Annotated in this window: 198 protein-coding genes, 1 pseudogene and 1 riboswitch (2 of these 200 running past the window's edge); of the genes and pseudogenes, 85 read left to right on the top strand and 114 right to left on the bottom strand. The window is 71.5% G+C overall.

The window, feature by feature from the left end; translation table 11 throughout:
* A protein-coding gene (locus SROS_RS11245) for an acetamidase/formamidase family protein (RefSeq protein WP_012889048.1) crosses the window boundary here: on the top strand, positions 1-384 show its 3' end. It extends 627 nt beyond the left edge of the window; 384 of the gene's 1,011 nt are visible here — the last part of the coding sequence; its start codon lies beyond the left edge, outside the window; its stop codon occupies positions 382-384.
* A gap of 91 nt (positions 385-475) precedes the next feature.
* Here the strand turns inward: SROS_RS11245 and SROS_RS11240 are convergent, their stop codons facing one another.
* From SROS_RS11240 to SROS_RS11230, 3 genes are read right to left on the bottom strand one after another with little or no spacing between them, the layout of a single operon-like run.
* Entirely contained in the window at positions 476-1,405 is a 930-nt protein-coding gene (locus SROS_RS11240) for a Gfo/Idh/MocA family protein (protein ID WP_012889047.1), read from the bottom strand.
* A 16-nt stretch (positions 1,406-1,421) separates the two neighbouring features.
* On the bottom strand, positions 1,422-2,360 hold the full coding sequence (locus SROS_RS11235; RefSeq protein WP_012889046.1) for an NAD-dependent epimerase/dehydratase family protein: 939 nt from the start codon (positions 2,358-2,360) through the stop codon (positions 1,422-1,424).
* Positions 2,361-2,412: 52 nt separating this feature from the next.
* Positions 2,413-2,757: a YrdB family protein gene (locus SROS_RS11230; protein WP_012889045.1), complete on the bottom strand. Its 345-nt coding sequence runs from the start codon at positions 2,755-2,757 to the stop codon at positions 2,413-2,415.
* Between the two features lie 116 nt (positions 2,758-2,873).
* Here SROS_RS11230 and SROS_RS11225 point away from each other — a divergent pair, with 116 nt between their 5' ends.
* Positions 2,874-3,572, top strand: a complete 699-nt coding sequence (locus SROS_RS11225; protein ID WP_043655303.1) for a TetR/AcrR family transcriptional regulator — start codon at positions 2,874-2,876, stop codon at positions 3,570-3,572.
* 89 nt (positions 3,573-3,661) lie between these two features.
* Here the strand turns inward: SROS_RS11225 and SROS_RS50880 are convergent, their stop codons facing one another.
* Complete coding sequence (locus tag SROS_RS50880; protein ID WP_052316914.1) at positions 3,662-4,021, bottom strand: hypothetical protein; 360 nt, start codon at positions 4,019-4,021, stop codon at positions 3,662-3,664.
* A 50-nt stretch (positions 4,022-4,071) separates the two neighbouring features.
* Here SROS_RS50880 and SROS_RS11215 point away from each other — a divergent pair, with 50 nt between their 5' ends.
* Entirely contained in the window at positions 4,072-4,524 is a 453-nt protein-coding gene (locus SROS_RS11215; RefSeq protein WP_012889043.1) for a MarR family winged helix-turn-helix transcriptional regulator, read from the top strand.
* 74 nt (positions 4,525-4,598) lie between these two features.
* Here the strand turns inward: SROS_RS11215 and SROS_RS11210 are convergent, their stop codons facing one another.
* The 7 genes from SROS_RS11210 to leuA all read right to left on the bottom strand — a co-directional run bounded on the left by SROS_RS11210 (position 4,599) and on the right by leuA (position 12,972).
* On the bottom strand, positions 4,599-5,102 hold the full coding sequence (locus SROS_RS11210; RefSeq protein ID WP_012889042.1) for a MarR family winged helix-turn-helix transcriptional regulator: 504 nt from the start codon (positions 5,100-5,102) through the stop codon (positions 4,599-4,601).
* 21 nt (positions 5,103-5,123) lie between these two features.
* Positions 5,124-6,953, bottom strand: coding sequence for an FUSC family protein (locus SROS_RS11205; protein WP_012889041.1), 1,830 nt, complete (start codon positions 6,951-6,953; stop codon positions 5,124-5,126).
* Between the two features lie 73 nt (positions 6,954-7,026).
* The gene (locus SROS_RS11200; RefSeq protein ID WP_012889040.1) at positions 7,027-7,584 is read right to left on the bottom strand and encodes an Ohr family peroxiredoxin; all 558 of its coding nucleotides are present in this window, start codon (positions 7,582-7,584) and stop codon (positions 7,027-7,029) included.
* 157 nt (positions 7,585-7,741) lie between these two features.
* Complete coding sequence (locus SROS_RS11195) at positions 7,742-9,025, bottom strand: FAD-binding protein (protein WP_012889039.1); 1,284 nt, start codon at positions 9,023-9,025, stop codon at positions 7,742-7,744.
* A gap of 164 nt (positions 9,026-9,189) precedes the next feature.
* Positions 9,190-9,843 (bottom strand): hypothetical protein, encoded by a 654-nt coding sequence (locus SROS_RS11190; protein ID WP_012889038.1) that lies wholly within the window; start codon positions 9,841-9,843, stop codon positions 9,190-9,192.
* 2 nt (positions 9,844-9,845) lie between these two features.
* Positions 9,846-11,045, bottom strand: coding sequence for a DNA polymerase III subunit beta family protein (locus SROS_RS11185; RefSeq protein ID WP_012889037.1), 1,200 nt, complete (start codon positions 11,043-11,045; stop codon positions 9,846-9,848).
* 217 nt (positions 11,046-11,262) lie between these two features.
* The gene (gene leuA / locus SROS_RS11180) at positions 11,263-12,972 is read right to left on the bottom strand and encodes a 2-isopropylmalate synthase (protein WP_012889036.1); all 1,710 of its coding nucleotides are present in this window, start codon (positions 12,970-12,972) and stop codon (positions 11,263-11,265) included.
* 269 nt (positions 12,973-13,241) lie between these two features.
* Between leuA and SROS_RS11175 the strand changes: the two genes are divergently transcribed.
* The gene (locus SROS_RS11175; protein ID WP_012889035.1) at positions 13,242-13,487 is read left to right on the top strand and encodes a DUF2630 family protein; all 246 of its coding nucleotides are present in this window, start codon (positions 13,242-13,244) and stop codon (positions 13,485-13,487) included.
* Between the two features lie 197 nt (positions 13,488-13,684).
* Positions 13,685-14,242 (top strand): hypothetical protein, encoded by a 558-nt coding sequence (locus SROS_RS11170; RefSeq protein WP_012889034.1) that lies wholly within the window; start codon positions 13,685-13,687, stop codon positions 14,240-14,242.
* A gap of 33 nt (positions 14,243-14,275) precedes the next feature.
* On the opposite strand, the gene SROS_RS11165 is transcribed toward SROS_RS11170, so the two are convergent.
* On the bottom strand, positions 14,276-15,307 hold the full coding sequence (locus tag SROS_RS11165; protein WP_148269016.1) for a hypothetical protein: 1,032 nt from the start codon (positions 15,305-15,307) through the stop codon (positions 14,276-14,278).
* Positions 15,259-16,371, bottom strand: coding sequence for a transporter substrate-binding domain-containing protein (locus SROS_RS11160; RefSeq protein ID WP_012889032.1), 1,113 nt, complete (start codon positions 16,369-16,371; stop codon positions 15,259-15,261). Before SROS_RS11160 ends, SROS_RS11165 begins: the two co-directional genes overlap by 49 nt.
* 151 nt (positions 16,372-16,522) lie before the next feature.
* On the opposite strand from SROS_RS11160, the gene SROS_RS45870 reads away from it, so the two are divergent.
* Positions 16,523-18,376, top strand: coding sequence for a serine/threonine-protein kinase (locus SROS_RS45870; protein ID WP_012889031.1), 1,854 nt, complete (start codon positions 16,523-16,525; stop codon positions 18,374-18,376).
* A gap of 126 nt (positions 18,377-18,502) precedes the next feature.
* Here SROS_RS45870 and SROS_RS11150 read toward each other — a convergent pair whose 3' ends face one another.
* The 3 genes from SROS_RS11150 to SROS_RS11140 all read right to left on the bottom strand — a co-directional run bounded on the left by SROS_RS11150 (position 18,503) and on the right by SROS_RS11140 (position 20,121).
* Positions 18,503-18,778, bottom strand: coding sequence for a hypothetical protein (locus SROS_RS11150; RefSeq protein ID WP_012889030.1), 276 nt, complete (start codon positions 18,776-18,778; stop codon positions 18,503-18,505).
* Between the two features lie 72 nt (positions 18,779-18,850).
* Entirely contained in the window at positions 18,851-19,771 is a 921-nt protein-coding gene (gene era, locus SROS_RS11145; protein WP_012889029.1) for a GTPase Era, read from the bottom strand.
* A 17-nt stretch (positions 19,772-19,788) separates the two neighbouring features.
* On the bottom strand, positions 19,789-20,121 hold the full coding sequence (locus SROS_RS11140; protein WP_043651806.1) for a cytidine/deoxycytidylate deaminase family protein: 333 nt from the start codon (positions 20,119-20,121) through the stop codon (positions 19,789-19,791).
* A 161-nt stretch (positions 20,122-20,282) separates the two neighbouring features.
* Between SROS_RS11140 and SROS_RS11135 the strand changes: the two genes are divergently transcribed.
* Genes SROS_RS11135 through SROS_RS45865 form a run of 3 tightly spaced genes read left to right on the top strand, consistent with a single transcriptional unit; the run spans position 20,283 to position 23,019 of the window.
* Positions 20,283-21,521, top strand: coding sequence for a sensor histidine kinase (locus SROS_RS11135; protein ID WP_012889027.1), 1,239 nt, complete (start codon positions 20,283-20,285; stop codon positions 21,519-21,521).
* The gene (locus SROS_RS11130) at positions 21,512-22,153 is read left to right on the top strand and encodes a response regulator transcription factor (RefSeq protein WP_012889026.1); all 642 of its coding nucleotides are present in this window, start codon (positions 21,512-21,514) and stop codon (positions 22,151-22,153) included. Before SROS_RS11135 ends, SROS_RS11130 begins: the two co-directional genes overlap by 10 nt.
* A 14-nt stretch (positions 22,154-22,167) precedes the next feature.
* A complete protein-coding gene (locus tag SROS_RS45865; protein WP_012889025.1) occupies positions 22,168-23,019 on the top strand; it encodes a DUF4097 family beta strand repeat-containing protein in 852 nt (283 codons plus the stop codon).
* 130 nt (positions 23,020-23,149) lie between these two features.
* On the opposite strand, the gene SROS_RS11120 is transcribed toward SROS_RS45865, so the two are convergent.
* The 5 genes from SROS_RS11120 to SROS_RS11100 all read right to left on the bottom strand — a co-directional run bounded on the left by SROS_RS11120 (position 23,150) and on the right by SROS_RS11100 (position 27,480).
* The gene (locus SROS_RS11120; protein ID WP_012889024.1) at positions 23,150-23,806 is read right to left on the bottom strand and encodes a hypothetical protein; all 657 of its coding nucleotides are present in this window, start codon (positions 23,804-23,806) and stop codon (positions 23,150-23,152) included.
* A 340-nt stretch (positions 23,807-24,146) separates the two neighbouring features.
* Complete coding sequence (locus SROS_RS11115; RefSeq protein WP_012889023.1) at positions 24,147-25,451, bottom strand: hemolysin family protein; 1,305 nt, start codon at positions 25,449-25,451, stop codon at positions 24,147-24,149.
* Positions 25,448-25,930, bottom strand: a complete 483-nt coding sequence (gene ybeY, locus SROS_RS11110; RefSeq protein ID WP_012889022.1) for an rRNA maturation RNase YbeY — start codon at positions 25,928-25,930, stop codon at positions 25,448-25,450. The genes SROS_RS11115 and ybeY overlap by 4 nt, the downstream gene beginning before the upstream one ends.
* A gap of 43 nt (positions 25,931-25,973) precedes the next feature.
* Complete coding sequence (locus SROS_RS11105; protein ID WP_012889021.1) at positions 25,974-27,038, bottom strand: PhoH family protein; 1,065 nt, start codon at positions 27,036-27,038, stop codon at positions 25,974-25,976.
* A gap of 91 nt (positions 27,039-27,129) precedes the next feature.
* A complete protein-coding gene (locus tag SROS_RS11100; RefSeq protein WP_043655280.1) occupies positions 27,130-27,480 on the bottom strand; it encodes a histidine triad nucleotide-binding protein in 351 nt (116 codons plus the stop codon).
* Positions 27,481-27,765: 285 nt separating this feature from the next.
* On the opposite strand from SROS_RS11100, the gene SROS_RS11095 reads away from it, so the two are divergent.
* Together SROS_RS11095 and SROS_RS49425 are read left to right on the top strand one after the other, a co-directional pair.
* Complete coding sequence (locus SROS_RS11095; RefSeq protein WP_043655278.1) at positions 27,766-28,245, top strand: SigE family RNA polymerase sigma factor; 480 nt, start codon at positions 27,766-27,768, stop codon at positions 28,243-28,245.
* Complete coding sequence (locus SROS_RS49425) at positions 28,242-28,910, top strand: hypothetical protein (RefSeq protein ID WP_012889018.1); 669 nt, start codon at positions 28,242-28,244, stop codon at positions 28,908-28,910. The genes SROS_RS11095 and SROS_RS49425 overlap by 4 nt, the downstream gene beginning before the upstream one ends.
* A gap of 4 nt (positions 28,911-28,914) precedes the next feature.
* Here SROS_RS49425 and SROS_RS11085 read toward each other — a convergent pair whose 3' ends face one another.
* The 3 genes from SROS_RS11085 to hrcA are packed head-to-tail and all read right to left on the bottom strand — an operon-like array spanning position 28,915 to position 31,857.
* A complete protein-coding gene (locus tag SROS_RS11085; RefSeq protein WP_012889017.1) occupies positions 28,915-29,646 on the bottom strand; it encodes a 16S rRNA (uracil(1498)-N(3))-methyltransferase in 732 nt (243 codons plus the stop codon).
* A 42-nt stretch (positions 29,647-29,688) separates the two neighbouring features.
* Positions 29,689-30,831, bottom strand: coding sequence for a molecular chaperone DnaJ (dnaJ, locus tag SROS_RS11080; protein WP_012889016.1), 1,143 nt, complete (start codon positions 30,829-30,831; stop codon positions 29,689-29,691).
* Between the two features lie 12 nt (positions 30,832-30,843).
* Positions 30,844-31,857, bottom strand: a complete 1,014-nt coding sequence (gene hrcA, locus SROS_RS11075) for a heat-inducible transcriptional repressor HrcA (RefSeq protein WP_012889015.1) — start codon at positions 31,855-31,857, stop codon at positions 30,844-30,846.
* 183 nt (positions 31,858-32,040) lie between these two features.
* Between hrcA and SROS_RS11070 the strand changes: the two genes are divergently transcribed.
* Genes SROS_RS11070 through SROS_RS45855 form a run of 3 tightly spaced genes read left to right on the top strand, consistent with a single transcriptional unit; the run spans position 32,041 to position 34,422 of the window.
* Positions 32,041-32,778 carry a hypothetical protein gene (locus SROS_RS11070; protein WP_012889014.1) on the top strand — a complete coding sequence of 246 codons (738 nt, stop codon included), beginning with the start codon at positions 32,041-32,043 and terminating at the stop codon, positions 32,776-32,778.
* A 55-nt stretch (positions 32,779-32,833) separates the two neighbouring features.
* Entirely contained in the window at positions 32,834-33,676 is an 843-nt protein-coding gene (locus SROS_RS11065) for a DUF3097 domain-containing protein (RefSeq protein WP_012889013.1), read from the top strand.
* Positions 33,673-34,422 (top strand): DUF4870 domain-containing protein, encoded by a 750-nt coding sequence (locus tag SROS_RS45855; protein ID WP_012889012.1) that lies wholly within the window; start codon positions 33,673-33,675, stop codon positions 34,420-34,422. Before SROS_RS11065 ends, SROS_RS45855 begins: the two co-directional genes overlap by 4 nt.
* Before the next feature lie 52 nt (positions 34,423-34,474).
* Here the strand turns inward: SROS_RS45855 and hemW are convergent, their stop codons facing one another.
* Positions 34,475-35,686 carry a radical SAM family heme chaperone HemW gene (hemW, locus tag SROS_RS11055; protein WP_012889011.1) on the bottom strand — a complete coding sequence of 404 codons (1,212 nt, stop codon included), beginning with the start codon at positions 35,684-35,686 and terminating at the stop codon, positions 34,475-34,477.
* A 350-nt stretch (positions 35,687-36,036) separates the two neighbouring features.
* Between hemW and SROS_RS11050 the strand changes: the two genes are divergently transcribed.
* Positions 36,037-37,314: a glycoside hydrolase family 18 protein gene (locus tag SROS_RS11050; protein ID WP_012889010.1), complete on the top strand. Its 1,278-nt coding sequence runs from the start codon at positions 36,037-36,039 to the stop codon at positions 37,312-37,314.
* Positions 37,315-37,429: 115 nt separating this feature from the next.
* Here the strand turns inward: SROS_RS11050 and lepA are convergent, their stop codons facing one another.
* Positions 37,430-39,268, bottom strand: a complete 1,839-nt coding sequence (gene lepA / locus SROS_RS11045) for a translation elongation factor 4 (protein WP_012889009.1) — start codon at positions 39,266-39,268, stop codon at positions 37,430-37,432.
* Positions 39,269-39,399: 131 nt separating this feature from the next.
* Here lepA and SROS_RS11040 point away from each other — a divergent pair, with 131 nt between their 5' ends.
* Both SROS_RS11040 and rpsT read left to right on the top strand, forming a co-directional pair.
* Positions 39,400-40,344, top strand: a complete 945-nt coding sequence (locus tag SROS_RS11040; protein ID WP_245564607.1) for a glycoside hydrolase family 18 protein — start codon at positions 39,400-39,402, stop codon at positions 40,342-40,344.
* Between the two features lie 148 nt (positions 40,345-40,492).
* Positions 40,493-40,765: a 30S ribosomal protein S20 gene (rpsT, locus tag SROS_RS11035; protein WP_012889007.1), complete on the top strand. Its 273-nt coding sequence runs from the start codon at positions 40,493-40,495 to the stop codon at positions 40,763-40,765.
* Positions 40,766-40,942: 177 nt separating this feature from the next.
* Here the strand turns inward: rpsT and SROS_RS11030 are convergent, their stop codons facing one another.
* Positions 40,943-41,431: a MarR family winged helix-turn-helix transcriptional regulator gene (locus tag SROS_RS11030; protein WP_012889006.1), complete on the bottom strand. Its 489-nt coding sequence runs from the start codon at positions 41,429-41,431 to the stop codon at positions 40,943-40,945.
* Positions 41,432-41,504: 73 nt separating this feature from the next.
* Between SROS_RS11030 and SROS_RS11025 the strand changes: the two genes are divergently transcribed.
* The gene (locus tag SROS_RS11025; RefSeq protein ID WP_012889005.1) at positions 41,505-42,410 is read left to right on the top strand and encodes an EamA family transporter; all 906 of its coding nucleotides are present in this window, start codon (positions 41,505-41,507) and stop codon (positions 42,408-42,410) included.
* Positions 42,411-42,678: 268 nt separating this feature from the next.
* On the opposite strand, the gene holA is transcribed toward SROS_RS11025, so the two are convergent.
* A complete protein-coding gene (gene holA, locus SROS_RS11020; RefSeq protein ID WP_218919830.1) occupies positions 42,679-43,650 on the bottom strand; it encodes a DNA polymerase III subunit delta in 972 nt (323 codons plus the stop codon).
* A 113-nt stretch (positions 43,651-43,763) separates the two neighbouring features.
* On the opposite strand from holA, the gene SROS_RS50875 reads away from it, so the two are divergent.
* Positions 43,764-43,916, top strand: coding sequence for a hypothetical protein (locus SROS_RS50875; RefSeq protein WP_012889003.1), 153 nt, complete (start codon positions 43,764-43,766; stop codon positions 43,914-43,916).
* Positions 43,917-44,127: 211 nt separating this feature from the next.
* Here SROS_RS50875 and SROS_RS11015 read toward each other — a convergent pair whose 3' ends face one another.
* Both SROS_RS11015 and SROS_RS11010 read right to left on the bottom strand, forming a co-directional pair.
* Positions 44,128-44,595: a hypothetical protein gene (locus tag SROS_RS11015; protein ID WP_012889002.1), complete on the bottom strand. Its 468-nt coding sequence runs from the start codon at positions 44,593-44,595 to the stop codon at positions 44,128-44,130.
* Positions 44,596-44,991: 396 nt separating this feature from the next.
* Positions 44,992-47,388, bottom strand: a complete 2,397-nt coding sequence (locus tag SROS_RS11010) for a ComEC/Rec2 family competence protein (protein ID WP_012889001.1) — start codon at positions 47,386-47,388, stop codon at positions 44,992-44,994.
* A gap of 142 nt (positions 47,389-47,530) precedes the next feature.
* On the opposite strand from SROS_RS11010, the pseudogene SROS_RS11005 reads away from it, so the two are divergent.
* Positions 47,531-48,748, top strand: a pseudogene (locus SROS_RS11005) (RNA-guided endonuclease InsQ/TnpB family protein); the annotation flags it as partial.
* 44 nt (positions 48,749-48,792) lie between these two features.
* Here the strand turns inward: SROS_RS11005 and SROS_RS11000 are convergent.
* The 3 genes from SROS_RS11000 to hutI all read right to left on the bottom strand — a co-directional run bounded on the left by SROS_RS11000 (position 48,793) and on the right by hutI (position 52,950).
* Positions 48,793-49,572 carry a ComEA family DNA-binding protein gene (locus SROS_RS11000; protein ID WP_012889000.1) on the bottom strand — a complete coding sequence of 260 codons (780 nt, stop codon included), beginning with the start codon at positions 49,570-49,572 and terminating at the stop codon, positions 48,793-48,795.
* A 1,200-nt stretch (positions 49,573-50,772) separates the two neighbouring features.
* On the bottom strand, positions 50,773-51,621 hold the full coding sequence (locus SROS_RS10995) for a DegV family protein (RefSeq protein ID WP_012888999.1): 849 nt from the start codon (positions 51,619-51,621) through the stop codon (positions 50,773-50,775).
* Between the two features lie 120 nt (positions 51,622-51,741).
* Positions 51,742-52,950, bottom strand: coding sequence for an imidazolonepropionase (gene hutI / locus SROS_RS10990; protein ID WP_012888998.1), 1,209 nt, complete (start codon positions 52,948-52,950; stop codon positions 51,742-51,744).
* 974 nt (positions 52,951-53,924) lie between these two features.
* Between hutI and SROS_RS10980 the strand changes: the two genes are divergently transcribed.
* Genes SROS_RS10980 through SROS_RS10955 form a run of 6 tightly spaced genes read left to right on the top strand, consistent with a single transcriptional unit; the run spans position 53,925 to position 59,852 of the window.
* Complete coding sequence (locus SROS_RS10980; protein ID WP_012888996.1) at positions 53,925-54,800, top strand: STAS domain-containing protein; 876 nt, start codon at positions 53,925-53,927, stop codon at positions 54,798-54,800.
* Complete coding sequence (locus SROS_RS10975; RefSeq protein WP_012888995.1) at positions 54,800-55,180, top strand: STAS domain-containing protein; 381 nt, start codon at positions 54,800-54,802, stop codon at positions 55,178-55,180. Before SROS_RS10980 ends, SROS_RS10975 begins: the two co-directional genes overlap by 1 nt.
* Positions 55,177-55,578 carry an anti-sigma regulatory factor gene (locus tag SROS_RS10970; RefSeq protein ID WP_012888994.1) on the top strand — a complete coding sequence of 134 codons (402 nt, stop codon included), beginning with the start codon at positions 55,177-55,179 and terminating at the stop codon, positions 55,576-55,578. Before SROS_RS10975 ends, SROS_RS10970 begins: the two co-directional genes overlap by 4 nt.
* Positions 55,566-56,579, top strand: a complete 1,014-nt coding sequence (locus SROS_RS10965; RefSeq protein WP_012888993.1) for an ATP-binding protein — start codon at positions 55,566-55,568, stop codon at positions 56,577-56,579. Before SROS_RS10970 ends, SROS_RS10965 begins: the two co-directional genes overlap by 13 nt.
* Positions 56,576-58,264 (top strand): ATP-binding response regulator, encoded by a 1,689-nt coding sequence (locus tag SROS_RS10960; RefSeq protein ID WP_012888992.1) that lies wholly within the window; start codon positions 56,576-56,578, stop codon positions 58,262-58,264. Before SROS_RS10965 ends, SROS_RS10960 begins: the two co-directional genes overlap by 4 nt.
* Entirely contained in the window at positions 58,257-59,852 is a 1,596-nt protein-coding gene (locus SROS_RS10955; protein WP_043651789.1) for a fused response regulator/phosphatase, read from the top strand. The genes SROS_RS10960 and SROS_RS10955 overlap by 8 nt, the downstream gene beginning before the upstream one ends.
* A gap of 332 nt (positions 59,853-60,184) precedes the next feature.
* Here the strand turns inward: SROS_RS10955 and hflX are convergent, their stop codons facing one another.
* Complete coding sequence (gene hflX, locus SROS_RS10950; protein ID WP_043651785.1) at positions 60,185-61,642, bottom strand: GTPase HflX; 1,458 nt, start codon at positions 61,640-61,642, stop codon at positions 60,185-60,187.
* A gap of 127 nt (positions 61,643-61,769) precedes the next feature.
* Positions 61,770-62,465, bottom strand: coding sequence for a DUF4097 family beta strand repeat-containing protein (locus SROS_RS10945; RefSeq protein WP_012888989.1), 696 nt, complete (start codon positions 62,463-62,465; stop codon positions 61,770-61,772).
* Between the two features lie 233 nt (positions 62,466-62,698).
* Here SROS_RS10945 and aceB point away from each other — a divergent pair, with 233 nt between their 5' ends.
* The 5 genes from aceB to SROS_RS10920 all read left to right on the top strand — a co-directional run bounded on the left by aceB (position 62,699) and on the right by SROS_RS10920 (position 69,545).
* Entirely contained in the window at positions 62,699-64,285 is a 1,587-nt protein-coding gene (gene aceB / locus SROS_RS10940; RefSeq protein WP_012888988.1) for a malate synthase A, read from the top strand.
* Between the two features lie 243 nt (positions 64,286-64,528).
* On the top strand, positions 64,529-65,986 hold the full coding sequence (locus SROS_RS10935; protein ID WP_012888987.1) for an FAD-linked oxidase C-terminal domain-containing protein: 1,458 nt from the start codon (positions 64,529-64,531) through the stop codon (positions 65,984-65,986).
* Complete coding sequence (locus tag SROS_RS10930; protein WP_012888986.1) at positions 65,986-67,299, top strand: FAD-binding oxidoreductase; 1,314 nt, start codon at positions 65,986-65,988, stop codon at positions 67,297-67,299. The genes SROS_RS10935 and SROS_RS10930 overlap by 1 nt, the downstream gene beginning before the upstream one ends.
* A complete protein-coding gene (locus SROS_RS10925) occupies positions 67,300-68,538 on the top strand; it encodes a (Fe-S)-binding protein (RefSeq protein ID WP_012888985.1) in 1,239 nt (412 codons plus the stop codon). It begins immediately after the preceding gene.
* A gap of 227 nt (positions 68,539-68,765) precedes the next feature.
* The gene (locus SROS_RS10920) at positions 68,766-69,545 is read left to right on the top strand and encodes an IclR family transcriptional regulator (protein WP_012888984.1); all 780 of its coding nucleotides are present in this window, start codon (positions 68,766-68,768) and stop codon (positions 69,543-69,545) included.
* A gap of 214 nt (positions 69,546-69,759) precedes the next feature.
* Here the strand turns inward: SROS_RS10920 and SROS_RS10915 are convergent, their stop codons facing one another.
* Complete coding sequence (locus SROS_RS10915; RefSeq protein WP_012888983.1) at positions 69,760-72,891, bottom strand: chondroitinase family polysaccharide lyase; 3,132 nt, start codon at positions 72,889-72,891, stop codon at positions 69,760-69,762.
* 220 nt (positions 72,892-73,111) lie between these two features.
* Here SROS_RS10915 and SROS_RS10910 point away from each other — a divergent pair, with 220 nt between their 5' ends.
* The 7 genes from SROS_RS10910 to SROS_RS10880 all read left to right on the top strand — a co-directional run bounded on the left by SROS_RS10910 (position 73,112) and on the right by SROS_RS10880 (position 80,633).
* Positions 73,112-74,434, top strand: a complete 1,323-nt coding sequence (locus SROS_RS10910) for an extracellular solute-binding protein (protein ID WP_012888982.1) — start codon at positions 73,112-73,114, stop codon at positions 74,432-74,434.
* A complete protein-coding gene (locus SROS_RS10905) occupies positions 74,434-75,387 on the top strand; it encodes a carbohydrate ABC transporter permease (RefSeq protein WP_012888981.1) in 954 nt (317 codons plus the stop codon). The genes SROS_RS10910 and SROS_RS10905 overlap by 1 nt, the downstream gene beginning before the upstream one ends.
* A gap of 12 nt (positions 75,388-75,399) precedes the next feature.
* Positions 75,400-76,245 carry a carbohydrate ABC transporter permease gene (locus SROS_RS10900; protein WP_012888980.1) on the top strand — a complete coding sequence of 282 codons (846 nt, stop codon included), beginning with the start codon at positions 75,400-75,402 and terminating at the stop codon, positions 76,243-76,245.
* Positions 76,246-76,256: 11 nt separating this feature from the next.
* Positions 76,257-77,351, top strand: a complete 1,095-nt coding sequence (locus SROS_RS10895) for a GntR family transcriptional regulator (protein ID WP_012888979.1) — start codon at positions 76,257-76,259, stop codon at positions 77,349-77,351.
* Complete coding sequence (locus SROS_RS10890; protein WP_012888978.1) at positions 77,344-78,342, top strand: Gfo/Idh/MocA family protein; 999 nt, start codon at positions 77,344-77,346, stop codon at positions 78,340-78,342. Before SROS_RS10895 ends, SROS_RS10890 begins: the two co-directional genes overlap by 8 nt.
* Positions 78,329-79,765 (top strand): sulfatase family protein, encoded by a 1,437-nt coding sequence (locus tag SROS_RS10885; protein WP_012888977.1) that lies wholly within the window; start codon positions 78,329-78,331, stop codon positions 79,763-79,765. Before SROS_RS10890 ends, SROS_RS10885 begins: the two co-directional genes overlap by 14 nt.
* Before the next feature lie 76 nt (positions 79,766-79,841).
* On the top strand, positions 79,842-80,633 hold the full coding sequence (locus SROS_RS10880) for a sugar phosphate isomerase/epimerase family protein (protein ID WP_012888976.1): 792 nt from the start codon (positions 79,842-79,844) through the stop codon (positions 80,631-80,633).
* Between the two features lie 117 nt (positions 80,634-80,750).
* On the opposite strand, the gene SROS_RS10875 is transcribed toward SROS_RS10880, so the two are convergent.
* Positions 80,751-81,683, bottom strand: coding sequence for an SPFH domain-containing protein (locus SROS_RS10875; RefSeq protein WP_012888975.1), 933 nt, complete (start codon positions 81,681-81,683; stop codon positions 80,751-80,753).
* A gap of 249 nt (positions 81,684-81,932) precedes the next feature.
* Between SROS_RS10875 and SROS_RS10870 the strand changes: the two genes are divergently transcribed.
* Positions 81,933-82,568 (top strand): RNA polymerase sigma factor, encoded by a 636-nt coding sequence (locus SROS_RS10870; protein ID WP_012888974.1) that lies wholly within the window; start codon positions 81,933-81,935, stop codon positions 82,566-82,568.
* A complete protein-coding gene (locus SROS_RS10865) occupies positions 82,565-83,665 on the top strand; it encodes a CU044_5270 family protein (RefSeq protein ID WP_012888973.1) in 1,101 nt (366 codons plus the stop codon). Before SROS_RS10870 ends, SROS_RS10865 begins: the two co-directional genes overlap by 4 nt.
* A gap of 113 nt (positions 83,666-83,778) precedes the next feature.
* Here SROS_RS10865 and SROS_RS10860 read toward each other — a convergent pair whose 3' ends face one another.
* The gene (locus SROS_RS10860) at positions 83,779-84,720 is read right to left on the bottom strand and encodes a pirin family protein (protein WP_043655256.1); all 942 of its coding nucleotides are present in this window, start codon (positions 84,718-84,720) and stop codon (positions 83,779-83,781) included.
* Positions 84,721-84,829: 109 nt separating this feature from the next.
* On the bottom strand, positions 84,830-85,330 hold the full coding sequence (locus SROS_RS10855; RefSeq protein ID WP_043651777.1) for a hypothetical protein: 501 nt from the start codon (positions 85,328-85,330) through the stop codon (positions 84,830-84,832).
* 93 nt (positions 85,331-85,423) lie between these two features.
* Between SROS_RS10855 and SROS_RS10850 the strand changes: the two genes are divergently transcribed.
* The 4 genes from SROS_RS10850 (at position 85,424) to SROS_RS10835 (ending at position 88,270) form a co-directional block, all read left to right on the top strand.
* On the top strand, positions 85,424-86,104 hold the full coding sequence (locus SROS_RS10850; protein WP_012888970.1) for a response regulator transcription factor: 681 nt from the start codon (positions 85,424-85,426) through the stop codon (positions 86,102-86,104).
* Positions 86,101-87,354, top strand: a complete 1,254-nt coding sequence (locus SROS_RS10845; RefSeq protein ID WP_012888969.1) for a sensor histidine kinase — start codon at positions 86,101-86,103, stop codon at positions 87,352-87,354. Before SROS_RS10850 ends, SROS_RS10845 begins: the two co-directional genes overlap by 4 nt.
* A gap of 35 nt (positions 87,355-87,389) precedes the next feature.
* Positions 87,390-87,743, top strand: coding sequence for a PepSY domain-containing protein (locus SROS_RS10840; RefSeq protein ID WP_012888968.1), 354 nt, complete (start codon positions 87,390-87,392; stop codon positions 87,741-87,743).
* 221 nt (positions 87,744-87,964) lie between these two features.
* Positions 87,965-88,270 (top strand): PepSY domain-containing protein, encoded by a 306-nt coding sequence (locus SROS_RS10835; RefSeq protein ID WP_245564606.1) that lies wholly within the window; start codon positions 87,965-87,967, stop codon positions 88,268-88,270.
* Here SROS_RS10835 and SROS_RS10830 read toward each other — a convergent pair whose 3' ends face one another.
* The 6 genes from SROS_RS10830 to miaA all read right to left on the bottom strand — a co-directional run bounded on the left by SROS_RS10830 (position 88,271) and on the right by miaA (position 94,708).
* Positions 88,271-88,906, bottom strand: coding sequence for an HNH endonuclease family protein (locus tag SROS_RS10830; RefSeq protein ID WP_012888966.1), 636 nt, complete (start codon positions 88,904-88,906; stop codon positions 88,271-88,273).
* Positions 88,907-89,143: 237 nt separating this feature from the next.
* A complete protein-coding gene (locus SROS_RS10825; protein WP_245564605.1) occupies positions 89,144-89,506 on the bottom strand; it encodes a phosphomannose isomerase type II C-terminal cupin domain in 363 nt (120 codons plus the stop codon).
* A gap of 124 nt (positions 89,507-89,630) precedes the next feature.
* On the bottom strand, positions 89,631-90,389 hold the full coding sequence (locus tag SROS_RS10820; RefSeq protein ID WP_012888964.1) for an SDR family NAD(P)-dependent oxidoreductase: 759 nt from the start codon (positions 90,387-90,389) through the stop codon (positions 89,631-89,633).
* Between the two features lie 191 nt (positions 90,390-90,580).
* Positions 90,581-92,857 (bottom strand): tetratricopeptide repeat protein, encoded by a 2,277-nt coding sequence (locus tag SROS_RS10815; RefSeq protein WP_012888963.1) that lies wholly within the window; start codon positions 92,855-92,857, stop codon positions 90,581-90,583.
* Between the two features lie 61 nt (positions 92,858-92,918).
* Positions 92,919-93,725 (bottom strand): diaminopimelate epimerase, encoded by an 807-nt coding sequence (gene dapF / locus SROS_RS10810; protein ID WP_012888962.1) that lies wholly within the window; start codon positions 93,723-93,725, stop codon positions 92,919-92,921.
* Between the two features lie 77 nt (positions 93,726-93,802).
* On the bottom strand, positions 93,803-94,708 hold the full coding sequence (miaA, locus tag SROS_RS10805) for a tRNA (adenosine(37)-N6)-dimethylallyltransferase MiaA (RefSeq protein WP_012888961.1): 906 nt from the start codon (positions 94,706-94,708) through the stop codon (positions 93,803-93,805).
* Between the two features lie 230 nt (positions 94,709-94,938).
* Between miaA and SROS_RS10800 the strand changes: the two genes are divergently transcribed.
* Entirely contained in the window at positions 94,939-95,319 is a 381-nt protein-coding gene (locus SROS_RS10800) for an antitoxin (protein ID WP_012888960.1), read from the top strand.
* 63 nt (positions 95,320-95,382) lie between these two features.
* Here SROS_RS10800 and SROS_RS10795 read toward each other — a convergent pair whose 3' ends face one another.
* Positions 95,383-95,898 carry a methylated-DNA--[protein]-cysteine S-methyltransferase gene (locus tag SROS_RS10795; protein WP_245564604.1) on the bottom strand — a complete coding sequence of 172 codons (516 nt, stop codon included), beginning with the start codon at positions 95,896-95,898 and terminating at the stop codon, positions 95,383-95,385.
* Between the two features lie 370 nt (positions 95,899-96,268).
* Here SROS_RS10795 and SROS_RS49415 point away from each other — a divergent pair, with 370 nt between their 5' ends.
* The 3 genes from SROS_RS49415 (at position 96,269) to SROS_RS10785 (ending at position 97,962) form a co-directional block, all read left to right on the top strand.
* Positions 96,269-96,505 (top strand): hypothetical protein, encoded by a 237-nt coding sequence (locus SROS_RS49415; RefSeq protein ID WP_012888958.1) that lies wholly within the window; start codon positions 96,269-96,271, stop codon positions 96,503-96,505.
* A complete protein-coding gene (locus tag SROS_RS10790; RefSeq protein ID WP_012888957.1) occupies positions 96,505-96,915 on the top strand; it encodes a type II toxin-antitoxin system VapC family toxin in 411 nt (136 codons plus the stop codon). Before SROS_RS49415 ends, SROS_RS10790 begins: the two co-directional genes overlap by 1 nt.
* Before the next feature lie 72 nt (positions 96,916-96,987).
* Entirely contained in the window at positions 96,988-97,962 is a 975-nt protein-coding gene (locus tag SROS_RS10785) for a ribonuclease Z (protein WP_012888956.1), read from the top strand.
* On the opposite strand, the gene SROS_RS10780 is transcribed toward SROS_RS10785, so the two are convergent.
* The 4 genes from SROS_RS10780 to miaB form a co-directional block, all read right to left on the bottom strand.
* Entirely contained in the window at positions 97,908-99,047 is a 1,140-nt protein-coding gene (locus SROS_RS10780) for an aminotransferase class I/II-fold pyridoxal phosphate-dependent enzyme (RefSeq protein ID WP_012888955.1), read from the bottom strand. The two genes, SROS_RS10785 and SROS_RS10780, sit on opposite strands and share 55 nt — an antisense overlap.
* Entirely contained in the window at positions 99,044-99,661 is a 618-nt protein-coding gene (locus SROS_RS10775) for a helix-turn-helix transcriptional regulator (protein ID WP_012888954.1), read from the bottom strand. Before SROS_RS10775 ends, SROS_RS10780 begins: the two co-directional genes overlap by 4 nt.
* Positions 99,662-99,973: 312 nt before the next feature.
* Positions 99,974-100,642 (bottom strand): class III extradiol ring-cleavage dioxygenase family protein, encoded by a 669-nt coding sequence (locus tag SROS_RS10770; RefSeq protein WP_012888953.1) that lies wholly within the window; start codon positions 100,640-100,642, stop codon positions 99,974-99,976.
* 390 nt (positions 100,643-101,032) lie between these two features.
* Positions 101,033-102,529: a tRNA (N6-isopentenyl adenosine(37)-C2)-methylthiotransferase MiaB gene (gene miaB / locus SROS_RS10765; protein ID WP_043651772.1), complete on the bottom strand. Its 1,497-nt coding sequence runs from the start codon at positions 102,527-102,529 to the stop codon at positions 101,033-101,035.
* Positions 102,530-102,696: 167 nt separating this feature from the next.
* Between miaB and SROS_RS10760 the strand changes: the two genes are divergently transcribed.
* The 6 genes from SROS_RS10760 (at position 102,697) to SROS_RS10735 (ending at position 108,776) form a co-directional block, all read left to right on the top strand.
* Complete coding sequence (locus SROS_RS10760; protein ID WP_012888951.1) at positions 102,697-103,356, top strand: Uma2 family endonuclease; 660 nt, start codon at positions 102,697-102,699, stop codon at positions 103,354-103,356.
* Positions 103,357-103,456: 100 nt separating this feature from the next.
* On the top strand, positions 103,457-104,212 hold the full coding sequence (locus SROS_RS10755; RefSeq protein ID WP_012888950.1) for an amino acid ABC transporter ATP-binding protein: 756 nt from the start codon (positions 103,457-103,459) through the stop codon (positions 104,210-104,212).
* A gap of 62 nt (positions 104,213-104,274) precedes the next feature.
* Positions 104,275-105,057: a glutamate ABC transporter substrate-binding protein gene (locus tag SROS_RS10750; protein ID WP_245564603.1), complete on the top strand. Its 783-nt coding sequence runs from the start codon at positions 104,275-104,277 to the stop codon at positions 105,055-105,057.
* Between the two features lie 59 nt (positions 105,058-105,116).
* The gene (locus SROS_RS10745) at positions 105,117-105,785 is read left to right on the top strand and encodes an amino acid ABC transporter permease (protein WP_012888948.1); all 669 of its coding nucleotides are present in this window, start codon (positions 105,117-105,119) and stop codon (positions 105,783-105,785) included.
* Complete coding sequence (locus tag SROS_RS10740) at positions 105,782-106,720, top strand: amino acid ABC transporter permease (protein WP_012888947.1); 939 nt, start codon at positions 105,782-105,784, stop codon at positions 106,718-106,720. The genes SROS_RS10745 and SROS_RS10740 overlap by 4 nt, the downstream gene beginning before the upstream one ends.
* 175 nt (positions 106,721-106,895) lie before the next feature.
* The gene (locus SROS_RS10735) at positions 106,896-108,776 is read left to right on the top strand and encodes a S9 family peptidase (RefSeq protein WP_012888946.1); all 1,881 of its coding nucleotides are present in this window, start codon (positions 106,896-106,898) and stop codon (positions 108,774-108,776) included.
* Between the two features lies 1 nt (position 108,777).
* On the opposite strand, the gene rny is transcribed toward SROS_RS10735, so the two are convergent.
* The 3 genes from rny to recA form a co-directional block, all read right to left on the bottom strand.
* On the bottom strand, positions 108,778-110,397 hold the full coding sequence (gene rny / locus SROS_RS10730; RefSeq protein ID WP_043651762.1) for a ribonuclease Y: 1,620 nt from the start codon (positions 110,395-110,397) through the stop codon (positions 108,778-108,780).
* A gap of 435 nt (positions 110,398-110,832) precedes the next feature.
* Complete coding sequence (recX, locus tag SROS_RS10725) at positions 110,833-111,714, bottom strand: recombination regulator RecX (protein ID WP_081453085.1); 882 nt, start codon at positions 111,712-111,714, stop codon at positions 110,833-110,835.
* Between the two features lie 13 nt (positions 111,715-111,727).
* Positions 111,728-112,828 carry a recombinase RecA gene (recA, locus tag SROS_RS10720; RefSeq protein ID WP_012888943.1) on the bottom strand — a complete coding sequence of 367 codons (1,101 nt, stop codon included), beginning with the start codon at positions 112,826-112,828 and terminating at the stop codon, positions 111,728-111,730.
* 247 nt (positions 112,829-113,075) lie between these two features.
* Between recA and SROS_RS10715 the strand changes: the two genes are divergently transcribed.
* A complete protein-coding gene (locus tag SROS_RS10715; RefSeq protein ID WP_012888942.1) occupies positions 113,076-113,378 on the top strand; it encodes a hypothetical protein in 303 nt (100 codons plus the stop codon).
* 64 nt (positions 113,379-113,442) lie between these two features.
* Here SROS_RS10715 and SROS_RS10710 read toward each other — a convergent pair whose 3' ends face one another.
* The 3 genes from SROS_RS10710 to SROS_RS10700 form a co-directional block, all read right to left on the bottom strand.
* A complete protein-coding gene (locus SROS_RS10710) occupies positions 113,443-113,637 on the bottom strand; it encodes a DUF3046 domain-containing protein (RefSeq protein ID WP_012888941.1) in 195 nt (64 codons plus the stop codon).
* A 68-nt stretch (positions 113,638-113,705) separates the two neighbouring features.
* Positions 113,706-114,194, bottom strand: a complete 489-nt coding sequence (locus SROS_RS10705; RefSeq protein WP_012888940.1) for a VOC family protein — start codon at positions 114,192-114,194, stop codon at positions 113,706-113,708.
* 181 nt (positions 114,195-114,375) lie between these two features.
* Positions 114,376-114,630 (bottom strand): hypothetical protein, encoded by a 255-nt coding sequence (locus SROS_RS10700; RefSeq protein ID WP_043651759.1) that lies wholly within the window; start codon positions 114,628-114,630, stop codon positions 114,376-114,378.
* Here SROS_RS10700 and SROS_RS10695 point away from each other — a divergent pair.
* Positions 114,625-119,487: an ATP-dependent helicase gene (locus tag SROS_RS10695; RefSeq protein WP_012888939.1), complete on the top strand. Its 4,863-nt coding sequence runs from the start codon at positions 114,625-114,627 to the stop codon at positions 119,485-119,487. The genes SROS_RS10700 and SROS_RS10695 overlap by 6 nt on opposite strands.
* Positions 119,488-119,780: 293 nt before the next feature.
* Here SROS_RS10695 and SROS_RS10690 read toward each other — a convergent pair whose 3' ends face one another.
* Positions 119,781-120,626: an NAD(P)H-binding protein gene (locus tag SROS_RS10690; RefSeq protein ID WP_012888938.1), complete on the bottom strand. Its 846-nt coding sequence runs from the start codon at positions 120,624-120,626 to the stop codon at positions 119,781-119,783.
* Between the two features lie 87 nt (positions 120,627-120,713).
* On the opposite strand from SROS_RS10690, the gene SROS_RS10685 reads away from it, so the two are divergent.
* Positions 120,714-121,322, top strand: coding sequence for a TetR/AcrR family transcriptional regulator (locus tag SROS_RS10685; RefSeq protein ID WP_012888937.1), 609 nt, complete (start codon positions 120,714-120,716; stop codon positions 121,320-121,322).
* Between the two features lie 1,258 nt (positions 121,323-122,580).
* On the opposite strand, the gene SROS_RS10680 is transcribed toward SROS_RS10685, so the two are convergent.
* Genes SROS_RS10680 through SROS_RS10650 form a run of 7 tightly spaced genes read right to left on the bottom strand, consistent with a single transcriptional unit; the run spans position 122,581 to position 134,291 of the window.
* Entirely contained in the window at positions 122,581-128,070 is a 5,490-nt protein-coding gene (locus tag SROS_RS10680; RefSeq protein WP_012888936.1) for a non-ribosomal peptide synthetase/MFS transporter, read from the bottom strand.
* Positions 128,067-129,320, bottom strand: a complete 1,254-nt coding sequence (locus SROS_RS10675; protein WP_012888935.1) for a 2-oxo acid dehydrogenase subunit E2 — start codon at positions 129,318-129,320, stop codon at positions 128,067-128,069. The genes SROS_RS10680 and SROS_RS10675 overlap by 4 nt, the downstream gene beginning before the upstream one ends.
* A complete protein-coding gene (locus SROS_RS10670) occupies positions 129,313-130,296 on the bottom strand; it encodes an alpha-ketoacid dehydrogenase subunit beta (protein WP_012888934.1) in 984 nt (327 codons plus the stop codon). Before SROS_RS10670 ends, SROS_RS10675 begins: the two co-directional genes overlap by 8 nt.
* Positions 130,287-131,210 (bottom strand): thiamine pyrophosphate-dependent dehydrogenase E1 component subunit alpha, encoded by a 924-nt coding sequence (locus SROS_RS10665; RefSeq protein ID WP_012888933.1) that lies wholly within the window; start codon positions 131,208-131,210, stop codon positions 130,287-130,289. Before SROS_RS10665 ends, SROS_RS10670 begins: the two co-directional genes overlap by 10 nt.
* On the bottom strand, positions 131,203-131,433 hold the full coding sequence (locus SROS_RS10660; protein WP_012888932.1) for a phosphopantetheine-binding protein: 231 nt from the start codon (positions 131,431-131,433) through the stop codon (positions 131,203-131,205). Before SROS_RS10660 ends, SROS_RS10665 begins: the two co-directional genes overlap by 8 nt.
* A 3-nt stretch (positions 131,434-131,436) precedes the next feature.
* Positions 131,437-132,843: a condensation domain-containing protein gene (locus SROS_RS10655; RefSeq protein ID WP_012888931.1), complete on the bottom strand. Its 1,407-nt coding sequence runs from the start codon at positions 132,841-132,843 to the stop codon at positions 131,437-131,439.
* On the bottom strand, positions 132,840-134,291 hold the full coding sequence (locus tag SROS_RS10650) for a class I adenylate-forming enzyme family protein (protein ID WP_012888930.1): 1,452 nt from the start codon (positions 134,289-134,291) through the stop codon (positions 132,840-132,842). The genes SROS_RS10655 and SROS_RS10650 overlap by 4 nt, the downstream gene beginning before the upstream one ends.
* 106 nt (positions 134,292-134,397) lie before the next feature.
* On the opposite strand from SROS_RS10650, the gene SROS_RS10645 reads away from it, so the two are divergent.
* From SROS_RS10645 to SROS_RS10625, 5 genes are all read left to right on the top strand, one after another.
* Entirely contained in the window at positions 134,398-140,973 is a 6,576-nt protein-coding gene (locus SROS_RS10645) for a non-ribosomal peptide synthetase (RefSeq protein WP_081453084.1), read from the top strand.
* The gene (locus SROS_RS10640; protein WP_012888928.1) at positions 140,973-141,155 is read left to right on the top strand and encodes an MbtH family protein; all 183 of its coding nucleotides are present in this window, start codon (positions 140,973-140,975) and stop codon (positions 141,153-141,155) included. Before SROS_RS10645 ends, SROS_RS10640 begins: the two co-directional genes overlap by 1 nt.
* 56 nt (positions 141,156-141,211) lie before the next feature.
* The gene (locus SROS_RS10635; protein ID WP_012888927.1) at positions 141,212-141,466 is read left to right on the top strand and encodes an acyl carrier protein; all 255 of its coding nucleotides are present in this window, start codon (positions 141,212-141,214) and stop codon (positions 141,464-141,466) included.
* Between the two features lie 38 nt (positions 141,467-141,504).
* Positions 141,505-142,899, top strand: coding sequence for a condensation domain-containing protein (locus SROS_RS10630; protein ID WP_012888926.1), 1,395 nt, complete (start codon positions 141,505-141,507; stop codon positions 142,897-142,899).
* A gap of 76 nt (positions 142,900-142,975) precedes the next feature.
* Positions 142,976-144,820, top strand: coding sequence for a N,N-dimethylformamidase beta subunit family domain-containing protein (locus SROS_RS10625; RefSeq protein ID WP_012888925.1), 1,845 nt, complete (start codon positions 142,976-142,978; stop codon positions 144,818-144,820).
* 137 nt (positions 144,821-144,957) lie between these two features.
* Here the strand turns inward: SROS_RS10625 and SROS_RS10620 are convergent, their stop codons facing one another.
* Both SROS_RS10620 and SROS_RS10615 read right to left on the bottom strand, forming a co-directional pair.
* Positions 144,958-145,602, bottom strand: a complete 645-nt coding sequence (locus tag SROS_RS10620; RefSeq protein ID WP_012888924.1) for a M15 family metallopeptidase — start codon at positions 145,600-145,602, stop codon at positions 144,958-144,960.
* 11 nt (positions 145,603-145,613) lie between these two features.
* A complete protein-coding gene (locus SROS_RS10615) occupies positions 145,614-146,774 on the bottom strand; it encodes an ROK family transcriptional regulator (protein WP_012888923.1) in 1,161 nt (386 codons plus the stop codon).
* 222 nt (positions 146,775-146,996) lie between these two features.
* On the opposite strand from SROS_RS10615, the gene SROS_RS10610 reads away from it, so the two are divergent.
* From SROS_RS10610 to SROS_RS10595, 4 genes are all read left to right on the top strand, one after another.
* On the top strand, positions 146,997-148,328 hold the full coding sequence (locus SROS_RS10610; RefSeq protein ID WP_012888922.1) for a sugar ABC transporter substrate-binding protein: 1,332 nt from the start codon (positions 146,997-146,999) through the stop codon (positions 148,326-148,328).
* Between the two features lie 4 nt (positions 148,329-148,332).
* Positions 148,333-149,346 (top strand): carbohydrate ABC transporter permease, encoded by a 1,014-nt coding sequence (locus SROS_RS10605; protein WP_012888921.1) that lies wholly within the window; start codon positions 148,333-148,335, stop codon positions 149,344-149,346.
* Positions 149,346-150,197, top strand: a complete 852-nt coding sequence (locus SROS_RS10600; protein WP_012888920.1) for a carbohydrate ABC transporter permease — start codon at positions 149,346-149,348, stop codon at positions 150,195-150,197. The genes SROS_RS10605 and SROS_RS10600 overlap by 1 nt, the downstream gene beginning before the upstream one ends.
* 102 nt (positions 150,198-150,299) lie before the next feature.
* Positions 150,300-151,754, top strand: a complete 1,455-nt coding sequence (locus tag SROS_RS10595; protein WP_012888919.1) for a glycoside hydrolase family 3 protein — start codon at positions 150,300-150,302, stop codon at positions 151,752-151,754.
* 67 nt (positions 151,755-151,821) lie between these two features.
* Here SROS_RS10595 and SROS_RS10590 read toward each other — a convergent pair whose 3' ends face one another.
* Genes SROS_RS10590 through SROS_RS10560 form a run of 7 tightly spaced genes read right to left on the bottom strand, consistent with a single transcriptional unit; the run spans position 151,822 to position 162,217 of the window.
* On the bottom strand, positions 151,822-152,502 hold the full coding sequence (locus SROS_RS10590; RefSeq protein WP_012888918.1) for a DUF6875 domain-containing protein: 681 nt from the start codon (positions 152,500-152,502) through the stop codon (positions 151,822-151,824).
* On the bottom strand, positions 152,496-153,818 hold the full coding sequence (locus SROS_RS10585) for an FAD-dependent oxidoreductase (protein WP_012888917.1): 1,323 nt from the start codon (positions 153,816-153,818) through the stop codon (positions 152,496-152,498). Before SROS_RS10585 ends, SROS_RS10590 begins: the two co-directional genes overlap by 7 nt.
* Positions 153,815-155,050, bottom strand: a complete 1,236-nt coding sequence (locus SROS_RS10580; RefSeq protein ID WP_012888916.1) for a methyltransferase — start codon at positions 155,048-155,050, stop codon at positions 153,815-153,817. The genes SROS_RS10585 and SROS_RS10580 overlap by 4 nt, the downstream gene beginning before the upstream one ends.
* Complete coding sequence (locus tag SROS_RS10575; RefSeq protein WP_218919828.1) at positions 155,028-156,506, bottom strand: MFS transporter; 1,479 nt, start codon at positions 156,504-156,506, stop codon at positions 155,028-155,030. The genes SROS_RS10580 and SROS_RS10575 overlap by 23 nt, the downstream gene beginning before the upstream one ends.
* Positions 156,499-160,809, bottom strand: coding sequence for a non-ribosomal peptide synthetase (locus SROS_RS10570; RefSeq protein ID WP_012888914.1), 4,311 nt, complete (start codon positions 160,807-160,809; stop codon positions 156,499-156,501). The genes SROS_RS10575 and SROS_RS10570 overlap by 8 nt, the downstream gene beginning before the upstream one ends.
* Positions 160,806-161,096 carry a phosphopantetheine-binding protein gene (locus tag SROS_RS50870; RefSeq protein ID WP_012888913.1) on the bottom strand — a complete coding sequence of 97 codons (291 nt, stop codon included), beginning with the start codon at positions 161,094-161,096 and terminating at the stop codon, positions 160,806-160,808. Before SROS_RS50870 ends, SROS_RS10570 begins: the two co-directional genes overlap by 4 nt.
* The gene (locus SROS_RS10560; RefSeq protein ID WP_012888912.1) at positions 161,093-162,217 is read right to left on the bottom strand and encodes a condensation domain-containing protein; all 1,125 of its coding nucleotides are present in this window, start codon (positions 162,215-162,217) and stop codon (positions 161,093-161,095) included. The genes SROS_RS50870 and SROS_RS10560 overlap by 4 nt, the downstream gene beginning before the upstream one ends.
* Positions 162,218-162,388: 171 nt before the next feature.
* Here SROS_RS10560 and SROS_RS10555 point away from each other — a divergent pair, with 171 nt between their 5' ends.
* Entirely contained in the window at positions 162,389-163,903 is a 1,515-nt protein-coding gene (locus SROS_RS10555; protein WP_012888911.1) for a glycoside hydrolase family 3 protein, read from the top strand.
* A gap of 137 nt (positions 163,904-164,040) precedes the next feature.
* Here SROS_RS10555 and SROS_RS10550 read toward each other — a convergent pair whose 3' ends face one another.
* From SROS_RS10550 to SROS_RS10540, 3 genes are all read right to left on the bottom strand, one after another.
* Positions 164,041-164,742: a PIG-L deacetylase family protein gene (locus tag SROS_RS10550; RefSeq protein ID WP_012888910.1), complete on the bottom strand. Its 702-nt coding sequence runs from the start codon at positions 164,740-164,742 to the stop codon at positions 164,041-164,043.
* Positions 164,739-166,124, bottom strand: coding sequence for a hypothetical protein (locus tag SROS_RS10545; RefSeq protein WP_012888909.1), 1,386 nt, complete (start codon positions 166,122-166,124; stop codon positions 164,739-164,741). The genes SROS_RS10550 and SROS_RS10545 overlap by 4 nt, the downstream gene beginning before the upstream one ends.
* 122 nt (positions 166,125-166,246) lie before the next feature.
* Positions 166,247-167,425 (bottom strand): ROK family transcriptional regulator, encoded by a 1,179-nt coding sequence (locus SROS_RS10540; protein ID WP_012888908.1) that lies wholly within the window; start codon positions 167,423-167,425, stop codon positions 166,247-166,249.
* A 318-nt stretch (positions 167,426-167,743) separates the two neighbouring features.
* On the opposite strand from SROS_RS10540, the gene SROS_RS10535 reads away from it, so the two are divergent.
* From SROS_RS10535 to SROS_RS10525, 3 genes are read left to right on the top strand one after another with little or no spacing between them, the layout of a single operon-like run.
* A complete protein-coding gene (locus tag SROS_RS10535; RefSeq protein WP_012888907.1) occupies positions 167,744-169,435 on the top strand; it encodes a condensation domain-containing protein in 1,692 nt (563 codons plus the stop codon).
* Positions 169,436-169,455: 20 nt separating this feature from the next.
* A complete protein-coding gene (locus SROS_RS10530; protein ID WP_012888906.1) occupies positions 169,456-169,905 on the top strand; it encodes an RrF2 family transcriptional regulator in 450 nt (149 codons plus the stop codon).
* Between the two features lie 10 nt (positions 169,906-169,915).
* Positions 169,916-170,707 carry an Fpg/Nei family DNA glycosylase gene (locus SROS_RS10525; protein ID WP_012888905.1) on the top strand — a complete coding sequence of 264 codons (792 nt, stop codon included), beginning with the start codon at positions 169,916-169,918 and terminating at the stop codon, positions 170,705-170,707.
* On the opposite strand, the gene SROS_RS10520 is transcribed toward SROS_RS10525, so the two are convergent.
* The 9 genes from SROS_RS10520 to dapA all read right to left on the bottom strand — a co-directional run bounded on the left by SROS_RS10520 (position 170,704) and on the right by dapA (position 181,362).
* Positions 170,704-171,063 (bottom strand): helix-turn-helix domain-containing protein, encoded by a 360-nt coding sequence (locus SROS_RS10520; RefSeq protein ID WP_012888904.1) that lies wholly within the window; start codon positions 171,061-171,063, stop codon positions 170,704-170,706. The genes SROS_RS10525 and SROS_RS10520 overlap by 4 nt on opposite strands.
* A 207-nt stretch (positions 171,064-171,270) precedes the next feature.
* Positions 171,271-171,774, bottom strand: a complete 504-nt coding sequence (locus SROS_RS10515) for a CinA family protein (RefSeq protein WP_012888903.1) — start codon at positions 171,772-171,774, stop codon at positions 171,271-171,273.
* Positions 171,771-172,376: a CDP-diacylglycerol--glycerol-3-phosphate 3-phosphatidyltransferase gene (pgsA, locus tag SROS_RS10510; RefSeq protein WP_012888902.1), complete on the bottom strand. Its 606-nt coding sequence runs from the start codon at positions 172,374-172,376 to the stop codon at positions 171,771-171,773. The genes SROS_RS10515 and pgsA overlap by 4 nt, the downstream gene beginning before the upstream one ends.
* Positions 172,377-172,401: 25 nt before the next feature.
* The gene (rimO, locus tag SROS_RS10505; RefSeq protein ID WP_012888901.1) at positions 172,402-173,811 is read right to left on the bottom strand and encodes a 30S ribosomal protein S12 methylthiotransferase RimO; all 1,410 of its coding nucleotides are present in this window, start codon (positions 173,809-173,811) and stop codon (positions 172,402-172,404) included.
* Positions 173,812-173,880: 69 nt separating this feature from the next.
* Complete coding sequence (locus SROS_RS10500) at positions 173,881-174,651, bottom strand: helix-turn-helix domain-containing protein (protein WP_012888900.1); 771 nt, start codon at positions 174,649-174,651, stop codon at positions 173,881-173,883.
* A gap of 80 nt (positions 174,652-174,731) precedes the next feature.
* Positions 174,732-177,248 (bottom strand): DNA translocase FtsK, encoded by a 2,517-nt coding sequence (locus SROS_RS10495; protein ID WP_012888899.1) that lies wholly within the window; start codon positions 177,246-177,248, stop codon positions 174,732-174,734.
* Positions 177,249-177,578: 330 nt separating this feature from the next.
* Complete coding sequence (locus tag SROS_RS10490) at positions 177,579-178,337, bottom strand: IclR family transcriptional regulator (RefSeq protein ID WP_012888898.1); 759 nt, start codon at positions 178,335-178,337, stop codon at positions 177,579-177,581.
* Between the two features lie 248 nt (positions 178,338-178,585).
* Positions 178,586-180,271 carry a ribonuclease J gene (locus SROS_RS10485; RefSeq protein WP_012888897.1) on the bottom strand — a complete coding sequence of 562 codons (1,686 nt, stop codon included), beginning with the start codon at positions 180,269-180,271 and terminating at the stop codon, positions 178,586-178,588.
* 164 nt (positions 180,272-180,435) lie between these two features.
* Positions 180,436-181,362, bottom strand: a complete 927-nt coding sequence (gene dapA, locus SROS_RS10480) for a 4-hydroxy-tetrahydrodipicolinate synthase (protein WP_012888896.1) — start codon at positions 181,360-181,362, stop codon at positions 180,436-180,438.
* Between the two features lie 489 nt (positions 181,363-181,851).
* Between dapA and SROS_RS10475 the strand changes: the two genes are divergently transcribed.
* Positions 181,852-182,577, top strand: a complete 726-nt coding sequence (locus SROS_RS10475; protein WP_012888895.1) for a GntR family transcriptional regulator — start codon at positions 181,852-181,854, stop codon at positions 182,575-182,577.
* 63 nt (positions 182,578-182,640) lie between these two features.
* Here the strand turns inward: SROS_RS10475 and SROS_RS10470 are convergent, their stop codons facing one another.
* Entirely contained in the window at positions 182,641-184,209 is a 1,569-nt protein-coding gene (locus SROS_RS10470; RefSeq protein WP_012888894.1) for an FAD-dependent monooxygenase, read from the bottom strand.
* 78 nt (positions 184,210-184,287) lie between these two features.
* Here SROS_RS10470 and SROS_RS10465 point away from each other — a divergent pair, with 78 nt between their 5' ends.
* A complete protein-coding gene (locus SROS_RS10465) occupies positions 184,288-184,935 on the top strand; it encodes a TetR/AcrR family transcriptional regulator (RefSeq protein ID WP_012888893.1) in 648 nt (215 codons plus the stop codon).
* 470 nt (positions 184,936-185,405) lie between these two features.
* Positions 185,406-185,738, top strand: a complete 333-nt coding sequence (locus tag SROS_RS10460; RefSeq protein WP_012888892.1) for a hypothetical protein — start codon at positions 185,406-185,408, stop codon at positions 185,736-185,738.
* Between the two features lie 113 nt (positions 185,739-185,851).
* On the opposite strand, the gene SROS_RS10455 is transcribed toward SROS_RS10460, so the two are convergent.
* A complete protein-coding gene (locus tag SROS_RS10455) occupies positions 185,852-186,295 on the bottom strand; it encodes a hypothetical protein (protein ID WP_012888891.1) in 444 nt (147 codons plus the stop codon).
* A 315-nt stretch (positions 186,296-186,610) separates the two neighbouring features.
* Between SROS_RS10455 and SROS_RS10450 the strand changes: the two genes are divergently transcribed.
* The gene (locus tag SROS_RS10450; protein WP_245564602.1) at positions 186,611-187,252 is read left to right on the top strand and encodes a JAB domain-containing protein; all 642 of its coding nucleotides are present in this window, start codon (positions 186,611-186,613) and stop codon (positions 187,250-187,252) included.
* A gap of 424 nt (positions 187,253-187,676) precedes the next feature.
* Here SROS_RS10450 and SROS_RS10445 read toward each other — a convergent pair whose 3' ends face one another.
* Positions 187,677-188,000, bottom strand: a complete 324-nt coding sequence (locus SROS_RS10445; protein WP_245564601.1) for a hypothetical protein — start codon at positions 187,998-188,000, stop codon at positions 187,677-187,679.
* Between the two features lie 109 nt (positions 188,001-188,109).
* Between SROS_RS10445 and SROS_RS10440 the strand changes: the two genes are divergently transcribed.
* On the top strand, positions 188,110-188,604 hold the full coding sequence (locus tag SROS_RS10440) for a GntR family transcriptional regulator (protein WP_012888888.1): 495 nt from the start codon (positions 188,110-188,112) through the stop codon (positions 188,602-188,604).
* Positions 188,605-188,864: 260 nt separating this feature from the next.
* Here SROS_RS10440 and SROS_RS10435 read toward each other — a convergent pair whose 3' ends face one another.
* The 4 genes from SROS_RS10435 to SROS_RS10420 form a co-directional block, all read right to left on the bottom strand.
* Positions 188,865-189,467, bottom strand: coding sequence for a DUF1707 SHOCT-like domain-containing protein (locus SROS_RS10435; protein WP_012888887.1), 603 nt, complete (start codon positions 189,465-189,467; stop codon positions 188,865-188,867).
* 172 nt (positions 189,468-189,639) lie between these two features.
* Positions 189,640-190,116, bottom strand: a complete 477-nt coding sequence (locus tag SROS_RS10430) for a peroxiredoxin (protein WP_012888886.1) — start codon at positions 190,114-190,116, stop codon at positions 189,640-189,642.
* A gap of 294 nt (positions 190,117-190,410) precedes the next feature.
* Positions 190,411-190,875: a MarR family winged helix-turn-helix transcriptional regulator gene (locus SROS_RS10425; RefSeq protein WP_012888884.1), complete on the bottom strand. Its 465-nt coding sequence runs from the start codon at positions 190,873-190,875 to the stop codon at positions 190,411-190,413.
* Positions 190,872-191,492 (bottom strand): DJ-1/PfpI family protein, encoded by a 621-nt coding sequence (locus SROS_RS10420; RefSeq protein ID WP_012888883.1) that lies wholly within the window; start codon positions 191,490-191,492, stop codon positions 190,872-190,874. The genes SROS_RS10425 and SROS_RS10420 overlap by 4 nt, the downstream gene beginning before the upstream one ends.
* Positions 191,493-191,668: 176 nt before the next feature.
* Between SROS_RS10420 and SROS_RS10415 the strand changes: the two genes are divergently transcribed.
* A complete protein-coding gene (locus tag SROS_RS10415) occupies positions 191,669-192,493 on the top strand; it encodes an SGNH/GDSL hydrolase family protein (protein WP_012888882.1) in 825 nt (274 codons plus the stop codon).
* A 95-nt stretch (positions 192,494-192,588) separates the two neighbouring features.
* On the opposite strand, the gene SROS_RS10410 is transcribed toward SROS_RS10415, so the two are convergent.
* From SROS_RS10410 to SROS_RS10400, 3 genes are all read right to left on the bottom strand, one after another.
* Positions 192,589-193,365: a YoaK family protein gene (locus SROS_RS10410; RefSeq protein WP_012888881.1), complete on the bottom strand. Its 777-nt coding sequence runs from the start codon at positions 193,363-193,365 to the stop codon at positions 192,589-192,591.
* 561 nt (positions 193,366-193,926) lie between these two features.
* Complete coding sequence (locus tag SROS_RS10405) at positions 193,927-194,172, bottom strand: hypothetical protein (RefSeq protein ID WP_012888880.1); 246 nt, start codon at positions 194,170-194,172, stop codon at positions 193,927-193,929.
* Positions 194,173-194,549: 377 nt separating this feature from the next.
* The gene (locus SROS_RS10400; protein ID WP_043651743.1) at positions 194,550-194,774 is read right to left on the bottom strand and encodes a hypothetical protein; all 225 of its coding nucleotides are present in this window, start codon (positions 194,772-194,774) and stop codon (positions 194,550-194,552) included.
* Between the two features lie 181 nt (positions 194,775-194,955).
* Between SROS_RS10400 and SROS_RS10395 the strand changes: the two genes are divergently transcribed.
* On the top strand, positions 194,956-195,897 hold the full coding sequence (locus SROS_RS10395) for a pentapeptide repeat-containing protein (RefSeq protein WP_012888879.1): 942 nt from the start codon (positions 194,956-194,958) through the stop codon (positions 195,895-195,897).
* 76 nt (positions 195,898-195,973) lie between these two features.
* On the opposite strand, the gene SROS_RS10390 is transcribed toward SROS_RS10395, so the two are convergent.
* Complete coding sequence (locus SROS_RS10390; RefSeq protein WP_012888878.1) at positions 195,974-196,996, bottom strand: hypothetical protein; 1,023 nt, start codon at positions 196,994-196,996, stop codon at positions 195,974-195,976.
* A gap of 58 nt (positions 196,997-197,054) precedes the next feature.
* On the bottom strand, positions 197,055-198,005 hold the full coding sequence (locus SROS_RS10385; protein WP_012888877.1) for a DMT family transporter: 951 nt from the start codon (positions 198,003-198,005) through the stop codon (positions 197,055-197,057).
* On the opposite strand from SROS_RS10385, the gene SROS_RS10380 reads away from it, so the two are divergent.
* Positions 198,004-199,401, top strand: coding sequence for an aminotransferase-like domain-containing protein (locus SROS_RS10380; RefSeq protein ID WP_043651738.1), 1,398 nt, complete (start codon positions 198,004-198,006; stop codon positions 199,399-199,401). The two genes, SROS_RS10385 and SROS_RS10380, sit on opposite strands and share 2 nt — an antisense overlap.
* A 4-nt stretch (positions 199,402-199,405) precedes the next feature.
* Here SROS_RS10380 and SROS_RS10375 read toward each other — a convergent pair whose 3' ends face one another.
* The gene (locus SROS_RS10375) at positions 199,406-199,711 is read right to left on the bottom strand and encodes a hypothetical protein (protein ID WP_012888875.1); all 306 of its coding nucleotides are present in this window, start codon (positions 199,709-199,711) and stop codon (positions 199,406-199,408) included.
* Between the two features lie 166 nt (positions 199,712-199,877).
* Between SROS_RS10375 and SROS_RS10370 the strand changes: the two genes are divergently transcribed.
* The 6 genes from SROS_RS10370 to SROS_RS10345 all read left to right on the top strand — a co-directional run bounded on the left by SROS_RS10370 (position 199,878) and on the right by SROS_RS10345 (position 206,456).
* Positions 199,878-200,432: a CGNR zinc finger domain-containing protein gene (locus SROS_RS10370; protein WP_012888874.1), complete on the top strand. Its 555-nt coding sequence runs from the start codon at positions 199,878-199,880 to the stop codon at positions 200,430-200,432.
* 132 nt (positions 200,433-200,564) lie between these two features.
* A complete protein-coding gene (locus SROS_RS10365) occupies positions 200,565-201,176 on the top strand; it encodes a GNAT family N-acetyltransferase (RefSeq protein ID WP_012888873.1) in 612 nt (203 codons plus the stop codon).
* Positions 201,177-201,255: 79 nt separating this feature from the next.
* Positions 201,256-202,134 carry a 1,4-dihydroxy-2-naphthoate polyprenyltransferase gene (locus SROS_RS10360; RefSeq protein ID WP_012888872.1) on the top strand — a complete coding sequence of 293 codons (879 nt, stop codon included), beginning with the start codon at positions 201,256-201,258 and terminating at the stop codon, positions 202,132-202,134.
* Positions 202,135-202,299: 165 nt separating this feature from the next.
* Complete coding sequence (locus SROS_RS10355) at positions 202,300-203,661, top strand: purine-cytosine permease family protein (protein ID WP_012888871.1); 1,362 nt, start codon at positions 202,300-202,302, stop codon at positions 203,659-203,661.
* 42 nt (positions 203,662-203,703) lie between these two features.
* Positions 203,704-205,452, top strand: coding sequence for an adenine deaminase C-terminal domain-containing protein (locus tag SROS_RS10350; protein ID WP_012888870.1), 1,749 nt, complete (start codon positions 203,704-203,706; stop codon positions 205,450-205,452).
* A gap of 2 nt (positions 205,453-205,454) precedes the next feature.
* Positions 205,455-206,456 carry an adenosine deaminase gene (locus tag SROS_RS10345; RefSeq protein WP_012888869.1) on the top strand — a complete coding sequence of 334 codons (1,002 nt, stop codon included), beginning with the start codon at positions 205,455-205,457 and terminating at the stop codon, positions 206,454-206,456.
* 103 nt (positions 206,457-206,559) lie between these two features.
* Here the strand turns inward: SROS_RS10345 and SROS_RS10340 are convergent, their stop codons facing one another.
* The 16 genes from SROS_RS10340 to SROS_RS10265 all read right to left on the bottom strand — a co-directional run bounded on the left by SROS_RS10340 (position 206,560) and on the right by SROS_RS10265 (position 228,792).
* The gene (locus SROS_RS10340; RefSeq protein WP_012888868.1) at positions 206,560-208,104 is read right to left on the bottom strand and encodes a PucR family transcriptional regulator; all 1,545 of its coding nucleotides are present in this window, start codon (positions 208,102-208,104) and stop codon (positions 206,560-206,562) included.
* 20 nt (positions 208,105-208,124) lie between these two features.
* Entirely contained in the window at positions 208,125-208,790 is a 666-nt protein-coding gene (gene tenA, locus SROS_RS10335) for a thiaminase II (protein ID WP_012888867.1), read from the bottom strand.
* A 226-nt stretch (positions 208,791-209,016) separates the two neighbouring features.
* Positions 209,017-212,754 carry a methionine synthase gene (metH, locus tag SROS_RS10330; protein ID WP_012888866.1) on the bottom strand — a complete coding sequence of 1,246 codons (3,738 nt, stop codon included), beginning with the start codon at positions 212,752-212,754 and terminating at the stop codon, positions 209,017-209,019.
* A gap of 14 nt (positions 212,755-212,768) precedes the next feature.
* Positions 212,769-212,858, bottom strand: a riboswitch (S-adenosyl-L-homocysteine riboswitch).
* Between the two features lie 58 nt (positions 212,859-212,916).
* Positions 212,917-213,426, bottom strand: a complete 510-nt coding sequence (locus SROS_RS10325) for a GNAT family N-acetyltransferase (protein ID WP_012888865.1) — start codon at positions 213,424-213,426, stop codon at positions 212,917-212,919.
* A gap of 71 nt (positions 213,427-213,497) precedes the next feature.
* Positions 213,498-215,438 (bottom strand): acyltransferase family protein, encoded by a 1,941-nt coding sequence (locus SROS_RS10320; protein WP_012888864.1) that lies wholly within the window; start codon positions 215,436-215,438, stop codon positions 213,498-213,500.
* A gap of 151 nt (positions 215,439-215,589) precedes the next feature.
* Positions 215,590-216,327, bottom strand: a complete 738-nt coding sequence (dapB, locus tag SROS_RS10315) for a 4-hydroxy-tetrahydrodipicolinate reductase (protein WP_012888863.1) — start codon at positions 216,325-216,327, stop codon at positions 215,590-215,592.
* Positions 216,328-216,512: 185 nt separating this feature from the next.
* Positions 216,513-217,823 (bottom strand): M16 family metallopeptidase, encoded by a 1,311-nt coding sequence (locus SROS_RS10310; RefSeq protein ID WP_012888862.1) that lies wholly within the window; start codon positions 217,821-217,823, stop codon positions 216,513-216,515.
* Entirely contained in the window at positions 217,823-220,144 is a 2,322-nt protein-coding gene (locus SROS_RS10305) for a polyribonucleotide nucleotidyltransferase (protein ID WP_012888861.1), read from the bottom strand. Before SROS_RS10305 ends, SROS_RS10310 begins: the two co-directional genes overlap by 1 nt.
* 317 nt (positions 220,145-220,461) lie before the next feature.
* Entirely contained in the window at positions 220,462-220,731 is a 270-nt protein-coding gene (rpsO, locus tag SROS_RS10300) for a 30S ribosomal protein S15 (RefSeq protein ID WP_012888860.1), read from the bottom strand.
* A 392-nt stretch (positions 220,732-221,123) separates the two neighbouring features.
* Positions 221,124-222,077, bottom strand: a complete 954-nt coding sequence (locus tag SROS_RS10295; RefSeq protein WP_012888859.1) for a bifunctional riboflavin kinase/FAD synthetase — start codon at positions 222,075-222,077, stop codon at positions 221,124-221,126.
* A gap of 32 nt (positions 222,078-222,109) precedes the next feature.
* The gene (locus SROS_RS10290) at positions 222,110-223,126 is read right to left on the bottom strand and encodes an ABC transporter ATP-binding protein (protein WP_245564600.1); all 1,017 of its coding nucleotides are present in this window, start codon (positions 223,124-223,126) and stop codon (positions 222,110-222,112) included.
* Positions 223,127-223,133: 7 nt separating this feature from the next.
* On the bottom strand, positions 223,134-224,180 hold the full coding sequence (locus tag SROS_RS10285; RefSeq protein ID WP_012888857.1) for an ABC transporter ATP-binding protein: 1,047 nt from the start codon (positions 224,178-224,180) through the stop codon (positions 223,134-223,136).
* Positions 224,173-225,141 carry an ABC transporter permease gene (locus SROS_RS10280; RefSeq protein WP_012888856.1) on the bottom strand — a complete coding sequence of 323 codons (969 nt, stop codon included), beginning with the start codon at positions 225,139-225,141 and terminating at the stop codon, positions 224,173-224,175. The genes SROS_RS10285 and SROS_RS10280 overlap by 8 nt, the downstream gene beginning before the upstream one ends.
* Complete coding sequence (locus SROS_RS10275; protein ID WP_012888855.1) at positions 225,141-226,172, bottom strand: ABC transporter permease; 1,032 nt, start codon at positions 226,170-226,172, stop codon at positions 225,141-225,143. The genes SROS_RS10280 and SROS_RS10275 overlap by 1 nt, the downstream gene beginning before the upstream one ends.
* A gap of 9 nt (positions 226,173-226,181) precedes the next feature.
* Positions 226,182-227,882: an ABC transporter substrate-binding protein gene (locus SROS_RS10270; RefSeq protein WP_012888854.1), complete on the bottom strand. Its 1,701-nt coding sequence runs from the start codon at positions 227,880-227,882 to the stop codon at positions 226,182-226,184.
* A 7-nt stretch (positions 227,883-227,889) separates the two neighbouring features.
* Complete coding sequence (locus tag SROS_RS10265; RefSeq protein ID WP_012888853.1) at positions 227,890-228,792, bottom strand: proline iminopeptidase-family hydrolase; 903 nt, start codon at positions 228,790-228,792, stop codon at positions 227,890-227,892.
* 133 nt (positions 228,793-228,925) lie between these two features.
* Between SROS_RS10265 and SROS_RS10260 the strand changes: the two genes are divergently transcribed.
* A protein-coding gene (locus tag SROS_RS10260) for a FadR/GntR family transcriptional regulator (protein ID WP_218919827.1) crosses the window boundary here: on the top strand, positions 228,926-229,443 show its 5' portion. The gene runs 295 nt beyond the window's last position; the window shows 518 of its 813 coding nt (coding positions 1-518); its start codon is at positions 228,926-228,928; its stop codon lies beyond the right edge, outside the window.

The following is a 229,443-nucleotide window of genomic DNA, read 5'->3' as shown; positions in this document are numbered from 1 at the left end:
GGCGAGGTGTGCGGCACGGCCGTCGAGGCGGCGATGAACACCGTGGTCGCGGTGGAGCTGATCAAGGGCGTGAGCACCCCGTGGCCGCGCCTGGAGGACGACGACCATCTGATGTCGACCGGCTCGGCCCGCCCGCTGGAGGACGCCTTCCGGATCAGCCAGCACGACCTGGTCACCTGGGCCGCCGACCTCACCGGTCTGGACGTCCTGGACGCCTACCAGCTGGTCAGCCAGATCGGCGAGGCGCCGGTCGGCAACGTCTGCGACACCAACTACACGATGCTCGCCAAGGTTCCCAAGTCCTACCTGGGCGCGTCCGGCGTCTACGAGTCGGCCCACGAGCGGCTGCGCGCCCTGGGCCGGCGGTATCTGGCCCAGCGCTGACGCCCCCACGGTGGAGAACCGTCCCGCGTCGCCGTACCGCCGGGGTGCGACGGCGCGGGACTCCCCTGTCCCGCGGCGGTGAGGTCACCGCTCAGACGGGGAGGTCGCCGCCGGCATGCCGGAGATCAGGGGCCGGCGTGGCGGCGGCGACGATGTCCTCGCAGATCGCGTGGGTGGCCAGGGCGTCCTCCGCATCGACCGGGACGCCGGAGCGGACCGCGTCCAGGAACTCCAGGCAGACCTGCTCGATGCCGCGCTGGCGGGAGACCGGCGTCCAGTCACCGCGCCGGGCCAGCGTCTCGGCCCCGGCGTAGTCGATCACATCGGCGAGGTTGACCACCCGGCGCTTGACGTCCTCCCCCATGACCTCCACGGTCTCCTCGACCGCCCCGCTCACCCGGTTCATGATCCCGAATGCGGTGAAGCCATCGCCGGACAGCTCCAGCGTCACGTGCTCCAGCAGACCGTCCCTGACCCTGGTCCGGATCCCGGTGTGCTCGACCTCCCCGGGCACCAGGAACCTGAGCGTGTCGACGACGTGGATGAAGTCGTCGAAGATCGCGGTCCTCGGATCCTCCGGCAGCCCCCTGCGGTTCTTCTGCATCACCACCAGGTGGCGCGGCAGATCCAGCAGGGCCGCGTAGGAGGGCGCCCGGCGGCGGTTGAAGCCGACGAGCAGCGACCGCTCCCTCTCGCGCGCCAGCCGTACCAGACGCTCGGATTCGGCCAGGGTGTAGGCGATCGGCTTGTCCAGGTAGACGTGGACGCCCGCCCGGAGCAGCGGTTCGACGATCTTCACGTGGGCGCTCGTCGCGGCGTGCACGAAGGCCACCTCGATCCCCGCGTCGAGCACCTCGTCCACCGAGGTGAAGCGGCGCTCGATCCGGTGGGCGTCGCCCAGGCGGTCGAGCGTGGCGCGGTTGCGGGTGCACAGGTGGAGGTCGAGGCCGGGCAGCGCGGAGAGGACGGGCAGGTAGGCCTTCTCCGCGATGTCCCCGAGGCCGATCATGGCGGTCTTCATGCTCAGAGCGTACGGCCTACGCCGCCGCGGCCAGGCGGTCACGCCACCACGCGAGTGTCGCGGCCAGCGCCTCGTCGACCGGGGTAGGGGCGGTGCCGAAGGTGGACTGGAAGTCGGTGGAGTCGACGACGAAGGGGCTGACGAACTGGTAGCGGACGTGCTCCAGCTCGCCGAGCATGGGCGAGACGGTGCCCGCCGCGCGGATGAGCCAGTGCGGCATGACCTTGACCCCGGGGTTGGGGACGCCGGCGAGCGTGCACAGCCGCTCGGCGACCTCGCGGGCCGACATCGCGGGGGCGGTCGGGACGTGCCAGGCCCGGCCCCAGGACCGGTCGTCGGTGGCGGCCGTCACCAGGGCGCGGGCCACGTCGGGCACGTAGGTCCAGCTGTGCGGCTGGCCCGGGTCTCCGGCGAAGCGGACGGGCTTGCCCGCCAGGAGGCGGGGGACGAACCGGTCCCCCAGGTGTGACTGGTCGAGGCAGCCGGGGCCGAAGTAGTCCGACCCCCGCACCTCGGTCACCCGGATCCGCCCGGCCTCGTGCGCGGCCAGGGCGTCCTGCCACATCCGGACCCGCACCCCCGCCTTCTCGCTGGTCGGCTGGAGCGGGTCGCTCTCCCGCATCGGCCCTCCGGGGAGACCGTAGACGTAGAGGTTGCCGAGGATGACGTATCCGGCACCGGTGGCCTCGGCGGTCGCCAGCAGCGAGTCCGCGATCGGCGGCCAGTCCTGCATCCAGCGGTGGTAGAGCGGGTTGACGCAGTTGTAGATCGCGTCGGCGCCCCCGGCGAGGCGGGTCAGCGCCGCGCGGTCGGAGGCGTCCGCCGCCACCTTCTCGACGCCGCCGGGGCCGGAGCCGGACCGGCTGACGAGGACGACCTCATGGCCCTGCCCGGCGAGGAGCGCGGCGACCTGCGAGCCGACCTGACCGGCTCCGACGATGACGTGCTTGCCCATGGCCGTTCTCCTTCTCTCGGTGGTTTCTCTCACTGGCCCCGGAACCGCTCTCTCACTGGTTCCAGAGCAGCCGCAGCGCGGCGTTGACGACGTAGACGGCGGCGAAGACGAGGCCCGGGGCGAGCCGGCCGGCCATGACCAGCGCCATGGCGCCGCCACCGAACCAGAGGACCTCCAGCAGGACCCGGGCTGCCCCGGTGAGCGGGATCGTGGCGCCGTTGGCCGCGCCGAAGACCGCCCACACGGCGATGAACAGCGCGGGTCCGCCGAGCCCGAGGAGCAGCTTCACCGGCAGGTTCTGGCCGACAACGAAACCCCAGTAGCCGACCGAGGCAAGAACGCCCAGCTCCAGCAGGAACATGACGAGGAGGTTGGTGTTCTTGGCGAGGGACAGCATCGGGGGGCTCCTTGCAGATTGGCGTTCCGTTCTGAGAGCAATGCTCTCCCAAAAGAGCACATCCCGTCAAGAGCAGTGCTCTCTTTTGTTTTCGGTGCTCTGGTATGGTTCCGAACATGAGCTCAAGCCGCACAGCACGGGAACGGGTCCGAGCCGAGCTGACCCGTGAGATCACCGACATCGCCCGCAGGCACCTGGCCACCGAGGGGGCGGGCGGGCTCTCCCTGCGCGCGGTCGCCCGCGAGATGGGAATGGTCTCCTCGGCGATCTACCGCTACTTCCCCTCCCGGGACGACCTGCTCACCGCCCTGATCATCGACGGCTACAACGCCGTCGGCGAGGCCGTGGAGAACGCCGACGCCGCCTGCCCGCCCGAGGACCACACCGGCCGGTGGCTGGCGGTCTGCCACGCCGTACGGGATTGGGCGCTGGCCCATCCGCACGAATACGCCCTGCTGTACGGCTCGCCCGTGCCCGGCTACCAAGCGCCGCAGGACACCGTCACCGCGGCGGTCCGCGACACCATCATCTACGGCCGGATCGTCTCCGACGCCTACCGGGCCGGAGCCCTGAACCCCCCGGCCGTCTGCCCGCCCGTACCGGCCCCGCTCAGCGAGGACGCCGCACGCGTGCGCGCGATCATCCCCGACGTGCCCGACGACGTGATCGTCCGCAGCCTGATCGTCTGGACGGGCCTGTTCGGCTGGCTCAACTTCGAACTGTTCGGCCAGTTCAACAACACGATCCTCGACACCGGCACGGCCTTCGACCACTCCATGCGCTGCCAGGCCGCCTTCCTCGGCCTGCCGGCCTGACCCGCCGGAGCCGGCCTCCGGAACGGCGTGCGGCACAGGCCGTGCTCGCAGGCCGAACGGCCGCGGCCCGGCGGCGGTCCGCACACCGTTCAGACCGCCTTCGCGACGCGGGGCGCCTTGCCGTACAGGGTCCAGGCCGAGATCAGGTGCACGGCCGCGCAGACGGCGCCGCCGACGGCCATGCCGGTGATGTGCTGGCTGAGGCCGATGACGACGTCGCCCATCTGCGCCAGGCCGGCGAGCAGCAGCAGCGGGAGGAGGCCGGTCCGCGCGCGGCCGAACAGTGCGTAGAGCAGCGCGGCGCCCAACGGGAGGGCGCGGGCGGCATAGAGCGCGGCGCTCGCGGGGCCCGCGCTTCCCGCGGGAAGCAGGAGGGCCGGATCGACGAGGATCGCCACCGCGGAGGCCATGGATCCGACCGCGGCCACGGTGTTGAGGATGCGCAGCACTGATTCTCCATCTGAATCGTTCAGAGTATGAATGATTTAAGGAAGGTACCATGTCGATGGTGAACGACGTCAAGCCCGCCTCCGTCGCGGGCACCGTGACCTTCCGGCTCGGCGTGCTGGGCACCGCGGTGGCCGACCGCTTCGCCGCCGCGATCCAGCCTCTGGATCTCAAGCCCAAGCACGTCGGCCTCATGGTGGTGCTGGACACGCGCGGCGCGGGCGTGCAACTGGAGATCGCGCGGACCATGGGGGTGGCGCCCAGTCTCGTGGTGAGCCTCGCGGACCACCTGGAGCGGCTCGGCGCCATCGCCCGCGTCCGCGACGCCGGTGACCGCCGCCGCCAGCTGCTCAGCCTCACCAAGCATGGGCGTGAGCTGCTCCGCGACTGCCACACGCGCGCGCAGGCGCTCGACGAGGAGCTGCTGGCGGGCATCGGCGCGGACGACCGGGCCGTACTGCGACGCGTTCTCGGCGGGCTGGCGGCGGACGCCGGTCTACCCTGACGCCTACCGGCCGGACGCCTCGCGAAGGACCGCGGCCGGACCTCTCGGACGCGCGAGCCACCGGGTCGCCGCGGTCAGGGCTGGCGGACGCCCAGCCGTCCTTCGAGCAGGAGCAGCAGCTCTCCGAGCAGGCCCGCCAGCTCCGCCTGCCGCTCCGGGGCCATGGCCTCCAGCAGCGCCCCCTCGTAGCCGAGCTGTTCCGGCAGCAGCCGGTCGATGAGCAGGCGGCCCTGCTCGGTGAGCGCCAGGTGGGAGACCCGCCGGTCCCGGTCGTCGGGGCGGCGGCTCACCAGCTCGCGCTCCTCCAGGAACCGGACCCGCTTGGTGACGGCGGCCCCGGAGGCGAAGGTCTCCCTCGCGATCTGGCTGGGGGTCAGCTCCCGGTCCAGCCGTCTCAGGGTGCCGAGGATGTCGAACTCGGGCCGGGTCAGGCCATGCTCGCGCAGCGGCGCGTCGGTGGCCTGCTGGAGCAGGAGGACGCAGCGGTTGAGGCGGCCGATCACCGCGATCGGCGTGATGTCCAGCTCCGGCTGGATGCGCTCCCACTGGCGCATCACCTGCGCGACGATGTCCTCCACGCCCCCGCTTCCCCTAACTGATCATCGGCCCGGAGCCGACTCTATCCCGGCCGGATCCCGGACGGGCCCGGCCAGCCGGGCGAGCGTCCGGTGCCCCTGCCGCTCGGCGCGGGCGATCCGCTCCTCCGGCAGCGCGCGCTGCCACCACTCTCCGGCGGCGACCTCGGTGACCTCGCGCAGTTCCACCAGGGCGGTGACAAGCAGGCCGCGGGCCCGGGACCGGTCACCCGCTCCTGGAGAACCGGACTCCAGCAGGTGTTCCGCGGCGGCCTGCGTGACGGCCACGCGCCGGAGCGCGTCGCCGATCCGGCCCGCGGTGCGGCGGTTGGTCACCAGCAGGCAGCTGAGCAGCCCCGCCGCGACGCCCACGCAGGTGTCCAGCCAGCGGTCGGCGATCAGCGGTCCGGCGGGCTGGTAGCCGGGGAACTCGGTCAGCAGCAGGGCCATCGGGGTCACGCAGACGGTGCCGAGCCAGTAGTTGCGGGTGATCAGCGCCTCGGTGACGAACTGCAGGAGCAGCACGAGCAGCACCAGCGCGAGCTGCCCGGCCCGGCTGACCGGCAGCAGCGCCGTGAACAGCAGGAGGCCGGCGAGGCTGCCGAATGCGCGTTGCAGCGCCCGGTGCCAGGACAGCACGGCGTTGGCCTGGAAGACGGAGGCGGCCGTCACGATCGCCCAGTAGGGGTGGCCGACCCCGTCCGCCATCGATATCACTCCGGCGAGCGCAGCCCCGACGGCGACACGGATCCCGATCGGGAACAGCGGGGAGGCCGGGTGGAAGGTCCGCAGCGGGCGCGGGCGGCCGCGGCGCGTGGCCCGTTCCACCGCGATGCCCGTCAGCTCGGCGGCTTCGGCCTCGGTGAGGCCCGTCTCGGGCAGCGGCCGGTTCCGGCGCAGGTCCCCGGCCCAGGCGGCGAGCCGGTCGGCTTCGGCGGCCCAGGCGGCGAGCCGGTCGGCTTCGGCGGCGGATCCCGTCGCGAGGGACTCCTCGGTGTGCGCCAGGAGGCGCTCCAGCGCCCCGCGCCCCGGCCCCGCGGGGGCGAGAAGGAGGGTGTGCCAGGCGGCGTTCACCGCGGCGGCGGCGTCGTGGCGGGCCCGGGACCCGGCGGCGTCCTCCGCCGGAACCTCCGCGGTCGCCGGAACCGGGCCCCCCGTGGTCTCCGCCGGCCCCTCCGCCGTCGCCGGAATCCTCGCGATCACCGCCGGACCCCCCGTGGTCGCCGCCGGAATCCTCGCGGCTGCCGCCAGGGCGCGGGCGGTCGCCTCCAGGGCCCGGGCGACGGCGATGCGCTGGGGGCCGTCGGGGCGGACGATCCCGGGGGCCATGCAGACCAGCCAGGCGAGGGCCGCGCCCGCCGTCACGAGCACCAGGTGGAAGGGCACCTCGCCGAGCCGCTGAGGCATGAAGGCGCACGTCGCGGCCATGAAAGTGAAGATCACATTTCCCGGCGGGCCGATCCGGGCCGCGTCGCACACCACCTTGTGCAGGGCGGCCAGCACCGCGGCCACGATGATCAGGGCGATGGTGGATCGGATGAGGCCCGCCGCGGTCAGTGCCACCCCCACGCTCGCGATCATGCCCAGTGCCACCCGGAGCAGGGTGCGCGCGCGGGCCGCGTACGGCAGGCCGTGCGCGTACAGGGCGCACATCGCGCCGGCGGAGGTGTAGACCGCCAGGTCCAGACGGCCCAGCGCGAGGAGGACCAGATCGGGGATCGCCAGGGCGATGACCGCGCTGAGCGCGTGCTTGTGCCAGATGTCGCCGAACCGCCGGAGCCGGAACACCCCTTTCAGCGGCAGTCCCCCTCGCATGCGCACACGCGTGCCCTGTCGCTCGTCCGTGGTCCCCATACATATAAGCTTACCTGGTGTTTTATCTGTAAAATATATGGGTCATGACCGCAGCCCGCCGGAGCCGGGAGGATCAGGCGAGGTGCAGGCCGACGTCGACGTTGCCCAGCAGCGCCCTGGAGTACGGGCAGTGCTCGTGCGCCCGCTCGGCGATGTGGCCGGCGAGCCGCGGCTCCACCTCCGGCAGGTGGACCGTCACATCGACGCCGATCACGTAGTCGTCGCGCCTTCCGCGCCTGCGCAGCTCCACCACCGTGTCGACGCTGGCGTTGGTGGTGTCCACGCCCTCCTGGCCGGCGACCAGTGTGAGGGAGCTGTGGAAGCAGGCCGCGTACGCCGCGGCCATGAGCTGCTCGGGATTGGACGCGCCGCCGGGGCCGCCGAGCTGCTCCGGGGCCCGCATCTCAAGGTCGAGGAGCCCGTCGTCCGTCCGCACCCGCCCGCTCCTGCCACCCGTCGAGGAGGCCCGCGCCGTGTAGAGGGTGTCATAGCCCGCCTCGCCGCCGCCGATGACCCCGGTGAGCTCGGCTTCGACGCCGGGCCCCGAGTAGTCCGAGGCCATCGGCCGGTACGGCCTGCCGGCCGCCCCGGTCCCCGGCCTCTCCCGTCCGGATCGTCCGTCGTGGCTCATAGCTCCGTCCCCCGATCCCCCACCCGAGACGGTCCGGGCGCCCGCCGCACTCTCTCCCCATGCCCGGACCAGCATGAACTGGTCGAAACGGTGGTTACCTACCCCCGTGGACGAGGACCGACACGGCGCCCCCGGGGACGCCGTGGACGGCGCGCGTTCATGAGGGGCGGTCTCCGGCGAAGACGAGGTCGTTCACGAACGCGTTGCGGAACCTGCCCTCCGGGTCGTGGGCGCCGAGCAGCCGCCGGAAGTCCGGCAGCCGCTCATACAGGGAGCCCAGACGTTCGGGGCGCATGACGGAGAGCTTGCCCCAGTGAGGCCGTGCGCCGAAGGGCTCCAGCCCTTCCTCGACCATGCCGAGCACCCTGCGCACCGCCGGCCAGTCCTTCGTCCAGGTGAAGTGGATGGCGACCGTCTCCTGGCGATGGCAGGGACTCATCCACAGATCGTCCGCCGCGACGGTCCGGATCTCCGACACCTGCAGGACGGAGGCCACGCTGTCTCTCATCCGGTCCAGGGCGCGGAGCGCGCCGATCGCGTGCTGACGCGGCAGCAGGTATTCGGACTGCAGCTCCTCCCCGCTGCTGGGCATGAAGTCCAGGCGGAAGTGCGGCAACCGCTCGTGCCATGGGCCGGGCACGCCCGTCTGCCGGGTGCAGTTGACCGCCGGCAGGCCCGGCAGGGGGTGCAGATCGGTCGTCGCCAGGGTGGCTCCCAGCCATTCCGGCTCCGCCTCCCAGGGGTCCGGCCCGTCGGTACGCCGCTTCAGCCACACCTGGTTGATCTGCGAGCTCCGCCAGTCGGTGAACAGGCTCACGCTGTACGCGGCGGAGAAGACGTCCTCGAAGTGATCCTCCAGCCGCTCCCACGGGAGGTTCTCGTACACGTCCTGCCGCACGTCGAACGCCGGGACGACGTCGAGAGTGATCCGGGTGACGATCCCCAGCGCGCCGAGCGCGACCACCGCTCCGCGGAAGCGGTCGCCGTCCCGCTCCCGGGTGAGGACGGTGATCTCACCGTCGGCGGTGACCAGCTCGATGCCCGCCACCGCCGTCGCCAGGTTCCCGTTGGAGTCGCCCGAACCGTGCGTGGCCGTGGCGCAGGCACCGGCGACCGAGATGTGCGGCAGCGAGCCGAGGTTGTGCAGGGCGTAGCCCCGGCCGTGCAGCCACCGGGCCAGCTCGCCGTACCGGACCCCTGCCCCCACCATGACCGTGCGGTGTACGGTGTCCAGTTCCATCGAGGCCGGAAGGTTCTCCAGCGAGACGAGGTCCCCGCCGGGGCAGTCGGCGATGTGGTTGAAGGAGTGGCGGGTGCCGAGCGCTCGCAGGCTGCCGCTGCCGGCGACCACCTCCCGCAGCCGCTCGACGCTGTCGGGACGGTGGAGCCGCGCCGCGCCGTAGGTGACGTTGCCCGCCCAGTTCGTCTGCCGTCCGGTCACCGGTATGTCCTCTCCGCACCTGCCACCGGCGCGCCCGCGCGCCCGGTGACGGCAGGGTGACCGCCTCCGGGGCCGCGCACGGTCGTGCCGGGCTCATCGGACCGGCTGTGGAGACCGGCATGGGGATCTGATCGTATATGGGGGTATTTCAGGGAAGGTCGTGATCACATGCCGGCGGTCCTGGACTCGATGGCCTGGCTGACGGCGGCCTGCTCGTCGGCGGGGAGGCGGCGTTCCGCGTGCAGCATCTGCAGGGCAGTGATGATCCGGTCCCTGTCGTCGGCCGTGCCGAGGTCCCCCATGTAGGCGGGCAGGAGCAGGCTGAGCGCCTTGAGGTCGGCGCGGGCGCACAGCCTTCCGAGGATCTCCAGGACCGGGTCGGCGCTGTCGTCGGCGGTGGCGGCGCGGGTGGATCGGAGTCCTTCGGCGATGCAGTAGCGGAGCCAGTCACCGTACTGGCCCGCGGGGAGGTCCTCGACGCGCCGGGCGGCCTGCCGGAAGTGCTCGCGGGCCCGGTCGACCTGGCCGAGCTCCAGGTGGGACCTGCCCATGTTGCCGTGGAGTGAGGCGTAGAAGCCACGGACCCGCTCATCGCCGACCCGGTCGGCGCGGTCCAGGCATTCCTGGTTCCAGTGCAGGGTCTCCTCCGGGGTGGACTGGTGCCGAGCCAGGTAGTGCGCGGCGATACACGCCTCGTAGTCGTCCTTGGCGGCCTTCCACGCCTGCAGGAACAGCTCACGCGCCTCGTCGGCCCGGCCCTGGCCCTCGGCCTGCATGCCCTGCGTGCACAGCTGTACGACGGGGTTACCGGGGTCCATGGTCATCCTAGGGAGGGGGGAAGGGCCACGGGCATCACCAGCGTGGTGAAGCTGCCCTGGTCGGCGGAGCGGACGATGACGGGGTGGGTGGCGGTGGAGACCTCCAGCAGGACGTCCGGCCCGACGCCGGCCTCCAGGGCCGGGATCAACGTGGCGGTGTCGAAGGCGATCCGCAGTGGAGGCCCCGAGCAGATCGCCCCCAGACGGACCGCGTCGGAAGCGGTCGAGACGGTTCGGTCTCCGGCCGCGGCGACGGTGGCGGCGGGGTCATCCCGGCCCGTACCGGCACGGGCAGCAGACCCGCCCTCGGCCGTGCCGCCGGGAACGGCGCGTCCGTCCCCGGCCGTGGAGACGGTGACGGCGAGTCCGTCCCCGGCCGTGGAGACGGTGACGTACGAGGTGTCCCCCAGGCTGAAAAGGGCGTCCCGGAACGCGAGGCGGTCGACGATCATCCGGCATTCGGGCGGGCCGAGGGCTGCCAGGGCCTCGCGGTAGGACGGGAAGCGGTCCTCGAAGAGCGTCAGGACGCGGCACTCCCCGGCGCCCCGCAGCCGGGCTGCTTCCCCGTCGACCTCGACGGTGACCTCGGCGTTCCGCGCGGCCCACGGCCCGATCTCCACCAGGTCCGCGGCCCTGACCAGGATCCGGCGGGGATCCCCGTGCATGGCCGCCGGGTGCAGGACGCGGATCGACAGGCGGTAGCGGTCGGTGGCCACCAGCCGGACCTCGCCGTCACCGAGCTCGACCAGGACACAGCCGAGCGCGGGGAAGTCCTCGTCCGAGGCCGTGGCCGGCACGACCTGGCGGATGGCGCTCGCCAGCTCCGCGCCCCCGACCCGCGCCTCGGCGCGGGTACCGGTCACCGTGAGGGACCGCAGGATCTCCTCGATCGCCGAGCGCCCTCTCTCGGTCCTGTCGAGCATCCTGCGCAGATGCCCGTGCAGCACCCGCTGGGCCTGTTCCCGCGGGCCGTCGAGGACCACCGCGACGTCGGGCAGCGGCACATCGGCCTCCCGCAGTTCGCGCAGGAGGATGGCGCGCTTCTCCTGTGCGGGCCGGTAGAAGCGGTAGCCGCTCGTGCCGTCGACGTGCGCCGGCGGCAGGACACCGCAGTCGTCGTAGAAGCGCAGAGCGCTCGGCGCGAGGCCCACGCGACGCGCGAAGGCGCTGATGCTCAGCAATTGTGGTGTGTTGCCGTCCATGGAGGTGATTGTCGGGGTTCATCCGACTTGAAGGTCAAGCCCCCGGAGCCGGGTCCTTCCGACGCCCGGGGACGCGGCGACCAGGATGCGGACATGACTCGACCGCGCGTCCGCGGGTCACGCGGAGGGCGCGGTCGAATGGACGACGTGAGGCCTTGTGGGCGCTTGTCGGGCGCGTCGCCCCGGCAGGTCGTGCCGGGAACCGCGCGGGCCGTACCTAGCGGGTGGCGCGGTTGACGGCGGAGATGATCGCCTTCAGGGAGGCGGTGGTGGTGTTGGCGTCGACGCCGACGCCCCAGAGGGCCTCGCCGCCGATCTCGCACTCGATGTAGGAGGCGGCCTTGGCATCGGTGCCCGCGCTCATCGCGTGCTCGGCGTAGTCCAGGACGCGGACCTGGATGCCGATCCCGGCCAGCGCGTCGCAGAAGGCGGAGATGGGGCCGTTGCCGACGCCTTCGATCTCGCGGATCTCCCCGTCGACGCGCAGGTCGACGCTGATGGCGTCCTTCTCGTCGCCCCTGGAGACGGTCCGGTGGGCCAGCAGGCCCAGGCGGCCCCACGGGCTGACCGGGTTCGGCAGGTATTCGTCGGTGAAGACCTCGAACATCTGGGCCGGGTTCACCTCGCCGCCGAGGGTGTCGGTACGGGCCTGGACGACGCGGGAGAACTCGATCTGCAGGCGGCGCGGCAGGTCGAGCTGGTGGTCGGCCTTCATGATGTAGGCGACCCCGCCCTTGCCGGACTGGCTGTTGACCCGGATGACCGCCTCGTAGGTGCGGCCGATGTCCTTGGGGTCGATCGGCAGGTACGGCACCGCCCAGGTGAACTCCTCCACCGGGACGCCCGCGGCGGCCGCGTCGCGCTCCAGGTGCTCGAAGCCCTTCTTGATCGCGTCCTGGTGGGAGCCGGAGAAGGCGGTGTAGACCAGCTCGCCGCCCCACGGGTGACGCGGGTGGACGGGCAGCTGGTTGCAGTATTCGGTGACCCGGCGGACCTCGTCGATGTCGGACAGGTCGATCTCCGGGTCGACGCCCTGCGAGAACAGGTTCATGCCCAGCGTGACCAGGCACACGTTGCCGGTGCGCTCGCCGTTGCCGAACAGGCAGCCCTCGATGCGGTCGGCCCCGGCCATGTAGCCCAGCTCGGCGGCGGCCACGGCGGTGCCCCGGTCGTTGTGCGGGTGCAGGGAGAGGATGATCGAGTCGCGGTAGGCCAGGTTGCGGTGCATCCACTCGATCTGGTCGGCGTAGATGTTCGGCGTGGCCATCTCGACGGTGGCGGGCAGGTTGACGATGACCTTGCGGTCCGGGGTGGGCTGCCAGACCTCGTTGACGGCGTCGCAGACCTCCACGGCGTACTCCAGCTCGGTCCCGGTGAAGGACTCCGGCGAGTACTGGAAGTAGACGTCCACGTCGGAGGCGTCGGCCAGCTTCTTGCAGAGCTTGGCGCCCTCGACGGCGATGGCGGTGATGCCCTCGCGGTCCTGGCCGAAGACGACCCGGCGCTGCAGCGTGGAGGTGGAGTTGTACAGGTGGACGATGGCCGTCGCCGCGCCCTGGATGGACTCGAAGGTCCGCTCGATCAGCTCGGGCCGGGCCTGGGTCAGGACCTGGATCACCACGTCGTCGGGGACCAGACCCTCTTCGATGATCTGCCGGACGAAGTCGAAGTCGGTCTGCGACGCGGCCGGGAAACCTACCTCGATCTCCTTGTAGCCCATCTTCACCAGCAGCTCGAACATCTTGAGCTTGCGGTGGGAGTCCATCGGGTCGATCAGCGCCTGGTTGCCGTCACGCAGGTCCACCGCGCACCACCGGGGGGCCCGGTCGATGACCTTGCCGGGCCAGGTGCGGTCGTCGAGCCGGACCGGGGCGTAGGACTCATAGCGCTTGAACGGCATGGGGCTGGGCTGCTGCTGCGGATACATGCAAAGGCTCCTCGACTGGAAAGACAATCGTGGCCGACGCGCATGGCTCGCTCCGCGACGAGGGAGCCGGCCTTCTACAGGCCCTCGTCGCGGCAGCTAAGAAGCAGACCGCGCAGCATGCATAGCACGCTAGCAGACGACTGCAAATACCTGGGACACGAGCCCACATTGTGAGATCTTCACGCCACTCCGGCCCGCGCGTCCTCCGGCGGAGCGGCCGCCCGCTGATCGGATACAGTCCCGAAAGGGGCCCAGACAGGGGGAATGCAATGAAGGACGACGACATCCTCACCCACATCCACGAGCTCATCGCCGAGGAGCACGGTCTCCGGCAGCGGCTGGCCTCCGGTTCGATCTCCTCGCACGAGGAGAACAACCGGATCAATCAGCTTGAGGAGGCTCTCGACCAGGCCTGGGACCTGCTCAGGCAGCGCCGGGCGCGTCGCGAGTTCGGGGAGGACCCCGACTCCGCGGCGCCGCGCCCGATCGACGAGGTCGAGGACTACCGTCAGTAACGGGATCCGCCACCGGTAGATCGCCCGTCTCGCCCGGACTCGCCGGAGGTTTCCCGGAGCCGCGCGGCCGCGGGGTGATCCTGTCCGCCGGCCCGTCACGGGCGTGGACGTCCACGGGCAGGCCGGCGGCAAGCGCCGGTCGAGCGGGCTGCAAGTGCTCGGCCGTACCAATGGGGCAACCAACAGGAGGCCCCACCATGAAACGCACCCACGTTCTCGCCATCGCCGTCGCCGGCGCGCTCCTGACCGGTTGCGGCTCGCAGGCCGGGCCTGCCGCCATGGAGGGTGGAGCGGACGGCGGCACGCGGGCCGAGGACGTCGGCGGCTGCCCGCTCACCGTCGCGGCCCTGTCCGAAGCCACGGCACTGACCTGGGAACTGCGGGAGAAGCGCGAGGACCACCCGCTGGAGACCATGGAGTCGGTCAGAGCGACGGCGTGCATCTATACCGCCGCGGACGCGCCTCAGGAGGCCTCGGACCCGCTGGCGCTACGCGTCGACGTGGTGACGGGTGACGGTGCCGCGAAGGTGCGCAAGGAGTTCGAGGGTAACTGCGGCGAGTTCGGCGGCAAGCTCCTCGACGCGGCCGCCGGCGACGGCTCGGTGCTCTGCAAGCGCAACGGCACGATCGTGGAGGGCCTGGTCGGCGGCACGGACCGGCTGGTGAACGTCTACCTGGTCAACGCCGACAGGGCCACCGCCGCCAAGCTCACCCCGGCCTTCGACAAGATCCTCACGGCGGTCGACGGCGCGTGACCGGGCGGGGGCGCCCACCCGGGGAGCGGGCCCCTAGTCCTTGGGACGGCCCTGGCAGCGCGGGTCGACCGGGGCCGCCGGTGGGGCCGGGGCGAGCCAGGAGACCACGCTCTGCTCGACGTACCAGCCGTGCAGGTTCACCCAGGTCCTGGGCACCTCGCCGGGGTCCGGGCAGAGCACCTTGGACTGGATCCGGTCGTTCTGGACGAAGCTCACGACGCCCTCGCGCCCCAGGACGGTGGACATCTCGTCGTCGCTGACGACCAGGTGGCCCACGAGCACCCGCGGTGTCTCCTTCTCGCTCAGCTGCAACGCCATCAGCGGGAGGATCGGCGCCTTCATCACGACCACGCCCACGAGGAACGGCGTGAACACCGCCATCGCGACCGCGATGCCGTGGGTGAGCGCCCGGGCGGGCGCCCGGGGAACCGGGCCGGTCAGCAGGACCGCCAGCCCCGGCGGGAGCGTGAGCAGAAGCGAGGTCGCCAGGTCTCGCGCGGCGAACGCCGCCCCGATGGCCGGCCAGAACACGATGTAGGAGATCACCGCGACCATCACGGGCAGCGCGTAGCAGACGATGCCCCGCAGCCCCTCGTGGTGGGGGAACCGGTCCCGCACCGCCAGGCCCGCCACGGCCAGCGACAGCATCGCCAGCGTCGGCAGGAACCGCAGCTGCCAGGCGCACACGCCCACCACCACGGCCAGGCCGACCACCCAGCCGGGCAGCCGTTCGGCGGTGCGCACCAGCCAGGAGGAACGGCCCGTGCTGATCCAGTACAGGGTGCCGAGCACCCGGCCGCCCAGGATGAGGGCGGGCAGGACCCAGACGGTCGTCAGCAGGACGGAGCTCAGCAGGCCCAGCGGGCTGATGTTCTGCAGCAGGAGGAGCAGCGTCTGGGTGTCCTGCCGGCTGGCGTACCACAGCCGCATGACCAGCAGGACGAGGGGGAACACCGGAAGCAGCGCGAGCAGCCACTCCTGGTCCCTCGGCGCGTCCTTGACCCGCCCGGCGCCTTTCAACGGGACGGGCAGTCCTGGACGGGGAGGGTCCGCTCCCACGGCCATCTGCGCACCGGCGGAGGGAGCGCGCAGGGCTGCTCCGCCTGGGCCACGTTCACGTTGGGGCTGGCCGGCAGCAGCGGGTCGATGTAGGCCTGGTAGGCCTGCTCCCACCTCTGGTCCTGGGGGTCGGCGTAGGAGCGGTAGAGGGCTAGGTCGACCAGGGTCCGCAGCGCCTCGTTGGAACCGGCGTTGACCGCCCACATCTCGGTCTTCTCCAGCGCGATGTCGTGATGGCGGAACGCCCCGCCGGACTCCGCGACGAACCCTGCCAGGATGGCCGCGTCGGTGGTCATCGCGTCGAAATCGCCGTCCTTCAGGCCCGTCGCGCAGTCGCTGATCAGGTTCTTGGCGGTGACGGTGGCCCTCGTCGCCCTGGCCAGCTCCGTCTCGGAGGTCGAGGTGCCGAGCGTGCAGACCTTCTTGCCTTCGAGCTGCCCCAGGGAAGTGATCTTTCCGGGGTAGTCGGACCGGGTCACCACGGACTGCTCGGTGTAGAGGTAGGGCGTGGAGAAGCCCACCGAGGGGTCCTCCTGCCGGGCACGTGTCACGCTGAAGGTGGCGACCACGAGGTCGACCCCGACGAACCGGCCGTTGGCGTCCAGGGCCTGCATGCGCGCCCTGTCCTCGGTCTCGATGCCCAGGAAGTCCACCTTGTCCGGCCGGTAGCCCAGGTCCGCGGCGATCAGGTAGGCGACCTGGATGTCGAACCCCTTGAAGGCCCGCCTGCCGGTCTGCTCCTGGAACGCGATGCCGGGGGTGTCGGTCTTCACGCCGATCCGGAGCCTGTCCTTGTTGAACAGTCCGGCCTTCTCCCGCAGCTCGGCCTCGGTGGGCGGGCCGTTCACCCACATGATGGAGGCCCCGACCACGATCGCGGCCAGGACCAGCGCGACCCACGCCGCGAGCCTGAACCGTCTCACCCGTCGCGACCGGCCGGACGCGGGCGGGGAATCGGGCGCGGGCGGGGAGCCGGGCTCCGGCTCCGGGCCGGACCACGGCTCGTGCTCCCCGGAAGGGGACGGCGGGTCCTCCGCCCGCGCGCCCGAGTCCGCGGGTTCTTCGGTCATGACGCCTCCGGACTCCCTGTATGTCCGGCAGGCTATGCCGTGGCCCCCGGGGCCGGGCGTCCCTTCACCAAGACGAGATCAAACGACTTACCGATGAGATGCCCGAAACACCCCTTAAGATCCTCTATCAGATCTCGGGAAGCGGGGGACGATGAACACCGTCATTGGGCCGTACCGCGTGGTGAGAAGGCTCGGGCAGGGCGGGACGGGCGAGGTCTTCCTCGCCCGCGACCCCGAGGGCCGCCAGGTCGCCGTCAAGGTCCTCCACCCCCGTCTGACCGCCGACCCCGCTCTCCTGCAGCGGTTCCGGCAGGAGGCGGAGGCCGCGTCCCGGGTCGCCCGGTCCTGCACCGTCCCGGTGCTGGAGGCCGGGCTCGACGGTGACCGGGCCTACCTGGTCACCGAGTACGTCGAGGGACAGGACCTGCGCCGGCGGGTGGAGAGCCACGGCCCCCTCACCGGATCGGGCCTGGACGCCCTGGCCGTGTCCACCGCCGTCGCCCTGCAGGCCATCCACGCCGCCGGCGTCGTGCACCTGGATCTGAAGCCGTCCGCCGTCCTGCTCGGCCCGCTCGGCCCCCGGGTGACCGGCTTCGGCGTGGCCCGTCCCGCCGGCCCCTCCGACCGCGCTGAGGAGGGCGCATCCTCCTGCACGGCGCCGGAACAGGCGCGGGGCGAGGGGGGCGGCACGGCGTCGGACGTGTTCGCCTGGGGCGGGGTCGTCCTCTACGCGGCGACCGGGCGGGGCCCGTCCACCGGCGGCGCGGACCGTCCCGCCGGTCACGCCTTCCCCGACCTGACCGGCCTGCACGGCGCGCTCCGCGACCTCGCCGGCCGCGCTCTCGCCGAGGATCCGGGCAGCCGCCCCAGCGTGCAGGACATCCTCAGGACCCTGACCGGCGCCACCGACCCGGCCACCTCCCTCGCCCAGCCACCCACCGCGCCGGCCCCGCAACCGCCGAACTCGGCTCTCACCGCGCAGGCCCCGCCCGCCCCGCAACCGCCGAACGTCCCCGCCCTCCCCCTCAACCCGCCCTCCCCGGCTCCCGGTGAGGCGGACCCGCATCCCGTACGGCCGGCCGGTGAGGCGGACCCGCATCCCGTACGGCCGGCGGACCTGCCCGCCGCGGTCTGGCCACCGCCTCCGGGCCCGGCCCCCGCGGGCGGGGCGGACGACCCCGTCCCCTCGGCCCGGTGGGGCCGGTCGATCGCCGTTCCCATCCTCGCGGGGGTGGCGATCTCGCTGGTCATCGCCGGCATCGCCTTCTTCATGCCCGCAGGGGAGGACACCGCCGGTCGCGCGCCCGCGGCCCAGCAGGCCACCGCGGCGGGCGACACCGCCCAGCCCCTGCCGGGCCCGGCGACGGAGCCCGCGGCCACGCTCTCCCCCTCCCCGAGTGCGACCTCGTCGCCGTCCTCCGCGGAGCCCACCACCGAGCCCGCGCCGGCACGGACCCTGCCCTTCCGGGACGACTTCAGCGGCGCGGGTCGCGGCTGGACCGCGGCGGCGTCGGGCAAGGGCAGGCACCAGGCGTCCAGGGGCGCCTACCGGATCACCGCCGGGGCCGACGCCTACCTCCCGGTCATCGCTCCCCTGACCGCTCCGGTGAAGAACACGACCATCACCGCGAAGGTCCGGGTGCTGCGCGGCAAGGGCGACTTCGGCGTCTTCTGCCGGGGTCTGGACGAGGGGGCCAGGCGCTACGAGTTCTCGATCACCAGCAGCGGCGACGCCTCCATCGTCAAGAGCGGCGAAGCGCCCGCCTCGGTGAAACACGTCCCGGTCCCCGGGCTGCGCCCCGCCCGGCTCATCGTCCTGCAGGCGGCCTGCCGCAGCGGTGCGACGGGGACCAGGCTGAGCCTGAGCGTCAACGGCAGGAAGGTCCTCTCCCGGCTCGACAGGAAGCAGCCGTTCGCCTCCGGCTCCATCGGCATGTTCGCCCACGCCCGGGACGGCGGCTCCGGCGTGGACGTCAGCTTCAACTCCTTCGAGGCGCGCCCCTGAGCTGCGGGCCCCCCGGGTCCGCTGATCACCTGGACATCACTTCGGACATGATGAGAGATTTGACCGGCGATTACGCATATTCAGTGCTGTTCGATACGGACGCCCGGAGCATCCGTCGCGGTCAGCTCAGAGTGCCACGTCGTAGGAGGCGATGACGGCTCCCTTCGGGACCTCGCCCGCCGGGGTCACCACGACCCGCCTGCCCGGGTCCTCGTAACCGTGCTCCGTCAGCCACAACAGGGCCGCGGGGTTCAGGTCGCTGTAGTCGATCGGGCTGTCCGGCGAGAAGAGGTCCTTTCCGGCGGAGTCCTGCCCGGCGTCCCCTTCGACGATCCACAGGGTGTAGGTGGTGTAGTCGGTCATGGCGGCCCCCGCGCTGTAGTCGTTCCCCGTGAGGTCCATACCCCGAACACGGCGGCGGCACGGCGAGTCACACCTGCCGCCGTCACGAGCCGGGGCCGTGCGGGTCCGGGATCAGTCGTAGAAGCCCAGCCGGCGTAGCTGCTTGGGGTCGCGCTGCCAGTCCTTGGCGACGCTGATCCGCAGGTCGAGGTAGACGCGGGTGCCGAGCAGCGCCTCGATCTGCTGGCGGGCCCGGCTGCCGACATCCTTGAGCCGGCTGCCCTTGTGCCCGATCACGATGGCCTTCTGGGACGGACGCTCGACGAACATGTGCGCGTAGATGTCGAGCAGGTCGTCGCGGCCCTGCCGGGGCAGCATCTCGTCGACGACCACCGCGATCGAGTGCGGCAGCTCGTCCCGGACGCCCTCCAGCGCCGCCTCGCGGATCAGCTCGCCCACCAGCACCTGCTCGGGCTCGTCGGTGAGCCGGCCGCCCTCATACAGCGGCGGGCTCGCGGGGAGCCGGTCGATGAGCACGCCGGCCAGCACGTCGAGCTGCTCCCCCGACTGGGCCGAGACCGGGACGATCTCGGCGAACTCCGCGAGCTGGGAGAGCGCGAGCAGCTGCGCGGCGATCTGCTCACGGGTCGCCAGGTCACACTTGGTCACGACGGCGACGACCGGCGTCTTCCTGATCGCGGCCAGCTTCTCGGCGATGAACCGGTCACCCTTGCCGATGGGCTCGTTGGCGGGCACGCAGAACCCGATCACGTCGACCTCGGTGAGCGTGGACAGCACCAGGCTGTCCAGCCGCTCGCCCAGCAGGGTGCGGGGCCGGTGCAGCCCCGGCGTGTCCACGATGATGAGCTGGGCGTCCGGGCGGTGCACGATGCCACGGATGACCCGGCGAGTGGTCTGGGGCTTGGAGGAGGTGATCGCCACCTTCGTGCCGACCAACGCGTTCATCAGCGTGGATTTGCCGACGTTGGGCCGGCCGACGAAGCAGGCGAAGCCGGCGTGGAAATCAGCAGCTGAGGAACTCACGTCAACCATTGTCGCCGATGTCGGCCTCAGCTCTGACGCACGGTGCCGTCGGGGGCGGCCACGAGCAGCGTCTTGCCGCCCATTTCGCGGACCGCCCGCGCGTCCGCGTCGGCCGGGCCGTCACCCGCGGTGACCAGTGCGGCCGCCTCCAGGGACTCGGCGCCGCTGGAGACCGCCATCGCCACGGCGACCTGCAGCGCCGAGAGCGTCAGTGACGGCAGGGCCACGTTGGTCGCCGAGTAGGTCCGGCCGGTCTCGTCGCGCACGGCGGCCCCCTCGGCGGCGCCGTTGCGGGCCCGCGCGGAGCGGGCCAGGACGATGATCTTGTTGTCCTCGGGGTCGAGGGTCGCGTCACTCACAGCGCCAGGGTAGTCAGCGCGCGGCGTCCGGTCCCAACCGACCTGCCCGCCGTCCGCCATGTCGCGCCCCTGAGCCGCGCGACGGCGGTGGAGCCTGCCCCACCTTTTTTCGGGATACTCCGCCCATGTCGCCGCGCGGTCGTGATCCTTACGTTGATCACATGACCACGCCCCGACTGACCACCCCCTGGGACCGGATCCGCGCCCACTGGTCGGCACCGACCTGGCTCCGGACCTCGCACGTGGTGACGGGCCTTCCGATCTCCCTGCTGGCCCTGGCGGTGATTTCGGTCCTGACCGCGGCGTCGGTCCTGCTGGTCTGGACCGTGGTGGTCCCGCTGATCGCGCTGCTGCTGCTCTTCCGGTCCGTGCCGCTGTTCACACGGTTGCAGCGGGCCCGCTTCCTCGCCTTCCTGAACGTGGACATCCCCCCGTCGCCGCGGCGCCCCCGGGAGCGGAACCCGCTGAAGCTGCTGCTCCGGGAGGCGCGGACGAGGAGCACCTGGCGTCAGCTCGCCTACCACCTGCTGTCACCGGTGATCAACGGGATCGGGTTCCTCATGGTGATCGGGGCCTGGGCGGGGAGCCTGATCGCGGTCGAATTCGCCGTCCAGGGCTGGGTTCTGGAGGAGAGCACGATCATCGCGGTCTCCGCCCTCCTCGCGGCGGTCCTGCTCGTCGCCGGTCCGTGGGTCGCCCGCGGCGTCACCGCGCTGGACGTGATCGCCGCCGAGGCCCTGCTCGGTCCCAGCCTCAGTGACCGGCTGGTCCAGCGGGTGGAGACCCTGCAGGAGAGCCGCGCCGAGGTGGTCGACGCCGCCGACGCCGAGCGCCGGCGCCTCGAACGGGATCTGCACGACGGCGCCCAGCAGCGGCTGGTCTCGCTCGCGATGAACCTGGGGATGGCCCGGGCCACGCTGACCGACGTGCCCGAGCCCGCGCGGCAGGCCATCGTGCGGGCCCACGAAGAGGCCAAGCAGGCCCTGAAGGAGCTGCGCGACCTCGTGCGCGGCCTCCACCCGGCCGTGCTCAACGACCAGGGCCTGGACGCCGCGCTGTCCGGCATCGCCGCACGGGCCCCGTTCCCCGTACGGCTCCGCGTCGACGTGCCGGAGCGGGCGTCGCCGACGATCGAGGCGATCGCGTTCTTCGTGGTGTCGGAGGCGCTGACCAACGTCTCCAAGCACGCCCGGGCGTCGGGTGCCGAGGTCACCGTCCGGCGCGCCGACGGCAGGCTCCGCCTGGTCATCACCGACGACGGCCGGGGCGGCGCCCGTCTCGGCGGGGGGACGGGACTGCGCGGCCTGGCCCAGCGGGCCGGCTCGGTGGACGGGACACTGGACGTCGACAGCCCGCCGGGCGGTCCGACGACGATCAGAGTGGAGCTGCCATGCGAGTAGTGCTCGCCGAGGACTCCGTCCTGCTCAGAGAGGGGCTCGTCTGGATGCTCGGCTCGGCGGGCATGGAGGTCGTGGCGGCGGTGGCCGACGCCGAGGGGTTGCTTCGCGCCGTGGACGAGCACGGCCCCGACCTGGTCGTCACCGACGTGCGGATGCCGCCCTCGCACACCGACGAGGGCCTGCGCGCGGCGCTCGTGCTCCGCCGGCAGCGACCGGGCCTCGCGATCCTCGTGCTCTCGCAGTACGTCGAGGAGCGCTACGCCACCCAGCTGCTGTCCACCGAGACCAGCGGCATCGGATACCTGCTGAAGGACCGGGTGGCCGACGTCGCCGAGTTCCTGGACGCCCTGCGCCGGGTCGCCTCCGGCGGCACGGCCCTGGACCCGGAGGTGGTCGCCCAGCTCCTGCTCCGCAGGCACAGCGACCCGCTGGACCTGCTGACCCGCAGGGAGTACGAGGTGCTGGCGCTGATCGCGGAGGGCCGGTCCAACGCCGGGATCGCCGAGGCCCTGGTGGTCAGCGAGGGCGCCGTCGGCAAGCACATCAACAACATCTTCACCAAGCTCGGCCTGTCCGGCGCGGACAAGGACCACCGCCGGGTGCTCGCCGTACTGCGATTCCTGAAGGTCTGAAGAGAGAGATGCCGATGCGAAGCAGTGTCCGGATCGCCTGGATCGCAGTGGGCGGAGCGCTGACCGCGCTGACCGTGTCGGGCATAGCGCTGGCCGGATGGTCCGAGGTGAGCCGGACACAGGCGACCGGCGACCGCTACGACACCTCCCTCCTCCGTCCCGCGACGCTGTCGGAGAGCTCCGTCCGCGAATACACGTTCACCTCGCCGGAGCTGGTGCTGCGCACCAGCGGGCGGGTCAACATCTCGATCGTTCCCGGCAAGGCCGGACAGATCTCCATGAAGCGGGAGATCATCTGGTTCGAGGGCGCCCCCGGCTTCTCCGGGGGCAAGCCCAGCATGTCCGAGATGTGGAACGGAAGGACGCTGCAGCTCACCGTTGGCTGCCCGGAGAAGGTGCGGCCCCGCGAATCTCCCTGCCGCGCCGAGTACACCCTGACCCTGCCCCCCGCCACCGACGTCGAGGCCTCGACCCACTTCGGGAGCGTGTCCGCCCGCGGCGTTCAGGGCGATCTACGGCTGTCCACCGGATCGGGCGAGGTGACCGTGGCCGACGCGGGGGGAGCGCTGCGGGCGCGGGCCGGGTCGGGAAAGGTGACCGGGACCGGCCTGCGGTCCGCCGTGGTCGACGTCGAGGTCGGCAGGGGCGACGCCGTGCTGGGCTTCCGGCGCGCCCCCGAGGACGTCAGGGCGGTCGCCGGGGAGGGCGGTGACGTCGAGGTCACCGTGCCGGACGGCGACGGCTACAGGGTGGACGCCCGCGCCGGGAGGAGCGTCGTCAAGGTCCGCCGGGACCAGGAGGCCTCGCGGCGGATCACCGCCCTCGCCCCCGAGGGCGAGCTGCGCATCCTCCCGCACCGCCCTTAGCCGGCGGCGGTACGGCCGGCGACGGTACGGCTCCGGCGGCGGTGCGACCGGCGGCGGCGCCGTCCTCAGCCGGCGGCGGTACGGCGCCGGCGATGGTGCGCGGCCGGCGGTGGGACGGCCCGGCGACCCCTCAGACGGCCGCCCGGTCGACGAGGAACTGGGCGAGCTGCTGGGTCCGCCTGACGTCGACGTCGGCGATCCCGGTGTGCACCAGCGAGATCAGGGTGCCGCCGATACGGGCGAAGACCATGTGCATCTCGTAGGGATAGCCGTTCAGCCGGCCGCGCAGCCGCTTGGCCTGCACGTCGTCGCCGACGGCGTCCAGCTTCAGGCTGGACACCCTCAGGGAGGTGCGCCTGCCCGGCATGCGGCTCCTGGCGACCGGGCAGCCCTCCAGCGCCTGGGTCAGCTCGGCGAACTGCCGCTCGGCGTCGTCACCGGTGTAGGAGGCCAGACCGATCCCGGCCAGCTCTCCCAGCTCGTCGCCCGGGTAGGTCGCGTCCACCCGGGCTCCCGGCGCCGGCTCGGGCGAGCCGCCTCCCGCCATGTCGAGGACGAGCCGGCAGTCACGGTCGGCCGGGCGGAAAGGGGGCTTCCACCCGTCCCCTCGCCATGCGGAGAACCCGTCGGGTAACTCCTGCGCCTTCGGTAACACCCCGCGCAGCCGTTCCAGCTCCGAGCCGGCGTTCTTCACCGTGTGGCCCGTCCCGGCACCGCACGCCGCCAAGGCCCCGGCGAGGACGGCGCAGACGCCGGCCGCCACGGCAGTTCGAATCCCCCGCGTCATGACTGTTCCCCCGATGTCACGTGCGAGGAGTCATGTCCCCGCCGATCCGCTTTCTTCCCATTCGGCAAAAGCGGCAATCATCGAGAAACGCCTAAGGGTGTCCTCAACCGCATTATGCGGCTGAGAACACCCTTAAGCGAGCAACGCAGAACCAGCTGGAAGCCGTATCCGCGCTCTTCCCCCCGTGGAGCCGCTCCCTGTGCCGCGAACCCCTCCCGGCACGGGGAAGATCTCCACCGGCTCCCGCGCGACCGGGTGCCGTGAGATGAGAATGGCGGACGCGGCTTGCAGATTACTTGCGGACCACTTGGGTGGATATCGCCCGCTTCAGATTCTTCTTTTAGTCATGTTCCGCGGAGGCCCCGACCGAGTCGGGCTCGGGCTGGGCGGTCCGCCTGACGAGAACCGTGCCGATCCGGTTGCGGCGCCCGGCGAGGCTCTCCGCCGTCAGGCTGAGCCCCTCCACCACGGCTTCGGACCCGGCGATCGGCACCCGGCCCAGCGCGTGGGCCAGCAGGCCGCCGACGGTCTCGACATCCTCCACCTCGAGCTCGATGTCGAACAGGTCCGCCAGGTCGCCCACCGGGAGCCTGGCCGTCACCCGGACCGACCCGTCCTCCAGCGGCTCCACCCGGGGAACCTCCTGGTCGTACTCGTCGGTGATCTCCCCCACGATCTCCTCGAGGACGTCCTCGATGGTGACCAGGCCGGCCGTCCCGCCGTACTCGTCGATGACGATGGCCTGGTGGATCTGGCGGGCCTGCATCTCGCGCAGGAGCTGGTCGATGGGCTTGCTCTCCGGCACGTAGGTGGCCGGACGCATGATCGTCTCGATCTGCTCGGCACGGCCGCCGTCACCGGTCTCCTGCACCCGGCGCACGACGTCCTTGAGGTAGGCGATGCCGATGACGTCGTCCTCGTTCTCGCCGACCACGGGGATCCGGGAGAACCCGCTGCGCAGGGCGAGTGACAGGGCCTGGTTCAACGTCTTGCCGCGCTCGATGAACACCATGTCGGTGCGGGGCACCATGACCTCGCGGACCAGGGTGTCGCCGAGCTCGAAGACCGAGTGGATCATCTCCCGCTCGTCCGGCTCGATGACCCTGCGCTCCTCCGCCAGGTCGACCAGGTCGCGCAGCTCGGCTTCGGAGGTGAAGGGCCCCTCCCTGAAGCCCTTGCCCGGCGTCACGGCGTTGCCCAGCAGGATGAGCAGTTTGGGGAGCGGCCCGAAGATCCGGGTCAGTCCGTACACGAGAGGGGCGCTGGCGAGCGCGATCGGCTCCGCGTGCTGGCGGCCCAGCGTGCGCGGGGAGACTCCGACGATCACGTAACTGATCACGATCATGACCGCGGCCGCGGCCGCGTAGGCCCAGCCCTGGTCGCCGAGCCAGTCGATGAAGAGCAGCGTGGCGATCACCGTGGCGATCAGCTCGCAGCTCAGCCGGAGCAGGAGCAGCAGGTTGAGGTAGCGCGGCGGATCGGCGACGATCGCCTGCAGGCGCACGGCGCCCCGGCGCCCGTCACGGACGAACTCCTCCGCGCGCACCCGTGAGATGCGGGCCAGAGCCGTCTCCGCACTGGCTATCAGGCCGCCGACCACGACGAGGAGGACGGCCGAGAACAACCACCCGTTGGCAAGGTTCACCGCTGGGGGCGCACCTCCCGCCACGATTCCAGAAGCTCGCCCTGCAGGCCGAACATCTCCTTGTGCTCCTCGGGCTCGGCGTGGTCGTAACCGAGCAGGTGCAGGATGCCGTGCGTGCACAGCAGCTCCAGCTCCGCCTCGGTGCTGTGCCCGGCCTCGGCCGCCTGCTTGGCGGCCACCTGCGGGCAGAGGACCACGTCGCCGAGGAGCGCGGGGTCGGTGGGGGCGTCGCCCTCCTGCCGGGCTCCGGAGCCCGGACCGGGACGCAGCTCGTCCATCGGGAAGGAGAGCACGTCCGTCGGGCCGGGCTCCCCCATCCACTGCTCGTGCAGCACCGCCATGGCCTCTTCGTCCACGATCAGGATGGACAGCTCGGCGAGCGGGTTGATGTCCATCCGCTCCAGCACGTGCCCGGCCAGCGAGACGATGAGTCCTTCGTCGACCTCGACGCCGGACTCGTTGTTGACCTCGATGCTCATCGGTCGCTCACCGCTCCTCGCGCGCCATCCGGCTCGCTCGTACTCATCTTGTCTCCCGAGGGCGCTTGACCACGCCCTTGATCGCCTGTGGTGTGCTCTGCCGCTGCGTCTCGTCATAGCGCCCGTAGGCGTCCACGATGTCGCTCACGAGCTTGTGCCGCACCACGTCGGCACTGGTCAGCCGGCTGAAGTGGATGTCGGGGATGCCGTCGAGGATCCCCTGCACCACCCTCAGGCCGCTCAGCGTGCCACCCGGCAGGTCGACCTGGGTGACGTCACCGGTGACGACGATCTTCGAATTGAAGCCCAGCCGCGTCAGGAACATCTTCATCTGCTCGGGCGAGGTGTTCTGCGCCTCGTCGAGGATGATGTAGGCGTCGTTGAGCGTACGGCCGCGCATGTAGGCGAGGGGAGCGACCTCGATCGTGCCCGCGGCCATCAGCCGGGGGATCGAGTCGGGGTCGAGCATGTCGTGCAGCGCGTCGTAGAGCGGGCGCAGGTAGGGGTCGATCTTCTCGTAGAGGGTGCCGGGCAGGAAGCCCAGCCGCTCGCCGGCCTCCACCGCGGGGCGGGTGAGGATGATCCGGTTGACCTTCTTCTCCTGAAGGGCCTTCACGGCCTTGGCCATCGCGAGATAGGTCTTGCCGGTGCCGGCGGGACCGATGCCGAAGACGATGGTGTGCCTGTCGATCGCGTCGACGTAGCGCTTCTGGTTGACGGTCTTCGGACGGATCGTCCGGCCCCGCGAGGAGATGATGTCGAGGGAGAGCACCTCGGCCGGCCGGTCGGAGGTCATCCGCAGCATCGCGATGCTGCGCTCCACGGCGTCCGTCGTGAGCTCCGCGCCTCCCTGGACGAGCTCGGACAGCTCCTCGAAGAGCCGCACCACGATGCTGCTCTCCTCCGGGCTGCCGGTGATGGTTATCTCGTTGCCCCGGACGTGGATGTCGGCGCGGAAGGCACCTTCGATGACCCGCAACAGCTCGTCGCGCGAGCCCAGCAGGCTGACCATCGAATGATCGTCCGGAATCACCACCTTTGCCTGGGTCCGACTGGGACCCTTCGATCGCGGTGGGGAGGTTCTGCTGGAATCGTTTGTCTCGGACATAGGCGGGCCTTTCGGCCTGTTCGCCTCCAGTTATCGGCGTGGGACTTCTACGCCATCGTATCCGTGATCGACACGATCGCGCCTGCCGGTTTCATCCGGGCGGCCAGGCCAGGCCGCGCCCTCCGAGCACGTGTCCGTGCACGTGGAAGACGGTCTGCCCCGCCCCGGCGCCGGTGTTGAAGACCAGGCGGTATCCCGAGGCCGCGACGCCCTCCTGCTCGGCGACCGCGTGCGCCGCCTTGATGACGTCGTCGGCGAGCCCGTGGTCGGCGGCGGCCAGCGCGGCCGCGTCCGGATAGTGGTCCTTGGGGACCACCAGCACGTGGGTGGGGGCCTGGGGGTTGACGTCCCGGAAGGCCAGCGTGCGATCGGTCTCATGAACGATCTTCGCGGGGATCTCCCCGGCCACGATCTTGCAGAACAGACAGTCGGCTTCGCTCACCATGCAGGCACCCTATCCCTCTCGGACGTTGTCAATCGGTGATGGTCCATCGTCAGCAAAGAAAGATCCACGCAGATAAGGTGGGTATGCAAAACTTCAACAACTACAGACCATTGCGATTCGCACGATATGGCCGCCTGGCGAGGACACGACTGGGTCATGCCCCCTAATGAACCGGAAGAGCGTAAACCCTCTGGGAAGGCCGAGCGTCCCACTGATGTGACCACCGAGACCCTCGTGGCCGACAGGTCGCTCGGGGCGGTGCCCGTCGGGTGGGATGCCGACATGGCCGTTACCGCGCTGTACAGCGCGCACTATCGGTCGCTTGTGCGTCTCGCTGTGTTGCTCGTCCGCGATATGGCAACCGCGGAGGAAGTCGTACAGGACGCGTTCGTCGCCATTCATGGCGCCTGGCGCCGACTGCGCGACACCGACAAGGCACTCGCCTACTTGCGTCAATCGGTCGTCAACCGATCGCGCTCGGTGCTTCGGCACCGGGCGGTCGTGGAGAAGTACGCCCCCAAGGGCATGCCGGACGCGCCGAGCGCCGAGAACGGCGCGATCGGCGAGTTCGAGCGGTCCGCCGTCATCGAGGCCCTTCGCGGCCTGCCCGCGCGCCAGCGGGAGGCACTGGTCCTGCGCTACTACGGAGACCTGTCGGAAGCGCAGATCGCCCATGCGATGGGTATCAGCAAGGGCGCGGTCAAGAGCCACACGGCTCGCGGTATGGCCGCCCTACGAACCTCACTGGAGCAACTGTCATGACCGACTCCCCCGACGAGTACGGCGAGCTGCTCCGCCGTGTCCTCAGTGCGGAGGCGAACTCGGTCGTTCCCTCCCCGGACGGTCTGGAGATCATCCGTGCCCGCGTAGAAAGACGAGGGCTCCGCGGGCTGATGTGGTGGCGCGCCGGAGCCTCAGTCGCGGGAGCCGTCCTGGTGGCGGCCACCATCGTCATGGTGGTCCCGCAGTTCCGTGAGCAGGTGACCCGGCAGGTGGGCGACGTCAACTTCACCCAGTCGACCTCGCCCGACCTGTCCGCCACCTCGCGGGCCCCCTCGAACGGCGACAACCGGCTTCCGGCCGTGCCCAAGCCGGGGCCCGGCACCACGGCGCCCGCGCCGATGCCCACCCACTCCAGGAGCGCGACGCCGACCTCCAGGCCGACGCCCAAGCCGACTTCCAAGACCACGCCGACCCCGAGGTCCACGCCCTCGCCCACCTGCCCCACGACGCTCCCCGACAGCACGGTGGTCGAGCCCGAGGAGCTCCCCGAGGAGTGCAGGGAGACGCAGGCGCCGACCCCGAAGCCCTCGGAGGCGACCACGCCCTCGGAGCACCCGTGCCCGGTCGAGCAGTGCCCGCCGACCGACGACCAGTCGGCCCCGCTGCCGACGGAGTCGTCGACCTCCGTCTCCTCGGGCGGCTAGCGGGTCACCAGCGGCCGGTGCGCGTCTGAAGCACCGCCGCCGCGGCGACCCCGGCCGTCGAGGTGCGCAGCACCGTCGGCCCGAGCAGCGCCGGCACCGCTCCCGCCTCGCGGAACGCGCCGATCTCCTCATCGGCGACCCCGCCCTCGGGGCCGACCACCACGACGATGTCACCGGCGCCGGGGAGCTCCAGGGTGGAGAGCGGGGAGGCCGCCTCCTCGTGCAGCACGACGCCCAGGGCGGCCGCCGACAGCAGCGCGACGACCCCGGCCGTGGTGGCGGGCTCGGTCACCTCGGGCAGGTGGAAGCGGCGGGACTGCTTGCCGGCCTCCCTCGCCGTGGAACGCCAGCGATTCAGCGACTTGACCGCCCGCTCGCCCTTCCACTGGGTGACGCACCGGGCCGCGGCCCAGGGCACGATCACGTCGACCCCCGCCTCGGTCATCATCTCCACGGCCAGCTCGCCCCGGTCGCCCTTGGGCAGCCCCTGCACCACGACCAGGCGGGGCCGCGGAGCCGCCACCTCGTAGCGGCGCAGCACCTCGACGCGGAGCGAGTCGCGGCCCGCGTCCCGGACCACGCACTCGGCCACGGTGCCCGCGCCGTCGGTCAGGTCGAGCCGCTCCCCTGCCCGCAGCCGCCGTACGGCGGCCGCGTGGCGTCCCTCGGGACCGCCGAACGTGAACTCGTCCCGGGCCAGGTCGGCCGGCTCGGCCAGGAAGACCGGGACCGTCATCGGCCGGTGCGGGCGGGCCGGCGCGACCGGGAGGCGTCCCTGTCAGCGGCCATTGAACGCATCCCGCAGCCGGGAGAAGAACCCCTGCTGGCCAGGGGCGAACTTGCCGGGCGGGCGCTCCTCGCCGCGGAGCTTGGCGAGCTCGCGCATGAGCTCCTCCTGGGCCGGGTCGAGGCGCGAGGGGGTCTCCACGTTGACGTGGATCAGCAGGTCGCCGCGGCCGGTCTCGTTGAGGCGCTGGACGCCGCGGCCGTAGAGGGGGATGGTCTGCCCGGACTGGGTCCCCGGCCGGATGTCGAGCTCCTCCGCGCCGTCGAGCGTCTCCATGGTCAGGATGGTGCCGAGTGCGGCGGCGGTCATCGGGATCTGCACGGTGCAGTGCAGGTCGTCGCCCCGGCGCTCGAAGATCTCGTGCGCGCGCTCGACGATCTCCAGGAACAGGTCGCCGGGCGGGCCGCCGCCCGGGCCGATCTCACCCTCGCCGGCGAGCTGGATGTGGGTGCCGTCCTCCACGCCGGCCGGGATGCGGACCTTGATGGTCCGCCGCGTGCGGACCCGGCCGTCGCCGGAGCACTCCTGGCAGGGGTTGCGGATGATCGAGCCGAACCCGCCGCACTGGGGGCAGGGGCGGGAGGTCATGACCTGGCCGAGGAAGGACCGGGTGACCTGGGAGACCTCACCCCGGCCGTGGCACATGTCGCAGGTGTCGGGGTGGGTGCCGGCCGCGGCGCCGGAGCCCGTGCAGACCTCGCAGAGCACGGCGGTGTCGACGACCAGCTCGCGGGTGGTGCCGAAGGCCGACTCGCGCAGGTCGAGCTCCACCCGGATGGTGGCGTTGCGGCCCCGGCGGGCACGTGACCTGGGACCGCGGCCACCGCCGCCGCCGGCCGCGCCGAAGAAGGCGTCCATGATGTCGCTGAACGGGAAGCCCGCGCCGAAGCCTCCTGCGCCCGCACCCGCGCCCGAGGCGAACGGATCGGCGCCCATGTCGTACATCTGGCGCTTGTTGGGGTCGGACAGGACCTCGTAGGCCTGCGTGATGTCCTTGAACCGCTCCTGAGTCTCAGGGTCGGGGTTCACGTCGGGATGCAGCTCCCGCGCCAGACGGCGGTAGGCCTTCTTGATCTCTTCCGCACTGGCGTCACGGCGCACCCCGAGGGTGCCGTAGTAGTCGCTCTTAGCCACTTAGTTGACCTCTTAGGATGCAGCCAGGATCTGGCTGACGTAGCGTGCCACCGCGCGCACCGCGCCCATCGTGACCGGGTAGTCCATTCGCGTCGGACCCAGCACACCGAGCCGGGCCAGTTGCTTGTCCCCCGAACCGTATCCGGCGGCGACGAGCGACGTGCCCTGGAGCCCGGTGTAGGGGTTCTCAGAGCCGATCCGCACCGTCAGCGCCGACAGATCGGAGGTCTCACCGAGCAGGCGCATGAGCACCACCTGCTCTTCCAGGGCCTCCAGCACATCACGGAGCCCGACGGTGAAGTCGGCTCCCGCGAGGTTGGCCGCCCCGGCGAAAACGATCTTTTCATCATGCCGGTCCACGAGGGACTCCAACAGCACCGACAGGACGGTGGCCGCCAGCGGACGGTCCTCCACCGGAAGCCGTTCGGGCAGGTCGGCGACCATGTCGGGGACCCTGGCCAGCCCGCACCCGTCCAGGCAGGCGTTGAGCGTCGCGCGGAGGTGGGCGACGCGGGTCTCGTCGACCACGTCGGGAAGCTCGACCACGCGCTGCTCGACCCGCCCGGTGTTGGTGATGAGCACGAACATCAGCCTGCGCTCGCTCAGCGGGACCAGCTCGACATGCCGGATCGTGGAGTTGGTCAGCGTGGGGTACTGCACGACGGCGACCTGCCGGGTGAGCTGCGCCAGCAGCCGCACCGTGCGCATCACGACGTCGTCGATGTCCACGGCGCCGGCGAGGAAGGTCTCGATGGCCTTCCGCTCCGCGCTCGACAACGGCTTCACCTGCGAGAGCCGGTCGACGAACAGCCGGTAGCCCTTGTCGGTGGGCACCCGGCCGGCGCTGGTGTGGGGCTGGGCGATGTAGCCCTGCTCCTCCAGCACCGCCATGTCGTTGCGGATGGTCGCCGACGAGACGCCGAGGTTGTGACGTTCGACGAGAGCCTTGGAACCCACCGGCTCGTTGGTGGACACGTAATCCTCGACGATGGCGCGAAGCACCGCCAGCTTGCGGTCGTCGACCAACGCGCTCACCTCCCTGCCTGCGCCCGAACGTAAAACGCCAGGTCTGGCACTCTGTGTTCCCGAGTGCCAAGTGTACGGCTCCAACCCACGGGGTGCGATAACACGGCGTCAGGATGATGGGGCCAAGCGGGTAGCAAGTCAACTGCTATCGGTATACAAGCGGCAAGCCCCACAATTTACGACATGTCCAACGATTTCGTATCCCCCTCCGGGGGCGCCCACTCCGGCGCCCCCGGTTACGGCGCCCCCCAGCAGCCCTACGGCCAGCAGCCCCAGGGCGCCCCTCCCTACGGATACGCGCCTCCCGGTTACGGGGCACCCCAGGGCCCGCCGCCGAAGACGAAGGTCAAGCCCGGCATCGGCTGGATCGTCGGTGCCTGGCTCGTCTTCGTGCTCAGCGTGATCGTCGGTATCGCCGGCTTCGCCGGCGGCATCTTCAGCGCGATCACCGACGCCGCGCCCACCAGCTCGTTCGCACCGGGCCAGACCGTGACGGTCAAGCTCGACCCGGCGGACAAGCCCGCCATCTACGTCTCCGCCGCGACGGGCACCAAGTTCGAGTGCCAGATCCAGGGCGATCCGGGGGCCGTCAGGCTCCAGCAGCCGAGCCTGGACCAGACCGTTACCTCCGACGGCGTCATCTGGGAGCTGGCCCTGCGGGTGGGGGTGGACAAGGCCGGCGACTACCCGCTCACCTGCACCACCTCCGAGGGGGCGAGCGCCAAGTTCGGCGTCGGCAAGGAGCTCGCCGCCGACTCGGTGGTCGGCGGGGCCGTCGCCCTGTTCGCGGTGCCGGGCCTGGGCTTCCTGCTGGCCGTCATCGTGACGATCGTCGTGCTGGTGAAGCGGAGCGGCGCCCGCAAGCGCCAGGCCGCCGCCGCCGCGGGACAGTGGGGACAGCCGGGACCGTACGGCAGGTGATCGCGGCTTTTGCTACCGTCCACTTGATCCCTGACGAGAGAGTGGGCGGTCGGTGATGTACGAGCGTGACGTGCTGGCGGAAGACTGGCGGCGCCCCCTCAGGGGGAAGATCCCCCAGGTCCCCGCAGAGCTCGACCTGGTCGTGGAGGACGCCGACGGCGGCTTCTGCGGCGCCGTGGTGGCCTGCGACAAGGAGGCCGTCACGCTGGAGGACCGGTTCGGGCGACGGCGGCTGTTCCCGCTGGAGCCCGCCGCGTTCCTCCTGGAGGGCAAGGTGGTGACGCTGGTACGGCCCGCAGCCGCGCCACGGGGCCCGAGGCGGAGCGCCTCGGGCTCGATCGCGGTGGAGGGCCTGCGGGCCCAGGTGGCCAAGGAGAGCCGGATCTACGTGGAGGGCGTGCACGACGCCGCGCTCGTGGAGAAGGTCTGGGGTCACGACCTCCGGGTGGAGGGTGTGGTCGTGGAGTATCTCGAGGGGGTCGACCACCTGCCCTCGATCGTCGAGGAGTTCGAGCCCGGTCCCGGCCGCCGCCTGGGCGTGCTCGTCGACCACCTGGTCCCCGGCTCGAAGGAGAGCCGGATCGCCGCCCAGGTCTCCTCACCGCACGTGCTGATCGTCGGGCACCCGTTCGTCGACGTCTGGCAGGCGGTCAAGCCCTCGGTGCTGAAGATCGCCTCCTGGCCGTCGGTGCCGCGCGGCGTACCCTGGAAGGAAGGGGTCATCGCCGCGCTGGGCTGGGGTCTGGAGCCCGGTGACGCATGGCGCCGCATTCTCGGATCGGTGACCACCTACGCCGATCTGGAGCCGGAGCTTCTCGGCCCGGTCGAGGAACTGATCGACTTCGTGACGGTTCCCGGCGAGGATGGCCAGCCCCGCACTCATCAGGAGGGGTCATGAGCGACAGTCCCGAGGAACCGCGGCCCGGGTCCGCGGACGACGAGTCCACCAGGCACACCGGCCGGCCGTCCCAGCCCGGCCACACCCCACCGCCCCAGACCGGCCAGGTCTACCCGCCACCCCAGAGCGGCCACACCCAGCCCGGCTACGCCCCGCCCCAGAGCGGCCACACCCAGCCCGGTTACACCCAGCCACCTCAGCCCGGTTACCCCCAGCCCGGCCACATTCCACCACCCCAGCCCGGTTACACCCAGCCCGGCCAGGGCTACCCGCCACAGGCCGCGTCGCCGTACGGGCCGGACGGCCACGACTACCGGCAGGGCGGCTACCAGAGCGGCTACCAGGGGGCGTACCCGCCGCCCGGCGCCTACGGCCCGCCGCCCGGCTACGGATACCCGGCGCCACCGGGGACCTACGGCCCGCGGCCCGGCGGCGACGACACCACCATGGCCATGCTCGCCCATCTGCTGGGCCTGCTGACCTGGTTCGTCGGCCCGCTGGTGGTGTATCTCGCGAAGAAGGACGACTCCCCCTACGTGCGGGATCAGGCGGCCGAGGCGCTCAACTTCCAGCTCACCCTGATGATCGCCTACTTCGTCTCCTGGGTCCTGGCGTTCGTGCTGATCGGCTTCGTCCTGATGTTCGTGGTGTGGATCGGGTCGCTCATCTTGATGATCGTCGCCGCCGTCGCGGCCAACCGGGGCGAGAGGTACCGCTATCCGCTGAACATCCGCTTCGTCAGCTGATCAGGGACGCGTGCCCGGCCGTCACACGTCCCCAGGACCCCGCCGACGGCTCTCAGGTCAGATCGCGCACCAGGGCGTCGGCCAGCAGGCGGCCGCGCAGCGTCAGCACCGCGCGGCCCGCCTTGAACGGCTCCATCTCCAGCAGGCCGTCGGCCAGCGCCCGGGCGACGACCGGCGGCCGTTCGATCTCCTTGAGCGGGAAGCCCTGGACGAGCCTGAGCTCCAGCATCAGCCGCTCCACCGCCCTGTCCTCCGCGGTCAGCACCTCGCGCGCGTGCGCGGGTGAGACGCCGGAGGCCAGGCGCCGGGCGTAGGCCGCCGGATGCTTGACGTTCCACCAGCGGGTGCCGCCGACGTGGCTGTGCGCGCCGGGGCCGACGCCCCACCAGTCGCCGCCGGTCCAGTAGAGCAGGTTGTGCCGGCAGCGCCCGGCCTCCGAGGTCGCCCAGTTGGACACCTCGTACCACTCGAAGCCGGCCTCGGCGAGCATGGCGTCGGCGATGAGATAGCGGTCGGCGGCCACGTCGTCGTCGGGCATCGGCAGCTCGCCGCGCCGGATCCTGGCCGCCAGCCTGGTGCCGTCCTCCACGATCAGCGAGTAGGCGGACACGTGGTCGGGCCCGGCCTCGATCGCCGCGGCCAGCGAGGCCCGCCAGTCGTCGTCGCTCTCCCCCGGCGTGCTGTAGATCAGGTCCAGGTTGACGTGGTCGAACCCGGCCTCCCTGGCCTCCCGTACGGCGTGCGCCGGGCGGCCGGGGGTGTGCCGGCGCTCCAGCACCTCCAGCACGTGCTCGCGGGCGCTCTGCATGCCGAAGCTCATCCGGGTGAACCCGCCCCCGCGCAGCTCGGACAGGTAGGCCGGGTCCACCGACTCGGGGTTGGCCTCGGTGGTCACCTCGGCGCCGGGAGCGAGCCCGAACTCCTCCTCGATCGCGCCCAGGATCCGGACCAGGTCCCCGGCGGGCAGCAGGGTGGGGGTGCCTCCGCCGAAGAACACGGTCTCGACCGGGAGGTCCGCGCCGCCCAGGTTGGCCCGTGCCCGCCGTACCTCGTCGATGGCGGTGTCGGCGTAGTCCTTGTGCGAGGCGCCGGGGCCGAGCTCGGACGCCGTGTAGGTGTTGAAGTCGCAGTAACCGCAGCGGGTCACACAGAAGGGCACGTGGACGTAGAAACCGAAGGGACGCCCGCCGAGCCCGTGGAGCGCGCTGTCGGGGAGCCGGCCCGAGGCCGGTACGGGGTCACCGTCGGGAAGAGTGGATGGCACGACACCAAGTCTGCCGCTCCGGCCGCGATGCCCGGACCGCGGCTCCGCGCCGGACCCCGGCGCGCCCACCGATCCCGGAGCCGTACGGCGGCGCGCCCACCGATCCCGGAGCCGGACCTCGGCGCACCCACCAACCGCAGAGCCGCACGGCGGCGCGTTCACTCATCGCGGAGCCGTACGGCGGCCAGGGCGGCTGCGAGATCGTGCGGCGGAAGGGATCGCACGCTCCGTTGACCGCTATGCGGCAAATCCACGGAAGACCGTTGACGCTCAGTTCGCCCAGGTCTACGATCCGGGAAAACTTAAAGGAAAGTTTCCTATAAGTTATCCCCCCAGCAGTGGAGAAGCCCGTGCAGAGACTCCTCCGGAACACCCTCGCGGCGGCCCTCGCCGCCGGTCTGACGGCCCTGGCCGCACCGGCGCCCGCCCAGGCCCAGGCCCATCCGGACCACGGCGACCGCTTCAAGCGGGTCGCCTATTTCGTTCAGTGGGGCATCTACGGCCGTAACTACCACGTCAAGGACATCGACACCACCGGTGCGGCGGCCAAGCTCACCCATATCAACTACGCCTTCGGGTTCGTCAGCGCCGGCGGAGACTGCGTCTCCTCCGACGCCTGGGCCGACTGGCAGCGTCCGGTGCCCGCCGACCAGAGCGTGGACGGCGTCGCCGACGCCGAGGGCCAGGCCCTCAACGGCAACCTGAACCAGTTGAAGAAGCTCAAGGCCAAGCACCCCGGCCTCAAGGCGATGATCTCGCTCGGCGGCTGGAGCGGCTCGAAGTACTTCTCCGACGCGGTGCTCACCGCCGAGGGCCGTACCAAGCTGGCGGCCTCCTGCGTGGACCTGTGGCTCAAGGGCAACCTGCCCGGCGCCGCGCCCGGTACGGGGGCGGGCGTCTTCGACGGCATCGACCTGGACTGGGAGTGGCCGGGCTCCTCCGGCGCCGACGGCAACGTCATCAGGCCCGAGGACAAGCGGAACTTCACGCTGTTCACCGCCGAGCTCCGCCGCCAGATGAACGAGTTCGACCGGAAGAGCGAGCTGAGCGCCTACCTGCCCGCCGCGGCGGCGAAGATCGACTCGGGCTTCGAGGTGCGCGAGCTCTTCAGGCACTTCACCTTCGCCACCGTCCAGGGCTACGACCTGCGCGGCTCGTGGGAGACCGTCACCGGCCACAACGGCAACCTGTTCGCGGACCGGCGCGACCCCAACACGGTGAAGTACAGCGTGGACCAGACCGTCCGCGACTACCTGTCGCGTGGCGCCCCGGCCAGGAAGATCGTGGTCGGCGTCCCGGCGTACGGCCAGGGCTGGACCGGCGTCACCGGCGGCGGCAACGGTCTGTTCAAGAACGCCACCGGCCCCGCCCAGGGCACCTGGGCCGCCGGGGTCGACGACTACGAGAACATCGTCAAGAAGCCCGGCAAGCGCTACCGCGACCTGCGGACCGGCGCCGCCTGGATCTACGACGGCAACGAGTTCTGGTCCTACGACGACCCCACCACGGTCGCGCAGAAGGCGGCCTACATCCGCCTGAAGGGCCTCGGCGGCTCCATGATGTGGTCCATCGACCAGGACGACAGCAAGTCCTCGCTGACCTCGGCGCTCTACAGCGTCCTGCGCTGAGGCGCCTGTCCCCCAGACCGGGCGGGGCCGCAGGTCCTGGGTCACCGGCGACCCCGCCCGCACGTCCCCGCCGCCGCGCCCGGCTCCGGCCGGGCGCGGCTACGGCCGGGCGCGGCTACTTCTTGGTCTTGTCGGCGGACGACTCGGTGGACAGCGCGGCCACGAAGGCCTCCTGGGGGACCTCCACCCGGCCGACCATCTTCATCCGCTTCTTGCCCTCCTTCTGCTTCTCCAGCAGCTTGCGCTTGCGGGAGATGTCGCCGCCGTAGCACTTGGCGAGGACGTCCTTGCGGATGGCGCGGATGTTCTCACGGGCGATGACCCGGGCGCCGATGGCAGCCTGGATCGGCACCTCGAACTGCTGCCTCGGGATGAGCTCGCGGAGCTTCTTGGCCATCTCCACCCCGTAGGCGTAGGCCTTGTCCTTGTGGACGATGGCGCTGAAGGCGTCCACGGCCTCGCCCTGGAGCAGGATGTCGACCTTGACCAGCTCGGACTCCTGCTCGCCCGACGGCTCGTAGTCCAGCGAGGCGTAACCGCGCGTGCGGGACTTGAGCTGGTCGAAGAAGTCGAAGATGATCTCGCCGAGCGGCATGGTGTAGCGGATCTCGACGCGGTCCTCCGACAGGTAGTCCATCCCCTGCAGGTTGCCCCGGCGGTTCTGGCAGAGCTCCATGATGGCGCCGATGAACTCCGAGGGGACCAGCACCGTGGACTTCACCATCGGCTCGAAGACCTTCTCGACCTTGCCCGTCGGGAACTCCGAGGGGTTGGTGACGGTGACCTCCTTACCGTCCTCCATGATCACCTGGTAGACCACGTTGGGCGCGGTGGAGATGAGCGAGAGGTTGAACTCCCGCTCCAGGCGCTCGCGGACGATCTCCATGTGGAGCAGGCCGAGGAAGCCGCAGCGGAAGCCGAAGCCGAGGGCCGCGGAGGTCTCCGGTTCGTAGACCAGGGCGGCGTCGTTGAGCTGGAGCTTGTCCAGCGCCTCGCGGAGCTCGGGGTAGTCGTCGCCGTCGATCGGGTAGAGCCCCGAGAAGACCATCGGCTTGGGGTGCTCGTAGCCGCTGAGCGCCTTGGCGGCCGGCCGCACGACGGAGGTCACGGTGTCGCCGACCCGCGACTGGCGGACGTCCTTCACGCCGGTGATGAGATAGCCCACCTCGCCGACGCCGAGCCCCTTGTCGGCGATCTTCGGCTCCGGCGAGATGACGCCGATCTCCAGCGTCTCGTGGGCCGCCGTGGTGGACATCATCAGGATGCGCTCGCGCTTGCCCAGGTGACCGTCCATGACCCGGACATAGGTGATCACGCCGCGGTAGGTGTCGTAGACGGAGTCGAAGATCAGCGCGCGGGCGGGCGCGTCGGCGTCGCCGACCGGGGCCGGAACGTTCTGGACGACGTGGTCGAGCAGCTCCCGGACGCCCACACCGGTCTTGCCGGAGACCTTCAGCACGTCCTCCGGCTCGCAGCCGATGAGGTGGGCGATCTCCGCGGCGTACTTCTCCGGCTGCGCGGCGGGAAGGTCGATCTTGTTGAGCACCGGGATGATCGTCATGTCGTTGTTCATGGCCAGGTAGAGGTTGGCCAGGGTCTGCGCCTCGATCCCCTGCGCGGCGTCGACCAGCAGGATGGCGCCCTCGCACGCCTGGAGCGAGCGGGACACCTCGTAGGTGAAGTCGACGTGCCCGGGGGTGTCGATCATGTTGAGGACGTAGTCGGTGTCACCCATCTGCCACGGCAGCCGGACCGCCTGCGACTTGATGGTGATGCCGCGCTCGCGCTCGATGTCCATCCGATCGAGGTACTGGGCGCGCATTGAGCGGTCGTCGACCACGCCGGTGATCTGCAACATGCGGTCGGCAAGCGTCGACTTGCCATGGTCGATGTGCGCGATGATGCAGAAGTTGCGGATCACCGCGGGATCGGTCTGGCCAGGCTGAATGCGCACCGGTGTCCGTTTCGACGGGATTGATGACGATCGACGACTGGCATACCAGCCGTCTTCCATGGTGACATGTCCGGGTGATTGCCCGGACCAGAGCACGGCGCGGCCTGCGGTTTCTCGTGATGGTGGCGGCCGTGCTCCTTGTGCTGCCCGGGGTGGCCGCAGCCACCCTCACGCTCCAGTTTACCGGGACGCCCGCCCCGTGGGCGAAGAGCACCGGTCACGATGCCCTGTGGCTCGGCCACGCGTGGGTGGACGGCCGCAGGAGCGCCGCCGATCTGAAGGAGCTGGCCGCCCGGCTGCGCAAGACGGGGATCAGGGACGTGTACGTCCACTCCGGCCCCTTCGAGTACGACGGGACGCTGCCCGCCGCGAAGCACCCCGCCGCCAAGGACTTCCTGGAGCGGTGGCGCGCGGAGCTGCCGAAGGTGCGGGTGTCGGCGTGGCTCGGCCAGAAGGTCGACGGCGGCCTGGACCTCGACGACCCGGCCACCAGGCAGCGCGTGCTCGACAGCGCGGGCGGCGTCATGGCGCTCGGCTTCGACGGCGTGCACTACAACTTCGAACCGGTCGGCAGCGGCGACGCCGAGTTCCTCGACCTGCTGACCCGGACGCGCCCGATCGTCGGCGACGGCCTGCTCTCCACCTCGACGCCGCAGATCGAACCGTTCCCGCTGACCCGCCCCGCCGTCCGCGCCGTCATCGGCCACGACAAGTACTGGTCGCCCGAGTACTTCAGGGAGGTCGCGGCCCGCACCGACCAGGTCGCGATCATGACCTACGACTCCGCCCTCCCCTCCGAACTGCTCTACGGCGGCCATGTCGTACGGCAGGGCGGCCTCGCGCTGGAGCTCGTGCCGCCGGAGAAGACCGTGCTGATCGGCGCCCCGGCCTACCATGACCACGACCTGCCGTGGGTCGACGCGGCCGAGAGCGTCGCGACGGCGGCCGAGGGCGCGCGGCTGGCGCTGACCGCCTACGGCAAGCCGCGCGAGCGGTTCGGGCTGGCCCTGTATGTCGATTTCGCGGCCACGGCGGAAGACTGGGCGGAGTACGGGCGATTCTGGTCTCGTCCATGACGACAGCACGGTAAACTGATCAGGCATCCCTCTGTCCAGGCAGTCGATTTGAGCGACCGTCCAGGCAGTTGGTAGCCTGTTCAACTGCGTGTGGCGCGCCCTCTCTGCCCGCGCGCCCCACTCCGACGACATTCACCGAGGCTTCTTCGTGGCGAACATCAAGTCCCAGATCAAGCGCAACCGGCAGAACGAGAAGGCCCGGCTGCGTAACAAGGCTGTCAAGTCGTCCCTCAAGACGGCGGTCCGCAAGTTCCGCGAGGCTGCCGACCAGGGCAACGTGGACGAGGCCGTCGTGCTCCAGCGCGCCGCTTGCCGCCAGCTGGACAAGGCCGCCAGCAAGGGCGTGATCCACAAGAACCAGGCCGCCAACCGCAAGTCGGCGATCGCCCAGCGCGTCGTCGAGCTTTCGGCCGCCAAGTAACCCAGGTTCTTCCGGACGCCGCACTCCCCTCACGGGGGGTGCGGCGTTCTGGCGTTTCACCGGGTTACGACGTTCCGGCGTCTCACGAGGGACGCGACCTCCCGGCTCGGGCGACTCACCGGGCGGGTCCGGATCACTCCAGGTCCCGGCTCGGGCGACTCACCGGGCGGGTCCGGATCACTCCAGCTCGCCCAGCAGGGTCCTGAGCAGGGCGCCGAGACGCTCGCGATCCTCCTCCGGCAGCGCGGCCAGCGCCTCGTGCTGAGGCCCCAGTCCCGCGGCCACGGCCTCATCGATCACCTGGAGCCCCTGGGCGGTCAGGCTGACCCGCAGTGCCCGGCGGTCGTCCGGGTCGGGGGCGCGGACGATCAGAGCCGCCCGTTCCAGCCGGTCGAGGCGCCCCGTCATGCCGCCGGAGGTCAGCATGAGCGTGGCGGTGATGGCCTTGGGCGACAGCGTGTACGGCTCGCCGGCCCGGCGGAGGGTGGCGAGCACGTCGAACTCGCCCCGGCCGAGGCCGTGGGCTCCGTGCACCTCTTCCATGCGATCCCCCATGAGCCGGGCGATCCGGTAGATCCGTCCGAAGATCCCCATCGGTGAGGGGTCCAAATCAGGCCGCTCCCTCCGCCACTGCAACACGATCCGGTCGACCGGGTCCTCTGTCATGGCAGCAGTGTAGCTTGACGGTAAATAACTTGCTGCTAAGTTACTTAGTATTGAGTTTAATGAAGGAGTCCCCATGCCGGCCCCCCGTCTCGCCCTCGTCGCCGCCACCGCCCTCGCCCCCACGGTCTGGGGCACCACCTACATCGTGACCACCGAGCTGCTGCCCCCGGACCGCCCGCTGCTGACCGCCCTGCTCCGCGCCCTCCCCGCCGGCCTGCTCCTGCTCGCCATGACGCGGACGCTCCCCAGGGGAAACTGGTGGTGGCGGGCGCCGGTGCTGGGCGCGCTGAACATCGGCCTGTTCTTCCCCCTGCTCTTCCTGTCCGCCTACCGGCTCCCCGGCGGCGTGGCGGGAGTCCTCGGCGCCATCCAGCCGCTCCTCGTCGCCGGATTCACCCGCGCCGTACTGCGCGAGACCGTCCCGGTCCACCGGGTGATCGCCGGGATCACGGCGACGGTCGGCGTCTCCCTCGTCGTGCTCCGGGCCAATGCCGCCCTCGACGCCGTCGGCGTCGCCGCGGGCGTCGTCGCCGCGGCGGGCATGGCCGCCGGGGTCGTCCTCACCCGCTCCTGGGGGAAGCCGCCGGGCGTGAGCGATCTGGCCCTCACCGGCTGGCAGCTCACCGCGGGCGGCCTGATGATCGCTCCCGTGGCCCTCGCCGCCGAAGGCATGCCGCCCGCCCTGGACGGAGCCGCCGTCGGCGGCTACCTCTGGCTGGGCCTCGTCGGCACCGCCGCCGCCTACACCCTGTGGTTCCGCGGCATCGCCCGGCTGCCGGCCGCCCAGGTGTCCCTGCTCGGCACCCTCAGCCCGCTCACGGCGGCACTGCTCGGCTGGATCGCCCTCGGCCAGTCCTTGAGCCCGCTTCAGCTCACCGGCTTCGCGCTGGCCCTCGGCGCGACCGTCCTCGGCCAGTTCCCCGCGCCCCGGCGCACCCGCGTCGCCGCGGACCCGCAACCCGCCCCTTCGCGCCCGTAGAGCCTCCGCCCGGCAGGCGCCTCGCTGTACCCGGCCGTGAGGTCGGCCCCGCGCTCGGGCCGGACTCGTCAGCCGGGGGCGCGACGCCCGGCATCTGTGGAGCGCGTGCGCCCTGAGGCCGAGGTGGCCCGCCACCGGAGCGGGTGGAGACCCCATCACAGGGCCGCGCTGACCGCATGGGGGTCAGCCCCCTGTGAGCCCCCCATCAGAGGGCCGACGCTGACCGCATCGGAGGGTCAGCTCCCTGATCGTGATCGGGGGGACGGAGCTAACGGCCGGTACGGCTGGCCACGACGGTCTGGATCATGTGCTCCAGCGCGTAGGCGGGGTCGGCGCCGCCGCCCTTGACTTGCTCGTCGGCGGTGGCGGCCGCCTGGAGCGCACGGGCGATGCCGTCGGGGCCCCAGCCGTTCAGCTGCCGCTGGACTCGGTCGATCTTCCAGGGCGGCATGCCGAGATGGCTGGCGAGCTGCCCGCCGCGCAGGTTGCGCGGGGCACCGCCCACCTTGGCGAGCGAGCGCAGCCCTCCGGCGAGCGCGCTCACCAGCAGGACGGGGGCCGTTCCGGTGGCGAGCGCCCAGCGGAGCTGCTCAAGGGCGTCGCCCAGCCGTCCTTCGACGGCGGAGTCGGCCACGGTGAACCCGCTGACCTCGGCCCGTCCCCGGTGGTAACGGGCGACGGCCGCCTCGTCGATGGTCTTGCCCGGGGTGTCGAAGGCCAGCTGGCTGCAGGCGGCGGCCAGCTCCCGCAGGTCGTTGCCCACCGCGTCGAGCAGGGCGGCGGCCGCGTCGGCGCCGATGCTCCGCCCCGCCCGCTTCAGCTCGGCCTTGACGAACGCGAGCCGTTCGGCCGGTTTGGTCAGCTTGGTCACGGCAACCACGTGGGCACCGGCCTTCTTGACCCCGTCGACCAGGGCCTTCCCCTTGACCCCACCGGGGTGGACGAGGACCAGCGCGGTGTCCTCGGCCGGATGGGCGGCATAGGAGACGATCTCGCTGACGACCTCCTTGGACAGGTCCTGGGCCGAGCGGATCGCCACCACCGACCTGTCACCGAACAGCGACGGCGAGGACAGCCGGGTCAGCTCTCCCGGCTCCACCTTCCCGCCGATCAGGTCGTACACCTCGGTCGCCGGATCCGTCGCCCTGGCCGCCGCGATGACCTCCCCCACCGCGCGGTCGGCCAGCAACTCCTCGTCGCCGAGTATCAGGATCACGGGTGCTGGATCGGTTGCCGCCATGTCCAGCAGCATGCCACGTGCCGGCGGCCGAATCGCCATCAGCAAGCCGTTCGCAATCCGAATGCAGGCGTCGTGGGACAGGCTTGGCGCAAGCAAAGGAGGTGACACCCACGATGAACTCCACTACCTGCCGCCACGCCTGCCCGCGCTGCGGGACGACCCTCGACGAGGGCCCCATCATGTATCGCTGCGCACGCTGCAGCCGCTCGGTCTACGCCGCCGACGTGGACACCGAGTTCCGCCGCCCGCTCAAGGCCGCGGTCTGACCCCACGGGGAGACACACGGCCTGACCTGCCGGGGAGACAGGGGACGGGGAAGCGGTCCGCCGACGGCGGAGCGTTCCCGGAGAGGTCGGCTACGGGGAAGACGCGCACGGGGAGGCGCGCACGGGGAGGTACGCGCAGAAAGGCACGTACAGGGAGGCGCGCACAGAGAGGCGCGCACGGGGAGGCCGTGACGACGCGGGGCCGGAGGGATCAGGCACCCTGCGAGGTCTCCTTCCAGGCCTCGGCCCATCCTCCCTGAACCATGGTCTGGAAGACCCATCGGCCGCCGGCCTTCACCAGCAGGTCCGCGTAGCGCATGCCGTACGACTCCCCGTTCACGGTCATCGTCGCGTCGGTGACCACGACGACCAGGTGCTTGGTCAGGAAGTGCGGCGTACGGGTCGACTCCATCGCGATGTCGCCCGGCTCGCCGCCTCCCATCACCTCGGCCATCGTGCGGGTGAACCGCTCGCGGGTCCACTGGGCCGCCAATCCTTCACCGTCGGCGCTGTCGGTCACCACGTTGAGGGGGAACATCGCCATGTCCGCCATGCGTTCGACATCGACCTTCGCGCTGTGGGCGTCGTACTCGGCGAACCACGCCTCGACGCTCTGCAGATCCTCGGCCGTCGGAGTGAAGGCACCACTACTGAACGGGGATCCCTGAATTTCCGTCACTGCTCGCTCCTTCGTCGTCGACACGCTCTACCCGGTACGCCGGCCGCCGCTCTCCCGTCCCGCGCAGAGGCGGACCGGAGCCCTTCACGGCTTGGCCGATGTGAACCGTACGTCATACGGTACGCAGTACGGCAAACTTGTCAAACGTCCGTATCCCCTCCCTGCAGCCGAAGAACCGGATGTCCATCGCCCGCGGAAGCGGAGAGACGACCGTTCCGCGCCCTCACCACGGCCCCGGTACGGGCAGTCCGCCCCATGGTCATCCCGTTGAGACTGGGTTCCGTCGTCGTCCCGTTGAGATTCGGTTCCGTCGTCGTCTCATTGAGACTGGGTTCCGTCGTCGTCTCATTGAGACTGGGTTCCGTCGTCGTCATCCGCCGTCAGGACCCCGCGCGATCACCCGCCCCGGCCAGAGCGCCCCCGGGGGATGACGGCCAGTCCTCCCGCACGGGCCACCACGGCGAGGGCTCCCGACAGGTCCGTCCGGTAGACCCGCACGCCGAGTCTGTTCAGCCGGGCCAGGGTCGACGGGGCGGGATGGCCGTAGTCGTTGTCCGCCCCGACGCTGATCAAAGCGGCGCGGGCGCCGGTGGCGGCGAAGAAGCCGGGGTCGTGTCCAGCCGATCCGTGATGGGGGACCTTGAGGATGTCGGCCGGCGGGAAACCTCGCCGGAGCAGCTCCGACTGGGCCTCGGTCTCGATGTCGCCGCTGAGCAACGCCGTCCCGGCCGCCCAGCGCACATGCACTACGACGCTGGCGTTGTTGACGACCGCCCCCTCCCCGCGCCCCTCCGGAGGTGTCTCGGCCCGCGGAGCGATGATCGTGAGCTCGGAGGGGCCGAACCGCCAGCTCGCACCTGGCCGCGCCGCCCACTCGACGACCCGGCGGCGGGCGAGGTCTCCGCTCAGCCTGACGTTCTCCCGCTCCGCGCCCCCGTGCGGGGTCACCACCACCGCTCCCACCCCGCGCCCCCGGAAGATCCCTTCCAGCCCGCCGACATGGTCGAAGTGTGGATGGGTGAGGATGACCAGCGGCACCTCCCGGATCCCCATGGACCGCAGACACCGGTCCATCAGCACCGGGTCGGGCCCCGCGTCCACCACCACCGCCCTCCCCGGCCCGGCGGCGACCAGCAACGCGTCTCCCTGGCCGACGTCACAGGCGACCAGCAGCCAGTCCCTGGGCGGCCAGCGGGCCACGATCGGCTCCGCCATGGTGACGGCGACGATCGCTCCGGCCGCCACGGCCAGGGCGATCCGCCGTGACCACCGGCGGCGCAGCACCAGGATGGCGACCGGGACCGCGACGGCCAGGGCGATCAGCCCGGCGACGCCGCCCGGCCACGGAATCACCGCCAGGGGCGTCCCGGCGGCGTGCTCCGCCACCTCGATGATCCATCCGGCGGCGAGGCCCGCCGGATGGATCAGCAACCGGGCGAGCCCCATGTGCAGGGGGGCGACCAGCGCCGCGACGGATCCGAGCAGGGTGGCGGGTGCGACCGCAGGCCCCGCCAGCAGGTTGGCGGGGATCGCCACCGGTGCGAGCTGCCCGGACATCAGGACCAGCACCGGGGTGACGGCGGCCTGGGCCGCCGCGGGCACGGCGATCGCCTCGGCCGCCCAGCGGGGCATCCGTGTCGCGAGCCGGTCCCGCCAGCGGGGAGCGAGGACCAGGATGCCGCCCGTGGCGCAGACCGACAGGGCGAAGCCGTAGGACCTGGCGAGAGCGGGGTCGAAAAGGATCAGCCCCAGGACGGTCGCCGACAGGGCGGTGACACCGTCACGCGAACGGCCCGTACCGAGCGCCACGGCGGCGACGGTGCCCATCAGAAGCGCCCGGAGCACGCTGGGCGACGGGCGGGCGACGAGCGCGAAGGCGAGCATGGCGAAAACCGCCAGCGCCGCCCGGGCCGCGAGAGGCAGCCCCGCGGTCCGGCCCACCGCGACCGCCGCCCCTGCCATGATCGCCAGGTTGGCTCCGGAGACCGCGGTGAGATGGCTGAGCCCGGCCTCCTTGAAGTCGGCTCTGACCTGTCCGTCCATGCGGGAGACGTCGCCGACGACGAGCCCCGGCAGCAGCCCTCGCTGGAGCGGTGGCAGCACATCGGCGGCCTCCCGCAGCCCTGACCGGAGCGCCCCGGCCGTACGCTGCGCCCATGAGGGCCCGTCCAGGACTCGCGGCGGCCCCCGTACCAGCACCACCGCCGCGAGCAGCTCGCCGGAGTCGGCCGGGCCGAACCGGCCCTGGACGGCGATCCGCTGGCTCGGCAGCAGGGTCCGCCACTCCCCTCCCGAAGCGAGCATCACCACCGGAGCCTGCAACGTCACCCTGCCCGGCCCCGTCCCGATCGCCTCGATCCGCGCGGGCACCACGAAACTATCCCTCCGGAACGGCCCTCCGCGCTGCGCCGGCTCCCGGGGATCGCCCGTCACCACTGCCTCCATCACCGTCGAAGCGCGTTTCTCCACCAGCTCGGCCACCGGCCCGGCACTGACCGCGTGCAGCCGGAAGGCCACCGTCCCGGCCACGGCCGCCGCGCACCCCAGCACCGCGATCACCACGTTGCGCCAGCCGGCGATCCCGCCGGCGGGGACCAGCACGGCCGCGGAGAGCGCGCCCGCGGCTGCGAGCGCGGCCACCAGGGCGCCCGTCCAGGACGGGCAGCCCAGCAGGATGAGAGCGGTCGTCCAGGCGACGAGGGCGGGCAGAACCAGATGGAGGGCGTACGCGCTCAGGCCTCTCTCGGTCGCGCCGTCGTCGCGGAGCGCGGAGGCGGCGCCGAACCGGCTCATCGCCCTGCCTCCGGGAGGCGCGGAGTCATCAAATCTCCTTGAGCGTGGACGCCCCGGGCTTCAGTCCCGAGGAAGAAACGCGGCACAGCGCCGCATGGGATTTTCTCGAACACGCGTACGGTGCCGGCCGTGCTGCGTCATGATGTGTGCCGTGGCTCAGGGTGTGAAGCGGGCGTTCACGTACCGCTTCTATCCGACCCCCGAGCAGGCCGAGCGGCTTGCCCGGACCTTCGGCTGTGCCCGCCTGGTCTACAACAAGGCCCTCGAAGAGCGCAGCCGCGCCCACGCCCTCCACGAACGCCGTGTCTCCTACGGGGAGTCGTCGGCCATGCTCACCGCGTGGAAGCGCACCCAGGAGCTGGCGTTCTTGGGTGAGGTGTCGTCGGTGCCGTTGCAGCAGGCCCTGCGCCACCTGCAATCGGCGTTCACCAACTTCTTCGCCAAACGGGCCGCCTATCCGCGGTTCAAGTCCCGCAAGAGGTCCCGGCTGTCGGCCGAGTACACCCGTTCGGCGTTCACCTGGCGCGACGGGCGGCTGACCCTGGCCAAGACGGCCGGCCCGCTGGACATCGTGTGGTCGCGGCCGCTGCCCGAAGGGGCGCAGCCGTCCACGGTGACCGTGAGCAGGGACGCGGCCGGGCGGTGGTCGGTCTCCATCCTGTGCGAGGACACGATCCGCCCGCTGGACCCGGCCGACGGCGTGGTCGGCCTCGACGCCGGGATCACCTCCCTGCTCACCCTGTCGCGGCCGATCCCCGGCGTCAGCGACGCCGCTGGGAAGGTCGCCAACCCCCGTCACGAACGCGCCGACCGCGCCCGGCTGGCCCGCGCGCAACGCGCCCTGGCCCGTAAAGAGCGGGGCTCCAGCAACCGGGCCAAGGCGCGGGTGCGGGTCGCGCGGGTCCACGCTCGGATCACCGACCGCAGGCGGGACCACCTGCACAAGCTCACCACCTCGATCGTCCGCGAGAACCAAGTGATCGCGATCGAGGACCTCACCGTCCGCAACCTGGTGAAGAACCACCGCCTGGCCCGCGCCATCTCGGATGCTTCCTGGCGGCAGGTGCGGACCATGCTGGAGTACAAAGCCGCCTGGTACGGCCGACAACTGGTGGTCGTCGACCGCTGGTTTCCCTCCTCCAAGCTCTGCTCGGCCTGCGGCACCATCGCCTCCTGAATGCCGTTGGAGGTGCGGGAGTGGGTATGCGCGGCTTGCGGCGCCGCCCACGACCGGGATGTGAACGCCGCCAGGAACATCCTCGCCGCCGGGCTGGCGGAGAGGTGAAACGCCTGTGGAGCCGGTGTAAGACCTCAAAGGCGCGAGCCTGGCGGGCGACTGGCGGTGAAGCAGGAAATCCGACCTGTGAGGGTGGGAATCCCTCGGCTTCAGCCGTGGGAAGGAAGTCAAACGTGGACCTTCTCTCTGATCTCGGCGTACTTTCGATCGCCGATGCCACTGACCTCGCGGAGCTGCTCGACCGTGCGGAAGCCGCCATGGCCGTCGCGGTATTCGACGATGCGGCGGGCGAGCACCTCGCCGACACCGGGCAACTGTTCGAGCTGCTCCGGGGTCGCGGTGTTGAGGTCGAGGACGACCGGAGCGGGATCGGCCATGAGAGGGGCCGCAGCGGCGGGAGCAGGGGCGCCCACGACGATCTGTTCGCCGTCGACGAGCTTGCGGGCGAGGTTGAGGGGGCCGGTGGCGGCCCCCTTGCGGACGCCCCCGGCGGCTTGGACCGCGTCGGTGATCCGGGAGCCGGTGGGCAGAGTGATCACTCCCGGGCGGCGGACCTTGCCGGTGACGTGGACGGTGACCTCGATGAGGGGGCCAGCCCGCGAGGGACCGGACTGCGCAGAACCGAACCGCGCAGAACCAGGCTGTGGGGAGCCGGACTGCGAGGAAAGGGGGGAGGCCGGCGTCAGAGGGGAGGAACCGGAGACGGGTGGGGGCAGGGGCTCGGGCTCCGGCTGGGATCGCCAGGCATGGACACCACCGGTCACGACCGCGATCAGGGCGATGAGGAGGAGCAGGCGCAGGCCCGGACGCCCCGGGGCGAGCAGGGGGGCCTGGGCGGCGACAGCCGTACGGAGGGCCTCGAAGGAGGGCGGAACCGGCGTGGAGCGCATCCGGGCGGCGGGACCGTCGAAGCGCGCCGAATCATCCGGATTGACCGGACCATCCATGCGAGTGGAGCCATCCAGACGGGCGAAGCCATCCGGGCGGGCGGAACCATCCGGATGGACCAGGCCATTCGGGCGGGCGGAACTACCAGGGTGGGTGGGAAGGGCTTGGTGGGCTGGGCGTAGTGGGAGTGGGGGCGGGAGGGGCGGCGGCGCGGGATCGGAGGTGTCGAACGCCGTCAGCACCCGCAGCCGTGACTCGGCCCGGAACCGCTCGGTGGCCTGATCTGTGGTCCGCACGACCAGGACGCTACGGCGACGTCACCGGGCCGTTCTTGGCCGAATGCGGCTCTGTGGACAACCTCTCCGAGCCTGCGGCGGACCTGTGGACAAGTCGTGTCAGAGGAAAAAGACGGTCGCGTCCATGGACGTGGTGTACGGGTTCCCCCGGGCGGCGGGCGGCGGTAGCGGCGCCCGTTCACCTCCGCTCCGCCCCAGGAAGCGTCCATCTGTGCGGCGCCGTACGGGGTGGAAGGTCAAAAGCGCGGCGAGGGGTGGGTGGGGTGGCCGGGCACCGGCCCATCCGCGCGACGCCGTACGGAATGGAAGATCAAAGCGCAGCAAGGGGTGGGTGGGGTGGCCGGGCACCGGCCCATCCGCGCGACGCCGTACGGAATGCTCCCCGCTGCGCTGGGAGGGGGCGGCGCGGGGTTTTCCTTGATCTGTTGGGATTGGGCGTGCCACAGGACGCCCAATCCCAACAGATCAAGGAAAACCTCTGATCACTGCCGCTCCCGGGGCTCATCGGCGCCTACTCCGCCTCGCCCGGCCCACCACCGCCCCCTCACCAGGCCTTTCCACCCGCCCATCGACCGGCCCCTCCTGAGCGCCGCCCCCCGGACCACGAGACACCGGCCCGCACGGAAGCAGCGGCCCCGGCCACCCCACCCGCCCCTCGCTGCGCTTTTGACCTTCTACCCCGTACGGCGCCGCGCGGATGGGCCGGCCCCCGGGCCACGCCACCCACCCCTCGCTGCGCTTTTGACCTTCCACCCCGGCGAAGCCTCGCTGTTTGACGGCGATCGACCCCGACCTCAGCCCCGCCACCAGCACCAGCACCGGCACCGGCACCGGCACCGGCACCGGCACCGGATACTCGTACACCACGCCACTGGGCGTGGCCAGGAAAGACCTGAGGGGCAGCGGAAGGACCGGAGGAGTAGAGGAAAGCCGGAGGACCGGGGGAAGGGAAGGGGCGGCGCGTCAGGAGGCGGGGGCGACGGTCAGGCCGAGCATGCCGGGGCCCGCGTGGGCGCCGATGACCGCGCCGACCTCGACCACGGTGACCTTGACGAGCCCGGGGATGCGCTGGGGCAGGCGTGCGGCCAGGGACTCGGCACGGGACGAGGCGGCGAGATGCTGGACGGCGACGTTCACCGGCCCGGTCCCGGCTGCCTGAACGGCGAGGTCCTCGAGGCGGGCGATGGCTCGGGCGGCGGTGCGGACCTTCTCCAGGGGGACGATCACGCCGCCGGTGATGTGCAACAGCGGTTTGATCATCAAGGCGGATCCGAGCAGGGTCGCCGCCGCGCCGATACGGCCTCCCCTGCGCAGGTACTCCAGAGTGTCGACGTAGAAGAAGCTGCGGGTGGAGTCCATGCACCGGCGGGCGGCGTCCGCCGCTTCGGTCATGGTCGCGCCCCGGGCCGCGGCTTCGGCCGCCGCGAGGACGGGGAACCCCAGGCCCATGGCGATCGACCTGCTGTCGACGACCTCGACCGGGATCAGCGCGTCCTCGGCTCCCGCGCGGGCCGCCTCGACCGTGCCCGACATCTCCCCCGACAGGTGGATGGAGACGACGGCGACCGCGCCCCGGGCCGCCGCCTCGTCGTAGATGTCGGCGAAGCGCTGCGGGGCGGGCCGCGAGGTCGTCACCGGGGCCCACTCCCTGAGCGCGTCGTTCATCGTCGCGCTGTCGATCTGCGCCACGTCGTCGAGCGGCCGGCCACCCACCACGACCTGGAGAGGCACCGTGGCGATCCCCAGGCGAGAGGTCTCCTCCCGAGGCAGATACGCGGTGGAGTCCGTGACAACAGCGACCGATGGCGACATATGCAGAGATTACCCAGAAGAGATCGCTCAACCGGGACATGCGTGATCACCGGGTCGCTCTCCGTGCCACGGCCGCGCCGGACGCCCCTGCTTCCCTGACGGGCGACCGGGCAGCGGCCGCTACTGGACGGGGTTGCCGCCGCGCCAGACCCGGCGGGGCTTGAGGCCGAAGGCCCACGCGAAGGCGCCTTCGTGGTCGGCGTCCCACTGGACGATGTCGGCCAGGCGGCCGGGAGCGAGGACGCCCCGGTCGGGAACGCCGAGGACGGTGGCTCCGCCGAGCGTCGCGGCACGGAGCGCGTCGCCGACGCTCATGCCGAAGGCGGCCACGGCGAGGCTGATGACCAGGGACATCGAGGTGATTCCGCAGTGACCGGGGTTGTGGTCGCTGCCGAGTGCCACCGTGACGCCCTGGGCGAGCATGCGGCGGACCGGTGGCAGGCTGCCGCGCTGGAGGGCGGTTCCCGGGCAGACCACGGCGGGGACGCCGTAGCGGGCCAGGATCGAGATGTCCTCGTCGGAGGTGTGGTGGAGCAGGTCGGCGGAGGCGCAGCCGAGCTCGGCCGCGAGCTGGACGGCGCCGCGGCGGCTGTAGGCGCCGGCGTGCACGCGGGGCAGCAGGCCGACGTTGCGGCCGGAGGCGAGGACCCAGCGGGCCTCTTCGGTGGTGAAGTGCCCCTCGTCGCAGTAGACGTCGACGCTGTCGGCTCCCGCCGCGGCCGCGTCGGCGCACCACGCGCCCACGGCTTCGACGTAGTCGCGCTGACGGCCGAAGTATTCCGGCGGGACGACGTGCGCGGCCATGAAGGTGACGTGCACGCGCGGCATCATCGGCTCTTTTTCGAGCTCGCGCAGGAGTCGCACGTCGGCCAGCTCGCCGTCGCGGGTGAGGTGGTAGCCGGTCTTGGCCTCCACGGTGGTGGTGCCGCTGAGCAGCCACTCGCGAAGGCGCTCCCGGACACCGTTGCACAGGGTCCACGGGTCGGTGCCTCGGGTCACCGTGACGGTGGAGCCGATGCCGCCGCCGGCGGCGGTGATCGCGGACGGCGTGGAGCCGCCGGAGCGCATCGCCATCTCGGCGTAGCGGTTTCCCGCGTAGACCGGGTGGGTGTGAGCGTCGATCAGACCGGGCGTGACCAGCGCGCCGCCCAGGTTCTCGACATGGTCGACATCGACGATGTCGTCCACCACGCCTGGAACGCTCTGCGGCAGGTCCGCCGCACGGCCGACCCACGCGATCCGGTCGTTGTGGACCAGGATCGCCGCGTTGCTGCACACGTCATTGCCGGTCCAGAGCCGGCCAATGTTGGTCAGAAGGCGGACCGTCATCGCATCACCGCCTTGTACGCAGGGGAGGACATCGGGAGGGAGACCGCTTCCGGGCACGAGGGGCGGACCCAGCCGTTGCCGGGCTCCATGCCCACCGGGTCCGTTGTGAGTCCGGACGACATTGGGGGGTCTCCTGCTCTCATCCGCATATCGTGGTGCGGCGACAGTATCGCCGGGATCATGATCAGGCGATTTCAGTTCAGTTACGTTATTTCACAAGTGAGCTCGCTGTACAGGCTAATTGGGAAGAACGCCGCTTCGCCGTAACCACATCCGGCGCACCGGTTCCACGGTCACATCCGGCCTCGAGTGTGTCTTCACAGCTCAGACCGCTTCTTTACCACCTGTAACAGCAGTCTCCGAGACAACTTGCACCCTAACATCTCGGTAGATTTGCCTTATGGTAGCAATCCAAACCTTGGCCGACCACTGTCACTTTTGAGGCTTTTGTACGGTTTTCACGCTTCATCAGTGCAGCCCATGGAGCCCCTCTTCGGCAAGCCCGATCATTGAAATGTGACTCCTGACCTACCTAGCCTGACAAGAGGCCGGAGGGGCGCGGCGCCCCGGCCCTCCCCGCCGGTCCGAGCGGGCCGGGCACCGTCGCGGCGCCGTACATGACACGCGATCAGCCGCGCCATGCATGACCCTCGATCAACCGCGCCGTGCATGACACGCGATCAGCCGCGCCGTACATGACCGCGATCAACGGCGTCGCGCACGCTCCGCGGTCGGTGGTACACACCTCCCGGCGACGGACGGGAGCGGCGGGCGCGGCCGTGCTGTTCCGGCCTCTCCCGCGGGCGGTCCCACCACCGGGAAGGTCCTCGGCCCGGACGGCGGCGCCGGTCGGCCGAGCCTCGATCCGGAGGTGCCGGATCTGTGAGCGAAACCACCCCGAGGTACGCCCGAAATAGGCCCTAAGCAGGACGTTCAGTGTAATCTTTCGTGCGAGCTATCTACAGGCCGCACGCATGGGAGTCACCTTGTCCGTCCACGCGGACGCCGGACGGCGTCGCATCGAAGAACTGCTTCAGGAGAACGAGGAACCCGTCTTCAAGCGCTGGCTGGAGATCGCCGGTTCGTCCTCCAACGGCCATGTGGACCGCAGCAGCCTGGTCGGCCAGCTCCGCGAGCTCTACCAGGCTCTGCACCGGTCGCTCAGCGGGTCCTCCGACTTCAGCGACCTGCGTGGGCTGCTCGCCGAGCTCTCCCGGTCCCGCGCCCGCCAGGGTTTCACACCCACCGAGACCGCCATCGTGGTGTTCGGGCTCAAGGAGGCGCTCTACGAGATCATCGAAAACGACGGCTCTCCCGAGGCCCTGCGAGGTTTCATCTGGTTCTCCCAGGTCATTGACGAGCTTGGGCTCTTCACGATGGAGAGCTATGCCTCGGCCAGGGAGAAGGTCATCATCGACCAGGCCGAACAGCTCCTGGAGCTCTCCACCCCGGTGGTCAAGCTCTGGGAGGGCATCGTCGCGGTGCCGCTCGTCGGCACGCTCGACTCGGCCAGGACCCAGGTGGTGATGGAGAAACTGCTGCAGACGCTGGTGGACACCGGCTCCGAGCACGCGGTCATCGACATCACCGGCGTGCCCGCGGTCGACACCCAGGTCGCCCAGCACCTGCTCAAGACCGTGGTGGCGGCTCGGCTGATGGGCGCGGAGTGTGTGATCTCCGGCATCCGCCCGCAGATCGCCCACACCATCGTCACCCTCGGCATCGAGTTCGGCGACATCGTCACCAAGGCCTCGCTCGCCGACGCGCTCGCGCACGCGCTGCGGCAGAGCGGCGTCGAGTTCGTCAAGCGCAGGGGGAACCGCATCGCCGTACGGACCGTGGAGGACTGATGGACCGCGTGCCCGTCCTCAAACTTGGGGACATCCTCATCGTCTCCATCCAGATCGACCTCCAGGACCAGAGCGTGCTCGCGCTCCAGGAGGACCTGGCGGACCAGGTGGTCGCGACCGGCGCCCGAGGGGTGATCATCGACATCACCGCCGTGGAGATCGTCGACTCGTTCATCGGACGCATGCTGGCCACCATCGCCGCGATCTCCCGGATGCTCGACGCCGAGACGGTCGTCGTCGGGATGCGGCCCGCGGTGGCGATCACCCTGGTGGAGCTGGGCCTCTCCCTCGGCGGCGTGCGCACCGCCCTCAACCTGGAGAAGGGCGTCGCGCTGCTGAACCACCTCGAGGGCGCACAGATCGTCACGGCCGCCCGGTGACGACCTCCGACGAGTTGCCCATCAAGAGCAACAGCGACGTCGTCCTGGTGCGCCAGCATGTCAGGACCGCCGCCGTGAACGTTGGGCTCTCTCTCGTCGACCAGACGAAGGTGGTGACCGCGGCCAGCGAGCTGGCCCGCAACGCCCTCGTCTACGCGGGAGGAGGGCAGGTGCGGATCGAGATCGTGAACAACGGCATACGGAAGGGTCTACGGCTGGCCTTCAGCGACACCGGGCCAGGCATTCCCGACATCCCGCAGGCGCTCACCGACGGATGGACCACCGGCGGCGGCCTCGGACTCGGACTCAGCGGCTCCCGCCGCCTGGTCGACGAGTTCGACCTGCAGTCGGCTCCCGGCGAGGGGACGCTGATCACGGTGACGAAATGGGCAAGGTGATCCGTTCCCAGAACGACACCTGGACGAGGGCCGAGGACGCGAGCGCGATCGGTGCCCTCCGCCGTAGCGCCGTCATGCTCGCCGAGGCGCGGGGGTTCGACGAGGAGGACGCCGGCCGGGTGGCCGTCGCGGTGAGCGAGGCCGCCTCGAACCTGGTCAAACACGCCGTCGAAGGGGTCATGCTGATCCGTCCCCATCCCGAGCTGGACTCGGCGGTAGAGGTCATCGCGATCGACCGGGGGCCCGGCATGCGCGACGTCTCCCGCGCCCTGCGCGACGGCTACTCCACGGCGGGCACGCTCGGCATCGGCCTGGGCGGCATCGCGCGGATGGCGAGTGGTTACGAGGTTCATTCCATGCCCGGCCGGGGCACTGTGCTCGGCATGTACTTCACCGCGCGCGGCGCCCCGCGCCCCGCGTCGCGGGTGAGCGGCATGACCCGGCCGATCGGCGAGGAGGTCGTCTGCGGCGACGCGTTCGCGGTCGCCGAGAACGACGCCACGACGACCGTGATGCTCTGTGACGGGCTCGGCCACGGCAGCCTGGCCGCCCACGCCTCCCATGAGGCCGTACGGCTGTTCCTCCAGCACGCGGACCTCGCCCCGGTCACCGTTCTGGAACGGATCCACCTCGGGCTCGGCTCGACCAGGGGCGGCGCGGTCGCCGTGGCCCGCATCGATCGGGCGGCGGGGACGGTGAACTTCGCCGGACTCGGCAACGTCTCGGCGTGGATCGCGCACCAGGAGGGGCGCCAGGGAATGATCTCGGTGCCGGGCATCGCCGGCCACAAGGCGCGTACGCTGCGCCAGTACGAATACGCCGTGCCCCAGCACAGCATGATCGTGTTTCACTCCGACGGGCTCTCCGACCGCTGGGACATCACCACCTACCCCGGGCTCGTCGCACGTCCCCCCTCCGTCGTCGCCGCCACGCTGCTGCGCGACGCGGGGACCCGCAGGGACGACGCCTGCGTGGTCGCGATGAGGCCGTGGACGTCATGACGGGCGAGATGGCCGGAGACGAGCTGATCCGGATCCGTGTCGTGGACGACCAGGACGTGTTCGCCATGCGCAAGCTGGGCCGCGAGGTGGCAGAGGCCTCCGGTCTGGACACCCAGGACCAGATCCGGGTGGCCACGGCGCTGAGCGAGATCGGGCGGGAGGTTCTGAGCGAGGGCGCCGCCGCGTCCGCCGCCTTCCTGCTCGGGCACGACAACCTGATCGTCACGATCGACCTGTCGGCGATGGCCGACCTCCGTCCGACGGACGGCGTGACGCTGGCGGGGCGTCTCGTCGACGCGATCGAGCTGGATCCCGCCGTGGGACGGATAACCATGCTCAAACGGCTCCCGGCGGGCCGCCCCAGGCCCTCAGCGGAGGAGATCCGCGCCAGGCTGGCCAAGCTGACCCCCGCCACCGCCCTCGACGAGCTGCGCCAGCAGAACCGCGAGCTCGCCGCCACCCTGGAGGAGGTCCTGCAGCTCAACACCGAGCTGCAGGAGACCAACCAGGGCGTGCTCGCCCTGTACAACCAGCTCTCGGAAGAGCTGGAGGAGACCAACCGCGGCGTCGTGGCACTGTACGCGGAGCTGGACGGGAAATCCGCGCAGCTACGGGAGGCGAGCGACGCCAAGAACCGGTTCTGGGCCACGGTCAGCCATGAGCTGCGCACCCCGCTCAACTCGATCATCGGCCTGGTCCGCCTCCTGGTGGGTCCCGGCGGGGACCCGCTGGTGGAAGAGCAGCTCCACCAGATCCAGCTCATCGGCTCCTCGGCGGAGACTCTGCTGTCACTGGTGAGCGAGCTGCTCGACATGGCCAAGGCCGAGGCCGGACGGCTCGCCCCGCAGCCGTCCGTGGTGGACCTGGTGGCGCTGGCCGAACGGATGCGCATGACGCTGCGCCCCACCAGCGGCACCGACCAGGTCACGCTCTCGGTGAAGGTCTCCGACGGGGCGGCCGAACTGTTCGTGGACGAGGTGATGCTCACCCGGATCCTGCGCAACCTGCTGTCCAACGGGCTGAAGTTCACCGAGGAGGGCGAGGTCAGGCTGGAGATCGACCTCGACGCCGGTACCCACGAGATGGTCTTCACGGTGACCGACACCGGGATCGGCGTCCCCGAGGAGCATCTGGAGCGCGTCTTCGAGGAGTTCTTCCAGGTGCCGGGGCCCATCCAGGCCCGGACGAAGGGCACCGGACTCGGCCTGCCGTACGCCCGGCGTCTGGCCCAGGCGATGGGCGGCTCGCTCCAGCTGTCCAGCTCCCCCGAGGGCACCATGGCCGTCCTGCGGCTGCCGCACCGGTACGACGGGACGCCGGTGATCGGCCGGGTGCTCGTCGCGGACGACGACGAGGAGTTCCGCGCCACGGTCCGGCGGATGCTCACCGGGTTCGCCGCCCACATCGACGAGGCTCCCGACGGGCTGGTCGCGCTGGAGGTGATGACGGCCAACCCGCCGGACCTCGCGCTGGTGGACCTGCTGATGCCCCGGCTCGACGGCGCGGCGCTGATGCAGCGGATGGCCGACGACCCGCGGCTACGTGAGGTGCCGGTGCTCGTGGTGACCGTCGCCACCTCCAGCCAGTACCCGCAGGCGGCCGATACGGTGATCTCCAAACACGGGCTGCGCAGGGAGAGTCTGCTGGAGGCGATACGGAACGCGCTGGGGCACCGCGATGAGTGAGGGACCGGCGATGGTGCTGGTCGTGGACGACACGCCGACCAAGCTCTACATCCTGTCCAGCTGGCTGCGGCGCTCGGGACACGAGGTCGTGCAGGCTACCGGCGGTCTGGAGGCGCTCGCCAAGGTCAGGGAGCTCCGGCCGGACCTGGTCGTCCTCGACGTACGGTTGCCCGACATCAGCGGCTACGAGGTCTGCGAGCAGATCAAGGCGGACAAGGCGACCTCCTCGATACCGGTCATCCAGATCTCCGGGGCGGCGATCACCCCCGCCGACCGGGCCCAGGGGCTCGAACGCGGCGCCGACGCCTACCTGGCGGAGCCGGTCGAGCCCGACGAGTTCGCCGCGACGGTCGAGGCCACGCTGCGCTATTACCGGGCGCGGCAGCGGGCCGAGCGGATGGCCGAGCGGCTGGCGGCCCTCACCCAGGTCAGCCTGGCGATGAACTCCTCCGACACCTTCGAGGGACTCCTGACCACGGCCGTCGAAGGCGCCGCCCGGATCCTCGGCAGGCACGCGGGCGTGCTCGCCCTGCCGCCGGACGGCCGGACCCGCAGGTTCGACGCCCTCCCCTCGGAGAGCGTCGCCGTCGCCAGGAGCGCGGCGCCGGACACGCTGCTCAGGCTGAGCGCGATGTCCCTGGGCAATACGGCCGGGACGGAGGTCTTCACGATCCCGCGCGGCGACTGGACGAAGCTGATGCCGGACGCGGAGCCCCTCGGCGACGTCTCGGCGATGATCTGCCGCACCAAGCTCGGCAGGCCGCCCGTCTACCTCGGGGTGGACGCGGTCCCGCCGCTCGACGCGGACGAGTTCAACGTCCTGCGCCAGCTCGGGCAGGCCCTGGCCCTCTCGGTGGACGCCCTGCGCGCCTACGCCGAGGAGCACGCGATCGCCCTCACCCTGCAGCGCAGCCTTCTGCCCGCGCGGATCCCGGAGACGCCCGGACTGTCGATCAGCTGGCGATACCAGCCGGCCGTCGACAACATCGAGGTCGGCGGCGACTTCTACGAGGTCCTGCGGCTGGGTGATCAGGTGCTCATCGCCATCGGCGACGTCCAGGGGCACTCCCTGCTCGCCGCGACGGTGATGGCCGAGCTCCGCCACGCCCTGCGCGCCTCCCTCATCGGCACGGTGGACCTGGGCGCGTCCATGGCCCTGCTCAACAACGTGCTGCGGCGCTACCACCCCGGCATGACCGCCACCGTGTGCCTGATACTCATCGCCCCGGAGACGGGGGAGATGGAGGTCGCCAACGCGGGCCACATCCCGCCCCTGATCGTCGGCGACGGCGAGGTCCGCTACCACGACCTGGGCAACCTGCTGCTGGGCGTGGCCGAGGAGACCTACCGGGTCGACCGGCTGGCCCTGCCTGAGGGAGGGTCGGTGCTGATGTTCACCGACGGGCTCGTCGAGGACCGCGACAAGCTGCTCGACGAGAGCCTGGAGATCGTGCGGCAGCTGGCGGAGGTCGTGGAAGACGATCTGGAGCTCTTCTGCGACCGGCTCATCAAGCAGTTCGGCGCCCGGGAGGACGACGTCGCTCTCGTGGCGTTCCGCCGCGAGGCGCCCGGGACGGGCTCCGCCTGATCCCGCGCCGCCCTCCGCACGAGGGCTGATTCCGCATGTCCCCGCACGAGATCTGATCCGCGCCGTAGGCCCGCACGAGGATTCCACGCCCCCCACGAGACCTGATCCGCGCCGCCCGTCCTCCGCGCGAGGCCTGATCCGCGCGCCCCCGTGCGGGCCGCGCGCCTCCCGTGCCGCCGCCGGGCGCCGAACCACCGGACCCGTAACGAGGCCACGCCCCGCCGTACCGGCTCCTGAGCGGGAGCGTGGTACGGCGGGGCGTGGCGGGGCGACCGCTCTCGGACGGACTCCGACTCTCAGACGGACTCCGACTCTCGGACGGACTCCGACTCTCAGACGGTCTCGACCGGCTTGGCGGTCTTCTCCAGTTCGGCGAAGAGGGCGGGCAGGACCCTGGCGTGCAGGATCGTGCCGTCCTCGGTGTGCTCGACCCCGAGGACCTCGCCCTCCTTGTGCGCCCGGGAGATCAGGTCACCGCGCTGGTAGGGCACCAGCAGCCTGACCTCCTGGTCGAAGCGGGGCAGCTCGCGCTCGATGATGGCCAGCAGCTCGTCGATCCCGGCGCCGGTGCGGGCCGAGACCACGACGGTGTGCTTCTCTCGCGCGGTCAGCTGGGCCAGCACCACCGGGTCGGCGACGTCGGCCTTGTTGATGACCACGATCTCCGGGATGTCACGGGCGCCCTCGATGTCGGCGACCACCTCTCGCACGGCGGCGAGCTGTGACTCCGGATCGGGGTGCGAGCCGTCGACCACGTGCAGGATCAGATCGGCGTCGCCGACCTCCTCCAGCGTGGAGCGGAAGGCCTCGACGAGCTGGTGGGGCAGGTGCCGGACGAATCCGACGGTGTCGGCCAGCGTGAACAGGCGGCCTTCGGGCGTGTGCGCCCGGCGGACGGTCGGGTCCAGCGTGGCGAACAGGGAGTCCTCGACCAGCACTCCTGCCCCGGTCAGCCGGTTCAGCAGCGAGGACTTGCCCGCGTTGGTGTAGCCCGCGATGGCCACGGCCGGAACCTCGCGCTCCTGCCGCCGCGCCCGCTTGGTCACGCGCGAGGTGGTCATCTCGATGATCTGGCGGCGCAGCTTGGCCATCCGCTCGCGGATCCGGCGGCGGTCCAGCTCGATCTTCGTCTCACCGGGGCCACGGCCGCCCATGCCGACGCCGCCCGCGGCGCGACCGCCGACCTGGCGGGACAGGTTGCCGCCCCAGCCGCGCAGTCGCGGCAGCAGGTAGTTGAGCTGTGCGAGCTCCACCTGGGCCTTGCCCTCGCGGCTCTTGGCGTGCTGGGCGAAGATGTCGAGGATCAGCATGGTCCGGTCGATGACCTTGACCTTGACGACCTCCTCGAGCTGGCGGAGCTGGCCGGGGCTCAGCTCACCGTCGCAGACGACGGTGTCGGCGCCGGTGGCGGAGACGATGTCGGCGAGCTCCTGCGCCTTGCCCGAGCCGATGTAGGTCGCCGTGTCGGGCTTCTGGCGGCGCTGGATCACACCTTCCAGCACCTCCGAGCCCGCGGTCTCGGCGAGCAGTTTCAGTTCGAGGAGTGAGTTCTCGGCGTCGATCGCCGTGCCCGAGGTCCAGACGCCGACCAGAACGACCCGCTCAAGTCGCAGCTGGCGGTATTCGACCTCGGTGACGTCCTCAAGCTCCGTGGAGAGCCCCGCGACCCGGCGTAGCGCCTGGCGTTCGGCCAGGTCCATCTCACCGATGCCGGGCAGGTCGTCGAACTGGTCAATGTCCAGCGGCTCACGAGTGTCTATGTCGTTGCTCCATTCAGGTGCGTGGTTCATGTGCGTCCTCTCCACAGAGTGGAACACCTGAACCCCTCGGGTCTCTTCCCTCCGATGGTGCCACGTGAACGTCCGGGGCTCATCTGGTTATCGGCCGTTTCGTGCCGGAGACGCCTCATCGGCGCCCTCAGGGGCGCAGGACCTTGGCGTCCCCGGAGCCGGTCCGCACCAGGACGCTCCTGGGCGCGGAGGGGTCGTCGGTGACCTGGACCGTCTTGTTGCCGGAACCGGTCTCGGCGGTGACGTCGTAGGCGCCCTGCGGCAGCCGTACCGTGGCGTCGCCCGAGCCGGTCCGGACATCGACCTTGTCCGGCACGGCGGCGAACTTCACCTCGACGTCACCGCTGCCTGTCTCGGCGACGAAGCGCTTGGTGCCCAGGGTGCCGGCCTCGATGTTGCCGGAGCCGGTGTCGGCCGTCACCTCGCCGGTGAGGGCGCGCAGCGTGAGGGTGCCAGAGCCGGCGTCCAGCTTGGTGGTGAGCCCCTTCGGGATCTCGATCCGGTAGTCGACCGAGCAGTTCCCGTGGGGGCACTTGTCGCGCAGGACGAGCGTGTCGCCTTCCACCGCGTGCTCGGTCACGGGCTTGTCGCCCTTGTCACCGCGCCAGTGGAGTGTCTCGGTCACCCGGACGCCGGACCGGCCTGACTCGGTCACCACGATGTCCCCGGCGCCGGCACGGACGTCCAGGACCGTCAGCTTGTCGGCGACGTCGTAGGAGGCGACCTCCTGCTGCCGGTCACCGAGGCCGAAGTCGACCCGGCAGCCGGACAGCACGAGCACCGAGCCCAGGAGCGCCCCCGCGACGATCACGTTCTTCTTCATGCGCTCAATCCTCGACTTCCGGGGAAGCTCTCCGCTTCCCTCTCACGACCCGTTCTCCTCTCCCTCTGCGGAGGGAGAGGACTCAACTGTGCCCTGGGTACGGGGTGCCGATCTATCGGGGACTCCCCCGACTCGCCCCTCAGGGCGACCCTGTCTTTGACCGGTCAGGGGCCATCCAGTAGCGTCAATTCCACAATTCAGAATTTATTTTCCATGATGTGGAAAGGAAGCTCATGGACGGCGTTGAGATCACCGGCCCCTCGCAGGACCGGTCAGACGAGATCCTCACGCCGGAGGCCCTGGCCTTCGTGGCCGCCCTCCAGCGCGAGTTCGGCGCCCGGCGCCTTGAGCTGCTGGAGGCGCGCCGGGAACGCCAGGCGGAGCTGTCGGCGGGCGGCACCCTCGACTTCCTGCCCGAGACCAAGCACGTGCGCGAGTCCGAGTGGCGGGTCGCCCCGCCCGCGCCCGGCCTGGAGGACCGCCGCGTGGAGATCACCGGCCCGGTGGACCGGAAGATGACGATCAACGCGCTGAACTCCGGCGCCAAGGTCTGGCTGGCCGACTTCGAGGACGCCAACGCCCCCACCTGGGAAAACACCATCAACGGCCAGCTCAACCTGCGGGACGCGCTGGACCGGACCATCGACTTCTCGGCCGGGGAGAAGCACTACGCGCTCAAGCCCGACGAGGAGCTCGCCACCATCGTGGTCCGCCCGCGCGGCTGGCACCTGGAGGAGAAGCACCTCACCCTCGACGGCGCCCCCTTCTCCGCCTCGCTCGTCGACTTCGGCCTCTACTTCTTCCACTCCGCGCGGCGGCAGATCGCCAAGGGCAGGGGCCCCTACTTCTACCTGCCGAAGATGGAGTCGCACCTGGAGGCCCGCCTCTGGAACGACGTCTTCGTCAGGGCTCAGGACCTGCTCGGCATCCCGCAGGGCACGATCCGCGCGACCGTCCTGATCGAGACCTACCCCGCGGCGTTCGAGATGGAGGAGATCCTCCACGAGCTCCGCGAGCACTCCGCGGGTCTCAACGCCGGACGCTGGGACTACCTGTTCAGCGTGATCAAGAAGTTCCGCACCCGGGGCCGGGAGTTCCTGCTGCCCGAGCGGAACGCGGTCACCATGACCGCCCCCTTCATGCGCGCCTACACCGAGCTGCTGGTCCGCACCTGCCACAAGCGCGGCGCCCACGCCATCGGCGGCATGGCCGCGTTCATCCCCTCCCGCCGCGACCCGGAGGTCAACAAGGTCGCCCTGGAGAAGGTCACCGCCGACAAGACCCGCGAGTCCGGCGACGGCTTCGACGGCTCCTGGGTGGCCCACCCCGACCTGGTCCCGATCTGCCGCGACGTCTTCGACGGTGTCCTCGGCGACCGGCCGAACCAGCTCGACCGCCTGCGAGAGGACGTCTCGGTCTCCGCCGCCGACCTGCTGTCGGTCTCCGAGACCCCGGGCGACATCACCGAGGCGGGCCTGCGCAACAACGTGGACGTGGCCCTGCGCTACCTGGCCGCCTGGATGGGCGGGCTGGGCGCGGTGGCGATCCACAACCTGATGGAGGACGCCGCCACCGCCGAGATCTCCCGCTCCCAGATCTGGCAGTGGATCCACAACGACATCGAGCTCGCCGACACCGGGGCCGTGGTCACGAAAGAGCTCGTCGAGCGGATCATCGACGAGGAGCTCGCCAAGATCAAGGCGGAGCCCGGCTACGACGAGGCCCTCTACGCCCAGGCCACCGCCCTGTTCAAGGAGGTCGCCCTCGACGACGACTTCGCGGAGTTCCTCACCCTTCCCGCCTACGCGCGCATGCCGTGACATCGCGTACGCCCTGAGGCCGGCGAGCACGCGGCGGGCGGTCCCCGCACCGGAGGGACCGCCCGTCCCCCGCCGCTGCCCGGCCCGGTGCGGGGCGGCCCGTCCGGAACCGGAAGAGCCGCCAGGCGCCATCGCCCCGATCCTGAGCGAGAATGCGACATAGAGGGATGATGTCCCCGACCAACCGAGTGATCACGAGAGCAGGGGCGCTGCCGGGCTCCCGCGCACGCGGGGGGAGGAACGATGGGCACGAAGACACTCGACGGACTGGTCCGGCGCCTGATGGAGTCGCTCGACCACAGAGCGGTGATCACCGACCCGGTACGGCTGCGCACCTATGAGTGCGACGGGCTGACCCATCACCGGGCCACCCCCGGCGTGGTCGTGCTGCCGGAGACCGCCGAGCAGGTCGCGGCCGTGGTGCGGATCTGCAACGAGTACGGCGTGCCGTTCGTGGCCCGGGGGGCGGGGACGGGACTGTCCGGCGGGGCGCTGCCGCGGACCGACGGGGTGCTGATCGTCACCTCGAGGATGCGGCGGATCCTCTCCGTCGACGTGGCGGACCGGCGTGCCGTGGTGGAGCCCGGGGTCACCAACCTGGCGATCACCGAGGCGGTCCGCGATCTGGGCTACTACTACGCGCCCGACCCGTCCAGCCAGCAGGTCTGCTCGATCGGCGGCAACGTCGCGGAGAACTCGGGCGGCGCGCACTGCCTGAAGTACGGCTTCACGGTCAATCACGTGCTCGCCCTGGAGATCGTGACCCCCGACGGCGACATCGTCGAGCTGTCGGACACCGATCCCGGATACGACCTGCTGGGCGCGTTCGTCGGCTCGGAGGGCACGCTCGGCATCGCCACCAAGGTCACCGTACGGCTGACGCGGGCGCCGGAGACCGTGACGACCCTGCTCGCGGCCTTCGACGGCATCGAGCGGGGCGGGCAGGCGGTGTCGGCGATCATCGGTGGCGGCATCGTGCCCGCCGCGATCGAGATGATGGACGCCTTGGCGATCGAGGCGGCCGAGGCGGCCGTGGCCTGCGCCTATCCCGAGGGCGCCGGGGCGGTGCTCATCGTGGAGCTGGACGGCCCGGTCCCGGAGGTCACCCACCAGTTCGACGAGGTGACACGGATCTGCCGGGAGAACGGCGCGTTCGAGCTGCGGGTCGCCGCCGACCCGGCCGAGCGCGCGGCGATCTGGAAGGGCCGCAAGTCGGCCTTCGCCGCGGTGGGCCGGATCAGCCCCGCCTACATCGTGCAGGACGGGGTCGTCCCCAGGACCGCGCTGCCCGAGGTGCTGGCGAGCATCGACCGGTTGTCGCGGGAGCACGGCATCCGGGTGGCCAACGTCTTCCACGCCGGGGACGGCAACCTGCATCCGCTGGTGCTGTTCGACGACGCGGAAGCCGGCGCGGGCGAGCGGGCCGAGCTGGTCTCGGGCAAGATCCTCGATCTCTGTGTCGAGCACGGCGGGTCCATCACCGGCGAGCACGGTGTGGGTGTCGACAAGTCCCGATATATGCCGAAAATGTTCTCCGACGACGACCTCGACACCATGCAACTGGTGCGCTGCGCCTTCGACCCCCGCGGCCTGTCGAACCCGGGCAAGGTCTTCCCCACCCCGCGCCTGTGCGGCGAGGTCCCCGGGGTCCGCAAGGGCGTGCACCCGCTGGTCGAGTCAGGACAGGCGGAACAGTTCTGATGGACGCGCTGCACGAGACGGGCGGGGCGCTCCTGTCGGGCGCGCTGCACAGGACAGGCGTGACGATCCGGGAGGCCGGCCCCGACGACGCCGTGGCCGGGGTCTCGCCGCGCTGGGTGGCGCTGCCCGAGACCACCGAGGAGGTCGCGGCGCTGATGCGCGTCTCGGCCGAGCACGATCTCGCCGTGACCCCGGTCGGCGGCGGCACCCGGCTGCACTGGGCTCCCCCGCCCGAGCGCTGCGACCTGCTGATCGACACCTGCTGCCTGAACCAGGTTCTCGAACACGCCTCCGGCGACCTCGTCGTCCGCGTCCAGGCGGGCGTGACCATGGACTCGCTGGCCGAGACCCTCGCCGCCGAGGGCCAGGAGCTCTCCCTCGACGTCCCCCTCGACGGCGCCACGGTCGGCGGCGTGCTCGCCACCGCCACCGCGGGCCCCCGCAGGTTCCGGCACGGCACGGCCCGCGACCTGCTGATCGGCGTCACGGTCGTGCTGGCGGACGGCACGACCGCCAGGTCCGGCGGCAAGGTCGTCAAGAACGTCGCGGGCTACGACCTGGGCAAGCTGTTCACCGGCTCCTACGGCACGCTCGGCGTCATCACCGAGGCCGCCTTCCGCCTCCACCCCATCCCGGACGACCGCCGCTGGATCATCGCCGAGCCGCCCGGTGCCCCCGGCTCCGAGGCCGTGCGGGGCGGCGGCCCGCCGGACGCGCCCGGGTGGCCAAGCTCACCACCCGGCCTGGACGTGCTCGCCGCCGAGCTCGCGGCGTCCCAGGCCGAGCCGAGCGCGATCGAGGTGGACTGGCCGGACGCCCGGCGCGGGCCCGTCGTGGCCGTGCTGGTCGAGGGGACGGCGGCCGACGCGCGGGCGCGGGCCGTACGGGCTCTGATGGCCGGGCACGGGACGGCGCGGATCACCACCGGGCCGCCCGGCTGGTGGGGGACGCTGCCCGGCGAGGACGTGCTGCTGGAAGTGCGGGTCCCGCCCTCACGCGCGGGCGGCGCGCTGCGGGCGGTCATGGCCCGGGGACTGCCCGCGCACGTGCGCGGATCGATGGCGACGGCGGCCCTGCAGGTCGCCCTGCCCCCGGACGTCGGCGGATCGGCGTTCGCGGAGTTCGTGTCAGGCGTGCGTGACGATCTCGGCCGCCTCGGCGGCCGGCTGACCGTGCTCACCGCGCCGCAGGAGCTCGCCGGCCGGGTCGACCGCTGGGGCCCGGTCGGCGCGCTGCCGCTGCTACGGCGGGTCAAGGAGCGGTTCGACCCCGGCCGGAGGATGTCTCCCGGCCGGTCCGTGGGAGGGATCTGAGTGGACCCCGAGCTGATCAACGACTGTGTGCACTGCGGCTTCTGCCTGCCCACGTGCCCGACGTACGTCCTGTGGGGCGAGGAGATGGACTCGCCGCGCGGCCGGATCCATCTGATGAAACAGCACGTCGAGGGCACGCCGCTGACGCCGGAGATGGCCGGGCACTTCGACGCCTGCCTGGGGTGCATGGCGTGCGTGACGGCCTGCCCCTCCGGAGTCCGCTACGACCGGCTGATCGAGCAGACGCGGGCCGAGGTGGAGCGGACGCACGTCAGGCGGCCGGACGACCGGGCGTTGCGGGCCCTGGTCTTCCAGCTCTTCCCCTACCCCCGGCGCCTGCGGGCGATGCGGCTGCCGCTCCGGCTCAGCGCGGGGCTGCGCCGCAGGATCGCACCGAGGCTGGAGCGGATCAACCCGTCGATGGCCGCGATGGCCGAACTCGCTCCCGCGGTCCCGGCGAGGGTACGGCTGCCGCGCAGGGTCGAGGCGCGGGGCAGGCGCCGGGCCACGGTCGGGATGCTCACCGGGTGCGTGCAGGGCGAGTTCTTCCCGCAGGTCAACGCGGCCACGGCCCGGGTGCTCGCGCTGGAGGGATGCGAGGTGGTGATCCCGCCCTCGCAGGGCTGCTGCGGGGCGCTGTCGCTGCACTCCGGGCTCCAGGGGCAGGCGGAGCGGTTCGCCAGGCGGACGATCGCCGCCTTCGAACGGGCGGGCGTGGACACGGTCGTGGTCAACGCGGCGGGGTGCGGGTCGACGATGAAGGAGTACGCCGAGATCCTCGAAGGCGATTGGGCGGACAGGGCGCGGGCCATCCGGACCGTCGACCTGACGGAGTATCTCGTCGAGCTCGGCCCGGCCGCCGAGCGGCATCCGCTGCCCCTCACAGTGGCCTACCACGACGCCTGTCACCTGGCCCACGCGCAGGGGATACGATCCCAACCTCGTCAACTGCTCACCGCCATCCCCGATCTGGAGTTGAGGGAGATCTCGGAGTCATCCATCTGCTGCGGTTCCGCCGGGACCTACAACCTGTTCCAGCCCGAGGCCGCCCGCGAGCTCGGGGACCGCAAGGCGGAGCGGGTGCTGGCCACCGGCGCCGACCTGCTGGTCTCGGCCAACCCCGGCTGCACCATGCAGATCACCTCGGCCATCCGCCGCCGGGGAGCCGGGGCGCTCCCCGTCGCGCACATCGCCCAGGTCCTGGACGCGTCCCTGCGCGGCCTGCCGGAGGTTCCATGAGCGAGCGGCTCAATGAGCACAGGGTGTCCGCGAATGCGGACTCCGAGCCGCCAGGCGAGGAGATCGCATGAGCGAGCGCAGCGAGCGAGTCAATGAGCACAGGGTGTCCGCGAATGCGGACTCCGAGCCGCCAGGCGAGGAGATCGCATGAGCGAGCGCAGCGAGCGAGTCAATGAGCACAGGGTGTCCGCGAATGCGGACTCCGAGCCGCCAGGCGAGGAGATCGTATGAGTGGGGTGCAGTCGGTCGACCGGACGCTGGACGTGCTGGAGGCGCTCGCCGAGCGGGGCGGGGAGGCGGGGCTCTCGGAGATCGCGGCCAGGACCGGCCTGCCGTACGGGACGATCCATCGGCTGCTGCGCACGCTGCTCGCCCGGGGTTACGTGCGCCAGGAGTCCGACCGCCGTTACGCGCTGGGCGGCGCCCTGGTGCGGCTCGGCGAGGTGGCCGAGCGCATGGTCGGCACCTGGGCGCAGCCGTACCTGGCGAAGATGGTCGAGCTGTCCGGTGAGACGGCCAATCTGGCGGTGCTGGAGGGCGACTTCATCGTCTACGTCGCCCAGGTGCCCTCCCCCCGGCGGCTGCGGATGTTCGCCGAGGTCGGCAGGCGGGTGCTGCCGCACAGCACGGCGGTGGGGAAGGTCCTGATGGCCGGGCGGCCGGACGCCGAGGTGGCCTCGCTCGTCGAGCGGACCGGCATGCCCCGGCGGACCGCCAACACGATCACCGACCTGCCCGGCATGCTCGCCGAGCTGGAGCGGGTGCGCGACCGGGGGTACGCGATGGACCTGGGCGAGGAGGAGCTCGGCGTGCACTGCCTGGCCGTGGGGGTGCACGACGGCTCGCGGATGGTCGCCGCGATGTCAGTGTCGGGCCCGGCCGAGCGGATCGACGCGCTCGACAGGGACGACCTCGCCGAGGGCATGCGGAAGATCGCGGACGACTTCGGCGCCGAGCTGGGTCCCAGCCCGGCCGGACCGGCGCGGACGCCGCAGGTCACCCCCTGAGCAGGCCGCGCCCCCACCGTCCGCCGATCACCCCCTGAGCAGGCCGCGCCCCCACCGTCCGCCGATCACCCCCTGAGCAGGCCGCGCCCCCACCGTCCGCCGATCACCCCCTGAGCAGGCCGCGCCCCCACCGTCCGCCGGTCACCGCCCGGGTCAGGGGCCGCACCGGCCGCCGGTCACCGCCTGGGCCGGGGGTGGCCGTGCCAGGCGCCCGTCATTCCCTGAGCAGGCGGACCTGGACCGGCCGCCCGTCCACCGTCTCGAACTCGACCACGGTGCGGTCGTGCCGTGCCCGCACCTCGCACGGCTGGTCGCCGTCCGCGCGCCAGCGTCCGTCGAGGGTCACCCGCATCCGGTGGGGGTGGCTCGGGCTGGTCAGCCACGGCCGCGACCAGGGGCTGTAGTGGCCGACGTACCGGCCGCGCTCGTACTGGTCGTGGTCGACGCCGCTGTAGAGCCGCAGGTCGGGGTCGCACACCGCCAGCACCAGGCCGTCGTCCCCGTCGCCCCTGACCAGCACCATGGACGGCGTGTCCACCTTGCGTACCGGCCCCTCGGTCAGCTCCAGGGGTGCGAAGACCGCGTAACCGGTGATCCCGGTCGCCCGGTCGCTCACCACGTGTGCGGAGGTGTCGGCGCGCAGCACGGCGTACGGCGCGCTCGCCGGGTCGTCCATCGCGTCGGCGAACGCGGCCATCCGCTCGGGAGTGGTGTTGACGACCATGGCGTACCGGTAGCTCCCGCCCCGTGGAGCGGTGCCGTGCTTGATCCAGGCGGTCGCGAAGTCGCCGCTGGTCGGGGCCTCGGTCGCGTTGTCGCGCGAGGTCTGGGTGGAGCGCGTCAGGCCGACCTTCTGCCCGGCCGCCAGGTGGTAGCCGATGCCCTTGTCATCCAGCAGCCAGCGCGGCGTGAGGTCCGGCGCGGCGTGCGGGAAGGCCACGACCGGCTCGGTCCCGTCGACGTAGGTGGGAGCCGTCCGGCCGGGCAGGCGGGTCTGGAAGAGCGTGGTCTCGGTCTCCTGCCGGGAGTCGTTCTCGATCCCGGTGCCGACGGCCACGATCCGGTCGTCGAACAGGAAGACCGACTTCAGCGCGCGGTGTGAGCCCACGTACTTCGGGTGCTCGCGCAGCTCCATGGCGAACATGCCGTTGCGGCCGTCGATGGTGTTCGACCCGCCGAACCGCGAGTCGGTGAGCAGCATCTCCTCGATCGCCCCGGTCAGGTCGGCCCGCAGCTCGTCCAGCGGCCGGTGGACGACGGTGGTGCCCGGCCTGCGGTTCCAGTCCCAGCCCGCCTGGGCGTAGCCGCTGTCGGCGTTGTTGACCGGGTTGCCCCGGTGCAGCACCTGGATCTGCCCGTAGGTGTTGTAGCGGCCGTACCAGTTCGCGCCGTGGTAGACCTCGGTGCTCCACAGGTAGCGGTTGTGCCCGCGCACCGTGACCTGCCAGTTCTCCCGCCGGTGCACGGCCAGGGCGGCGTAGTTGATCGTCCAGTTGCCGTTGGGGTCGGGTTCGGCGACGATGCCGCGTGCGGCCAGCCGTACGGCGAGCTGCTTCTGCTGGGTGTTCGGCGCGGCGGGCAGCAGGCGCAGGAACGCGGCGGCGAGCTCGGGGTCCACGTCGCTTGAACCGTCGGGGGTGCCGGAGATCGCCAGCCACTGGTAGGGCACCGGTGACAGGGCGGTCAGCCCGCTGGGGTTGCGGCCGCTGATCGAGATGGGCCAGTGGTTCTTGTTGGCGTAGACGCGCATGGCGAGCACGGCCCGTTTGAGCGAGGCGTGCGACTCGGCGGCGAGGCGGAACGCTCCGCCGCTGAGCACGTAGACCAGCGGGGCCAGTCCGACGAAGCCGTCGCGGGCGTAGTCGGGGAAGAATCCGACGTGGTGGAAGGTGGCGCCGTCCGCCTTGAGCCCGTCCTGGATGCCCGCGCTGGGCAGCAGCGCCCGGTTCAGCCAGGCCCGCAACGCCCGCAGGTAGGCGACCTGCTCGGCCTCGGTGTCGCGGAGCAGCACGGCGGCGAGCATCCCCCGGAAGGTGGTGTTGAGGATGTCGATGACGCTGCCGTAGGCCATGCGGTGCTCCCAGCCCCGGAAGATCCGGCCGAGCCCGGTCAGCCAGGCCAGGTCGGCGCGGACCTGCTCGAACAGTCCGGCCTCGCGCAGCGCGTCCTTCATGAGGTAGACCGAGTCGTAGTAGCCGCGCGCGTCGTAGCCCAGGTGGTGGATGGTGCCCTGGCAGCTTCCCCGGGTCCAGCCCTGGTCGCGCAGGTGGACGACCAGCCGGGTGTAGAGGCCGGCGAGCGCCGGCCGGTGCGCCGCGCCGGCCGAGGTGAAGGCCAGCGCCACCGTCCTCATCAAGTCGGTGTAGGCGCGCAGCGTGACCGCGTTGACGAACGTCTTGAGCTCGGCGGCGATCTCCGGCGGGTAGATCTGCGACTGGTAGGAGAAGACTGGGCGGCCCACCCCGCTCGAGGACACCTCGGGGACGCCGAGCGCGGCGACCTGGCCGGTGAGCGCGGCCACCGACGCGTCGTCCACCTTCACCGGTGAGACGAGGTACTCGTCCCGGTAGCGGGTGACCAGCGCGCGCAGCGAGGCCGTCTCCTCCGCCGACGGCGCGGACATGTCCGGCCGGGCCCTGGTCAGCAGGGTGTCGTAGAGGTAGAGCGCCTGCCAGTGCTGGTTGTCGTAGTCCTCGCCCTCCTTGGCGACGTCCGGCACCTGGGCGTCGCGGGTGGGGGCGTCCGGCCGCAGCGCCACGTTGAGCATGAGCTGGTCGAGATGGAGCGTCCCGCTGCGGCGGGGCGCGATGATCCGCAGGGTGTCCATGCCGGGATGGGGCCGGCCGTGCATGTCGTAGTCGTAGCGGACCCAGGCCGTCCGCCAGCCGGTGAAGTCGAGCCGGAACTCGAACCAGGCGTCGGTCCGGTCCCCCCTGCCGAACTCGAAGCGGACCGCGTCGTCCACCGGCGTCTCGTTGAAGATCCAGACCGAGAAGGTGTCCACGGTCCCCTGCCAGGCCTGGTCGTCCATGGGCCGGTAGGGGTCGGGGGCGAAGCCGATGGGGCCGCTGACCGTGATCGTGGACCTGCTGCCGTGCTCCCAGCGGAGCGAGTGGCTCCCGCAGATCGCGGCCCGGTCGGTGATGCTCAGCGTCGAGCCCTGCCCGGCGGTCATCTGCGGCGGGACGGCGGTCTCCAGCAGGAAGACCGGCGGGTTCATGGCCAGGGCCCGCTGTTCCAGGTCGCCGCTCACGGCGGCGGACGCCGTACCGGGCCGCAGGAAGACGGCTCCCGCCACACCCGCCGCTCCGGCCTTGAGCGCGGTCCTACGAGTGATCTCCAGCACGGCCCCTCCTTCGGATCGGATGAGCCGTATCCAACGGGAGACAAAAGTGATGAATAAAGAAGTATTTCAAGATTTTTAGGACCGACTATCGCGGCCCACTCCCCTACGAGTGCGGGAAAACCGCACAGACCGCAGAATTCATCCCTAATTCATTATGTTGACTTAGGGATGACTTCACGTCCAGGATTCCGACATCCACCCCCTTCCCCAGGAGTGTTCGATGAACGGATTCCTCCCCCGCCGCCAGATGCTCAGGACCGTGGCCGCCGTGACCGTGGCGGGCGCGCTCGGCCTCGGCGCCGCCGCCTGCGGCGGCGGCTCGACCGGCGAGGCCGCCAACGAGCTCGTCTACTGGTCGATGTGGAAGGCGGGCGAGCCCCAGGCCAAGGTGCTGGAGTCCGCCATCGCCTCCTTCACCCGGGAGACCGGCGTCAAGGTCAAGGTCGAGTGGAAGGGGCGCGACGTCTCCAAGCAGCTCGCGCCCACGCTCAACACCAGGAACGTCCCCGCCGACCTGGTCGACTCCGCCGACCGGTTCGTGAAGTCGACCTTCGTCGCCACCGGACAGGGCCTGGACCTCTCTCCCGTCTACGACATGGAGATCCCGGGCGAGACCGGCAAGAAGGTCGGCGACGTGATCGATCCCAAGTACCGCGAGTACGCGACCTCGGACGGCAAGGCCTGGCTGGTGCCGTACGAGGTGCTGGCCGAGCAGATCTGGTACGACGGCAACGCGCTCAAGGACGTGGCCGCCGCGCCCCCGAAGACCTGGGACGACTTCGTCTCCCTGCTGGACAGGCGCAAGACCGCGCGGGGCGACGGGCCGCTGGCGCTGGACGCCGACATCGCCGACTACTCGGCCTTCTGGACCTACCACGCGATCCTGCGCGACCTCGGGCCCGGCGCGTTCGGCGCCGCCGCGACGGACGCGACCGGCGCCAAGTTCGACGACCCGGCCTTCGTGACCGCGGTCCAGAAGATCGAAGAGCTCGTCAAGGGCGGCTACTTCGTCAAGGGCTACGACGGCAGCAAGTTCCCGGCCGTCCAGCAGAAGTGGGCCGGCGGCGGGGCCGACTTCCTGCTGCTGGGCACCTTCGCGCCGAGCGAGACCAAGCCGTCGGCCAAGGAGGGCTTCGCCTACCGCTCCTTCCCCTTCCCCGAGGGCGCCAAGGGCGAGCAGACCCAGGAGATCTCGCTGATCGGGTTCGCGATCCCGGCCAAGGCCCGCAACGCCGAGGCTGCCAAGAGGTTCGTCGCGTATTTCATGAACAAGGAGCGGCTGTCGAAGATCGCCTCCGAGACGGACAACATCACCCCGCGCGCGGACATCGAGGTGCCCGCCGTACTGGCCGACGTGAAGAAGACGCTGGACACCGCGCGGACGCATCCGGCCCTCGACGGCGTGAAGATGGACCACACCGACTGGTACACCAAGGTCTTCCAGCCGGTGAACACCGAGCTGATCACCGGTAAGGTCTCCGCGGCCGACTTCGTGGCCAAGCTCAAGAGCACCTCGGTCGACTTCTGGAAGCTCAACGGCTGATGACCGCGACCGCCGTCCGCGAGACGGAGCCCGCCCAGCGGCAGCCGGCCGCCCCCGCGGCGCAGGGCAGCCCGCTCGCCCGGGGGAGGAAGCGGCTGTTCTGGCCGTTCATCGCCCCCGCGCTCGTCCTCTACGTCGTCTTCTACATCCTGCCGACGCTCGCCACCGCCTGGATCAGCCTCAACAAGTGGGCCGGGGCCGGGCCGATGGAGTTCGCCGGGCTCGACAACTACCGGCGGCTGCTGCTCGACCCGGTCTTCCAGGGCTCCTTCGCCAACACGCTGACGATCCTCTTCGCCGTCGGCGGCGCGACCTTCGCCCTCAGCTTCCTGCTGACGATGATCCTGCGCGACATGGCCGGGCGTAAGGCGGTCCGGGCGATCATCTTCTTCCCCAACATCATCTCCGGCATCGTGCTGTCGATCCTGTGGGGCTTCCTCTTCCAGGCCGAAGGCGTCGTCAACCAGGCGCTGCGGGCCTTCGGCATGGACGACCCGCCGAACTGGCTGGGCACCGAGAACCTCTTCTCCGTCATCATGATCGGCCTGGTCTGGGTGCAGACCGGCTTCTTCACCACGATCCTGATGGCCGCCGTGGACCGCATCCCGAAGGACCTCTACGAAGTGTGCGACCTGGAGGGCGCCAACGCCTGGCAGCGGTTCCGGCACGTGACGCTCCCCCTGATGTGGGACGTCGTCGGGGTCTGCGCGGTGCTCTGGAGCATCAGCGCGATCAAGATCTTCGAGTTCATCTACGCCTTCGCGGGCGCGGCGGGCCAGCTTCCGCCGACCAAGGTGTGGAACACCGCCCTGTACGCCTACGCCGAGGCCTTCGCCAGCGGCGTGCCCAAGTACGGCTCCGCCGCCGCGACCGGCATGGTCATGCTCGCCCTGGTCGGCGTGCTGGTCGTGCTGCTGCGCCGGCTGTTCCGCCGTGACACGGTCCAGTTCTGAAAGGGGGCTCCCATGGCAATGACCCGTAAGTTCCCCGGCCCGTCCAAACTGCTCGGTTCGCCTTTCGCATGGCTGTTCGCCCTGTTCAGCGTGGCCGTCGCGGTGTGGATGCTGCTGACCTCGCTCAAGTCCACCCGCGCGATCTTCGCCGAGCCCTGGTCGCTGCCGACCACCCCGCAGTGGGACAACTACGCCCGCGCGTGGACCGCCAGCGACTTCGCCGGGGCCACCCTCAACACGGTGATCCTGGTCTTCGGCACGGCGATCGCCACGATCGCGCTGTCCGCTCCCGCGGCCTACGCGCTGAGCAGGATCCTGACCCGCTGGAACAGCGGCATCACGGCGTTCTTCGCGCTCGGCCTCGGCATCCCCTCGCAGGTCATCATCCTGCCGCTGTACGTGATGATGAACGAGCTCTACCTCGTCGACAGCCTGACCGGCCTGTGGATCCTCTACGTCGCGACCTCGATGCCGTTCACGGTCTTCTTCCTGACCGGCTTCTTCGGCTCGCTGCCCAAGGAACTGGAGGAGGCCGCGGCGCTCGACGGGGCCTCCTCCAACCGCACGTTCTGGCAGATCATGCTGCCGCTCGCGCGCAGCGGCATCATCACCGCGATGATCCTCAACATCATCCAGCACTGGGGCGAGACGCTGTTCGGCCTGGTCTTCCTGCAGAGCGAGGAGAAGGCCACGCTCTCCCTGGCGCTGCTGGGCTTCCTGCAGCGGATGCAGTACAACGGCGCCGACTGGGGCGGCCTGTTCGCCGGGGTCTGCACGGTCGTGCTGCCCGTCCTCGCCTGCTATATCTGGCTCGGCCGACGGATCATCGAGGGCATGACCCTCGGTTCAGTGAAATGAGGGCTGACGCCATGTCGGATTCACGGGAGCTGAAGTTCCGCAGGCTCGCCACCCAGCTCCGCGCGGAGATCCGCTCGGGTGTCTGGGCGTCCGGCGCGAAGCTCCCCACCGAGCAGGAGCTTTCCCACACCCGTGAGGTCAGCCTCACCACGGTCCGCCGCGCGGTGGACGAGCTGGTCGAGGAGGGGCTCGTGATCCGGCGTCAGGGGGCGGGCACCTTCGTGGCCGAGCACGCCCCGGCCGTCCGGGGCGGGGCCGCGCTGGTCGGCGTGGTCGTGCCGGACACCACGCTCTACTACCCGAAGGTCCTGGAGGGCATAGAGGAGGCGCTGGCCGCCGCCGGGGCACGGCTGATGCTGGCCTGCTCCCACTACCAGCCGGCGGAGGAGGAGGCCGCGCTGAGGCGCATGCTCGACTCCGGCGTGGACGGCCTGCTCGTCGTCCCCACGCTCATCGGCCGGGTGGACCCGGCGGCCGTCGTCGACCGCCTCACCAGCCTGCCGGTGCCCGTCGTGCTGATCGAGCGAGGCCTGGACGGCGCCGACGACCCCAGCGAGCACGTCCGCACCGACCACGAGGCCGGAGGCTACGCGGCCGTGCGCCACCTGGCCGCGCTCGGCCACAGCCGGCTGGCCCTGCTCACCCGCTCGGGCAACCCCACCAGCGCACCGGTCGGCCAGGGCTTCACAGCCGCCGTGACCGACCTCGGCCTGCGGGCCGCGGAGCCGTTCTCCGCGCCGCAGAGCGAGTGGAACCCCAGGGTCGCCGACGAGCAGGTGCGCCGCGTCACCGCCGGGGGCTCCACCGCCGTCGTCTGCTTCGGCGACCGCGAGGCCACCTTGATGGTCTCCGCCGCCCGGCGGGCCGGCCTGGCCGTACCGGGCGATCTGGCGATCGTCGCCTACGACGACGAGATCGCCGATCTGGCCGAGGTGCCGCTCACCGCCGTATCCCCGCCCAAGCGCCACCTCGGCCGCCACGCGGCCGAGCTCCTGCTCCGCCGCCTGCGCGAGCCGGACCTGCCCATGCACCGGGTACGGCTGCGCCCCGGCATCGTCGTGCGCCGATCATGCGGCGCCTCCTCGGAAGAGATGACAAGTGACTGAACTCCGTCTGGGCCTGATCGGCGCGGGCGCCGTCGGCGTGCTGCACGCCGAGGCGGCGCTCCGGGTGCGCGGCCTCCGGGTGGGCGCGGTCTGCGACCTGAACATGGAGACCGCGCGCCGGGTCGCCGCGCCCCACGGCGCGTCGGCGCACGCCGGCCACCGCGACCTGATCGCCTCGGGCGAGGTGGACGCGGTCCTGGTCAACACCCCGCACGCGCTGCACACCGCGATCGTGTGCGACGCGGCGGCGGCCGGGCTGCACGTCCTGGTCGAGAAGCCCATGGCGACCTCGCTGGCCGACTGCGACCTGATGATCGACGCCTGCGCCGCCGCCGGGGTGCGGCTGGCCGTCGGGCACATCCAGCGCTTCCTCCCCGACAAGGTCGCGGCGATGGCCGCGCTGGCGGCCGGGGAGATCGGCGAGCCGCTGCTGATGTCCGACCGGCGCGGCTCCGACTACCGGCCGGGCTCGCGGCCCGGCTGGTTCCTCGACCCGGAGCTCTCCGGCGGCGGCGTGTTCATCAACATCGGCGCGCACTGCGTGGACCGGCTGCTGTGGCTGTCCGGCCGCCGGGTCGAACAGGTGGACGCCTCGGTGAACGGCTCGCCGATCGAGACCGACGCCCTGGTCAGGCTGGCCCTGACCGGCGGCCTGGCCGCGCAGGTCGCGGTGACCAGCACCGGCCCGCCCGCCCAGCACGACGAGATCACCGTGGTCGGGGAGAGCGGCACGCTGTCGGTCTCCCCCCACCTGGGTACGGCGCTGCACAAGGACGGCGTGACGACCTGGCTGCACCGGCCGGACCCCGACGACATCCCCGCGGCCTTCGCCGCCCAGCTCACCGACTTCGCGGATGCCGTACGGGACGGCCGGGCGCCCGCGGTGGGCGGCGCGCACGGGCGGCACGTGCTGGAGGTCGTGCTGGCCGCCTACGCCTCGGCGGCGAGCGGAGCCCCGGTGCGGACGGAGTGCCTCGTTGGCCAGTCATGATCCCGGCCGGCCCAACGTCCTGCTCATCCTGAGTGACGACCAGGGCCCGTGGGCCCTGGGCTGCGCGGGCAACGACGACATCCACACCCCCGCCCTCGACGCCCTGGCGGCTTCGGGCGTGCGGCTGTCACGGTTCTTCTGCGCCTCCCCGGTGTGCTCCCCGGCCCGCGCGTCGCTGTTCACCGGGGAGATCCCGTCCCAGCACGGCGTGCACGACTGGATCAGCCGGGGGCACGTGGGCGACGACGGGGCGGACTTCCTGGCCGGGCGCAGGCTCTTCACCGACGACCTGCACGACGCGGGGTACCGGCTCGGCCTGGTCGGCAAGTGGCACCTGGGCGCCAACGACCGGCCCCGGCCGGGGTTCGTCCGCTGGCTGGCGCACGAGAGCGGCGGCGGGCCGTACCTGGACACCGTCCTCTACGACGGGGGCGAGCGGGTCGAGGCTCCCGGATACCTCACCGACGTGCTGACCGGCGAGGCGTGCGCGTTCCTGTCGCGCGAGGCGGAGCGCGAGGAGCCGTTCTACCTGTCGCTGCACTACACCGCGCCGCACACGCCGTGGAAGGGGCAGCACCCGGAGGCGTTCGAGGCGCTCTACGACGGCTGCGCGTTCGACTCCTGCCCGCAGGGGCCGCCGCACCCCTGGCAGCCGGTGGGCCCGGACGGGGCCCCGGTCGGCGGAGAGCCCGACGTGCGCGCCGCGCTGACCGGTTATTTCGCGGCGGTGTCGGCGATGGACGCCGGGATCGGCCGGGTGCTGTCCCGGCTGGCGGAGCTGGGGCTCACGGAGTCGACGCTGGTGGTCTTCACCAGCGACAACGGCTTCAACTGCGGCCACCACGGGATCTGGGGCAAGGGCAACGGCACCTTCCCGCAGAACGTCTACGACAGCTCGGTCATGGTCCCGGCGATCGTGAGCCAGCCGGGGCGCGTCCCCGGGGGCCGGGTGTGCGAGGCGCTGCTGTCGGCCTACGACCTACGGCCCACGCTGCTGGAACATCTCGGGCTTCCCGCCGCCGCCGGATCGCGGCCCGGCCGGTCGTTCGCCGACATCCTCGGAGGCTCGCCGGGCGAGGATCGGCCGAGGGTGGTGGTGTTCGACGAGTACGGGCCGGTCCGGATGATCCGGACCGAAGCCTGGAAATACGTGCACCGGCATCCGTACGGCCCGCACGAGCTCTACGACCTGGTGACCGATCCGGATGAGAGGCGCAACCTGGCCGACGCCCCCGAGGCGGCGGCCGTGCGCGCCGGCCTGGCCGGAGAGCTGGACGCCTGGTTCGCCCGGTACGTCGACCCGGTGGCGGACGGCAGGGGGCTGCCCGTCAGCGGGGCCGGCCAGGCCGCTCCGCTACGGCCGGGCTCCGGGCTCGGCGCCTTCGAGGCCGCGCCCTTCCCGACGGTCCCCCGGTACGGATGACCGGCGGACCCGGCACGGTGCCCCGTCCCGCCGTACGGTGGCCCCCGAGCGCCCTTCAAGAGAACGCGGAGACCGAATGAGACCGTCCTTCAGCACGCTGGGCCTGCCCGGCGCGGGGTTGTCCGAGGCGATCAGGATCGCGACGGCGTACGGGTGCGACGGGCTGGAGCTGCGTCTCCACCCCGACACCGGCGTCCACGTCGGCCTGCCGGGGGCGGGCGCCCGCCGTACGGCACCGCCCGCCGACCGGGCCGGGGTCCGGGCGGCGGTGGCCGCCGCCGGGCTGGAGATCTCAGCCCTGGCCGGATATGTCGGGATCTGCGCTCCCGGGAAGGACGGGCCGGTGATCGAGGCGCTGACGGCCGAACTGGTCCTCGCCGCCGACCTCAGGGCGCCCGGCGTGCGGGTGTTCCCCCGGGGGGAGGACCCGGCGGTCGGGGCGCGGCGGCTGAGGGCGGTCGCGCCGGAGGCCGCGCGGCTGGGGGTGCGGGTGCTGGTGGAGACGCACGACGCGATGCCCACCGGTGCGGCCGTGGCGCGGCTCCTCGACGAGGCGGGCGAGCCGGAGGCGGTCGGCGCCCTCTGGGACCTGCTCCACCCCTGGCGGCACGGTGAGAGCCCGGCGGACACGCTCGCGGCCCTCGGCGACCGGCTCGCCTACGTCCAGGTCAAGGACGCCGGCCCCGACCTGACCCCGGTCCCGCTGGGAGAGGGCGCGGTCCCGCTGGAGGAGGCGGGGGCGCTCCTGCGCGAGCGGGGCTACGACGGATGGGTGTCGCTGGAATGGGAGCGGACGTGGTACCCGCACGTCGCCCCTCTGGAGCAGGTGATCGCCGGGGCCGTGGCCTGGACGCACCGCTTCTCCTGAGCCGCCCCCCGCCGGACGGGCCGCTCCCCGCCGGAACGGTTCACACCCTTCCCCCGGCCCCACGGCGGCGGCCCGCCAGGATCCCGGAGGCCCTGGCGGGGCCGGCGCGGGACGGCGCTAACGGTTCGGCGGGGTGATGTTGAGGTTGCTGCCCTGCGGGACCGGGACCACCGAGACCTGGCCCTTCTGGATCGCCTGCCAGAGCACGGCGCCCTGCGGGCCGAGGACCTTGACAAGGTCCTTGATGGATTCGATCTCGGTGCGGACCTTGGCGTTGCGCTGGGCCTGGGCGACGTTCTCCGCCTTGGCCGCCTGCTCGGAGGCGAGGGCGCTCACCAGGGCCTCCGGCGGCTCGGGCTTCTGGATGGTCAGGGAGATGTCGGCGCACTCACCGCTGCCGGCGTAGTTCTGGTGGCAGAAGTAGTCGGCTCCGGCCGTCTCCTGGATGAACTGCCGGGCCAGCACCCCGACCCGCGCCTCCCAGTCCTGCTTCACCTTCGGGTCGTTGAACAGCCCCCGCCACTCGAACTCCTGCGACGCGGCGTCCAGCGCCCGGTCCAGCGGCACCCGCATGTAGATGTTGAGCATCCGCCCCCATCCCTCGGACTCGCCGTCCTCGTAGTAGGCGCGGAACTTCAGCCCGATCTTCTCGTGGAAGCGCTGCAGCGTCTTGCAGTCGGTGTTCAGCGTGAACGTCGCCACCCCGGACACGGTCATCTCGACGTTGTCCTTGGAGACGACGGACAGCGGCTTGGACTCGGCGCGATCTCCTCCGGAGAAGTCAAAGGTCCGCTGGCCGAACGGGTAGGAGTAGGCCGTGTCGCCGGGGCCGAGCAGCGTGGCGCCGCTGGAGGGGTTGATGCACCTTTCGAACTTGATGGCCTCGAAGGTGCCGCCCGCGTAGTGCAGGACCACCTCGTCGGGCTGGGTGCTCACCCGGGAACACCCGCTGAGGACGAAGCCGGACACCACCACCACCGCGACCGCCAGCAGGAACCCCTTCAGCAGCAGCCGTCTGCCGCCGGCCTTCTGCGCCTTCTGCGCACTCATCGCATCTCCCTTTGCCTCCGCTTTGCTCCCGTTTTGTCGAAGGCGGATCCTAGTACCGTCATGCCGGGGCGAGGGCGCGGACAACCCCGCTCGCGCGGATCGACGTCGGAGAGATACGTTCAGCCGCCGACGAGCCGCCGGCACCGGCGTGAGCGGGCTTCCGTGCCGCCCCGCCCCCGACTGGAGACCGATCATGAAAAACGGGGAACCGGGAGGCTCCGGGTGGCGGAGTAGGGGATGAGGGCGCGGATGCGCCCCGGAAGGAACTCCCCTGATGACTGGAAGAAACGGGTGGTGACGCTGGCGCTCCCCCAAGAGGCCGGAACGCCCATGTTGTCCCCGCCCTCCGACGACGCGGCACTGATCAAGGAGTCGCTGGCCGACCCCGACCGGTTCGCCGGGCTCTTCGACCGGCACGCCGACGAGATCCACCGCTACGCGGCACGGCGGCTGGACGACGTCACCACCGCCGACGACGTGACAGCCGAGACCTTCCTCGTCGCGTTCCGCAAACGGGCCCGATACGACCTGGGCAGGACCGACGCCAGACCCTGGCTGTACGGCATCGCCTCGAACCTGATCTCCGGCCACCGCAGGGCGGAGACCCGCAGGCTCAAGGCACTCGCCCGGCAGGCTCCGGAACCGGCCGCCGAGTTCGAGGAGCGCAGCGCGGAGCGGGTCACCGCCGACCAGCTCCGGCCCGCGCTGGCCGCCGCGCTCGCCAGGCTCGGATCCGCCGAGCGGGACCTGCTCCTGCTGGTGGCCTGGGCCGAACTGACCTACGAGGAGGCCGCGCAGGCGCTCGGCATCCCCATCGGGACCGTGCGGTCCCGGCTCTCCCGCACCCGCGCCAAGATCCGCCGCTCACTGGAGTCACACGCATGAACAACGACGAGATCGAGATGGTGGCCGGCCTCCGCCCGGACGTGCCGCCGTACGCCCCCGAGGCGAAGGGCGCGGCCCGGCGGGGGCTGGCCGCGGCCGCCAGGGGCCGCAGGCCGCTGTGGCGCAGGCCGTACACGGTGATGCTGGCCGGAGCGCTCGCGGTGGCGGCCGGGGTGACCGTGACGGTCACGCTCACGGCGCCGGAGCGGGAGGTGGGCGGCACCGAGGTCGTGGTGGCGATGCCCGAGATCGCCCCCATGTCGGCGAGCGAGGTGCTCGGCAGGGCCGCGCGGGCCGCCGCGCGCGACGACCTCGACCCGCGCGACGACCAGTTCGTCAAGGTCGAGTCGCAGACGATGTACGGCTCGTTCTCGTTCGGAGCCTCGGGCACCGGCTCCGGCGGCGACACGGAGTCCGAATCGCGGTATCTCTACCGGAGCAAGCGGGTGATCTGGCAGTCCGCCGACGGGACGAAGGACGGCGCGCTGAAGATCGAATATCTGGAGCCGCGCGCCTATCCCGGCTGGCCCATCCCGCCGAAGGCCTACGACGACCGCGGCACCGAGTGGCACCGGCTGCCGGCCTGCGTCGGGCAGCCCGGCCGGACGCGCACCGACTACGCGAGCCTGAAGAAGCTGCCCTCCGACGCCGAGGCGATGCGCGCCCACCTCTATACCGGTGAGCCCGGCGACGACCTCAAGCTCAAGGCGACCGATGCGCCCGGCGGAAAGTCCAGGGACGCGGCCGCGTGGACCGCCGCCGGCGACATGCTGCGGGAGAACTACATGCCTCCGGCTCAGCGTGCGGCGCTGTTCGAGGCCGTGGGGACGATCCCGGGGGTCGACGTCGTGCGGGACGCCGAGGACGCGGCGGGCCGCAGGGGCATCGGCGTGGGCCGGGTCGGTCAGGCGGGCGTGCGGGAGGATCTGATCTTCGATTCGGAGACCTACGAACTCCTGGGCGAGCGGGGCGTCGTGGTGGACGAGAAGGCGGCCGAATCACCGGCGGGCAGCCTGGTGGCCTCGACCGCCCAGCTCTCCGTCACCGTGGCCGACTCCCCGCCCGAGGTGAAGGACGACGCCGCCGGCTGCCTCTAGGGTCCGTCGCGCGGCTCTGGAACCGTTCCCGCCCGCCCACACCCGCCATCGATGCCACACCGCACTCGGAGGCCCCCGACCAGCCGTGTCGACAGCGCCGCGGGTCGATACGGCTAGCGGACGCGGCCCCGGGGCTTCAGGCGGGTCGTCGGGAGGGCGGGGGCGGGCAGAGGGGCGCCGTCGAAACCCCGGACGGTGCCGAAGGTCTCGCCTTCCGCCCACCCCTGCCGGAAGGCGGCGATCTCGTCGTGGCTGCGGCCGACGAAGTTCCACCACATCACGATCTCCTCCTCGAACGGTTCGCCGCCGAGCAGCAGGAAGCGGCCCTGCCCGCTCACCTGGAGGTCGGACCGGCCGCAGCCGAGATAGAGCAGCGTCCCGCGCTCCAGCCGCGCGCCGGCCACCTCGACGTCGCCGGACAGCAGGAGGGCGGCGTGCTCGAACCCCGGCTCCACCGGCAGGGCGGCACTGCCGGAGATCACGACCTCCGCGCCGAGCAGCGGCGTGTAGGCGCGGGCCGGAGAGGTGGCTCCGCCCAGCGAGCCCATGATCACGGTGACCTGCGCGCCGCCCTCGGTCAGGACCGGCAGGCCGGCGTGGTGCTCGAAGTGCGGGGCCACGTGCCTGTCTCCGTCGGGCAGGGCCACCCAGAGCTGCACGCCGTGCAGCAGCGTCTCGGCCGACTCCTCCGACTCCTCCGAATGGGAGATGCCACGCCCGGCCGTCATCAGGTTGAGCCGCCCCGGCCGTACCTCCTGCAGGCTGCCGAGGCTGTCGCGGTGCAGCACCTCACCCGAGAGCAGCCAGGTGACCGTCTGCAGTCCGGCGTGCGGATGCGGCGGCACGCGCATGGCGGCCGCCTCGGGGCCGTAGTCGTCGATGAAGCACCACGCGCCGACCATCCGCCGCCCTCGGGTGGGCAGCGTGCGGGTGACCGTCATCGCGCGCGGCCCGCCCAGCGCCACCGCGTGACCGGTCAGCGGCTCGACGACCGGCCCGGCCGCGGCGGCCGCGGCGCATCGGATCTCCTGCGGGGCTGTCTCCAGGTTGCTCACCCCCAGACTGTACGGCCGGCGGCGGCCTGGGAAGCACGGCCCCGGCCTGGCCTCCATTCCGGCGGAACCGGTCCTCCCGGGCCGGGGCGGCTCCCGCCGGGAGCCCCGGTCAATCGTCGACCGTGTGGACCGGGAAGCCGGAGGGCGAGCACCACACCTCGATCTTGACCTCGGTCTCCTCCGACTCGAACTCCACGCGGACCCGCCGGTCCGATCCCCGGTCCACGTCCTTCGTCTGGAAGCCCTGCGCGGGACTCCAGGTCCGCAGGGTCACCAGCCCCTTCTCGCACCGGGCGATCGCGGTCCCGCCCTCGGTGCTGATCAGCCCGCTCCGCTCCGAGGGTCCGGCCGGCGCGGCAGACGCCGGACGGGTCGCCGCCGTCGGGTGGGTCGCGTCGGGGGTCGGATGGGCCGTGACCGCCGTCGGGTGGATCGCGGCCGCCGGGGTGGCGGCGGCGAGCGCCTCGTCGATCTCGGCGGCGGAGAGCGGGCGGTGCGCGGAGGACGTGAGTGACTCACCCAGGAGGCCGATCACCGCGACGCCCGTCGCGGTCGCGAGGGATCCGGCGATCAGCCATCCGGCCACGGCGAGAGGAAGGGGGCTGCGCACGTGTCCACTTTCGCACCGCGAACACTAAGACGCGGTTAAAGCCCTGATAACGAACTTATGCCGCAGGTCATGACCGGGTTAACGTAGCGGCAAATGTCCAATGTGCTGCTCATCGAAGACGACACCACGATCCGCACCTCGCTGACCCGGGGCCTGCGCGACCGCGGCCACGCCGTGTCGTCCGCCTCCGCCGCCCTCGACGGTCTCCGCCTGGCCGTCGAGGAACGTCCCGACCTCATCGTGCTCGACCTGGGCCTGCCCGACCTCGACGGCCTCGATCTGCTGCGCATGCTCCGCGCGGTCAGCCGGATCCCGGTGATCGTGGCGACCGCGAGGGACGGCGACGCGGAGATGGTCAGGTTGCTGGACGCGGGAGCCGACGACTACGTGGTCAAACCGTTCAGCGCCGCCCAGCTCGACGCCCGGATCCGGGCGGTGCTCCGGCGGACCGGCGAGAGCCGTACCGACAGCTCGGTGACCGTCGGCGGCCTGCGGGTGGACCCGCGCACCCGGGAGGCGAGCCTGGACGGCGCGCCGCTGGACCTCAGCCCCAAGGAGTTCGACCTGCTCCACTACCTGGCCGCCCGGCCGGGGGAGGTGATCACCAAGCGCGAGCTGCTGACCCACGTCTGGCAGATCCCGTACGGCGGAGCCGACAAGACCGTGGACGTCCATCTGTCCTGGCTCCGCCGCAAGCTGGGTGAGACCTCCTCCGAACCCCGCTACCTGCAGACCGTACGCGGTGTGGGCGTGAGACTGGCCGCCCCGGTATGAGGCGCTGGCTGGCCCTGCTGGTCGCGGCGACCACCTCGCTGGTCCTGATCGCCCTGCTGGTCCCGCTCGCGCTGCTGGTCCGCACGGTGGCCGAGAGCGGAGCGGTGAGCCGGGCCGGGAGCGAGGCCGATTCGGTGGCGATGGCGGTGGGCTCGGTGGACGCCGACACCTTGCGGCTCACCACCGAGCGGGCCGCACACCCGGTGACGGTCTTCCTCCCGGACAGGCAGGTGATCGGCGCCCCCGCCCCCCGGTCCGCCGCCGTCGAACTCTCCTCCCGGGGCCGCAGCATCACCGCCGCGGTCCCGGGCGGCCGGGAGATCCTCGTCGCGGTCCAGGGAGTTCTCGGTGGCACGGCCGTGGTCCGGGTATACCTGAGCGACGCCGACCTGTCCGAGGGCGTGGCACAGGTGTGGGCCGGGCTGGCGGCCCTCGGCCTGACCCTGATCGGGGTGGGCATCCTGGTCGCCGACCGGCTCGCCCGCGCGGTGATCAGACCGATCTCCTCGCTGGCCGGGGTGTCGCACCGGCTCGCCGGCGGAGACCTGTCCGCGAGGACCGTGCCCGGCGGCCCACCGGAGGTCCACGCGGTCGGGCTCGCGCTGAACCACCTCGCCGAACGCATCACCGGCCTGCTCTCCGAGGAGCGGGAGAACGTGGCCGACCTGTCCCACCGGCTGCGCACCCCGCTGACCGGGCTGCGGCTGGAGGCGGAGTCCCTGGGCGACCCCGGGGAGGCCGCCAGGATCGAGGCCCGGGTGGACGCCCTGGAACGGGCCGTCACATCGGTGATCGTCGAGGCCAGGCGGCGGGCGCAGGACCAGGCCCGATGTGACGCGGCGACGGTGACCGAGGCCCGGGTCGCGTTCTGGTCGGTGCTCGCCGAGGACCAGTCGCGTCATTTCACACTCCACCTGGCCCCCGGCCCGCTCCACGTCGCGGTCGCCGCCGACGATCTTGCCGCCTGTGTGGACGCGCTGCTCGGCAACGTCTTCGCGCACACCCCCGAGGGGGTCTCCTTCGCCGTACGGCTGGAGCCCGCCCCGGGCGGCGCGCTGCTGAGCGTCGCCGACGCCGGACCCGGCTTCGCCACACCCGCCCTCCTGGCACGCGGTGAGAGCGGCGCCGGATCGACCGGGCTCGGTCTCGACATCGCCCGCCGTACGGCGGAGTCGTCGGGCGGCTCCCTGTCCCTCGGGACCTCCGGGACGGGCGGCGCGAGCGTGACGCTGTTCTTAGCGGAGGCTTAGCGCGGCCCTATCTTGATCGCGGCGAACCTGGATCCATGAAGCAGATCACCAGAATCACCATCGCGACCATCGGAACCGCCGCCCTCCTGGCCGGCGGGGGCGGCATCGCCCTCGCCGCAGGCCAGACGGCCGCCTCCGCCGCCTCGGCCACAGCAACCACCACGACCGCCGCCGCACCGGCCGCGGTGGCGGACATCTCCTCCCGCAAGGCCGTCCAGATCGCCAGGAAACGCGTCCCCGGCGGGCGCGTGACCGAGATCGAGCGCGAGTGGGAGCACGGTCACTCCGTCTGGAAGGTCGAGCTGCGCAAGGGCGGCTGGGAGTACGACGTCTACGTGTCGGCCAAGAGCGGCAGGATCATCAAGTTCAAGCGGGACTACGACGGATAAGCCGACCATCCGCCGCCCCCGGCTGGGCAGCGTGCGGGTGACCGTCATCGCGCGCGGCCCGCCCGGCGCCACCGCGTGACCGGCCAGCCGTCCGGGAGCACGGCGCGGGCGTGCTCCCTTCACCGCTGGAGGTATGACGCTGTTTTGGCGGAGGCTTAACGTGGCCCTACCTTGATCGCGGGAACTCTGGATGCATGCAACAGATCACCAGAACCGCCATCGTGACCATCGGAACCGCCGCCCTCCTGGCCGGCGGGGGAGGCGTCGCCCTTGCCGCGGACCGGGCGGCCATCCTCTCCACCGCCACCGCCGCGCCGGCCGCCGTGACGGAGATCTCCTATCAGAAGGCCGCCCAGATCGCCAGGAGCCGCATCTCGGGCGGGCGCGTGACCAAGATCGAGCGCGAGTACGAGCACGGCTACGCCATCTGGAAGGTCGAGCTGCACAAGGACGGCTGGGAGTACGACATCTACCTGTCGGCCGAGTCCGGCACGATCGTCAAGTTCAAGCGGGGCAGCGGAGAGTGATCAGCAGGAGTTCAACACGGTCTGCATGGCGTCCTTCTCCGCGGACGTCACCCACAGGTCGTATTTGATCTTGACCTCGATCTGGCGGGAGACGTAGGTGCACCGGTAGGTGCGGCGCGGCGGCAACCAGGTCGCCGCGTCACCGGCCCCCTTCTGGCTGTTGAGCGGACCGTCGGCGGCCAGCAGGTTCAGCGGGTCGTTGGCCAGTTCCTTGCGCTTGCTCACCGGCCACTGCTGGGCGCCTTTCTGCCACGCGTCTGCGAGGGCGACCACGTGGTCGATCTGCACGTCCATGCTGGTCTTCTGGCCGCGCTCGAACTTGATGGTCTTGCCGCTGTAGGGGTCGTCGAGGATCCCGGTCAGCACGATGCAGTCATGGGTGCCCTGTTTGAACGTCTCGTCCTTGAGGTCGCGCTTGAGGATGTCGTTACGGGTGTCGCAGCCGTTGTGGTCGACGTCCGACCACGCGGGGCCGAACTTGTCCCGGTCGTAGCCGGTCATCGGAGCACGGCCCTTGACCTGCAGCTTCTTCAGGTCCTTGAGTGCCGCGGCAGAGGACTTCCCGCCGCCGGCGGACTGGTCTCCGGTCCCCTGCCCCGCGAGGCCGCAGCCCGCCAATGTGAACGCGATCGTCACGACGACCGCACCTCGTCCCAGTGCCGATCGCACCATGCCACCTCTCACGCCCACCCACTACCCATGAAGTGGCAAATTACCTCATATATCGATGAGATCGCGGAAGCGGTGGCCGGGCAGGCCGCCGGACGCCGGGGCCGGGCCGGCTGCGGTACGGCCGGCCAGCGGACCACGGTGACCGCCGGCCGGCCCGGCCCGCGGAACGCCACCGGGCGGCCCCGGAGCGCCGGGAGGAGATCAGACGCGCCCGTAGGAGTCTTCGAGACGCTCGATGTCGTCCTCGTCGAAGTGGCCGAAGGCGATCTCCAGGATCCGGGTGGCCCGCCCCGCGGAGCTGAGGCGGTGGGTCTGGCCCGCCCGGATGAGCACGCGGTCGCCGACCGAGGGCTCGATCCGCTCACCGTCGATCTCGAACACCGCGCCGGGGTCGAGAGCGACCCACAGCTCGTCCCGATGCTCGTGCCTCTGCAGGCTGAGCCGCTGGCCGGGAGCCACATCGATGATCTTCACGGTGGACGGCTCGTTGAGCGTGTAACGCTCGAACCCACCCCAGGGGCGCTCGTCGCGAACAACCGCGCCGAGCCTGTCGATCTTCAGCAAGATGCCTCCACCCGCTTCCATTAAGTGACAGGAACTCTCGCACTCATGCGTAACGGATACACATGTTCCATGAAACCGGACGTTTAACTGGGGTAATACGATTACCTGCGATATCCGGGAGACCTCAGGTGATGAGGATTCCGCCGTCCACCGGAATCACCGCCCCGGTCACGTAGGAACCGGCGTCCGAGGCAAGGAAGACAGCCGCCGCGACCAGCTCGGCCGGATCACCCGGACGCTTCATCAGAACGCGGTGTTCGAGCTGCCACGCCATGTATCCCTCGGCGTACTGCTCGGTCATCTCCGAGGCGAAGAAGCCCGGCTCGACACAGTTGACCCGGATACCGCGCCGGCCGGTCCACTGCTGTGCCAGGTCACGGGTGAGCCCGACGACGGCCGCCTTGGAGGCGCTGTAGGCGGCCTGCGGCAGTCCCGCGGTGGTCTCCCCCAGGATGCTGCCGATGTTGACGATCGAGGAGCCGGGTCTCATGACCCGGGCGCAGGCCTGCGCCATCCAGTAGGTGCCGTGCAGGTTGATCTCCACGACCTGCCGGAACTGCTCGGGCGTCTCCTTGAGCGCGGGCACGGCCGTACCGACGCCGGCGTTGTTGATCAGGATGTCCACCGCGCCCAGCTCGGAGACCGCCGCCTCGACCAGCGCCTGGCAGTCTTCCGGGCTGGTCACGTCGGTCGCCACGGCCACACACCGCCTGCCGGTCTCCTCGACCAGGGCGCGGGTCCGCTCAAGGCGGTCCTTGCGGCGCGCGCCGATGACGATGTCGGCGCCCGCCTCGGCCAGGCCCCGGGCGAAGGCGACACCGAGCCCCGAGGAGGCTCCGGTGACGATCGCGACCTTGCCGTCCAGCCGGAATCGGTCCAGCATCCGGATCCTCCTCTTGTGCACGGAACCCTCCGGGCGGAACTTTCGCCCCCGAAGATACAGAACGAGATTCTAGAGGCGGAAAGCGCACCGCCCGTGAGGGGGTTCCCCACGGGCGGTGCGGTGAGTCCGAAGACGGGGGTCAGGACGCCCGCCACGGTCCTACCGGCGCGCGGGGCCTGACGGGACCGCGCCTACAGGCCGTACTCCTTGGTGATGCGCTCGTGCCGCTCCACCTCGACGTCGACGGTCTTGGCCAGGTCGAGCCAGGCCAGCGGGTGCACCCAGCGCTCGGTGGCGTCGTCGAGCAGGGCGTCCACCTCGACCGGCGTGACGTCCGGCGGGACCGCGACCCAGCCGAACACGCCGGGCAGCCGCTCGCCCGAGGTCGGGTGGGTCACGGTGTAGTTCTCGTCGCTGTAGACCCACATCGGCCAGCCGCGCTCGGCCATGACCTCGTTGAACTCGGTCCAGTCGGCCTCGCTGGGGGCCGCACCGTCGAAGAACCAGCTCGTGTAGCCACCCGGCCGGAGCATGCTGACCGCGGCGAACGGCGGGATGAAGCCCTCCTGGTCCTCCGCCTTCTCCGGGAGCGGCTCCAGCAGCTGCGGGTCGAAGACGACCAGGTCGCCGGCGTTGTATTCCATGCCGGGAGGCTGCGGGATGGCCAGGCGGGCCGTCGCGGGGCCGGTGCGCAGGCTGATGACCGCGCGCTGGCTGCCGTCGGGGGCGGGCAGGATGATGCGCACCAGGCCCATCTCCTCCTCGACCGGCCCCTCGGTCGACTGCAGCGGCATTCCGATCTTGGCGGCGCCCGCGCGGACGGTGTCCCAGTCCTCGGCGGCCGTCGCCATGGTGATCATCCGCCAGACGTCCTCGGGCTCGATCTCCTCGGAGTCGAGGAGATCGCGCAGGATCCCGGCGCCCTTGGTGTTGTCACCGGTCTGCTGCACGGCGGCCGACCACAGGCGGCGCGCCTCGATGCCCGCACCGGCGGCGACCGCCGCCTCGCCCTCGGCCGCGGCCTGCTCCCAGCGCTCCCGCGCGCGGTGCAGCCGGCCCAGGGCCAGGTGGCGCTGGGCGGCGGGGAGCCGCTCGGCCATCTGCTCCAGGCGCTCGTCCTGGCGGGCCTCGATCAGCAGGCCGGTGAGGTAGGAGACGTCCTGCGGGTCGGCGGTCTCGACGTCACCGGACTCGACCAGCATGGTCCAGTAGATGTCGGCGCCCTTGGCGGGGTAGCCGAGGAAGCCCAGCGTGGTGGTGTGGCGCCGGGTGGCCTCCAGGTTCCGCCCGGACAGCGGGGCCAGCCAGCCCACCCAGATCTCCGGGTCGGCGTTGAAGCCGTCGGCGGCGTCGAAGTAGCCGACCAGCTCGTCCTGGGGCCCGGGGGCCTTCTGCGGGGTGACCCCGTCGACGGCGGCGCGCAGCGCGGCGATCCGCTCGGCGACGTCGCCGGGGCTCTTGAGCTCACCCGCGGCGGACTCGGCGATGTCGGCCAGCAGGCGGGCCTGCCACACACCCTGGCGGGCAACCGCCAGGTCACCGGCGATGAGCGCGAGCTCGACCCGGGGACGGTAGCCGCCCATCATGGCGAAGTAGTCGATCCACTGCTTGAGCACCCGGCCGAGCTGCCAGCTGTTGGTGATCTGCGCGGATCCGGCGAGCTTGCGGATGGCGTGCGCCCACTCGACCCAGTCACGCGGATGCTCGCCGACCACGTCGAGGTCGGGCAGGGCGTCGACGGACTCCGGCACCCGGTCCAGGGTGGCGAGCACGAGCGCGCGCAGCACGCCCTCCCGGTGGGCCTTGGCCACCGGGTCGTCGGGCTTGAACCCGGTCGCGGCGTCCAGCGCGGTCAGCGCGTCCTCCGCCCGGCCGGCGGCGAGGAGGGCGCGGACCGAGGCGGCCCCCAGCTCCCAGCTCGCCTCACGGCCGGCGTCGCCCAGCCTCGCCACGGCGGACTCGGCATGGGTGATCGCCTCCTCGACGCGACCGGCGTCCACCAGGGCCGCGACATACTGCTCGGCGATGGCGGAGAAGGCCAGCGAGTCGGGCTCGACCTCGACGGCGGCCAGAGCCGCCAGCCGCTCGGCCGCGTAGCCGGGGCCGTCGGTGTTGGCCTGCGCGATGGCCAGCGCGGCCACGGCGCCGGGGGCGGCCGGGCACTCACGGACGTCCTCGCGGCCGGCGAACTCGACGAGCGTCTCCGCGTCGGCTATCGCGACCGCGCCCTGGGCGCGGTCGCCGACGCGGCCGATCAGGTGCCAGTAACGGGCGTAGAACTCAAGCCAGGGCAGCTCCAGGTTCTCCGCCTGCTGCGCGATGGCCGGCGCGAGCACGTCGAGCTGCGAGTATCGGCCTTCCAGCGCCTGCGCGGGCACATCGCCGATCGCCATGGCCAGACCGGTGTGCCCGTCTTCGTGCAGTTGCCGCTGGGTGTCGCCGACCCAGGCCCAGATGTCCACGTCCATGAGACGTCAGTCTGCCAGGTCGGCGAGCATGCCCCAAACGACTCGGCTCACGCGCGTGCCCTCACAGGGAGAGATCTCCCGAGGCGACCAGGACCGCGGGGCCCGCCAGATAGCTGGTGCGCTCGTCGAGAGTGACGGTGACGGTGCCGCCCAGGACCTCGACCGCCCAGGTGCCGGTGGTCTCCCCCGCCAGGTGGGCGGCCGCCACGGCCGAGGCGACCGCGCCGGTGCCGCAGGAGCGCGTCTCGCCCGAACCCCGCTCGAAGACCCGCATCACGATCCGGCGCGGCCCCACCGGGTTGAGCAGCTCGATGTTCACCCCGCTCGGGAACGCCTCGGGGTCGAACGCGGGCTGGTGGCTCAGGTCGAGCTGGGCCACCGGGTCGCCGATGGCGCAGGCCAGGTGGGGGTTGCCCATGTCGACGCGGAGGCCTTCGTACTCCTGGCCGGCCACGGTCGTGCGGCTGCGGCCCAGCAGCCGGGGCGTCCCCATGTCCACGGTCACGTCGCCGGTCTCGGCGAGCCGTACGCGCCTGACTCCCCCCCGGGTGGCCACGCCGAACTCGCCCGCGCCGGCCAGCCCCGCGTCGACCAGGTAGCGGGCGAAGACCCGCACCCCGTTGCCGCACATCTCGGCGGCGCCGCCGTCGGAGTTGCGGTAGTCCATGAACCACTCGGCCTCGCCCGCCTGATCGGCGACCTCGGGGCTGAGCTTGGTCCGCATCACGCGCAGCACGCCGTCGGCGCCGATCCCGGCACGCCGGTCGCACACCCTCGCCACGAGCGCGGCGGGCAACTCCAGCTCACCGTCGGGATCGGGAAGGATGACGAAGTCGTTCTCGGTACCGTGTCCCTTTACGAATCGCATGTTCCGACTCTAGCCGCGCCGGCCGGGAGCCCTCTCCCTGCGGCCCGGCCGCCGCTCCCGTCGCCGGGACGGCCGGATCAGCCGCGCACCCGCGCGAGCGCCTGGCCGAGAAGGTCCGGAGCCTGCTGGGGGAGCCAGACCACCCGCGGGTCGCGGCGGAACCACGACTCCTGGCGGCGGACGAACCTGCGCGTCGCGCGGATCGTCTCCTCCATCGCCTGCTCCTCGGTCCACTCGCCGTCGAGGAAGCGCAGCACCTGGGCGTAGCCGAGCGCGCGGCTGGCCGTACGGCCGTCGGCGAGCCCCCGCGCGGCGAGCCGCCGGACCTCGTCCACCAGCCCGGCCTCCCACATGCGCTCCACCCGGGCCGCGACCCGCCCGTCCAGGATCTCCCTCGGCACCTCCACGCCCAGTTGCACGCTGTCGTAGACGGCGTCGTAGGACGGCATCGTGGCCGAGAACGGCCGTCCGGAGAACTCGACGACCTCCAGCGCGCGGACGATCCTGCGGCCGTTGCCGGGCAGGATGGCCTCGGCGGCCCTGGGGTCGCGCTCACGGAGGCGTTCGTACAGCGGTGCCGGGCCCGTGCGCTCCAGCTCCGCCTCCAGCCGCGCGCGGATCTCCGGGTCGGTGCCGGGGAACTCCAGGTCGTCGAGGGCGGCCCGCACGTAGAGCCCGGACCCGCCCACCAGGATCGGCACGACGCCCCTCGACCGCATGTCGTCGATCAGCGGCCGGGCCAGTGCCTGGTACTCGGCCACGCTCGCGGTCCTGGTCACGTCCCAGACGTCGAGCAGATGGTGCGGAACCCCGCGCCGTTCGACCGGGGACAGCTTGGCCGTTCCGATGTCCATTCCCCGGTAGAGCTGCATGGAGTCGGCGTTGATGACCTCCCCCTCCAGTTCGAGGGCGAGGTCCACGGCGAGATCGGACTTTCCGGCCGCCGTGGGCCCGATGACGGCGATGACTGGTAGTTGGCGCACGGGACAAGTGTGTCAACTGGGCGGGGGTGCTGAGGGACGGTGCTCCGCCCGCGCCGGGGCCCGGTCCCCCGCAGGCGCGTGGCGCCCGAGGCGGACGGCATGGCGAGACGTCCTTTTGACACAGTTTTTCGTTTCCGTAGACCGGAAATCGGATATTCCTCCCAAACAAGGATAGAAACGGTTTCTACGGCCCGTACAAGGTGGCATGACGTGCATCGGGGGATTCACCCATGTCGATCATCGACAAGATCAGGAGCATGCTCGGCGAGCACAGCACCAAGGCTGAGGAGCTCGCCAACCAGGGCATCGACAAGGCCGCACAGATGGCCAAGGAAAAGACAGGTGGCCAGTACGACCAGTACATCGACGCCGCGGCCGAACAGGCCAGGCAGCGGGCGGACATGATCGATGGCCAGACCGGCACGTCCCCGGTCCCTGGCGAGACCGCCACGCCCCGGAATCCCGGCGAGGCCGGCACATCCCAGACCCTGGGCGAGACCGAGCCCGAGACGGGCCCCTCGTCCCAGGCCTCCGGTGCGACACCGACACCACAGGAATCACAGACGCCTCGGAGCTCCGAGGAGACCGACCGGCCTCCGTACGCCGGCTAGAGCGGCGTCGTCTTCATCGCGGACCGCCCGGCACAGTCCCCGGGCGGTTCCCGCGCGTCCCGCTCAGTCCCAGTCGAGCGTCGGCTGCAGGTAGCCCTCCATGGTCAGCAGCCACCGCTTGGACTCCACGCCCTCTCCCCCGCTGAACCCGCCCAGCCCGTTCCCGGCCACCACCCGGTGACAGGGGACGATGATGGGAATGGGGTTGGCTCCCATGATCGAACCTATCGCCCGCGCGGGGACACCCGTCCCGCTCCGCGCGGCCAGCTCGCCGTAGGTCACGGCCTTGCCGTAGGCCACCGTCTCGTACAGCGTGCCGAGCACCTTGCGCTGCACCGGGGAGGTCAGCCGCCAGTCCACCGGGACGCCGAAGACCCGCAGCCTGCCCGCGTAGTAGTCGGCGAGCTCACCGAGCACCGCGGCCGTCCGGCCGGGGTCGTCCACCTCGGCCAGGCCGAGCCCCTCCAGGAAGCGGCCCCTGAGCCCCTCCCGGCCGCTCCAGCCGACCCCCGCCACGCCTGTCTCGGTGACCGCGGCGAGCATCTCCCCCAGCGGTGTCGGAACACTTCCGAACGCCACGGTTCCTACCATGTGGACTGTGTCCCTTCGCGAACCCGTCGTCCTCGGCACCTCCAGCGCGGTGCCCACCCGTCACCGTAACCACAACGGGTAGAACCTTCCTTGGGGTAAGAACTTCCCGCAGGTCCGCGTTCCTTCCCATCCTCCATGTCTTTCGTAGTGCGCTCGCACAGACCTCGACGGTCACGGGAAACCGGAACCCCTGACCGGTCATGGTGCGGAAGCCACGGTGGGCGGACAGGCTGGAGGCGTGAACACCCGGTCGCGATACGTCAGTCACCGTGTGTATCTCGTGCCGCTGCGTGCCAGGCCGGTGGACGCGTGCGGCAACGCCCTCTGATGATCTTCAGCGCGGCGTAAACTCGCTGTCATGAGTGCGGCACACGAAGAGTACGACGACCTTCACCGGCTGGTCGACCGCTTGACGCTGAACCAGGCGCGAGCCCTGCGTGCCGTCGCCCTGGAGCTCGTCGAAAGCGAACCCGTACCCCGCGCCGAAGCACATGACCGACGACGGCGGCTGTCGTTCGCCGGGATCATCGCTGACGAGCCGGACAGCGCCCAGCGTTCAGAGGAAATCCTTCTCGACCGGTTCCGGGACAGCTAGTGCTGATCTGCGACACCGGCCCTCTGTACGCAGCGATGAACCGGAAAGACCAGGATCATGTCCGTTGCCTTGATCTCCTCGAAACCCATCCAGGCCCGCTGATCCTCCCCGGCCCAGTTCTGGCAGAGGTCTGCTGGCTGTTGGAGTCACGGATAGGACCGGCCGCGGAAGCCGATTTCCTTCAGTCCATCGTGGACGGCGAGCTGACCATGGAGCCATTGACCACCGTCGATGTCGCCCGGATGAAAGCCTTGGTGGTGAAGTACGCGAACTTTCCCCTGGGAGCGGTGGACGCCGCCGTGATCGCCGTCGCAGAGAGGCTCGGCGTCCAGGAGATCGCCACCATCGATCATCGCCACTTCGGGGCGGTGAAGAACTCCCACGGCGGTCATTTCACGCTGCTGCCGTAACGCCGACCTCGCGCTTCCCGGATGCAGAATCGCCACTGCGACGGCTCCGCGGAACCACCTAGCATCGGTCGTGTGTCCCTTCGCGAACTCGTCGTTCTCGGCACCTCCAGCGCGGTGCCCACCCGTCACCGTAACCACAACGGATATCTCCTGCGCTGGGACGGCCAGGGCTTCCTCTTCGACCCCGGAGAGGGCACCCAGCGCCAGATGCTCCACGCGGGCGTCGGCGCCCACGACATCACCTGGATCTGCGTGACCCACTTCCACGGCGACCACTGCCTGGGGGTCCCCGGGATCGTCCAGCGCATCGCCAGGGACGGCGTCGCCCACGAGGTTCAGGCGGCCTACCCCGCGACCGGGGAGACCTACTGGCGCCGCCTGCGCCACGCCAGCGCCTTCGCCGACACCTCGGTGATCACCGAACGTCCCGTCTCCGGCCCGGTCACGACCTTCGAGGCGGGCCCGGTGACCCTCACCGCGCGCCCGCTCTCCCATCCCGTCGAATCCTACGGCTACCGCCTCGACGAGCCGGACGGCCGGCGGATGATCCCCTCCCTCCTCGCCGAGCGGGGGATCCGCGGCCCGTCGATCGGCGAGCTGCAGCGCACCGGCTCGGTGACCGCCCCGGACGGGTCCCTCGTACGGCTGGCGGACTGCAGCGGGCTCCGCCCCGGCCAGAGCGCGGCGTTCATCATGGACACCCGGCTGTGCGAGGGGGTGTTCGCCCTCGCCGAGGGCGTGGACCTGCTGGTGATCGAGTCCACGTTCCTGTCCGGGGAGGAGGCGCTCGCCTCGCGGTACGGCCATCTGACCGCCGCCCAGGCGGGCCGGGTCGCCGCCGAGTCCGGCGCCCGCAGCCTGGTCCTGACCCACCTGTCCGAACGCTACGACGCCGAGGACGGACCCCGTTTCCTCGAAGAGGCCCACCGGTCCTTCGACGGCGACGTCGTCCTCGCCCACGACCTGATGCGCGTCCCCGTCCCCCGCCGGGATCACCCGGCCCGGCGGGCCCGCAGCCACGTGGCGAAGGCGTCGAGCGCCTCCTGAGCCCCATGCCGGCCCACCCCCAGGCGGAACCGGTCGGCGGGGACGTCGGTGAGCTCGGAGCGGTAGAGGCCCGCGGGCAGCAGCAGCACACCGGCCTCCTCCACCAGGCTCTCGCAGAAGGCGTCCACGGAACCGGGGCCCAGGTAGCGGGGGAAGCAGACGCAGCCGCCCTCGGGCGGCGCCCACGCGAAGAGATCGGCGAACTCGGCGAAGAAGGCGTCGAAGAGCGGCAGGTTCGCGGCGATGATCCCGCGGTTGCGGCCGAGGATCACCTCCCGCGACTTCACCGCGATCCTGGCGAGGATCTCGCTGGGCGCCGCGTTGCAGATGGAGGTGTAGTGCTTGGCCCGCTCCAGCCTGGCCAGCAGCTCAGGGTCACGGCAGGCGATCCAGCCGACCCGCAGTCCGGGCAGCCCGTAGGCCTTGGAGACCACGTTGAGCGACAGCGCCCGGGGAGACAGGTCGGCGGCCTGCGGCAGGACGCGCGCGGGGTCGAGCTCCAGCCCCCGGTAGACCTCGTCGCTGAACAGGTGGATCCCCCGCTCGTCGCACAGCTCCGCCAGGCGCCGCAGGTCGGCCGCCGGGATCAGCTTGCCCGTCGGGTTGTTGGGGAAGTTCACCGAGACCACCCGGGTGTTGGGCCGCAGCGCCGCCTCGATCGCCCCGACATCGAGGGCGAAGTCCCGCCCGGCGTCGAGCGCCACCCCGGTGACCTCGCACAGCGACAGCGGGACCGTCTCGGCCGCCTGGTAGTTCGGCGTGACCACGACGGCGTGGTCACCGGGACCGAGCAGAACCCGCATCGCCAGGTAGATGCCCTCCTCGGCGCCCGCGAAGCACAACACGTCCGCGGGGAGCACGTCGGTGTAGGTGGCCGCGATCGCCTCCCGCAGGCCCGGGTCGCCGAAGGTCTCGGTGTAGCCGAGCCGCAGATCCGCCCAGGCCCGGCGGTCCTCGTCGTCGGCGAGCGCGAGCAGCTCCGCCATCGACATGGTCTCCGCGTCGGAGGCGGTCAGGTGGTGACGGGCGGTGAACTCCCAGCGGGAGAAGTAGGTCTCGAGCCTGAAGTCGGGCAGGAAGGTCATGGCGTGTTCCTGAGGTCGGAGAGCAGGGTGTAGACGGTCGAGCGGGAGACCCGCAGGGCTCTGGCCACCACCGGCACGGCCCGCCGCACGCCGAACACACCGAGCCGGTCGAGCTCGGCCAGTACGGCTAGGCGGTCCTCCCTGGTGAGCCGTTCCGGCGGACGCCGGCGCTCGCGGACAAAGGCGCCCACGGTCTCGGCCACCCGCTCGGTCCAGTCGTGCTCGAACAGCGCCTCGGGCCGCTCGGCGACCGGGGCGGCGAAAGCGGTGAGCAGGGCGGCGGCCTGGTCCAGCGGGGTCCGGTCGACGTTGACGCAGAGCACCGCCGAGGGACGCCCTCCGGCGTCGGTGACGACCGCGCTCACCGAGGACAGCCTCCGGCCGTCGGCGAGCAGCTTCTCGTAGGGCCCGTACACCCCCGACGGGGACGGGGTCAGCCCGTCGAGCTCCCCCAGCAGCGAGGGGTCACCGGGCTCCCGCCCGGACATCGGGTTCCAGATCGCCAGCACCTCGTCCCGCTCCGGGTCGTGCAGGACGACCTCGGCGTGCGGAGCGAGCAGGGCGGCGATCGCCGCGCAGACGGGCGACCACTGAGCCACCCTCGGATCGTCCATGAGCAGACAATAAGTCCAAATTGGATTTTTTGTCCAACCGGTCCGTATGCCACCGGAACAGCGGGCGGTCACAGGAACGTCCCACCGAGAGGAGCGGGCACGCGGTCAGCGCTGTCGCGGGGACGCGTGGCCGGGCGGCCTCGCGGGGGGAAAGCACACCCGGTCAGTCATGAGGGAACGCGCCGGATCGGCGGCGGAGAACGCGCGCCCGGTCACGGGCGTCACAGGGGCACGTGGCCGGTCGCGGGCGTCACGGGGGCACGTGGCCGGTCGCGGGCGTCACGGGGGCACGTGGCCGGCGGGCGGCCGGGATCACTCCGTCCAGCGGGCGACGAAGTAGCCCACCCCGTAGGGGGCGTCGTCGTAGAGGACCTCGCCGTTCAGGGAGCCCCCCGCTCCGGCCAGGACCTGCAGGGCCGCACGGCCGGCGACCCAGAGCTCGGCGGCCTCGCGGGGGTCGAGCGCCGGAACCTCGGCCCGGCCGAGCGCCTCCACGATCGCATGGTTGTACGGCCGCGCCTGGGGGTCCAGGTATCCGGGGGACTTCTCCGTGAGGCAGGCGGAGCCGTCGGCCATGACCAGCATCGCCACCCGGCCGGGCACGCCCGCCAGCTGTCCGCCGAGCGCGGCGCACGCCTCCGGGGAGGCGTCGAACGGCACGGCATGGAACCCCGACGCGGCCATCCCCTCCCGCTCCAGCAACCAGCGGCCGATCGAAAGGGAGAGCGGGAGAACGGGCTCGCCGGCGCCGACCCGGACGTCGACGCCCCAGGGCGCGAAGCTGCCGGCGGCGTCCGCGCCATGGGCTCCGGCCAGGTCGGCGCCGCCGACCACCACGATCGCGTCGGGCACCGAGTCCCGCAGGGCGCCCACCGCGGCCGCACAGGCGGCCCGGAGCTCGTCGAGCTCCCCGGCCGCGGCACCGGCCAGCTCGGGGACCAGCAGCGGAGGATGCGGGCAGACAGCCGCGGCGACAAGCACCCGGCCAGACTAACGGAGTCCCTCCACCCCGGCCGCGGACACCACCGCGCCGTACCCGGCGGTCACCGGGGAACGGCAGGGCCGGCCACCGCTACGGAAGACGCCGGAGCACCTCAAGGGCCGCCGCGCCGCACCCGGAAAGGCGCCGGGAGGAGCGCCGAGACCGCCGCGCCGTACCGGGTGGTCACCGGGGAACGGCAGGGCCGGCCACCGCTACGGAAGACGCCGGAGCACCTCAAGGGCCACCGCGCCGCACCCGGAAAGGCGCCGGGAGGAGCGCCGAGACCGCCGCGCCGTACCCGGAAGGACACCGGGAGAACCGCCGAGACCGCCGCGCCATGCCGGACGGTCACCGGAGAACCGCGGAGGGCGCCACCGCGCCCGGGAGTGTCAGGGGAGGGTGGAACAGCCTGCGGACTCCTGGAGCGGGGCGGGGCGGCCGATCGAGGGCATGCCGAGCATGACTCCGGGGCCGGCGGCCGGCGGGGCGGCCTGACGGGCCTGCCAGGCGTCGCCCGCGCGGGTGCGGCGGAGCTTCAGCGCCGGGCCGTCGGCCACCAGGTGGTGCGGGGCCGCGTAGGTCACCTCGACGGCGACCATGTCACCGGGACGCGGGGTCTCCTCGCCGGGAGCGAAGTGGACCAGGCGGTTATCGGAGGCGCGGCCCGACAGGCGGCGGGTCGCCTCGTCCTTGCGCCCCTCCCCCTCGGCCACCAGCACCTCGAGCGTCCGCCCGACCTGCTTCTTGTTCTCCTCCCAGGAGATCTCGGTCTGCAGGGCGACGAGCCGCTCGTAGCGCTCCTGCACGACCTCCTTGGGGATCTGGTCGTCCATGGTGGCGGCGGGGGTGCCGGGACGGATGGAGTACTGGAACGTGAAGGCGTTGGCGAACCGCGACTCGCGCACCACGTCCAGCGTGCCCTGGAAGTCCTCCTCGGTCTCGCCGGGGAAGCCCACGATGATGTCGGTGGAGATGGCGGCGTCGGGCATGGCCGCGCGGACCCGCTCGATGATGCCCAGGTAGCGCTCGGCCCGGTAGGAGCGGCGCATCGCCTTGAGGATCCGGTCGGAGCCGGACTGCAGCGGCATGTGGAGCTGGTGCATCACGTTGGGCGTCTCGGCCATGGCCGCGATGACGTCGTCGGTGAACGCGGCAGGGTGCGGGCTGGTGAAGCGGACCCGCTCCAGCCCGTCGATGTCGCCGCAGGCCCGCAGCAGCTTGCCGAAGGCGAGCCGGTCGCCGAACTCCACCCCGTAGGTGTTGACGTTCTGCCCGAGCAGGGTGATCTCCAGCACGCCCTGGTCGACCAGGGTCCGCACCTCGTTGAGGATGTCGCCGGGGCGGCGGTCCTTCTCCTTGCCGCGCAGCGCCGGCACGATGCAGAACGTGCAGGTGTTGTTGCACCCGACCGAGACCGACACCCACGCGGCGTAGGCCGACTCCCGCTTGGTCGGCAGCGTGCTCGGGAAGGTCTCCAGGGATTCCTTGATCTCGACCTGGGCCTCCTGCCGGACGCGCGCCCGCTCCAGCAGCACCGGCAGCGAGCCGATGTTGTGGGTGCCGAACACCACGTCCACCCAGGGCGCCTTGCGGACGATCTCCCCCTGGTCCTTCTGCGCCAGGCAGCCACCCACGGCGATCTGCATGCCGGGGTTGCTCACCTTCGAGGGGCGCAGGTGCCCGAGATTGCCGTAGAGCTTGTTGTCGGCGTTCTCCCGCACGGCGCAGGTGTTGAACACGACCACGTCGGCCGCCTCCCCCTCGGGCACGGGGACGTAGCCCGCGTCTTCGAGGAGGCCGGACAGGCGCTCGGAGTCGTGCACGTTCATCTGGCACCCGTAGGTACGAACCTCGTACGTGCGGGCGCTCTCCACGGTGACAGTCATCTCAACAGACAAGGGTAGGCGCTCCGCGCGGCCTTCGGACACGGCCCGCCCCCTGCCCACCGTAAGTAATGAAACCATCACGGCGAGCCAAGGGCGTCGCTAATCTGGGGCTCCAAAGCCGCGTGCGAGAATGAGATCCGACCGACAGCTGAGAGTGGTGAGCCGCGATGGCGATGCTCGTGCAGACCTCGGAGGCGCCCGTGAAGGCCAAGAAGCCGCACAAGAAGGCGGCGCCGAAGTCGACGAGCTTCTGGGACACCCCGGGCGAGCTCAGCGTCGATGAGTGGTTCGAGCTCAACTCGCGCGACGACGGCAGTCGTTACGAGCTCATCGACGGGAGCCTCATCGTGTCCCCCGCCCCGCCCTTCAGGCACCAGCGCCTCGGAGATCGACTCCAGAATCTCCTGGAGAGCATGTCACCGGAGGGGATGGTGCCGGTTACCGCGACAGGCCTGCTCCTGGATCGCAAGCCCGGAGTCATCCCCGACCTGATGGTGGTCGACAAGGCGCCGTTCGAAGAGGGCGCGGACATCGCCCAGCCCGAGTGGGTGCATCTGGTCGTCGAGATCGTCTCCAAATCCACCACGGCCACCGATCGTCGCATCAAACACGCAAAGTACGCAGAGGCGGGCATCCCGCATTTCTGGCGCATTGAGATGAGGCCGTTCCGCGGCCAGGGCAACGACGAACTGCCCGTGATCTTCACTTACGTGCTCGACGAGAACGGGGAGTATCAGCTCACCCACCGCATCTCCGCAGGCACGACCGCAGACTTCACCGAACCGTTCAAGGTGACCTTGGATCCGACCACGCTCGGCAGGATCTGACAGAAGCTGGACAAAATTTTACCCGAAACGGGCAGGTCGTGATCTGATCGGTACCGCAGGGTTAGCCTCGGGTGCCCTTTACAGAATTACGTTGTCCCCCATGACGGAGAACGGGGCCGCAACTCCTCTGGTGGTGCTTGCGGATGTCAACAAGCACTTCGGCAACCTGCATGTCCTGCGCGACATCAATCTGACGATCTCGCGGGGCGAAGTCCTCGTCGTCATCGGCCCCTCGGGCGGCGGCAAGTCGACCCTGTGCCGGGCGATCAACCGGCTGGAGACGATAGACGGCGGAACGATCACCTTCGACGGGCAGCCGCTCGCGGCAGAGGGCAAGACGCTGGCCAAGCTCAGGTCCGAGGTCGGCATGGTGTTCCAGTCCTTCAACCTGTTCGCGCACAAGACGATCCTGGAGAACGTCACGCTCGGACCGATCAAGGTCCGCGGCATCGCCAAGGCGGAGGCCGAGCGGAGAGGCATGGAGCTGCTCGAACGGGTCGGGATCGGCGCCCAGGCGTCGAAATATCCGGCACAGCTCTCGGGAGGTCAGCAGCAGCGCGTGGCCATCGCCCGCGCCCTGGCCATGGATCCCAAGATGATCCTGTTCGACGAGCCGACCTCGGCGCTGGACCCGGAGATGGTCCAGGAGGTGCTCGACGTCATGATCGGTCTCGCCCAGGAGGGCATGACGATGATGGTCGTCACCCACGAGATGGGATTCGCCCGCCGCGCGGCGAACCGGGTGGTGTTCATGGCGGAGGGCCAGATCGTCGAGGAGAACACTCCCGAGGAGTTCTTCACCAACGCACGGACGGACCGGGCGAAGGACTTCCTCTCCAAGATCCTTACGCACTAACGGCTCACCCCCCTTAAAGAAGAAGAGGTAGCAGGATGCGTGTACGTCGTATTGGAGCCGTGATGATCGCGGTGGCGGCCGCGGCCGCGAGTCTCACCGCGTGCAGCGGCGACAGTGACAAGTTCGTTGTTGGAATCAAGTTCGACCAGCCTGGCCTGGGACAGAAGCAGCCGGACGGTTCGTTCAAGGGTTTCGACGTCGACGTGGCCAAGTATGTCGCCAAGGAGCTCGGTTACACCGGCGACAAGGTTGAGTTCAAGGAGGCCATCTCGGCCAACCGCGAGTCCTTCATCCAGCAGGGCCAGGTCAACATCGTGATCGCGACCTACTCGATCACCGACGACCGCAAGAAGAAGATCGGTTTCGCCGGGCCGTACCTGGTCACCGGCCAGGACATCCTGACCCGCGCGGACGACACGACGATCAACAGTGTCGACGACCTGAAGGACAAGAAGGTCTGCGGCGCCCAGGGGTCGTCCTCGCCCAAGCGTCTGGTCGACAAGTTCGGCGACGCCTGGAAGGGCCAGTACCTCACCGAGCAGCAGGGCTACGGCGCCTGCCTGCCCCTGCTGGAGAACAAGCAGGTCGACGCGATCTCCACCGACGCGACGATCCTGGCCGGGTTCGCCACCCAGTCGCCCGGCAAGTTCCGCCTCGTCGGCAAGCCCTTCTCCGAGGAGAAGTACGGCATCGGCGTGAAGCTGGACGACAAGGACACCCGCGAGAAGCTCAACGCGGCGGTGGAGAAGATGTTCAAGGACGGCAGCTGGAAGAAGGCCGTCGACGCCAACTTCGGCGAGTTCGGAAAGTTCTTCACCACCCCGCCGGCCGTCGAGCGTTACTGATCGGCCACGAATCGGCCGGGGTGTGCGAACGCCCCGGCCGACGGCTATTGGAGGGATGAGTGCAGGCACTCTTCGACGAATTCCCGGTGATCCTGGGCGCTTTCTGGCTGACGATACGGCTCACGCTCGCCAGCGGGCTCCTGGCACTGATCCTCGGGACGATCCTCGCCGGGATGCGCGTCAGCCCGCTGCCCGTGCTGCGCGGGATCGGCACGGCGTACGTGAACATCGTGCGGAACACCCCGCTGACGCTGGTGATCGTGTTCTGCGGGCTGGGTCTCGGCCTGGTGCTGGACGTCTCGTTCTCCACGAGCCTGTCCACGAACTATCTCTGGCTGTCCATCATCGGGCTGTCGGGCTACACGGCCGCGTTCGTCTGCGAGGCGATCCGGGCCGGGATCAACACGGTGCCGCTCGGCCAGGCCGAGGCGGCCCGCGCCATCGGCCTGACCTTCTTCCAGAATCTGCGGCTGATCGTGCTGCCCCAGGCGCTCCGCGCGGTGATCGCCCCGCTGGGCAGCGTCCTGATCGCACTGATCAAGAACACCACGATCGCCGCCGCCATCGGCGTGGGTGAGGCCTCCCTGACGATGAAGACGCTCTTCGAGTCGCACGGCGACGCGGTCGTCCCGATCTTCTTCGGGTTCGCGCTCGGCTTCCTGATCCTGACTCTGCCCACCGGACTGCTGTTCACGTGGCTGTCCAAGCGCCTGGCGGTGGTCCGATGAGCACATTGACCGCGGAGCCGAGAAAGACGCGTAAGCGCGCGACCGCACCGGATCGGGTCAGCGTCCTCTACGACGCGCCCGGCCCCCGCGCTCGCGTGCGCAACACCGTGCTCACGGTGGTGGTCGTCCTCGTCGCGCTGCTCGCCGTCTACGTGATGGTGACCAAGCTGGATGAGAAGAACCAGCTCAACGCCGACCTGTGGACCCCGTTCCTCCGGGGCGACGTGTGGATCAATCTGATCCTGCCCGGCCTGTTCAACACGCTCAGCGCGGCGGCGGTCGCCGCGCTGATCGCGGTGCCGTTCGGGTTCGTCTTCGGCATCGGCCGGCTGTCCGACCACGCCTGGATCCGCGTCCCGGCGGGAGCGGTGGTCGAGTTCTTCCGGGCCATTCCGCTGCTCATCATGATCTTCGCGGTGATGTACGGCGGGAGCGCGGTCTTCGGGCTGACCGTGACCCCGTTCATGGCGGTGGTGACCGGCCTGGTCCTGTACAACGGGTCGGTGCTGGCGGAGATCGTGCGGGCGGGCATCCTGTCCATCCCGCGCGGCCAGTCGGAGGCGGCACTCGCGATCGGGCTGCGCAAGGGCCAGGTCATGCGGATGATCCTGCTGCCGCAGGGGGTCACGGCCATGATGCCGGCGATCGTCGCGCAGCTCGTCGTGCTCCTCAAGGACACGGCCCTGGGGTTCATCGTCTCGTTCGAGGACCTGTTGAACGCGGGGGCGCGCGTACTGCCGTCCAACTTCAACAACATCATCCCGGCAGTGATCGTCATCGCGATCATCTACATCATCATCAACCTGATCGTCGGGGCCATCGCCACCTGGTTGGAGATGCGCAGCCGCCGCAGCCGCAAGACCTCCGCCCAGCCGGTCGTCCCGCCCGGGGCGGTCGTGGCGCCCGGCTCGGGCGACATCTCCGCGGTGGACTGAGGCGGTTCCGTCCGAGGGCGGTCCCCGGTTCCGGTGGGCTTGTCCAGGTTCCGCCGAGGGCGGTCACCGGTCGCGGTGGCCGCCCTCCGGCGTTCCGGAAAACGAATCACCGCATGTCGCGCGGGATGGGCGCCATATCGACGACAGGCGGCGGGTTATCGGGCAGGATTACGCCATGTCCCCCGAGCAGGTCGTCCTGCCGTACGCCACCTGGCCTTCCCCGATCTCCAGCACCGGGGTGGCCAGGTCCGGGCTGCGCCTGGGATTCCCGACGGTGGTCGGCGAAGAGGTGTGGTGGACCGAGGACCGCCCCGCGGAGAGCGGGCGGACCACGATCGCGCACCGGGCCGCCGACGGCACGCACCGCGAGCTGCTGTCGGCGCCGTGGAGCGCCAGGACCCGCGTCCACGAGTACGGCGGGCGCTCCTACGCGGTGGTTCCCGGCGGGGGCGTGGTGTTCGCCAACCTCGCCGACCAGCGGCTCTACCTGCTGCCCCCCTGCGCCGAACCCCGGCCGATCACGCCGAGGCCCGACCGGGAGTCCGGGCTCCGCTACGCGGACATGATCGTCCACGACGGGCAGGTCTGGTGCGTCCAGGAGCGGCACCACGACGGCGGCGGGATCAGCCGTTCGATCGTGTCCGTCCCGCTGGACGGCGGGGACGTGCCGCGGGAGCGGGTCGGCGGGAGCGACTTCTACGCCTGTCTCGCCCTCTCCCCCGACGGCGAGCACCTGGCCTACATCTGCTGGGACCACCCCCGCATGCCGTGGAACGGCACCGAGCTGCGGATCACCCGGCTGGCCGACGGCACCTCCTGGACGGTCGGGGGCGGGCCCTCCGAGTCGGTGCTCGCCCCGCAGTGGCGCGACGACCGGCATCTCTATCTGGTCTCCGACCGGTCGGGCTGGTGGAACCTCTACCAGATCGGCATCGACGGCACCTCGCCCCGGGCGCTCCACCCGGTGGAGGAGGAGTTCGCCGGACCGCTGTGGCAGCTCGGCGGCCCGCCGTACCGGGTGCTGGCCGACGGGCGGATCGCGGTCCTGCACGGGCGGGGGGACATGCGGCTGGGCGTCCTCGACCCGGACAGCGGCGTGCTGACCGACCTGGACGTGCCCTACGACGGCTGGGAGCAGGTCCTCGCGTCCGACGGGCGCGTCCTGGCCGGGATCGGATACAGCGCGACGGTGCCCCGGTCGATCGTCCGCGTGGACACCGCGACCGGGCGGGCGGAGGAGCTCCGCCGTGACGTCGACGAGCTGCCCGACCTCGCCTACCTGCCGCTCGCCCGGACCGTGGAGATCGAGGGCCGCTCCGGCCGCCGGGTCCACGCGTTCGTCCATCCGCCGTCGAACCCGCAGGCCCGGGGCGACGGCGCCCCGCCCTACGTGGTGTTCGTCCACGGTGGCCCCACCGGGCGCAGCACCGGCGCCCTCGACCTGGAGAAGGCGTTCTTCACCAGCCGGGGCATCGGCGTGCTCGACCTCAACTACGGCGGTTCCACCGGCTACGGCCGCGCCTACCGCGACCGGCTGCGCGGCCAGTGGGGCGTGGTCGACGTGGAGGACTCGGTCGCCGCCGCCGAATGGCTGGCCGCCGAGGGCCTGGCCGACCCGGAGCGGATCGCGATCCGGGGCGGGAGCGCCGGCGGCTGGACGGTCATGGCCGCCTGCTGCGCGTCCGAGGTGTTCGCCGGCGGGGTCTCCTACTACGGTGTGAGCGCGCTCGCCTCGTTCGTCGCGACCACCCACGACTTCGAGTCCCGCTACATCGAGTGGCTGGTGGGCCCCGAGGATCCCGCCCTGTACAGCTCGCGCGAGCCGCTCGGCCAGGTCGCCGGGGTGAGCTGTCCCATGCTCCTCCTGCAGGGGCTGTCCGACCCGGTGGTCCCCGCCGCCCAGTCTCAGGCCTTCGCCGACGCCCTCGCCGAACGCGGCGTGCCGTGCACCTACCTCACGTTCGAGGGCGAGGCCCACGGCTTCCGCCGCGCCGAGACCCGCAGCGCGGCTCTGGCCACCGAGCTCGCCTTCTACCAGCAGATCTTCCGGAGCTGACTCAGCGCGCGAACTCGGTGGCCCTGGACTCACGGACGACGGTGATGCGGATCTGGCCGGGGTAGGTGAGCTCCTCCTCGACCTGCTTGGCGACGTCGCGGGCGATCACCTGGGCCTGGATGTCGTCGACCGAGTCGGGTTTCACCATGACCCGGATCTCCCGGCCCGCCTGCATGGCGAAGACCTTGTCGACGCCGTCGTAGGAGGTGGCGATCTCCTCCAGCCGCTCCAGCCGCTTGACGTAGGCCTCCAGCGACTCGCGCCGGGCCCCCGGACGGCCGCCGCTGATCGCGTCGGCGGCCTGGGTGAGGACGGCTTCGACGGTCTTGACCTCGACCTCGTTGTGGTGGGCCTCGATCGCGTGGACGACGTCCTCGTGCTCGCCGTACCGCCTGGCGATCTCGGCGCCGATGAGGGCGTGGCTGCCCTCGACCTCGTGGGTGAGGGCCTTGCCGATGTCGTGCAGGACCGTGCAGCGCTTGAGCAGCATCGGGTCGAGCCGCAGCTCGGCCGCCATGATCCCGGCGATGTGGGCAGACTCCACGAGGTGGCCGAGCACGTTCTGACCGTAGGAGGTGCGGTAGCGGAGCTGGCCGAGCAGTGTGATCAGCTCGGGATGCATCTCGGTGATGCCGAGCTCCACCAGGGCGTCCTCGCCGGCACGCACGCACAGCTCCTGGACCTCGACCTTGCTGCGCTCGTGCGCCTCCTCGATGCGCTGGGGGTGGATGCGGCCGTCGAGGACGAGCTTCTCCAGCGTCAGCCGGGCGGTCTCACGGCGGACCGGGTCGAAACATGACAGAAGCACCGCCTCGGGCGTGTCGTCGATGATCAGGTTGACCCCGGTGGTCGATTCGAAGGCGCGGATGTTGCGGCCCTCGCGGCCGATGATGCGGCCCTTCATCTCGTCGCCGGGCAGATGCAGGACGCTGACGACGGACTCGGCGGTCTGCTCGGTGGCAACGCGCTGGACCGCCAACGTGACGATCTTGGTTGCCCGCTTCTCGCCCTCCCTGCGGGCCTCACCCTCGATCTCCCTGACGATCAGCGCGGCCTCGCGCTTGGCCTGGTTCTCGATCTCCCTGACCAGCTCGGCCCGCGCCTGATCGCTGGTGAGGCCGGAGACCCGCTCCAGGATGACCTTGCGCTCCTGGGCGACCCGGTCAAGATCCTCACGGCGGCCGGCGAGCTTGGTCTCCGTCTCGGCGAGCTTGCGCGCCCGGTCCGCCTGGCGCCTGGCCTCCTCGTCGAGGCGCTGCTCCCGCTCGGCCAGCCGGTTCTCCCGGCGCTCAAGGTCGGAACGGAGCTCCTTCAGCTCGTACTTCAGCCCCCGGCTCTCCGCCTCTGCCTCCTTGCGCAGCTCGGCGGCGGCATCGACGGCCGCCTCGGACCTGCGCAGGACCTCTTCGGCGTCATGCTGGGCCCTGGTGCGGATCTCGGCGGCCTCAAGCCTGGCCTCCTCCAGCGCGGCCTGGATCTCGGCCTCCTGCTCGGGGGAGGGACCGGTCATCCTTCCGCCGGCTCCACCAGTGCGACGCAGCAACACGATCAGCGCGGCTATCGTCACCACGGCAAGAACCGCAACCGCCCCCGCCAATATGACGACCACAACCGGATCCATGCGCGCCCAGCCCTCCTCGCGTCGCAAATATCAAGCACGCGAGGGTCACACGCACGGCACGGAAAACCCAAACGCTGGCGGCATCAGGGCAGACATCAACACAGGACCGACGCTGCGCCGGCCGCTCCCGCCGACACGTCGTCTGCCCGCATCCACCAAGCTTGCACATCCGTAATTCGCCGTTATGACAATCCGCACTGCGCGGAGTAACTCCTCACTGCCGTCGAGGTTAAGCGTCAAAGAGGTAACGGGCAAGCAAAGCCAGCCTGGGGACCGTTCAAACATGAGAGGCCGGTGTTTCTTCCTCACCGTCTCGGCAGAAGCGGGGTGAAGGCGCCGGGACCTTGACATTACCGCGGGTGACGACGCCGGTCTTTTGGGTCAATGCGCCACTCATCCGACCCCTTCGGCGTAAAACATCTCCACGTGTTTTCGCTAGTCGTGCGGGTAATCCAACTCCGTGGAAAACGCGGGACTTTCCACCTCTTCACCCTCAAGCGCCTCACGGACCACACGGAAGGCCAGACCCGGACCGTATCCCTTCCGGGCGAGCATGCCGGCCAGCCTCCGGGTCCTGACGGCCGGCTCCAGACCGCGGGTCGACGAGAGCTTGCGCGCCACGAGCCTGCGGGCCGTCTCCACCTCCTGCTCGGGGTCGAGCTGCTCCACCGCCTCCTTGACGGTGTCCTCGTCCACCCCGCGGTGGCGTAGCTCCGAGGCGAGGGCCCTGCGGGCGAGGCCCCGCCCGGCGTGACGTGAGCTCACCCACGCCGCGGCGAACGCCTCGTCATCGATGAGCCCGACCTCGGAGAACCTCTCAAGCACGGCTTCGGCCGCCGCTTCGGGCACCTCACGCTTGCGCAGCGCCTCGGCGAGCTGGGCCCTGGTGCGCGGAGCCATGGTCAGCAGCCGCAGGCAGATCGCCCGGGCCACGGCCTGCGGATCCGCCGCGGGCCCCCGGCTCGCCGGGGATCCGTCGACCGGCCCATCGGGCAGGATCCCCTGGGAGTCGCCGCGCGACCGCTTCCCGCCGCGCCGGGACCCACGAGCGCCCCGGCCCCGGGACTCCCCGCCGGAGCGGTCGCCCGCCCCGCCCATGGGACCGTCTTCCGGAGCGGGCTCGTCGCCCGAGGGCGAGTCGGCCTCCCCGCCCGGCCCGGACGTCTCCCACGCCCCCGGCCGATCCCGGCGCGAGCGCCGTGAACGGCCTCCTCTTCTGCCCGTCCCGGAGGATCCGGCCTCCGGGACATCCGGCCAGGCGCCCCAGTCCCGCGGCCCGGCCGCGTCGGCCGGACCGGAGTCAGGTCCCGTCGTCATCGATCAATCCGGTTCAGACGTCGCCCGGCTTGGGAGTGGCCGCCTTGGAGCCGCGACCGGAGGTGGCGGGAACCGGGGCGGCGGGAGCCGCGGGCGGCGGCGTGGCCGGAGTGTCGAGGCGGGGGCCGATGCCGAGCTTCTCCTTGATCTTCTTCTCGATCTCGTTGGCCATGTCGGGGTGGTTCTTCAGGAAGTTGCGGGCGTTCTCCTTGCCCTGCCCCAGCTGGTCGCCCTCGTAGGTGTACCAGGCGCCGGACTTGCGGACGAAGCCGTGCTCGACACCCATGTCGATCAGGCCGCCCTCACGGGAGATGCCGATCCCGTAGAGGATGTCGAAGTCGGCCACGCGGAAGGGCGGGGCCATCTTGTTCTTGACGACCTTCACGCGGGTGCGGTTGCCGACCGCCTCGGTGCCGTCCTTCAGCGTCTCGATGCGGCGGATGTCGAGACGGACCGAGGCGTAGAACTTCAGCGCCTTTCCACCGGTCGTGGTCTCGGGCGAGCCGAACATGACGCCGATCTTCTCGCGGAGCTGGTTGATGAAGATCGCGGTGGTGCCGGTGTTGTTGAGCGCGCCGGCGACCTTGCGCAGTGCCTGGGACATCAGGCGGGCCTGGAGGCCGACGTGGCTGTCGCCCATCTCACCCTCGATCTCGGCCTTGGGCACCAGGGCCGCGACCGAGTCGATGACCAGCAGGTCGACGGCGCCCGACCGGATCAGCATGTCGGCGATCTCCAGCGCCTGCTCGCCGGTGTCGGGCTGGGAGACGAGCAGCGCGTCGGTGTCGACGCCCAGCTTCTTGGCGTATTCCGGGTCGAGGGCGTGCTCGGCGTCGATGAACGCCGCGATGCCGCCGCCCCGCTGGGCGTTGGCCACCGCGTGCAGCGCGACGGTGGTCTTACCGGAGGACTCCGGACCGTAGACCTCGACGATGCGGCCACGGGGGAACCCGCCGATGCCGAGCGCGACGTCGAGCGCGATGGAACTGGTCGGGATGACTTCGATGGGCGCGCGGGTCTCGTCGCCGAGGCGCATGACAGAGCCCTTGCCGAACTGACGCTCGATCTGAGCGAGCGCGGTCTCGAGCGCCTTCTCGCGGTCGTTAGCCGCCATGGGAGCCCCCTGAAGGGTCGCGGGTTGAATCGGTTGCCAGAAAGCTACGGGGTGCCACCGACATTTTCTGGAGAGCACGCCACGAGTGGCGGCGTGTCCAATATAGCCGAACGATTGTTCGATCGTGGCTCAACGGCATCACACGGTCCCGGGGTGGCGCGGGCCGCGGGAGGCGGCGGACCCCATCCTGGGAGCGACATTTCCGATCGTTCCCCCAGACCTGTTGTCACCAGGCTGAGCTGCGGCGATGCTGAAGGCAAACGACCGCGAGGTGACCGACGTGACCACCGCGTTCGCCCGGCGACGCCTGGCCCACCTTGAGTCCCTGCTCGCCGAGCTGCCCGGCCGGGGGCTGGCGGGCCGCATGCTCGGAGCCGGAGCCCCCGTGCTCTGGGTGTGGCATCCGGAGACGAGGCGGCAGACGATCGTCTTCGCCAGCCCGGCCGGGGACGGCTGGCTCTTCCTGTGGTCCCCGGACGGCCAGGAGAGCACCGAGGACCCCGGCCATGTGGCCGACCTGATCAGGAAACTGCTGAACGGCACCCCCTGAGCCGGGCCTTCCGGACGCCCGCAGGTCCCGCGCTCCCCGGCCCAGGTGCCCTGGTCCGCGCCCTTCAGCGCAGCCGGGCGGAGACGTCGGACACCCCGCACACGGCCCGCCAGACCTCCTTGGCGGCGATGCCGTCGGCCAGCGCCTGGTTCACCGTCCGGCCACCGAGATCGGCGATGACGTAGTCGCGGGCCCACGACTCCGCGTACGGGTCACCGAAGTGCAGTTTCATCCGGTTCCAGAACTCCGAGAGGCGCATGCTCCAAGTGTGGCCCCTCCCCGTCGTGCTCATGACCGGAGATGCCTCCCGCCGGTCCCGGCCGGATCTCAGAGGACGCGGGAGCCGTACATCTCGCCCAGCGGGTCGGCGAGCAGTTCCAGGCGGGCTCCGTCGGGATCCCTGAAGTAGATCGACGCGCCGCTCTCGATCCGGTGCGGCACGCCCGCGGCCTCCAGCTTGCCCCGCAGCCGCTCCCAGGTCGACGGGTCCACGGAGACGGCGATGTGGTGGAGCCCGCCGAGGACCTCCTTGTAGGGACCGAGGTCCAGGCCGGGGAAGTCGAAGAAGGCCAGCAGGTTGCCGTTCCCGACGTCGAAGAAGAAGTGGTTCGATCCCCGGTGGTCGCGGTTCTCGAAGATCTCCGTCAGAGGGAACTCCAGCAGGTCCTGGTAGAAGGCGATCGTCGTCTCCACGTCCGAGGAGATCAGCGCGAAGTGGTGCAGGCCCCTCGCGCTGCTCGGCGGGCGGTGCTCCCGCAGGTGCTCCGCCCTGATCCGCTCGCGTACCGTCTCCACTGCCGGATGGTCGATGCTCATCGCTGGCTCACCGCTCAATGCGTCGGGTGTTCGTCTGATCTCTATCTCCCCGACAGGACGCGATGAACCTTCCCCAGCCGTCACGCCATGGTGGCGAGGGTCTCCGCCACCATCTCCATGGACGTGCCGGAGTGCGGGAACGCGTACCTGGCGACGGTCCCGTCCTCCCCGCCGGTCGGTGTCAGGCGTAGTCGGCGGGGTTCCACTCGTCGCCCTCGGAGCGCGGAACGTCGAGGCGAGAGGCATCCCGGGTGCATACGGCGCGGAACGTCGAGGCGAGAGGCATCCCGGGTACGTACGGCGCGGGCCAGGCGGGGGCACGGCAGAGCAGGGCCGCGCAGCCGGAGGGCGCGAACAGCCACTCGTGCGGGTCGACGCGGAGGAGCAGCCCGCGGTGCCCGTCACGCCGGCGGATTCTGTCGGTGGGGCAATGCACTATGGAGCCGTGACCGGATCAGCGCTCGACCACTTCACCCCTGTGACCAGGGACTGGTTCACCGGAGCCTTTGCCTCGCCCACCGCCGCCCAGGAGGGCGCGTGGGCGTCGATCGCCCGGGGGGACAACACCCTCGTGGTCGCGCCGACCGGCTCCGGCAAGACGCTGGCCGCGTTCCTGTGGTCGCTCGACCGGCTGGCCGCCGAGCGCGCGGCCGCGACGGGCGGGCCCGCCGAGGACGCCGCGGGCGGGCGGAGGCGCTCACGCGAGGACGACGCGCCCGCCGGGCAGTGCCGGGTGCTCTACGTGTCGCCGCTCAAGGCCCTGGCGGTGGACGTCGAGCGCAACCTCCGGGCGCCGCTGGCCGGAATGCGGCAGACCGCGCGGCGGCTCGGGCTCGCGGTGCCGGAGATCTCGGTGGCGATCCGGTCCGGTGACACCTCGCCGCAGGAGCGGCGCCGGTTCGCGGCCAGGCCGTCGGACATCCTCATCACGACCCCAGAGTCACTGTTCCTGCTGCTGACCAGCCAGGCCCGCGAGGCGCTGCGGGGCGTGGAGACGGTCATCGTCGACGAGGTGCACGCCGTGGCGGCCACCAAGCGCGGCGCGCACCTGGCCCTCAGCCTGGAGCGGCTCGACGCCCTGCTCCCCCAGCCCGCGCAGCGGATCGGCCTGTCGGCGACGGTGCGGCCGGTGAACGAGGTGGCCGCCTTCCTCGGCGGCCCCCGCCCGGCGGCGGTGATCCAGCCGCCCTCGGAGAAGACGATCGAGGTCAAGGTGGTCGTCCCGATCGAGGACATGACGGAGCTCGACAGCGCTCCGCGCCCCTCCCGGCCCGATGACGACGACCAGTGGCTGCTGGAGCCCCCGGCCCGGCGGTCCATCTGGCCGCATGTGGAGGAGCGGCTGTTCGACCTGATCGAGGAGCACAGCTCGACGATCGTGTTCGCCAACTCCCGGCGGCTGGCCGAGCGGCTGTGCACCCGTCTCAACGAGCTGGCGTGGGAGCGCAGGGCCGGAGAGGCGGAGCCGCCGGAGCCTTCGGAGCCGGCGCACTGGGCCGGGGGCTTCCCCGCGCCGCCGGCGTCCCTGTCCACCCCGGCGGCGATGATGGCGCAGGCCGGGGCCGCCAAGGGGACGGTCCCGGAGATCGTGCGGGCCCACCACGGGTCGGTGTCGAAGGAGGAGCGCTCCCAGATCGAGGAGGCGCTCAAGTCCGGGAGGCTGCCGGCGGTGGTCGCGACCTCCAGCCTGGAACTCGGCATCGACATGGGCGCGGTGGACCTGGTCGCCTGCGTGGAGTCACCGCCGAGCGTGGCCAGCGGCCTGCAGCGGATCGGCCGGGCCGGCCACCAGGTGGGAGCCGTCTCACGGGGTGTGATCTTCCCCAAATACCGCGGCGACCTGGTCCAGACGGCCGTGGTGGCCGAGCGGATGAAGAGCGGCGAGATCGAGGAGCTCCGCTACCCGCGCAACCCGCTCGACGTGCTCGCCCAGCAGATCGTGGCGATGACCGCGCTGGACGAGTGGACGGTGGACGACCTGGAGACCCTCGTACGGCGTGCCGCGCCGTACCGGACGCTGCCCCGCGGCGCCCTGGAGGCGACGCTCGACATGCTCGCCGGGCGCTACCCGAGCGAGGAGTTCGCCGAGCTGCGCCCGCGCGTCGTGTGGGACCGGGTCACCGGCACCCTGCGGGGGCGGCCCGGGGCCCAGCGGCTGGCCGTGACCAACGGCGGCACGATCCCCGACCGGGGGCTGTTCGGCGTCTTCCTGGTCGGGGAGAAGGCCTCGCGGGTGGGCGAGCTGGACGAGGAGATGGTCTACGAGTCCCGGGCGGGGGACGTGTTCGTGCTGGGCGCGACCTCCTGGCGGATCGAGGACATCACGGCCGACCGGGTGCTGGTCTCCCCCGCCCCCGGGCAGCCGGGCAAGCTGCCCTTCTGGCACGGCGACAACGCGGGGCGCCCGGCGGAGCTGGGCAGGGCGATCGGCGCGTTCCTGCGCGAGATGTCCGGCGCCGGCTCCGGCGCCGGGCCGGGATCCGGCAGGAAGGGGGGCCTCGCGCGGGACGCCGCCAGGCCGGGCTCGGCGGAGCCGGGCGATCCGGCGGGGGACGGCACGCGGCCCGGCCCCGGGCGGGAGGACCCGGCCCGGGACGGCGGGAAGCCCGGCTCCGCAGGACAGGATGACCCGGCGCGGGACGGCGCCATGGAAAGGATCAGGGCGGCGGGGCTCGACGAGTTCGCCGCGGCCAACCTGCTCTCCTATCTGGCCGAGCAGCGGCAGGCGACCGGATACGTGCCGGACGACCGGACGCTGCTGGTCGAACGGTTCCACGACGAGCTGGGCGACTGGCGGGTCGTGGTGCACTCGCCGTACGGGGCGCGGGTGCACGCGCCATGGGCCCTGGCGATCGGCCGGCGGCTGCGGGAGCGCTACGGCGTCGACGTCCAGGCCGTGCACTCCGACGACGGGATCGTGCTGCGCATCCCCGACACGCTCTCCGGTCCCCCGTCGGACGTCGCGGTCTTCGACGCCGAGGAGATCGAGCAGATCGTCACCGAGGAGCTCGGCGGCTCGGCGCTGTTCGCGGCGCGCTTCCGGGAGTGCGCGGGACGGTCCCTGCTGCTGCCGCGCCGTACCCCCGGCAAGCGCACCCCGCTGTGGCAGCAGCGGCAGCGGGCCTCGCACCTGCTCAACGTGGCCGGCCGGTACGGCTCGTTCCCGGTCGTGCTGGAGACGATGCGCGAGTGCCTGCAGGACGTGTTCGACGTGCCGGGGCTGATCCGGCTCATGCGGGACATCTCGGCGCGGCGCGTGCGGCTGGTCGAGGTCGAGACCTCCCAGGCGTCGCCGTTCGCGGCGTCGCTGCTGTTCAACTACGTCGGCGCGTTCATGTACGAGGGGGACGCCCCCCTGGCCGAGCGCCGCGCCCAGGCGCTCGCGCTCGACACCAGCCTGCTGGCCGAGCTGCTGGGCCAGGCGGACCTGCGCGAGCTGCTCGACCCCGACGTGATCGCCGACACCGAGCGCGAGCTGGCCCGGCTGGACCGGCCGCTCCGCGACGCCGAGGACCTCGCCGACCTGCTCCGTTCGCACGGCCCCCTGCTCGCGGCCGACGTGAGCCTGCGCGAGGGGGATCCGGCCTGGCTGACCGGTCTGGAGAGCGCCCGGCGGGCGATCCGGGTGCGGGTGGCCGGGCAGGAGCAGTGGGCGGCCATCGAGGACGCCGCCCGGCTGCGCGACGCGCTCGGCGTACCGCTGCCGGTGGGAGTGCCGCACACCTTCCTGGAGCCGGTGGACGACCCGCTGGGCGACCTGGTCGCCAGGCACGCCCGCACGCGCACCCCGTTCCCGGCGAGTACGGCCGCCGCCAGGTTCGGGCTCGGCCCGGCCGTCGTCACCGACACGCTGCGCCGCCTGGCCGTCTCGGGCCGGGTGGTGAGCGGGGAGTTCAGGCCGGGCGGCCGGGGAGAGGAGTGGTGCGACGCCGGGGTGCTGCGGATGCTTCGCCGCAGGTCCCTGGCCCGGCTCCGCAAGGAGGTGGAGCCGGTCTCCCCCGAGACCCTCGCCGTCTTCGCCCCCGCCTGGCACGGCATCAGCGGCGCCCCGCAGAGGGGCAGGCCGCCGATCGACGCGCTGGTGAGCGCGGTCGAGCAGTTGCAGGGCGCGGCGGTGCCGGCGTCGGCGCTGGAGACGTTGGTCCTGCCCTCGCGGGTCCCCGGATACGACCCGTCGCTGCTGGACGAGCTGACCTCCTCGGGCGAGGTCCTCTGGGCCGGGCAGGGGTCCCTGCCGGGTGGGGACGGCTGGGTGGCGCTGTATTTCGCCGACACCGCCCCCCTGCTGATGCCCGATCCGGTCGAGATCACCATGACCCCGCTGCACGAGGCGGTCCTTGAGGTGCTCAGCGGTGGAGGGGCGCTGTTCTTCCGCGAGCTGGCGGGCCGTGTCGGATCCCTCATGGCCGGTCCGGTCCCGGACGACGGGATGCTGACCGCCGCGGTGTGGGACCTGGTGTGGGCCGGCCGGATCACCGGCGACACGCTCGCCCCGCTGCGGGCCACGCTCGGCACCGGCCGACCCGCCCACCGCCCGGCCACGACGCGCAGGCGGCGGCCGGTGCTGCCCACCCGGAGCGGGCCACCGACCGTGGGCGGTCGCTGGTGGCTGCTGCCCGGGGTCGCGGACGACCCGACCCAGCGGGCGCACGCCCAGGCCGAGGCACTGCTGGAGCGGCACGGCGTGGTGACGCGGGGCGCGGTCGCCGCCGAACGCCTGCCCGGCGGATTCGCCGCGGTCTACCAGGTGCTCCGCGCCTTCGAGGAGAGCGGCCGATGCCGCCGGGGCTATTTCGTCGAGGGGCTGGGCGGTGCACAGTTCGCCCTCCCCGGAGCCGTCGACCGCATGCGCGCCGCCGCCACGCCACCGCGGTCCGAGGCGCCCGGCCCCGACCCGTGGAGCTCCCGGAGGCCGGAGGGGAACGGCCGGCGCGCGGTGGTGCTGGCGGCGGCCGATCCGGCCAACCCGTACGGCGCGGCGCTGCCCTGGCCCGCCCATCCCGGAGAGATCTCCCACAAGCCGGGCCGGAAGGCGGGATCGCTGGTGGTGCTCGTGGACGGGCACCTGGTGCTCTATGTCGAGCGTGGCGGCAAGACCCTGCTGTCGTTCACCGACGACGACCGCCTCCAGCCCGCCGTGGACGCCCTGGCCCTGGCCGTGCGCGACGGCGCCCTCGGCAAGCTGACCGTGGAGCGCGCGGACGGCACCGCCATCAACGACTCCCCCCTGGGCGCCGCCCTGGAGGCCGCCGGTTTCCACCCGACCCCGAGAGGCCTGCGCCTACGGGCCTAGAGATCCCCGCCTGCCGGAGGGGAGAAGCCCGCACCGGCGGGCCCGGAGGCGGCACCGATCGCCGGGGGCCTTTACGGGTCTCCTCCTGCCAGGGCGGAGATGCCAGCCACCCATGGGCCTGACGATCCCCGCCTGCCGAAAGGAGAGCGGCCCGTGCCGACGAGCCCGGAGGCGGCACCGATCGCCGGGGGCCGCCCCTGCGGGTCTCCTCCTGCTATGGGGGAGCGACCTGTCCTGCCAGGGGGAGCGACCTGCCACCCGGGGGCATGGAGGCCTCGCCGATGGGGCGAGGGTCACAGCCGGAAGGCTGCGGTGTGGTCGGTGAGGAAGCGGGCGAGGGATCGGGGCGGGCGGCCGGTCAGGGCCTCGACCGTCTCGGTGGTGGTGGACCAGCGGCCGTCCCCGACCTGGGCCATGAGCTCGGCGAGATCATGGGCGACGGGGCCGGGGAGGCCCTGGCGCTCCAGATGGCCGGTCAGCTCCCCCACCGGGAGATCGATGTAGCGGACGGTCCGGCCGAGCGCGCCGCTGACGGCCGCGGCGATCTCGTCGTGGGTCGGCGCCTCGGGGCCGGTGAGGACGTAGGTCTGATCCGCCCCGACCGGCCGGGTGAGCAGGACCGCGGCCACGTCGGCGATGTCCCTGGCGTCGATGTAGCCCACCCGGCCCGGACCGTAGGAGCCGTAGAAACGGCCCTCACCGTCCTGGAAGGAGACCTCCGCGGGGAGGTTCTGCATGAACCCGACCGGCTGCAGGATCGACCAGGCCAGCCCCGACGCCTTGAGGTGCGCCTCGACCTCGCCGTGCATTCCGCCGCCGAGCAGCGCCCCCGGCTCCGCCCCGCGCACGGACACCTTCACCACCTGGCCCACGCCGGCCGACCGGGCGAGGTCGATCACCTCGCGGTACCGGTGGACGAAGCCGGGCCACAGCGAGCTGTTCAGGAACAGCCGGTCGCCGGGAGAGAGCGCCGTCCCGATGGTCTCGGGCCGGTCGAAGTCACCGACGACGTAGTCGCAGCCGAGCGACTCGCCCTGTTCGGGCCGCCGGACCACCGCCACGACGGCCGTTCCCGCCGCGCGCAGCCGGTCGATCAGCGCCCGGCCGATCGTTCCGGTCGCGCCAGTCACCACGATCATGATGCCCCCTAAGTGGACGATCGAATTCCGCTTTCACGGAAGCTACACTAAGCGGAATTCGATCGTCCACTTCGGAGCGGGGCTCCAATGCCGGAACAACCACTGCGCGCGGACGCCAGGCGCAACTTCGATAAGATCATTAAGGCGGCCTGCGCCGTCGTGGCCGAGCGCGGGATCGGTGCGCCGATGGAGCTCATCGCCCGCCGCGCCGGGGTCGGCGTCGGCACGCTCTACCGCCGGTTCCCCGACCGCGGCGCGCTGATCACCGCCATCGGCGACCACTACATCCACGAGCTGGTCGACGCCGCGCGAAGGGCTGCCGAGACAGGGCCCGACGCCTGGACCGCACTGCGCTCGCTCGTCATCTGGTGCGCCGATCCGGGCCGTGGCGCCCTCGCCACCGCGCTCGCCGACCTGGACACCGAGACGTTCCTGTCCACGCCGGAGTTCGCGAGGTCCCGCGAGGAGTGGATCGAACTGCTCGACGGCCTCGTGCGCGACGCCCAGGCCGCGGGGGCGATGCGCACGGATGCCGGTACGAGTGACATCGTGATGCTGCTCAACGTCTTCACCTGCCACCCCGCCGAACTGCCCGCACATGTGGGCGCCCAGCCCGCCAGATTCCTGCACCTGATGCTCGACGGCCTGCGGGCCGGCGGGACCACCGAGCTGCCGGGCGAGCCCGCACCCCTGTGACATGCATACCCACCGGCTCCCGCCCCCGGTCTCGGTCGCGTCCACGGTCGTGGTGAATGAGCAGCCGGGGTTGGTGCCGATCGCCATTGAAAAGCTCTGCGCCGCAGAGGGGACAAGCGCGGCGAGGGCGAGTGCGGAGCTGGGGGCCGCTCATCGGCAACGGGCCAGCTGCGAGCGACCCAGGTCCGCGAGCAGCCGGAGGCCGCTCATCGGCGACGGGCCAGCTGCGGGCGACCCAGGTCCGCGGGCAGCCGGGGGCCATTCATCAGTGACAGGCCAATTCTGGGCGGCCCAGGTCCGCGGGCAGGGTGACGGGGAGGGCAAGCCCAGGGGCAAAGCGGGATGTAACGGGCGCCGGGCGACCTTGGCGGAGGTCATGATCGGAGATTTTCCATGATCTGTTGGGATTGGCGGTCCATGGCGCGGCCAATCCCAACAGATCATGGAAAACGGTGGCGGCATGCCCTGCGAGAGGGGCAGGGGGAGCGGTGAGCGGCTTTTGTCCATCCGAGGGTGGTCAAGGGAAGGCTTTTGTTCACCCAGGGATGGTCGGGGAGGCGGTTGTGGCGGCCCGCCCTGTGAGAGGGGGACAGGGGGCGGTAAGCGGCTTTTGTCCATCCAGGGGTGGTCAGGGAAGGCTTTTGTTCACCCAGGGGTGGTCGAGGAGGCGGTTACGGTGGCCCGCGTCCACACCGGCCAGGGCTGTAGCCCGCGCAGCGGGAATCGCCCCGTGCGACCCCGTGCGACGCCGCGCCGATGAACGGCCCCCGGCCCCTCCCCCGCCCTCGCCGCGCCTTTCACCCCGTACGGCGGCCCGCCTTCTCCGATGACCGGCCACCGCGCAGGAAGAGATGAGAGGTGTCATACACCACGTCCCTGGACATGACCCGGCACCCGCCGTCGAGACCGGCTCCCGGTGTGGGCCGTGCCTTCGGCAGGGACGAGGGTTTCCGGCGGGGACGGGGTGTTGCCGTGGAGACGGAGTGTTGCGGCGGGGGCGGGAGCTCCCGGCGGGGACGGGGCGGCGGCGCTCCCGGCGGCCGGGGCGGGGGCTCCCGGCGGCCGGGGCGGGGACGGGACGAGACGTCGCTCCCGGCGGTCGGGGCGGGGGCTCCCGGGGGTGGAGTGTTGCGGCGGGGGCGGGAGCTCCCGGCGGCGGCAACGGGGCGGCGTCGCTCCCGGTGGGAACGGGGCGGCGTCGCTCCCGGCGGGGACGGGGCGGCGTTGCTCCTGCCCCTACCGGGAGCCCTCGGCGGGCTCATGTCCGCAGGGCGGGCACCTCCGCGACCGGCTCGTGCCGCTCCTGTCCATGGCGCCTCTGCAGGGTCTGGAACCCGACCAGGTCGTCGGGGAGCGCGTCCGGCACGTCCACGTCGAACCGGGACAGGGTCCGGGTGCGCATCGCGACCAGCGCGGTGACGGCGATGGCGATGGCGAACAGCACGTACATCAGGCCCACGCCCCGGCCCTCACCGGTGCCGAGCACCAGGCCGACCGTGTCGGCCAGCGGGCCGCCGGGCAGCAGCAGCGGCTCGAACGCCGCGCTGCCGTACGGCGCGACCAGGCCGAAGCCGATCGGCAGGGTGGACCAGGCGATCAGCGTGTTGAGCGCGATGACCCGGCCGTGGAAGCGCTGCGGCACCTTGACCTGGATGATCGTGGCGTAGACGCCGTTGAGCATGGTCAGCCAGAACGACATGCCGAACGCGCCGATCGCGATCACGAGCAGGTTCTGCTGGAGGCCGGTGATCAGGCAGAAGACGGCGAGGACCACCGTGGAGAGCATGACGCCGCGCAGCCGCTGCCGCCGCGGGCCGCCCCAGACGGTCATGGTCAGACCGCCGAGGAAGACGCCGAGTCCTCCGGCGAAGGAGATCCGGCCGACGTCCTGGAGCGTGGCGAAGCCCAGGACGAGCGGTGAGATGAGCAGGAACAGCGGGGACAGGAAGATGTTCAGCACCGCGAAGAAGAAGAGCATGCCGCGGAAGCCCCGGTTGCCCCAGGAGAACCTCCACCCCTCCACCATCTCGGAGACCAGGGACTCCCTGCGCTTCCAGGCCATCGTCTTCGGGAAGCGGACGAACAGCAGCACCGCGATCGCGAAGACGTAGGAGACGACGTCCAGGACGAGGATGCCCTCAAGGCCGATCACGGCCATCAGGCCGACCGCGACCAGCGGGACGACGAGCTGGGCGGTGCCGGTCACCATCTGGACGACGCCGTTGGCGTGGCCGAGGAAGCGCTTGGGGACCAGCTGGGGGACGGCCGAGTTGTAGGCGAGGCGCTGGAAGGTCAGCGCGACCGACAGCAGCACCAGGAGCGGATAGATGTGCCAGACCTGGAGGTTTCCGGTCCACAGCAGGATCCCGAGGGCGAGCTGGGTGCCGAACGCGCCGATGTCCCCGGCGAGCATCACCCTGCGCCGGTCGTAGCGGTCGACGAGGGCTCCCGCGAGAGGGGACACCAGCATGCCGGGGACGAGGGCGAGGACCGAGAACAGGGCGAACCTGGCGAGCGACCCGGTGGTGACGTAGATCCACAGCGGGACCGCGAACTCGGTCAGCGACGATCCGATGATCGAGATGAGCTGTCCCGCCGCCACCGTGGCGAACCGCTTCATGCTGGGCTTCGGCTCCTGCCGCGTCCCGTACGGGGTGGACGCCCCGTGCCCGGCTACGCGGGGAGCGGGTATGTCCTCCCATCCGACACCCGGGCTGGAACCGTCCGACACGACCTCGCCCGAGCCGGAGCCGGGCCGTTCGGGGGCGTGCTGGTCGGAGATCCCCTCAAGCCACCAGGTGGATCTGCCGGTACGGCCCAGCGCGGCGGTCTCGCCGGAGGCGATGGCCCGGTGGGTGCCGGTGACGATGGCCGACAGCTCCTCGGCCCGGTACTTCAGGAAGAAGTGCCCGGCCTCGTCCAGGACGACCACGGCGGTGGAGTCGGTGAGGAGGTGCCACTCGCGGTAGCGCTCCTGGTAGAACTCGGTGGCCGGGTCACGCTCGCCGGCCACGGAGATGATCGGCGCCCTGAGCGGTTCGACGCCTTCCTCGAACAGGCGGGTGAAGTAGCGCTCCGCCTCCTTGGTCCCCTGGCGGCGGTTGTCGATCATCAACTTGAGCTGGTCCCGGTCGAGGTCCTCGACGTCGAGGCCGGCGGCCTGGAGGGCGTTGGCCCAGACCTGGTCGCTGCGGAGGCGGTCGGTCAGGTTCGACAGCCAGGCCAGCGTCGAGGCGGGCCGGGCGAAGGGGAAGATTCCGCCGAGATAGATGGCCTCGACCGGCCGTCCCGCCGCCTCCAGGCGCCGGGCGATCTCCACGGTCAGCATGACGCCGAGCCCGCAGTGGCCGTACAGCGCCAGCGGCCCCCGGATCCCCTTGAGGATCTCCTCCACGCAGCCCTGCGCGACCTCGGCCACCGGCCGGGTCTCCTCGATCAGCCCCATCTCCTGGCCGGGGACGGCGACCGCGTGCAACGCCCAGCCCGCGGGCATCGCGTCGGCCAGCGGCTGGTAGATGGCCGCGCTGCCGCCGCCGTACGGCACGCAGACCAGGGTGGAGGTGGCGGTGCGGACCGGGGTGAGCCGGTGCAGGAGCATGCGCGGGCCGTCGTCACCGGCCTCGACGAGCTGCGCGAGCTCGCGGACGGTCCGGTGCTTGAACAGGTCCAGGATGCTTACCTGGCGCCCGCCTGCGGGAAGGGCTTTCCGCAGGCGGGCGACCACCTGTGCGGCGAGCAGCGAATGTCCGCCCAGGTCGAAGAAGTCGTCCAGCACGCCGACCTGGACCAGCCCGAGCACCTGGGCCCATACCCCCGCGATCGCCTCTTCGACGGGCGTCTGCGGCGGGACGAACCCGGCCTCCTGGTCCGGCCGCTCCTCGTCGGGCTCGGGCAGCCTCGCCCGGTCGACCTTGCCGTGCGACTTCAGCGGCAGCTCGTCCAGCCAGACGAACCGCGCGGGGATCATGTATTCGGGGAGCCGCTCGCCGAGCGCCGCGCGCAGCTCGCTCACGCTGGTCCGCTCTCCGACGAGGTAGCCGATCAACCGGTCCTGGCGCAGCTCGACGACGGCGTGCGCGACGCCGGGCTGGTCGGTGAGGACCGACTCGATCTCCGACAGCTCCACCCGGTAGCCCCGGACCTTCACCTGGAGGTCACGGCGGCCGAGGAAGCACAGGTCGCCCGAGGGCAGCCAGCGGCCGAGGTCGCCGGTCCGGTACATGCGCGCGCCGGGCTCGCCGTACGGGTCGGGCAGGAACCTGTCCGCCGTCAGGCCGGGCTGCCCGAGGTATCCCCTGGCGAGCCGGTCGCCGCCGAGGTAGATCTCGCCGGTCATGCCGGGCGGGACGAGCCGCAGATGCTCGTCCAGCACGTAGACCCGGGCGCCGGGGAGCGGCCTGCCGATCGGGAGGTTCAGCGACCGCTCGGCCTCGCCGGTGACGGCGTGGGTGGAGATGCCGACCGTGGCCTCGGTGGGGCCGTAGTGGTTGACCACGGTGGTGTGCGCGCTCAGCTCCCGCGCCCAGCTCCACTTGGACGCCTCGCCGCCGAGGACGAGCAGCTTGCGCGGGAGCAGGTCGGCCGGGTCGGCGATGTCGGGGTCGGCGAGCAGCGAGGCCAGATGGGACGGGGTCATCTTCAGGTAGTCGGTACGGCCGAGCTGCCCGGCGAGTTCCTCCACCGGCGACTGCGGGTCGACCAGGTGAAGCTCGCCGCCGGTCATGAGCGACAGGTAGAAGATCGTCACCCCGAAGTCGAACGAGAGCGACTGCAGCAGCGTGTAGACCGCCGCGGGCTCGACCTCGAACCGCTCCCTGACCCCGGCCAGGTAGGTGAGCACCTGCCGGTGCTGCACCCCGACGCCCTTGGGCCGGCCGGTCGTCCCCGACGTGTAGATCACGTACGCGAGGTGGTCGGCCGTGACCGGAGGCGCCTCGAACGCGGTCTCCCGCAGGGCCTCCTCGTCCAGGCAGACGGCCGGCGGCCCCGGGACCAGGTCGCGGAGGGCGGAGGTGGTGACGACGACGACGGCTCCGGCGTCGCCGAGCATGTGGGCCAGCCGGTCGCGGGGCTGCTTGGGGTCGAGGGGGACGTAGGAGCCGCCCGCCTTCAGGACGCCGATGACGGCCGCCGCGAGGTCGGTGGACTGCTCCAGGAACACGCCGACCCGGGTGTCGGGGCCGACGCCGTAGCGGTTCCTCAGCAGGGCGGCGATCCGGGTGGAGCGGTCGTCGAGCTCGGCGTAGGTCAGGGAGTCGCCGCAGACCACGGCCGTGGCGCCGGGGGTCAGCGCGGCCTGCGCGGTGACGAGGTCGTGGAGCAGGTCGTGGCCGGCGGGTGCCGGGGCGGCGCTGGAGCCGAAGCCGAGGACCAGGTCCCGCTCGTCCTCGGAGAGCAGGGAGAGCTCTCCGACCCGCGTACGCGGCGACGCCACGATGGACCGCAGCAGTGCCTCGAACCGGGACGCCAGCAGCTCCACGGTCTCCGGATCGAACAGCGCCGTGCTGTAGGTGAAGTTCCCGACCAGCCCGTCAGGGTTCTCGAACAGGTAGAGGCCCAGGTCGAAACGGGTGGTCCTGGCCGGCAGGGTGACGTACGAGACCCGCCCGTCCTCCTCGCCGGCCTTGAAGTTCTGCAGCGCGAACGTCACCTGGACGAGCGGCGACCGGCTCACGTCGCGGACCACGTTCAGCTCGTTGACGAGCTGGTCGAACGGGAGTTCCTGGTGCGCGAAGGCGTCCAGCGCGGTCTCGCGGGTGCGGGCCAGGAACGTGCTGAACGACGGATCGTCGGCCAGGTCCGCGCGGAGCACCAGCGTGTTGACGAACATGCCGACGACGCCGTCCAGCTCCGGCAGGCCGCGGCCCGCGACCGGGGAGCCGACCGCGAAGTCCGCCTGTCCCGAGTAGCGGGCCAGCAGCACCTGGAAGGCCGCCAGCAGCGTCATGTACGGCGTCGCCCCGGCGGCCTTGCCCAGGTCGGTGAGCCGCCGGGTGAGGTCGGCGTCCAGCCGGAAGTCGAGGGCGGCTCCCTCGTACCCCTGCTCGGCCGGGCGCGGCCGGTCGGTGGGCAGCTCGATGGCGGGCAGGCCGGCGAGCTTCTCCCGCCAGTGGTCGATCTCGCCGCGGTGCTCGCGCCCGCGCTGCCAGAGGGCGTAGTCGCCGTAGCCGACCGGGGCGGGCGGCGGGGTCGCGCCGTCGTGCAGGGCGAGCAGCTCACGGATGATCACGTCGCTGGACCAGCCGTCGATGACGGTGTGGTGCGCGGCGATCAGCAGCACGTGGTCGTCGGGCGCGAGCCGTACCAGGACGGTCCGGAAGAGCGGGCCGTGCTCCAGGTCGAAGGGGGTGGCGAGCTCGGCGTCGAGCAGTTCGACCGCCGCCTCCAGGTCCGCCGCCTCGGTGACGCGCAGCTCGGCCGGGCGGGGCCCGTCGACCACGAGTTCGGGGGTGCCGTCCTCGGTGGTGAGGAAGCGCATCCGCAGGGCCTCGTGGCGCGCGACGATCTCGTCCAGGGCCCGGCGCAGCGCGGTGGCGTCCAGGTCCCCGCGCAGGCGCGCCGCGACGGGGACGGTGTAGGTGGTGGTGCCGGGGCGGTACTGCTCCAGGAACCACAGGCGTTCCTGGGCGTGGGACAGGGGCGGGGTGGTTCCCGGGGCCCGGGCCGTGATGGTCCGGGACTCCTCCCGGCGCCGGAGCCGCTGGGCGAGCAGCGCCCGCTTGGCGTCCGACAGCGTCGTCTCGGTCAATGCAGCTCCATCCGGAGGGCGGCGAGGAACAGCGCGGCGTCCCGGCCGTTGATCAGTCGGTGGTCGTAGGCGAGGCCGATGTTCGCGACGGTTCTCGTCGTCACGGCGCCGTCCTCGCCGAGGACGACCTCGGGCTGCGGCGAGGTGATCGCGAGCGCGCAGACCGTGCCGGGGAAGACGAAGGGGATCGCGAGGATCACGTCGGCGTCGGTGTGCAGGGTGACGGCGATGTTGGCGCCGGTGAGGTCCCTCTCCCGGAAGTCGCCCTCGGTGGCCGCCAGCCGGTAGCGCATGAGCGTGTCGGCGATCTCCCGGAGCGATCCGGTGTCGTGGACGACCGGCACGTAGAGGCCCTGGCCCATGTCGAAGGTGACGCCGATCCGGGGCGCCTCCGCCGGCCGGGCCCGGTCCCCGTCGATCGAGGCGAAGAACAGCGGGAACGCCGGATGCAGCGCGGCCACGGCCTGGACGAACAGCTCCGCCAGCCCGACCGGCCTGCGGACCTCCCTGCTCAGCCCCCTGGTCCGCTCCAGCAGCGGCCCCACGTCGAACTTCACCACCGTGTAGGCGGCGGGGATGGTCCCGTGCGAGGTCGTGACCGCTCTGGCCACGGCCCGCTGCACCCTGGAGAGCGGATGCGTGCCCGCCGTACCGTCGGAACCCTCCGCTCCGGCCCGCTCCCCCGCCTGCGGGGCGGGACCGCCGGCGGCTCGGACCTGTCCGGGATCCCCGCCGTCGGCTCCGGCGTGCCCGCCGGTGGCCGGCGGCGCGCCGGCGCTCCCGGCCAGGCGTTCCACGTCGACGCGGCGGATGACGGGCAGGCCCAGGGCCGTGACCTGGGCGACGGTGACCCCGAGTGCGTCCATCAGGGCGCGGGCGGGGTCGGTGATGACCGGGGCGCCGGTCGCGGGGACGTCCGCGGGAGCGGGCGTCGTGTCCGAGGCCGCGGCGGAAGCGGGAACCGCCCCGGCGGCGGCCTGCGCGTCGGTGGACGCCTCCGGGACGGCCTCCGGGACGGCCTCGGGGGTGATCCGGGCGAGGACGGCGCCGGGGGCGATCCAGGTGTTGAGCCCGGCCACGTGGTGGAGGTGGCCGGGCTCGGCGGCCTCCAGCTCGTCGGCCGCCTTGGAGGTCTCCAGGACGGCGACGGGGTCTCCTGCCTGGACGGGCTTGCCGTCTTCGACGAGCCACTCCACGACCAGGTACTCGGTGTCGTTGTTGTTGAGCTTGGGGACGCGGATGTCAGCCACGCAGGGCCTCTCGTACGGCGTGGTGGATCGTGGACTCCCCCACCAGGACCTCGTTCTCGAGGTGGGCGGCGGTGGGGATCACGCTGGCCCGGGAGTGGACGAGGCGGACGGGGCCGCGCAGGCGGCCCCAGAGGCGGGCGTGCAGGAGGTGGGCGACCTCGCTGCCCCAGGTGCCGCCGGCCGTGCTCTCCTCGGCGACCAGGACGACCTCCCCCAGGAACGGCAGCAGCGTGTCGACGTCCAGCGGGTAGAGCCGGGACGGGACCAGCAGCCGGCAGGAGATCTCCTGCTCCACCAGCAGGGACCGCATCGCGGCCAGCGCCCGGTGCGCCATCCCGCCCGGCGCGATGATCACGCAGTCGGGCCGGGCGTCCGGGCCGCGCAGGTCGACCACGGCCAGCTCGCCCTCACGGCGCACCGTGAAAAGCGGGTCGACCTGGTCCATCTGCCGGGTGTAGAGGACCTTGTCCTCGAAGAACACGCACGGCTCGCCCCGCTCCAGCATCGCGGCGAGCACGGCGCGGTTGTCGTGGAAAGGGGACATCTCATACAGCGACAGCCCCGGCATGCCGACGAAGTGCTTCTGCAGGCTCTGGCTGTGCGTGGGGCCGTAACCCCGGCCGCCGCCGGTCGGGCAGCGCACCACCATCCGCAGCGGCAGCCGCCTGCCGTACATGGAGACCGACTTGCTCGCGAAGTTGCAGAGCTGGTCGAAGGCGAGCGCCACGAAGTCGCCGAACATGATCTCGGCCACCGCCGTGTTGCCGGTCAGCGCCAGCCCCGCCGCGACGCCGGTCAGGGCGCCCTCGCTGATCGGGGTGCCGATCACCCTGCCGGGGAAGCGGGTCGACAGGCCCTTGGTGACCTTGAAGGCGCCGCCGTACGGGTCGAGGATGTCCTCGCCGATCATGTAGGCGGTGGGATCGTCGTCCAGCAGCCCGTGCAGGGCGGCGTTCAGGTTCTCGGCTACGCGCACGATCCCTCCCATCGGGAGGGCGGGCGGGCGGCGACCTCGTCGGCGATCGCCTGGATCTCCGCCCTGACCTGCCCGTCGAACCGCTGGAACTGGTCGGGGTGATCGCGGGCGTAGCGGTCGTACCAGTCGTTGTCCCTGGCGGCCTGTACGGCGCCGGCCGGACGGATGTCGTCGCCCTTGCTGTGCGGGCCGAGCCGGTGGGTCACGAACTCCACCACCAGCGGCCGGGCCCGGCGCACCCCCGCGACCAGGGGGGTGAGCGCGGCCCGGATCTCGTTGACGTCGGTGGAGACGACCAGGTGGTGCCGGATGCCGAACGCCGCCGCACGGCTCCCGACGGTACCCGCCATCTGCGACGCGGTCGGGGTGGACTGGGCGATGCCGTTGTTCTCCACCACCACCAGCAGCGGGAGCTCCCAGAGCGCGGCGAGGTTCAGCGCCTCGTAGACCGCCCCCTCGCCCCACGTGCCGTCGCCGATGTAGACGCACGCCAGCGTGCCGGGCTCGGTCCGCTTGAGGTGGAGCGCGACCCCGGCGGCCACGGGCAGGCTCTCCCCCTGCACGCCGGTGGACATGTAGCGGTCGCGGTGGATGTGCTGGCTGCCGCCGACGCCTCCGCAGACCGCGCCCTCCCTGCCCATGATCTCGGCGAGCAGGCCGTGCGGGTCCCGGAACGTGGACAGGTAGTGGCCGTGGCCCCGGTGGTTGCTGAAGACGTGGTCGGCCGGGCCGAGCAGCGGGCGCAGTGCCACCGGGACGTACTCCTGGCCGAGGCAGGTGTGCGTGGTGCCGTTGAGCTCTCCCCTGCCGTACAGCTCCAGGAGTTTCAGCTCGAAGTGCCGCACCTGCAGCAGCAGCTCCAGGTCGTCGTCGCCGAGGCGGGACAGGCGGAGCCGGTCGAGGGTCTCAGTCATCGCCGAGTGACTCCACGATCCCGGCGATGGTCGGGTTGTCGAAGAAGGCGTCCAGCGAGACCTCGATGTCCAGGCGCTTGCGCATGCGGGCGATGATCTGGGTGATGGTCAGGGAGTGGCCGCCCAGGTCGAAGATGTCGTCGTGGTCGTCGATCGGCGAGATGCCCAGGACTTCCTCCCAGATCTCGCGTACCTGCTCGGTGAGGGTGGTGACGGAACCCATCTCTTACTCCAGAATTTCGTTCAGTATTTCTTTGAGCGGCAGGTCGGGGTCGTGGGTGGCGCGTTCCAGGAGGAGACGCAGGTCATCGGCCACCCGTGGGGCGTCCGGGACCGCCTCGGGATCGTGACGCAGGCTGATGGTGAGCCCGCCGGGACCGTCCACGCACTGCAGGTGCAGCGCGCCGCGGACCGCGTGGTTGAAGACCGTCCACTCCACCGAGGCGTCCAGTCCGGTGAACACCGGGTCGGCCTCGTGGCGGGTGCGGTAGCTGACCGAGACGGGGACCAGCGCGGCGTGGGGCCGGATGCGGGGCATCGCCCGGGTCAGCGGCACCTGCCGGAACCGGTAGACCTGGCGCAGCTCGGCGCGGAGCCCGGTGGCGAACTCCCGGAAGGTCGCCTCCGGGGACGGGGCGGAGGCGACCGGGAGCTCGTTGACGAACAGGCCGATGTGGTCCACCGCCTCGGCCGGCCGGGTGGACAGGTCGACGGCGGTGGTCACCTCGGCGTTGCCGTACCCGGAGAGCAGGACGTGCAGCGCGGCCAGCAGCACCTCGAACCGGGTGAGCCCGGGGACCGACGGGTCGGCGGTGAGCCGCAGGACCCGGCCCTCGCCCGCCCGCCGGGACCGCAGCGCCCGGCCCAGCAGCACGGTCTCGCCCGGATCACGCCACCGGGGTGCCCAGAACTCCTTCGCGGCCGGGAGCATGGCCGCCACCCGGTCGCGCTCGGACCGGCCATGGTCGATCTCGGGCAGCGGGGGCGGCCGTTCGCCGTTGTAGAACGCGGCCAGGTCGCGGACCAGGATGTCCTTGGACTGGCCGTCGAAGATCAGGTGGTGGGCGACGAAGACGAGCAGGTGCCGCCCGGGGCCGGTCTCGAACAGGGTGAACCTGGCCAGGGGGCCGTGCTCCAGGTCGAAGTCGCGCAGGATCTCCTCCCGCACGGCCGCGTCCAGGCCCTCCGCCCCTTCCGCTCCCGGAGCGCCGTCCGGGGAGCCGGTCGGGGAACCACCGGGAGCGCCGTCCGGGGACCCGCTCGCAGAGCCGGGCGCCCGCCGTACGGGGATCTCGGCGCCGGGCACGAGCCGCAGCTCGTCGTCCACCTCCGCCACCACGCCGCGCAGCATCGGGTGCCGGTCCACGACCGCCGCGCAGGCCGCCAGGAGCGCGCCGGTGTCGAGCTCGCCGCGCAGGTGGACGAGGAGCGGCATGTGGTAGGCCGTTCCCACCTTCACGGCCTGCTCGGTGACCCACATCCCCTGCTGGGTGAAGGTGACCTCGTGCCGGGAGAGGGCGGCCTCCCCTCGGGAGGGGGCGCCCCCGCCCGTCTCCCCCCGGGCGACGTCGCCCGCCCCCTGCCCGGTGAAGGCGGCCCCGCCTTCCCGCGGGGCCGGTGTGCCGCCGGTCATCGCACGTCCTCCATGCTCCGGCGCAGGGCCCGCTTGTCGACCTTCCCGCCGTTGTTGCGCGGCAGGGCGTCGACGGTGGTCACGTGCGCGGGCAGCTCGTGCGGGGCGAGCCGGTCCTTGAGGAAGATCCGCAGTTCCTCGGGGGTGAGCGGGGCTCGGGTGGCCATGGCGACGGCCACGACGGTTCCGAGCACGGGGTGCGGGACCCCGAAGGCCGCCGCCTCGACCACGTCGGGGTGCTGGTAGACGGCCTCCTCGACGTGGATCGTGGAGACCTTGTAGGCGCCCGACTTCACCACGTCGCCCTCCCGGTCGACGAGGTAGAGGTAGCCCTCCGCGTCGATGCGGCCGAGGTCGCCCATCCGCACCCAGCCGTCGCGGAAGGTCCCGCTCCCGGGATCGCCGTAGTAGGCGCGCGGCACGGCCGGGGACCGCATCCAGACCTCGCCGGTCTCCCCCGGCGCGAGCGGCGTGCCTTCCGCGGTGGCGATCCTGACCCGTCCGCCGGCCACCGCGCGGCCGACGCTGCCGGGCCGCTCCGGGTCGAACATCATGATCGTCTGAGCGGGGGCGGCCTCGGTCGAGGTGTAGTAGTTGGTGATCGTCGCGTTGGGGAAGGCCGTGGTCAGCGCCTGGGCGACGGCCGAGGGCAGCGGCGCCGCGGCCGAGCCGAGCAGCAGCACGCCGGACAGGTCGTGCCGCTCGCCGACTCCGGCGTTGATCAGCTCGATGGCCATCGCGGGGACGAGGAAGACCGTCCCCGCCCGGTAGGACTCGATCAGCGCGGCGAAGCGGCCGGGGGTGAAGCGCGGCAGCGTCACCACGGCCGGGTGGGCGTCGAGCGCGTTGATCAGCATGGCCTGGCCGGCGTTCGTGCCGATCGGGAAGGCGTGGAGCAGGTGCGCGGAGTGCGCGAACGGGCGGCGCCTGGCGCCGCAGCCGTAGGCCAGGTTGGCATGGGTGGCCGACACCCCCTTGGGGCGGCCCGTCGTGCCGGAGGTGTAGAGGATCTGCGCGAGGTCTCCGGGCGCGGGATCGGCCGTCTCATAGGACGTTTCGGTCCGCAGGCCGTCGAGCGTGGCGCTCCATCCGATCTCGGGCACGGTGAGCCCGCCGGCATGGATCACTCCGGCCGCACCGCAGTGTTCCAGCATGAAGCGCAGGTCAGCGGAGGCGAGGCGGTCCGACAGCGGCACCGCGGCGGCTCCGGCCGCCAGTACCCCGCAGAACGCCACCGCGTAGTCCGCCCAGTCCGCGCTCCCGAAGACCAGACCCACCCGATCGCCCTTGGTGACACCGCGCGCGACCAGGCCGTTCGCGATCACAGCGGACCGCTCGTACCACTGGCGATAGGTGAGCGGTGCCGAGCCGTGCACGATCAGCGCGACCCCGTCGGGGTCGGCGGAGGCCCGGTCTCTGAGCAATTGGGGAACGGTCAGGTTCACCATGTGAACCTCCCAATAAAGATCGGATGTATACGAGCCCGGCGTGTGCGGGCACCCGAGTCACAACAGGAAAGAATCTTTACTATTCTAAAACGAGCGTCAGTCTTACATGATCGCAACGGCCGCGCAAGCCCTTTGGCCAAGGTTCGCGAGGGGGCGGGAAACCCCTGCCACACAGGGCCTTGCGCACCCCGGGCGGAGGTGTAACACTAACCACCCAGAACTAACTGAAAGGTTTCTTTCCAGAAAGAATCCTTTCCCATTACGTGCTCAACTCGGCAAATATGCGCGGAGCGGGCTTTCGCATACCCATTTTCGGCGCCCTCGCGCGAATGCGGACCCGCGGCCGACGAAGGAGCTCTGCGTGCTTCAGCCAGAGACCATTTCCCCCGGCCAGCCAGGGACGGAATACCCGCTGTCGTACGGCCAGCAGCGGTTGTGGTTTCTCCACCGCCTCGATCCCAGCGACTCGACCTACAACACATCCTATGTTTACAGGTTGAAAGGCCGACTTGACACGGTCGCGCTGGAGGCCGCTTTCACCGCCGTGGCCGCACGGCACGAGAGCCTGCGGACCCGCTTCAGCGAGAGCGCCGGCCGGCCCCTGGCGATCGTCGAGCCGCCCGCGCCCGTGACGGTGGAGCGGCTGGCGGCCGGGAACGACCAGGAAGCCCTCTCCCTTGTCTCCGCGCTCACCAACACGGCCTTCGACCTGTCCGCCGCGCCCCCGTTCCAGGTCTCGCTGATCGAGCTGGGCCTCGACGAGCACGTGCTCTGCGTCGTCCTGCACCACATCAACGGCGACGGCTGGTCGCTGAACGTGCTCCGCTCCGAGGTCGCCGCCCACTACGGCAGCGGTGGCACCGCCCCGCTGCCCCACCTCCCCCTCCAGTACGGCGAGCACGCCCTCCGCCGGCACTCGGCGGACTCCGGGCTCCAGTGGTGGATCGAGCGGCTGGCCGGGGTGCCGCCCCTCGAACTGCCCGCCGACCGGCCGCGTCCGGTGCAGCGGAGCGGTGCCGGCGGCGAGGTCGACTTCCGGATCGAGGCGGATGTGAGCGCCGCGATCAGGGACCTGGCCCGGCGGGCCCGCTGCACGCCGTACATGGTGCTGCTGGCCGCCTACCAGGTCCTGCTGGCCCGGCACACCGGCCAGAGCGACTTCTGCGTGGGCACCCCGTCGGCCGGCCGCGACAGCACCGAGCTGGAGACCATGATCGGTTTCCTGTCGACCACGCTGGCCCTCCGCTGCGACCTGTCCGGCGACCCCACCTTCAGCGAGCTGCTCAAGCGGACCCGTCGGACGGTGCTGGACGCGCTCTCCCGGCAGGACGTCCCCTTCGAGCGGCTCGTGGCGGAGCTGGACGTGGAGCGGGACCTCAGCCGCACCCCGCTGTTCCAGACCCTGTTCGCCTTCCACACCCACGGCGAGTGGGCCGACCCGCTGCCCGGCCTGACCGCCACGCCCTTCCCGCACGGCTGGTCCCGCGCCCGGCTCGACCTGTCGGTGGACATCTCCCCCGCCGATGACGGCCACCTGCTCGGCAGCGTGGTCTACAGCACCGACCTGTTCGACCGCGAGACCGTGGAGCGGATGGTCACCCGGTTCCAGGAGCTGCTCGCGGCCGCCGTGGCGGATCCCGAGGTGCCGGTGGGCTCGCTGCGGATGCTGCCGGAGGCGGAGCTCGGGCTGCTGGAGGAGTGGAACGGGACCGGCGCCGAGCTGCCCGAGGTGACGCTGGTCGACCTGGTGCTGGAACAGGCCGCCGCGACCCCGGACGCCATCGCGGTGGAGACCCCCGCACGCGCCGGGCAGGACGCGCCGGCGGACACGCTGACCTACGCCGGGCTGGTGGAACGGGCCGCGGAAGTCGCCGGCCGGCTGGCCGCCGCGGGCATCGGCCGCGGCTCGCTGGTCGCGGTCCGGATGGAACGCGGCACGGACATGCTCGTCGCGCTGCTGGGCGTGGCGATGAGCGGCGCCGCCTACCTGCCCGTCGATCCCGACTACCCGCGGGCCCGCGTCTCCTACGTGATCGAGGACTCCGCGGCCGCGCTGGTCCTGACCGGCCTGGACGACCTCCTGCCGGGGACGGCCGCGACCACGCGCCCCCGCCCCGGCGACACGGCCTACGTGCTGTACACCTCGGGGTCCACCGGCCGCCCGAAGGGCGTGGTGGTCCCGCACCGGGCGCTGACCAACTTCCTGCTGGCGATGCGCGCCCTGACCGGGTCCTCGCCGCGGGACGTGTGGCTGGCGCTGACCTCGCTGTCGTTCGACATCTCCGCCCTGGAGCTGTATCTGCCGCTGGTGACCGGCGGCCGGGTGGTCGTCGCCGACGCGGAGACGGCCCGCGACGGCGCCCGGCTCGCCCGGCTCGTCCGGGAGGCCGGGGTGACCCACGTCCAGGCGACACCGTCGGGGTGGCGGGTCCTGCTCAGCGGGGACCTGCCCCGCGTGGTGGGCCTGACCGGCGGCGAGCCGCTGCCGCCGCAGTTCGCCCGCGAGCTGCGTCCCCGGGTGGACAGGCTCGTCAACGTCTACGGCCCGACCGAGACCACGATCTGGTCCACCGCCTGGGAGGTCCCCGAGTCTCCCGGCGAGATCGTCATCGGCCGCCCGATCGCCAACACCACCGTCCACATCCTGGAACCCGCCGGCGGCCCCTCCCCGATCGGGGTGCCGGGCGAGCTGCTCATCGGCGGCGCGGGAGTCGCGACCGGCTATCTCGGCCGGCCCGCCCTGACCGCCGAGCGCTTCGTCCCCGGCCCGGACGGCGCCCGCGTCTACCGCACCGGGGACCGCGCCCGGCTGCGGGGCGACGGCACCCTGGAGTTCCTCGGCCGCACCGACAACCAGGTCAAGCTCCGCGGCCACCGCATCGAGCTCGGCGAGATCGAGGCGGTGCTCGACGCCCATCCCGCCGTACGGCAGGCGGTCGTCGCCGTGCGCGGGGACCGGCTGATCGCCTTCACCGTGCTGACCCCGCCGGCCGCGCCCCCCTCGTCGGACGCGGCTCCCTCGGCGGGCATGGCCTCCCCGGCGGACGCGACACGGGAGCCGGGCTCCGCGGGACCGCTCGACGAGGTGCGGGAACACGCCGGGCGGGAGCTGCCGGGATACATGGTGCCCAGCGTGTTCGTCGAGGTGGAGGCGTTGCCGCTGACGCCCAACGGGAAGATCGACCGCAACGCGCTGCCGGAGGTCGACGGAGGATCCGAACGGAACGCCACGACGCCTCGCACCGCGGGTGAGCGGCTGGTCGCGCAGGTCTTCGCCGAGGTGCTCGGCGTGGCCGAGGTCGGGGCGCACGACGACTTCTTCACGCTCGGCGGCCACTCGCTGCTGGCCACCATGGTCACCGCACGGCTGACGGCGCTGTCCGGCAGGGAGGTGCCCGTCCGGGAGGTGTTCATCCGGCCGACGGTCGCCGGGCTGGCGGAGCTGGTCGAGCCCTCCGCCGGGCCCGACCCGGCCCCCGGGGACGGCGGACCGGGACGGGCCGCCGGCACCGGGCAAGGGACGGCGGGACGGAGCACCGGCACCGGACAGGGGACGGCGGGACCGACCATCGGCGGTGGAGAGCCTGGCCGGCCCACCGTGGCCGGGCTCGGGGAGGCCGGCGGACCCCGGCCCCGGCCCGCGGGGACCACCCCGCCGCTCTCCTTCGGCCAGGAGCGGCTCTGGTTCCTCAACCGGCTCGACCCGGACGACGCCTCCTACAACATGTGCCTGGTCAGGCGGCTGCGGGGCCCGCTGGACCCGGACGCCCTGGGCAGGGCGCTGGACGGCACGGTGGCCCGCCACGAGAGCCTGCGCACCCGGTTCCCCGAGGTGGACGGCGCGCCCGCCGTGGTCGTCGACCCGCCGGGCGCGGTCCCCGTCGACCGGGTGAGCGCCGGGGACGAGACCGGGGCGGCGGAGCTCGTCGCGGCCCTGACCAACAGGCCCTTCCCGGATCTGGCCTCCCGGCCGCCGCTGCGGGTCACGCTGATCGGGATCGGCGAGGACGACCACGTCCTGTGCGTCGTCCTCCACCACATCCTCGGCGACGGCTGGTCGCTCAACCTCATCTTCGACGAGCTGTCGCGCCTCTACTCCGGCCGGGCCGAGCTGCCCCCGGTGCCGCTCCAGTTCGGCGACGTCGCCCGCTGGCAGCGCGACCGCGACACCGGTGATCTGCTCGCCTACTGGCGGGACCGGCTCGCCGACCCGACCCCGCTGGACCTGCCGGTCGACCGGCCGCGCACCGCCGGGGCCGCCCGGCGCGGCGGCGTGGCGGCCGTCCGGCTGACCTCGGCCGAGGCCGACGCCCTGACCCGGCTGGGCAGGGAGCACGGCGCGACGATGTTCATGGTCCTGCTCGCCGCCTATCAGGTGCTCCTGGCCCGGCACACCGGCCAGAGCGACATCCTGGTCGGCACCGCCACCGCGGGCCGGGACCGGGTCCAGCTCGAACCGGTCGTCGGCTACCTCAGCGACACCCTGGTCCTGCGCGGCGACCTGTCGGCCGACCCCACCTTCACCGACCTGCTGCGCGACACCCAGATCGGCGTCCTGGACGCCTTCTCCCACCAGGGCGTCCCGTTCGAGGAGCTGGTGACGGCCCTGAGGACCGAGCGGGACCTCACCCGCACCCCCCTGTTCCAGACCATGATCATCCTGCACACGCAGGACTCCGGGCACGCCCGCGACGCCTTCGCCGGACTGACCACCACGGCGTTCGAGCACGGCATGCGGCAGGCCAAGCTCGAACTGATGCTGGAGGCCTGGCAGGACGAGCACGAACTGCTGATAACCCTGGTCTACGACGCCGAGCTGTTCGACCGGGCCACCGTCGAAGGACTGGCCGCCCGGTTCCGCCTGCTCCTGACCGCGCTGCCCCGGGTCGCCGGCGACCGGGTCTCCACCCTGCCGCTGCGCACCGAGGACGACGACGCCCTGCTCCGCCGCCTCTCCGAGGGACCGGCCCAGCCGCCGGCGACCGCCGTACCGGACATGTTCGCGGCGGCCGTGCGGAACACCCCGGACGCCGTCGCGGTCGGATGCGGGGACAGCCTGCTCACCTACGCCGGGCTGGACGCGCGCGCCGACGAGCTGGCCGCGCTCCTCCAGGCGCGCGGCGTCGCCCCCGGCGACGTGGTCGGCGTCCGACTGGGCCGGACCCCGGACACCGTCGCCGCGCTGCTCGCCACCTGGCGGGCCGGAGCCGTCTACCTCCCGCTCGACCCCGACTACCCCGAGGACCGGCTCGCCTTCCTCGTGGCGGACAGCGGAGCGTCCCTCGTGCTCGACGAGGCCGGGCCGTACCGGGGGACCCCGGAACCCGCGCCGCGCGACGCCGCCGCCTACGTGATCTACACCTCCGGTTCCACCGGCACGCCCAAGGGCGTCGTGGTGGAGCACGACGGGCTCGCGGCGCGGGTCGCGTGGATGCGCGAGGCGTACGGCCTGCACCCCGGCGACCGGGTCGTGCAGTTCGCCTCGCTGAGCTTCGACACCCACGCCGAGGAGATCTACCCCACCCTGGCCGCCGGAGCCCGCCTGGAACTGCTGCCCGACGGCGGTGTCACCCTGCCCGACCACCTGGACGGGGTCACCGTGCTCGACCTGCCGACGGCCTACTGGCACGCGCTGGTCGACCAGATCGACGAGATCCCCTGGCCCTCGACGCTGCGCCTGGTGATCCTGGGCGGCGAGCAGGTGCACGAGGCCGCGGTGGCCCGCTGGCGGGAACGCTTCGGCGACCGGGTGCGGCTGGTCAACACCTACGGCCCGACCGAGGCCACGATCATCGCCACGGCCGCCGAGCTCGACGGCTCCCCCGGAAGGCCGCCGATCGGCACCCCGATCGGCGGCACCCGGGTCATGGTCCTGGACGGGCACGGTGAGCCCGTGCCGCCGGGCGCCCCGGGTGAGCTCTGCGTCACCGGGGCCGGGGTCGCCCGGGGCTACCTCGGCAGGCCCGCGCTGACCGCGCAGCGGTTCGTCCCCGGCCCCGGCGGTTCACGCGTCTACCGGACCGGCGACCGGGCGCGCTGGCGCGGCGACGGGCGGCTGGAGTTCCTCGGCCGCGACGACGACCAGGTCAAGGTCAGAGGCTTCCGGATCGAGCTGGGCGAGATCGAGGCCAGAGTCCTGGCGCACCCCGGTGTCGGCCAGGCGGCGGTGGCCGTGCACCAGGAGACCCTGGTCGGCTACGTCGTCGGCACGGCCACCGGCGAGGAGCTGGGCAGGCACCTGGCCGGCGTGCTCCCCGCCTACATGGTCCCGGCGCTCTGGGTGGGCCTCGACGCCCTGCCGCTGACCCGCAGCGGCAAGGTCGACCGGGCCGCGCTGCCCGCGCCCGAGGCCGGGGCCGGGGCCGGGACGAGGACCGCCCCGCGCGGTGACGCCGAGCTGCTGGTGGCCGACGTCTTCGGCGAGGTGCTGGGGATCGAGGCGGTCGGCGCCTTCGACGACTTCTTCACCCTGGGCGGGCACTCGCTGCTCGCCACCCGCGTCATCGCCAGGCTCCGCGCCCTCGTCGAGGTGGACGTGCCGATCCGCACCCTGTTCGCGCGGAGCACCGTGGCCGGGCTCGCGGCCGCGGTGGAGGAGCTGCTGGTCGCCGAGCTCGACGGACTGTCAGACGAGGAGGCCGCCCTCCTCGTGCAAATGCCTCATGGAGAAGGGGAGCTGTGATGAGTCACCGTGTCGTGGTCAACCACGAGGAGCAGTATTCGATCTGGCCCACCGGCCGGGATCTGCCGGACGGCTGGCGGGAGGAGGGCGCCTCCGGGACCAGGCAGGAGTGCCTGGTCCACATCGACCAGGTCTGGACCGACATGCGCCCGCTCAGCGCCAGGGAGGCCACAGGTGTCTGACGACTGGATCTGGATCTCCACGGACGACGTCAGGAACCGCGTGGAAGGAGCCCGCAATGGTGGTTAGGGAACGGCTGGCCGCGATGGTGGCCACGGCGTCGGACGGCGCGGTGACGGCCAAGGAGGCGCTGGCCGCGACGGTCCCGCTGTCGGCGCTGGGGGTCACCTCGCTGGCGCAGATGCGGCTGATCGACGCGGTGGAGACCGAGTTCGGGGTCGAGATCGACCTGTCGGGTGAGGGGTTCGACCTGCTGGACGACCTGGACGCGCTGGAGCGCTACATCGCCGCCTCCGGCCGCTCCGGTTCCTGAGAAGTGTCGCTGAAGGTGTTCTGAACGGGGGAAAGCACATGAACATCCGGTTCTCGGGGAGCCGATCGGGTACGGCTCCGCTGACCTGGGGTCAGCGGGCCATCTGGGACACGATCCAGAAGACGGCGCCGGACGACCACTACTTCAACTTCGGCCGTGTGCTCAAGGTGCCCAGGCGGGCCCGGCCGCTCACCGTGGAACGGGCCGTCGAGGCCCTGGGCGCGCTGGTGGAGCGGCACGAGTCGCTGCGGACCAGGCTGGGGGCGGGGCCGTCCCAGGTGCTGGAGACCTCCGGCGCCATCGCGGTCACCCTGTCGGCCGGCGATCCGGACCGGCTGCTGGACACGCTGGCGGAGAAGTCCTTCGACTACGCGGGCGAGTGGCCGCTCCGGGTGGGGCTCGTGGTCGCCGACGAGACCTCCGGCGGAGCGGCGGGCGAGGCCCCCGGCGGGGCGGCGGAGAGACCTGCCGGCGACACCGCGGGGAGGCCTCTCGGCGGGACCGTCACCCACATCGTGCTCGTCTTCTGCCACCTGGCGGCCGACGGCCTCGGCGCCGAGGCGGCGATCACGGACCTGCGGCTGCTGCTGCTCCGCGGGGCCGTACCCGGCCCGCCGCCGCCCTCGCCGCTGGACCTGGCCCGCTGGCAGCGGTCGGACCAGGGACTGCGGGTCGCCCGGGTCGCCGCCGAGCACTGGGAGAGCGAGTACCGGCGGATCCCGCCGACCATGTTCGACCGGCCCGTGGCCGCGCCCGGGGGCCCGCCCATCTGGCGGGCGCAGATCGTCTCCCGGGCGCTGGACCTGGCCGTCCAGCGGATCGCCGCCGTGCACGGAGTGAGCACCTCGACCGTGCTGCTGGCCGCCTCCTCCGTGCTGGTCGGCGCCGTGACCGGCCACGACGTGTGCGCGATGCTGCCGATCGTGGGCAACCGCTTCCGCGCCGACACCGCGAACGCCGTCACCACGCTCTCCCAGGAGGGCCTGTTCGTGCTGGACCTGCGCGAGGGCACGACCTTCGCCGACCTGCTCAGGGCGGCCAAGCCGGCCGCGCTGCGCGCCTACCGCTCCGCCTACCACGACCCGGACGACCGGGACCGGCTGACCGCCCGGATCGGCCGGGAGCGGGGCGCGGAGATCCACCCCTACTGCTGTTTCAACGACATGCGCTTCATCGACCTGGTCGACGCCTCCCACGACGAGCGGACGGTACGGCAGGCGATGGAGGAAACGGTGCTGACCTGGCCGCTCAGCCAGGACCGGCTCAACTGCCGCTTCTGCCTGCACGTGACCGGCGAGCCCGGCGGGCTGGGCGTCTCGCTGACCGCCGACACCCGCTTCCTGCCCCGGCCGGCCATGGAGCGCTACCTGTACGACCTGGAGTCCCTCCTGGTCGAGGCGGCGTTCCGCGAGGTTCTGGAGCCGGTCGGTTGACATCCCTCCTCCGTGGCGCCATGCCGCGTCCCCTCCCCGGGACTGAAGCCCGGGATCTCCATGCCGGAGGTATTCGATGACGGTGTACGCCTATGCCGAGGCCACCTCCTGCGTCCAGGGCGGCACGCTCCGCTTCCATCTCGCGCGCGCCTCCCGGGCTCCCCTGCACGGCTCGGTCCTGCTGGAGGACGTGTCCGCGGACAGGGCGGTGTCCGAGGAGGAGTTCGACGGCCCCCTGTGGACGCTCGACGTCCCCGCCGACCTGCCGAGCTCGCTCTACCGGGCGGTGTTCACCGCCGACGAGGACTCCTCGGAGGTCTACTTCGTCGTGCGGGCCGCCCGGCCGCGCTCCCCGATCCTGCTGTCGATCCCGTTCCCGACCTGGCAGGCCTACAACCGGGCGGGCATCCCCGGCGAGTCCATCTACTGGACCGAGCAGGCCACCCGGGCCTCGCGCGTCGCCTTCGACCGGCCCGGCGGCGGCCCGCCGCCCGAGCGCTGGGAGGAGGGCATGCTGCGCTGGCTGGGCCCGGCCGGATACGAGGTGGACTACTGCTCGGGGCTGGACCTGCACGACGGCGCCTCGCTGCTGTCGGGCTACCGGCTGCTGGTGGTCAACGGCCACGACGAGTACTGGACGGCGGGGATGCGCGACAACGTGGAGGAGTTCGTCCGCCGGGGCGGCAACCTGGCCGTGTTCTCCGGCAACACCTGCTGGTGGCAGTTCCGGCTGGAGGACGACGGGCGGACCATGGTCTGCTACCGCGACGCGGTCACCGACCCGATGGCCACCGTGGAGCCCGGCCTCACCACGGTCGAGTGGTCCAGCGCGCCGGTGAACCGGCCGGAGAACAGCCTGACCGGGGTCAGCTTCCGGCGGGGTGCCGGGACCTGGGGGCCGTACATGCAGCTGATGCACGAGGAGTCCTACACCGCCCGCTTCCCTGAGCACTGGGTCTTCGACGGGACGGGGCTGGGCGAGGGCGACAAGTTCGGCCAGGGCTGCATCGGCTACGAGACCGACGCCTGCGACTTCGTCGAGGTGGACGGCGTCCCGGTGGCCACCGGCCGCGACGGCACCCCGCCGTCCTTCGTCATCCTCGCCACCGCCGACCTGCGCCACTGGCACCGGTACGGCCAAGGCGGCATGGCCACCATGGGCGTCTTCGGTCTCGGCGCCGGGACGGTGTTCACCGCCTCCACCGTGAACTGGGGCAACACCCTGCACGATCCCGCCGTGGACCGGATCACCCGCAACGTGCTGGACCGGCTGTCCGGCCCGCCCGCCGGGTGGGAGGTCATCGGTCCGGCCGGCCCGTTCCGGGCGCTGACGGTGTGCGACTCCCAGCTGTACGGCGTGGGCGCGGACGGCTCGCTGTACCGCCGGGACGTCTCCGGCCAGAACCTGCGCTGGCAGCGGATCGACTCCGGTGGCGGCGTGGTCGCCATGGCCACCCCGCGCGAGGCCTCCACCACCAGGCCTATCGGCCTGTACGGCCTGACCGGCGACGACCGGCTCGTCTACCGCGACCCGGGCCCCGAGGCCCCCTGGACCGTGCTCGGCACGGCCCCCTCCGGCGGGGTCGGGCTGGCCCTGGTCGACGGCGACCTGTGGGCCGCCACGGCCGACGGCAGCCTGTGGCGCCTGCCTCCGGAGACCTCCGAGTGGGCCCTGGTCGACGGTGAGGCCGGAGCCGTCGCCCTCACCGCCATGAACGGCCGCCTCTACGCCGCCTGCCCGGACGACCGCATCCGCACGCGCCTGCCGGTGGCGGCCGCCGCGGAGTGGAGCGACCTCTGCTCCGCCGCGGGCTGCACCACCCTCACCGCGCACGCCGGCCGCCTGATCGGCGCCGCCGCCGACCACCCCCTCCGCTGGCGCGACCCCGTCCCTGACCGCCCGGCGGAGGTGGGGCGGTAGGCGGCGGACCGGACGGGGTCGCCGACGGGGGCCGTAGGCGGCGGGACCGGACGGGGCCGTGGGCGGGAGCCGCAGGCGGCGGGACCGGACGGGGCCGTGGGCGGCGGGCCCGGGAGGTGGGGCCGTGGGCGGCGGGCTCAGACCGACGTGGGGCCGTAGACGGCGGCCGCGGCCCCGGTGGTCATGGCCCAGTAGCGGTCGCCGTAGGACCAGTGCCACCACTCGGTGGGGTAGTTGACCAGGCCGGCCGACCGCAGGGCCGTGCCGAGCATGCCGCGGTGGTGGCGGGCCTCGGACGACAGGCCGGAGGCGTCGGTGTAGCAGGCGCCGTCACTCTGCTCGGGGGTGGCGTTGAGCGCGGTGCCCATGTCGAGCTCGTCCCCGTCCTCGGTGCACAGGGTCAGGTCCACTGCCGCGCCCGCGGTGTGCGGGGCGACCGCGACAGGCGAGACGTAGCGGCTCGCCGCCACGCAGATCTCCTCGGGCGACATCTCCGGAAACACCAGCCGCAGCTCCGCCGAGTACTCCTCGAAGATCCGCTGCTGCGTCGCCAGCGGCCGGTAGCCCTCCACCACCAGCAGCCGGTAACCGGGCGGGAGCTGCGCCTGCGCGCCCTCCAGCCGGGCCAGCAGCCCCTCCCGCAGGTGGGCGAACGCCCCCTCGGAATCGGCCATCCGCCCGTCCACCCGCAGCCGCCCCCGGACGTCGGCCAGCCGCTCTCCGGACTCCTCGACGGGGATCGCGGTGACACGGGGATCGGAGATCAGAACGATGTCGCGCATAGCGCCAATTCTCACACCGTCTGGGAGAACACCTGCTCGCGGGCCTGGTGCAGGGCCGACACCAGGGCGCCTCGCAGCACCGGGTTGCCCCGTACCTCCGTCGTCACGACCCTCGGCTGGCTCGGGCAGACCCGGGCCACGGCCTCCTCGACCCTGGCCGCGAGCGCGCTGCCGCCGGCCCTGCCGACGTCGCCGCCGAGCACGATCAGCCCGGGGTCCAGGACCACGGCCACCGCCGCCACGCCGACCGCCAGCCTCCCGGCCAACTCGTCGAGGAAGCTCTCCGAACCGCCGGTGACGGCCGTACGGACGTAGTCGCCGACGGAGTCGCCGGCGACGCCGTGCGCGTCCGCCAGGCCGGCCACGGCGTCGCCGCCGACCAGGCGCTGGAACGAGCCGGACTGGGGCTCGCCCACATCGGTGGGGAGCGGCTCGCCGGGGACCGGGAGCCAGCCGATCTCGCCGGCGCCGCCGGTGAAGCCGCGGTGCAGGCGTCCGCCGAGCATGACCCCGAGTCCCTGGCCGACCCCCGCCCAGACGAGGACGAAGTCATCCATGTCCAGGGCCGCGCCGTGGCAGCGCTCGGCCAGCGCGGCCAGGTTCACGTCGTTCTCGATCGTCACGGGGACGTTGAGGTGGCGGCGGAGCCCGGCGAGCACGCCCTCGTGCCAGGAGGGCAGGTCGAGGGAGAACCGGACGTCGCCGGTCCGGGGGTCGACGACGCCCCTGGTGCCGATCACGAAGGCGCGCAGGCCGGACATGGGGATGCCCCCCGACTCGCACGCCTTCCGGACGGCGCCCTGCACGAGCCGGACCGGGTCGTCGTGGCCGTTGGGGTCCACCGAGATCTCCGCGACGGTCTCGCCGGTGATGTCGGCCACTCCGGCGCTGATCCGGTCGGGCAGCACGTCAAGGCCCACGACGTACGCGCACGAAGGTACGACGCCGTACAGGGCGGCGTTGGGGCCGCGCCCGCCGGCCTGCTCGCCGACCACCGCGACGAGGTCGCGGTCCTCCAGCCTGGCGAGGAGCTGGCCCGCGGTCACCTTGGAGAGCCCGGTGTGTTCTCCCAGCTCAGCCCGGGTGAGCGGGCCACTGGACAGGAGCAGCTCCAGTGCCGCGCGGTCATTGAGCTGGCGCAGCAGACGAGGTGTCCCCGGACGTCTGGACAAGATCGGCTCCCCCCGTCACGATCCGCTAACGATCGTTTCTTTTAAGAAAGTTTCTTGTTAGTTTAACCGTAGTCAGCCCGCAGGCAAGAGTGACAGCAGGCTGCGGGATGTCAGAGCGCCGACCGTGAGGAGGCGCCTTCGATCAGGTGTGGCGCGGCATGGGGACCACGCCGGCACCCGAAGCGCGACCCCGACGTGAAGCCGGGAAGGGAGAACCCCAAAGTGAAAATCACGAAGATCGCGGTTACGACTGCTACCACCGCCGCCCTGGCCCTGGGCCTCGCCGCATGTGGTTCCACCGACGAGCCCGCCAAGAGCGCCGACCCCCAGGCAGGCGCCTCCACCGCCGCCTCCGGCCCGAAGTACGCCGGCCAGACCCTGACCGTGTGGCGTCTCGGCGACAGCAACCCGGCCGCCCAGAAGTACATGGACGAGCTGAACGCGGCCTTCGAGAAGGAGTCCGGCGCCAAGATCAAGCTTGAGTGGATCCCGTGGCCCCAGGTGAACGACAAGTTCACCGCCGCCGCGGCGGGCGGCGCCGGCCCGGACGTCACCGAGATCGGCAACGACCAGGTGCCGCTCTGGCAGAGCCAGGAAGCCCTCTCCCCGGTCACCCCGCTGGCGGAGGCCGGCGACCAGGCCCAGATTCCGAAGAACCTGCTCGGCCTGGAGACCATCGACAACGAGGTCTACGCCCTGCCCTGGGGCGCCGGCTCCCGCGCGGTGCTCTACCGCAAGGACTGGTTCAAGGACCTCGACATCGAGGTTCCGAAGACCTGGGACGAGCTGGTCGCCGCGGCCAAGAAGATCCAGGAGAAGAAGGGCAAGGACGTCGACGGCTTCGCCTTCAACGGCGGCTCCGACGCCAACCACCTGCTCGGCGCGTTCGCCTGGTCCGAGGGTGGCGAGTACGCCCTCAAGGAGGGCGGCAAGTGGGTCGGCAAGGTGACCGACCCCAAGTTCAAGGCCGGTTTCGCCACCTACACGAGCCTGGTCACCGACGGCCTGTCCGGTAAGTCGCGCCTGACGCAGAACACGGTCGACATCCGCAAGCGGTTCGCCAACGACAAGGTCGGCATGTACCTGACGGCCGGCTGGGACCTGCCCGGCATCGAGGTGGACAGCAAGGGCAAGCTGAAGGCCGACAAGCTGGCCTTCTTCCCGCTCCCGGCCAAGGCCGGCGGCGAGGCCCCGTCCTTCTTCGGCGGCAACGACATCGCCATCTGGGACAGCGCCAAGAACAAGGAGCTCGCGGCCGAGTACCTGAAGCTGGCCACCAACAAGGAGTGGGCGGAGCGTTACGCCCTTGAGGGCGGCCTGCTCCCGATCTACCCCGAGGCTCTGGCGAAGCTGAGCTCGGACCCGGCGCTGGCCCCGTTCGCGGCGGCCTTCGCCAAGGCCAAGGCCTTCCCGGCCGACTCCAACTGGACCGAGGCCAACGAGACCAAGGCCGTGCTGCAGAACGCCGCGCGGTCCGTCATCGAGGGCAAGGCCACCCCTGACGAGGCTCTCACCAAGGCCAACGGGGAAATCGAAGAGATCCTGAACCAGTAGTCACATGACGAACACGTCTACGATCGCCCGGGGCGGAGGCAACCCCTCCGCCTCGGGGCGGCGCCGTAACAGCCCGCAGCGCCCCGCCAGGGCCAGCGGGCTCCCTCCGTGGATCATCCCGTACGTCCTGCTCGTACCCGGTCTAGTGGTGATCGCCGGACTGCTGCTCTACCCGCTGTTCCAGATGATCGTCATCTCCTTCCAGAAGGTGGGGATCCCCCAGATCAACGGCAAGAAGCCGGCTGACTGGGTGGGCTGGGACAACTACACCAAGGTTCTCGACAACGAGATCTTCTGGTCCTCGCTCCGCAACACCGTCGTCTTCGCCGCCGTCACGGTGACCCTGACACTGGTCCTCGGGACCGCGGTGGGCACGCTGCTCAACAAGCTCGGCAAGAAGATGTCCACGGTCGTGGTGGTCGGCATCATGTCCGCCTGGGCCGTGCCGCCGGTCGCCCAGGGCGTCATCTGGCGCTGGCTCTTCGACGCCGACGCCGGAATGATCAACTGGCTGCTCAACCTGCTCCCGGACTGGCTGTCCAGCCTGCTGTTCGGGCGGGCCGACTGGACCGGCGAGCCCTGGCTGAACGACGCGCTCACCATCTACCTGGTGCTGATCATCTGTGTGGTCTGGGCGTCGTTCCCGTTCATCGCGGTGTCGGTGCTGGCCGGTCTCAAGGGCATCCCCACAGAGCTCTACGAGGCGGCCCGGGTCGACGGGTCCACCCCCTGGCGGACCTTCAGGAAGATCACCTTCCCGCTGCTCAAGCCGGTCTTCTCGGTGCTGACGATCCTGTCCATCATCTGGAACTTCAAGGTCTTCAGCCAGCTCTACGTGCTGATGAACGGGCCGACCAACCGCGAGGCCTTCAACCTGTCCATGTTCTCCTTCGCCGAGGCCTTCCGCAGCCCGCCGAAGATGGGCACCGGTGCGGCGATCGCGGTGGTCCTGACGCTGCTCCTGCTCGTCGTCACCGCCGTCTACGTCCGGCAGATCGTGAAGACGGAGGAGATGTGATGACTCCGATCGCACGCAAGCGCCTCGGGAAGGCCGCGCTCAACGCGGCCGGCGTCCTGGTCTTCATCTTCGCGGTTTTCCCCGTCTACTGGATGGTCTCGACCTCCTTCAAGACCAACGACCAGATCTTCACGACGGAGTTCATCCCGTTCCCCACGGAGCTCACCCTCGACCACCTGAAGCGGGTGCTCACCGAGGGCGTGGCGGGCAACTCCATCTGGCTCTACATGCGCAACAGCGCGATCGTCGCGCTGGGCACCGTGGTCATCGGCGCCGTCTTCGCGCTGCTGGCGGCCACCGCCATCGCCCGCTTCGCCTTCAAGGGCCGCAGCAGCTTCCTGGTCCTGCTGCTCATCGTCCAGATGATCCCGGCCGAGGCCCTTCTCATCCCGCTTTTCCTCAACGTCAAGCGGCTCGGCCTCTACGACCAGTTGCTGGGCCTGATCGTCATCAACGTCGGCCTGACCCTCCCCTTCGGCATCTGGATGCTGCGCACCTTCGTCGCCGCGGTGCCCAAGTCCCTGGAGGAGGCCGCCTGGATCGACGGCGCCAGCCGGTTCACGACCTTCCGGAAGGTCCTGTTCCCGCTGGTGGCCCCCGGCCTGGTGGCGACGAGCATCTTCTCGTTCATCACCGCCTGGAACGAGCTGATCTTCGCGCTCATCCTGATGTCGGACTCCTCGGGCTACACGATGCCCGTCGCGCTGCAGTTCTTCTTCGGGCAGCGAGGCACCGACTGGGGCGCCATCATGGCCGGCTCCACGATGATGACGATCCCTGTCGTCGTCTTCTTCCTCCTGGTGCAGCGGCGCATGGTCACCGGCCTCGTCGCGGGCGCCGTCAAGGGCTAACCCCTCTGGCGCTGGTACGGCTCCGCACCCACAAGGCGCGAGCCGTACCAGCCCTGTCCATGTTCGACACCCCTAATCTCAGGTAAGGAATCAGGTAGCGCCATGTCTGAGTTCATCGCGGACCCCAGCGATCGGGGGCTGCGTCGTCTCGCGGCCGGCACGTTGCTCGTCGCCTTCCGGGGCACCACCGCCCCCGAATGGGTCCTCCGGGACCTGGAGAACGGTCTTGGCGGCGTCACCCTCTTCGGCTTCAACGTCGCCGATCCCGCCCAGCTCTCCGGCCTCACCGCCCGCCTGCGCGAGGCCGGTGAACCGGTCATCTCTCTGGACGAGGAGGGCGGCGACGTCACCCGGCTCGACTACCACGTGGGCAGCCCCTACCCGGGCAACGCCGCCCTCGGCGCCGTCGACGACGTCGAGCTGACCCGGCGCGTCTACCGGTCCATCGGTGACGACCTGGCCCGCTGTGGCGTCAACCTGGACATGGCGCCGTCCGCCGACGTGAACACCGCCGACGACAACCCGGTGATCGGCACCCGATCCTTCGGGCCGGACACCGCGCTGGTCGCCCGGCACACCGTCGCCGCCGTCCACGGCCTGCAGGCGGCGGGCGTGGCCGCCTGCGTCAAGCACTTCCCCGGTCACGGCGCCACCCGCCAGGACTCCCACCTGGAGATCCCGCTCGTCGACGCCTCGCTCGAACTGCTGCGGGAACGCGAGCTCGTGCCCTTCCGCGCCGCGATCGACGCCGGGACCAGGTCCATCATGACCGCGCATGTCCGGGTCCCCGCCCTGACCGGCACGACCCCCGCCACGCTGTCGGCCGCCGCCCTGACCGTCCTGCTCCGCGGCGAGCTGGGCTACGACGGCGTGATCGTCTCCGACGCCCTCGACATGAAGGCCGTCACCGACACCTACGGCCTGGCCGGCGGCTCGGTGCTCTCGCTCGCCGCCGGGACCGACCTGCTCTGCCTCGGCCCACTGCCGACCGAGGACGACGTCCGCCGGATCATCACCGAGATCGTCGCCGCGGTCGGGGACGGCCGGCTGCCGCTGGCCCGCCTGGAGGCCGCCGCCGAGCGGGTGGCCCGCCTGCGCGCCTGGTTCGGCACGTCCCAGACGGGCCAGGCGGAGAAGAACGTCATCGGCCTGGCCGCCGCCCGCCGCGCGGTCAGCCTCACCGGCTCGGCGTCCCCGCTGGTCGACCCGCTGGTGGTCGAGGTGGACACCCCGCCGACCATCGCGGTCGGCGACGTGCCGTGGGGCTTCGCCCCCCTGCTGCCGCAGGCGGAGGTGGTCCGGGTCAAGCCCGAGACGGCGGACGTCCCCGGCATCCTGGAGCGTGCCACCGGCCGTTCCCTGGTCGTCGTGGTCAAGGACGCCCACCGCTACGAGGCCAGCAAGTCGGTGGTGTCGGCGCTGCTGGCCGCCCGCCCCGACGCCACGGTGGTCGAGATGGGCCTGCCGATCTGGCGCCCCGAGGGCGTCACCTACCTCGCCACCTACGGCGCCGCCCGCGCCAACGCCCAGGCCGCCGCCGAACTGCTCGGCGTCTGACCTCACCCATGCCGGTACGGCCCGCACCCCGGAGGACCCCCCGGGTGCGGGCCGTACTGTTGCGTGATCAGGTCGCGGGCTCGGTCATCAGGCCGTAGTGCCGGGCCACCGCCTGGACCTCCTCCCTGAGCGCGGCCGGGGGCCGGTGGCCAAAGCGCTCCAGGTAGGCGGCGAACTGGCCGGGGTCGTCGCGCAGGAAGGGAAAGTCGGTCGCGACCATGTGCCGGATCGCCAGCAGCGGGACCGGGCTGCCCAGCGGCCGGAAACCGGGGTTCCAGAGCCCGGCCTTGGGCGGTGGGCCGGGGTAGAACTCGCCGATCATCAGTCCCTCGGAGACGTAGCGCGACTTGAGCGCGTCCTGGGCGACGTCGATCACCTCGGCCGCCGCCGCCTCCGGCAGGTCGGGGAAGAGCACCAGGATGGTCCGGTACTGCGCGGAGACCCCGGGCGGCGACACCAGCCGGAGGAACCAGTCCCGGTAGCCGTCGAGCACCTCGGCCGCCTCGGCGCCGTCCGGCGTTCCGGGCCGGACGGCGAGGTAGAAGGTGCCCCGGTCCAGCGAGGTCTGGGCGTAGGGGCAGACCGGGCCGTTCCTGCCGAGGTCGGCGTGCGGGCGGCACAGATACTCCCGCGCCCAGACGACGATCTCCTTGAGCGGCACGCCGTACCGCCTGACCAGGTCGTGGTCGCCGTCCAGGTCGGCGGTCTCGATGAGGACGCGGGAGGGGTCCGCGGGATCGGTCAGCATCGTGGTCCGCCCTTCCGGGTGCTTCGCCGTACGGCCGCCAGCGCGACGGCGCCCATCGCCACGCCGGTCCAGCGCAGGATGGTGTCCTGCCGCCGGGCCCGGGCGAGCGCGTCCGCGTACGGGGTGGTGGTGTGCGAGATCATCGTGTAGAGCGGGACCCACCGGCCGGGCAGGAGCCGGGCGAGCAGCAGGTCCGCCTTCTTGCGCGCGAGGTGGAACGGGGAGCGGAGCCGGTCGCGCAGCTCCACGAAGTTCTGCTTGGACAGCTCGTCGAGCACGTCGGTGTGCGGCTTGCGCAGGCGCTGGTATTCGGCGAAGGCCCTGCCCAGGTCGTCGGGGTGGGCGTCCAGGCAGCGGTCGAGGACCGTGCAGTCCTCCAGCGACGAGTTCATGCCCTGGCCGTAGAAGGGGTAGACCGCGTGGCAGGCGTCGCCGATGAGGGCGACCCTGTCCCGGTAGTGCCAGGGCGAGGTGCGGATCGACACCAGATGCCCGACGGGGTGCTCGGCGTACTCCTTGGCCAGGTGGGGCATGAGCCCGATCGCGTCGGGGAACCGCGTCCGGAAGAACTCCTCCGGGTCGGTGATCTCCTCGAACCGTTCGACCGGCAGGAAGAGCGTGCCGGTCAGGGAGTTGTCCCGGTTGGGGTGGGCGACGATGAGGGCGTCCTCGCCGGGCCAGACGTGCAGCGCCTCCAGCCTGGTCCTGGCCGACCCGTCGTCGGCGGCGGGGATGGTCAGCTCCTTGTACCCCCACTCCAGGAACTCCTGGTGGTGGTCCACCCTGAGGCCGTGCTGCATCCGGGCTCGGACCTGCGAGAACGCGCCGTCCGCGCCGATCACGGCGTCTCCCCGGACGGTGAGCGCGGCGCCGGTGCCCTCCTCGGCCAGGTGGACGGCCGCCGCCTCGCGGTCGAGGTCGACCAGCCGGTGCCGGAAGTGGAAGCTCACCCCGGGCTGGGCCTCGGCGTGGTCGATCAGCGTGGTGATCAGGTCGCGCCGCAGGACCGAGTGGAGGATCTCGCCCTCGTGCGCGCCGTAGGGCTGGAACGGCGCCCCGCCACCGGGCAGGTGGATGGCCCGGCCGCGCATCGGCACGGTCAGCGGCCACAACGTGTCCATCAGGCCGATGTCGTCGAGCGCTTTGATCCCCCGGGCGGACAGGCCGAGGTTGATCGACCTGCTCTCCTCCTCGTCGAGCAGCCGGGGGTCGGGCCGGCGCTCGTAGACGTCGACCCGGAAGCCGCGCCTGGCGAGGTAGCACGCCAGCAGCGTGCCCGCCGGTCCCGCCCCGACGATGATGATCCGGCGCGTCATCGAATCTCCTCCCGGGTCCAGGCCACCGGCAGCACGGCGCGCGGTGCGCCGCCGGCGAGGGTGTGCGCGTGCCCGCCGTCCGGCTCGGGCGCGCGGGCGGTGTCCGCGCCGGGGAGCTGGACGGCGTCCGCCCCGGCCGAGCGGGGCCTGTCCGTCTCGGGCACGCGGGCGGTGTCCGTCCCGGACGGGCCGGCGGTGTCCGCGCCGGGGAGCCGGGCGATGAGCAGTTCGCTGGGGCCGTCGAGCGCGCGCCGCTCGATCCGGCCGAATCCGGCCTCGGTCAGCCAGCCGGCGATCTCGTCGAAGGCGTAGATCCGGCCGCCCTGGGTGACGGCGAGGTTGAGGCTGAAGGCCCGGGTGAAGGCCTCGGCCACCAGGGGCGTGCCCTCCGGCAGGTCCGCGAACGACTCCAGCACCAGCACCGTGCCTCCGGGGCGCAGCGCGGCGGCGACCCTCTTGAGCAGCGCGCGGTTGTCCGGCCCGTCGAAACCGTGGCAGAGGTTGAACAGCAGCGCCGTGTCGTGCCCGGAGCCGAGGTCCGCCTCGGTCACGTCGCCCGCGACCGTTCTGACGCGTCCGGCCAGACCGGCCTGCTCGACCCTGGCCCGGCCGCCCTCCAGGGCCTTCGGCAGGTCCACGATCGTCGCGGTGAGCTCGGGGTGGGCCTCGCAGAGGGCGATGCTGTAGCGGGCGTGGCCGCCGCCGACGTCGAGCAGCCGCCGCCCCGGGTCGGGCGCGGTCGCGGCGACGAGCGGCGCGAGCCCGGTGGCCATCCCGTCCAGCATGGTCTGGAACTCGCGCAGCGTCCGCGGCCGGCTCTCCAGCCAGCCGTAGAAGTCGGCGCCGGGCCGGCCGGTGCGGACCGACTCCTCCAGGCCGTCCCAGAGCTCGCCCAGCAGGTCGTGCCAGAAGGCCAGCGCCGGGGCGTAGCTCCACGGGCTCCGCCGGTCCAGCGAGCCTGCCGTCATCGGGCTGTTGGCGTAGACCTGACCGGGTGCCCGGTCGAGATAGCCGAAGGAGACCAGCGCGTCCAGCAGCACGGGGAGGGTGCCCTCGTCCGTGCCCGTCCGGGCCGCCAGCTCCGTCACGGGCAGCGGCCCGTCGAGGAGCGCGTCGAAGACCCCCAGCCGCTGTGCGGCCCCGGCCGCCCGGAACGCCATCGTCCCGATCAGGTCGAGATGTGGTCCGGGCGCCTGTTCACGGAGTTGTTCAGGGTCGAGATAGAGCGGCATCGCTGTCTCCTTGCGCGACTTGGACGCCTTGTGCGACGTCGGGATGCTCGGTTCCGGCCTCCGGACTCGCGTCTCCGTCCCGCACCGGCGGGCGGGTGGCGTCGTCGTCCGGCGGTGAGCGGGCGGGAGTGGTCTCGGCGGGGGCCGGCTCCGGCGGGTGCACGTCCTCGGCGTCGGGGAGTTCGGACTCCACGTTGCGGAGGCGGGGCCAGAGGTAGGCGAGCGGGGCGAGCAGCAGCAGGCCCAGCCCCGTGAGGAGGAAGATGGCGGCCAGGCCCCGGCCCGGACCGGTGCCGATCACGCCACCGATGGTGTCGGCGAGGGCTCCGTCGGGGGCCATCATCGGCTCGAAGACGTGGTCGGCGAGGGGGCCGGCGGCCAGGTAGGTGAGCACGGTGGCGGCCTGGGTGACCGTGCGGACGGTGCTCAGGACACGGCCCAGCGCGGCGGGATCCGTCTTGAGCTGCAGCACGGTCATCCCGGTGCCCTGCACGAACGGGAGCGTGAACAGGAACGCCGGCGCCACCACCGCGATCAGCCACGGTGACGGGGCGACGCTGTGCAGCGCCAGCAGCACCCCGCCGAGGGCCACGAACACCGCGATGCCGCGCACCCGGTGCCGGGGCCCGCCCCAGGCGCTCAGCACGAGTCCTCCGGCGAAGACGCCGGCGCCGCCCGCGAACATCAGCGCGCCCAGCACCGCGGCCGACCCGAACGACAGGATCAGCGGCTGGACCAGCACCCCGGACATCCCGAAGAACAGGTTGTAGGCCGCCAGCACCACGACGAGCTGGAACAGGCCGGGCCTGGCCCGCAGGTGCCGCCAGCCGAAGAGCAGGTCCCGGCGGAGCGGCTCGGGCGCGGTGGGGACGCCGCCCGGCCGGGTGACCTCGGGCGGCAGCCGTACGGCGAACATGACCACCCGGGTGACCAGGAACGTCGCCAGGTCGACCACGACCACGCCGGTCACCCCGACCGTCACCAGCAGCGTCCCCGCCAGCAGCGGGGCCGCGATCTTCACCGAGTCGGCCACCTGCATGAGGCCGTTGGCCCGGCCGAGGTGCCGCTGCGGCATGATCAGCGGCATCATCGAGTGGTAGGCGGCCATGTGGAAGGTGCCGAAGACCGCGCCGGCCACCGTGACCACGTAGACGTGCCAGACCTGCAGCGTGCCGGTGGCGAGCAGCACCGCCAGGACGCCGGTCACGACCGCGGCCCCGGCGTCGGCCGCCATCAGCAGCCGCCTGCGGTCCCACCGGTCGGCCACCGCCCCGGCCAGCGGCGACAGCAGCACCTCGGGGAGCACCGCGCAGAGCATGATCAGTACGAACTCGGTGGCCGAGCCGTTCTTCTGGTAGACCCAGACGCCCAGCACGAAGCCGGTCAGGCTCGATCCGATGATCGACAGGAGCTGTGCGGCCCAAATCACCACGAACCTGCGGATCCCGTCATGCACGGCGACCACCCGCCAGGACTCCGGTGCTGACGTAGTGGTCCAGATACCGGCCGAGCAGGTCGCCGTCGGCGGGCGGGCAGACCAGCCCGGCCCCGGCGAGCGCCTCCTCGGTGGCCGAGCAGTCGAAGGACGGCCCCGCGGCCCCCTCGTGGTCGGCGAAGAAGCCCGGGTAGAGGGCGATCGGCAGGTCGTCGCCGACCGCCAGCCGGTCGCGGACCAGCCGCCGCCATTCGCCGCCGGGCACGAGCCGTGCCGGGAAGCCGCGCTCGCGCAGTCCGCCGGCAAGCTCGGCCGAGCTCAGGACGCGTGGGTTGTAGTAGTGGAAGTCTCCACCGGCCCGGCTCACGGCCAGGTGCGCGATCGCCGCCGCGACGTGGTCCACCGGCGCCATGTCGAGCCGTTCCCCGTCGGGCACCGCGCCGAGGCGCGCGCAGGTCGCGAAGAGCCTGCCGAGGAAGTCGCCGTCCACGGAGCGGCCGGTGCGGCTGTCGGCGGAGACCCGGGCGGGCCGGTGGATCGCGATCGGCAGGCCGGTCCGCCTGGCGGCGCCGGCCAGCCGGTCGGCCACCCACTTGCTCTGGTCGTAGCCGAGGTGCAGCGGGCCGGGGTCGGGCAGCGGGTCGGTCTCCCTGACCGTGCGCTCGCCGGGGGTCAGGTGGACGCCGAGCGTCGAGACCAGGTGGACCGGGGTGGTGATCCGGCCGCGCGCCGCCAGGCGCAGGATCTCCAGGACGCCGTCCACGTTGGCCGCCCGCAGCCGCCGGTAGGGCAGGGCGAAGTTGACCAGGGCGCCGTTGTGCACGATGAGGTCGACCGAGTCGGCCAGCTCTGCGGAGCGCGAGGCGGGCAGGCCCAGCCCCGGAAGGTCCAGGTCGCCCGCCTCCGGGATGATCCGGCCGGCGAACCGGTCGTCCCAGAGGCCGTACCGCTCAAGTCCGCCGCGCAACCGCCCGTCCGGCGCGTCCCCCCTGACCAGGCAGTGGATCTCGGCGTCGGTGGCGCGCAGCAGCTCGGCGAGGAGGTAGGCGCCGAGGAAGCCGGTGGCTCCGGTGAGCAGCACCCGGCGCGGCGGCCCGTCCGGGATCGGCGCGCCGGTGAACGCGACGTCGCCGGGCAGGACCGCCTCGGCGCGCAGGTCCACGGCCTCGGCCGGCCGGCCGTCCACGACGGCGGCCAGCCCGGCCAGGTCGGCCGTGGCGAAGATCGCGGTCATCGGGACCGCCACCCCCAGCTCGGCGGCGATCCTGGAGACGATCTGCGGCGCCAGCAGCGAGTGGCCGCCCAGATCGAAGAAGTTGTCCCCGCGTCCCGGATCCGCCTTGAGCACCTCGGCCCAGATCGCCGCGAGCACCTGCTCGGTGCCCTCCCGCGGCGGCTCGTACGGCACGCCTCCGCCGTCGCCGTCCGGCTCCGGCAGGGCCCGGAAGTCGATCTTCCCGTGGGAGGTGAGCGGCAGGGCGGCGAGCATGACGACGGCGCCGGGGATCATGTAGCCGGGGAGCCGGTCGGCCAGGAAGGCGCGCAGCGCCGCGGCGGTGAGCGGCTCGCCCACCAGGTAGGCGACCAGCCGCCGGGCGCCGGCGGTGACCACGGCCTCGCGGACGCCGGGATGGGCCAGGCAGGCCGCCTCGACCTCGCCCGGCTCGATCCGGTTGCCGTGGATCTTCACCTGCCGGTCGGTCCGGCCCAGGAACTCCAGGTTCCGGTCGGGGCGGAACCTGGCCAGGTCGCCCGTGGCGTACATCCTGGCTCCCGGTCGGGGCGAGAACGGGTCGGGCAGGAAGCGTTCGGCGGTCAGGCCCGGACGGCCGAGGTAGCCGTGGGCCAGGCACTCGCCGCCGACGTGCACCTCGCCGGGCACCCCGATCGGAGCCGGGTTGCCGTGCCGGTCGAGCACGTAGACGCGGGTGTGCGGCAGCGCGGTCCCGATCGGCAGGTGCGTGGCCGCTCCGAGTTCCGCCCCGTCGACGGTGCGGTAGGCGGTGGCGCAGACGGTCGCCTCGGTGGGGCCGTAGTGGTTGTAGAACGCGACCCGGCCGCCGGTCAGCCCGGCCCAGACCCTGAGGCGCTCCAGCGGGACGCTCTCGCCGCCGACCATCATCGCGGTGAGCGGGACGTCCCCGCCGCCGGCCGCCGCGTCCAAGGTGTCGACCCACTGCTGCCACAGCGCCGAGGCGGTGTCGACCATGGTGATCGAGTGCTCGGCGCACAGGTCGACGAGCGCGGGGCCGGTGAGCGAGGCGGGGTCGGGGTGCAGCACCAGTGCGGCGCCGCTGATCAGCGCGGGGAAGACGTCGCCCGCCGAGGCGTCGAAGCTGAGCGGCGGGACCATGAGGACGCGCTCCCCCGGCCCGAAGCCGTGCAGGTCCCGGAAGGACCTGGCCAGGTGGGAGAGGGTGCGATGGCCGACCACCACCCCCTTGGGCCGCCCGGTGGATCCGGAGGTGTAGATCACGTAGGCGGCCTGGTCGGGGTGCCTGGCGGCCGCCTTCGGGGCCGCCGCCGTCCTGTCCGTCGTCCAGAAGGCGAGGTCGGCGCGGGTGACGATCGGGCCGGTGAACCCGGCGAACCCGGCCTCCTCGGCGATCACCGCGGCCGCGCCGGAGTCGGCCAGCAGGTAGGCCAGCCGCTCGGCGGGCTGCGCCGGATCCAGCGGCACGTAGGCGGCGCCCGCCTTCAGGATTCCCAGCAGCGCCACGACGGCCTCGGGGCCGGCGGTCAGTCCCAGCGCGACCCGCGCGCCCCGGTCCGCGGGCTCCCCGGACGGCGCCGCCTGGGCCAGCAGGAGGCGCAGGCGCCCGGCGACGGCGGTGGAGGCCCGGTCGAGCTCGCCGTAGGTGAGCACCGTGCCGGCGGAGGCGCCGCGGTCGCCGGCCGTGCCGGGGACGACGACGGCGGGGGCGTCCGGCGTCCGGGCGGCCTGCCGGGCGATCAGGTGGTCGAGCAGGAGCGCCCCGGGATCCCAGGCGAGGTCCTCGGGCGGGTCGCCGAGGACCGCGGCGAGCTCGGCCGCGGGCAGGATCTCCAGCTCCGACAGGCGGCGGCCCGGCTCCGAGACGACCGAGTGGAGCAGCGTCCCGAAGTGGGCGCCCATCCGCTCCACCGTGGAGCGGTCGAACAGGTCGGTGTTGTAGGAGAACATGAGCTGGACGTGGGTGGGGTAGACGATCACGTCCAGGGCGAGGTCGAACTTGGCTCCGGCCAGCCCCGACAGCACCGGCTCGGTGCGGAGGCCGTCGAGGGTGAGCGCCCCGCTGTCGGGGTTGCCCAGCATGAGCATCGTCTGGAACAGCGGGGTCCTCGCCGGGTCCCGGTCGAGCCGCAGCTCGCCCACCACCCGCTCGAACGGCACCGCGGCGTGGCCGTACATGGTGAAGGCGCGCCGCCGCACCCGCTTGAGCGTCTCGCGGAAGGTCGGGTCGCCCGCCAGGTCGGCGCGGAGGGCCAGGGTGTTGATGAAGATGCCGAAGACCTGCTCGAACTCCTCGTGGTCGCGGCCCGCGACGGGGGTCCCGACGCAGAAGTCCTCCTGCCCGCTGTAGCGGGAGAGCAGCACCTGGTAGGCGGCCAGGAGGGTCATGAACGGCGTGCAGCGCTCGGCCCTGGCCAGCCCGGTGACCCGCTGCCACAGCTCCAGCGGGATCCGGTGGATGACCAGGTCTCCGTTGGTGGTCTGTACGGCGGGGCGCGGCCGGTCGGTGGGCAGCTCCAGCGCCGGCACGTCGTCGAGCTCCCGGAGCAGGCCGGCGACGTCGGCGGAGTGCTCGCGCTGCATGCGCACGTGGTCGCGGTACTGCCGCGCCGGGGGCGCGAGCGGCGACGGCAGCCCGGTGGTGAAGGCCGCGTACAACGTGGCCAACTCGGCGAACATCACCTGCTCGATCGACCACGCGTCCCCGGCGATGTGGTGCACGACCAGCAGGAGGACGTGCTCGCCGGGGCCGGTGCGCAGCAGGCTCGCCCGCAGCAGCGGCCCCTCGGCCAGGTCGAACGGCCGGTTGCTCCGCTCGGCGAGCAGCTCCTCCAGCGACTGCCCGGCGAGCGGTCCGCCGGTCAGGTCGAGCCTTTCGATCTCCACCGGGGCGGGGTCCAGGACCAGCGCGACCGGGGCGCCGCCGGCCTGGGGGAAGACGGTCCGCAGCGCCTCGTGCCTGGCCACGATCTCGCTCAGCGCCCGGGCCAGCGCGCCGGCGTCGAGCGGGCCGGTGAGCCGCTCGCAGACGACCATGTTGTAGGTCCCGTCCCCGGGGGTGAGCCGGTCCAGGAACCACAGGCGCTCCTGGGCGTAGGAGAGCGCGCTCACGCGAGCTCTCCTCGCAGCCGCGTGACCTCCTCGGCCAGGCCGGCGATGGTGGGATTGTCGAAGAAGACGTCGAGGGAGACCTCCACGCCGAGCCTGCGCCGGGTCCTGGCGATGATCTGGGTGATGGTCAGCGAGTGCCCGCCGAGGTCGTAGAGGTCCTCCTCCAGGCCGATGTCGTCGATACGGAGGATCTCCTCCCAGATCTCGCGCACCTGCGTGATCACGGGATCCTCCTGCTCCGGGCGTTCGAGCGTGGCGTCCGGGGCCGGAGAGAACAGGTCGTTCACTGAAGCTCCTCGTCGGGTTCGGGGTGGGGCGGTGCCGGAAGGTCGGCGATCTTCACCTGCGGCTCGGCGGCGATGGCGCGCAGCAGGACCCGCAGGTATCCCGCGACGCCGGCCACGTCGTCGTGGTCGATCGCGGTGGGGTTGAAGCGGAGGCCCAGGGTCAGGCTCAGGTCGCCGTCCACGGCCTGGACGTGCAGTGCGCGGCGGGCGGTGCCGTTGAAGACCGTCCACTCCACGCCGGCCCCGATGCCGGGGAAGTCCGGCGCGGACGCCCGTCTGCGGTAGCTGAGGAGCACCGGGCGGGAGGCCTCCCTCGGCGGCGCGTACCGGAACCGGTACAGCTCGCGGAGCTCGGCCTGGACCGTGCGCAGGTAGGCGGGGAGGTCCCCGTCGAGCTCCGGATGCGGGACGAACGGCACCTCCGCCACGAAGTTCCCGATGTGGTGCCGTGTCTCGCCGGTGCGGGTGCCGAGGTCGAGGGCGAGGGGAGACGCGGTGGTGCCGTGGCGGCGCAGCAGCACGCCCAGCACGGCCACGAGCAGTTCGAACCTGGTCGCCTCCAGCGCCGCGGCCGCGGCGGCGACCCCTTCGAACTCCGCTCCGCCGAGCACCATCTCGACGATCTCGCCGGGGCCGGTGCCGGCGGGGGTCGCGCGCAGGCCGGGCAGGAGGAGCTCGGCGGGGCCGCGCTCGCGCTCCCTCCAGAAGGCCACGGCGCCGTCGGCCTGGGGCTGCTCGCCGTACGGCGGCGCCAGTCCGGGCAGTGCGGCGCGCGAGAAGTAGGCGTCGGCCAGATCCCGGAGCAGGACGTCCTTGGAACCGCCGTCGAACACCCGGCCGTGCGCCGTGAAGATCAGCCGGTGCCGGTCCGGTCCCAGCGCGACCAGCGTGAACCGGGCGAGCGGGCCCCGGTCCGGGTCGAACGGGCGGGTGACCTCGGCGGCGGCGACCTCCGGGTAGCGCCGGGCCGACGAATCGACCCTGCTGACCCGGACCCGGCCGAGCACCGGGTGCCGAGCGGCGACGGCGGCGCACGCGCCGAGCAGCGCGGGGACGTCCAGGGGACCGTTCAGGTGGAGCACCAGCGGGATGCCCCGCAGGTCGAAAGAGGCGTGCGACATCCTGTCCGTCTCCCTCGTGGGTGACTTCTCTTCGGGCAGGCGACGGGGGCATGGGTCACCCCGGACAGACTTTTAATAGGAAAGTTTCCTGTCTATTTACGCAACCCGAATGCTACACATGTGGTACGCCTGAAACAAGCGACAAGTGGTGCACCGAATTTGGAGGCTTTGATGATCGTTCGCGGCGGCCTGAGTGGCGCGAGCCCCGAACTGGCCGGGCTTGCCGACGCCGTGCTGCAGCCCGGGTTCGTGGGGGTGGAGGTGCCCGACTGGCTGCGCAGACGCCTCGGCGAGGGGCTTGGCGGGGTTGCGCTCTACTCCCGAAACCTTGTAGACAGTGCGCAGGTCAGAGCGCTGACCGCCGCCCTCCGGGCGGAGAACCCCGACGTGGTGATCGCCACCGACGAGGAGGCCGGCGACGTCACCCGGCTGGAGGCGCTCACCGGCAGCTCCCGCCCGGGGAACCTCGCGCTCGGCGCGGTGGACGACCCCGAGCTGACCGAGCTGGTCGCCCGGGGGGTCGGGCGTGACATGGCCGACGCCGGCATCACCCTGAACTACGCCCCCGTGGTGGACGTCAACTCCGATCTGGACAACCCCGTCGTCGGCACCCGCGCGTTCGGCGCCGACCCCTGGCTGGTGGCCCGGCACGCCCGCGCGTGGGTCACCGGCCTCCAGTCGGCCGGGGTGGCCGCCTGCGCCAAGCACTTCCCCGGTCACGGCGCCACCGCCGTGGACTCCCACAACGACCTGCCGACCGTGTCCTACTCGGCCGAGGAGCTCGCCGCCACGACGCTCCCGCCGTACCGGACCGCCATCGAGGCCGGGGTACGGGCCGTGATGACCGGCCACCTGCTCGTCCCCGCCTACGACCCCGACTTCCCCGCCACGATGAGCAGCCGCATCCTGGTCGGGCTGCTCCGCGAGGAGCTCGGCTTCGACGGCCTGATCGTGACCGACGGCGTGGAGATGCCCTCGGTCGCCGAGCGGTACGGCGTGACCGGCGCGGCCGTCCGGGCCCTGGCCGCCGGGGCCGACGCCGTCTGCGTGGGCGGCGAGCGCAAGGGCGCCGGCGTGGTCGGATTCATGCGCAACGCCATCATGGCCGCCGTGATCGACGGCACCCTCCCCGAGGAGCGCCTGGCCGAGGCCGCCTCCCGGGTGCGCCGCCTGGCCGCCTGGTCGGCCGAGCAGCGTCAGGTCGCGTGGGCGACGGACCAGGCGGCGCTCACCCCGGCCGGTCTCACGGCGGCCCGGCGCGCCGTGCGGGTCCGCGGCGAGGGGCTGCCGCTGACCTCGGCGCCGCAGGTGATCGAGTTCGTGTCCGAGACGAACATCGCCATCGACCGGGCCACCCCGTGGGGCGTCGCCACGCCGCTGGCGGCGCTGCTCCCCGGCACCACGACGGTACGGCTCGGCGCCGAGGACCAGGTCCCGCCGGTGCCCGACGGGCGCCCGCTGGTGATCGTGGTGCGGGACGCCCACCGGCACGCCTGGGTGTCGGCCCGGCTCGACGCGCTGCTGTCCCGGCGTCCCGACGCGGTCGTGGTGGAGATGGGGCTGCCGGGCCCCGGGACGCCCGGCGGCACGCACATCACCACCCACGGCGCGACGAGCGCGTGCGGCCAGGCGGCGGCCGAACTCCTGGCCGGCCGCCCCTCCCTGACCCCCACCGGCCCACGCTGAGGCCCGCGGAACGCCTCACCCCGGCCAGCCACCCCTCGCGACCCGCACCGGCCCACCCCGAGATCCGCGGAACGACTCACGGCGGCCACCCGGGGGTGGCCGCCGGACGGACCGGCCGGGTGGGGCGCGGCCGGGCGTCAGTCGTCGACGGCCCACACCAGCTCGTGCTGGAGCGGGCCCGGCATCGCGAGGAACTCCCCGTAGTCGCAGGCGAGCGGTGCGATCTGGGAGGCGTACGCCAGCACGGCACGCCGCTTGGCCGTCCACTCGTCGCCCTCCAGCCGGATCCGCAGCTCGGGGCGGATCCGGTGCCGCTCCGCGAGGGCCCGGACCGGCGGCTTGGCGGCCAGGGCCTGATCGGCCGAGGCGGTCCCCCACTCACGGACGGCGGCGGCGTACGGCAGGTCGGCGTAGACCCACGGCTGCCGGGCGCCGGCCTTCCGCAGCGTGTCCAGCGCCTGGTCACGGACCGCCTCGTGGTCGGCGTTGCCGATCCCCATCGGGATCAGCACCCGCGTCTCCGGTGTGACGTGGCCGGTGAGGAAGCCCTCCAGCTCCCGGAGCCGCAGCCCCGCCACCGGGGCGTCGGGATGCGCCAGCGCCACCTGGTCCACGCCGAGGATCTCGCACGCCCGCGCGTCCTCCGCCCGCCGCTCCCGCGCGGTCTCCTCGGCCGAGGCGAACCCGCACAGCCGGTCCCACGCCGAGATCTCCTCGCCCGGCGCCCCGCCCAGCGCCGTGACGACCACCGCCGGCCCCTCGTCGCGGGCGAGCACCCCTGCCACCGACAGGACCGCGTCGTCGAAATGCGGCGAGACCACGATCGTCCGCCAGCTCATCCCGCCTCCCCCGACCTGGTCAGCACGAGCCCGCGGCTGCCTCGCTTGCGCAGGTAGGCGAGGCCGTCGCAGACGGACTCCAGCGTCGGCGGGGCGAGTTCGAGCCGTTCGGCCACCCGCCAGGTGGACTGCCGTCGCAGCCATGGCCAGACCCGGTCGTTGAGCTGGCCGGTCTCCAGTGCGATGAGGATCCGGTCGGTCGGCAGGGCGTCGAGCAGCGCCAGGTCCTGGTCGTAGTAGAGCATCTCGATCAGCAGGTACGCCGCCGCCGGACGGCTCCGGTGGGCGGCCAGGTCCTCCAGGCTGTCCGGCGACACCTCCACCCCCGGCCCGGACCGCTCCGCCGTGACGGCCCCGGCTCCTACCGCCCCGGTCGCGCCGGGATCGGCGCTGTCCCGGGCTCCCGTCCGCCCCGCCGTACCGGGGCCGGCACCGTTCCGGACATCCGTCCGCCCGGCCGCGCCGGGATCGGCACCGTCCCGGGCTCCTGTCCGCCCTGCCGTACCGGGGCCGGAGCCCGGACCGACCCCCAGCCGCCCCGCCGTACCGGGATCGGCGCCCGGATCGGCCCCCAGCCGCCCGGCCAGCCGGGCACGGAACCCGGCGTTGGGCTCGGTGGCCTGCAGCGTGTAGCCCTTCCCGGCCAGCCGCCGGGTCAGCTCGCCCTCGCAGGCGCCCACCTCCACGATCGGCCCGTCGTCCGGGGCGCACCACCGGGTGACCCATGCCGCCGTCGCGTCGAGCCGGTCGGCCTCGTACGCCGACCGGCCGAACTCCCACGGGTCGTCGGCCAGCGCGGCGTCGTCCCCCAGGCTGGAGATCAGCGCGTACAGCCGGTTGGCCTGGGTCGCGTCGGCGGTGAAGAAGCGTTCGACCACCGGGACCCGGTCGGTGGTGACGAGCCGGTCGGCCACCCGGCTGCGGAGCAGCTCCCCGGCGTGCCGGTTGATGAAATCGATCTTGATGTCGGCCTCGGCCCCGGTGAGCGCGATCGCCTCGGCGGGGACCGTCTGCAGGAAGGGGTTGTCCCCCACCGAGTACGTCACGGTCAGGCCGGGGACCGCGCGGGAGACGGTCCAGCCGAACCGGGCCCGGCGGATCCGGTGGTCGGCCGGCGAATGGGTCCAGACCTCGGCGGGCGGCCCGCCCAGCAGGCCGGCCACCTCCTCGGGGACCGGCAGCGGGGCCGTGTTGCCGCCGGGCTCCACGAGGGGGGCGAGCAGCTCCAGCCGCTCCCTCGGGGGCAGCCCCGCCGGCAGGGTCACCCACGACGCCGACTGGCCGACGACCACCCTGATGTCCCGGTCGGCGTGACGCCTCAGGACGGACACGAACTCGAGAGCGACGTCCTCGGCATGCAAAACGGCGATGACGACCGTCATAGAACCCCGATCTCTGATCACGGAATCATGTCTTTTCTATGACATTTCCGCGCCAGCATAGACGATCTTCCCGGCACCGCAATGGGTACGGACCGGGAAGAGCCGTCTGTCCCGCCGGGCTCTCAGGGCGCGAAGATCTCCTCGCGGGCCTGCTCCAGAGCGGCGAGAACCGCACCGCGCAGCACCGGGTTCCCCTCCACCTCGCTGGCCACCACCTGCGGGCGGACCGGGCAGATCCGGGCCACCGCCTCCTCGATCCTGGAGGTCAGCGCGCCCCCGCCCGCCTGGCTGACCTCTCCGGCCAGCACCACGAGCCCGGGGTCGAGCACGACGGAGACCGACGCCACACCCAGCGCCAGCCGCTCGGCGATCTCGTCCAGCAGGGGCTCCCCGCGCTTGCCCGCCTCGACGGCCGCCGCCACGCACTCGGCGGCGCTGCCTCCCTCGAAGCCGTGGGTGGCGGCGAGCTCGGCCACCGCCTCCGCGCTGACCAGCGACTGCAGGCCGCCAGCGAGCGAGGGCAGCCGGCCGGGCACCGCCCGCACGTCCGCGGCCAGCGGCACGCCGGGCACCGGGAGATAGCCGATCTCGCCCGCACTGCCGGACCGGCCGCGGTGCAGCCGGCCGCCGAGCACGACGCCGAGGCCGATGCCCCGGCCCACCCAGAGCAGCACGAAGTCGTCGACGCCGCGCGCCGCGCCCAGGGTGCGCTCGGCGACGGCGACGAGGTTCACATCGTTTTCGATCTTGATGTCGCGACGCAGGTCACGGGCGAGCGCCTCATGGATGCCCTCGTGCCAGCCCGGCAGGTCGAAGGAGAACCGGACGTCCCCGGTCCGGGGATCGACCACACCCGGCGTGCCGATCACGACCGCCCGCAGCTTGGAGAGCGCGACCTTGGCCGACCGGCACGCCTTGACGACCGCGCTGTGCACGAGGGCGACCGGGTCGTCGTGCCCGTTCGGCGCGACCGTCACCTCGGCGACGATCTCCCCGTGGATATCCGCGATGGCGGTGGTGACGAATTCCGGGCCGACATCCAGGCCCGCCACATAGGCAGAGGAGGGGATAATTCCATAAAGCGCCGCATTAGGCCCTCTCCCGCCCGCTTGTTCTCCCGCCACCTCGACCAGACCGCGCTCCTCCAGCCGGGCGAGCGTCTGCGACGCCGTCACCTTGGAAAGGCCGGTGAGCTCCCCGATCTGGCCCCGCGTCAGCGGTCCCGAGTCAAGCAACAGCTCCAGGGCGGCCCGGTCGTTGATCTCCCTCAATAGCCTGGGCACGCCAGGACGTCGCTCCATACGCATGCTCTCTTGTTCGCCGTTTCCCCGTCGCTTTTACATTCAGATAAGAATAGCGGTTCTATTCATTAATAAGGCTTCCTGATAGTTTAGCCCCATGGAGGCCTCGCGGGGGGCCGCGGGGGCACCCTCGCCGTGCCGCCCACCTCCCGATCCGCCCCGCGCCCGCGCCGCCCTCCCCGCCGCCGGAAAGCCCCTCTCCCGTCGCCGCCGGAAAATCGAGGCTTGCGACGCTCGCCCGTCGCGTGGAACACTCCCGAAAACGGTAAAGGTTCTTTTCAGTAAGGGCCTTCCGTGGGTGGCGAGGCAGGTCTCGACATGGACACCATCATCAGGATCGCAGCCGACTACGCGGGACGGCCGACCCGGAACGGGCCCGTCACGATGGGTCAGGCCAACATGGCGCGTTGCGTGCTCCGCGACCCGCCGCTCCACATGAACTTCCGCGTCACCAAACGCCTTCCGGCGGGAACGACCTTCGCCGCCGTCACCGTGGCGGTCGGGCGGCTGCTCTCCCGGCACGAGAGCCTCCGGGCCACGATCCGCGCCGGCGTCCAGCATGTGCCCGGGGCCGGGGTGTTCCCCATCGAGGTGCACGGCGCCGCGACGGACGGCGCCGGGCCGGAGGCCGCCGAGCACGCTCTGGACGGGCTCGCCGAGGAGGTCGGCCTGCGGATGCAGGGCACCCGGTTCGACGTGGAGGCCGAGCTCCCCATCCGGATCGCCGTGATCGCCGAGCGGGACGTGCCGCGCCGGGTGATCTTCGTCCTCCCCCACACCTCGGTGGACGCGATCGGCCTGGCCACCGTCATGCGCGAGTGGGAACGCCTGATCCGGGGCGACGCCGTACCCGCCCCGTGCCCCACGCAACCGCTCGAACTGGCCGTCGCCGAGGGCACCCCGCTCGCCCGGCGCCGCACCGAGGCGGCGCTGCGACACTGGGAGACCCAGCTCAGGCGGGTTCCGCAGTCCATGTTCGCGATCGACGAGGTGGCCGACGCCGACGCGATCCGCCCGCGGCTCAGGGTCCGCTCCGCCGTGGCCGGCGAGGCGCTGGGCGCCGTCGCGAGCCGTACCGGGGCCAGCCGCTCGGTGGTGACACTCGCCGCGCTGGGCATGCTGATCGGCCTGCGGAGCAGCCAGCGGAGCTGCGTGATCGCCTCGCTGTCGAGCAACCGGGTCCGTCCCGAGCTGCGCGACTACGTGGGGCCACTGGCCCAGGACGCGCTGATGGCCGCCGATCTCGACGTTCCCACCTTCGATGAGGCGGTCCGGCGCTTCCGCGGCGCCTCCCTGGCCGGATACCAGCACAGCCGCTTCGACTCCACCGCACTCTGGGAGGTCATCGAGGGCGTCAACGCCGAGCGGGGGGTGAACTTCGCACGCGACTGCGTCTTCAACGACATGAGCGGCGTCACCGTCGCCGACCGGGAGCCCCCGCCCGCCGCCGACGTCGAGTGCGACTGGCTGCCCGAGGCCTCGCTCCCCGCGCACCTCGCGCTCTGGGCCAACCGGCTGGAGGACGAGGTGGACCTGACGTTCTGGATCGATCCACGGGTGATGTCCCGCCAGGAGGCGGAGGGTTTCGGGACCGGGCTCGTCAGGCTCCTGATCGAGGCCGGAGACCGGGTGATCCCCGCGGCGGAGATCCCGGCCGTCTCCGGGGTCGCGCCCGCCGGCCACGGCCCCGGCTGGGTCCACGCCGACTCCTGCTGGGTGAGCCTCGACGCGGTCGCCCGGCTGGTGGGCGAGGCCGTCGGCGGGCGGCCACACCGCGTGATTTACGGTGCCGACGGGCGCCTGACCTGCCACGTCACCTCCGGAACCCCCGAGGAGATCCACGCCGCCTGCCTCGCCCTGCTACCGGGCCGCACCTCCGCCATGACGCCCCACCACTACGTCGTGCACCGGGCCGCGCCCGGCGACACCTGGCTGGACGGCCCCGTGGTGACCGAGGGTGACGGACGCCGACTCGATTCTTTCCTGACGCCGCGCATAAGCAGTCAATAACAGGCGGGATAATCGATTACATGCGTCTATCCGCTCGTGTCGACTATGCCCTGCGTGCCGCCGCCGAACTCGCCGCCGCCGGCGAGGGACCAACCACTGTGGGTGAGCTGGCCAAAGAGCAGGACATGCCGCCCAAGTATCTGGAGAACATCCTTCTGCAGATGCGCCGGGCGGGCCTGGTCCGCGGCCAGCGTGGCCCCGAGGGCGGTTACGTGCTGGCCCGGCCGGCCGCCGAGATCACCTTGGCCGACGTGATCCGCGCCGTGGACGGTCCGCTGGCCAACGTGCGGGGCGAGCGGCCCGAGCATGTCGACTACCGGGGCCCCGCCGAGTCGTTGCAGCAGGTCTGGATCGCGTTGCGGGCCAGCGAGCGGGCGATCCTGGAGGAGGTCACGCTTGACAGCGTAGCCACCGGCGCGCTCCCCGAGCGGGTCCGCCAGCTCGCCGCCGACCCCGCCGCCTGGGACTGAGCGAGCTCCCGTGCCCGAGGGCGACGTCGTCTACCGCACCGCGAGACGGCTCGGCGAGGCACTCGACGGCCGGATCCTGACGCGTTCCGACTTCCGGGTGCCACGCCACGCCACGGCCGACCTCACCGGCCGTGCCGTGCTGGAGACCGTCTCGCGCGGTAAACACCTGCTCACCCGGGTAGACGGCGGCCTGACCGTCCACACTCATCTGCGCATGGAGGGGAGCTGGCGGATCTCACCCGCCGGCCGCAGACCGCCCTCGGGCGACGTGGTCCGCCTGGTGCTGGCCAACGCCGACTGGCAGGCGGTGGGAGTACGGCTCGGCATGGTCGACCTGGTGGCGACCGGTGAGGAGCATCGGCTCGTCGGGCATCTCGGACCGGATCCGCTCGGACCGGACTGGGATCCGGCGGAGGCCGTACGGCGGCTGATGGGGAGTCCCGGGCTGACCATCGGGGAGGCGCTGCTCGACCAGCGCAACCTGGCGGGGATCGGCACCGTCTATCGGGCCGAGACGCTTTTCCTCGCGGGGGTCTCGCCGTGGCGGCCGGTGGGGGAGGTCGAGGATGTGAGGAGGATCGTGGCGCTCGCGCAGCGGTTACTGCACGCCAACGGAGAGCGGGAGCGGCGCGTGACGACGGGCGATGCCCGCCCGGGCCGGGACACGTGGGTCTACGGCAGGGCAGGACGACCTTGCCTGCGCTGCGGACGTCGGATCAGTCGCGGGGAGATGGGGGCACAGCCGCAGGAACGGCTGATTTTCTGGTGCCGTCACTGCCAGCCGGGAGAACCGACCGGCTAAGCGGCGACCATGTCGTTGACCTCGGGAAAGACGGATTCCGGGAGGGAACCGGGCACGGTCTCGGTGATCGGCAGACGCTCCCGTTCGGGGACATCGCCGGCAAGCACCGGGGCGTGCTGGAGCTCGGCCAGTGCGAACTGGTCGGAGACCTCACGGAGCACCTGTGAAAGCGGCACCCCGAGGGCGCCGCAGATTGACGCGAGTAGCTCAGAAGAGGCTTCCTTCTGACCACGCTCCACCTCGGACAGGTATCCGAGGGAGACACGGGCCAGTGTGGACACCTCACGCAAGGTGCGGCTCTGCCGCACCCGCAGCCGCCGCAGCACGTCACCGAGCAGCTGACGCAGCAGGACCATCTGTCGCTCCCTCCCCGGCGCGGGCGTCTTCGCGACACTCCGCGCGATCGGTTCGTGCCGCCCGTTCTTCGAACGCGACCCTTGGTACATACTCCTCGCCGTCATCATCGCTTGACCTTTACCTCACTCACATCTCCACCGTACCTGTATCCACCAACACCGCGGCAGACCGTGGTGAGCATGTTCGCTGGGGACGTAACGCGGTAATCACCCGGAATGTTCCCCCAAGTTCGCCTCCAGCACACCTTGCAGTAGATCCACAGCCTCATTCACCGTCGATTGGCGAATTTCCTCACGTGTCCCGTCAAGCCGGAGATCCCGGTGCCATACCCGCCCATCAGGCCCGCTAACGGCCAGGTGCACGGTGCCGACCGCTCTGCCGTCCTGCGGATCGGGACCGGCCACCCCGGTGGCGGCCAGCCCGTAGGTGGAACCGGTGAGCCGGCGCACACCGGTCGCCATCGCCGCGGCGACCTGCGGGTGCACGGCCCCCTCGCGCTCCAGCAGCTCGGCGGGGACGCCCAGCAGGCGCTCCTTGAGCTCGGTGGCGTAGGAGACGACCCCGCCCACGAAAGCCGCCGACGCACCGGCGGGGCCGGTGAGCGCGGCGCCGATCAGCCCCGCCGTCAGCGACTCCGCCACCGCCACCGTCTCGCCCTTGCGGACGAGCAGCGAGAGCACGTGGGTGGCGGCGAGCAGACGGTGACTCATTGGGCCCGCGCCCGCTTCGCCACCTGCCGCAGCTTGACCGCGCGGATCACGTAGTCGAGCCCGGTGCCCACCGTCACGACGACCGCGGCCCCCATGACGGTCCAGCGGATCGGCTCGGGCACGCCCGGCCACATGTAGGAGACGATCGCCGCGATCTGCAGGACCGTCTTCACCTTGCCGCCGTAGCTGGCCGGGATGACGCCGTGCCTGATGACCGCGAAGCGCAGGAGTGTGACCCCCAGCTCCCTGCCGAGGATCACGATGGTGACCCACCAGGCCAGCTCGTCCAGGGCCGAGAGACTGATCAGCGCGGCGCCGATCAGGGCCTTGTCGGCGATCGGGTCGGCGATCTTCCCGAAGTCGGTGACCAGGCCGTAGCGGCGGGCCAGTTCCCCGTCGAGCAGGTCGGTGAGCGAGGCCACCAGGAAGACCACCAGCGCGGTGACGCGCCAGCCGGGACCCGGCAGGAAGAGACAGAACGCGAAGAACGGAACCATCGCCAGCCGTATCACTGTGACGACGTTGGCGATGTTCCATACGCTCACCTTGGGGCGCGTGGCTGCCGCGGTCTGATCAGTGCCGGTCTCTGGCGTGTTGGTCATACGCTCTCCCGACCCGGCGGCGCGTTCACGAGGCTGCCTTGATTCGGGCGATCAGATCGACCCCTTCGGAGTCGACCACGACGGCCCGGACGATCTGGCCGGGGACCAGCCCTATGCCCTGGACCGTCACGGAACCGTCGACCTCCGGCCCCTGGTGGGCCGCACGGCCCTCGTAGCCGCCGTCGCCGAGATCCTCCTCGATGAGGACGTCCACCTCGGTGCCGATCCGCTCCTCGGCCCGCTGGGCCATGAGCTCCTCGGCCAGCTCGGTGAGCGCGGCCACCCGGGCGTCGACGGTCTCCTGGTCCAGCTTTCCGGGGAGCGAGGCCGCCTCGGTGCCGTCCTCGTCGGAGTAGCCGAAGACGCCGATCACGTCGAGCCTGGCCTCCTGGAGGAAAGCCGTCAGCTCGGCGAACTCCTCCTCGGTCTCGCCGGGGAAGCCCACGATGAAGTTGGAGCGCACGCCCGCCTCGGGGGCGGTCGCCCGGACGCTCTCCAGCAGGTCGAGGAAGCGCCGGGGGTCGCCGAAGCGGCGCATCCGGCGCAGCACCGAGCCACTGGCGTGCTGGAAGGAGAGGTCGAAGTAGGGGGCCACGCTCTCGGTCGAGGCGATCATCTCCAGCAGGCCCGGACGGAGCTCGGCGGGCTGCAGGTAGCTGACCCGCACCCGCTCGATGCCCTCGGTCGCGGCGAGGGAGGGCAGCAGCTTCTCCAACGCCCGCAGGTCACCGAGGTCCTTGCCGTAGGAGGTGGAGTTCTCGCTGACCAGCACGAGCTCCTTGACGCCCTGCCCGGCCAGCCACGCGGCCTCGCTGACGAGCTCCTCGGGACTGCGCGAGACGTAGGCGCCACGGAAGGCCGGGATGGCGCAGAACGTGCAGCGCCGGTCACAGCCGGAGGCCAGCTTCAGCGAGGCCACCGGCCCGTCGCCCAGGCGCTTGCGCAGCGGCCGGGGGCCGCTGGCCGGGGCCAGTCCGTCGGGCAGCTCCCCGTGACCGGGGATGTTGGCCTTGGGGGCGGCGGCGCGCTCGACCGGCGAGATGGGCAGCAGGGTCCTGCGGTCACGGGGACTGTGCGGGACGAGCGGCTTGCCCTCCAGCACGTCGTCCAGACGCGTGCCGATCTGGGTGTAGTCGTCGAAGGAGATGACGGCCGCCGCCTCGGGCAGCGCGTCGGCGAGCTGGTCGCCGTAGCGCTCGGCCATACAGCCCGCGGCGACCACCTTGGCCCCGGAGTCGGCCGCGGCGAGCAGCGTGTCGATGGAGTCCTTTTTCGCTGAGTCGATGAAGCCGCAGGTGTTGACGACGATGACATCGGGGTCGTCGTCGCCCACCTGCCAACCGGCAGCCTCAAGACGCGCGGCGAGCTCCTCGGAGTCGACCTCGTTGCGCGCGCAGCCCAGTGTGATCAGCGATGCGGTTCGGCGGGATGACATGGTGAACACTACGGTATCGGGAGTTGGCCACTACCGATGCACCTCCCCCGTCACAAGCTCGCCGCGGGACTAGCCCGGCTGGGGCGCGGAGGCCCCGTAGGAGCGGTTGAGGACCTGTCCCGAGGGACCGGGGGTCCCGAGATTCTTGCCGTTCACCTGCAGCAGGAAGGCTCCACCGTCGCCGAAGGTGACCTTCACCCCCTTCTTCGCCTTCCAGACGGAGGTTTTACCCGCCTCCAGCATGCCGGAGAAGAGTTTCCGGCCTCCCGTTTCCGTCACGTCGAGCCAGGACGAGCGCTTCGCCTTGACCTGGAAGACGACCAGGTCGCCCCGCTTGCCGGTCGCCAGCGACGCCGCGCGGCGCGACGGGTTGGGTGTGGCGGCCGGGCCGGTCGGCGAGGCCGCCGGCGGTGGCACGGCCGGCACCGAGGCCGGGCGGACGTCCGCCGTGGGCGTGTCCCCGCCGCCCATCATCTTCACCACGCCGAACACCACGACGATGGCCAGCGCGACCGCCATCGCGGTCGTCCAGTTGGGCGAACGGCTCTCCCGGATCTTGATCGGCGTGTCCGCCTGGAACACGCTGGCCGCCCGCACCGGCAGCGGCACGCCCCCGTGCGACTCGTCGTACTTGTGCACCATGGTCTCCGGGTCCAGCCCGACGACCTTGGAGATGTTGCGGATGTGTCCGCGCGCGTAGAAGTCTCCCCCGCACTGGGAGAAGTCATCCCGCTCGATCGCGTGGATCAGCGCCTCACGAACGCGCGTGCGCGCGCTCAACTGCCCGACGGTCAGACCCGCCGCCCGACGCGCCTCTGCCAGATCGCTGCCAATGCTCATAGCGCACGCCCCCAAGCCCCCGACGCTGCGTAGTGAGCCCTATTCAATCAGTAATCGAACGGGGCTCGTGCGGTGGGGGGTCATTCTCCGCGCAGGTCAGCCAGCAGGCCCGCGAGCTCGTCCGGCTTGACGATCACCTCCCGGGCCTTCGACCCCTCGCTCGGCCCGACCACGTTCCTGCTCTCCAGCAGGTCCATCAGGCGCCCCGCCTTGGCGAAACCGACCCGCAGCTTGCGCTGGAGCATCGAGGTCGAGCCGAACTGGGTGGTCACGATCAGCTCGGCCGCCTGGATCAGCAGGTCGAGGTCGTCGCCGATGTCCTCGTCGATCTCCTTCTTGGCGGTCGCGGCGGCGGCCACGTCGTCGCGGTACTCGACCTGCATCTGGGCCTTGCAGTGGGCGACGACCTCGTTGATCTCCTTCTCGGAGACGAAGGCGTTCTGCAGCCGCATGGGCTTGCTGGCGCCCATCGGCAGGAACAGCGCGTCACCCTGGCCGACCAGCTTCTCGGCGCCCGGCTGGTCCAGGATGACCCGGCTGTCGGCGAGGCTGGAGGTGGCGAACGCGAGACGGGAAGGGACGTTGGCCTTGATCAGGCCGGTGACGACGTCCACCGACGGGCGCTGGGTGGCGATCACCAGGTGGATGCCCGCCGCACGGGCGAGCTGGGTGATGCGGACGATCGAGTCCTCGACGTCGCGCGGGGCGACCATCATCAGGTCGGCGAGCTCGTCCACGATCACCAGCAGGTAGGGGTAGGGCTGGTAGACCCGCTCGCTGCCCGGCGGCGGCACGAGCTTGCCCGCCCGCACGGCCTTGTTGAAGTCGTCGACGTGCCGGAAACCGCTGGCTGCCAGGTCGTCGTAGCGGCGGTCCATCTCGCCCACCACCCACTCCAGCGCCTCGGCGGCCTTCTTGGGGTTGGTGATGATCGGCGTGATGAGGTGCGGGATGCCCTCGTAGACGCTGAGCTCGACCCGTTTGGGGTCGACGAGCACCATGCGGACCTCGTCCGGGGTGGCGCGCATCAGGATCGAGGAGATGAGTCCGTTGACGCAGACCGACTTGCCGGCGCCGGTGGCGCCCGCGATGAGCAGGTGCGGCATCTTGGCCAGGTTGGCCACGATCGTGCGGCCCTCGACGTCCTTGCCGAGGCCGACGATCATCGGGTGCTGGTCGGCCTGGGCCACCTGGGAGCGGAGGATGTCGCCCAGCGACACGAGGTCCTTGTCGGTGTTCGGGATCTCCACCCCGATGGCCGACTTGCCGGGGATCGGGCTCAGGATCCGGACGTCGGCCGACTTGACCGCGTAGGCGATGTTCTTGGTGAGCGCGGTGACCTTCTCGACCTTGACGGCCGGGCCGAGCTCGATCTCGTAACGCGTCACCGTCGGCCCGCGGGTGAACCCGATCACCTGGGCGTCGATGGCGAACTGCTCCATCACGCTGGTCAGCGCGTTGACCACGACGGTGTTGGCCTTGGTCTGCGGCTTGGGCGCGCTGCCCGGGCGCAGGAGCTGCGACTCCGGCAGGGTGTACGGCCCGGCCTGCGGGGAGAGCACGAGCTGCTCCACCTTGCGCGGCGCCGGAGTCGGCTCGGGCGGCTCGGCCCTGTGGACCGCGGCCTCCTCCTCGTCCGCCAGCCCCGGCACGATCTCCGGGGAGTGCTCGGCGCCCTGCTTGTTCTGCGACTCGCTGACGACCGGCGTGTCGTACGGCTTGATGTGGTCGCCGACCTCCGCCCCCTCGTCCGGCTTCTTGCGCGAGGGGCGCTTCCTGGGCTCGCGGGGCTTGGCCGGGAGATCCCTGTTGAAGAGCATGTGCTTGATCTCGGCCAGCCGCTCCGGGATCCGGTGCACCGGCGTGGCGGTGATCACCAGGATGCCGAAGCCGGACAGGATCAGCAGCAGCGGGATGGTGACGAAGGCGGGCAGGATGCTCGCCGGAGGCGCGGAGACGACGAAACCGATCATGCCGCCGGCGGCCGACACCTTGTCCATGCCGTCGGACCCGCCTCCCGACGGGTACGGCGTGTCGTGCACGACGTGCACGACACCGAGGACGCCGACGGTGAGAGCGGACCACCCGATGCTCATCCGGCCGGTGTCGGCGTTCTGGTCCGGGTGGCGCAGCAGCCGCCAGGCCAGCAGCGCCAGCAGGATCGGGATCAGCCAGGCCAGCGAGCCGAAGACGCCGTGCATGACGGCGTTGACCACCGCGGAGACCGTGCCCGTGCTCTCCCGCCAGGTCATCGCGGCCAGCACGATCGCCCCGGAGAACACCGCCAGGCCGAGCCCGTCGCGGCGGTGCACCGGGTCCAGCTCCCGCGCGTTCTGGCCGAGGGCCCGCGCCGCGCTGCCGATGCCGCCCGCGAGCAGCATCCAGATCCCCATGAACAGTTTGCCGATCATGGTGAAGACCCAGCCGATCGGGTCCTGGTTCGGCGTGACGGGCCTGCGGGCCTGGGCCGTGGTCTTCGCCCGCGCGTTGGCCGCCCGCCTGGCGGGAGCCCTGCGGGGCGAGGGGGACCCGGACCGGCCAGAGGACCCCTTGGCAGGGGTCTTGCCTGAGGCGCCTTTAGACGTACGGGTGGCCATGCTAATGAGGCTAACGAGACGGATGAGGGATCGCGCGGAGGCTCGCCGGGAGCGGTGCGAACCGTACCCGAACGCGTATGGCGGATCAATCATCGCCGCGCGACCGGCCCGCCGGCGTCCGGGACTCACCGGGCTCGCGGACGCGGGAGCGGTGCCTTGCGGACGGCGGGAACGGGGTCCAGCGGACGCGCGAGGGGGCCTGGCGGACGCGGAAGCAGGGCTTTGCGGACGCGCGAGGGGGCCTGGCGGACGCGGAAGCGGGGTCCGGCGGACGCGGGAGCGGTGCCTTGCGGACACGGGAGCGGGGCCTTGCGGACACGGGAGCGGGGCCTAGACGGCGCGGTTGCGGAGCAGTTCGGTGAGCTGCCGGGCGGCCCGCACCAGCGTGGCGACGATGTGCTCCTGGTGAGCCTCGTCGAGACGGGCCAGCGGGACCGAGGCGCTGATCGCGTCGGTCACCGGCAGCCGGTACGGCAGGGCGACCGCGAAGCAGCCGAGCCCCGGCACGTTCTGCTCGCGCTCGCTGGCGTAGCCGCGTTCCCGGGTCTGCTCCAGCTCCGCCAGGAGCAGGGCGCGGTCGGTGACGGTGTGCGGGGTCAGGGGGGCCAGCGTCCGGGGCATCAGCCCGGACGCCTCGGGACGCTCGGACAGGACCGCCCGGCCCAGGGCGGTGGCGTAGGCGGGCTGCCTGCGGCCCACCCGCGAGGTGAAGCGCAGGTGGTGCTGGGACTCGCGGCTGGCGAGATAGACCATGTCGGCGCCGTCCAGACGGGCCAGGTGCACGGTCTCGTTGATCTCCCCGCGGATCTGTTCCAGGACGAGCGCGGCGGCCCGGACCACGGGGTCGCGGTCGAGGTAGGAGGTGCCGACGAGCAGGGCGCGGACGCCGATGCCGTAGGCGGAGCCGGCGCGGTCGCTCTCGATCCAGCCCCGGCCGGCCAGGGTCCGCAGCAGCATGGAGAGGCTCGACTTCGGGTATCCGAGCTCGCGCTGGAGCTCGGCCAGGGTCAGCCGGCGCTCGGCCCGTGCCAGGACCTCCAGCAGCTCGACGGTGCGATCGGCCGACTTGACGGGTGCCCGCGCGTCCATCCCGACTCCTTCGCCGTCGCGGCATCTCACCGGCACGGCGCCGACGCGACCGGCGCGTCACGCGCCGCCGACACCGTCCGAGGTGATTTTCGCAGGTGTCGCCCGCGGTTCACAGATGTGATCGATCTTTCATCCGTGAACCGCGTACGGAGGGTCCCGTCCTCCGTCTTCCTCGCGGGGATCCGCGACCGGCGCCGGGGGGGAGCGGGCCGTACGGCGGCCGGCGGGGCCACCGTACGGCGGGCGGGTCAGACCTCGATCACCACGGGGATGATCATCGGACGGCGGCGGTAGGTGTCGCTCACCCAGCGCCCGACGGTCCTGCGGACCACCCGGCGGATCTGCTGGACGTCCATCACCCCGTCGGCCGTGTGCTCCTCCACCGCCTTCTCGATCTGGGGAATGACCTCCTCCAGGCGGTCGGGGTCGATGCCCGATCCCCTGGCGTGGATCTCCGGGCCGCCGGCGAGCTTGCCGTTGGCGGTGTCGACCACGAGGACGACGGAGATGAAGCCCTCCTCGCCCAGGATCCGCCGGTCCTTCAGCGCGTAGTCGGTGACGTCGCCCACGGAGGTGCCGTCCACGTAGACGTAGCCGGCGGGAATCGCTCCCACGATCTTCGCGCGGCCGTCGAGCAGGTCGACCACGACGCCGTCCTCGGCGATCACGATGTGGTCGTCGGGCACCCCGGACAGCACGGCGATCTTGGCGTGCGCCCGCATGTGCCGCCACTCGCCGTGCACCGGCATGAAGTTGGACGGCCTGGTCACGTTGAGCAGGTAGAGCAGCTCGCCCGCGGCGGCGTGCCCGGAGACGTGCACCTTCGCGTTGCCCTTGTGCACCACGCGGGCGCCCCACCGGGCCAGCCCGTTGATCACCTTGTTGACCGAGGTCTCGTTGCCGGGCACCAGCGAGGAGGCCAGCAGCACGGTGTCGCCCTCGGCGACCCTGATCGGGTGGTCGCGGTTGGCCATGCGCGACAGCGCGGCCATCGGCTCGCCCTGGGACCCGGTGCAGATCAGGACCACGTCCTCCGGCGGCCAGGTCTCGATCTCCTTGGAGTCGACGATCAGGCCCGGCGGCACCTTGAGGTAGCCGAGATCACGGGCGATGCCCATGTTGCGCACCATGGAGCGGCCGACCAGCGCGACCTTGCGGCCGTGCTTGTGCGCGGCGTCCATGACCTGCTGGACGCGGTGGACGTGGGAGGCGAAGCTTGCCACGATCACGCGCTTCTGGGCGGTGCGGACCACCTCGTCGATGACCGGCGCGATCTCCCGCTCGCTGGTGACGAAGCCCGGCACCTCCGCGTTCGTCGAGTCGGACATCAGCAGGTCGACGCCCTCGGCGCCGAGCCTGGCGAAGCCGCCCAGGTCGGTCAGCCGCCCGTCGCTGGGCAGCTGGTCCATCCGGAAGTCACCGGTGTGCAGCACGATGCCCGCGGGGGTCCTGACCGCGACGGCCAGCGCGTCGGGGATCGAGTGGTTGACCGCGAAGAACTCGCACTCGAACGGCCCGAACTGGTGCCGCTCCCCCTCGACGACCTCGAGCTTGGACGGTTGGATGCGGTGCTCGGTGAGCTTCGCCTCGATCAGTGCCAGCGTCAGCTTCGACCCCACGACCGGGATGTCGCGGCGCTCCCGCAGCAGGTACGGCACGGCGCCGATGTGGTCCTCGTGCCCATGGGTCAGCACCACGGCCTCGACGTCGTCCAGGCGGTCCCGGATGTATTCGAAGTCGGGCAGGATCAGGTCGATGCCCGGCTGATCGGGCTCGGGGAACAGCACCCCGCAGTCGATGATCAGTAGGCGGCCTTCGTACTCGAACACCGCCATGTTGCGGCCGATCTCACCGAGACCGCCCAGCGCGACGATGCGCAGCGCGCCTTCGGGCAGCGGCGGCGGCGGCCCGAGTTCGGGATGGGGGTGACTCATGCGGTCACACCTCTCTTACAGGTCTCACAAGCGTGGGCTGATCCCCCGGACGGCAGGACTGCTCCCTCGCCGAGCACTCCGGTCTCCAACGGACCGTTGTTTCCTCTGTTGTTCAAACTCCCGTTCCTCCCCACTGCGACCGATACCGGTCGCGACGTTCCTTCTCATGAAACAACTCCGTCGGACAGCTTCACGCCGCCCGCGATCAAGTCTTCTCTCAGCCGTGCGACCTGCTCTTCGGTGGCCTCCACCAGTGGCAGTCGCGCCGGTCCCGCGGATCGCCCCACCAGGGTCAGCGCCGCCTTCGCCATGATCGCGCCGCCGGCCTGCGTCATGATCCCGGAGATCACCGGGAGCAGCCTGCGGTGGACGGCGAGCGCGCCCGAGACGTCACCCGAGCGGTACAGCCCGATCATCGCGGCGATCTCCGCGCCGACGACGTGCCCGACGACGCTGACGCACCCGGCGGCCCCGACCGAGAGCCACGGCAGGTTGAGCATGTCGTCACCGGAGTAGAACGCCAGGTCGGTGCCCGCCATGATCTGCGACCCGGCGAACAGGTCGGCCTTGGCGTCCTTCACCGCGACGATCCGCTCGTGGCGGGCGAGCCGTACGAGGGTGGCGGTCTGGATCGGCACGCCGCTGCGGCCGGGAATGTCGTAGAGCATGACCGGCAGGCCGGTGGCGTCGGCGACGGCGGTGAAGTGGCGGTAGAGCCCCTCCTGCGGTGGCTTGCTGTAGTACGGCGTCACCAGCAGGAGGCCGTGGGCCCCCGCGCGCTCGGCGGCGCGGGCCAGCCCGACGCTGTGGTGGGTGTCGTTGCTGCCCGCTCCGGCCACGACGGCGGCGCGGTCGCCGACCGCCTCGACGACGGCGCGCAGGAGGCGCTCCTTCTCGTCGTCGGAGGTGGTCGGGGACTCACCCGTCGTGCCGCTCACGACGAGGCCGTCGTTGCGCTGCTCGTCCACCAGGTAGGTGGCAAGGCGCTGCGCCCCCTCGTAGTCGACCGCGCCGCCATCGGTGAACGGCGTGACCATGGCGGTCAGCATGCGACCGAAGGGTGCGTCGGAGGTTCCAGTTGGCGCTGCCATAGACCGAACGGTACCCGGATCCACCCAAACGGTGGACCCCGCCACCCCGCCTAGCCTCGGTACACCTTCGGACCGAAGGGTGAAAACACCCCTGAGACCTCCCGATCCATGCCCTAAAGGCGGATACGCCACGTCTCCCGGCGGCGCCGGACCGCCTCCGGGCGGGTGCGGCCGCCATCCGGGCGGCAGAGATCAACAAATGTTCCATATGTGAGCAAAAAAGAAGTAAGGGGATTTATGTCCATTTTAAGATGATCATCATTTTCCGGACATGAAAGAAGCCGCCGATATGTGCTCGGGGGTACACACATCGGCGGCCTCTACCGTTGAATCGCGGGCGCTTACGCGGGCGTTACACGGTCTCTGAGATATTTTCAGCCACTTTTCAGCGCGGCCCAAAGTTGGAGCTCCAAATTGCTGCCATTACCCTGAGTTGTCCATCGAATACGACAGGATGGGACGACGCCTGTCGAACCCAGGGATGGACACGTGGCAACCTCCGATCCTGTCTACCTGCGCGTCGTCGCCGATATCCGCCGCCAGATCGTCGACGGCACCCTTCCCCCCGGCGCGTCGATCCCCTCCCGCGCCCAGCTCACCCGCAAGTACGGCGTGGGCGAGACCGCGGCCCGCCACGCGCTGCGGGTGCTCGCCGCCGAGGGCCTGATCGTCGGCCGCGTCGGCTCGGGCCACTACGTCCGCGACCGCCCCGTGCTGCTCCCCCTGCACCGCTGGCGCTTCCACGACCACCACGCCCCCTTCGGCGCCGACGTCCAGTCGCAGGGCACCCGCGCCACCTGGGACTGGCGGACCGAGCCCGCCGAGGCCACCCCGGACATCGCCCAGCGCCTGCGCCTGGACGACTCCGCTCCGGTGACCCGCACCCACTACGTCTTCCGGGGCGACGGCAGGCCGGTCCAGCTCGCCACCTCCTACGAGCCCGCCGAGTTCGGCGAGTCTCCGACCGAGGAGAGCCCCCGCGGCCTGGTCGCCCGGCTGTCCGCCCTCGGCGTCAAGGTCACCGAAATAGTGGAGCAGGTCTACACCCGCGTCCCCCAGCCCGCCGAGAGCGACACCCTCGCCCTCCCCGCGGGCGTCCACGTCCTGCATGTGGAGCGCACCCACTGGGCCGGCGACCGCCCGGTCGAGACCAGCGACATCGTCATCCCCGGCGACCGCTTCCGCCTGGTCTACGCCCACTCCCTGCAACCCTGAACGGCCCGGACGGGCCCCGGTCCCGGGGCCCGGACCGGCTTCTTCGCAGTCTCCGGGAGACGCTCAGGCCGACGCCCGCGCCGCTCGCGCACCGGCGCCCGCCACGGCGGGCGCGCCGAGCCATGCGGACAGGGCCGCCTCCAGCGCGCCGGGGTCCACCTGGCCGGTGTCGGCGGCCCAGGCGACGACGCCGTCGGGCCGCACGAGCAGTCCCGCCAGCCCGGCCCGTCCGGGGACGGGCTCGGCGACCACCCTCAACCGGTCGTCGTAGCCGGACACCAGGACCCGTAGCTCTCCGGCCGGGTCCAGCAGCAGCGCCCCGCCCCCGTGCAGGTGGTCGGCGAGCCTGGACCCGTCGGCCAGTTCGAGATCCGGCGCGCTGCCGCCGACCAGCGGGTGGTCGCCGGGAAGGTCGTAGTGCTGCCAGACCCCGGAGATCTTCTTGACGAAGTGGGTGGTCCCGGCGACGGTCTCCGTCAGCTGGGTCACCACCTCGCGCAGCGCTCTGGCGTGGGGGTCGGGGCGCATCAGCGCGATCTGGGCGCGCGTCCAGTCCAGCACCCAGGCGCCGATCGGGTGGCGTTCGGCGGTGTAGGTGTCCAGCAGCCCTTCCGGCGCCCACCCCCGCACGGTGGCGGCGAGCTTCCAGCCGAGGTTCACCGCGTCCCCGAGACCGAGGTTCAGGCCCTGTCCGCCGAAGGGCGAGTGGACGTGGGCGGCGTCACCGGCCAGCAGCACCCGCCCGAGCCGGTAGGTGGTCGCCTGGCGGGCGTTGTCGGTGAACCGGGTCGCGGTCTTGACGCCGGTCACGACGACGTCGGCCCCGCTGACGTTCCTGATCGACGCCTGCAGTTCGTCGGCGGTGACGGGGGTGTCCCGGCCGACGGGGGTACCACCGAACTCCACAGTGAGGATGCGGCCGGGCATCGGGCCGTGCGCGTAGACGCCGGTGGGGGTGGCGTGCCAGCCCGCCCCCAGCGCCTCGGCGCCCTCCATCTCCACCATGGCCTGATGGGCGGTGATCTCCGGGCCGGTGCCGGGGAAGTCGAAGCCGGCGAGCTTGCGGACCGCGCTCCTGCCCCCGTCGCAGCCGACCAGCCAGCGCCCCCGGAGCGGCCCCTCGCCCGTCGCGACGGTCACCCCGTCGCCGTCGGCCTCGAAACCGGTCAGCTCCACGCCCCGGCGCACGTCGACTCCCAGATCGGCGGCGCGCTCGGCGAGGAGGACCTCAAGCTGCTGCTGACCGACCATGCCGACCAGATCGGCGGGGCCGTGTCCGTTCAGGTCGGGGTCGGACGGGTCGAGCCGGTCGGCACTGAGCGTGATCCCCGCGAAGTGACCGGCGAACCTCGGCGGCGCCTTGGCGGGCTCCCCCTCCGGGAGCCGCTGCCGCATGAACGCGGCGAACCGCTCCAGGTTCTCCTCCTGGGCCTTCTGAAGGCCGGGCAGCAGGCCGCGCCGGTAGAGCGCCTCCACGCTGGGCGTGTTCAGCGACCCGGCCTTGATGGTGGGGTCCACCTCGGTCAGCCGTTCCAGCACCACGACCGAGGCGCCACCGAGCCGCAGCTCGCAGGCCAGCATCAACCCCACGGGACCGCCCCCGGCCACGATCACGTCGACGTCGTACGACATGCCACACCCCCTGATGAAATATCTACTGTCACTAAAAATTTACTCCAGCTATAAATTTTTATCAACTATAGTAATTTTGTGAGCAACGAGCCTGGACTCCGCGAGCGGAAGAAGCTGCAGACCCGCAAACTGATCTCAGATGTGGCCTCAGGCCTCTTCATGAGGCACGGGTTCGACAACGTCACGGTGGCCGAGGTGGCCGAGGCGGCCGGCGTCTCGACGAAGACGGTCTTCAACTACTTCCCCCGGAAGGAGGACCTCTTCCTCGACCGGTTCCCCGAGGCCGCCGAGCTGATCACCCAGGCGGTCCGGGAACGCCCCGAGGGCGAGGAGCCGCCGGCCGCGCTGCGCCGTCTGCTGCTGGACCTCCTGGAGCGGCGTCACCCCCTCGGGGGGATCGGCGACGGCTACCAGTTCTTCTGGCAGGTCATCCTGGACTCCCCGTCGCTGCAGGCACGGGCCAGGGAGCTGGTGGACGGGCTGGAGAACCTGCTCGGCGTGCTGTTCGCCGAGGCCTCGAGGGCCGGTCCCGGCGATCCGTGGCCCCGGGTGGCGGCGGGGCTGGCCGTCTCGGCCTACCGCACGACCTACATCATCACCGCCCGGCGGATCCTCGCCGGCGAACGCTTCGATGACGTCATAGACGACCACATCGCCCTGCTGAACCGTTCCTTCGACGCCCTGGACCGGGCACTGGCCCCGGCCGAGGCCTCCCCGCCGGCGTGACGGGCACGTCTCCGACCGCACGGCCCCCGTCTTGTCCGGCCCCGGCAGCCGCGCCGACGAGGACGGTCACCGGCGGACCGCTCCATGACTCGCCGGAGCCTTGGGACCATCGGGCCTGCCAATACTGCGTTCGTCAAAGGCGGCACACAAGCCGGTGGCGTAAGAGGCGGGTCGGCTCCGTGCCCACCGCGACCGTCACCGCCGCTGCCTACGGCCATAACCCTCCACAGCCCTCCACCCGCGATGACCGGCCGCGAAACGGCTGAGGGGTACACCCCCGATTCGCCGCACGGTGACTGTGAGACGGTGACCGGACGGTTGCGAGTCGCCGTGTGTGCGCCCGCTGACAAGGAACACTGCGCGCTCTGCTAACGACTCCCATGATCGGCCGCAAACATACTGAGCACGTCGGATCCGCCGAACGGGTCCGACGCCGTAAATTCCAAAGGATTCTCAGTACAGGGCAGGGAATGAAAAGAAATCTCCAGCGATGGGGTGCCCTCGGCGCCGCGGCCGTTTCCCTGGCAGGGGCCATGGTCGTCACGGGCGGGACCACAGCGGCGCACGCGGACGTCCGGTGCATGGTGAACACGATCTACATCAACGCCAGCCCCGGCGGAGACCCCAAGCAGCAGGCGCTCGGTCACTCCCACAACACCGGTAAACACTACGTCGGAAGCTACCAGTGGTACTCCACGGGGTGGTGGCTGTGGGAGTGGTATGCCGACAATGACGGCGGGTCGGACGGTGACACCGCGGACACCTGGTACGGCTCGAGCTGGTGCGATCACGCCGCGTGGTAGCGCTCACGAACGAGCGAGACTCCGGTTCGCGAAGGCCTCACCAGCTACGCGGGAGGCCATTCAGGAACACGGCACTAACGCGGCACTAACGAGCCCGTGAAGGAAGGCTCGGATCAGACGTGGGTGACCAGGAGGGTCACGCCCGCCTCGCCGCCGCAGTCGACGAAAACGGGACCGACGCCGTTGCCGATCTCACGGGAGAGGGTCGCCTTCGCCACGAATCCGTCCGGGTTGTCGTCGATGATGCGGATGTTCTTCAACACCGGCCTGCCGCTGAATCCGCTGAGCACGGCGTTGAGCTTCTTACCTCCGCCGCAGTGGCCGGTGATCGTCACCTCTTCGCCTCGCTTGACGGTGGGGTTGGGGCTGACCTGGACGACCGCCCTGGCGCCCTTCGGCGGCCGCGGCGCAGCCGCCTCGGTTGTGATCGCGCCGGTCGTTCCGGGCGTGCCGGTCGCGCCGGCCTTGTCACCGGCGAACGCACCGCCGGCGCCCAGCCCGAGCACCCCGGCGGTCAAGCTCGCTCCGAGGAGCACAGCGATCATCTTCTTGCTCATGGCGACTCCTTCACGGCGGGCTTTCGACCCGCGCGACTGTGGTGATCCCTTGTCGTACCGGATCTGTCCGGTAGGTAGCCGACGGGGCCGCCACTGGTTCTCGCCAGCCTGGATTGTGACGCGCATCACAACCGGGCACGGTCCGGCGGTGACCGCGACAGCCGAGGTGAGCGTCGAAACCATGTCGGCCGGCCACGAAGGCGGGGTGCCGTTCGCCCCCGGGGGCATCCGGCTGTCCGAGGCCGGACTGTCGGTGCCCCCTGGTAGAACCGACCTGGTTTCCCGAGCCGGAGGTGCCGATTGCGCGTCAAGGACATGCCCCCCAACGACCAGCCGCGCGAGCGGCTCCTGTCGAGTGGCGCGACCGCCCTGGCCGACCGGGAGCTGCTCGCCCTGCTGATCGGCTCGGGGAGCCGGGGCACCAACGCGGTCGAGCTCGCCTCCCACCTGATCGCCCACTGCGGCGACCTGCGCGGGCTGGCCCGCTCCGACGCCCACCGCCTGATGTCGGTCCCCGGCATCGGCCCGGCCAAGGCCGCCCGGGTCATCGCCGCCTTCCACCTCGTACGGCAGGCGCAGTCGGAGCCGGAGCGCCGCCGGATCACCTGCTCGGGAGACCTGGCCGCCGTCGCCTCCCCACTCCTGCGCGGCCTCAGTCACGAACGCGTGGTCGTGGTGGTCTGCGACCCGGGCGGCGCGGTGACCCGCAAGACGATCGTCAGCGAGGGCGGCAGCGACCATGCCCCGGCTCCCGTCCGGGAGATCATCACCACCGTCCTCACCTCCGGCGGCTCCTCCTTCGGCCTGGCCCATAACCACCCCAGCGGCTCCCTCGACCCCAGCCCGGCCGACCTGGAGGTCACCGCCCGACTCAGCGAGGCCGCCGAGACCGTCGGCCTCCGCCTCCTCGACCACGTGATCGTCACCGACACCGCCTGGCGCCGCATCGCCGCCTGAGGCGGCCTCCGCCTGGCGCCGCATCGCCGCCTGAGGCGGCCTCCACCTGGCGCCGCATCGCCGACACCGGCTCACTCGGCGGCGGCTCCCGGCGGTAAGCCATTTGACCGTGACTCGCCTGGCGGCGGCCCGCTCGACAGGGGCTCTCTTGCCGGTGGTCCCGCGCCACCCGGTTGGCACGGGACCACCGCCTGCTCCCGGCGGGCGGATTCATGGGATGGCCCGCCGGGAGCGAGACCCGGCGGGCGGTGGGGAAGAGATGCCCGCCGGGATCTTGGATAGTGGTCCCGCATCCGCCCTCCAACGGATGCGGGACCACTGCCCTGCCTCCCCGACCGTCATGGCCCATCGGAGAGGCAGGGAGCTTATGGACTACTCGGGCGGAAGGGCACTCGCCCCGCCACCGGACGTGCTTGCCGGGTGGTCAACGCGCGCTACCGATCAGCAGGCGGAGCCACAACGCCTCCACCTCCTTGGAGAGCGCCCATGGCGACTCGTGCACGGCCACCACGCCTCTCAGCCGATGCGTCCGCCGTATGAACATCAACCCACCCGCCCGGCACAGCTCGTAGAAGGTCGCCCGGCAGTCACAGGTGTGCTCCTTCACCCTCACCCGATCCCCCCTCGGCACCTCGGGCCGCCAGTCGATCGCCTCATGCGCCGCCTGCAACGGCGCCACGTGATGCCCGTGATGCCGCTCCCCCGACACCCCAACCACCACTTCCAGCACCATCTCCCTCTCGACCACCCAGTGACTATAAGTCGGGTCGTCCATCCCGGTCTACTAACTCGTACAGCATCGTCTCTTTGAGTGTCTGGTTTGTGGGTATACGTTTGCATTGGTCTAGTGTTCATCTGTGCTTGATCGCGACGGACCCATACCGGTCTATAAGCAGATAGCCGAGGTGATTCGGGAACGAATCACCAGCGGCGACATCACGTCCGGCGAGGCCATGCCCAGCGAAACTGAACTGGAGAGCGAGTACGGCATCGCTCGCGCCACCGCGCGCCGAGTCGCACGAGAGCTCCGCGAGCAAGGCCTCGTCTACACCGTCCAGGGCGAAGGCACTTTTGTCGGCGATCCGGACATCCCGCGGGCTCCTCGCAAGACGCCCCTCTACCAGCAGATCTCCCACGAAATCGCCGAACGGATCCGCAAGGGCGAATTCCAACCGAATCGCGCGATTCCCAGCGAGAAGATGCTCATGGAGCAGTACGGCGTCGCCAAGGTCACCGTCCGAAACTCGGTCGCGTTCCTGCGCGATCAGGGCTGGGTTTTCACCGTGCCCCATCGCGGCACCTACGTGTCACAACCCGAAGACTGGCCAGGCACACAGGGAACAGCCTCTTAACCGGACAGAGCGACTTCTGCCGCTCTTCGCCGGAGCCGTCGAAGCATGCATGTCGCATGCGGGTGAGAGCGAGCCACCGGGTCCCGGCTGTCATCACGGAGATCGGCGGACACAAGCGCTATCCGTCCCCGGGATCGGAGCGGACGCCGAAGGTCACCGAGGCGAGGTCCTCGCCGTCCACTTCCAGGGGCCAGGTGGTGTGATCCGCCCGCGCATCATCCCACGGCACGCGGAGAAGGCCCGCGGCGGCGGGCCGCTCGCTACCTGCTCCTCTTCTTGCGGGCCTTGCGCTTGACCTCGACCCCGCCCCAGAAGGCGAACCCCGTCACCACGATCCGGGGCGCGCCGGGCCTGCCGACCCCGCTCGCCTCATGGCCGAACCCGCCCATGAGGCCGAGCCCGGTGACGAACACCTCGGCGTCGTCGGGCACGACGACCTCGACACCCCCCATGACGGCGAACGCCCGGATCTTCATCTCCCGCCCGGTGAACACCGCCTCACGCAGGTCGATCTTGCCTCCGCCCCAGAAGGCCAGGGCGGTGAAGTTCCGGGGAGCCCGCCAGCGGCCGGCGCGCTTGAAGCCACTCATGATCCCGACGGCGACGCCGCTGGTCGGCGCGTCCGGGTCATGACCGATATAGCTCGGCGTGGCCGTCGACTGGGAGATGTCCGGCAGGTCGCCGGTGAGCAGTTCCAGGTCGGCGTAGGTCTTGGCGGTGTAGACCGCCGCCAGCCTTTCCTCGAACTCGTCCATGGTCAGCCGGCCGTCGCCGACTGCGTTGCGGAGGATTGCGGCAGTCTGGTCGCGGTCGCCGTCAGCGGCTCGTATTTCCCGCGGATCCCGGTCTGGAAGGGTCGCCATGTCTTGGAGACTAAAGGGTCGATCCCCGGAGCAGGTCCCCGGACGCCGGCCTGACGGAGCTTTCGCCGGAGGCCGGGCGCCGCGCACGTCAGCGTCTCCGGCACAAGGGCACGGCTACGCCGCGGGCCGTCCCGGGACCTCTACGCGAAAAGACGCCACTCCCCCTGTCCGGTCACGCTCCGGTCCGCGACCGCAAGACTTCCAGGGCCCGATCGGCATGGGCCTGCATGCTCGTCTCGCTGTGGATCACCTCAAGGAGGCGGCGGTCCACGTCGATGACGAAGGTCATCCGGCGGGTGAGGAAGGGCCCTACCGCGATGTTGCGCCGGGCGCCGAGCTGCCGGGCGACGGCGCCGTCCGGATCCGACAGCAGAGGGAAGCCCAGGTTGTGGGTATCGGCGAACCGCCGCTGGCGGTCGACCGTGTCACGGCTGATCCCGACCCTGGTCGCCCCCACGGCGGCGAACTCCTCCGCCAGGTCCCGGAAGTGGCAGCTCTCCGCCGTGCATCCGGACGTCATGGCGGCCGGGTAGAAGAACAGCACCACCGGCCCCGTCGCAACGAGGTCGCTGAGCCGCCGTGGCGTCCCGGTCTCGTCGAGAAGCTCGAAATCCTCGACCACGTCTCCCACCGCGAGACTTCCACCCACGACATGTCCTCCCTGTGCCACCGAACAGCTCCCGTCCCGGTTACTTCGTGACCGGCGGGACCGGAGGCTGGTGCTCCGGCCCCCCATTGTGGGGCGAGTCGCCGGTCGAGGAACAGCTCCCCCGGCGGTCCCGCCGCGGAAGCCGGGTACGACGCTTACAGACCGTTTCCGCATGGACGGAAGGTGTCACCGGGACCGGGGCCCAGGTCGTCGAGCCGGGCCTGCGGGGTGTCGATCCGGAACGGCCGGATCCGGGGTGCGCCCGTCACGGGAACGCTCCTCGTGCCACCGGCGTCAGCCGGCGGCGTCGATGGCCTCCAGGGCCCGTGACAGCGTCTCCAGCGCCTCCCGCGCACGCTGGAACTCGTCGAGCCCCAGATGCTCAGCGAGGCGGCCGGCGAGTGCGCGTTGGCCGGGGGCGATGCGCCGTACGGCGGCCCGCCCGTCCTCGGTGGGCCGCAGCAGTTTAGCCCTGCTGTGGGCCGGGTTGGGCAGGTATTCGGCAAGGCCCTTCTCGACGAGCAGATCGGCGATCCGCTGGACGCTCTGGCGGGTGATGCCCATCGCCCGGGCGATCCCGGCGACCGGTAGCGGCTCGTCGAGCACCGCGCCGAGCACCTGCCACCAGGCGGCGGTCAGGCCCACCGGCCGGGCCAGGCTCTCCGCCACCTCCAGGAACTGCCCGTTGAGGCGGAACACGGCCAGCGCCGTCCCGGCCATCAGCGCGGCCGGCTCCGCCCGCCGTTCCCGGGCGCTCATCGCGGGCCCGCCGCCGCCAGCACGGCGAACGCGCTCGCGTCCTGCTCGCCGAACAGCCGGTACCACGCGTCGAGCACCCGGGGCTCGTACACGCCGAGCCTGTCCAGCACCTCGCGAGCGAACTCCACCGGTGCGGCCGGACCGGCGGTGATCAGATCTCCGTCGGTGACCGCCGGGGCCTCCCGGTACCGCGCGGCTCCGCCGTACCCGGTCGCGCGGAGGGACTCGGGGGCGCTGCCGGTGTGGTCGCGGTCATCGAGCAGACCCTCCCTGGCCAGCCCGGCGGTGGCGCCGCAGATCGCCGCGACCGGGACGCCCGCGTCGAGGAACTCGCGGGCCTTGCGGCCGAACGCCTGGTTGCCGCCCTCCCAGGTGGAGGCACCCGGCAGGATCAGCATCGCGCTGCCGGCGGGGTCCAGTCCGGCCAGCGTCAGGTCCGGGAGGATGCGCATCCCACCGGCCGTGGTCACCGGCTCGTGGCTCTCGCCCACCGTCTTCACTTCGTAGCGGCCGGGCACGCGCTGGGCCATCTCGCCGCGGATGTGGGCGATGGCGTAGCCCACCTCCCAGTCGGCGAGGGCGTCGTAGACGGCCACGTGCACGATCTCTTCACTCATGACAGCAGACTGTCATATGGACAGCATGCTGTCAAACTTCAGAGAGCCTCCGCGCGAAGCGGCGCCCTGCCGGAACGCGGACTCACGGGCCCGCCCGCGCGTCCGGGCGACGCCACACAAGGTGACGAATACATTGCTAATTGTCATGTTCGATCACGCCAGTCACAGGAGAGACCGTGCGCCACCAACTTCTCGCAACCCTCGTCACCGTCCCGCTGGTCACCTTCGGCACCGGCACCGCCCCGGTCACCATCCGGCCCGCCGCGATGCAGGTGCACTACGCGGCCCTGGGAGACTCCTTCGCCTCCGGCTCCGGCGCCGGGGACTACGACCCCGACAGCGGGCTGTGCCGGCGCAGCGCCAACTCCCACCCGATCCTGTGGGCCCGCGCCAGCCGTCCCGACAGTTTCAGGTACGAGGCGTGCGGCGGGGCGGTGACCGACGACGTGGTGGAGCGGCAGGTGCCCGACGCCCTGGACGGCGACACCACCCTGGTCACCGTCACGATCGGCGGAAACGACGCCGGCTTCGAGGCGGCCGTCGTCAACTGCGTCGTGGTCGGCGGCGAGGCTGAGGACTGCAACCGCGTCCTCGACGACGCCGGGCGCTTCGTCGACCAGAGGCTGCCCGGCAAGCTCGCCTGGACCTACGGCGCCATCCGCGCCGCCGCCCCGGCGGCGGAGGTCCTGGTCGTCGGCTACCCGCACCTGTTCGAGGCGGGCCACCCGTCCGGCTGCGACGTCGCCGAGTGGATGCGCAAGCGAATGAACCTGCTCGCCGACCACATCAACACGGTCATCCGGGAGCAGGCCGAGAACGCCGGCTTCCGCTACGTCGACGTGCGCGACGCCTTCGCCGGGCACGGGGTGTGCGCTCCCGGCGGGGTCCAGCGGGAGTGGGTCACCCGCATCATGCCGTCGAACACCTGGCAGTCCTACCACCCGAACAGGCGCGGGCAGTCCTCGGGCTACCTGCCGGCTCTCGGCGCCGCCATCGGCTGACCGCCCGCCCACCGGCCCCTGGCACCGCCATCGGCCGGCCGCCCGCCCACCGGTCCCCAGCGCCGCCGCCGGCCTCCCCGCGACCGGGACCCGGATCACCCACCCGTACCGGTGCGCGGGCGCCGTGAGCGCCGCGGCCCCCGCGGGCGCAGGCGGGTCACGACGGTGGCGGGCGCGAGGATCGTGAACAGCAGCGGCACCGCGCCCGCCCAGAGCGGTGCGAGGTGCAGCACCAGCGACGCGCAGAGCGCGCCGGCGGCGAGAGCCAGGACGATGACCGCGCGGCGGGCGGTGTCGGCGGTCCTGCGCGACGCCAGCGACTGCAGCAGCGCGGCGAGGGTGCCGGTGACGAAGGTGGTCGTGATGCCGGCGACGTCGACGCGCCGGGCCGCCGCGACCTGCAGGCCCATGGCGCAGGACGCCACGGCGATCAGCAGGAGCGTCGGGGTCGGCCCGGGGGCGGCGTCGCAGAGTATCCAGCCGGCGAGGAACGCGACGTGGAGGGCGAGGCAGATCCAGAGCAGGCGGGTGGCGGCCGAGGGCCACGACTCGTTCGCCCGGCCGCGGTCGGGCACCTTGAAACCGACGAAGACCCCGATGGAGAAGATCACGCACGCGAGGCCGGAACGTATCACCCGGATCTGCCAGTTCTCACCGCCGACGAGCGCGACGAGGATCAGGTTGCCGGTCATGTTGGCGGTGAAGACGCCTCCGAGGGCCAGGAACGCGACCGCGTCCATCGCGCCCGCTCCCAGGGTCAGGAAGACCAGGACGACGTAGCTCCACCGCCGCGGGTCGCCTCCCGCCGGCGAGGCGTCGGAGCCGGCCCCGCGCGCGGGTGGCGGAGGCGGTTCGGCGTCGGAGTGGGTCATGGAGCAGGCCCGGAGCGCTTCCCGGTCTTCCCGCCGGGGTCAGAAGACCGGGACGATGTGTTCGGAGAATTCACGTTTTCCCATGCCAGCACCCTGCCTATTGGCTCTGTCCACTGCTCGTGCGTCACCGGTGCGCCCGGAGCCCTCCAGCCGCCCCTTCCATGCCCTCTTGAGGCGGAGTCCGACGTCGCCCGGGTCACGATCCACAAGGTGACCGCCAAGTCGCGCGAAGACGGTCTGACCGTCACGACACCCGGCAACCGCCAAGTCCCGCGAGAACGGTCCAACCGTCACGACACCCGGCAACCGCCAAGTCCCGCGAGAACGGTCCAACCGTCACGACACCCGGCAACCGCCAAGTCCCGCGAGAACGGTCCGACCGTCACGACACCCGGCACGGGACCGTTCATCGCCGGACCGGCCGACCGGCGGGCCCTCCGCTCGGGCCCGCGCGACCAGGCGCAGAGCGGCTCCGGCGGTTGCCGTCGGGTGGCGGTCGGCGATTCCGGCACGGGGCGGATACCGGGCCTGTCGGTCCTGGCGCCCGCCCCGCGCGGTAGCTCAGGAGTAGGTGTAGAGGCTGTAGGTCTGGAATGGATGCCAGGTTCCGTCGATCTCGCATTTCACCCGGTCCGCCGGCCAGCCGCCGAATCGGAAGACGGTGTTTGCCTGACAGGTCACCCAGTCGGGGTAGCGGCCCTGCCAGTGCCATTCCGCCGCCGAGGCGGCGGGGACCGAAGCCAGCAGCGTCCCGCCGACGGCCAGAGTGCACAGGCCGACCTTGAGTGCTCGCTTGACTGCCTTCATGTCGTGCTCCTTGTCTGGGCCGCCCTCGCACGGAGCGCACCCATCTCCCTTTTATCCACCAGAAGTAGCGAATAATCACAGAGAGTAACCAAATGGAGTGCCAGCCTTCTTGGACGGCCGCCGCACAGCCGCGACGCGGCCCGGGCCTCCAGTCAGACAGCGCCCTGGGCCTCCGGTCAAGCAGGGGGAGGGCCGATCACTCACAGCTACTTCTCCCCTGACGGCGCCGGGGCCCGGCAGCCCGAGACGCGAGAGTGCCCCGGCCCGGGGAAGGGGCATGGCTCTCGTACGTCAGCCCGGTTACGGGATCGCACGCGTCGCCGGAGCGCCGGCCGCCGGTGCGGGTGATCGTTGGTCTCGTGACTCAGGGATGCGCGTCACCGATGCGTCGCCGTCACGCGGCAGCCCCCGGCAGCGAACGACAGCATCCGCCATCTTCTCCCGGGTCGGAAAGCATTTCGATCTTCCCGCCAGGGGACTCGGAACACCGGGATGATGTCCTCGGGGTCGAGGAAGTCGACCTCGAGGCCTTCGATGTCGAGTCCGGGGACGGCCGGGAACTCGATCCCCCAGCGCTCAACGATGGCGCGGATCCGGGCCATATGGAGCAGGCCTGGAGCGCTTTCCCGGCTTGCGGCATCAGACGCCTCGCGGAAAGCAACTTGCTCGCCGACGCCCCGGGTCCTGTCCCAATACCCTCGATGCCGCTTCCCCAGCCGTCATCGCCCGACCTGAGCAGTGGATACTCTCGCCGGTCTGCGTACTTGATCGCATAATGCGGGCATGACGTGGTTACGGTGGAAACGTGGAAAGCGGGCGACCGCCGCACTCACACGAGCGGAATTCGACGCACTCCCGGCGAAGGACCGCGCCGAACTGCACAATACGGCCCGCGACAGCAGGCGCCAGTTCATCGCCACCCTGCTGCAGATCGCCACGACCATCGGCGTGCTGGTGAGTCTGCTCTTCACCGCGCAGAGCCTGGCTCAGACCGCCAAGTCGCTGGACGCCGCTCGCGAGGAGCAGAAGATTGCCCGTGACGGACTTGACGTGACTCGAAAAGGCCAGATCACCGATCGATTCAGCAAGGCCGTCGAACAGCTTGGTGACGATAAAATGGATGTGCGCATCGGCGGCATCTATGCTCTGGGGAATATCGGCAAGGATGCGGCCGATTACCAGCAGACCGTAGTGGATGTTCTCGCCACGTATACTCTGGAACACGCCCGTAAGCCGAGAACGACAGATACCTTGGAAAAGGATGTCGAAACCGCTCTCAGAGTATTGGGTCGAGTCCGGCCCGCCGATCCGAAAGCAGGATGGCTGGACCTCTCGGATGCGCGAATCGACACCGCCGTCTTGGACGGCGCGTATCTGGCACGTGCCGGCCTTGTCGCAGTCGATCTGCGCTTGGCGTCACTGGAGAACGCAGACCTGTCCGAAGCCGATCTGCGCGGCGCCGAGCTGAACTCAGCCCGACTGACCAGAGCCTCCCTCGCCCGCGCCAATCTCAACATAGCCAAGCTACCCCACGCCTTTCTCGACGAGGCCGACTTGACCGGCGCCAATCTGACCGCTGCGGACTTGACGGATGCCGACTTCACCGGCGCCAAGTTGAATGGAGCTAATTTCATGCATGCCGTTCTGACCGATGCGACAGGACTGCCCCCCACCGACCGGCTCAAAAAGATCGTCAAGTGGGACGCCGACACGATCTGGCCCTGAGCTCGGGCGACAAGGTAAGGCGGACGGCTGCCGGATCGTGGCCGCTCACCGGCCCTCAGACGCCGGGCCTGCTCGTCTAGAACACCGGGATGATGTCCTCGGGGTCGAGGAAGTCGACCTCGACGCCTTCGATGTCGAGTTCGGGGATGGCCGGGAACTCGATCCCCCAGCGCTCAACGATGGCGCGGATCCGGGCCATGGCGACCCGCCAGTTCTCCGCCTGCTCCTCGTAGGAGAGCACGCCGAGCCCGGCGTCGCGGGCGTGGTCCATCAGGACGCGGTGGTTGTGCAGGAAGTACGGGGGCAGCTCCCAGAAGCCGCCCGGCGGCTCCCAGAGGATCATCGAGAGGAAGACGAACCCGGCGCGGAGCTGGCGGGTGATCAGCGAGCGGGTGTCGTCGGTGAGACCGGGCCACTCGTTCTCCAGGATGGTCATGCAGATCTGGAGATGGCGCGACTCGTCGCGGCCGATGCGGTGGAACATCTCGCTGAACACCGGGTGATCGGTGCCGGTGGCCATGCCGCGGAACAGGGTGGAGGCGGCCATCTCGCCCATCATGAAGCTGGTGAACAGCACCGGCAGGCTGTATTTGCCGACGGCGCCGCTGTAGCCCGTCCAGTAGCGGCCGCCGTTGTGGTAGAGCCAGCCGATGTTGTTGTGGGCGGCCCTCTCCAGATCGGTGGAGGGGGTCCAGTCGAGCGGCCCGCCCGGCCAGAGACGGGCGATGGTCCGCTGGCAGCACTCCTCGTGGTTCATCTCGTCACGCGTGATCGAGAAGAAGCACTTGCGGACCGGGTCCTCCTCGTGCTTCTCGAACGCCTGGATGGTGGCGCGGGCGAAGACGGCCGGGCCCGAGGCGTCGAAGTTGGCCAGTACGGAGAACCAGTACATGATCCCGAGCCGCTGCTCGGCGGTGAAGTCGCCGGGGTCGAGGCCGTCCCAGGGCAGGTCGGCCGGGTTCCAGACCGTGCGCTTGGACTTCTCGTAGATGGCCGCCAGCTTGCCGGTCTCGACCCGCCACTCCATCGGATAGATGTTCGGCTGAGGGATCTCCGGAGCGGGCCAGAAGCCGCCTTCGGGAATCGACAGGTCCGCCATGATCCCACCCCTTTTGTGACAGATACAGCTCACATCCTGCGCTCGGATGTCACATCTTTCAAGAGCGTGCCCGCTGGCTCATGGCGACACACACGAGTACGGCGAGCGCCGCCGCGACGGTCAGCGGGCCGAACCGCTCGTCGAGGAGGAGCCAGGCCCAGAGCAGCGTCAGCAGCGGCTGGGCGAGCTGGGTCTGCCCGGCGCGCGCGATCCCGCCCGCCGCCAGGCCCGCGTACCAGGGGATGAAGCCGAGGAACATCGAGATCAGGCCCGCGTAGGCGAACCCGGCCAGCGACGTCGCGGTGGGCCGCACGTCCGTGGTCAGCGCCAGGGCGACCGTCACGGGGACCGTGAGCGGGGCGGCGATGACCAGGGCGTGGGAGATCACCCTCCAGCCGGGCGTCTCGCGGGCCAGCCGGCCGCCCTCGGTGTAGCCGACCGCGGCCGACAGCAGCGCCCCCACGAGGAGCAGGTCGGCTCCGGTGGCGTGGCCGCCGCCCCGGCTGAGGGTGAAGGCCGTGATCGAGACGGCTCCGAGGGCACAGGCCGCCCAGAACGCCGGTTTCGGCCGCTCCCCTCCGCGCAGGACGGCACAGGCGGCGGTGGCGGCGGGGAGGAGCCCGATGACCACCGCGGCGTGGGAGGTGCTGGCCCCGGCGTCGAGCGCCAGCCCGCTGAAGACGGGGAAGCCGAAGACCACCCCGGCCACGATGACGAGATAGGACCGGAGGTGGGATCTGGGCGGCAGCAACGGCCCTCTGGCCGCCACCAGGAAGACCAGCGCCGGGACCGCCGCGATCACGGCCCGCCCGATCGCCACGAGATAGGGGTCGAACCCCTCCATCGCGAAGACCGTCGCCGGGAACGACCCGGAGAACGACAGCACCCCGAGACCGGCCAGCAGGGTCCCCCGCCACGCCGTACCGGAGGACGCCGTGCGCCCGGCGGGCGCCGGGGTGGCGCCGACCGCTACTCGACCTGAGAGGATAGCGCTATCCTTACCATTCATGAATGACGATAGCAGTATCGTCCGTCTGGCTGCCATGATCCGTGAGGAGACGGCGCGGCTGCGCCCCGGGGACAGGCTGCCATCAAGCCGGGAGCTGATGCGGCTCCACGGTGTGAGCCCGGTGACCGTGTCGAGGGCACTTGCCCGGCTTGCCGCGGAAGGTCGAGTGATCACCAGGCCGGGCAGCGGGACCTACGTGGCCCCCGCGGTCACCCGAGCCGGCGGCACGGCGGACCTGTCCTGGCAGACGGTGGCGCTCGGCGACCGGGTGGTGGACGACACGGAGGTGAGCGGCCTGCTCGCTCCCCCGCCGGACGACGTCATCCCGCTCACCGGCGGCTACCTCAACCCGACCCTGCGTCCCGCCAAGGCCCTGTCCGCCGCCGCCATCCGCGCGCTCCGCCGCCCGGACGTCTGGGCGCTGCCGCCACTGAGCGGCATCCCCGAGCTGCGCGGCTGGTTCGCCCAGGAGGCGGGGGGCGACGTCACCTCCTCGGACGCCCTCGTGGTCAGCGGCGGGCAGTCCGCCCTCACCCACGCCTTCCGCGCCCTCACCGCCCCGGGCACCCCGATCCTCGTCGAGACGCCGACCTATCCGGGTGCGCTCGCCGCCGCGCGGGCCGCCGGGCTCCGCCCGACGGCCGTGCCCATGGACCGCGACGGGGTGCGGCCCGAGCTCCTCGCGGAGGCCTTCGCCGTCACGGGCGCGCGGGTCTTCTTCTGCCAGCCGACCCTGCACAACCCCACCGGCGCGACCCTGACCCTCGAACGGCGCAGGCAGGTGCTCGCGATCGCCCGGGCGGCCGGGGCGTTCGTCATCGAGGACGACTACGCCAGGTATTTCGCGACGGAGCCGGTCCCGCCGTCGATGATCTCACTGGACGCCCACGGCACGGTCGTGCACGTCAACTCCCTCACCAAGGTCCTGTCGCCCAGCATGCGGGTCGCCGGAGTCGTCGCCCGCGGCCCGGCCGCGCGGCGGCTCAGAGCCAGCCAGGTCGTGGAGTCGTTCTTCGTCGCCAGGCCGCTGCAGGAGACGGCGCTGGAGTTCGTCGGCTCGCCCGCCTGGTCGCGCCACCTGGCCGGGCTGGGCACCGAGCTGACGACCCGCCGGAACGCGCTCGCCGCCGCGCTGACCGCCCGGATGCCCGCCGCCGGGATCCACCTCCTCCCCCGGGGCGGCCTGCACCTGTGGGTACGGCTCCCGCCCGACCGCGACGAGGACACCGTGGTGGAGGCGGCCCGGCGGGCGGGCGTCATGGTGAGCCAGGGACGCATCTACTACCCGGCCGAGCCGCCGGGCCCCCGGATCCGGCTGACCCACTCGGCGGCCCTGCGCCTGCCGGAGCTGGCAGAGGGCGTCCGGCGGCTGGCGACGGCGCTGGACGCCACCTGACGGGTCAGGTCGCGGCGAAGACCTCGTAGTGGTTCACCGTGAGGTCGCGCTCGACCAGGAAGCGGTCGTCCTCGTCGTAGAAGACGGCCCGCGAGGGGTCCTCCCCCGCGAACGCGGTGATCGCCTCCCACGACTCCCACAGCGAGGTCAGCAGGAACTCGCTCCTGCCGCCCTCGTCCCGGCGGGTGAAGCACACGCCCCGGTTGCCGTCGGTCGAGGTGTAGCCGACGTATCCGGTGTCGAGCAGATAGCTCTCATACGCGGCGGCGTCCTCCGCCCTCGTCCAGCCGCGCCACACTCTCATGATCATGGTTCCCCCTCCGGCCGGGCTCGTACCTGCGATTCTCCCGGAAGGCGAGATAGGCCCAGTACCACATTGTCCCCCTCCAATCAACACCACTGAAAACATTATGCCGGTGTTGCTGCGAATACAACCCCCTAATGGCATACAGTGGTTGCGAAGAGGTGATCGAACCATGGACAACCCTTCCGACCTGGTGTGCGACTTCGTCAACAGCTACGACGTCGAGGGCGGGACCGACGACATCCCCACGCCCGCCGCGCTGGCCGCGTGGCTCGGCAGGCGGGAGCTGATCGGCCCCGGGGACGTCGCTGGCGACGACGACCTCGCCCTGGCCCTCGACCTCCGCGAGTCCCTCCGCGCGGCGCTCCGGGCCAACCACGACAGCCGCACCCGCGACGGCGACGACCGCGAGCCCGGCCTGCCCCGCCTGTTCACCGGGCTCCCCCTGCGGGTCGCCCTGACCGCCGGGGGCCCTGTCCTCCAGCCGGTCGCGGCCGGCGTGCCCGGCGGGCTGGCCAGGATCGCGGCCGCGGTGATGGGCGCGCACGCCGACGGGATGTGGCCGAGGCTGAAGGTGTGCACCGAGAGCACCTGCCAGTGGGCGTTCGTCGACTCCTCCAAGAACCGCTCACGATCTTGGTGCTCCATGAGAGTCTGCGGCAACCGCACCAAGACTCGGGCATATCGGGCTCGCCGTCAGACGGAGACAGGTCCGCGTCATCTCTGAGTCGGATTCCCCGATACGGTGTAGGAGCCTGTCTCGGGGATCCACCCGCCTGATGCCCGCTCGCGTGGCACGAGACCCGCGAGACAGTGCTTCCTGAGGCGACGGCAGACGGCAGAGAAGGAGCGGGCCGAGATGGCAGACGTAGGCGTGCGGGCGGCTCGGCACGATGATGTCGCCGCGGTGACGAGCACCCAGATCCGCGCCTGGAAATACGGTTACCGGGATTTCCTTCCCGAGGGACCGCTGGAGCAGATGACCGGTCCCGCCGCCGAGGAGATGTGGCGGCGCCAGTGGGACGAGGCGATCATCACTCCGCCGTCCTCGCGGCACCGGGTGCTGGTCGCGGTGGAGCAGGTCGTCCTCGACACCGACGCGTTCCCCGCTCTCGGTCCCGGCGGCATCGAGGCCGCCGCCGCGATGCGCGGCGCCGAGCGCGTGGTGGGCCTCGCCTCGCACGCCCCGGCGGAGGATCCCGACCTGGACCCGACCACCACGGCCGAGATGCTCACCTTCCTGGTGGATCCCGACCACGTCCGGCGCGGACACGGCAGCCGCCTGCTCAACGCGACGGTCGACTACCTCCGTGACGACGGCTACCACACCATCGTGACGTGGGTCTTCGCCGACAACCACGGTCCGCTCGGATTCCTGGAATCGGCCGGTTGGGGCGAGGACGGAGCCGAGCGCGTCCTCAACATGGGCCGGCCGGTGCGGATGGTCCGGCTGGCCACCGACATCAGCTAGAGCCGCGGGCACCGGCCGGGACCACCGTCACCGGCCCGCTCCCGCGGCAGCAAACGTCCGAGAGGAAACCCGCAACACCATGGCCACCCCGAGCCAGTGGATCGCCGGAGCCCGTCCGCGCACCCTTCCCGCCGCCGTCGTCCCCGTCGCCGTCGGCACCGGTGTCGCGATCGGGTACGGCGGAGCGGTCTGGTGGCGTGCCCTGCTCGCCCTGTTCGTGGCGCTCGCGCTGCAGGTGGGCGTGAACTACGCCAACGACTACAGCGACGGCGTGCGCGGCACCGACGACGAGCGGGTCGGCCCGATGCGCCTGGTCGGTTCGGGGGCGGCGGCGCCTCGCGAGGTCCTCGCCGCCGCCCTGGGCTGCTTCCTGGCCGCCGCGGCGGCGGGGCTGGTCCTGGTCGTCGCCACCGGCGCGTGGTGGCTGCTGCTGGTCGGCGCGGTGTCGATCGCGGCCGCCTGGTTCTACACCGGCGGCTCCAGGCCCTACGGCTACCGCGCGCTCGGCGAGATCTCGGTGTTCGTGTTCTTCGGCCTGGTCGCGGTGGCGGGCACCACATTCGTGCAGCTCGAATGGCTGCCCTGGACGGCACTGGCGGCCTCGGTCCCGGTGGGCCTGCTGGCCTGCGCGATGCTGGTGGTCAACAACCTGCGCGACATCGTCACCGACCGCCCGGCCGGCAAGCGCACCATGGCCGTGGTGCTCGGCGACACCCGCACCCGCACCCTCTACACCCTCTGCCTGGTACTCCCCCTGGTCATCGCGGTGGCCCTGACGCCGTGGCAGCCGTTCGCGGCGCTGGCCGTGCTCGCCACGCCGCTCGCGATCGGCCCGGTGAAGGCCGTCAGGCGGGGCGCCACCGGCCCCGCCCTGATCGCCACGCTCCAGCAGACCGGCCGCTTCCAGCTCGTCTACGGCCTGCTGTTCACCGTCGGCCTGGCGCTGCAGGCCCTCTGACCCCGGCCGCGCGCCCGCGGCGCCGGCCCCGCGGGTCCGGCAGAACGATCACCTTGGAGACGGCTACAGGCGGCGTCTCCCAGACTCGTGCTCTTCGACAACACGGTCACCTCCTCCCCTTTGGTTCACTGAACGTGAATGTTCCATGACAAAGTTGGAGGCTTCGTGGCCGTCGAGCAACGCGGGATCGAGCTGGTCTCGCCGTCGGAGAGGTACGGCCGGCCGCGTGATCTGCTCTTTCTCTGGAGCGGCACCACGCTCGGCATCTTCACCCTGGTCTACGGCACGGTCGTCGTCTCCCTGGGGCTGAGCTTCCCGCAGGCCGTCCTGGCCATCGTCATCGGCAACCTGCTGGCCTTCCCGCTGGTCGGCCTGACCAGCCTGCAGGGCCCGGCGGTCGGCACCTCCACCATGGCGGTCTCCCGGGCCGCGTTCGGCCCCAAGGGCGCCCGGGTGCTCAGCTTCTTCGGCTGGATCAACATGGTCGGCTTCGAGGCCGGCGGCATGGTGCTGATCACCTTCGCCTCGCTGGCCCTGCTCGACCAGGCCGGCGTCACCGGCCAGAGCGCCGGGCTGAAGATCGCCGTGATCGTCGTCGCGGCACTGATCCAGCTCGTGCTGCCGCTGATCGGGCACGCCGCCGTCATGAAGGCGCAGAAGTACTTCACCTGGGTGTTCGTCGCGATGTTCGCCGTCATGGGCGTACTCATCGGGCCGAAGGTGCAGGTCGCCTCCTCCGGCGGCGCCGACTTCGCCACGTTCACCATCGCCGTGGCGCTGGTGATGTCGGCCGGCGGGCTGTCATGGGCGCCGCTGGGCAGCGACTACTCGCGCTACCTGCCGGCGAGCTCCAGCAAGAAGGCCGTCTTCGGCTACGCGATGTTCGGCGGGCTCGTGCCGTACATCCTGCTGATGACGCTCGGCGCGGCCGTCGCGACCGTGGTCAAGGACGCGAGTGACCCCATCTCCGGCCTGCCCGGCGCGCTGCCGTCCTGGTTCGTGGTGCCCTACCTGCTGCTGGCGATCGTCACGCTGTTCGCGGTCAACACCACCGACCTCTACTCCTCCGGCCTGAACCTGCAGGCCTCCGGGATCAAGCTGAGCCGGTCCGTCGCGGTCGTGCTCGACCTGGTGATCTGTGTCGCGATCACCTGCGTGGCGGTGTTCTCCGACTCCTTCAACACCATGCTCAACACCTTCCTCGGCCTGCTGATCCTCTGGCTGGCCCCCTGGGCGGGCATCTACCTGACCGACTGGCTGCGGCGCAGGGGCCGCTACGACGCCGAGGGCCTGTTCTCCGACGGCGGACCGTACCACGGCAGCGGCGGCATCCGCTGGACCGGCATCATCGCGCAGGTCGCGGGCATGATCGCGGCAGCGCTCTGGATCAACTCCACGGCCTTCACCGGGCCGCTCTCCGAGATCACCGGCGGCTCCGACTTCAGCATCTTCGCGGGCTTCCTGGTGGCGGGCCTGGTGTACGTCGCACTCGACCGCCGCCCCGTCCCCGTCCCCGTCCCCGCCTGACCCCGAGCCGCACGCCCCGACCCGAAAGGCACCACCGCGAAAATGGTCGACCGCATCCTGCTCGACGTCGCCTACGGACGGCGTCCCGCCGACACGATCATCACCAACGGCACCCTCGTCAACGTGCTGACCGGCGAGACCTACCCCGCCGAGATCGGCATCAGCGGCACCCGCATCGCCGTCGTCGGCCCGGACCTGCCCCGGGGACCGGAGACGGAGGTCATCGACGCCGGAGGCGGCTACCTCGTCCCCGGTCTGATCGACGGCCACCTGCACATCGAGTGCAGCAAGCTCTCCGTGACGAGCTTCGCCGACCTGGTCGTCCCCTACGGCACCACCAGCGTCGTCTCCGGCCTGGACCAGATCCTCGTGGTGGACGGCCTGCCCGGCGTCCGGGGCTTCCTGGACGAGGCCGCCCGGACCGGCATGCGCGTCTGGTGGGGCGCGCCCGCCAAGGCCCCCTACACGGTCCCCGAGTCGACCGTCGGGCACACCTTCGGCCCGGCCGAGCACCTGCGGGCGCACGAGTGGCCCGAGTGCGTCGGCATCTGGGAGACCGTCCAGGAGTTCGTCGAGCACGGCGACGAGGCCGTCATGGAGGCGCTCGACCTGGCCGCCAAGCACCGGCTGCCGGTCTTCGGCTGCGCCCCGCTGTCGGATCCGCGCCGCATCAGCGGCCTGGCCGCGGCCGGGATCCGCCTGGACCACGAGTCCTACTCCGCCGAGGAGACGCTGGAGAAGCTCCGCCGGGGCATCTACGCCATCGTGCGCGAGTCGAGCGTCGCCCACTTCCTGGAGGAGAACATCAAGGTCGTCTCCCAGGTCGGCGCGCGCCGGGTGGCCTTCTGCACCGACGACGTGCACGCCGCCGACGTGCTCGCCGGGGGCCACATGGACAAGCTGGTCCGGATGGCGGTCAAGGCCGGCGTGGACCCGGTGACCGCCATCCAGATGGCCACCGTCAACTGCGCCGAGATGTACCGGATCGACCACCTGGTCGGCAGCATCGCCCCCGGCCGGTTCGCCGACGTGCTGATCGTGGACGACCTGACGGACTTCCGGGTGCGCGAGGTCGTGGCCGGCGGCGCGCTGGTCGCCAGGGACAGCGCGATGATCACCCCCTCCGTGCCGCCCTCCCGGGGCGAGGTCCGGGCCTTCCCCGTCCCCGAGCTGACCGCCGACGACATCGTGCTCCGCGCCCCCGAGGGCGCCGCCACGGTCACCGCGCTGTCGATGAGGATGTCCCCGGAGCAGGTCTTCGTCCGCAAGCGGCACGACGTCACGCTCCCGGTCACCGGCGGGATCGTGGAGCCGTCCGTGGAGCAGGACGCGCTCTACATCACGGTCGTCGAGCGGTACGGCAAGACCTCCAACAGGCCGGTCGCCCTGGTCAACGGCTTCGGCATCACCAGGGGCGCGATCGCGACCAGCGCCGCGCCGGACGACAACAACATCATCTGCGTCGGCGCCTCCCGCTCGGACATGGCCCTGGCCGTCAACGAGGTCGTGCGGGCCGGCGGCGGCCAGGTCGTCGTCGTGGACGGCGAGGTCCTCCGGCTCCTGCCGCTGCCGGTCGGCGGCATCGTCTCCGACCTGCCGGCCGGGGAGATGGCCGAGGCCGAGAGCCACCTGGACGACCTGGCCCGCGAGCTGGGCTGCGCGCTGCCCTCCCCGCTGATGTATCTGTTCTTCCTGTCGATCACCGCGATCCCCGACTACGCCATCACCGACCTGGGCCTGGTCGACTGCGTCAAACTTGAGGTCATCGACCCGATTCTCTCCTGGAGCTGACAATGACGGATTTCATCGGGGGCCTGCCCAAGTGTGAGCTCCACCTGCACATCGAGGGCACCCTGGAACCGGAGCTCAAGTTCGAGCTCGCCGGACGCAACGGCATCGACCTGCCCTACGCCTCCGTCGAGGAGATCCGGGCGGCCTACTCCTTCGACGACCTCCCCTCGTTCCTGAAGATCTACTACGAGGGCATGGACGTGCTCCGCACCGAGCCCGACTTCTACGACCTGGCGATGGCCTACCTGCGCAAGGCCGCCTCGCAGAACGTCCGCTACGCGGAGATCTTCTTCGACCCGCAGGCCCACACCTCACGCGGCGTGCCGTTCGACCTCGTCATCCGCGGCCTGCGCCGGGCGCTGATCGACGCGGAGAACCAGCTCGGGATCAGGGCGCAGCTCATCATGTGCTTCCTGCGCGACTTCCAGGCGGAGTACGCCATGGCTACGCTGCTGGAGTCCCTGCCCTACCGCGAGTGGATCGTCGGCGTCGGCCTCGACTCGGACGAGAAGGGCAACCCGCCGGTCAAGTTCAAGGCCGTCTACGAGCGGGCCCGGCAGGAGGGCTACCTGCTGACGATGCACTGCGACGTCGACCAGGAGAACTCCACCGAGCACATCCGCCAGGCCATCGAGGAGATCGGCGTCAACCGCATCGACCACGGCGTCAACGCCCTGGAGGACCCCTCGCTCGTCGAGGCGATCCGCGAGAAGGGGCTGGGTCTGACCGTGTGCCCGATCTCCAACGGCTACGTGACCGACTCGATGAAGGCCGACGCCATCCGCCGCATGCTCGACCTCGGCCTGCGCGTCACGGTCAACTCCGACGACCCGGCCTACTTCACCGGCTACGTCCAGGAGAACCTGGTCGCCCTCGCCGACGCGCTCCAGCTCTCCCGGGAGGACCTCGTCCAGCTGGAGAGGAACGCCTTCGAGATCACCTGGCTCCCCCGCCACCTGAAGGACGCCTACCTCGCCGAGCTGGACGCCTACGCCGCCGGCTGACCGCCCGTGACACCGCATCCCCGGCGGCGCGCCCCGGGCCGGAGCCGCCGGGAGCGCACCGCCCTGCCCCGGCCCCTGCCCCGGCCCCGGCCCCGGGGATCGTCTAACGCATCCTGAGCGCCAGCAGGAAGTCGACCCGCTCGTCCAGGGCGTTGAGCGACCTGCCGGTCAGCTCCTCGATCCGCTTCACCCGGTAGCGCAACGTGTTGACGTGGACATGGAGCCGGTCGGCGGTCGCGGCCCAGGACCCCGACTCCTCCAGGAACGTCTCCAGCGTCTCGACCAGCTCCGTCTGGTGCGCGGCGTCGTATTCCTCCAGCCGCCCCAGCAGCCGCGTCCGGAACGAGCGACGCAGCTCTCCCGGGATCGCGGCGATCAGTGAGCGGTGGGAGCTGACGTCGTCACCGGTGATCGCCGACACCCGGCCCTCGCCCAGCTCGGCCAGCGTGCGGGCGTGCCTGGCCTCCTCGATCAGGCTGCTCAGCGCGGCAGGTCCCGTCGTGACGCTGCTGACGCCGATCGTGATCCGGGCATCGCCCAGCCCGGCCTCCAGCGTGGCCGCCCCGGCCAGCATGTGGGAGGTCAGCTCGGCGGCGCTGTTGCCCGCCAGCGGGACCAGCGCGACCGCCTCCCCGCCCACCGCCGTCGCGACCCCCGGCGCCAGCGGGCGCAGCAGCTCGTCGAGCACGGCGACGCCCACCTCGTCCGCCCGATCGGTCCCCTCGACCGCGAGCGCCACCGCCAGCAGGCCGTCCTCGGTCTCGATGTGCAGGGTGTGCAGCCGGGAGACCACGCCCGGCAGGTTGGCGTCCCCGGAGGTGAGCAGCCCCAGGAGCTGGTCCAGCACCCGCCGTTCGATCCGCTGCGCCGCCTCCAGCCGGGAGCGCTCCAGGGCCACCAGCGCGGCCAGCTCCACGATCAGGTCCTCGTGCTCGCCGCCCGCCCGCACCTGCTCCCCGGCGTAGGCCAGGAACCAGTTGGCGATCCGGTGCGGCGCCCCCTTGCTGACCGGGAAGACCGACAGCACGGTGCCGTCGGCCCGCACCGCCGTACCGGGGAGGAACCGCGCGGACAGGAACGCGTGCGCCAGCCGCTCACCGGCCCCCTCGGGCAGCGGCTGCGAGCCCACGACGGCCCGGCCCGTCGCCGACACCACCCAGCAGGGCACGTCCAGCTCCCCCGCCACCGCGGTGACGACCTTGCTCAGGCTGCCGCCGTCCACGAGGGTGCTGGCCAGCCTCCTGCGGGAGCCGTACGGCCGGCTCGGGGCGGAGCCGAACTCGTCGATCAGGGCGCGCAGCACGTACTCGGTGAGCGCGCTGAAGGAGACCTCCACGCCGAGCGCGAGCATGGGCAGCCCGGCGTCGGCGCAGGCGTCGATGAGGTCGGCGGGCGGGACCTTGAGCGCGGTGCCGGAGCAGAGCGCGGCGACCTTGGCCTCGACCAGCGCGGCCACGAAACGTCTGGCGGACTCGGGACCGTCGTGCCAGGTCAGCTCGGTGAGGACGAGCTCGCCGGCCTTGAGGAAGCGGCCCGGCTCGATCAGGTCGGTGGTGGCGACGCCACGGACCCGGCGATCGAGCAGATCGTGACCGCTGAGCACCTTCAACCCCAGGTGGTCGGCCTGGCACAGGTCCCGCAGGCGCATATCTGTAGGTTAGCCGCGGCTCAGACCGGCCAGGACTCCCGCCGCCACGCGGCGTCCCAGAACAGCCACTCGTAGCGCGCGGTGGTCAGCGCGTGCTCGCACAGCTTCGCGCGGTCGGCCTCGGGCAGCGTCGCGGCGACCTCGTCGAGCAGGTCCAGCACCCCGGCGACGGTCTCCTGGTAGGGCTCGTTGCCGTAGGTCTCGATCCACCAGGCGTAGAGCGGGTCGGGCGACGACTGCTTCAGCAGCTCCTCGCCGACCCTCGCGTAGATCCAGTAACAGGGCACGATCGCGCCCAGCGCCTCGGGAAAGGTGCCCAGGTGGCAGGCGCGTAGCAGGTAGGAGCCGTAGCCGACGGTGGTGGGGGCGGCGCCCTCGCCGCGCGCGTCGCCCTCGTCCATGCCGAAAGCGGCCAGCAGCTCCACATGGAGACTGTGCTCCACCTCGACCGTGCGCGCCGCGTCCCCGGCGAACCGCTGCACCGCGGCCGGATCCGCCGCCTTCACCCCGCAGGCCGCCAGCGCCCGCGCGTAGTCGGGCAGGAAGTGCGTCTCCTGCACCACGAAGTATCGGAAGACCTCGCGCGGCAACGTCCCGTCGGTCAGCCCGGTGAGAAACGGGTGAGCCAGGATCTCGGCATAGACGCCCTCGACGACCTGCCACAACTCATCACGGAACCGGCTCACGCCAGCGATGCTACCGGCATCGCGGGAGGCGGGAGGCGGGTGCCGCCCCCGCCGGCCGTCCCGCTCCGGGAGCGGGACGGCCGGCCTCCTCCCGAGCACGGGGGACGCACCCGCGAGTACCGGGGGCACCCGCGAGTACGGAGGACTCACCCCGCGAGTACGGGGGTCACCCGCCGGGTACGGGGGTCACCCGCGAGGACGGGGCTCACCCGCCGGGTACGGGGGCTCAGCCGGGCTCGTAGGCGAGGTTGGGACGGAGCCAGCGCTCGACTTCGGGAAGGCCGAGGCCGCGCCGGAGGGCGTAGTCCTCGATCTGGTCCCTGCCGAGGCGTCCCACGGTGAAGTAGCGCGACTCCGGGTGGGCGAAGAGCAGCCCGCTGACGCTGGCGGCGGGGGTCATCGCGAAGGACTCGGTCAGGGCCATGTCGAGCCGCTTGGCGTCGAGCAGGTCGAACAGGTCCTGCTTCTGGCTGTGGTCCGGGCTCGCGGGGTAGCCGAGCGCGGGACGGATGCCGCGGAAGCGCTCGGCGTGCAGGTCCTCGATCAGGGGGTCGGCGTCCGGCTCGTACCAGGCGCGCCGGGCCTGGAGGTGGATGTGCTCGGCGAACGCCTCGGCGAGGCGGTCGGCCAGGGCTTTCACCATGATCGCCCGGTAGTCGTCGTGCCGGGCCTCGAAGGCGGTGGCGAGGTCCTCGGCGCCGTGGACGGCCACGGCGAACCCGCCGATGTGGTCTCCGGCCGGGGCCACGTAGTCGGCGAGACACCGGTTGGCCCGGCCCGTGGGCTTGGCCGTCTGCTGGCGCAACATCGGCAGGCGGAGAATCCCGCGGCCGCCCGCGGCCGGCGGCCCGGCGTCGATCAGGATGTCGTCGCCCTCGGAGTGGGCGGGCCAGAAGCCGTAGGCGCCCCGGGCCTGGAAGTGGCCCTCCGCGATGATCTGGTCGAGCAGGGTGTTCGCGTCGTCGTAGAGCTCGCGGGCCACCGGCTGGTCGAGGATCGCCGGATACTTGCCCTTCAGTTCCCAGGCGAGGAAGAGGAACTGCCAGTCGATCATCCCGCGGAGGGTGGTCAGATCCGGCTGGACCGTGCGCAGGCCGGTGAAGTCGGGGACCGGCAGGTCGTCGAACGGGACCTGCTCACGGTTCGCGCGGGCCTGCGCGAGGGTCAGCAGGGGACGCCGCTCCCGGGTGGCGTGCTGCTCGCGCAGGCGCTCCTGCTCGGCCCGGTTGCTCACGGCCAGCTTCTCGGCCCGGTCCGCGTGGAGCAGGTCCGAGACCACGCCGACGACGCGGGAGGCGTCGAGGACATGCACGGTGGTGCCGTCGTAGGCGGGGGCGATGCGGACCGCGGTGTGCTGGCGCGACGTCGTGGCCCCGCCGATCAGCAGGGGCAGCTTCAGCCCGCGGCGCTGCATCTCCGCGGCGACGGTGACCATCTCGTCCAGCGACGGGGTGATCAGCCCCGAGAGCCCGACGGCGTCGGCGCCCTCGGCGATCGCGGTGTCGAGGACGACGGCGGCGGGGACCATCACCCCGAGGTCGATGACCTGGTAGTTGTTGCAGCCGAGCACGACGCCCACGATGTTCTTGCCGATGTCGTGCACGTCGCCCTTGACGGTCGCGAGCACCACCTTCCCCTGACCGCGGCCGGCGTCGACGCGCCCCTCCAGCCGCGCCTGCTCCTTCTCGGCCTCCATGTAGGGCTCCAGGTAGGCGACCGAGCGCTTCATCACCCGCGCGCTCTTGACCACCTGCGGCAGGAACATCTTCCCGGCGCCGAACAGGTCGCCCACGATCTTCATGCCGTCCATGAGCGGTCCCTCGATCACGTCGAGGGGGCGGGCCGCCCGCTGCCGGGCTTCCTCGGTGTCGGCGTCGATGAAGTCGACGATGCCCTGCACGAGCGCGTACGCCAGGCGCTGCTCCACCGGCGCGTCGCGCCAGGACAGGTCCACGGTACGGCGGGTGCCGGACCCGCTCACCGTCTCGGCGAACGCGACGAGCCGGTCGGTGGCGTCGGCCCGCCGGTCGAAGATCACGTCCTCGACGAGCTCCAGCAGGTCCGCGGGGATGTCCTGGTAGACCGCGAGCTGCCCCGCGTTGACGATGCCCATGTCCAGTCCGGCGCGCACGGCGTGGAAGAGGAACGCCGAGTGCATCGCCTCGCGCACGACGTCGTTGCCGCGGAAGGAGAACGACAGGTTGGAGATGCCGCCGCTGGTCCGCGCTCCCGGGCACCGCTGCTTGATCAGCGGCAGCGCGTCGATGAACGCCTTCGCGTAGCCGTTGTGCTCGGCGATCCCGGTGGCGACCGCGAGCACGTTCGGGTCGAACACGATGTCCTCGGCGGGGAACCCGGCCCGCTGCGTGAGCAGGTCGTAGGCGCGGGCGCAGATCGCCACCTTGCGCTCGACGGTGTCGGCCTGCCCCTGCTCGTCGAAGGCCATGACGACCACGCCGGCGCCGTAGTCCCGGATGCGCCGCGCCTGCTCCAGGAACGGCTCCTCGCCCTCCTTGAGGCTGATCGAGTTGACGACGCCCCTGCCCTGCACGCACTTGAGGCCGGCCTCCAGCACGCTCCACCGCGAGCTGTCGATCATGACCGGGATGCGGGCGACCTCCGGCTCGGTCGCGATCAGGTTCAGGAACGTGGTCATGGCCTGCTCGCTGTCGAGCAGGTCGGCGTCCATGTTGACGTCGAGCAGGTTGGCTCCGCCGCGGACCTGCTCCAGCGCGACGTCGACGGCGCCCTGGTGGTCGCCTCCCTCGACCAGGCGCCGGAAGCGCGCCGAGCCGGTGACGTTGGTGCGCTCCCCGATCATGACGAACCCGGTGTCGGCGCCGATCTCGAAGGGCTCCAGACCGCTGAACCGGGTGCGCGCCGGCGGTGCCGGGATCGGGCGCGGCGGGAGGGCGGACACCTCGGCCGCGATCCGCGCGATGTGCGCGGGTGTCGTCCCGCAGCACCCGCCGACGACGTTGACCATCCCCGAGCCGGCGAACTCGCCGAGCAGCCGCGCGGTCTCGTCCGGGGTCTGGTCATAGCCGCCGAACGCGTTCGGCAGGCCGGCGTTGGGATGGGAGGCGGTGTAGACGCCGGCGAGCCGTGACAGCTCGGCCACGTGCGGACGCATCTCCTCCGCGCCCAGCGAGCAGTTCACGCCGACCACCAGCGGAGCGGCGTGCTCGATGGAGCTCCAGAACGCCTCGACGGTCTGCCCCGACAGCGTGCGCCCGCTCAGGTCGACGATCGTCACCGAGATCCACAGCGGCAGGTGCGGGGCGACGTCGCGGGCGGCGGCGATCGCGGCCTTCGCGTTGAGCGTGTCGAAGATCGTCTCGATCAGCAGCAGGTCGACCCCGCCGTCGGCCAGTGCCTGGATCTGCTCGGCGTACGCGGCGCGGACCTCGTCGAACGACACCGCCCGGTACGCCGGGTCCTCCACGCGCGGGGACAGCGAGAGCGTGACGTTCAACGGCCCGATCGAGCCGGCGACGAAACGCCCGCCCGCCTCGTCCGCGGCCTGGCGCGCCAGCTGGGCGCCCCGCAGGTTCATCTCCCGCACCAGCGACTCCAGCCCGTAGTCGGCCTGGCCGATGCTCGTCGCGGTGAAGGTGTTCGTCGTGGTGATGTCCGCGCCCGCCGCCAGGTACTGCCGGTGCACGTCGAGGACGACATCCGGCCGCGTCAGGTTCAGCAGGTCCGGGTCACCGGTCACATCGCGCGGGTGGTCCTTGAAGCGCTCCCCGCGGTAGTCGGCCGCGGTGAGCTCGGCGCCCTGCAGCATCGTTCCCCAGGCACCGTCGAGCACCACGATCCGCTGGTCCAGAAGCTCCCGGAGTGCCTGTGTCCTGCCAGCCGCCTCTGCCGGGTGCGCCCCCGGCGCACCGGGGTCACCGGCGCCGGGTGCGTGCCGTACGGCACCCTGCCCGTGCTCGTCGCCGTGGTTCAAAGACGTATCCACCGGACCACCTCCCGTTATGGGAGGCGCCCTTGAGGAAAGGTCAAGGAGAGAGGATCAAGGCCGAGCGTGGCGGGCCTGAACCCGTTGCAGCGCCTCTCGACCTGAGAGTCAAAGATACCGGAAAGACCATGACGGCACCAGAAACGCCCCCGGGAGCGGCTCTCACAGGGCCCGGCGCATCACGACGCGGGGCGCGAGCTCGATGCCCAGCTCCCGCTCGTGGGCGACCAGCGCGGCCAGCTCCGGGCCCCACTCGGCCGGATCGAGCACGCCGAAGCCCCGCTGGGCATACCACGGCCCGTTCCAGGGCACGTCGCGGAACGTCGTCAGCGTCACCGCGGCCACCCCCGCCGAGGCCGCGTGGTCGCAGACCGCCTCCAGCAGCCGCCCGCCGACGCCCCTGCGCCCGTGGTCGGGGTGGACGGCGAGCTGGTCGAGGTGGACCAGCCCGTCCACCCAGCCGATCATCGCGAAACCGACCGGCGGGGTCCCGGCGACCAGGACCCGCGACGGGTCGTCGGTCTCCTCGATCATCGTGGTGCCCGGCGGAAAGGTGATGCCCACCGCCGCGAACACCCCGTCCGCGGCGGTCTCCACCGCCGCCAGCCCGGCCAGCTCTCCGGCCTCGGCCCAGCGGACCCCGGCCTGCGCCGAAGATCGGGTGTCTGTCATGAGACCGCATGGTACAGCGGTTCCTCCCGGACCACCGGGACGACCCGGGGCGGCCGGCCCGCACGGCCGCCTCAGGAGCCGAGCGCCCGCCGGACCTCCTTCTCCACGGCGGGGGCCAGGCTCCGCATGAAGGTGGCGGTGATGTGCCCCTTGTCGGAGTAGACCATCAGGTCGCCGATGACCGAGCGGCAGCGTTCCGCGGGACACAGCAGGTGGTTGAAGTCGGCGAACGTCACGTTGGCCGGTGGCCGGCGGAGCCGGGCGGCCGGTGAGACCGCGGCGAGGCTGTGCCGCTCGTCGTCCACGCACGCCTCCGTCCCCTTGACCTCGACGCACTCCGGGGGGTCGAAGGACATCCGCGGGGTGTCCCGGATCGCCAGCACGTGGATGCCCATCGCGCCGAGCTGCCGCCACCGCCGGACGTAGCCGGCCGGGAGCGTCTCCCCCCGCTCGAAGGGGCTGGAGATCGTCGCGGTGGTGACCAGGAGGTCCGGCTTGAGCCGCCCGAGCTCCGCCATGACCTCCTTCTGCCATCTGTCGCACGACGGATAGGCCCTGCCCTGGTAGCGCTGCGGGTCGGTGGAGAGCGCGCACGCCCCCTTCGTCAGGTTCACCACCTGCCAGCCGTTGGCGTCGGCGATCCTGTGCAGCGCCGGGAACCAGTGCGCGGCGTGCGAGTTGCCGACGAGCGCGATGGTGCGGCTCGGGTCCGCGGCGCCGTACCGGCACATCAGCACCTCGTCGCGTTGCGTGACCTGGTTGCAGCCGTCGGCGTAGGTCTGCGGGCGGTCGCGGGCGGCCATGGCCGGGGCGGGGACGATGCCGCCCTTCTCCCCCGCCTGGTCCTCCAGCCGGACGGTCCACACGGCGGCGGTGGCCAGCACCGGCAGCAGGCACGCCAGGCCCAGCGCGGCCGAGCGCGCCGTGCCGCGGGCCGTCATCCGGTCGGCCAGGTACGTCGTGACGGCCGCGAGCGTGAACGAGACGGCCAGGATGAGGGCGATGCCCTTGGCGCTCGCCGCCGTACGGCCGGTCTCCGCGAGGTAGAAGACGAAGATCGGCCAGTGCCACAGGTACAGCGCGTAGGAGATCTTCCCCACATACATCAGCGGGCGCAGGGTGAGCAGCCGGTCGGCGCCGTAAGCGCTGCCCGTCACCCCGGCAACGATGATCATCACGCCGGCTCCGGTCGGCCACAGGGCCGCGTAGCCCGGAAAGACCGTGGAGACCTGGAGCAGCAGGCCGCACGAGACCAGCGCGGCCAGGCCGATCCAGCCCAGCGCGACGCGGACCGCGCGCGACGGGCGCAGGTACGGCAACGCGACCGCGAGCATGCCGCCGAGGGCGAGCTCCCACAGCCTGGCCCCGGTGTCGAAGTAGGCCCACCGCTGGTCGGCCGCCGTCCGCAGCACCGAGTACGCGAGCGAGCCCGCGAAGACCAGGCCCATCACGCCGAGGAACGCCATCCGGGGGCTCCAGCGGCGGCGTACGGCCACCAGCGCCAGCAACGGCGGCCACAGGAGGTAGAACTGCCCCTGGATCGCCAGCGACCAGAAGTGCTGGACCGGGCTGGCCGCCGAGCCGGCGGCCAGGTAGTCGACCGCCGAGGTCGCCAGGCTCCAGTTCTCGTAGTACAGCGCCGAGGCGAACACCTCGCGCAGCGTGTCGTACCACCGGGTCCGCGGGAGCCACAGCAGCGTCCCGCCCAGCACCCCGAGCAGCACCAGCGCGGCGGGAGGCAGCAGCCGCCTCGACAGACGCGCGGCGAACGCCCCGAACTCCACCCGGCCCCGGCGCTCCACCGTGCGCAGCAGGGAACCGGTGATGAGGAAGCCGGTGAGCATGAGGAACACGTCGACGCCGCCGGAGACCCGTCGCGGCCAGATGTGGTAGATCACCACCAGCAGGACGGCGACCGCCCGCAGGCCCTCGATCTCCGGGCGGCGCCCGCTCGGCGTGCCCGCCCGCGCCGGCGGAGGGTCGGCGACGAGGACGTCCGCGGGAGCTGACACGCTGTATCTCCATGTTGGGCGAGGGGCGCCGCGGACCCGGAAGACACCGTCGGCGACGAATGCCGGACTTTTCGGCATTGAGCGGCGATCAGGCTACCCCTGATCGCCGCACCCCTCCACTCGGACCCGGAGCGCCGCCGATCGCGCCCGGCTAGAGGTCGAGCAGGGGCTCCAGGCCGACGGTCAGCCCCGGGACCTCCCCGACCCGGCGCACGCCCAGCAGCACGCCCGGCGTGAACGACGAACGGCTCATGGTGTCGTGGCGGATGGTGAGGGTCTCCCCGTCACCGCCCATGAGCACCTCCTGGTGGGCGATCAGCCCGGCCAGCCGTACCGAGTGCACGTGAACGCCTTCCACCTCCGCGCCCCGTGCCCCGTCCAGCGCCGCGCTGGTCGCGTCGGGCATCGGCCCGGCCCCGGCCTTGCGCCGCGCCTCGGCGATCAGCTCCGCCGTACGGCGGGCGGTGCCGGAGGGCGCGTCGGCCTTGTTCGGATGGTGCAGCTCGACGATCTCGACGGAGTCGAAGTAGCGGGCGGCCTGCTGGGCGAAGTGCATCATGAGCACGGCCGCGATGCCGAAGTTGGGCGCGATCAGCGCGTTGACGCCGGGGTTGTCGTCCAGCCAGCCCCTGACGGTCGCCAGGCGCCCGGCGTCGAAGCCGGTGGTGCCGACCACCGGGTGGATGCCGTGGGAGATGCACCATTCGAGGTTGCCCATGACCACGTCGGGGTGGGTGAAGTCGACCACCACCTCGGAGCCGGTGAGACCCTCGATCGGGTCGTCCTTGTCGAGGGCCGCGACCAGCTCCAGGTCGTCCGCCGCCTCGACGGCCTTGCACACTTCGATACCGACGCGCCCTCGGGCGCCGAGAACTCCAACCCTGATCACGGCCCCAAGGCTATACCGTCCGACCTCGCCGAAGCCCGCCGGCCGCGCCCTGGCCCCGCGGGCCGCACCTCACGTCCCCGCGGGCCGCCGCCGGGCCCCGCGGGCCGTGCCGGGCGGACGGCGGGCGGTGCCCGGACAGCGGAACGGCCCCGGCGCGGACGCCGGGGCCGTTCACGACAGGACGGCTAGCCGTTGACGACCCAGCCGAAGTCCTTGTCCTCGTAGGGGCCGATCACCGCGAGGGTCATCGGGCGGGTGAGGACGTCACGGGCGACCTCGGAGATCTGCTCCGGGGTCACCGCCTCGATCCTGGCGAGGACGTCGTCGACCGAGAGCAGCTCGTCGTAGACGAGCTCGCCCTTGCCGATCCTGGACATCCGGGAGCCGGTGTCCTCCAGGCCGAGCACGAGGCCGCCGCGCATCTGGCCCTTGCCGCGGACGATCTCCTCCTCGGTGATACCTTCGGCGACCACCCGGAGGACCTCCTCACGGCAGATCTTCAGCACGTCGTCGATCTTCGACGGCAGGCAGCCGACGTAGATGCCGAACTGCCCGGTGTCGGCGTAGGAGGAGGTGTAGGAGTAGGCGGAGTAGGCCAGCCCCCTCTTCTCCCTGATCTCCTGGAACAGCCGCGAGGACATGCCGCCGCCCAGGGCCGCGTTGAACACCCCGAGCGCGAACCGGCGCTCGTCGGTGCGGGTGAGACCGGTCGTGCCGAGGACCAGGTTGGCCTGCTCGGTCGGCCGGTGAACCACCCGCACTCCGGGACGCGCCTCGGCGCCGGGGCCGGAGACGCGCGGAGCGATCGGCGAGGCGTCCCCGCCGAGGGCTCCGGCCCGCTCGTAGGCCGCGGCGACGAGCGCCACGACCTGCTCGTGGTTGACGTTGCCCGCCACCGACACCACGGTGTGCGTCGGCAGGTAGTAGCGCCGGTAGTACTCCGCGATCCGGTCACGGCTGGCGGCGTTGATCGAGTCGACCGTGCCGAGGATCGGCCGGCCGATGGGCGTGTCGCCGTACATCTCGGCGGAGAACTGCTCGTGCACCATGTCGGAGGGGTCGTCGTCGTGCATGGCGATCTCCTCCAGGATCACGCCGCGCTCGGCCTCGACGTCCTCCGGGGTGATCAGCGAGGAGGTCACCACGTCGGCGAGCACGTCGATCGCCACCCGCAGGTCCTCGTCGAGGACCCGCGCGTAGTAGCAGGTGTACTCCTTGGCGGTGAAGGCGTTGATCTCACCGCCGATGCCCTCGATCGCCGCGGAGATCTCCAGCGCGTCCCGCGTGGGAGTGCCTTTGAACAGCAGGTGCTCAAGGAAGTGCGAGGACCCCATGTGCTCGGGGGCCTCGTCCCTCGATCCGATGCCGACCCACATGCCGACCGCGACGGAACGCACGGTCGGCATGGACTCGGTCACCACCCGGAGCCCACCGGGGAGGACAGTGCGCTGCACGACCCCGGCACCGTCCTTGCCGGGGTGCAGAGTGGTGGTCATCACGAGTTGCGGTCTTCTCCCCCACGGCTTCCGCCACCGCTGGTGCGGGTGCGGGTACGGCGGGGCCGGTCCTCGCGGGGACGGTCGTCGGCGGCGGCGGGCGCGGCCGGCTCCTCCTCGGAAGTGCCGCCCTCGGCCTTGGCCGCGGCCTCCTTCTCGATGACCTCGACGGGGACCAGGGAGAGCTTGCCGCGCGAGTCGATCTCGGCGATCTCCACCTGGACCTTCTCGCCGACGTTCATGACGTCCTCGACGTTCTCGATGCGCTTGCCGCCGTGCAGCTTGCGGATCTGGGAGACGTGCAGGAGGCCGTCCTTGCCCGGCATGAGGGAGATGAAGGCGCCGAAGGCGGCGATCTTGACGACCGTGCCCAGGTAGCGCTCTCCGACCTCCGGCATGTGCGGGTTGGCGATGGCGTTGATCGCCGACCGGGCCGCCTCCGCGGACGGGCCGTCGGTGGCGCCGATGTAGATGGTTCCGTCGTCCTCGATCGTGATCTCGGCGCCGGTGTCGTCCTGGATCTGGTTGATCATCTTGCCCTTCGGGCCGATGACCTCTCCGATCTTGTCGACCGGGACCTTGATCGTGATGATGCGCGGGGCCGTCGCGTTCATCTCCGCCGGGGAGTCGATGGCCTCCTGCATCACGTCGATGATGGCCAGACGGGCGCCCTTGGCCTGCTTCAGCGCGGCGGCCAGGACCGAGGCGGGGATGCCGTCGAGCTTGGTGTCGAGCTGGAGCGCGGTGATGACGTCCTTGGTGCCGGCGACCTTGAAGTCCATGTCGCCCATGGCGTCCTCGGCGCCGAGGATGTCGGTCAGCGTGACGTACTGGTCGCCCTCGTTGATCAGGCCCATCGCGATGCCCGCGACGATGCCCTTGAGGGGGACGCCCGCGTCGAGCAGCGCCATGGTCGAGGCGCAGACCGAGCCCATGGAGGTCGAGCCGTTGGAGCCCAGCGCCTCGGAGACCTGGCGGATCGCGTAGGGGAACTCCTCGCGGGCCGGCAGGACCGGGACGAGCGCCCGCTCGGCGAGCGCGCCGTGGCCGATCTCGCGGCGCTTGGGCGAGCCCACGCGGCCGGTCTCACCGGTGGAGTAGGGCGGGAAGTTGTAGTTGTGCATGTAGCGCTTGGTGCGCTCGGGGTTGAGCGTGTCGATCATCTGCTCCATGCGGAGCATGTTGAGCGTGGTGATGCCCAGGATCTGGGTCTCGCCCCGCTCGAACAGGGCCGAGCCGTGCACGCGGGGCACGACGTGGACCTCGGCGTTGAGCTGCCGGATGTCCTTGACGCCGCGGCCGTCGATGCGGACGCCCTCGGAGATGACCCGCTCGCGCATGAGCTTCTTGGTCAGCGAGCGGAACGCGGCGCTGATCTCCTTCTCACGGCCCTCGAACTCGGAGCCGACCTTCTCCAGGGCCAGGGCCTTGACGCGGTCGAGCTCGGTCTCGCGCTCCTGCTTGCCGGCGATGGTCAGCGCCGCGGCGAGCTCGCTCTTGACCGCGCCGGTCACGGCCTCCAGGACGTCGTCCTGGTAGTCGAGGAACAGCGGGTACTCGGCGGTGGCCTTGGCCGCGACCTTCGCGATCTTGGACTGCGCCTCGCACAGGACCTTGATGAACGGCTTGGAAGCCTCCAGGCCCTGGGCCACGGTCTCCTCGGTCGGCGCCACGGCGCCGTCGGCGACGAGCTTGAGCGTGTCACGGGTGGACTCGGCCTCGACCATCATGATCGCGACGTCGCCGTCCTCCAGGACGCGCCCGGCGACCACCATGTCGAAGGTGGCGTTCGCCAGCTCCGAGTGGGTCGGGAAGGCCACCCACTGGCCCTCGATCAGCGCGACGCGGACGCCGCCGATCGGGCCGGAGAAGGGCAGCCCGGCGAGCTGGGTGGACAGGGACGCGGCGTTGATCGCGACCACGTCGTACAGGTGGTCGGGGTTGAGCGCCATGATCGTCGCGACGACCTGGATCTCGTTGCGCAGGCCCTTGACGAACGACGGGCGCAGCGGCCGGTCGATCAGGCGGCAGGTGAGGATGGCGTCCTCGGAGGGACGGCCCTCACGGCGGAAGAACGAGCCGGGGATGCGGCCCGCGGCGTACATCCGCTCCTCGACGTCCACCGTGAGGGGGAAGAAGTCGAGGTTCTCCTTGGGATTCTTGGAAGCGGTGGTCGCGGAGAGGACCATCGTCTCGTCGTCCAGGTAGACGACGGCGGAACCCGCCGCCTGGCGCGCGAGCCGCCCGGTCTCGAACCGGATGGTACGCGTACCGAAAGAGCCGTTGTCGATGACGGCTTCACTGCTGTGGACACCCTCCACGGGGGACCTCCTTTGGTAGGTCGCCCGCGTCCACTCAGGCACGCGTTCCGTGCCTGAGTCGTCTTGTTGCCTGCTCCCCGTAGGTGCAGCGCCGGTCTTCGATCGAAGCGCCCGGTTCCGTACGGCTTACGCCATGATGACCGGGGGCCACTACCGAGGACCGGCCCTCCGACGCCGTGGGGCGCGCTTGCTGGCGGACGCGGGGCACTGTCTCGGCTATTCAGTTTGCTCACTGGGACGGCGTCTCCGTGGCGCGACGCGCCGACACCCGTCCATATGAGATGAGGGAGCGGCGCGGACGCCGCTCCCTCACAACTCTATCGGCGCAGGCCGAGCCGCTCGATGAGCGAACGGTAACGCGCGATGTCCTTGCTCTGCAGGTACTTGAGCAGACGACGGCGGCGACCGACGAGCAGCAGCAGACCGCGGCGGCTGTGGTGGTCGTGCTTGTGCGTCTTCAGGTGCTCGGTGAGCTCGCTGATGCGCTTGCTCAGCAGCGCGATCTGCACCTCGGGGGAACCGGTGTCGGTCTCACCCTTGGCGTACTCACCGATGATCTGCTTCTTTGCGGCGGTGTCGAGCGACACATCTCTCCTTGCACTTCTACGGGCACGCGCGATTTTCAGTTGCCCGAGCGACCGTGCGTGCCTACAGTCGCCGTGGCGAGATCAGCGCCGGGGTTGTGACACCGCCGGTTACAGAGCTGACATGCCAGATTACCATCAGCCCTCCCGCGTCCGCACATCCTCTGACCCGCCGCGGAGGCGATCAGGTCTCGCGGTGGACGATGGCGTAGATGCCGATCATGGGGTCCGTCGTCGGACAGGGCTGCCGTGAACGCGCCGGGCAGGCCGATGGCCAGGGTGCTCACCCAGGGGGGAGCCCCGTCGGGGGAGCCGGTGAAGGCCCGGTCGACCGGCTCGGGCCAGGCCCGGTCGCGGCCGGGTCACATCGCTCGGAAGCTCGGGAAGCCAGGAGGTCAGGAGGTCAGGCGGCGGGCCTCGTCGACGTCGGCGCGTATCTGGTCGACGAGCGCCTCGATCGAGTCGAACTTGACGTTGCCGCGGAGCCGGGGCCCGAAGTCCACGGCCATGTGTGCGCCGTAGAGGTCCAGGTCGTCGCGGTCGAGCGCGTAGGCCTCGACGGTGCGCGGCACCCCCTCGAAGGTGGGATTGGTGCCCACCGAGATGGCGGCGGGCCAGCGCTCGCCGCCGTAGACGGCCGGCAGGTTGCCCGTCGGGATGCCCTGCAGCCAGCCGGCGTAGACGCCGTCGGCGGGGATCGCGGTGAAGTCGGGCGACTCCACGTTGGCCGTCGGGAAGCCGAGCTGGCGGCCGCGCTGGTAACCGCGGACGACCACGCCCTCGACCCGGTGCGGCCGGCCGAGCGCCGCGGCCACGGCCTCCATGTCCCCGGCGGCCAGACGCTCGCGGATGAGGGTGGAGGAGATGGTCTCCCCGTTGCTCACCAGCGGGACCGCCTCCGCCACGAAGTCGTACTTCTCCCCGAGGGTCTGCAGGGTCTCGACGTCACCGGAGGCCTTGTGCCCGAAGCGGAAGTTCTCCCCCACCACGACCCCGCCCGCGTGCAGCCGGTCGACCAGCACCGTCTGCACGAACTCGTCCGGGCTCATCCGGGAGAACTCCAGCGTGAACGGCAGCACGCACACCGCGTCGACGCCGAGGGCGGCGAGCAGCTCCGTGCGGTGCCGGGCGGTCGTCAGCCGGGGCGGGTGCGTGCCGGGCCGCACCACCTCCTCCGGGTGCGGGTCGAAGGTCACCACGACCGAGAGCAGTCCGAGCTCGTCGGCCATCGCGACAGCACGGGCAACCATCTGCTGATGGCCGCGGTGAACCCCGTCGAAGACGCCGATCGTTATGACGGACCTGCCCCAGTCTTCGGGCACGTCGTCCAATCCGTGCCAGCCTCGCACCGCAGCCTCTTCCCCTTGTAGCGGATCGACCCCTAAAGCCTGCCATGCTCCCGGGCCATCTCTCCAATCGGGGAGCGCATTGGAAAGTGACAGGCCACCTGACGTCCGCCGACGAGGCTCAGCGCGGGACGTTCGGTACGGCAGCGCTCCTGGGCGATCGGGCAGCGCGGGTGGAAGGAGCAGCCGGTGGGCCGGTCGATCGGGCTGGGCACGTCGCCGGTCAGCACGACGCGCTCGCGGCGCGGCGCTCCGGAGCCGTCGTCGATCTCGGGGACGGCCGACAGCAGCGCGTGGGTGTAGGGGTGCGAGGGAGCCGCGTACAGGGCCTCGGCCTCGGCCACCTCGACGATCTCCCCGAGGTACATCACCGCGATCCGGTCCGACACGTGCCGCACCACGCCCAGGTCGTGCGCGATGAAGACGTAGGTGAGCCCGAGCTCCTCCTGGAGGTCGGCGAAGAGGTTGAGCACCTGGGCCTGGACCGACACGTCGAGCGCGGAGACCGGCTCGTCGGCCACCACGAGCCGGGGCGACAGGGCGATGGCCCTGGCGATGCCGATCCGCTGGCGCTGGCCGCCGGAGAACTCGTGGGGGTAGCGGTCCAGGTGGGTCCTGGCCAGGCCGACCAGGTCGAACAGCTCACCGACCCGGTTCCTGATCGCGCCGGCGTCGCCGTACCCGTGGATCCTGAGCGGCTCGGCGACGGCGTCGCCGGCCGTGCGGCGCGGGTTGAGCGAGGCGTAGGGGTCCTGGAAGACGAGCTGCAGGCCCTTGCGGACCGGGCGGAGAGCACGGCGGGACAGGCCGGTGATGTCCTGCCCGTCGAACTCCACCCTGCCCGCGGTGACGTCGGTCAGCCGGACCAGGCAGCGGCCGAGCGTGGACTTGCCGCACCCGGACTCGCCGACCACCCCGAGGGTCTCCCCGGCGCGGACCTCCAGCGAGACCCCGTTGACGGCCTGCACGCCGCGGCCGCCGCGCGCCTTGAAGTGCTTGACCACGTCGGTGGCCCTGAGCAGGGGGCCCGTCGTCGTGTCCGTTGTGTTCACGGGTTGCTCACCGCTCCTCATCCGCCGCGCGGGCGCTCTGTCGTGCCGGGGACGCCTCCGGGCCGCTCCGGTCGCCGCGCCGGATCCGCTCCCTGCCCTCCGCGGGCAGCCAGCAGGCGTCGAGGTGTCCGGACCCGCCGGTGAGGGAGGGGACCTCGTCGCAGGCCGCGTGGCGGTGGATACAGCGGTCGGCGAAGGGGCAGCCGCCGTCCGAGGCGCCGGGGGCGCCCGGGATCGTGGGCAGCCGCCGGACGCGCGGGCCGCCCACCCGGGGCACCGAGTCGAGCAGTCCCCAGGTGTAGGGGTGGCGGGGGGCGTGGAAGACGTCCCTGCGGACACCCCGCTCGACCGCCCGCCCGCCGTACATGACCAGGACCTCGTCGGCGATCTCCGAGACCACGCCCATGTCATGGGTGATCATGACGATCGCCGAGCCGTGGTCGGTGCGCAGGCGGCGCATCAGGTCGAGGATCTGCGCCTGGGTGGTCACGTCGAGCGCGGTGGTGGGCTCGTCGGCGATCAGCAGCCCGGGGTTGCACGACAGCGCCATGGCGATGACCACGCGCTGGCGCATGCCGCCGGAGAACTCGTGCGGGTAGGAGTCCACCCGCTTGCCGGGGGCCGGGATGCCGACCTCGTCGAGCAGCCTGACCGCGCGGTCGCGGGCCTCCCTCTTGGAGATCCTCTCGTGGGCGCGGATCTGCTCGGCGATCTGCCAGCCGACCGTGTAGACGGGGGTGAGGGCGGTCATCGGGTCCTGGAAGATCATGGCGATCTCCCGCCCCCGGACGGCCCGCATCTCCCGGTCCTTCAGGGCCAGCAGATCCCGGCCGCGGAAGACGACCTTCCCGGAGATCTCCGCGTTGGGGGTGCGGATCAGCCCGAGCACGCCGAGCATCGACACGCTCTTGCCCGAGCCCGACTCCCCCACGACGCCCAGCACCTCGCCGGGCCGCACGGAGAAGGACAGTCCGTCGACGGCCGTGAAATGGCCCCTGCCGGTGCGGAAGCGCACCCGCAGATCGGTGACTTCGAGAAGTGGTTGGTCAGGCACGGCGCACCCTCGGGTCGAGCCGGGCGTACAGGACGTCCACCACGGCGTTGGCCAGCACGACGAAGAAGGCGGCGTAGAGGACCGTGCCCATGATCACGGGCAGGTCGAGGTTCTGCAGCGCCTGGTAGGTGAGCTTGCCGACGCCCGGCAGGCCGAAGACCACCTCGGTGAGCAGCGCCGCGCCGCCGACGAGGGCGCCGAAGTCCAGGCCGAACAGCGACACGATCGGGATCAGCGAGCAGCGCAGGGCGTGCCTGATCAGGATGCGCCGTTCGGACAGGCCCTTGGCGCGGGCGGTGCGCACGTAGTCCTCGTTCAGCGCCTGGATCAGCTCGCCGCGCAGCAGCCTGGCGTAGATCCCCGCGTACAGCAGGGCCAGGGTGAGCCAGGGCAGGAGCAGGTGCAGCGCCCACTGTCCCGGGCTCTGCGAGAACGGGACGTAGCCGAGCGGCGGGACCCAGGAGAAGACCGAGTCGTGCAACTCCTTCTGGGTGATCAGGTTGACCACCTCGCCCAGCCAGTAGACCGGCAGCGAGACGCCGAAGACGCCGAGCAGCATGACCAGCGGGTCGACCAGCGTGCCGCGCATGGCTCCGGCGAGAGTGCCCATCGCCACGCCCAGCACCATCCAGATCACCGCGGCGCCCACGACGAGCGAGAGCGTGACCGGGACCGCGTCCATGATCTGCGGGATGACCAGCGTGCCCCGGTTCACGAACGAGGTGAGGTCGTGGCTGACGAACAGGTGCTTCATCATCATCAGGTACTGCACGGGCAGCGGCTGGTCGAAGCCGAACGAGGCGCGCACCTGCTCCAGCGTGGCCGGGTCGGCGTTCTTGCCCGCGATGCGGGCCGCCGGGTCCACGCCCGGAGTGGCGAAGAAGATCAGGAATACCAGCACGCTGATCGCGAAGAGGACGAGCACCGCGGCGCCGAAGCGCCGCAGGATGTAGCCGATCATCAGGCGCCTCCCCGCAGCCGGGCGTTCGGGTCGAGCGCGTCGCGCACGCCGTCGCCGAAGACGTTGAGCGCGACCGCGGTCAGCGCGACGAACAGTCCCGCGGCGATGGTGATCATCGGACGGGTGTAGAGCAGGGCGAGGCCGTCGTTGATGATCGTGCCCCAGCTCGCGTCGGGCGACTGGACGCCGACCGACAGGAACGACAGCGCCGACTCGGTGAGCATGTTGAGCGCGGTCATCAGCGGCAGGAAGACCACCACCGTGGGCATGATGTTCGGCAGCACCTCACGGCGCATGATCCGCAGGTCGCTCGCGCCCAGGCCGACGGCCGCGTGCAGGAACTCCTTGTCGCGCAGCGCCATGACCTGGCCGCGCAGCGGGCGGGCCACGTAGGGGACGTAGATCAGCGCGATGATGACGATCGGCAGCGCGAGGCTGCCCGCGTCGATGTGGACCGGCCCCAGGTGCAGGCCGCTGGTGAGCAGCACCACCGACAGGCAGATGGCCAGCAGGTAGACCGGGAAGGCCCAGATCACGTCGAAGAACCGGGAGAGCACCGCGTCGATCCAGCCGCCGAAGTAACCGGCGACCACGCCGAGCACGGTGGCCAGCGCGCAGCAGAGCAGCGCCGAGGAGACGCCGATCAGCAGGCTGTTGCGCCCGCCGTACAGGAGCCTGGCCATGACGTCGCGGCCCTGGTTGTCCGCGCCGAGCAGGTAGTGGCCGGGGTCGCCGGTCGGGCCGATCGGGGTGACGCCCAGGCCAAGGCCCTCGGTGCTCTGCTGGAGGACCTGGACCTCCTGGCCGCCCACGACCGTGGTGCCGGAGATGTTGGAGACGAACGGGTCGGTGTGCGCGATCGAACCCGCGTAGACCGGGGCCAGCAGGCAGACGAGCGCGATGAGGAGCAGCCCGGCCCCGGCGGTCATCGCGGAGCGGTTGCGCAGGATCCGGGTTGCGGCCTGCCGCCACGGCCCGGCGCCGTGCCGGACCGGGGCGGCGACGGCAGGGACGGGCTCGGCCCCGCTCACCGTGCTCACCTACTTGACCCAGAGCTGGGAGACGAGCATGAAGAACTGCTTGTGGAACTGGTAGTTGCCGACCCTGCTGGAGACGAAGTCCACCTGCTTGGGGGTGAACAGCGGGATGATCGGGCTCGCCTTGGTCAGGTCGCGGTCGATCTCGCCCCACTTGGCGTTCGCGGCGTCCTTGTCGGTACGGTCCAGCGTCATGGCCTCGGCCATCCGGGCGTCGATGTCCTTGTCGCAGTAGCCGGAGATGTTGATGCTGGAGTCGCTGCCCGGACGGAAGGACGCGCAGGAGAGCAGCACGTGCAGGAAGTCCGAGGCGGCGGGGTAGTCGGCGTACCACTGGGAGACGCTGACCTGGACCTTGTTCTTGTCGTTCTGGATGTAGGTGAAGTGGATGTTCGTCGAGATGACCTTGAGCTTGGCCTGGTAGCCGATCTGCTCCAGGGTGCTGCGGACGTACTCGCCGATCTGCTTGCTCACCTCGTCGTCGGAGACGACGACGGCGACCTCCTGGCCCGCGGTGCCCGACTGCTGGACGAGGTCCTTCGCCTTGGCCAGGTCCGGCCGGGGGAAGTCGCAGAAGTCGGCGTGGCCGGGGATGCCGGGCGGCAGGAGCGTGCAGGCGGGCTGGGCCACGTTGGCGCCGCCGAACATCTTCACCACGGCCTGGCGGTCGATCGCCCAGTTGAGCGCCTGGCGGGCCTCGGGCTTGTCGAACGGCGCCAGGTTGGTGTTGAGCGGCAGGTACCAGAAGGCCGACAGCTGGTTCACGTGCGCCTGGGAGGCGTACTTGGTGCCGATCTCGCTGAGCCGGTCGGCGGGCAGCGGGTCGAAGATCCAGTCAGCCTGGCCGTTCTGGACCGCGGTGACCGCGGCCTCGGCGGTGAGGCCGTAGGAGTAGACGATCTCGTCCGGGTAGCCCTGCGGCTGCGCCTCGCGCGACCACTCGGTGAAGTCGGGGTTGCGGACGAGCTTGAGCTCCTTGTTGGGGTCGTAGGAGACCGCCATGTAAGGTCCGGTGCCGCCGATCGGCTTGGTGCCCTGGTCCTTGTCCGGGGTGTCCTTCGGCAGGACGGCCGCGTGCGGCAGGGCGAGCTTGAGCGGGAACTCCGAGTCCGGCTCGACCAGGTTGATCGTGACCGTGTTCTTGGCCTTGTCGGCGACGACGCCCTTGTCGAGCGTGCACTCCTTGGGCTTCTTGACGCAGGCGGCGGCGCCGACGATCCCGGCGTAGAAGGTGCCGGAGGTGGGCCCGGAGACCTTGTAGATCCGCTCGAAGGAGGCCACCACGTCGTCGGCGGTGACCTCGCCGCCGCCGGCGAACTTCACGCCCTTGCGGAGGGTGAAGGTGTAGGACTTACCGTCCGGGCTGACCTCGGGCATGGCCTCGGCCAGGTCCGGGACCAGGTCGTAGGAGGCCTCGCCGCCGACCTTCTTGAAGGCCAGCAGGCCGTCGTACATGGCCTGGAAGATCTGCCAGTTGCCGTTGCTGTAGTTGATGTGCGGGTCGAGCGTGCCGTCGCCGGACTTGGCCTGCAGGCGGAGCGTGCCGCCCTTGTGCTGCTCCTGGAATCCCGCGGGGCTCGCCTGGGAGGAGCCGGCCGTCCCGGCGGATCCGGCGGGCTCCGCCGGGGAGGAGGTGCCGGAACAGGCGGAGACCGACAGGGCGAGCAGGGCCGCGCCCGCTGCGATCGGGAGGTTGCGCTTCATGGGGGTCCTAGTCCGTGGAGTCGAGGAATGAGCCGACCACCTGCAGGAAGAGCTCCTCTTCCTCGATGTGCGGCATGTGGCTGGAGTGCTCGAAGATCTGCCATCGGACGTCGGGGATGTGGTCCGCGAAGGGCTGCACGGTGCGAGGGGTGGCCTCGTCGTGCCGCCCGGAGACGAGCAGGGTCGGGGCGGTCACCTGGTGCAGCCGGTCGGTGACCGACCAGTCCTGCAGGGTGCCGACGACGTGGAACTCGGTCGGCCCGTTCATCGTGTGGTACACGGTCGGGTCCTCGGCGGTCTTGGCGTCGCTGGCCAGGACCTCCGGCGGATTGGGAACGATCATGCAGACGTGGCGGGCGTTGAACACCTTCTCCGCCGCGCGGTACTCGGGGCTGTCGGTGGTCCCGGCGGCCTCGTGCTCGCGGAGCGTCCGCTCGACCTCGGCCGGGAGCTCGGAGCGCAGCCGGTCGCACTCCTCGCGCCAGAGCTTCATCGAGGCGGGCGAGTCGGCGATGACCAGGCCCTTGAGGCCCTCGGGCCGCAGTACGGCGTGCTCGGCGGCCAGCATGCCGCCCCAGGACTGGCCGATCAGGTGGTAGCGGCCCGCGATGCCGAGGTGGGCGAGCAGGTTGTCCAGCTCGTCGAGGAAGAGCCCGACGGTCCAGAAGTCGGCGCCGCGCTCGGGCAGGTGGGTGGAGAGTCCCACGCCGAGCTGGTCGTAGTGGACGACCGCCCGGTCCCGCTCGGCCAGCCGCGCCATGCGCAGCGTGTAGTCGTGGGCCGCGCCGGGGCCGCCGTGCAGCACGACGAGGGGGGCCTTGTCCGCGTTCAGGTCGCCCGTGACGCGGTACCAGGTATGCCAGTCCTTGAAGGGGGCCAGGCCCTGGGTGGTCGGTTCGGGGATCGCCACCGCAGTCCTCCATATAACAAGTGGGGCACATGCCACCAGATGAGACGAATGTCCGTGTTGTGGACATCTTATGGATTAATGGCCTGAGCACAATACCTTTTTTGGAAACGCGTGGTTGTGTAACGTTCCGGGTGTGCACCCCGACACGACACCCCCGACAACCGACGATCTATCCCGCATGCTGGGGCAGGTGCTGGGCGACACCGCCCAGTCCTCCGTGCTCAGCCCCGTCAAGGTGCAGTCGGTGGCCACGGAGGTGGCAGACCGGCTGATGACCGCCGTCGCGATAGGCGACTACCTGCCCGGCGAACGCCTCCCCGGGGAGCGCGAGCTGGCCACGATCCTCGACGTGAGCCGCGCGACGGTCCGCGAGGCCATCGGCCGGCTCCAGGCGGTGGGCATCGTGGAGATCAAGCGCGGCCGGACCGGCGGCGCCTACGTCAGGACGAGCTGGACCGAGGCCACGGCCTCCGCCGTCCGCCGGACGCTCCTGCCCCGCTGGCCCGAGCTGGAGCAGCTGTTCGACCTGCGGTGCCTGGTGGAGGGGCTGGTGGCGCGGACCGCCGCGCTCCGCCGTACCGACGAGGACCTGGCGGCCATGCGCGTGGCGCTGGACGGCTACGCGCAGGCCCGCACGCTGGGCCAGGAGCA

It is taken from the genome of Streptosporangium roseum DSM 43021 (genome assembly GCF_000024865.1).
Classification (GTDB): Bacteria; Actinomycetota; Actinomycetes; order Streptosporangiales; family Streptosporangiaceae; genus Streptosporangium; species Streptosporangium roseum.
This window is presented reverse-complemented; position numbering and strand designations above follow the sequence as displayed.

What these genes read in the sequence shown, in the direction of transcription:
- SROS_RS11240 (WP_012889047.1), bottom strand. Translation starts at nt 1,405, where the DNA reads ATGAAGACCGCCATGATCGGCCTCGGGGACATCGCGGAGAAGGCCTAC.
- SROS_RS11235 (WP_012889046.1), bottom strand. Translation starts at nt 2,360, where the DNA reads ATGGGCAAGCACGTCATCGTCGGAGCCGGTCAGGTCGGCTCGCAGGTC.
- SROS_RS11230 (WP_012889045.1), bottom strand. Translation starts at nt 2,757, where the DNA reads ATGCTGTCCCTCGCCAAGAACACCAACCTCCTCGTCATGTTCCTGCTG.
- SROS_RS11225 (WP_043655303.1), top strand. Translation starts at nt 2,874, where the DNA reads ATGAGCTCAAGCCGCACAGCACGGGAACGGGTCCGAGCCGAGCTGACC.
- SROS_RS11215 (WP_012889043.1), top strand. Translation starts at nt 4,072, where the DNA reads ATGTCGATGGTGAACGACGTCAAGCCCGCCTCCGTCGCGGGCACCGTG.
- SROS_RS11205 (WP_012889041.1), bottom strand. Translation starts at nt 6,953, where the DNA reads ATGGGGACCACGGACGAGCGACAGGGCACGCGTGTGCGCATGCGAGGG.
- SROS_RS11200 (WP_012889040.1), bottom strand. Translation starts at nt 7,584, where the DNA reads ATGAGCCACGACGGACGATCCGGACGGGAGAGGCCGGGGACCGGGGCG.
- SROS_RS11190 (WP_012889038.1), bottom strand. Translation starts at nt 9,843, where the DNA reads ATGGACCCCGGTAACCCCGTCGTACAGCTGTGCACGCAGGGCATGCAG.
- SROS_RS11185 (WP_012889037.1), bottom strand. Translation starts at nt 11,045, where the DNA reads ATGGACGGCAACACACCACAATTGCTGAGCATCAGCGCCTTCGCGCGT.
- leuA (WP_012889036.1), bottom strand. Translation starts at nt 12,972, where the DNA reads ATGTATCCGCAGCAGCAGCCCAGCCCCATGCCGTTCAAGCGCTATGAG.
- SROS_RS11175 (WP_012889035.1), top strand. Translation starts at nt 13,242, where the DNA reads ATGAAGGACGACGACATCCTCACCCACATCCACGAGCTCATCGCCGAG.
- SROS_RS11170 (WP_012889034.1), top strand. Translation starts at nt 13,685, where the DNA reads ATGAAACGCACCCACGTTCTCGCCATCGCCGTCGCCGGCGCGCTCCTG.
- SROS_RS11165 (WP_148269016.1), bottom strand. Translation starts at nt 15,307, where the DNA reads ATGGCCGTGGGAGCGGACCCTCCCCGTCCAGGACTGCCCGTCCCGTTG.
- SROS_RS11160 (WP_012889032.1), bottom strand. Translation starts at nt 16,371, where the DNA reads ATGACCGAAGAACCCGCGGACTCGGGCGCGCGGGCGGAGGACCCGCCG.
- SROS_RS45870 (WP_012889031.1), top strand. Translation starts at nt 16,523, where the DNA reads ATGAACACCGTCATTGGGCCGTACCGCGTGGTGAGAAGGCTCGGGCAG.
- SROS_RS11150 (WP_012889030.1), bottom strand. Translation starts at nt 18,778, where the DNA reads ATGGACCTCACGGGGAACGACTACAGCGCGGGGGCCGCCATGACCGAC.
- era (WP_012889029.1), bottom strand. Translation starts at nt 19,771, where the DNA reads ATGGTTGACGTGAGTTCCTCAGCTGCTGATTTCCACGCCGGCTTCGCC.
- SROS_RS11135 (WP_012889027.1), top strand. Translation starts at nt 20,283, where the DNA reads ATGACCACGCCCCGACTGACCACCCCCTGGGACCGGATCCGCGCCCAC.
- SROS_RS11130 (WP_012889026.1), top strand. Translation starts at nt 21,512, where the DNA reads ATGCGAGTAGTGCTCGCCGAGGACTCCGTCCTGCTCAGAGAGGGGCTC.
- SROS_RS45865 (WP_012889025.1), top strand. Translation starts at nt 22,168, where the DNA reads ATGCGAAGCAGTGTCCGGATCGCCTGGATCGCAGTGGGCGGAGCGCTG.
- SROS_RS11120 (WP_012889024.1), bottom strand. Translation starts at nt 23,806, where the DNA reads ATGACGCGGGGGATTCGAACTGCCGTGGCGGCCGGCGTCTGCGCCGTC.
- ybeY (WP_012889022.1), bottom strand. Translation starts at nt 25,930, where the DNA reads ATGAGCATCGAGGTCAACAACGAGTCCGGCGTCGAGGTCGACGAAGGA.
- SROS_RS11105 (WP_012889021.1), bottom strand. Translation starts at nt 27,038, where the DNA reads ATGTCCGAGACAAACGATTCCAGCAGAACCTCCCCACCGCGATCGAAG.
- SROS_RS11095 (WP_043655278.1), top strand. Translation starts at nt 27,766, where the DNA reads ATGGCCGTTACCGCGCTGTACAGCGCGCACTATCGGTCGCTTGTGCGT.
- SROS_RS49425 (WP_012889018.1), top strand. Translation starts at nt 28,242, where the DNA reads ATGACCGACTCCCCCGACGAGTACGGCGAGCTGCTCCGCCGTGTCCTC.
- SROS_RS11085 (WP_012889017.1), bottom strand. Translation starts at nt 29,646, where the DNA reads ATGACGGTCCCGGTCTTCCTGGCCGAGCCGGCCGACCTGGCCCGGGAC.
- SROS_RS11070 (WP_012889014.1), top strand. Translation starts at nt 32,041, where the DNA reads ATGTCCAACGATTTCGTATCCCCCTCCGGGGGCGCCCACTCCGGCGCC.
- SROS_RS11065 (WP_012889013.1), top strand. Translation starts at nt 32,834, where the DNA reads ATGTACGAGCGTGACGTGCTGGCGGAAGACTGGCGGCGCCCCCTCAGG.
- SROS_RS45855 (WP_012889012.1), top strand. Translation starts at nt 33,673, where the DNA reads ATGAGCGACAGTCCCGAGGAACCGCGGCCCGGGTCCGCGGACGACGAG.
- SROS_RS11030 (WP_012889006.1), bottom strand. Translation starts at nt 41,431, where the DNA reads ATGACAGAGGACCCGGTCGACCGGATCGTGTTGCAGTGGCGGAGGGAG.
- SROS_RS11025 (WP_012889005.1), top strand. Translation starts at nt 41,505, where the DNA reads ATGCCGGCCCCCCGTCTCGCCCTCGTCGCCGCCACCGCCCTCGCCCCC.
- holA (WP_218919830.1), bottom strand. Translation starts at nt 43,650, where the DNA reads ATGGCGGCAACCGATCCAGCACCCGTGATCCTGATACTCGGCGACGAG.
- SROS_RS50875 (WP_012889003.1), top strand. Translation starts at nt 43,764, where the DNA reads ATGAACTCCACTACCTGCCGCCACGCCTGCCCGCGCTGCGGGACGACC.
- SROS_RS11010 (WP_012889001.1), bottom strand. Translation starts at nt 47,388, where the DNA reads ATGAGCCGGTTCGGCGCCGCCTCCGCGCTCCGCGACGACGGCGCGACC.
- SROS_RS11000 (WP_012889000.1), bottom strand. Translation starts at nt 49,572, where the DNA reads ATGGATGGTCCGGTCAATCCGGATGATTCGGCGCGCTTCGACGGTCCC.
- SROS_RS10995 (WP_012888999.1), bottom strand. Translation starts at nt 51,621, where the DNA reads ATGTCGCCATCGGTCGCTGTTGTCACGGACTCCACCGCGTATCTGCCT.
- hutI (WP_012888998.1), bottom strand. Translation starts at nt 52,950, where the DNA reads ATGACGGTCCGCCTTCTGACCAACATTGGCCGGCTCTGGACCGGCAAT.
- SROS_RS10980 (WP_012888996.1), top strand. Translation starts at nt 53,925, where the DNA reads ATGGGAGTCACCTTGTCCGTCCACGCGGACGCCGGACGGCGTCGCATC.
- SROS_RS10975 (WP_012888995.1), top strand. Translation starts at nt 54,800, where the DNA reads ATGGACCGCGTGCCCGTCCTCAAACTTGGGGACATCCTCATCGTCTCC.
- SROS_RS10965 (WP_012888993.1), top strand. Translation starts at nt 55,566, where the DNA reads ATGGGCAAGGTGATCCGTTCCCAGAACGACACCTGGACGAGGGCCGAG.
- SROS_RS10960 (WP_012888992.1), top strand. Translation starts at nt 56,576, where the DNA reads ATGACGGGCGAGATGGCCGGAGACGAGCTGATCCGGATCCGTGTCGTG.
- SROS_RS10955 (WP_043651789.1), top strand. Translation starts at nt 58,257, where the DNA reads ATGAGTGAGGGACCGGCGATGGTGCTGGTCGTGGACGACACGCCGACC.
- hflX (WP_043651785.1), bottom strand. Translation starts at nt 61,642, where the DNA reads ATGAACCACGCACCTGAATGGAGCAACGACATAGACACTCGTGAGCCG.
- SROS_RS10945 (WP_012888989.1), bottom strand. Translation starts at nt 62,465, where the DNA reads ATGAAGAAGAACGTGATCGTCGCGGGGGCGCTCCTGGGCTCGGTGCTC.
- aceB (WP_012888988.1), top strand. Translation starts at nt 62,699, where the DNA reads ATGGACGGCGTTGAGATCACCGGCCCCTCGCAGGACCGGTCAGACGAG.
- SROS_RS10935 (WP_012888987.1), top strand. Translation starts at nt 64,529, where the DNA reads ATGGGCACGAAGACACTCGACGGACTGGTCCGGCGCCTGATGGAGTCG.
- SROS_RS10930 (WP_012888986.1), top strand. Translation starts at nt 65,986, where the DNA reads ATGGACGCGCTGCACGAGACGGGCGGGGCGCTCCTGTCGGGCGCGCTG.
- SROS_RS10920 (WP_012888984.1), top strand. Translation starts at nt 68,766, where the DNA reads ATGAGTGGGGTGCAGTCGGTCGACCGGACGCTGGACGTGCTGGAGGCG.
- SROS_RS10910 (WP_012888982.1), top strand. Translation starts at nt 73,112, where the DNA reads ATGAACGGATTCCTCCCCCGCCGCCAGATGCTCAGGACCGTGGCCGCC.
- SROS_RS10905 (WP_012888981.1), top strand. Translation starts at nt 74,434, where the DNA reads ATGACCGCGACCGCCGTCCGCGAGACGGAGCCCGCCCAGCGGCAGCCG.
- SROS_RS10900 (WP_012888980.1), top strand. Translation starts at nt 75,400, where the DNA reads ATGGCAATGACCCGTAAGTTCCCCGGCCCGTCCAAACTGCTCGGTTCG.
- SROS_RS10895 (WP_012888979.1), top strand. Translation starts at nt 76,257, where the DNA reads ATGTCGGATTCACGGGAGCTGAAGTTCCGCAGGCTCGCCACCCAGCTC.
- SROS_RS10880 (WP_012888976.1), top strand. Translation starts at nt 79,842, where the DNA reads ATGAGACCGTCCTTCAGCACGCTGGGCCTGCCCGGCGCGGGGTTGTCC.
- SROS_RS10875 (WP_012888975.1), bottom strand. Translation starts at nt 81,683, where the DNA reads ATGAGTGCGCAGAAGGCGCAGAAGGCCGGCGGCAGACGGCTGCTGCTG.
- SROS_RS10870 (WP_012888974.1), top strand. Translation starts at nt 81,933, where the DNA reads ATGCGCCCCGGAAGGAACTCCCCTGATGACTGGAAGAAACGGGTGGTG.
- SROS_RS10865 (WP_012888973.1), top strand. Translation starts at nt 82,565, where the DNA reads ATGAACAACGACGAGATCGAGATGGTGGCCGGCCTCCGCCCGGACGTG.
- SROS_RS10850 (WP_012888970.1), top strand. Translation starts at nt 85,424, where the DNA reads ATGTCCAATGTGCTGCTCATCGAAGACGACACCACGATCCGCACCTCG.
- SROS_RS10845 (WP_012888969.1), top strand. Translation starts at nt 86,101, where the DNA reads ATGAGGCGCTGGCTGGCCCTGCTGGTCGCGGCGACCACCTCGCTGGTC.
- SROS_RS10840 (WP_012888968.1), top strand. Translation starts at nt 87,390, where the DNA reads ATGAAGCAGATCACCAGAATCACCATCGCGACCATCGGAACCGCCGCC.
- SROS_RS10820 (WP_012888964.1), bottom strand. Translation starts at nt 90,389, where the DNA reads ATGCTGGACCGATTCCGGCTGGACGGCAAGGTCGCGATCGTCACCGGA.
- SROS_RS10815 (WP_012888963.1), bottom strand. Translation starts at nt 92,857, where the DNA reads ATGGACGTGGACATCTGGGCCTGGGTCGGCGACACCCAGCGGCAACTG.
- dapF (WP_012888962.1), bottom strand. Translation starts at nt 93,725, where the DNA reads ATGCGATTCGTAAAGGGACACGGTACCGAGAACGACTTCGTCATCCTT.
- SROS_RS10800 (WP_012888960.1), top strand. Translation starts at nt 94,939, where the DNA reads ATGTCGATCATCGACAAGATCAGGAGCATGCTCGGCGAGCACAGCACC.
- SROS_RS49415 (WP_012888958.1), top strand. Translation starts at nt 96,269, where the DNA reads ATGAGTGCGGCACACGAAGAGTACGACGACCTTCACCGGCTGGTCGAC.
- SROS_RS10780 (WP_012888955.1), bottom strand. Translation starts at nt 99,047, where the DNA reads ATGACCTTCCTGCCCGACTTCAGGCTCGAGACCTACTTCTCCCGCTGG.
- SROS_RS10775 (WP_012888954.1), bottom strand. Translation starts at nt 99,661, where the DNA reads ATGGACGATCCGAGGGTGGCTCAGTGGTCGCCCGTCTGCGCGGCGATC.
- miaB (WP_043651772.1), bottom strand. Translation starts at nt 102,529, where the DNA reads ATGACTGTCACCGTGGAGAGCGCCCGCACGTACGAGGTTCGTACCTAC.
- SROS_RS10760 (WP_012888951.1), top strand. Translation starts at nt 102,697, where the DNA reads ATGGCGATGCTCGTGCAGACCTCGGAGGCGCCCGTGAAGGCCAAGAAG.
- SROS_RS10755 (WP_012888950.1), top strand. Translation starts at nt 103,457, where the DNA reads ATGACGGAGAACGGGGCCGCAACTCCTCTGGTGGTGCTTGCGGATGTC.
- SROS_RS10750 (WP_245564603.1), top strand. Translation starts at nt 104,275, where the DNA reads ATGATCGCGGTGGCGGCCGCGGCCGCGAGTCTCACCGCGTGCAGCGGC.
- SROS_RS10740 (WP_012888947.1), top strand. Translation starts at nt 105,782, where the DNA reads ATGAGCACATTGACCGCGGAGCCGAGAAAGACGCGTAAGCGCGCGACC.
- SROS_RS10735 (WP_012888946.1), top strand. Translation starts at nt 106,896, where the DNA reads ATGTCCCCCGAGCAGGTCGTCCTGCCGTACGCCACCTGGCCTTCCCCG.
- rny (WP_043651762.1), bottom strand. Translation starts at nt 110,397, where the DNA reads ATGGATCCGGTTGTGGTCGTCATATTGGCGGGGGCGGTTGCGGTTCTT.
- recX (WP_081453085.1), bottom strand. Translation starts at nt 111,714, where the DNA reads ATGACGACGGGACCTGACTCCGGTCCGGCCGACGCGGCCGGGCCGCGG.
- recA (WP_012888943.1), bottom strand. Translation starts at nt 112,828, where the DNA reads ATGGCGGCTAACGACCGCGAGAAGGCGCTCGAGACCGCGCTCGCTCAG.
- SROS_RS10715 (WP_012888942.1), top strand. Translation starts at nt 113,076, where the DNA reads ATGCTGAAGGCAAACGACCGCGAGGTGACCGACGTGACCACCGCGTTC.
- SROS_RS10710 (WP_012888941.1), bottom strand. Translation starts at nt 113,637, where the DNA reads ATGCGCCTCTCGGAGTTCTGGAACCGGATGAAACTGCACTTCGGTGAC.
- SROS_RS10705 (WP_012888940.1), bottom strand. Translation starts at nt 114,194, where the DNA reads ATGAGCATCGACCATCCGGCAGTGGAGACGGTACGCGAGCGGATCAGG.
- SROS_RS10695 (WP_012888939.1), top strand. Translation starts at nt 114,625, where the DNA reads ATGCACTATGGAGCCGTGACCGGATCAGCGCTCGACCACTTCACCCCT.
- SROS_RS10690 (WP_012888938.1), bottom strand. Translation starts at nt 120,626, where the DNA reads ATGATCGTGGTGACTGGCGCGACCGGAACGATCGGCCGGGCGCTGATC.
- SROS_RS10685 (WP_012888937.1), top strand. Translation starts at nt 120,714, where the DNA reads ATGCCGGAACAACCACTGCGCGCGGACGCCAGGCGCAACTTCGATAAG.
- SROS_RS10665 (WP_012888933.1), bottom strand. Translation starts at nt 131,210, where the DNA reads ATGACTGAGACCCTCGACCGGCTCCGCCTGTCCCGCCTCGGCGACGAC.
- SROS_RS10660 (WP_012888932.1), bottom strand. Translation starts at nt 131,433, where the DNA reads ATGGGTTCCGTCACCACCCTCACCGAGCAGGTACGCGAGATCTGGGAG.
- SROS_RS10655 (WP_012888931.1), bottom strand. Translation starts at nt 132,843, where the DNA reads ATGACCGGCGGCACACCGGCCCCGCGGGAAGGCGGGGCCGCCTTCACC.
- SROS_RS10650 (WP_012888930.1), bottom strand. Translation starts at nt 134,291, where the DNA reads ATGGTGAACCTGACCGTTCCCCAATTGCTCAGAGACCGGGCCTCCGCC.
- SROS_RS10645 (WP_081453084.1), top strand. Translation starts at nt 134,398, where the DNA reads ATGATCGCAACGGCCGCGCAAGCCCTTTGGCCAAGGTTCGCGAGGGGG.
- SROS_RS10640 (WP_012888928.1), top strand. Translation starts at nt 140,973, where the DNA reads ATGAGTCACCGTGTCGTGGTCAACCACGAGGAGCAGTATTCGATCTGG.
- SROS_RS10635 (WP_012888927.1), top strand. Translation starts at nt 141,212, where the DNA reads ATGGTGGTTAGGGAACGGCTGGCCGCGATGGTGGCCACGGCGTCGGAC.
- SROS_RS10630 (WP_012888926.1), top strand. Translation starts at nt 141,505, where the DNA reads ATGAACATCCGGTTCTCGGGGAGCCGATCGGGTACGGCTCCGCTGACC.
- SROS_RS10625 (WP_012888925.1), top strand. Translation starts at nt 142,976, where the DNA reads ATGACGGTGTACGCCTATGCCGAGGCCACCTCCTGCGTCCAGGGCGGC.
- SROS_RS10620 (WP_012888924.1), bottom strand. Translation starts at nt 145,602, where the DNA reads ATGCGCGACATCGTTCTGATCTCCGATCCCCGTGTCACCGCGATCCCC.
- SROS_RS10605 (WP_012888921.1), top strand. Translation starts at nt 148,333, where the DNA reads ATGACGAACACGTCTACGATCGCCCGGGGCGGAGGCAACCCCTCCGCC.
- SROS_RS10600 (WP_012888920.1), top strand. Translation starts at nt 149,346, where the DNA reads ATGACTCCGATCGCACGCAAGCGCCTCGGGAAGGCCGCGCTCAACGCG.
- SROS_RS10595 (WP_012888919.1), top strand. Translation starts at nt 150,300, where the DNA reads ATGTCTGAGTTCATCGCGGACCCCAGCGATCGGGGGCTGCGTCGTCTC.
- SROS_RS10590 (WP_012888918.1), bottom strand. Translation starts at nt 152,502, where the DNA reads ATGCTGACCGATCCCGCGGACCCCTCCCGCGTCCTCATCGAGACCGCC.
- SROS_RS10585 (WP_012888917.1), bottom strand. Translation starts at nt 153,818, where the DNA reads ATGACGCGCCGGATCATCATCGTCGGGGCGGGACCGGCGGGCACGCTG.
- SROS_RS10580 (WP_012888916.1), bottom strand. Translation starts at nt 155,050, where the DNA reads ATGCCGCTCTATCTCGACCCTGAACAACTCCGTGAACAGGCGCCCGGA.
- SROS_RS10560 (WP_012888912.1), bottom strand. Translation starts at nt 162,217, where the DNA reads ATGTCGCACGCCTCTTTCGACCTGCGGGGCATCCCGCTGGTGCTCCAC.
- SROS_RS10555 (WP_012888911.1), top strand. Translation starts at nt 162,389, where the DNA reads ATGATCGTTCGCGGCGGCCTGAGTGGCGCGAGCCCCGAACTGGCCGGG.
- SROS_RS10550 (WP_012888910.1), bottom strand. Translation starts at nt 164,742, where the DNA reads ATGAGCTGGCGGACGATCGTGGTCTCGCCGCATTTCGACGACGCGGTC.
- SROS_RS10545 (WP_012888909.1), bottom strand. Translation starts at nt 166,124, where the DNA reads ATGACGGTCGTCATCGCCGTTTTGCATGCCGAGGACGTCGCTCTCGAG.
- SROS_RS10540 (WP_012888908.1), bottom strand. Translation starts at nt 167,425, where the DNA reads ATGGAGCGACGTCCTGGCGTGCCCAGGCTATTGAGGGAGATCAACGAC.
- SROS_RS10535 (WP_012888907.1), top strand. Translation starts at nt 167,744, where the DNA reads ATGGACACCATCATCAGGATCGCAGCCGACTACGCGGGACGGCCGACC.
- SROS_RS10530 (WP_012888906.1), top strand. Translation starts at nt 169,456, where the DNA reads ATGCGTCTATCCGCTCGTGTCGACTATGCCCTGCGTGCCGCCGCCGAA.
- SROS_RS10520 (WP_012888904.1), bottom strand. Translation starts at nt 171,063, where the DNA reads ATGGTCCTGCTGCGTCAGCTGCTCGGTGACGTGCTGCGGCGGCTGCGG.
- SROS_RS10515 (WP_012888903.1), bottom strand. Translation starts at nt 171,774, where the DNA reads ATGAGTCACCGTCTGCTCGCCGCCACCCACGTGCTCTCGCTGCTCGTC.
- pgsA (WP_012888902.1), bottom strand. Translation starts at nt 172,376, where the DNA reads ATGACCAACACGCCAGAGACCGGCACTGATCAGACCGCGGCAGCCACG.
- rimO (WP_012888901.1), bottom strand. Translation starts at nt 173,811, where the DNA reads ATGTCATCCCGCCGAACCGCATCGCTGATCACACTGGGCTGCGCGCGC.
- SROS_RS10500 (WP_012888900.1), bottom strand. Translation starts at nt 174,651, where the DNA reads ATGAGCATTGGCAGCGATCTGGCAGAGGCGCGTCGGGCGGCGGGTCTG.
- SROS_RS10495 (WP_012888899.1), bottom strand. Translation starts at nt 177,248, where the DNA reads ATGGCCACCCGTACGTCTAAAGGCGCCTCAGGCAAGACCCCTGCCAAG.
- SROS_RS10490 (WP_012888898.1), bottom strand. Translation starts at nt 178,337, where the DNA reads ATGGACGCGCGGGCACCCGTCAAGTCGGCCGATCGCACCGTCGAGCTG.
- SROS_RS10485 (WP_012888897.1), bottom strand. Translation starts at nt 180,271, where the DNA reads ATGAGTCACCCCCATCCCGAACTCGGGCCGCCGCCGCCGCTGCCCGAA.
- dapA (WP_012888896.1), bottom strand. Translation starts at nt 181,362, where the DNA reads ATGGCAGCGCCAACTGGAACCTCCGACGCACCCTTCGGTCGCATGCTG.
- SROS_RS10470 (WP_012888894.1), bottom strand. Translation starts at nt 184,209, where the DNA reads ATGTCGTACGACGTCGACGTGATCGTGGCCGGGGGCGGTCCCGTGGGG.
- SROS_RS10460 (WP_012888892.1), top strand. Translation starts at nt 185,406, where the DNA reads ATGAAAAGAAATCTCCAGCGATGGGGTGCCCTCGGCGCCGCGGCCGTT.
- SROS_RS10455 (WP_012888891.1), bottom strand. Translation starts at nt 186,295, where the DNA reads ATGAGCAAGAAGATGATCGCTGTGCTCCTCGGAGCGAGCTTGACCGCC.
- SROS_RS10450 (WP_245564602.1), top strand. Translation starts at nt 186,611, where the DNA reads ATGCCCCCCAACGACCAGCCGCGCGAGCGGCTCCTGTCGAGTGGCGCG.
- SROS_RS10435 (WP_012888887.1), bottom strand. Translation starts at nt 189,467, where the DNA reads ATGGCGACCCTTCCAGACCGGGATCCGCGGGAAATACGAGCCGCTGAC.
- SROS_RS10425 (WP_012888884.1), bottom strand. Translation starts at nt 190,875, where the DNA reads ATGAGCGCCCGGGAACGGCGGGCGGAGCCGGCCGCGCTGATGGCCGGG.
- SROS_RS10420 (WP_012888883.1), bottom strand. Translation starts at nt 191,492, where the DNA reads ATGAGTGAAGAGATCGTGCACGTGGCCGTCTACGACGCCCTCGCCGAC.
- SROS_RS10410 (WP_012888881.1), bottom strand. Translation starts at nt 193,365, where the DNA reads ATGACCCACTCCGACGCCGAACCGCCTCCGCCACCCGCGCGCGGGGCC.
- SROS_RS10405 (WP_012888880.1), bottom strand. Translation starts at nt 194,172, where the DNA reads ATGAAGGCAGTCAAGCGAGCACTCAAGGTCGGCCTGTGCACTCTGGCC.
- SROS_RS10400 (WP_043651743.1), bottom strand. Translation starts at nt 194,774, where the DNA reads ATGGCCCGGATCCGCGCCATCGTTGAGCGCTGGGGGATCGAGTTCCCG.
- SROS_RS10395 (WP_012888879.1), top strand. Translation starts at nt 194,956, where the DNA reads ATGACGTGGTTACGGTGGAAACGTGGAAAGCGGGCGACCGCCGCACTC.
- SROS_RS10390 (WP_012888878.1), bottom strand. Translation starts at nt 196,996, where the DNA reads ATGGCGGACCTGTCGATTCCCGAAGGCGGCTTCTGGCCCGCTCCGGAG.
- SROS_RS10380 (WP_043651738.1), top strand. Translation starts at nt 198,004, where the DNA reads ATGAATGACGATAGCAGTATCGTCCGTCTGGCTGCCATGATCCGTGAG.
- SROS_RS10385 (WP_012888877.1), bottom strand. Translation starts at nt 198,005, where the DNA reads ATGAATGGTAAGGATAGCGCTATCCTCTCAGGTCGAGTAGCGGTCGGC.
- SROS_RS10375 (WP_012888875.1), bottom strand. Translation starts at nt 199,711, where the DNA reads ATGATCATGAGAGTGTGGCGCGGCTGGACGAGGGCGGAGGACGCCGCC.
- SROS_RS10370 (WP_012888874.1), top strand. Translation starts at nt 199,878, where the DNA reads ATGGACAACCCTTCCGACCTGGTGTGCGACTTCGTCAACAGCTACGAC.
- SROS_RS10365 (WP_012888873.1), top strand. Translation starts at nt 200,565, where the DNA reads ATGGCAGACGTAGGCGTGCGGGCGGCTCGGCACGATGATGTCGCCGCG.
- SROS_RS10360 (WP_012888872.1), top strand. Translation starts at nt 201,256, where the DNA reads ATGGCCACCCCGAGCCAGTGGATCGCCGGAGCCCGTCCGCGCACCCTT.
- SROS_RS10350 (WP_012888870.1), top strand. Translation starts at nt 203,704, where the DNA reads ATGGTCGACCGCATCCTGCTCGACGTCGCCTACGGACGGCGTCCCGCC.
- SROS_RS10345 (WP_012888869.1), top strand. Translation starts at nt 205,455, where the DNA reads ATGACGGATTTCATCGGGGGCCTGCCCAAGTGTGAGCTCCACCTGCAC.
- SROS_RS10340 (WP_012888868.1), bottom strand. Translation starts at nt 208,104, where the DNA reads ATGCGCCTGCGGGACCTGTGCCAGGCCGACCACCTGGGGTTGAAGGTG.
- SROS_RS10325 (WP_012888865.1), bottom strand. Translation starts at nt 213,426, where the DNA reads ATGACAGACACCCGATCTTCGGCGCAGGCCGGGGTCCGCTGGGCCGAG.
- SROS_RS10310 (WP_012888862.1), bottom strand. Translation starts at nt 217,823, where the DNA reads ATGACCACCACTCTGCACCCCGGCAAGGACGGTGCCGGGGTCGTGCAG.
- SROS_RS10280 (WP_012888856.1), bottom strand. Translation starts at nt 225,141, where the DNA reads ATGATCGGCTACATCCTGCGGCGCTTCGGCGCCGCGGTGCTCGTCCTC.
- SROS_RS10270 (WP_012888854.1), bottom strand. Translation starts at nt 227,882, where the DNA reads ATGAAGCGCAACCTCCCGATCGCAGCGGGCGCGGCCCTGCTCGCCCTG.